A 225,152-nucleotide genomic window follows, 5' to 3' on the forward strand; every position below is an offset into this window, starting at 1 on the left:
GCGTCGTAGCCGATGATGGCGTCGTCCTCGACGGTGACGAGTTCCGGCCAGAACACGTCCGGCGTCGATTCGAGCCCCCACGAGACCCCCCGACCGACCGTCACGCCGATGCGCCGGAGGAGCAGGTTCTTGAGCCGGAGGCTCGGAGCGATCCGCGCCGCGTTGACGAAGAGGTAGTTCCGCGCGACGACGAGCGGGGATTTCGCCTCCGTCCACGACCACAGCGAGTTCCGCGGTCCGTCGGTTCGGTGGCGGGAGAGCCTGTCGTGGCGCCTGTCGCGTTTCGCGTCCGTCACGCCGGACAGTTCCTCGCCCCGCCTCTTAAACAGGGTGGGCCCGCGGTCGGCCCCTCGTGGATCCTCACGCGCCCGTGTCGGGGACCATCACACGCTCGTGTCCTGCTCTGCGAACGTCAGCCGCCAGTTCGCCCGATCGGTCAGGAACCGCTCGGCGACCGCCGCGTTCCACTCGTCGCCGGACGACAGCGAGCGGGCGACGACGGGCGTCGGACTGGTCGCGAACGACAGGGGCGGTTCGTCGTCCCCGAGGAAGCCGAGGCGCGAGAGCACCGATTCGGGTAGCGTCCCCTCGGCGACGGCGAACACGTCGGTCTCCGGATGGTCGTCGATCAGCGCCGCGAGGAGCCGTTCGAACGCCGCCGCCTCCCGCTCCGCGCCGGCCATGGGGAGGGCGTCCATGACCTTGGTGACGAGCGCCCTGTCGCTCTCCTCGGTGCAGGCGACGAGGCTCGCAACCGTCCGGCCGTCCCGCTCGGCCGTGTACGCGGCCGTCTCCCAGTTCGGGTTGGCGAACCGCCAGCGGTAAAACGCCTTCTCGCGCGGCACGTGGAGCGTCTCCGGCGCGGACAGCGAGTAGAGCGACGCGAATCGATCGGCCGGGATCGACGAGTGACGCCCGACCGTGACGCCGGGATTCCGCCGACCGAGCCGTCCCCGGTCGCGCATCGTGAGGTAGCCGCGCGTCGCGGCCGAGACCCCCGTTCCGAGTAGTCGGCGGTCGGCACCGAGGAACGCCGACGGGTTCTCGATCCGGTAGCTCGTCGCGACGGATCCGACCTCCCGCCAGCCGAGCTTCAGGTACGCGGGCTTCGCCTCCGGGTTGGGAAAGTTGAACACGAACGACGGCTCGCCCGCGGTGTACCGTTCGAGAGCCCGCTCTGTCATCCGGGTCAAAAGCCCGTTGCGCCGGTGGTCCGGGTGAACCATCGCGTCGGCCGGTTGGACGGCGGAGACGGTCACCTCGCCGACCCGGACGTCGAACGAGATGAACGGCTCGGCGCCGACGAGTTCGCCGCCGCGCTCGGCGACGAACATGCGCACCTCGTCGGTGTACGGACCGCCGTACCGCCACTCGAACCACTCCGGCGTCCGAGATTTCTCGAACACGTCCTCGTACAACGAGAGGAACTGTTCTCTGTCCGCCGGCTCGTACTGCCGGACGACGTACCCGTCGTCGGACTGTAACCGGGGTTCCGCTGATCGCGTTTGGCTCATCCCGCGGTACCTTCCGCGGAAGCGATCTTTGTTATATCCGGAATACACCGCCTCGGGCGACGTTTCGATCCGGTAGGCCGACCCTTTCGGGCGCTGCTGTCGGCCCCCGGCGGCGGATTCCGGATAAGCTTCGGTTACTGGGTTCTTCTGACCCCGCCGTATCCGCGTGAGATGACACTCGCCGACGCGGGGTCGGTCGCCTCAGCCCCGGAGTTCGTGCACGTGCGCGATCCGCTTTTCGAGCAGTTCCGCGGTCCCGATGTCGTGACGGACGCGGAGCCCCTCGCCCGCGGCCGAGAGCGCGCCTTCGGCGATCTCCTCGGCGGCGGCGATGCTGTCGGCCACCCCGACGACCGCGAACGCGCGCGAGGTCGTCGTGTAGAGGCCGTCCGCGCGCTCGTCGACGCTAGCGTAGTACAGGAGCGCGTCCCCGGCGCTCCCTTCGTCCACGTCTATCTTCGCCCCGGCGTTCGGCTCCTCCGGGTACCCCTCGGGAACGGCGTACTTGCAGACGGTCGCCTCGCCGGCGAATTCGAGTTCCGGCAGCGGCTCCCCCTCGCGGGCGGCGACGAGCACGTCGAGGAACTGCGTTTCGAGGATCGGGAGGGTGTTCATCGCCTCGGGGTCGCCGAAGCGCGCGTTGAACTCGACGACTTTCACCCCGTCGGCGGTGAGCATGAACTGCCCGTAGAGGACGCCCTTGTAGTCGGGGAGCGCCTCGACGGTCGCTTCCAGCACCTCGACCGCCTCCTCGTAGTCGGCCTCGGTCATGAACGGGAGGTGCGCCGCCGCGTCGCTGTAGCTCCCCATCCCGCCGGTGTTCGGCCCCTCGTCGCCCTCGTATGCGCGCTTGTGGTCCTGCACGGCCGGCGTCGCTCGGAGGCCGCCGCCGGCGACGAACGCCTGGACCGTGAACTCCTCGCCGACGAGGCGCTCTTCGAGCACGACGCGGTCGTAGTCCGACTCCCGGAGGTACGCCTTCGCCTCCTCCCTCGTCACCTGATCGCCGATCACCTTCACGCCCTTGCCCCCGGTGAGCCCCGCGGGCTTGACCGCGAGGTCGCCGTCGTACTCGTCGACGTACTCGCAGGCGGCCTCGACGTCGTCGAACGTCTCGAAGTCCGGACAGCCCGGAATCCCCTCGTCGCGCATGAACCGGCGCTGGAACGCCTTGTCCGTCTCGATCCGGGCCTCCGCACTGCGGGGACCGAACGTGTAGACGCCGGCGTCGTCGAGCGCGTCCGCGACGCCGGCGGCCAGGGCCTTCTCCGGCCCGACCACGGCCAGCGTCGCGCCGACCTCCTCCGCGTACGCGGCGACGCCGTCGGCGTCCGTCTCGTCCAGCGTCTCGAAGCCCTCCGCCAGTCCGACGATGCCGGGGTTGCGGTTGCTCGCGCACGCGTACAGGTCGCAGCCGGGGACCAGCGCGCGGGCGATCGCGTGTTCGCGGCCGCCGCCGCCGATCAGGAGCACGGTCTCGGTCATGGTCGGAGTGGGTACGCATACCGGTGTAAAGGTTACCTTTGATGCAGACGAGATAATGCACGATCTTGGGTTCGTCCGTCCGGCGGTCGAGTCGAGAACGCGCGGTTGTCCGCGGTACCGACGACGAGATCACCCGCGGAACCGCGGTGACGAAGACGCGGCTGCCCGCGGCGACGGCGGACGTTTTAGGTCCTGGGGCGCGTAGCGCTCGTATGACCGATCCCGCGGGCCGCAACCGACTGAGCGAGGAGGAGAGCCCGTACCTCCGCCAGCACGCGGACAACCCCGTCCACTGGCAGCCCTGGGACGAGGAGGCGCTCTCGGCTGCGAGAGAGCGCGACGTTCCCATCTTCCTCTCGATTGGCTACTCGGCGTGCCACTGGTGTCACGTGATGGCGGACGAGAGCTTCGCGGACGACGAGGTGGCCGACGCGCTGAACGAGGACTTCGTCCCGGTCAAGGTCGACCGCGAGGAGCGCCCCGACCTCGACAGCGTCTATCAGACGATCTGCCAGCTCGTCACCGGCCGCGGCGGCTGGCCGCTGTCCGTCTGGCTGACGCCCGAGGGAAAGCCGTTCTACGTCGGGACGTACTTCCCCCGCGAGTCGAGACAGGGGATGCCGGGGTTCCTCGACCTGCTCGAGAACGTCGCCCACTCGTGGACCGAAGACCGCGAGGAGATCGAAAACAGGGCGGAGCAGTGGACCCGCGCGCTGACCGATCAGCTGGAGGAGACGCCCGAACAGCCCGGCGAAGCGCCGGGCGGCGAAATTCTCGGGACGGCCGCCCAGGCGGCCCTCCGCAGCGCGGACCGGGAGCACGGCGGGTTCGGACAGGGCGGGCCGAAGTTCCCGCAGCCGCGGCGCATCGAGGTCCTGCTCCGCGCCTACCAGCGCACGGGCCGCGAGGAGGCGCTCGCGGTCGCCGTCGCCGCCCTCGACGCGATGGCGGACGGCGGGCTGTACGACCACGTCGGCGGCGGGTTCCACCGGTACGCGACCGACCGCGCGTGGACGGTGCCGCACTTCGAGAAGATGCTGTACGACAACGCGGAGCTGCCGAGGGCGTACCTCGCCGGGTACCAGGTGACGGGCGACCCCCGGTACGCGCTCGTCGCCCAGGAGACGTTCACGTTCGTGGGGCGGGAACTCACCCACCCGGACGGCGGATTTTACAGCACGCTCGACGCCCAGAGCGAGGTGCCGGAGTCGCGGGCCGAAGCGCACCCCCGCGCCGGCGAGGAGGGGGCGTTCTACGTCTGGACGCCCGAGGAGGTGCGCGAGGTGCTCGACGGGCGCGACGCCGACCTCTTCTGCGACCGGTACGGCGTCGCGGCAGGCGGGAACTTCGAGGGGGGGACGACCGTCCTCACCGTCTCCGAGAGCGTCCCGGAGCTCGCGGCGGCGTACGACCTCGACGAGTCGTACGTCCGAAAGCGGCTCATGGACGCGCGCGCGGCCCTGTTCGAGGCGCGCGAGGAGCGCCCGCGGCCGAACCGCGACGAAAAGGTGCTCGCCGGGTGGAACGGGCTGATGATCTCCTCGCTCGCGGCGGGCGCTCGCGCGCTCGACCCGGACCACGCCGACGCCGCCGCTGACGCCCTGGGTTTCGTGCGCGAGCACCTGTGGGACGGGGCGGAACGCCGGCTCCGCAGGCGGTTCATGAACGGGGAGGTGAAAGGCGACGGCTACCTGGAGGACTACGCGTTCCTCGCCCGCGGCGCGTTCGACCTCTACCAGGCGACGGGCGAAGTCGACCACCTCGCGTTCGCGCTCGACCTCTGTCGCGCCGCAGTCGAGGAGTTCTGGGACGAGGACGCGGGGACGCTGTACTTCACCCCGGAGAGCGGCGAGCGGTTGGTCACCCGTCCGCAGGAGCCGTACGACCAGTCGACGCCGTCGAGTCTCGGCGTCGCGGTCGATCTCCTGTTCGACCTCGCCCACTTCGCGCCCGACGCCGGCTTCGAAGCGATCGGCGATCGAGTGCTCCGGACGCACGGCGACCGCATCCGCGCCAGTCCGCTCGAACACGTCTCGCTCGCGCTCGCGGCCAGCGAGCGGGCCCGCGGTTCGCTCGAACTGACGATCGCGGCCGACGAGATCCCCGCCGAGTGGCGGGAGGCGCTGGCGCGCCGGTACCTTCCGGGCGCCATCGTCGCCAGGCGACCGCCGACGGACGACGCGCTCTCCCCGTGGCTCGACGCGCTCGACCTGGCCGAAGCACCGCCCATCTGGGCCGGCCGGGAGGCGGAAGACGGCGATCCGACGGTGTACGCCTGCGAGGCGTTCACCTGCTCGCCGCCGCAGACCGACATCGGCGCGGCGCTCGACTGGGCGGAAGGGAACTGATCGGCCGTCGAATCTTCGCCTTCCCCGTCTTCTTCTCCCTCTCCGAACCTCGGGGGCGAAAGGATTGAATCGGACGAGGGCGTAGTGACATTCGAACGCATCGACGATTGTCGAGACGGCCGGGACGCGCCCGGTCGACCTGAAACACGGATGGAGTCGAACGGATCTGTCGGTTGGAACCCCGAGGAACCGCCGCACGAAGCGCGTCTTCGGCGCGCAAAGCGGGGGCTCTTCGTCCACCCCCCGATCGCGGCGATCCTGTGGCTCCTCGCCGCCGCCGTCTCCGACGTCGCGTCGGGGCGAGTGGGGTCCGCCCTCGTCACCCTCCTGCTGGTGCTCGCTGTCCTCCAATCGCTCGTCGCGTGCACCGTCGTGGCGAACCTCCTCGACGCCGGCAGGTACGACCCGACCTACCGCACGCTACTCGGGGCGATCGGGCTGATAGTCGGACTGTCGCTGCTGACCGCGGGCCTCTACGCGCTGTTTCTCCCCGACATCACGGACGCGTGGGAGGAGCGCGCCGAGGACCGCGTCGAGCGGTTACGGGAGGACCTGGAGGCGATCGACGCGGCCGCCGACGCCCCGGCGGCGGTCGGCGATCTCCTGCGAGCGAGGCGGCGGGCTCTCGCGTTCCTCGCGCTCGCCGTCGTCGGTCCAGTCCTCGTAGGCGTCGCGGGCGGGGCGCTCGCCGTCGTCGGGTATCTCCTGCTCCGGACGGAGCCGCCGGTCGACGGGTGTCCCTCCGAGTGACCGGCTCCGATCGGCGGTCCTGGGCGCTCGACGGCCCTCAGGCCGACGCTTCCGCCTCTTCGAGGCGGTCCGCCAGGTACTCCGCGATCGACACCGGTTCCTCCTCGACGAACCGGGCGAGCTCCTCGCCGTCGCGTTCAACGACGACCGTCGGGATGTACTCGACGCCGTACGCCTCGACGCCGGGGCCGACCTTCGAGCCGTCCTCCGCCTTCTCCACCGGGTAGTGTTCGATCCGCTCGTCCGGCACGCCGGCGGCGTCGAGCGCGGCGGCGAAATCGGGTAACTGCCCGCGGCAGTCCTTACACCAGTCGCCGCCCCAGACTTTGAACACGAGCCCGTCGCCCCCGAGCGCCTCCACCGCGTCGCCGTAGGACGCGGCGTCCCACGTCGGGTTGGGTTCCATCGTTTCGAGCCTCATTACCGCGGGGATAGCGGGCGAGGGGTGTTAAGACCCGCGTTCCCGGCGACGCACCGCGGCCCGTCGCGCCCTGCCCGTGTCGCCAGCGGTTTACGTCAGGACGCCGTACGGACTCGAAAATGGACGCGAACGTTCTGGACACCATCGGGTCGCCCCTGGTTCGGGTACGGTCGCCCGAGGGGTCGACCATCGCGGCCAAGCTGGAGTCGAAAAACCCCGGCGGCTCCGCGAAGGACCGCCCCGCGCTGTACATGATCGAGGCGGCCGAGCGCGCGGGGGCGCTCGAACCGGGCGATCACATCGTCGAGCCGACGAGCGGCAACACCGGCATCGGCATCGCGATGGTCGGCGCGGCGAAGGGGTACGACGTGACGATCGTCATGCCGTCCTCGAAGTCCCCGGAGCGGCGGCGAATCATGCGGGCGTACGGCGCCGAGATCGAGCTCGTCGACGGCACCATCACGGACGCCAAGGAGCGCGCCGACGAGCTGGAAGCCGAGGCGGGGATGACCCAGCTCCGGCAGTTCGAGAACGAGGCGAACCCCGAGTCGCACTACCGGACGACCGCGGAGGAGATCTTAGCGCAGGTCGACGGCCGGGAGATCGACGCGTTCGTCGCCGGCGTCGGCACGGGCGGCACGCTCACGGGGATCGGCAGGCGGCTCCGGGAGGCGTTTCCGGAGGTGGAGATCGTCGGGGTCGAACCGGCCGACAGCGCCGTTCTCTCCGGCGAGGAACCGACGGGCGACAGCTTCCAGGGGATGGGGCCGGGGTTCGTCAGCCCGAACCTCGACGTCGACCTGCTCGACGGCGTGGAGACCGTGACGATCGGGGAGGCCGAGGCCGAGTGCCGCCGCCTCGCCCGCGAGGAGGGGATCCTCGTCGGCCAGTCCAGCGGCGCGGCGAACCTCGCGGCGAAGCGCGTCGCGGAGCGCATCGCCCGCCCGGAGCTGAACTGCTCCGACGCGGCCGACGGGCTCACCGCGGACGGATCCGGCGACGACTGCCCGCTCGTCGTCACGGTGTTCCCGGACGGCGGCGAGCGGTACATGTCGACCGGGATGTTCGACCGGTGAGATCGGACGGCGGATCGAAATCCCGACCGCCGCTCGACCGCTGAGCCCGTTCTCGGCCGCCGAATTCCTTCTCGGCCGTCGAACTCCTTCTCGGCCGTCGAACTCCTTCTCGGCCGTCGAACTCCTTCTCGGCCGTCGAACCCGCTCGCTCAGCCGCCGAACTCCTCTTCGGTCACGCGGACGACGACGGTGTCGTCGACGTCCCGGAGGTCGTAGTCGGGGATCTCCCCGCCGACCCGCGTGAGGAACATCGGTTCGACCAGCCGGCCGTCGTCGACGCCGTACACCTTCAGCAGGTCGCCCGTCTCGGCCGGGTCGACCTCGCCGTCCCTGATCGCCCTCGCCAGCGGGCGGGAGAGCCACTCCCCGTCGCTGACGCTCGGTTCGAGCACGAGCGCGGCGTCGACGAACCGCACGAGGTACCAGTTCAGGTCGTTCAGGAGCGACACCGCCGCGCCGACGCTGACGGTGTCGACCGCGACGGCGTTCTCGAACGGCTCGCGGAGCTCGTACGTCGAAAGGGCGTCCCTGGAGGTTTCGCGGGAGAACAGTTCGTACCGGAGGTTCACGTCCGGCTTCCCGACGAGACAGACCCGCGTCACACTCGATCGAAGTCGGGGGTCGAGTAAAGCGGTTGCGGTGATCGACGGAGACGAGACGATCCCGACGACCGGCTGAAGCGAGATCGCCGAGCAACTCGGGGGGCCGGAGCCGTCCGCGGTCGCCCCCCCGACGGACGGCGAGTCAGTCGACGACGAGCGTGTTCGAGACGAGTTTCTTCGTCCCCCGGCGTATCCGTTCCGAGGCCGCCTGATCCGAGACGCCCAGCCGCTCTGCGACCCCGGAGAGCGTGCTGCGGCGCGGGACGTCGAAGTACCCGGCCTCGAAAGCCGCCGCCAGCGCCTCCCGCTGGGTGCGGGTGAGCCCGTACCAGGGGAGGGTGTCGGGCGTCGCCGGGTCGTAGACGCGCTTGACGTCGAGCGGGATGTCGTGGTCGGCGCAGTAGCGCTGAAACCCGCTCAGGTCGGCGTGGTTCTCGAACCGAAGCTCCAGGCGCCACCGCGCTGCGCTCCCGCGGGCGGAGACGAGCGTCGCGCCGCTGTCGAGGATCGCCCGGACGAGGCTGTTCACCTTCGGGCTCCACTCGATCGAGTAGAGCGTCCTGTCCTCGAGCGAATCCAGTCGTTTGACCTGGTTCACCAGCGGCTCTGCACGTAGCGTCCGATCCACGTCGTTCCGCCCCTCGCCGTACACCCAAAATAGCGGCAGAATACTTTCGGACAGGGGTACGATCCGTTCGACTTCGACGTACGTCTCCGGATGCCTCTCTAATACCTTCCCGAGTTCGAAGTTCGACGTCGCCACTTCGAATTCCAGGATGACGCTCATACGTGAGATGAGCGTCCGGAAGCGCATGAATATTCATGATCAACTCGCGCCGCGGCGATCACTCTCCCCCCGCGATCGGCGCGGACTGACGCCGAAGCTCGTGCAGATCGACCGTCTCCGCCTCGGCCGCGAGCGCCGCCGCCCGCTCGAACAGGTCGGCCGGTTCGGCGGCCTCGACCGCCGAGAGCGTCGCGTTCGTCTCCGGGTGCGTCGGCGCGACCCGCTCGCAGCCGACGGGCAGCGTCGAGTCGTCGAACGTGCCGATGCGCCGCGCCGCGTCGGTGATGTCGGTCTTGTCGCGCGTCAGAAGCGGCCGGTGGACCGGCAGCGTCACGGCCGCGTCCGTCACGGCGAGGTTCGGCCCGGTCTGGCTCGACTTCTGGCCGAGCGACTCGCCCGTGACGATCGAGTGCGCCCCGACCTCGCGCGCGACCTCCTCGGCCGTCCGGAGCATGACGCGCCGCAGCGACAGCATCCGGGTGTGGCCGATCTCCGCGGCGAGTTCCCCGACCAGGTCGCCGGCCGGCACGACGCGCAGGACCGCGTCGTAGTTCGGCGCGTACCGGGCGAGCCGGCACCCGACGGACACGGCCCGCGCCCGGTGGTCCGGACCGCCGTAGTCGCCGAGATCGACGTACACCGGCGCGATCGTACAGCCGCGCTTCATGGCCTCCCAGGCGGCAACTGGCGAGTCGATGCCGCCGCTGAGGAGCACGACGGCCGTCCCCTGCGAGCCGAGGGGGAGGCCGCCGGGGCCCGGCCGGGTCTCGGTGAACACGAACGCCTCCTCCTTCCGGCAGTCGACGCCGTAGGTCACGTCCGGATCGTCGAGGTCGACCGGCGCGCCGGAGACCTCCCCGACGACTCGGCCGCCCTCGCGTTCGATGTCGCCGCTCGCGAACGGGTGGGCGTCCTTCGGACCGGCGCGGCGCGCGCGCACCGCGAAACTGCCGCCGGGGTGCGACTCGGCCGCCTCGCGGAGCGCCCCGCGGATCGCGTCCAGCGTCGGCGGCCGGGTCGCCGCGGGGCTCGCCGAGACGACGCCGAACGCGTCGGTGGCCGCGTCGAGCGCCGCGTCGGGCTCGTCGGTGTGGACCAGGAGGCGCGACCACCGGCGCTCGACGGTCCCGTCGACGCCCCGATCCGACAGCAGCGCCTCGATGTTGTCGCGGAGCCGCCGCTCCATGTCGGTCCGCACCTTGGTGCTCTTCAGGCCGATCTCGCCGTACCGGCAGAGGACGGTGTCCGCTTCGAGGCTCACTGAGAGACGGTACGCCGCCGGGGGGATTAAGGCGCTTCGACCGCCGCGAGGATACTGGTGAGATCCGATTGATCCGGTCGAATCGTCTGCTGGGACGGGCTCAAAAGTCCCCCACGGCGGCTGATCCGCCCGCAACCGCTCAGTTGAACACTCCCCCCGCGGGAGGCCGATCCTCAGAAGGTGGAGAGGCTGATCCTCAGAAGGTGGAGAGGCCGATCCTCAGAAGGTGGAGATCTCGCCCTCGATCGCCCGCCGGGTGACCGAGGTCACGTTCGCCAGCTCCCGGTCGACGATCGCGCGCACGTCGTCCTCGACGTCGGCGACGGAGACGCCCTCCTGGGTGACGAGCTGGGCGTCGGCGACGTGCGGCCGGTCGATGGGGCGGCCGATCTGGCTCAGGAGGCGGACCTGGAGGTCGCGGATGCCGTCGACCTCGGAGACGACCGACTCCGCGATCTCGGTCGAGAGGAGGTTGTAGATCTTCCCGATGTGGTTGACGGGGTTCTTGCCGCTCGTCGCCTCCATGCTCATCGGGCGATTCGGCGTGATGAGCCCGTTCGCGCGGTTGCCGCGGCCGACGGAGCCGTCGTCGCCCTGCTCCGCGCTCGTGCCGGTCGTCGTGAGGTAGATCGACCCCTCCTCGTAGTTGTCTGCGGTGTTGACCTCGACGCCGATCTCGCGGTCCGTGTACTCGCGGGCGAGATCCGTCACGAACTCCCTGACCCGCGCGACGGCGGCGTCGTACTCGTCGAGGTCGTCGACGTACCTGTCGATCATCGCGGCGGCGACCGTGATGTCGATGCGGTCGCCCTCGCGCTTGCCCATGATCTTCACGTCCGGCCCGAGTTCGGGGTGGTCGGCGGCGAACGTCGTGTTGAGCTCGCGCTCGGCGTTGAGGACGATCCGCTCCGTCTCTGTCAGCGGCGCGTGGCCGACGCCGAAGCTCGTGTCGTTGGCCATCGGAACGGTCACGTCGTTCTCGCCGAAGACGTCCTGGAGGTCGCCGCTTCCCTCGCCGAGCTTCACGTCGACCACCACCTCGGTGCCGAACTCCAGCTCCGGGATGTGCGCGTTCAGGTACTCGCGGGCGGCGGCGAGCGCGACCGAGTCGACCGGGATCCGCTGGCCCTCGTACTCCTTCGTCGCGCGGCCGACGATGAGCACGTAGATCGGCTCGATGACCTCACCGCCGCCGAACGCCGGGGCCGCCGAGCCGGCGACCAGCTGCGTCTCGTCGGTGTTGTAGTGGAGAACCTTTCCGACGCGGTCGAGGTAGGTCTGCGAGAGCGCCCGCGAGACGCTCTCGGCGATGCCGTCGCAGATGGAGTCGGGGTGGCCGATCCCCTTCCGCTCGACGATCTCGACCGCCTGGTCCTCGACCGCGCGCCGGTCGAGTTCCGCGACCTGGATGTTCCGAGTGGTCATTGTCGAGGTTTCGGCACGGCAGATGCTATAACTTGCGGAAACCTCCAGCGCGCGTCGAATTACTCGGGGGCATTCTCAGCCGACAAGAGCCCCAGGTACGAGGTCCGGATCCCCCCGTCGGGATCGAGGCCGAGATCCCGGAGGACGCCGACCGCGCCCTCCCTGACCGCCTCGATCTCCCCCTCCGTCGCCTCGCGCTCCACCTCGACGAACTCGCCGAGGCCCGCGACGCGGTCGAGGGTCACGGCGTAGCCGTCCAGCGCGTACCGCTCGCGCTCCTTCTCGACGACCGCCGCCGGTTCGAAGCCGAGGCCCCCGAGGACGCCCGCCATCGCCTCGTCGTCCGCGACTTCGGTCTCGAACTCCTCGCGCGTCTTCGATTCGGCCTCCACGAGCGGTCCCTTGTACGTCACCTTCGCCGTCGTCTCCCCCGCTCCGTCGAGCTCCTCCTCCCGTCGGATCCGGAGCGCCTCGTCCGTCTCGGCGAAGTTCCGGTGGGGCGCGTCGTAGTACGTGTCCCGCTGGACGACCGCGCCGACTCGCTCCGCGCCCCGCTCGACCAGGCGGCGGCGAACCGCGTCGCGATCGGCGCGAACCTTGAGTTCGACTTCGTACATGGGCGGCGAATCGGGCGACGCGGGCAAAAGCCGTCCGCTTCCCGCGGCTGCCCGTGTGGAAACGCCCGCCGCGAGGCACTTAAACTCCCTACGTGAGATGGAACAACGCTCTTTCTCGACTTCGACCGAGTGTGTACTATGGTAGCGCACAGAACCGAACCGGACCGCCGTTCGGTCCGCCGACCATGACGGATCGCGCGAAACCCCGGGGCGGTCCGCTCGACGGGCTCCGAGTCGTCGACTTCTCCGGCATGATAAGCGGGGGGTTCGCCACCTGCCAGCTGGCCGACTTCGGCGCGGACGTGGTGATGGTCGAACACCCCGAGTACCCGGATCCGCTCCGGGAGTGGCCGCCATTCGAAGAGGGCACGTCGCTGTGGTGGAAGTCGATCGGCCGCAACAAGCGGTGCGTCACGCTCGACCTCAAGTCCGAGGCGGGGTCGGCGCTGGCGCTCGAACTCGTCTCGGACGCCGACGTGGTGTTCGAGAACTTCCGGCCGGGGACGATGGAGCGGTGGGGGCTCGGACCGAACGCCCTGTTCGAGGCGAACCCCGAGGCGATCGTCGTCCGCCTCTCGGGGTACGGGCAGACCGGCCCGCGCTCCTCGAAGCCCGGGTTCGGCACCGTCGCGGAGGGGATCTCCGGCTGGGCGAGCGTCAACGGCTTCCCCGACCGCGAGCCCCTCCTGCCGCCGATCAGCCTCGCGGACCTCACCGCGGCGCAGTTCGCCGTGCAGGCGACGATGTTCGCCGTCTACGAGCGCGACCTCGGCCGCGGCGGCAGCGGCGAGGGACAGGTCGTGGACGTGAGCCTCTACGAGCCGCTGTTCCGGCTGTTCGTCGGCGACGTGGAGGGGTACGACAAGCAGGGCATCGTCCGCGAGCGGACCGGCAACCGCCACCCGAACGCCGTCCCGCGGAACGTCTACGAGACCGCGGACGGTCACCTGACCCTCTCTGCGTCCTCCCAGCGCATCTTCGAGAACGTGATGCGCGCCATCGGCCGGCCCGACCTCGTCGACGACCCGCGGTTTTCGACCAACGAGCGGCGCGTCGAGAACGCGGACGAACTCGACGCGATCATCGAGGCGTGGACGCGCGAACGGCCGACCGACGAGGCCATCGAAGTCATGGAGGAGAGCGACGCGATCGTCGGGCCGGTGTACGACATGGGCGACATCTTCGAGGACGAGCAGTACCGCGCCCGCGGTGACATCGTCGAGGTCGAGGACGACGAGGTCGGTCGCCTCAGGACGGCCGCGCCGATCCCGAAGTTCTCGCGCACGCCCGGCGCGGTGACCCACGCCGGACCGAGGCACGGACAGCACGACGAGGAAGTGTTCCGCGGCGAACTCGGTCTCGACGCCGACGAGTTCGAGCGCCTGCGGGCGGAGGGCGTCGTCCGATGAAGCTGTGCGACGTGACGCTCCGCGAGGGCGACCAGATGCCCGGCCGGTCGTACTCGGTCGAACAGAAGGTCGAGGCGGGCCTCGCGCTCGACCGCCTCGGCGTCGACTTCGTCGAGGCCGGCTTCCCGGCGACGGGCGAGAAGGACCGGCGCGCCGTCGCCGAGCTGGCCGAGGCCGCCGAGGCGGACGTCGCCGCGATCGCCCGGGCGGTGCCGGCCGACGTGGAGGCGGCGCTCGACGCGGGAGTGGACGTGATCTCCGTGTTCGGACCGGTGTCGTCGCTGCAACTGGAGCACGCCCTCGGGAAGTCGCGCGGGGAGATGCTCGACGCGATGCGCGACGCGGTCGACCTCGCGCTCTCGGGCGGCGCGCGGGTCCACCTCAGCCTCGTCGACGCGTTCCGAACCGAGCGCCGGCACGTCGTCGACGCCTGCGAGCGGTTCTCCGACGCCGAGTACGTCGTCCTCGCCGACACCGTGGGCGCGCGGACGCCTCGAACCGCCTCGGGCTTTCTCGACTCGCTCGGCGAGTCGGTCGACCTCGGGCGGATCGGCGTCCACTTCCACCAGGATCTCGGCGTGGCCACGGCGAACGCGCTCGCGGCGTACGAGGCGGGGGTCGGCAAGGCGGACGTCAGCGTCGCCTCGCTCGGGGAGCGGGCCGGCAACGCCGCCCTGGAGGAACTCGTCGTCGCGGGAACGGTCGAGTACGGCGAGTCGTTCGGCGTCGATCCGGAGCGCCTCGTCCCGGTCTGCCGGCGGGTGCTCGAAATCCTGGGGGAGGACGTCGACGCCCGGAAGCCGATCCTGGGCCGGGAGGTCGCAGAACACGAGTCGGGCATCCACACCGCCGCGATGCTGCGGGAGCCGAGCGTCTTCGAGCCGTTCGACCCCGCCGACTTCGGCGGCGAGCGGCGGCTCGTCTTCGGGGCGGGGACGGGCCGCGGCGGCGCGCGCGGGCTGCTCGAACGCGCCGGCGTCGAGCCGACCGACCGGCGCGTCGGGTCGCTGCTGTCGGCGCTCGCGGACGAGGGGCCGATGGGGACGGACGAGGCGGTCGCGCTCGCGCGGCGGCTGTTCGGCTGATCGGCTTTCCGGCCCTCTCCTCACCCCTTCAGCTTCGACGCGAAGTTCTCCCGGAGCTTGTCGAGCTTCGGCGGGACGTGGACCGCGCAGTACGCCTGGTCCGGGTTCCTCTCGTAGTAGTCCTGGTGGTACGCCTCGGCCTCGTAGAACGCCTCCAGGGGCTCGACCTCGGTCACGATGGAGTCGTCGTAGGCCCCCGCCGCCTCCAGCTCCTCGATGAGCGCCTCCGCCGTCTCCCGCTGCTCGTCGTCGTGGTAGAAGACGGCCGAGCGGTACTGGCTCCCGACGTCCGGTCCCTGCCGATTCAGCTGCGTCGGGTCGTGGATCGTGAAGAAGACCTCCAGTAGCTCCCGGTAGCTGATCGCGTCGGGATCGTAGGCGATCTGGACGACCTCGGCGTGGCCGGTTTCGCCCGAGCACACCTCCTCGTAGGTCGGATCTTCCGTCGTCCCGCCGGCGTACCCGGAGGTGACGGACAGCACCCCCTCCAGCCGTTCGAACGGGGCCTCGACGCACCAGAAGCAGCCGCCCGCGAGCGTCGCCAGTTCCGCGTTTCGGTGGTCTGTCATCGCCGCCCCTTGGTCCTCTACGGGCTAAGGACCTCCGGTCCCGGCTCGGCGAGACGCGGGTCCGTCGGGCCCCTCGCCACCCTCCGCGAGCAGCCGCCGGCCGTACTCGATCAGCCCGCCCGCGTCGACGAGTTCGCGCAGGAACGCCGGGTACGACGCCGCCCGAAGCACCTCGCCGGTAGTCTCGTCGGTCACGGAGCCCTCGCCGACGTCGACGCGCAGGGCGTCACCCTCGGAGATCCCCGCGGTCGACTCGACCCGGAGCGCGGGGAGGCCAACGTTGATCGCGTTGCGGAAGAAGATGCGGGCGAACGACTCGGCGACGACCGCGGACGCGCCCGCGCCTTTGAGCGCCAGCGCCGCGTGCTCGCGGGAGGAGCCGCAGCCGAAGTTGGTTCCGGCGACGACCACGTCGCCCGGCTCGAACCGCCCCGCGAACGTCGGATCCGCGCCGCCCATCGCGTGCGCCGCCAGCGCGTCCGGGTCGGCGGAGGTGACGTGCTCGGCCCGGATGATCGCGTCGGTGTCGACGTCGTCGCCGAAGACGAACGCGCGACCCACCTACGCCACCTCCTCGGGGTGGGCGATCTCGCCCGCGACCGCGCTCGCGGCCGCGACGGCCGGGCTCGCCAGGTACACCTCGCTCTCGGGGTGGCCCATCCGCCCGGTGAAGTTGCGGTTCGTCGTCGAGACCGCGATCTCGCCCGCGTCGAGCACCCCCGTCCGCTGGCCGAAGCACGCCCCGCAGCCGGGGTTCTCCATCGTCGCCCCCGCGTCGAGGAACGTCGCTGTCCAGCCCTCCTCGACGCAGAGTCGTTCGAGCCGCCGCGAGCCCGGGGTGACGATGAGCCGCACCCCCTCTGCGACCTCGCTTCCGTCGAGCACCTCCGCGGCGGCGCGGAGGTCCGACTCCCGCCCGTTCGTACAGGAGCCGATCACCGCCTGGTCGATCTCGACTCCCTCGGTCTGCACCTCGGAGACGGAGACTGCGTTCGCCGGCAGATTGGGCACCGCGACCCGCGGCTCCATCCCGTCGCAGTCGATCGTCGCGACGGTCGCGTACTCGGCGTCGTCGTCGGGGACGTAGATGGCGTACTCCCCGCCCGCGTGCGCGTCCGCGAAGGCGCGAGTGATCCCGTCGGGCTCGACGATGCCCGTCGCCGCGCCCGCCTCGATCGCCATGTTCGCCAGGGTGAACCGGTCGTCCATCGGGAGGTCGCGCACGACCGGGCCGCCGAACTCGATCGCGTGCGAGACGGCGCCGTCGACGCCGAGTTCGGCGAGCGCGGCGAGGACCAGATCCTTGCCGCACACCCAGGGGTCCGGCTCGCCGACGAACTCCACCCGCGTGGTCTCGGGGACGCGGAGCCACAGCCAGCCGAACGCCATCGCGAAGGCGAGGTCCGTCGAGCCGACGCCGGTCGCGAACGCCCCGAGCGCGCCCTCGGTGCAGCTGTGGCTGTCCGCGCCGACCATTAGGTCGCCGGGCTTCACGAGCCCGTCCTCGGGGACGACGACGTGCTCCTGCCCCTGCGAGCCCTGCGGGTAGAACACGGTCCCGTGCTCCGCAGCGAAGGCCTCGCAGGCGCCGTACAGTTCGGCGGCGTACTCGTTGTGCGCCGGGACGAGGTGATCGGGAATGACCGCGATCCGCTCGGGATCGAACACCGTTTCGACCCCCAATCGTTCGAACTCCTCGATCGCGGGCGGCAGCGTGATGTCGTGTCCGAAGGCGAAGTCGACGGGCGCGCGGACGATCTCGCCCGGCTCGACCGGTCGCCCCACCTTCGCCGAGAGGATCTGCTCGGCTATCGTTGGCATGAGTACTGTTAGCGCGCAACTCTGCATATGGCGTTCCCCGATGCTCGTCGGGTCTTTATGTCGCCGCCCGCCGGCTCCCGAATCCTCGCTCTCGCCTGCGGGGACTCCGCGCTCCGGTCGTCCCGCCCCTCCGCCCTCTTTATCGGCGGGGAGACGCGTGCGAACGTTTGACGAAGGGTTTTAGGTCCCATATCCGCATTATCGATTATCACGGTTCCGGACCGGTGTCTCCGATGTTCCAGGCAGAACTCAACCTCAAGCAGGAGAAGGCGTGCGTGCTCTCGGAGCTGTCGCGGCGCGTGACGAGCCCGCTACGCATCGAGATCGAGGAGCTCCACGATCACAAGGTGACGTTCATCGTCGACGCCGGCGAGGAGTTCGAAACGGCTCACCGGTGCCTCGCGGAGTCCGACGAGGTGCTGCACCTCGACGCGATCGGCGACGAGCAGCTCCTCGTGACCAAGCCCTCCTGCGGCGCGTACTCCGCCGTGTACAAGAACCACGGGGTACTCCGCCGGCAGAACTACATCTCCGACACGCAGCGCGTGTACAACGTCCTCGTCTTCCGGCGCGAGGACCTGAAGGACATCGTCGCCGACTTCAAGGACATCGGCACGGTGACGCTCGGGAAGCTGACGAAGTACGACGAGCCGCGCTCCGTGCTCACCGCCCGCCAGCGCGAGGTGATCGAGCACGCCTTCTCCCGCGGGTACTTCCGCTGGCCGCGCGAGGCGACGAGCGAGGAGCTCGCCGCCGACCTGGACATCAGCCGGGCGACCTTCCTCGAACACCTCCGGAAAGCCGAGGCGAAACTGCTCTCGCAGCTGCTCGACGACGACCCCCACTCCCGGCCCCGCATCGGCGTCCGGGCGCGCTGATTCGCGGTCGTCTCCGACCACGGTACTAACCGCGCTATTCGCCGAAAAGGGAGGTCTTCGCGATTTCGTCCCCGACGGAGCGGCGGACCCGATGAAGCGGGTGAGGACGGAACCGTCCGACGGGAGGCCGAGGTCCCCTACGAGATGCCCTCTAGGGCCGCGAAAACGCCGTTTCTGAACCGCTCGGCGCGTTCGGCCGTCTCTTCCGCTCCGTACTGGTTCTGTACGTACAGCGACTCGAGGTAGTAGACCCCGTTCAGCGCGACGTAGAGCGGTCTCCGGCGCTCGAAGCCGGCCGGGATCGATCGAACGGACTCGTACCCGTCCCGGAACGCCCGCTGCGAGGCGTCGGTATCCGGATCGAACGTCGGGAGGGCGGTCCGCCAGTAGTCGAACTCGCCCGGTGCCGCGATCGCGTGCTCGAAGTCCACCACGCAGGCGACGCGTCCGTCGACCACAGCGACGTGTTCGGGCGTCGCCCAGCCGTGACAGCAGACGGGACCGTCCGAGCCGGCGAAGACCTCCGGACGGTCGGCCAGGAAGTCGGCGACGGCGTCCGCGGCGTCGGCGTGTCCGTGCCGCGCGAGAACCGGGCGGTGACGGCGGACGTACGCGATAGCGGCCGCGCGCCAGTCGTCCTCTCCGGCGGTCGCAACCCCGTCGTCTTCCGGGTGAAACTGACCGTACCCGTCGAGAAGCGGGGCGGTTTCGTCGTGCAGCGTCGCGAGCGCCCGACCCGCGGCCCTCGCCCACGTTTCGTCCACTTCCCGTCCCTCGTCGGGCGCTGGAGCGTTCGGGTGCCAGGCGGCGACGTAGTAGTCGTCTCCGACCAGCAGGACCTCGGGCACCGGTACGGAGGTCCGATCGCCGACGAACGCGATCACGCGCCCTTCGGTGGCGGCACTCCCCGTCGGGCCGGTGTCGCCCTTGTAGACGGCGCGCCGGCCGTCAACGCGGACTTCGTACACCTCGTGGGGCGGGACGTCGTGGAGCCGACGAACGATTCTGTGAGTAGCGAACTGCGACGCGAGTCTGTTGTGTGCGTCCTGTCTCATAGTGGTTCGCCGCGTGACGCGCGGCGGTCGGCCGTTCGCGGCGCGGTGCCGGGGCTACGGCCGAGAGAAGACGACCGGAAGATCCGGACGCCGGGTAAAAAGACTTCCGCCCCCGCCGCCTCACATCCGCACGTCGGCCGTCTCCCCGCCGCGCGCGCCGAGGCGCTTTTCCGCGGCGAAGAAGGCGACGTTGACGGCGGCGGCGACGGCGACGAGCACGACGATGATCGCCAGCATCCGCGCGATCTGCGCGCCGACGATGTACTCGACGAGCGTGTACCCCAGCCCGGCGCGCGAGGCGAACATCTCCCCGAGGACCACGCCGAGGAACGTGAGGTTGAACCCGAGGCGGAGTCCGATCACGAGCCCCGGAAGGATCGACGGGACGATGATCTCGCGGAAGGTCTGCCACCGCGACAGGAGGAGCGAGCGGCCGATCTTCAGGTGGTCGTCCTCCACGGTCTCCATCGCGGCCATGGTGAGGATCGCCACGGGGAACACCCCGTGGAACCAGCCGAAGGCGATCTTCGACTCGACCCCGAGCGCGAAGACGAACAGGAAGACGGGGTAGAGCGTCACCTTCGGGACGGAGTAGACGCCGAGGATGAGCGGCTCGAACACCTCCCGCCAGAAGTCGCTGAGGCCGAGCGCGACGCCGACCCAGACCCCGACGAGGACGGCCAGCGCGTACGCGACCGCCAGCGTGAAGAGCGTGATCCGCAGATCGGCGAGCAGCCACCCGTCGGCGAAGCCGCCGAGGAGCTCGCCGACGGTCGCGGCGGGCGTCGCCAGCGCGAACTCCCCGGCCACCGTCGCGAGCGCCTGCCACAGCAGGACGAGCGCGACCGGGACAAGGAGCCGTCCGGCGGTCACCGCGTCGACCCCGCGGAGCCGCCCGCCGGTGTCGACGCTCACGCTCTCACCCGCCGGTACAGGCGCTTTTCGATCGCGATGAGCAGGCCGTTCACAGCCAGGGCCAGGAGGACCACGAGCAGCATCGCGGCGTACATCCCGCGGACGTCGAAGTTGTCGTAGTTGAAGGAGATGAGCCAGCCGAGGCCGCTGTCGGCGAGGATGAACTCGCTCGCGATGGTGCCGATGAGCGCGTAGATGAATCCGAGCTTCAGCCCCGTAAAGACGTACGGGACCGCCGCCGGGAAGTAGACGTGCTGGAGCAGCTGCCGCGGGGTGAGATTCATGTCGCGGCCGGCTTTCACGTACACCTCCGGGATCTCGGCGAGTCCCGACGCCGTGTTCGTGACGACGATGACGACGCTGAACCCCCACGCGATGGCGACGATGGGGGCGATCCCGAGGCCCATGATCGAGATGAGGAGCGGGTAGAAGGCGAAGAACGGAACCGCGTAGTAGATGAGCAGGTACGGGTCGAGAATCTCCTTCAGCGTCTCGACCTTCCACAGGAGGACGCCGCCGGGAACGCCGGTCAGCAGCGCGAGGGCGAACGCGCCGAACACCGCGGAGAACGTCTGGACGACGTGCGGTTCGAGCGCCCCCGTCGACAGGAGCGTCCAGAGCTCCCCGAGCATCGCCGACAGGGGGATGAGCGTCGTCGGATCGACGAGCCCCACCGTCGGCCCGAACTCGACGAACGCGAGGAAGCCGAGCACGATAGCCCCGCGGGCGGCTTTCACCCGCTGCGATCGAGTCAGCGGCAGCGACGCCGAGGGTCCGATGTCGGTGATCGTGCTCATGTGTCCGCGGGGCGCGTTTCCGCCTTCGCTTCGGCGCCGTCGCCCGATTCCGCGTCCACGCGCCGGCCGGTCTTCTGCTCGAGGCCGCGTCTGCTCTCGTCCTTGAGTTCGTTCCAGAGCCGCTGGACGAGGTCGTTGAACGCGGCGGTCGTCATCGTGTCGCCGTCGCGCGGGCGCGGGATGTCGTTCTCGACGATCGCCTTGAACCGTCCCGGCCTGGCGCTCATCACGGCGATGCGATCCGACAGCTGGGCCGCCTCGTTGATGTTGTGCGTGACGAAGAGGATCGTCGCCCCCGTCTCCCGCCAGATGCGGAGCAGCTCCTCGCCGAGGATGAGCCGCGTCTGCTCGTCGAGCGCGCCGAACGGCTCGTCCATCAGGACGATGTCGGGCTCCATGACGAGCGTCCGGGCGATGGCGACTCGCTGGTTCATCCCGCCCGACAGCTCCGAGGGTCGGGCGTTCTCGAACCCGGTGAGCCCGACGAGATCCAGCATCTCCGTCGCGCGTCGGCGTCGTTCGGCCTTGTCGACGCCGTTCATCCGCAGGCCGAACGTGACGTTCTGGAGGACGGACAGCCACGGGAAGGTGCTGTGGCTCTGAAACACCATCCCGATCCGCGGATCCGGCCCGGTCACCGGATCGCCTTCGATGCGGATCCGCCCCTCCGTCGGCTCGACGAGGCCGCCGATGAGCTCGAACAGAGTGCTCTTGCCGCACCCCGTCGGTCCGATGATCGAGACGAACTCCCCCCGGTCGATCGTCATGTCGACGCTGTCGAGCGCCTTCACCGTGCTCGTGCGGTCGTCGCCGAGTCCGTACGTCTTCGAGACGTTGTCGATCTCCAGCATAGTCAGGCCGATCCGACGGCGCTCAGGTCGACCCGCTTGCCCTCGGGAAGGAACGACTGGTCGACGATCTCCGACCACTCGACGTCCCGATCGATGAGGCCGATGTTCTTCATCCCCTCCTCGATGGTCGCGAGCCCCTCGGGGTCGAACTCGTTCGTCGAGTAGTACCTGTCCGGCTCGACGTTCTCCAGCGAACTCCGCATGACGTCGGCGTCGTAGCCGTCGTTGTACGACGCGAATATCTCCGCCGCCTCGTCCGGGTTCTCCCGGATGAACTCGACGCCTCGCGCCCGAGCGCGCAAGTAGCCCCTCACCGCGTCGGGGTCGTCCTTCAGCACGTCGGGGCCGGCGATGACGACCGTCTGCTGGAACGTGTCGAGGTAGTCCTTCGCCCAGAAGACGACCTGCCAGGGCTCGCCGTCGGCCTGCTGCTTCGAGAACACGGGATCGAGGTGCGCCGCGGCGTCGATGGAACCGCCGTCGAGCGCCGTCAGCCCCTCGCTCAGGCCCCCCATCGCCTTGAACGTCACCTCGTCGACGCTGATCCCGTCCGCCCGCTTGACGGCGAGCGCGGAGGAGTTCTCCGTGACGGACCCCGCGCTCGTGTAGCCGACGGTTTTCCCCTTCAGGTCCGCGATCGACGTCACGTCGGAGCCCTTCTTCGCGACCCAGTTGATCGTCCCCGGCGAGTTCGTCGACCCGGCGATGATCGTCAGCGGCGCCCCCGCGTAGTAGGCGTTGACGGCCGCCGGCGTGGCGACCTCTCCGAAGGGGAGGCCGCCGGTGACGACGTTTCTGACCGTGGTGCCGCCGCCGCTGCTGCCGACGACGTTCTTCAGGTCGATCCCCTCCTCCTCGAAGTACCCCTTCTCCAGCGCCATCTGGTACGGCGGCGCGTACATGAGGAGCGGCCAGTGCGTGACCGTCACCTCTCCCGAGAACGTTCCGCCGCCTCCGCCGCCGGAGCCGTCGCCCTCTCCCGCCTGATTCCCGCCGGCGCTCTCGTCAGCCTGTCCCGCGCAACCGGCGAGCGCGCCGACGCCGACAGCACCTCCCAGTTTCAGCATCGTCCGCCTGTTCACCCGTGCGTGGTGTGTGGTGCCTTTTGACATCCTGATCGTCAATGAACGATCCGGATGAATAGGGATTACACCTACATTGGTTGGGTCATATTATGATCCGCTTGGCGGATCGGAGCGCCCCGGCGGCCGCGGATCAACCGCCCGGCGGTTCGCGTCCCGTCGATCGAGTCCGGGGGTCCGCGGGCTGCTCGCCGATCCGTAGCCGTCCTGCCGCGCCCGTCGAACTCCCGTCGGTTCCGCGACGGCCGACGAACGGCCGCGCCGCGCATCTTTCGCGCGGTTCGAAACGTGATTCTTAAGGGTCGCACGGGAGACGTACCCTACATGAGCGATGAACAGCAGGCGGAGTCGGCGGAGGAGCCGGTAGACGCCGACGCATCGGAGGAGTCCCCGGAGGAGACCGAAGGCGGGATCCAGGAGGGCGACTTCGTCAGGCTCGATTACACGGTCCGAACGATCGAAGAGGACACCGTCGTCGACACGACGAGAAAGGAGGTCGCCGAGGAGGCGGGCATCGACGACGAGGACTACGACTTCTCGCCGCGCGTCATCGTCGTCGGCGCCGGACACGTCTTCGAGAAGGTCGACGGGGAACTGCGGGGCAAAGCGCCCGGCGACTCCGGGACGGTCGAGATCCCGGCGGCCGAGGCGTTCGGCGAGTTCGACCCCGACGACGTGCGGACGGTCAGCGCCGACAAGATCTCCGAGGACGACCGGTACCCCGGCGCGCGCGTCACCATCGACGGCCAGCAGGGCCACCTGGAGACGATCATCGGCGGTCGGGCCCGCGTCGACTTCAACCACCCTCTCGCCGGCGAGGACCTCGAGTACGAGTACGAGATCGTCGACCTCGTCGACGACCGCGAGGAGCAGGCCGAGGGCCTGCTCGGTATGTACCTCCAGCAGGAACCCGAGGTCTGGATCCAGACCGACGAGGTCGAAGAGGAGACGCTGGTCGAGCCCGACGAGGAGGACGAGGACGCGGAGCCCGAGACGGAGGTCGAGACCGTCGAGAAGGAGACGCTGTACATCGAGGCGACGCCGCAGATGACGATGAACCAGCAGTGGCTCTTCTCGAAGCAGCAGATCGCCCAGGACGTCATGGACCGCCTGGACCTCGACCGCGTGATCGTCCAGGAGACCATCGAGGGCATGGGCGGCATGATGGGCGGCATGGGCGGTATGATGGGCGGCGCCGGCGGCGCCGACATCGAAGCGGCGCTCGAGGACGTCGACGTCGACGCCGACGAGATCGTCGAGGAACTGGAAGAGTCGGACCTCGAAGCGGGCGAATCCGAGGCCGGCAACGAGTCGGAAGCGGCCGAATCCGACGAGTCGGAAGGCGACGCGACCGAGGAGTAGACGCCCGCGCCGCGGTTCGAAACCGGGATTTTCTTTAGCGGTTCGCGCCCAGTCGCCGACATGGACGCCGCAGAGGAGTTGGGGATCACCGACGACCTGCAGGTCGCCGCCGTCGCCGCCGGGTGTACGGTCGCGCTCACCGCCGTCCTCCGCTACGGGCTCGGCCTCGACGTCGGGCTCGTCGCCCGCCTCTCGCCGCTGTACGTGTACTTCCTCTACGTCTTCACCCGCAAGGGTGGCCCGTATTCGCGGTACGACACCGTAGCGACGTGGTCGGCGCTGATCGCGGCGGTGACGGTCGGCACGATCCTGTTTTTCGCGCTGTGATCTCGCCTTTTCCGGCACCTCGTCCAGCCCGGCCAGCTACGCGATGTCGCGGCTGGTGTCGATGGTGACCCGCTCCGCGAGCTTCAGCTTGATCGTCTCGTCGAGCGCCGCGCCGCCGCGGAACTTCGGCACGGCGAGTCGGTTCTCGATCTCCGACCCCTTCACTCCCGTCCGGAGCTCGAACACCACGTCCGCCATGTGCTCCGTGAGGTCGCGGTTGTCCGGCACCGATCGGCCGTCGAGCGCGTGCAGCACCGCGACCCCGCCCGTGTTGACCATGTGCGTCTGCAGTTCGTTCAGGAAGTTCCGGTAGCGGGCCGAGCCGCACCGCTCCAGCACGTCGACCACGTCGACGATGAGGTTCGCGCTCTCGGGGAGCGCCCCGACGAGCCGGTTCGCGTGGTCGAGCGGCGTGTCGGCGCCGACGTCCCGGATCGTCGGGCGGCCGACGCGGGTGTTCGTCCGGTCGAGCGCGTCCTGGACGGCGACCGGACCGTCGTGAGATACAGCGTCCCCCGGGCGGCGGTGAGCTCGTAGAGGAACAGCTCGGACTGGCTCGCGGGGTCTGCCGAGAGCAGCACGACGCTTCCGGCCGGTATCCCACCCCCGAGCTGGCGGTCGAGCACCGTGATTCCCGTCGGGAGCCGGCCGGACATACCGCGTAGTATCTATCTCGGCGCTTATATGTCTTCCTCCGGACCGAGCGCCGCGGCGACTCGCGCGTAGGCCGCCTCGACCGCCGGATCGCGGAGCACCGGCGGATCGACCTCGGGCACCGCCGCCAGGACCGGACAGCCGAGCAGGTCCGCGAGCCGGTCGGGCGCGAGCCGGGTTCGCGTCAGCACCGCGCCGCGAACGGGCGTTCCGAGCGCCCGGGCCATCGCCGCGGTCTTCGCCGCGTCGCGCAGCCCGGGCGCACACAGCGTCGACGCCAGCAGGACGCCGTCGGCCGCGCGAAGCGGCGCGGCCGCGTCCGGTCCCGCGCCGGCGGGGCAGTCGACGAGCACCGTCGCGTCCGCCTCGCTCGTCGACAGGCGGACGAGGAGTTCCGATACGTCGGCGTCGCCTCCGACCGGCGCCGGGAGCACCGACACGCCGTCGTCGGCCGGGTACGGCTGGGCGACGGCGGCGGGGTCGCCCCGCGCGTCGCCCAGGGTCGGCGTCCGCTCGACCTCGGCCAGCGTGTGGAGGTTCGGCATGTCCCCGTCCGCGTCGACGGCGAGCGTCGGACCGTCGAGCGCGGCGGCCAGCCCGAGCGTCGTCGTCGTCTTCCCGCTCCCTCCCTTCCCCCCGGCGATCGCGAGCATACCCGTCCGTGGTTCCGGCTTCGCATTTGAACCTTCGTCGCCCTTGATCTCTCATCACCCCTCACCCCTCGTCACCCGGGCTCCGCCTCGCCCTTCGGGCGGACGATCCGGTCGAAGAACGGGTCCGACGCCAGAAGGAGGAGCCAGGAGTACATCGCCAACCTGGCGCTGTAGAACGACAGCCCGACGGAGAAGGCGAACACCGCGGAGGGGACGAGCGACTTGAGGACGCCGTACCGCACCTGCTCGCGGTCGAGCGGTCGCCGCGTCAACCCCTTGTGACTGGCCGCGTACCACCAGAGGACGGCGAAAACGACCCCGATGGCCGCGAGCGTCCCCGCGTAGAGGGCGACCGCGAACTGACCGGTGTAGTCGCCGAGCAGCGCCGTCGTGAACGGGACGAAGGCGACGAGCAGCAGGTACCCGATGTTCAGCCACAGCAGCTTCCAGTCGTACCGGACGATGCGCTGGAACACGCGGTGGTGGATGACCCAGTAGTTCCCGACGATGAGGAAACTGATCACGTAGCTGACGATGTCCGGCCACTCGGCGAGCACGAACGCCGCGGCGGACGTCCCCGGGGGGAGCCCGTCCGGGACCTCGATGTTCAACACCAGCAGCGTGATGGCGATGGCGAACACCCCGTCGCTGAAGCCGATCAGCCGGTCGACCCCCTTCTCGTGCTCCGCGTCGCTGAGCGACGCGTCGTCGAACTCCTCCGTCGGATTCGCGGGCGCTCCGGGCCGGGCGGGATCGGACGCCGTCATCGCCGCCCGACCACCCTCCGTCGCGTCCGGATGCGGTGCCGCGCGCCCCGTACGGCGTCGGCGTTCAGCAGCGCGAATCCGTGGACGATGACGGCGACGAAGATCCCCGCACTCCGACTTACTGTCGATAGACGCACATTTGCCATGGGGGTAGAGACGACCCGCGCTCAGCTAACCATTGCGTCTGTTCGTCCGAGCGACAGTCTCGTTCGGCCGGCGACCGGGAGCGTCCCGGCAGGGCCGTCACCGCTCGCCTCCGACGCTTCGAGAGCGATCCCCGCTGAGGCGGACGCGCGTCGAAACCGATCCGCGCCGAAGCCGCTCCGCTTCGAACGGCCATCCCGCCTCGGTCCCGCTTTATTTACACGATCGTATTATATACTCAACAATTCACGTATACTTACTGGAAGTTCGTGATAGTGCGACAAAAATTACTATGTATTGGATAAAAAATTGCTCCCGGTAGGTATGAACGACAATCACTCGGCGGCTCATCGGCTCTCGCGACGACGATTTCTGGCGGGCACCGCGGCGGCGGGGACGCTTCTCGCGCACCCGTCGCTCGTCGATCGGACGACAGCGGACGACGCGTCGGCTCCGATCGACGTCGACTCGCCCGCGCTGTCCGTCGCCGACCGGCTCGAAGACCGGCGGTACGTCGTCACCGGCGACCGGGCCTACGTTGTCGGCACGCAGGACGGTCGGTTCCCGGCGATGGGGTGGCACGTCCGCGGCGAGATGGGCGGCGTCTGGAGCCCGCCGATCAAACTGCTCGACGGCATCTGGTTCGGCGTCGACGGCGAGTGGATCGAACCCGCGGAGCGCTTCACGAGCGGGTACGGTCACGCCCGGATGGACTTCCCCGCCCGCGGCTCGCTGGAGATCAGCCGCACCGAGTTCGCGCCCGACGGGGTTCGCGCGGTCCTCATCGGGCTGCACTTCACGGCGACCGACGGCGAGGAGCGCTTCACGCTCGAGGTTGACGCGCACTCGGAGCTGATGAAGTCGTACCCGTGGGGCTGGACGGACCCCTCGCAGCTCGAACACAACACCGAAGACGCGGTCGAGTTCGACGGCGAGCGCCTCGTCTTCCGCGATCGGGGGACGCCACCGGTCGAGAACGCTCTCGAACACGACTGGGCCGCGGTGGTCGGCTCGACCCTCGATCCGGTCGACGGGGAGACGGGCGAGGACTACCGCGGGCCGCAGGATCCGGCGACGATCTGCCCGGCGGAAGGCGACGCGCCCGACCGCTGCGACGACACGGAGTTCGGCAACGGAAAGGGCGGCCGGCTCGCGTACGACGTGGCGGTCGCGGACGGCGAGACGGAGACCGTCTGGTTCGCGGTCGCCGGGGCCGACTTCGACGGACCGGACCCCGACGACGCTGTCGACGCGGCGCTCGCCGAACTCGACGCGGCGCTCGACGACCCCGAGGGCGCGCTCGCGGAGAAGGTCGAATCGCGGGTCGAGTTCGGCGAGAACACGAGGCTCGACCTCCCCGACAACCCGCGCCTGGCGGAGAGCATCGACTGGAGCAAGCAGAACCTCGCGGACTCCGTCCTGACCGTCGAAAACCTCGACATCCGGGAGACCAACGCCGGGGAGAACTACCCCGAGCCCGAGGGGGTGGTCGATCGAGTCCGGTTCCTGGGCGCGGGCTTCCCCGATTACCCGTGGCTGTTCGCCACCGACGGCGAGTACACGGCCTTTGCGAGCGTGGCGGTCGGTCAGTTCGAGCCGATCAAGGACCACCTGCGGTCGCTCAGGGAGATCAGCGAGATCGACAACGACGGCAGCGGCAAGGTCGTCCACGAGGTCACGTTCGACGGCTCCGTCTACTTCGGCTCGAACGCCGACGAGGGGAACACCGACGAGACGTCGAAGTTTCCGAGCGCGGTCGCCCTGATCTGGCGCTGGACGGGCGACGACGAGTTCCGCGACGAGATGTACGACTTCGCCAAGCGGAACATGGAGTACGTCCTCGAGGAGCTCGACGAGGACGGCGACGGCTGGCCGGGGGGGCACGGGAACGTCGAGCGCCCCGGCATGGGCGAGGAGAAGCTCGACGTGGCCGTCTACACGATCCGCGGCCTCCGCGACCTCGCTGACATGGCGCGGAGCAAAGGCGACACCGCGACCCAGAAGTGGGCCGAGGGTCGGGCGAAGTCGCTGGAAGTGCGGTTCGAGGAGACCTGGTGGTTCGGACGCGAGGGCGCGACGCAGTACGCCGACTCCCTTTCGAACCCCGACAACGAGCAGGTGTTCCAGCGCCACTGGATCGGCGTGACGCCCATGGAGATCGAACTCCGCGACTCCGCCGGCGCCCCGCGGCCCGGCCTCGCGGCGGAAGATCACGGCACCGCCGCGCTCGAAGAGCGCGAGCGGGGCTGTTACACCGACGAGTTCGGGCTGTACCACACCGGCACCGGTCCGACGGAGGCGGAGGACGGGAACCCGGGGCCGAGCTGCGACGAGCACGTCTCGGAGGTCCCCTCGGAGCGCCAGATCTTCACGCTCAACACCGCGATCATGGCCGTCGGCGAGGGTAACTACGGTCGCCTCGGCCCCGACCGGCAGGAGCACTACCTGAACGCGAACGCGGAGCTGCAGTTCCTGCCGGACGAACAGCCCGGCGCGATGCCCGAGATCGCCCCGTCGCCCGACTACGGCCGGTCGATCGACCTGCCGCTGACGGAGCGCGCGATGGTCCTCCAGGCGTGGGGCGCGTACGGCACGGTCTGGCCGGTCGTCCACCAGCACCTCGGCGTCCGACCGGATCTGGGTCGCGGGCGGCTCGAAGTCGTCCCGCAGGTGCCGCCGCAGGCGTCGTCCGGCCTCTCGGGCGAGAACATCCGGCTCGGCGACGGTTCCGTCGCGGTGTCCGTCGACGCCGACGGGTCGACGTACGAGACGACCGTCGACGCCGCCGTCGGCCTCGACGAACTCGTCGTCGGCCACACGATCCCGCGCGACGCCGAGGTGTCGTCCGTCGCGCTCGACGGCGAGGAGGTCTGCTACGAGACCCGCGAGACGAACCGCGGCGCGGAGGTGCTCGTTGAGGCCGACCCGGACGGCGAGCGGACGCTGGTCGTCGAAACCGCGTGAGCGACCGGATCGAGTAAAGAGACGCGCTGGCGGAGGTGACGCTGACGGTGGTTCCCCTCGGGCGGCCCCATTCTGCTCCGCGGCGAGTTCGAACGCCGCGGGTCCGACGACGACTCGACGGTTCGCGCCGCCGAGGCGACGCCGTGTCGCCGGGGCGGATCGCGGGCCGAACCCTTCTGTGAGGGCCCTCACGAGGAGATCGGCTTTTCCGACGACGAGTGAGTCCGACTGGCTGATTCGGTCGTGGTTGAGGACCGCGCTCCGGCGCGCCTCGCCGACGAAGACGAGAACGCCTTTCAGGTGACCCGCCTTCCGCTCGCGCCGCTTTCGAGGCGGGATCGAACGGAGGGTGAGGGATAGGTGCGCGCCCGGTCGACCGAACTGTCGGATACCGAATGCCGTCTCTCGAGAGACGAACGGAATTTGATATAGCGAGAAATAATTTATACGGTCGCTTATCGACGCCGCTCCGGCTTCGAACAGCGGTCCGGATCGTCGGACGCGAGGGCTATTCGGCGGAAAAATCGAGCGGGCGATCGTCGGACGGGCGCTACGGTTCGACGGATACCATTCGATCCGACAGGATCCACGCGTGTTCGTTTCGCGGGTCGGAGATCAGCGCGAACAGCGTGCCGTCGATGACGCGTTCGGAGTACGTGTCTCGCAGGGAGGGTTCGTCGGTGGGGTTTGCGGGGTTCATATGCCTCTGTGAGTCTGTTTGCGAACTGTGCGGAGGGCGAGCGGAATCGTCCGTCCCGCGCCGAGGTTCGACGCGCGGCTGCCCCTCCCGCGGGAAAGACGGTTCGTCCGCCGATGATTCCTCGGTGAATCCGTTTGCGCGCGTACCTGGGGACGAGCGAATAAAAGGATTGTTACACGAGACTGGAAAGGTAATTATACCGCTGACCGTCGCGCGGAGCGGACGGTAACAGACGCCCGCGCTCTGGCCCGATTCGGGTCAGTCGTGACAGCAGCCGCCGGCCTCGCCGCCGAAATCGACCGCGAGGGGCTCCGAGATGGCCTCGTTGATCTCCGCCAGTCGTTCCTGCAGGACGTCCTGCGCCTCCAGGTACTCCTCCATGACGGGCAGCGCGTGCAGTTCCTGCTGGGCCCGCTGGACCTTTCGGAGCCCCTCCTGCGTCGCCTGCCCCGTCTGGCGGGCGACCATGAACTCCTGGCGGAGCTGTTCGAACTCCGAAATCCGCTCCTGGGCCTCCTCGTCGTTCTCGACGGCCTCCTTCGCCTCCTCGAACGCCCGGTGTTCGGGCGTCCCGGCGATCGCCTCGCCCAGTTCGCGGCCGAGGTCCTCAAGCGAGGTGGTTTCGACGCTCATACACCGGCTTGGGACCGGATTCGTTTAGGCCTGCCGGATAGGATCGGATCCGCCGTCACCGCGCCGCGGCGGCCGATTCACCCCTTCACCTGCCGCTCGACGAACGACACGAGGTCTCGAAGCTCGTCCGGACCGACGCCGTGGGCGGTCTCGTATGCGCCGAACTCCACGTCTGCGCCGAGCTCGCGCAGCCGCTCCGCCGCCGCCTCCGCGCGGTACGGCGGGATCACCTGATCGGCCGACCCGGCGGCGACGAACACCGGCTTCCCCCCGACGCCGTCCGGCGACAGATCCGCGTGCGACTCGGCGAGGTAGCCGTGGAGCGCGACGACCCAGGCGAATCTGTCGGGGTTCTCCAGGAGGAGCGAGAGGCTCACGATTGCTCCCTGGCTGAACCCCAGCAACCCGATCCGGTTGGCGTCGAGGTCGTACGCCTCGATCGCGGCGTCGACGGCCTCGGAGACGACGTCGAGGCTCCGGCGGAAGTCCTCGGCATCCGGCTGGCTCCTGTGCAACCCCCCGGCGGACATGTCCAGTTCGTACCACGTGTACCCGCCCATCAGCCGGTCGGGGGCACGGAGGCTGACCACGTGGAGGTCGTCGGGGAGCCGCCGAGCGACGGGGAGGAGGTCCTCCTCGTTCGCGCCGCGGCCGTGCAGTACGAAGACCGCGGGAGCCCGGCCGTCGGTCGGCGTCTCGGGTTCGACGTGGACGTGTTCGAGCGGGAGCGCGTCGCTCATGCGTCCGCGGTACGGGCGCCTCGCCTATACCCGTTTTCCGTCGTCTCGCTGGGCAGGGTTCCCAGCGTCGCCGTCAATCGCGCTCGTGCACCGCCTCCGCGGCGTGTCCTTCGACGAACGCCGCGACGGCCCCGTCAGGAGCGTCGTTCCCCGGAGCGGAAACGGCAGACCGGTCATCGATCCGCCGGATCGGGGGCCGACCCGCCCCCCGCCCACTCGCCCACGAACTTCGCCGCGAGGAGGGCCGTCGCCGCGGTCAGCGCCGCGGCGAACGCCACCACGAAGGCGGTCGTCGGATCGTCGACGCCCGAGGCCGCCCGCTCGCGGACGAACGACCCCGCCGTGACGGCGCTGACCGCGATCAGGGCGAGCCCGCCGACGTTCGCGAGCGCCGTCGGCGACCGCGGGACGGTCCCGGAGTCGTTCAGGAGGTAGAGGACGAGCGCGAGCGCGAACGGGGTGCCGACCAGCCCGAACGCGAGCACCAGCACCAAAAGCGGGAAGAAGGCCCCGCCGAGGAACGCGCCGCCCGCGCTGGCGAGGGCGACGGCGGCGAGGAGTCCCCGGTAGCGCGGGTCGGACCGGTCCGTCCCCCAGCCGAGCTTGTCCGCGAGGAGGTACGGCGGGACGACCGTGTTCCCGCCGAGCGTCGAGACCGCGGCGCCCCAGAGGCCGAGGAGAAACAGCCACTTCGCGTGCCCGCCGACGAGCGGGCCGAGCGCCTCCGCCGCGGCGGTCGCGGTCAGCGACCCGGCGTCGATCCCCGGCGCGTGGAGCGCGCCCGCCGCGACGAGGAAGATGGCGAGGCTGTAGGCGCCGAAGGCGACGAGCATCGACGCCCCGACGTCGGCGGTCGCCAGGCCGTAGTTCTCGCGGGTCCACCCCCGCGCCCGCACCGTGTAGGTGTGCATCGTGACGAGCGTGACGTGCACCGCCCCGCCGAGGATGCCCGCGGCGAGGAGCGCGCCGTCGACGCCCGCGGGGATCCGCGGGATCACTCCCGTCGCGGCCGCCCCGAAGTCGATCGGGACGACGGCGACCGAGAGCAGAAAGGCGAGCACGATCGCCGAAACCAGGAGCTTCGCACCCCACTCGACGACACGGTAGCCGCCGCCCGCCAGCCCCACCGCGAGGACGACCGCCCAGACGACGCCCCAGACGCGCGCGTCGACGCCCGTCACCGTCTCGCTCACGTCCGCGACGGTTTTCATGATGACCAGCTGCGCCAGCCCCGCGGCCAAGACGACGTCGATGACCAGCAGCCACGCCCAGCCGTCGCCGAGCCGGCGCTCGACGGTCGTCACGATCCCCTCCTCCGTCAGGAGGCCAAGCCGCATCGCGAGATACTGCGACAGCGCCCCCATGACCGCCGAGAGGACGACGACCCACAGGAGCGCGTACCCGAACGCCGCGCCGGCCGCGAGCAGGCTCGCCATCGTCGCCGGCCCCGCCGCGATGGCGCCGGCCACCCATCCCGGTCCCGTCTCGGAAACGAGCGCTCGGAGGCCGCCCCCGCTCGTCTCTCCCCGTGTCTCGGTCACGCGCGGTGATGCGCGACGGGCCGTGAAAACTGTTTCCACTCGGTGGTACTACCGCAGAATTAGCTACTCAGCCGACGCCGAGCACCTTCCCGCAGTTCTTGCACAGCCAGAGGTTCCGCTGGCCCGCGCCGAGTACGACCCTCGGGCGGTCGCCGGCGGACGACGGCTCCTCGAACGTCAGTTCTCGCACCGTTTCCCCCGGTTCGAGGTCCCCTTTCGACCCGATTTCGGCCCCGCAGTCCGGACAGGCGAGCGGTTCGTCGGACATGTCGGTCCGTACGACGGCCGCGGCGATAAGCCGGCGCCCTCCGTGCGACCCGGACGCACACCCGGCGCGAGAAGTCGCCGACCGGCGGTGCGAGAGGCCGCCGCCCCGAGGAGCCCCTCGGAAGCGCGCCTGTTAAACGTCCTGACCCGCAAAGACGAGCCAATGAGTCAGGACGCCTATTCTGAGGGGGATCTCCGGAAGACGGGGATGGCCCTCAAGCACGACCGGGAGTGGGACTACGAGCTGGAGCGGATCGTCGAGGCGATCGAGGAGCGCGACGCGAAGAAGGTCGGCCTCCAGTTCCCCGAGGGGCTGAAGCGCCGGGGCCCGGCCGTCGCGGACGACCTCCGCGCGCTCGTCGGCGACGACGTGACGTTCATGCTCTCCGGGCAGCCCTGCTACGGCGCGTGCGACCTCGACACGTACCTGATGCGACGGACGGACGTGTTCGTCCACTTCGGTCACTCGCCGATGAAGGAGTCGGACAAGATCATCTACGTCCCGCTGTTCTCGAACGTCGACCCCTTCCCGATCATGGAGGAGGCGCTGGACGAACTGGAGGAGGGTGACGTGGGGCTCGTGACGACGGCTCAGCACATGAACCGCTTCGAGGAGATGTACGACTGGCTGGAAGAGCGCGGGTTCGCCGTCCACACCCGCAGGGGCGACGACCGGCTCACCCACGAGGGACAGGTGCTCGGCTGCAACTACGCCAGCGCCGACGTCGACGCCGACCAGATCCTCTACGTGGGCGGCGGGAAGTTCCACCCGCTCGGCCTCGCGATGGAACACCCCGAGAAGACGGTCGTCATCGCCGACCCGGTCAACAACGTCGTCACGGTGGCGGACACGGAGAAGTTCATGAAGCAGCGCTACGCCGCGGTCCACCGGGCGATGGACGCCGAGAAGTGGGGCGTCATCTTCTGCACCAAGATCGGCCAGGGCCGGTGGGAGGTCGCCCAGGAGATCCTCGACGACAACGAGAACGCCTACCTCATCACGATGGACGAGGTGACCCCCGACCGCCTCCTGAACTTCGACATGGACGCGTTCGTCAACACCGGGTGTCCGCGCATCACGACCGACGACGGCCCGCGCTTCCGCAAGCCGATGCTGACGCCGGGGGAGTACCGGATCGCCGTCGGCGACGAACCGCTCGACTCGCTGTCGTTCGACACGTTCCACGGCACCTGGTAGGAGAGGGCGTACCTGATCGCCCCGTTTTGTTCTCCCGGTCCCGCTACCCGCCCAGAACCTCCGCCTCGATCCGGTATCGCTCGCCCTCGTACTCGACGACGTACGGTTCGCCCACCCCGAACGCCGGACGAACGCCGTTCGGCTCTTCAAGTCGGACGTCGGTCACTCCTTCTTCAAAGAAGGGAAGCGTATTTCGGAGACGACGGTCCCGGATCGCCGCCGGACGATCCGCCTCGCTTCCCGCGTCCGCCGCCGGTCAGCGACGGGCCGACTCCACGTACTCGACCGCCTCCTCGGGCGTCTCGACAGCCTCGACGCCCGCCGCGTCGTGCGTCCCGATCCCCGCGACCGGCCGATCGAACACGCCCGCGAAGCCGATCTCCGAGAGCGTCCCCGCCGCGCCGTCGATCGCGACGACCGCGTCGCCGTTCATGACGACGAGGGCGTTCCGCGCGTGGCCCAGCCCGGTGGCGATCGCCGTGTCGACGTAGCGGTTCGCGGCCGCGGGATCCTCGCCCGGGAGGATGCCGACGGTCTCGCCGCCGGCCTCCTTCGCCCCGCGACAGGCCGCCTCCATCACTCCGCCGAGACCCCCGCAGACGACCGTGTGACCGTGCTCGCCGAGCAACCGGCCGACCGCCGCGGCCGTCTCCGTCACCTCTCCCCGAACGCCGCCGCCGCCGATGACGCTCACGCGCATACCCGCCTCTCGCGGTCCACGGGAGACAACCGTTTCGGCTCCGGGAGATCGCCGCCGACCAGCCCGACGGCTCCGCTCACGCGTCGGGCGATTCCATCGCCCGCGGGACGCCCTGGGCCGTGATGGTTTCGCCCACGACGTACGACGAGGCGGGGCTGGCGAGGAACTGCGCGACATCGGCGATCTCCTCGCTCGTCCCGATCCGACGCTTCACCTCGTCGCGGTCGACCTCGTCGGCGGTGACGCCCATCTGCTGTTCGACCCCGGGCGTGGCGACGAACCCCGGCGCGATGCAGTTGACCCGGACGCCGCTGTCGGCCCACTCGTAGGCGAGGCTCGTCGTGAGGTTGATGATCCCCGCCTTGGCCGCCCCGTAGTGGCTCATGTACGGCGACCCCCGCTGGCCGGCGACGCTCGCGAGGTTGACGACGGTCCCGCCGCCGCTCTCTCGCATGCGTTCGCCGGCGACCTGCGTGCAGTGGTAGGTGCCGGTGAGGTTGCTGTCGACGATCGTCTCCCAGCCATTCGGCGAGATGTCCTCGAAGGAGGCCATGAACGACGCGCCCGCGTTGTTCACGAGCGCGTCGACGCCGCCGAACTCCTCGACGGTCGCCTCGACGAGCGCCTCGACCGCGTCGCGGTCGCGCACGTCGCACTCGACGGCGAGCGCGCGGCCGCCGCTCCCGTCGTCGGTTATCCCGTCGGCGACGGGATCGACGTTCTCCTGCTCACGGGAGCAGATCGCGACGTCCGCGCCGTCGGCGGCGAACCGCTCGGCGATGGCTCTGCCGATCCCGCTGGATGCGCCTGTAACCACGGCGGTCTGTCCCGCCACGCTGAACTGGTCCGTCGGCATGGCCGCACCCACGGACGGACGGGTTATAGTTTTGCGCGCGCGAAACTCACCCGCGACAGCCGCAACGGCTTTTGAAGTGTGCCCGCTAGGCCGACCCATGGGCACGTACTCGGCGCTGATCGACGTTCACGAGTCCGCCTTCCAGAACGTGCAGGACCTCGCGAGCGTCTGGGGCGACATACGGGCCGACGTCGAGGAACTCGGGGGAGAGCTCGTCGACGCGTACGCGATCCTCGGCGAGCGCGACTTCCTGGTGCTGTTCGAGGCCGAGAATCGGGATCAAGCGTTCAAAATCTCCGTCGCGCTCGGGCGGTACGGGTTCGACACCCAGACGATGGAGATCATCCCCGTCGACGACCTCGGCCGGCTGGTCGAAGACTTCTGAGGGACGGCGGACCCCCGCCGTCAGCCCGTCGCGCCGGCCGTCTTCGATTCCTCGCGGAGCACCCTCGTCCGTCAACCGCGGAGCTCCGCAGAAAGCGCGGGCAGGACCTCGGTCGCGTCCGCGCGGAACTCGAAGTCGGCACGGTCGCTGCAGGGCGTCTCCTCCAGATTGACGAGCACGAGCGTTCCGTCCGCGGCGGCGAGCCTAGGCAGCGACGCGGCGGGCTCGACGGTGAGCGACGATCCGACGGCGAGGAACACGTCGCTGTCGGCCGCGAGCCGCCGCGCCTCGGCGAGCACCCCCTCCGGGAGCATCTCGCCGAACAGCACCACGTCGGGCTTGTAGACGCCCCCGCACTCGCAGCGCGGCGGGAGCTCCCCATCGCGGACGCGTTCGCGGATCGGCTCGGCGTCCTCGCGGCTTCCGCAGCCGCGACAGACGACGCGCGCGTTGCTCCCGTGCAGTTCGAGGACGCGCTCGCTCCCCGCGGCGGCGTGCAGTCCGTCGGTGTTCTGCGTGACGACGGCGTCGAGGTGGCCTTCGTCTTCGAGCCGCGCCAGCGCCTCGTGGGCGGCGTTCGGCTCGACCTCGCCCGGGAACATCGCCTCGTGGAGCCGCAGCCGGTCGCGCCAGAAGCCCGACGGATCCGCTTCGAACCGACCGACCCGGAAATCGTCCGGGTCGAACTCCGTCCGCCAGATCCCGTCCTCGCCCCGGAAGCTCGGGACGCCCGAGGCGGTGCTCACCCCCGCGCCGGTGAACGCGACGGCCGTGTCGGCCGCCGCGAGCGCGCCCGCTACCCGTCGGAGTTCGTCGTCCATGTCCCATCGATGGTTCCGGGACGGAAAAAAGCGCGTGGAGTCGGGAGCGGACGTTCCCGTTCGACCGCTCCTCGCCCGACTCGACGCCCCCTCGGTCGACATTCTCCCCCCACCGACGACTCTTCCCCCACCGACGACGCTCTCCCTCCGACGCGTCGGTCCCTACCGGCGCTTCGAAACGCCGAAACCGCCGGTCAGCCGCCCTTTCGGCCTCGGCGTCGCCAGTCGGATGAACCGTAACATCTCCGCGTAGTCCGCGCTCGGACTGTCGCTGCGGCTCCCTCCCATAGTGTCACACGCCACGGCGGCGAGGAGGGTCTATGTTCTGCCTGCTCATTACGGGTGGCGTCTATCCGCCCCCGCAGTCCCGCAGCGCCGGCCGACTCCACAACGTTTAGACCGTCCGCGCGCGCACGGGGTGGTATGACAGTCAGTGACTGGGGCGACTGGCTCCCGCGCGCCGTCGAAGACGCCGACCCGGACACCGTCGCGATCTGGTATCTCGGCTGCAACGGTTTCGTACTCAAGGGCGGGGAGGGCACGACGCTCTTCTTCGACCCCTACGTCGGCACCGGCGACCCGCCGCGGACCGTCCGGATGGTTCCGGTCCCGTTCGATCCCGAGGACGTCGAGGTGGCCGACGCGATCCTGGCGACGCACGAGCACGTGGACCACACTCACGGTCCCAGCCAGGCGCCGATCCTGGCGAACACCGGCGCGACGTTCTACGCGCCGGACGACAGCCTCGCGGTCGCGCGCGAGGAGGAACGCTGGACCGAAAACTGGGACGTGACGGACGACCAGTTCGAGGAGGTCGAGGAGGGCGACGCCGTCGAGATCGGCGAGTTCACCGTCCGCGTCGAGCCGGCGCACGACCCCGATTCGACGCACCCCGTGAGCTACGTCGTAGAGCACGAGTCCGGGACGTTCTTCCACGGCGGGGACACGAAGCCCGCGGCGGAGTTCGAGAGGCTCGGCGACCGCTACGACATCGACCTCGGCGTGCTGGCGTTCGGAGCGATCGGCAACATTCCGGACAAGGAAACCGGCGACCCGGTCCGGACGAAGTGGTACTCGACGGAGAACGAGATCGTGAAGGCGGCGAGCGACCTCGAACTCGACCGCCTGCTCCCCAGCCACTGGGACATGTGGAAGGGAATGACAGCCGACCCGAAGGCCCTCCACAACCACGCACGGAGCTACGAGTACCCCAGGGCGCTCGAAATCGTCGAGATCGGTGACAGGGTGGACCTGTAGGGTAAATTCTACGACAGTTCAAAATTCTGGTTATATCGTCCGTTTGATTTATGTAGTGAGTGCGGGATGTGTTCCCCATGAGTCAGGGCCCTGACCCGGACGAGGTGGTCACCGTCTCCGACGAAGGGGTGACGGTGGAGAAGACGTTCGTCGCGGACGAGTTCCCCGTGCCGGCGGTCGCGTTCACGATCCGCTCGGAGCGATCGGAGCCGGTCGACGTCCGCGTGACCGACGCGATCCCCGAGTCGTTCCCGATGGAGCACGTGGGCTTTCACCCCGACTTCGAGAACGACAACTGGACGGCGTACACGGACCACCGCGTCGAGTACAGCCGCACGCTCGAACCCGGCGAGTCGGTGCGGACGGTTTACGGCGTCCGCCTCGACGACCCGGCCGAGGGCGCGTCGTTTCTCGGCGAGCCGTCCGTCGAACGAATCGTCGACGACGGGGCCAGCGAGGGGGTCGACGGGGCCGAATCGGTCGAGGACGTCCTCGGCGAGGATCGAACGCAGGTCGTCAGGGAGGCGCTCGCCGGCGACCGAGACGGCTCACCCGCCGCGGCGTCCGCGATCCCCGGCCTCAGCGATTCGACCGACTCCGACGCCGCGAACCGCGCGGACGCGGCGGATCCGCTCGGGGCGGCCGACTCGCTCGACGGCGCCCCGGACGCGACTGACGACGACCCCTCGGACGTGACTGACGACGGCGGATCCGCCGACGCGGACCCGATCGAACTGCCGCTCGACGATCCGCTCGCGGGCGTCGACGCCGGTGTAGACGCCGACGTCGGGACGGACGGCGATGCTGCGACGGATGGCGATGCCGGGACGGATGGCGACGTCGGAACCGACGAGGCCGGCGGCGTCAGCGAGACGGACCCGTCCGTCGACGTCGATTCCGACGACGGCTCGGACGTCGAGGAACTCGTGCTCGAAACCCCGGCCGACGAGGCCGAGTCGCCGGTCGACACCTCGGCCGAGGGCGGCGAGGCGTCGGGGGGCGAGACCCCCACGCCACGCGAGCTCTCCACGGACGCGGTACCGGCCGTCACTTCCCGCGGTGCCGACGAGGCCGACGCGTCCGGCGGGATCGCCGCCGCGCTCGCGGCGGAGATCCGCGAGGATCGGGTCGACGCCGCCGACCTCGCGCTCTTGAAGCGCGAACTCGACGCGGGGGACGTCGACGCCGACGGTTCGTCCCCGCCCGAGCGCGTTCCCGCCAGCGTCGACGCCCGCATCCGACACCTCCAGTCGAAGATGGACGACCTGGAGGCGTACAGCGACGCGCTCGCGGAGTTCCTCGACGAGGAGGGGACCGGCGCGGAGGCGATCGCCGACCTGCGCGAGCGCGTCGAGGCCCTGGCGGCGACGGTGGACGGCCTCTCCGCCGAACTCGGCGACGGCGACGTCCGGGAGGAGGTCGAACGGCTCGACGGCGAAGTGGCGACCCTGGAGGCCGCGACCGAGACGAACGCGGAGGCGTTCGAGCGGCTCGACGACGAGATGGGAGACGTGCGCGCGGACATCGCCGACCTCGACGCCGATCTCGTCGGCGCGAACGAGGACCTCCGCGAGGAACTCGCGGCGATCCGGGACGAACAGGCCACGGTCCGCGAGGAACTCGCGGCGACCCGCGAAGAGGGAGAGAGAGTCCGCGAGGAGCTCGACGCGATCGAGGGGGAACTCGAGGAGTTCCGCGAGTTCCGGTCGAGCCTCGGAAACCTGTTCGGGGGTGCCTGATCGGGAGTCTCGGTTCGGGGGACCGGGCCGGAGCGGGTGGCTCGGACGGCCGCACGCCGACCGTCACGCGCGGTCGTCGGACCCGAACGAAGATCGCGAATTGCTACCGAACGACGCGCTCCGGCCCGCGAAACTGCGGAAAGCGCAATCGGTTTAGCGTCGGACGCCCTCGGTCCGGTAATGACCCAGACGGTCTGCGTCGCCGTGCCCCGCAAGGGGCGTCCACTCGAAGCGGTCCTCGAACGCCTCGCCACGGGCGCGGGCGTCCACGACCTCGCAGACGACATCTCCTCGACCCTCCGCTACGAGAAGGCCGTCACCAAGGGACGACAGCGTCCCGATCGGGACGTCTACGAGCGGCTCGCCGACTACAGCGACCTGTCGGATCCGACCGCGCCGGAGTACACGCTGCTCCGCGACGACCGCGACGGCAAACCCCGGCGCATCGTCTTCGACAGCGTCGAAATCTCCGTCGACGGCGTCGACGTCCGCCTCGTCGGGCGCGAGGAGCCGTTCCGCGCGCTCCGCACCCACGAGTTCGCCCTCGGTTTCGACAGCGCCGACCTCGTCCTGGAGGAGGTCGTCTCGCTCCGCCCCGACGGAATCGGCGGCCTGGGCGACGTCAACGCCCGGATCGACCCCCGCGACACCGACGTCCGGGTCGTCACCGGCCTCGGCGACACCGTCTACCACACGCTGATGGCCACCCCCGAGATCCTGCCGCCCGGAAGCGACCTCTGTCGCGACTTCGTCGCCGACTACGAGGGCGAGCTCTGCATCTCGCCGCGGTACGAGCGGCTGGTCGAGGCGGTGCTCGGAACGGAAGCCCTCGACGGGATCGAGTTCACCTACCCGCCGGCCGGCGCGGAGGAGGAAGCCGCCATCGCCCAGACGGGGCTCGGCGTCTACCTCACGGTGACGGGGTCGACCGCGCGGGAACACGGGATGGTGCTCGGCGAGCACCTGTTCCCGAGCGAAACCGTGTTGATGGAGAACGCCGCCGAGACGGGTCAGGCGACGGAGCGGCTGAAGTCGCTTCTCACCCGCCAACCGCTGGAGACGGCGATCGAGGTCTGACTCGCGCTGACCCTCTGGCCCGCCCCGATCCGCGCCGATCCACGCCGATTCACCCCGTTTCGCCCCCGTTCGGTCGAACTCCGGCGGGAGAGTTATGTGGCGCGGGGGAGGTGCATCCACCGTGTCGCTCGACGCTCTTCCCCTGCTCGACGAACTCCGGATCCTGGCGACGAACGGGCTCCGGTACGCCGACAATCCGTACGACGAGGAGCGGTACGAACGAATACTGGAGCTGGTCTGTACGTACTACGGCGAAGCGCTCTCCGTGCCGCCGGACGAGGTCAGACGGCGGTTCGCCGCCGAACTGGGTCACGTCACGCCGAAGGTGGGCGCGGAAGCGGCGATCTTCGACGACGAGGGCCGAATCCTGCTGATGAAGCGCGCGGACGACGGGAAGTGGTGCCTCCCCTGCGGGTGGGTCGAGCCGGGCGAATCCCCCCGGGAGACGACCGTCAGGGAAACCAGGGAGGAGACGGGGCTGACGGTGGAAACGAGAGCGCTCGTCGACGTGTACCACCTGCCGCCCGGCGCGACGTTCGGCCCGCACGGACAGATAGCCGTGTCGTACCTCTGCGAGCGCGTCGGCGGTGAACTGCGGCTCTCCCACGAAGGCGAGGCGCTGAAGTACCACGAAATCGAGGGCGTGTCCGACTGGCACAAGAATCACCGCGAGTTCGCCCTCGACGCGGCGAGCGCGAGGAAGTGAATCCCGAGAATGTACAGACTTGGGTGCTGGCCAGTTACCACCTCTTCGAGCCTGAACGCCTAACCCGCTAATCCGCGAATCCGATAACGTTAGCAAACTATCGGCTCGTAGAACGGTACACAGTCAGGCCAGGACGGCCGAGGGGACCGGTATGGATATAGCGATATGAGATTCATCCGTCGTCACCGGAACGCGATACGCCCCCGATTCCAGCGCCGAGATCCGACGGGGACGGTCGCGGACGCCGACGAACCCCCGCGAGTCGGTCGTAACGAGAGGGGTCTGTCGAACACCGGCGAGTCGAAGACACCCTTCCGACACTCGATTTTGGTTTCGATCGACGATGGAGGGCGGGGACCAGCGTCTCCTCTCTCGCCCCGCTCGGTTCCGCCGCGGACTTCCGGCCGCTCTCGACGCGAGGGGAGCGCGTCGACGATTCGAACGGCGCCGCAGCGGGAGAGTCGTTTCGAACGCCCCGCTCCAGACGTCGGCAACGTTCCCGCCCTCGGCGCGACGCGGTTCGTTCGGCGCAACACGCCGACTGCTCGCACGAACCGTCCGTCCGTCGGCGCAAACCGATGTCGGAGAGTCCCGACGCGACCCTTCGGCGGTCAACGGCCCGCGTCGGCCGTTTTCCGGCGCGCGAGATCGTCTACCACTTCACGCCGACCCCTTCAGCGCTCTCGTCGCCCGCGATTCGTCGCGCCTGAAAACTCCCGGTCGCGCGTGGACTTCGCCCCACACGTACCCGGACCGTCGTGACCGTTCACCTGGCCCCTCCCGCTTCGCCTCCGATCTCTCGGTTCACCGTTCGTTGGCGCAGCCCTTCCGCGGACGGGTAATCGCGGCGGCGGTACGGCGGCGGTACGGCGCCACAACGGCGCGCGGCGAACAAGTTCGCCGCGCCGAACCGTCCGCTACGGTGGACGATTGGGGTCGAACCGATTGGCCGAAAACTGTCATCTATCGCTCGGTCGAGTTTCCCCTCTCTCGTCGCCGACCGTGGCTCGTTCCGAACCGGGAACGAGCGAGCCGGACGCACGAGCGACGGCGAATTTTTATCCGAAATCCTATGCCTATACTGGCGAATTTACAGTGCTAAATTCCGGCATATTCTACTATTCCGCGCCGAGAGATGGTCCCACGAGGAGGTATAAGGTTACTTATCCGGGCTCGTAGGCATAGTTTGATAATCCTCGCCCGAGAGACAGTCACCATGGCCGACGCGGACGAGACGGAACTGACCGCGGTCAAAACGTACGTGCCGACGTATCAGAAGGCGGCGTGGAAGGAGCACGCCGACCGACTCGACATGAGCCAGAGCGAGTTTCTCAGGACGATGGTGCAGGCGGGGAGACGGGGATTCGAGCTCGACCCCGCGGAGGGCCGTTCTGAGCACGCAACCCCTGGGGGTGAGGGACTCGAAGACCGGGTTCTCGCGATCCTCTCCGAACGCGGAGCGCTCTCGTGGGACGAGTTGGTCGACGCGCTCTCGGGAGACCTCGAAGATCGGCTGGACGAGGCGCTCTCCCGGCTCCAGGACGAAAACCGGCTTCGGTACAGCGGCCGCGACGGGGGGTACGTTCGGACCGATGGCAACTAACGCGGCCGCGCCCGACGACCCGGACGATCCAGTCGCGTACTTCATCGAGGACCTCACCTACCACGGGAAGACGGAGCGAACGCGCGCGTTCTACGAGCGGGTGCTCCGTCGGTTCGAGGCGTTCCTCGCGGACGCGGAGCGCAATCCGGCCGGCCGGTCCGTCGCCCCCGGGGAGGCGACCCACCGCGACTGCATGGCGTGGATCCACTCGCTCCGCGGCGCCGTCGCGGAGAGCACGATCGCCACCTACGCCGCGTACCTCCACCGGTTTTACGCCTACATGACGCAGGTCGGCGTGTTCGACTCGAATCCGATGGCGCTCGTGATGGAGGAGATGGACGAGTCGATCAACAAGGATCCGACGCGTCGGGAGATCGACGTGCCGTCGATGCGCGCGTTCGTCGCCGAAATCCCCCATCCGCTGGACCGCGCCGTCGTCGTGACGCTCCTCAAGACGGGGATGCGGGTCGGCGAGCTGTGTAACCTCGACCTGCGGGACGTCCGACTCGCCGACGAGCGCGTCGAACGGGCGTACGGCCCCGACGGCGGCGTCGCCCCGGCGGTCGCGCTCGGCCGCCATCCGCAGCTCGACGGCCGCCCCGACTCCCTGTACGTCTCGCCGGACCCGACGCGCGGCGCGGTCGTCAACGGGGAACGCCGGACGGCCTCGAACAAGCGAAAGCGGGCGACGGTGATCCCCGTCGACGCGGAGCTCAAGCGCGCGCTCGTCCGCTGGCTGGCCGTCCGTCCCGACGCCGCGTCGCCGGCCGAACCGCTGTTCGTCGCCACCCGCGACGGGTGGGGAGAGCGCCTCACCCCCGAGTCGGTCAGGCACGCCGTCGAGGGCTACGCCCGCGAGTTCGGCTGGTACCGCACGGGCGGCGGCGCGGAGGAGAACGTGACGCCGCACTACTTCCGGCACTTCTTCACGACCCACCTCCGGGATCGAACGGGCGATCGGGGGATCGTGAAGTACCTTCGCGGGGACGTCGCCGAGGACATCATCGACACGTACACCCACAACTGGGGTGACAACGTGCGCGAGACGTACGAGGCGAACATCTACTCGCTCTTCGACTGAGTTCCTTGTACCGTTCTCCAATGGTCGTCCGGCACCTCGTCGCGTCGGCGGCGGATGTATTCTATATCGCTATATCGATTGGCGGCCGTCGCATCCTACCCGATTCCGGCAGTCACGCAACTCGTTCCCCTCCGGCACCGACTTCTGAGCCGGCCGCGCTCCGAATCGGCGAGTGAGACGGGTGCGGCCGATGATATCGGTCTGCCCGCTCGCGGCGGCCGGAACGTCGAAAAGACCGCGTCGTTCCGTCGCGTTACTGCGAACCGCCGAGTATCGCGCCGAGCACGCCCCCGAGTTCCCGCATCTGGCCGGTACCGACGAGGTAGTACGTCGCGGCCTCCACGCGGTCTCGCCACGCTGGCCCGTCTTCCCGACTCCGACCGCTTCCGACGCCGACGTCGCCCGCCCGGATCCGGTCGGACGCTTCCTGCGCGAGGACGCCGGCGAGCGGCGAATCGTGCTCCGCCCGAACCGCTCGGAACGTTCGAACGGCGCGCCGCTTCTCGCGGAACGCGCGGCCGGAATCGTAGTCCGCGTCGTCCGGCGACACGCCGAGCTCCGAGAGCGCGAACGCGTGCGCCCGGCGCGCGAGGAGCGCCCGAGCGACCTCGACGACGCGCTGGACGGTGTGCCCCCGTCGATAGCCGCCCTCCTCGAACCCGAACCGGAAGCTGTCGTCGTAACAGAGCGTCAGGAGTTCCCACCGGGCCGCCCCATACGGGGTCTCCTGTGCGAGTTCGAGTTCCTCGTCGATCTTCCTTCGGAGTTCGTCGCGCGTCGGGAACTCGTTCACCGCGTCCGTGAGCGCGACCAGCGCGTCGTCCAGCGCGTTCGCGTGGGGGCGGGCGCCGTCGCCGAGATTCTCGCGGTACAGGTCGCGGTGGTAGCGGGCGTTCCGGAGCCGCTGTTCGGCTTGAACGTGCGATCCCCACGTGGCCGCCACGTCGCGTTCGGAGTATTCGTCCGGGTCGTCGGCGCCGCCGGTGTACGTCCCCGAACGGTGCGAGTCCAACCGTGCGAGCGAGAGTTCGCGCTCCGCAAACCAGAGGTGCGCGAGGTCTCGGGCCGGGTCGGAGATGCGGTAGTTCCCCAGGGAATCGAGAACGCCGTCCGCCGCCGTCCGGAGCCGGTCGCCGCGTTCGACGAGCGCCTCCGGGTCCGTCTCGTCCAGCGCGACCTTCGCGTAGCCGACGGCCTCGCCGGCAAACTGCATCCCGTACGTCGCGGCGAACAGCCGCTCCCACGGATCGGACTCGTCTCTCGCCGACTGCAACCAGCCGCCGGAGGGGTCGCTACGGTCGAGGTGGAACGCGAGGTCCTCAGGGAGGGAGCCCACGTCGACTCGTCTTCGAAGGGCTGTCGCTCGCTGGACCGTCTCTTCGAGGAGGGCGACCGCCTTGTCGGCGTGCGCGTCGGACATCGCCGGACGCCAGGCGTGAGCGGGCGGTTCGGGGTAGATACTCAGGAGGGCGTCCGTCACGGGGTCCGGAAGCCACGTCGGCGCGTACAGGCCGGTGCCGAGGGAACCGACGCCGAGACCGACTCCGGTGCCGACGAGGAGGTTCCGGCGCGTGAACGGGATGTCGGGGACCATGCGCCGTCGTTCGGGTTCCCGGCCTCATAAACGTATCTACGAGGTGAACACTTCGGATCAGGACACTGATCGGAGGTTGTGTCGTTCGCCGTCGTCCTCTTCCACCGCCATCAAACTCTCATATCGGATGAAACCAATAGTAATGAAACTATTTCTCGAACCCAAGAATGACGCTCTCATCTGTATTTCACCGTCTAAAAACGAATCGCGCCCGAATCTAATATCTCTTTCAATTTTCAGTAATTCATTAATTTCCTCTACTTTCTACCCGAAAGGATATAAGCGCACCTGTCGAACGGCCAGTCAGTCTTGTGCGAGCGAAATCACACAATCCGATACGGTGGGCGCTGCTGACCGTCGGCTGCGTCCTGGCGCGTCTGCGTCTCATCAACCGGCGGCGCGTCTGCCACACGACGCGGCTGGCGTGGCCGCGCATCGTCACCGGACTCGCGCGCGTGTCGAAGTCGGCGGTCGACATCGCGATGGTCGGGGTCGCGTTCGGACCGGCGGCGATCGCCGGCGTCGGCTTCGCCTCCCCCCTCTGGGGGATCGCGTTCGCTATCGGGGAGGGGATCGCCGACAGCGCCGTCGGTCTCGTCGCGGCGCGCTACGGCGCAGAACGGTACGACGATCTCGACGCGGCGGTGAAGATGAGCGCGCTCGTCGCGGGCGTCGTCACGTTCCCGTTCGCCGCGCTCGTCTGGGTGTTCCCGCGTCCCCTGCTCTCGATCGTCACCTCCGACCCGCAGACGATCGCCTACGGGGCGACGTACCTCCGGATCCTGAGCTTCGGGATCCCCTTCGCCATCCTGAACCTGATCGCGAGTCGGACGCTCGTGGGCGCGGGCGACGCGCGGTCTCCGATGGTGCTTCGCGCGGGCGGGGCGCTCGTGAACATCGTCATCACCGCCGCGCTCATCTTCGGGCTCGGATTCGGCGTCGGAGGTGCGGCGGCGGGGACGGTGTTGGCGAGCGTCGCGGTGACCGTCGCGTTCGCCTGGGGGTTCATCACGGGGGAGCTTCCCTACGTCGGACAGTTCCCGATCACGCTCACCGTCACCGGCCCGTACCTGGACCGCCGGCTGATGCGGCAGCTCGTCGAAATCGGGGCGCCGGTCGCCCTGACGAACGCCGCGCGGACCGGCGGACAGATCCCGCTTCTCGCGATCGTCGGGCTGTTCGGACCGAACGTCGCCGCCGCGTTCGTCGTCGCCCAGCGCGTCCGGGCGCTGATGGACACGCCCGGCTGGGGGTTCAGCCTGGCTTCGAGCAGCCTCGTCGGGCGTGCGCTCGGCGCCGGCGCCGAGCGCACGGCAGAGGGGTACGCGCGCGACGTGTTCCGCTTCGCGCTCGTCGTCTACCTGCTCACGGCGCTCGTCGTCGTCGCCCTGTCGCCCCTCATCCAGCCGACGCCCGTCGACGATCCGGGCGCGCTCCCGTTCGTGGACGACTTCATCCACACGGCCTGCGTGAGCGTCGTCTTCTACGGCGTGACCGGGAGCGCGTCGGGACCGCTCCTGGCGAGCGGAGACACGCGGTGGCCGCTGTACGGGCAGGCGCTCGGGCTGTACGTCTTCGCCCTCCCGGCCGCCTACCTCGGGGCCGTGACCCCACTCGGCGTCGCCGGGATCTGTCTCGCGCTCGTCGCCGAGACGCTCGTCCCCGCGCTCGTGACGTACCACCGGTTCAACACCGGGCGGTGGAAGGCGATCAGCCGATTGTACCGACCGGTCGACTGACGGCTCGCTGACCGGCGTCCGCCAGCCGTCGCCGGCCGTGGTTTCGGCGCGGACCCCCGCTCCGACGGCGGTCGCCGCATCGACCACTCGCGGTCGTCGCGCCGTCGCCCGAGGAGCGCTCGCCGAAAATACCCTGTACGGATTGACAGCTCGCAAACTATTAGCGAAACGAGGCTGAACGGTAACTTATGACGACTGTCGCTATCGTCGGTGGTGGTCCCGCCGGCCTGAGTGCCGCACTGTTCCTCGCGAAGAACGGCCTCGACGCGGTCGTGTTCGACACGGACGAGACGTGGATGCACAAAGCCCACCTGTTCAACTACCTCGGCGTCCGCAGCATCAGCGGCTCCGAGTTCATGACGCTCGCCCGCGGTCAGGCGGAGGACCGCGGCGCGGACCTCCGCTCCGAGGAGGTGACGGCCGTCGAATCGACCGACGACGGGTTCCGCGTGACGACCGGAGACGGCGAGTACGACGCCCGGTACGTCGTGTTCGCGACCGGCGCGAAGCGCGATCTCGCGGAGGAGCTCGGGTGCGAGCTAACCGAGGCCGGAACGGTCGACGTCGACCTGAGCATGCGGACGAGCGTCGAGAACGCCTACGCCACCGGGGCGATGATCCGCGATCAGGAGTGGCAGGCGATCATCTCCGCGGGCGACGGCGGGGCGGCGGCGCTCGACATCCTGAGCGAGGAGAAGGGCGAGCACTTCCACGACTTCGACACGCCGGCCGACGTTCCCGAACTCTGAGCGCCCTGCCCGAAGACGCGTCCTACCCGCAGACCTCGGAGACGAACGCGTCCAGCCGCCGCCGCACGTCGCCCGCGTTGTCGCCCGAGAACAGCCGCTGGGCGTGCTCGTCGCCGTCGTACGTCACCAGCTCCTTCGGCTCCGGCGCCTTCGCGTGGAGTTCGCGGCCGACGCGGACGTACTTCTCGTGCTCGCGCTCGCTGATGACGAACAGGAGCCGCCCCTGCAGGTCCGACGCACGCTCGACGCCGCCGCTGGCGGAGAGCGTCGCCGTCCCGTCGACCGCGCCCGGCTCCGCCTTCGCGTTCGCGAAGAGCGCCGCCTTCCCGCCCGAGCTCGCGCCGATGACCACCAGGTCGCTCACGCCCCGTTCCCCGCGCATATACCGAATCGAGCCCAGCACGGAGTCCGCGCGGTTGTCGGGGTCCTCGTCGAGCGCGAGCACGAGCCGTCCGTCGCCGGCTAGCCGCTTCGCCTCGGACTCCCAGCTTTCGCGGTCCCTGTCGATCTGCGGGACGAGCACGACGCCGCAGTCCCCGCTCCCGTAGAGCGTCGCGTCGAGCGTCGGCCCGTGCGCCGCCGGCAACGTGACGTTGCGCGGCCCGGTGTCCCCCTCGGGTACCCGCTCCTCGGACGGTTCGCTCAGGCACCCGGACGCCGCTCCCGCCGAAACGGCTCCCGCGAGCGCCAGGAACCGCCGCCGATTCGGTTCGCGGAGCGCCATGCGGGATATCGGACGCCATCGAGCTATTGTTAACCGCCTCTTACGCGGCGCACGCCGGCCCTACCGTGGCTCTCACGGACTGCGCGTTTCTGTCGACTGAGGCTCAGTATTCCGGAGCGACGAGACCGAATTCGAATCGGCGGGGGCGCGTCGTCGATCGAGACGGTGGGGATCGCGCTGCCGTTCCTCCTCGTCGCGGCCGCCGTCGCACAGGGCGTCGTCGGCAACGAGATACTCGTCGCCTCCCCGATCGTGTTCGTCCGCTCCGCGTTCGCCGCGCCGTCGCTGCTGAAGCGGGCGGTCGAACGGGTCGGTCCGGGCGGGGGAGGCGGCTCCGGCGGCGAGCGGGCTTCCGACGGGTCGCGTTCGGCGCCGGGGAGCCGGATCCGGGACCGGTGTAGCTCAGTCCGCGGAGTTCACCGTCGGCGTAGCTCGTTCACCTCGGCGGACCGTCCGATCGCACACCGACCGAATCGCTCAGGAACGGACGACGACCTCGCCGTCGACGACGTCGATCTCGACGAGGCTCTTGACCTCGAACGGGAGCTCCGGGGCGTCGACGCCCGCCACCGCGCGACGGACCACCACGACGACGTCGGCGAGCTCCGCCCCCGCGTCCAGGATCGCCCCGCAGACGGCTTTCAGCGTCCCTCCGGTGGCGAACACGTCGTCGACGACGAGAACGCGGTCGCCCTCGCGGACGTTGTTGAGGTAGAGTTCGCCCTCGGCGTAGCCCGTCGTCTGGTGGATCGGCACCTCGTCGTCGAAGCCGTAGGGGCGCTTTCGGACGACCACGAACGGAACGTCGGATTCGAGAGACAGCGCCGTCGCGTGGTGGATCCCCATCGCCTCGGGCGCGACGATCTTGTCCACGCCGTCGAGATCCGTCGCGGATTCGATCCCGCGGGCGATCTCGCGGAGCAGCGCCGGTTCGACGAGCGGGATGCCGTCCGTCACCGGGTGGACGACGTACTCGTAGCCGTCCCGCCGTATCACCGGCGCGTCCCGGAGCGATCGGAGCAGGTTCTCCATGGTCGGCGGAACCTACGTCGGCGATCCCGTTCGCTCTTCCGGGCGGTCGCAGCGTCCGCGAGGCGCGCTCGTCCACCGGAATCGCGCGATTCAGCGGCCGCCCAGGCGACCGGGAACCGATTCCGTCCCGACGCCGACCGTCCGGAGCGCGTCCCACAGCGTCGCCGCGTTGCTGGTGACGACCGGGACGCCGAGATCGGCCTCCAGCGGCTCGATCGCGGGGAACGTCCGGTAGTTCGTACAGGAGACGAAGACCGCGTCCAACCCCCCGGAGTCGAGCGCCGCCCCCTCGACCGTCCGTCGGACCTGGCGGTGAGCGTCCTCCGGGGCCAGCGCGCCGATGGCCGTGTTGTCCTCGATCCCGCGGCCGTCGACGGCGACGACGGTCCGCCCGCCGGCTTCGAGGTACGCCACCTCGCGCTCGGTGAGGTCGTCGACGTAGGGCGTCGCGAGCGCGATCCGATCGGCCGACAGGGCCGAGAGCGCCCGATCGACGGAGCGGGCGGTCGCGACCGCCGGCCGGCCGGCGGCCGCCGCGAGGTCGTCCTCCAGCCCCGCGGCGAACTCCCGGCCGTGGAGCAGGCTCCCGGAGGTGCAGGCGTAGGCGACCGCGTCCACGTCGGCGTGGGCGAGCCGCTCGGCGCACTCCGCGGCCGCGCCCGCCATCTCGTCGAGCCCCGCCGCCGTCACCGACGAGAGGGGCATCCGCGCCGCGTGGACACTCACGCCGTCCGGGACGGCCCCCGCGAACTCCGGCTCCGCGGTCGAGTTCGACGACGGGACGACGATCCCGAGCCGGGCGCGCCACCCGTGCATCAGGCGGCCCTCCCGCGGGTGGTCATCGGCTCACCTCTCCGTCGGCGTTGGGTGACGTTCGTCGAGCCGCCTTCCCCCCGGCGTTCGGTGACCGTCACCGAACTCATCGGACCACCTTCCCGTCGCGGCGGTCGCGCTCGCGCGCCTCGGGATCGCGCTCGGCCGGGTCGCCGTGCCCGCCCCCGCCGGGCGTGCGGACGGTGACGGTCGTTCCGGGGTCGACCTCGCGGGTCGTCTTCGCCGGGACCGGCCGGCCGTCGACGAGGTTCTCGCCGGTCGCGCCGTCCTCGCCCCCGGCGACGCCCCTCGGCGCGATGCGCCGGCGCTCGGTCAGAAGCGACACTGTCGCCGCCGCCTCCACGGTGACGGCGCGCTCGACGCCGAGGCCGCCGCGGAACCTGCCGTCGCCGCCGCTGTCCGGCCGGAGCGCGTACCGCTCGACGCGGAGCGGGTACTCGGCCTCCATCGCCTCGATCGGCGTGTTGAGCGTGTTGGTCATCCCGACCTGCACGCCGTCCATGCCGTCCTTGTCGGGGCGCGCGCCGAAGCCCCCCGCGATCGTCTCGTAGTAGGTGAACCCCTCGCTCGTCCGGCTGCCGACCGTGAGGTTGTTCATCGTCCCCTGCCCCTGGGCGGGAACGCGGTCGGGCGCGGCCTTCGCCAGCGCCGAGAAAACCACGTCGGTCACGCGCTGGCTCGTCTCGACGTTGCCGCCGACGACCGCCGCGGGCGGCCGGGGGTTCAGCACCGATCCCTCGGGGATGTCGACCTCGATCGGGTCGTAACAGCCCTGGTTCGGCGGGATCTCCGGGTCGGTCACGCAGCGGACGACGAAGTAGACCGCGCTGGTCGCGACGGCGAAGGGGGCGTTGACGTTGCCCGCGACCTGCTCCGCGGTGCCCGAGAAGTCGACGGAGACGCGGTCGCCGTCGATCTCGACCGCGACCTCGATCGGAACGTCCTCGTCCGTCACCCCGTCGCCTTCGAGCGCGTCGGCGGCGGCGTAGGTCCCGTCCGGGAGCGCTTCGAGTTCGGCGGCCATCCGGTCGCGGGAGTAGTCGATCACGGCGTCGAACGCGGCGAGGATTCTATCTCGGCCGCGTTCGGCGATGAGGGCGTTGATCCGGTCCTCGGCGCGCTCGTTGGCCGCGATCTGCGCGCGGAGGTCCGCCCGGCGCTCGGTCCCGTTGCGGACGTTCGCGAGCAGCAGCGTCATCACGTCGTCGTTGATCTCGCCGCCCCGGACGAGCGGCACCGGCGGGAGCCGGAGCCCCTCCTGGTACACCTCGCGCGCGCCCGCGGGCATGCTCCCGGGGGTCATCCCGCCGACGTCGGCGTGGTGCGCCCGGGAGGCGGCGTAGCCGACGACGGTCCCCTCGTGGGCGATCGGGGAGACCATCGTCACGTCCGGCAGGTGGGTGCCGCCGGCGAAGGGATCGTTGAGCACGTACACGTCGCCCGGTTCAGGCTCCCGGTCGAGCACCGCCCGGACGGCCTCGGGCATCGCGCCGAGGTGGACCGGGATGTGCTCCGCCTGCGCGACCAGCCGCCCGTCGGCGTCGAAGACGGCCGTCGAGCAGTCCCGCCGCTCCTTGATGTTCGGCGAGTAGGCGCTCGTGACGAGCACCTGCCCCATCTCCTCGGCGATTCCTTCGAGCCGGTTCCGCATGATCTCCAGCGTGATCGCGTCTAACTCCGTCATCTCTCACCTCCGTCGGTCACTCTTCCTCACCCCGTTCGAGGACGACCGAGCCGTCCTCCCGGACCGCCCCCGCCCAGCCGGGGGGGACGACCGTCGTGCTCTCGTTCTGTTCGAGAATGGCCGGTCCCGACAGGTCGATCGCCGGGCCAGGAGCTGACGCGGCGGACGAGCCGTCGACGCTCCCGCGGCCCGCGCCGACGGGAAGCGCGTCGCGGTCGTAGACGGGCGTCTCGCGGAACCCGCCGTCGAAGAACGCCTCGCGGGTCCCCTTCAGCGGGTCGCCGTCGCCGCGGTACGTGAGCTCCACGGGCGGGCGCTCGCCGACGGCGGTCGTCCGGAGGTTGACGAGTTCGACCGGGTCGTCCATCCGGTAGCCGTAGGCCGCCTCGTGCGCCTCGTGGAACCGCGCCGCGACGGCCTCCGCGCCGAAGCCGTCGCCGACCAGGACGGTCAGCTCGAAGCTCTGGCCGACGTAGCGGAGGTCGGCCGCCCGCCGGACGCGGAGGTCGGCCGCCCCGCCCGCCCTCGCGCGCACGTCCGCCGCGAGGTCCTCGTAGGCGTCTCCGACGGCCGCCGGGTCCACTTCCGAGAGGGGCGTCCGGAACGTCCGGACGGCGTCGTGCTTCTCGTCGGCCGCGAGGAGGCCGAACGCCGAGAGCACGCCCGACGGCTGCGGGACGATCACCCGGCCGATGTCGAGTTCGGCGGCGAGTTCGGCCGCGTGCATCGGCCCCGCGCCGCCGAAGGCGACGAGCGAGAACCCGCGCGGGTCGTGCCCGCGCTCGACCGTCGCGGCCCGGATCGCCCGGGTCATGTTCGCGTTGGCGACGCGGTAGACGCCGCGGGCGGCCGCGAGCGGGCCGTCCAGGTCCGCCTCCGCGTCGAGTTCCGCCAGTGCGTCGCGAGCGGCGTCCGCGTCGAGTTCGAGTTCGCCGCCGAGCGCCGAGCTCCCGCCGATGTAGCCGAGGACGACGTTCGCGTCGGTGACGGTCGGCTCTGCGCCGCCGCGGCCGTAACAGGCCGGTCCCGGCTCCGCGCCGGCCGAGCGGGGGCCCACCCGGAGCGCGCCGCCGGGATCGACCCACGCGATCGAGCCGCCGCCCGCCCCGACGGTCGTCACGTCGACCATCGGCACCTTGATCGGGCGCTCGCCGATCCGCACGTCGGTCGTGCGCTCGACCTCGCCGCCGCGGACGAGGCTCACGTCGCTCGACGTCCCGCCCATGTCGAAGGTGACGAGGTCGCCCTCGGCGGCGTCGACGGCGCTCGCCCCGACGACCCCGGCGGCCGGGCCTGACAGCGCCGTCGTGACCGCCCGCTCGCGGACCGTCGCGGCGTCGGCGATACCGCCGTTGGACTGCATGATCCGCGGGGCGGGCACGCCCGCCTCGGCGGCCCGCTCCTCCAGGCGGCCGACGTAGCGGTCGATCTTCGGCGTGACGTAGGCGTCGACGACCGTCGTCGACGCCCGCTCGTACTCGCGGAACTCCGCGAGTACCTCGTGGGAGGCCGACACGTGCGCGTCCAGCTCCTCGCGGAGGACGTCGGCGACGGCGCGCTCGTTCTCGGGGTGGGCGTACGCGTGAAGGAGGCAGACCGCCACGCTCTCGACGCCGTCGTCGCCGAGCCGTCGGGCGAGCTCCCGGACCTCGCGCTCGTCGACCGGCGTCTCGATCCCCTCGACGGTCGCCCGCTCGTCCACCTCGTACCGGCGCCGCCGGGGGACCAGCGGCGCGGGCTTCTCCGCGTCGAGGTCGTACAGCGAGGGTCGGTCCTGTCGGCCGATTTCGAGCACGTCGCGGAAGCCCGCCGTCGTCACGAGCGCGGTCTTCGCGCCCGTCTCTTCGAGGAGCGCGTTGGTGGAGACGGTCATCGCGTGCGAGAACGCGTCGATCGCGTCGGGGGCGACGCCCGCGGCGTCGCACGCCTTCCTGATCCCCCGCATGACGCCGACGCTCTGGTCTTCGGTGCTCGGCACCTTCACCGTCGTGAGTTCGGCGTCGGGCGACAGGAGCGCCACGTCGGTGAACGTGCCGCCGACGTCGACGCCGACGCGGTAGCCGCCCACTCAGAACACCCCCGCGACTTCGAGCAGCGTCCGGACGCCGAGCCAGACGACGACGAGCGTCACGATCCCGCCGAGGACGTTCTGCGCCGGGCTGTTCGTGTAGTTCCCGAGGATGTCGCGGTCGTTCATGACGTAGATCAGGAACAGGGCGACGATCGGCAGGAGGACGCCGTTCGCCACCTGCGCGAAGAGGATCACCTCGACGGGGCTGTACCCGAGCACCGAGGAGAGGACGCCGACGAGCAGGATCGTCCCCCAGACGGCCCGGAAGCGGGTCGACGTGAGGTCGCGCTCCCAGCCGAGCGCGCCCGCGGTCGCGTACGCGCCGGCCAGCGGGGCCGTCGTGGCGCTCGTGAAGCCGGCCGCGAACAGCCCGACGCTGAACAGCACCTTCGCGTGCGTCCCGGCGAGCGGTTCGAGCTGCTGGGCCATCCTGCCGACGTCGTCGATGCTCGTGCCGACGGGGAAGACGGCGGCCGCGGTCACCAGGATGGCCAGCGTGATGACGCCGCCGCCCACGATCGAGGCGATCGTGTCGGTTCGGCACTCGGGGAGCTCGCTCGGCTCCGCCCACCGCTCTTGAACGCTGCTCGCGTGGAGGAACAGGTTGTACCCGACGATCGTGGTGCCGATGAGCCCGGTGATCAGAAACAGCGATCCCTCGGGGACGCTCGGGACGAACCCGCCCGCGACGGCGCCGAGGTCGGGCCCGACCAGCAGCGCCGCGGCGAGGAAGGAGAAGGCCATCAGGACCACCAGCCCGACGAGCGCCTTCTCGATGAGCTTGTACCGCCCCGTGAAGAGGAGGACGCCCGCGAAGAGCCCCATGAGCGGCGCCCACAGCGTCTCGCTCACGCCGGTGAGCGTCGCGAGGCCAGCGGCCCCGCCGAGGATGTTCCCCGCCTCGTAGGCGGCGGTCCCGATCCCGATGGCGCTGATGACGAGCGCGATGCTCGCGGCGCTCGCGATGGGGTTGTCGAACTGGGTGCGGAGCGCCTCGCCGAGCCCCTCCCGCGAGACGAGGCCCAGCCGGGCGCTCATCTCCTGGAGGATCACGGTCGCGACGATCGAGAAGGCGATCGTCCAGATGAGCGCGTAACCGAACCGCGCGCCCGTGACGCTCGCGGTCGTCACCGTGCCCGGGCCGATGAACGCCGCGGCGACCATCGCCCCCGGGCCGATCGCCTTCAGGCGTTCCGCCACTCCGACTGTCCGTTCTTCGCGCTGTGTGAGTCCCATTTTCGGTTCACCTTGTCGTGTGGTCACAACCCACTCATGGTGGGGCATAACTGCTGTTATGATCGGTGTGCACTCGGGGCACACGTCGTATGATGCGATGTGAAAGCTATCGTCAGGCGTCCACCTACGGTTCCGGAGGAGACGCGACTTCACCGCCCTCCGGTTCTCGGATCGTCACGATCGCGAGGAGTGAATCGCCTCCAGGGCGCGCTGCCCGACGAACGCTACCGGGAGAGTTCCTCCAGCGCACTTATTCCCCCTCCCAGTAGTCCACGTCGTCGTCGATCCGGTAGTATCCTTCAAGGGACCGTTCGTCCCGTCCCCTCGGCGGTGATCCGACGTACACCCCGAATTTGTCCGAATCCGGGTACACGGTCACGTCCGGTTGGTTCATCGTCGAGACGGTGAGGTATCGAAGCGGCGCGTCGGAGTCGTTGATCACTCGATGGCCGCCCGATTCGTCCGACGGAAACGCCACGTAGTCTCCCTCGTTGAGCGCGTACACGTCGCCGTCGAGGCGGAGCGTTCCGGTTCCGGCGAGCACGTACATCGCCTCTTCGTTCGCGGTGTGGTAGTGGTACGGCCACGACTTGCTTCCCGGCGGGAGCTCGTAGAGGCTACAACCGAGTCCTTCAGCTCCCGCTGCTTCGCTCAGCTGCTTCCGTCTGAACTGTGCATCTCCGCGGACGAGTTCTGTCCAGTCGAGTTCGCCCTCGTTCGTGCGACCCATGGGGCGACCTCACAGAGCGAACGGATATGTCTTAGCTACGCTTCGCGCTACCGTTCCGACTCTCGATCCACCGCGTTCGCCGATGAAACGCCTCCGCGCACCTCACTCTTCGACGACCAGCACCTTCGAGACGCCCTCCTCGACCGCGAGGTCGAACGGCAGCCCCTCGGCGCTGCGCTCGATGAACCGGAGCATGAACCACTTCATCGACTCCGAGGGGAACACGACGTGGTAGGTGCGCTCGCCGGCCTCCCGGACCGTGAGAAAGCCGCAGAAGGACAGCCAGTCGAGCAGTTCGCCGGCCGAGTCGAAGCGGTTCCGGTACTCGGTCGCGTGGTACTCGGAGACGCGGTCGGCGCAGTCAAGGAACGCCGGGTCGGGTTCACCCCCCTCGCCCTCGACGTGTTGCAGGAAGCAGTGGAGGAAGTCCACGTCGAGGAGGACGTGCTCGCCCGACGAGAGCATCTGGTGGTACTCTTCGAGGTTGGCGCTGGCGTCGGCGGTGGCCGCCTCGAAGTTGGCGGCGTAGAAGGTGAGCGCCTGCCGGACGAGTTCGCTCTGCCCGCGCCCGGTCCGCGAGACGAGGCTGTCCAGCGCGGATTGGGCGTCCGCGTCCATGGACACCGTGACTCTGTTCGTGGCCATACGTTCCGGTGGGGCCGGGGAACCTAATGGTTTCGCGGCGTCGCCGGTCCGCGCTACTCTACCCCTCGATCGGCTCGATCAGGTCGGGCGCGTCGTTCGCCGGGCTGTTCACGCGCGTCGACACCGGGTAGGCGATCATCTCGTCGTCCGGGTGGGGATCGAGCAGCGCGGCGGCGTCGTCGGGGTCCGCCGTCAGCCACTCGCGCTCCTCGTCGGGCGCGAGGACGACGGCCATCCGGTCGTGGAGGTCCGAGATCAGCCCGTTCGGCTCCGTCGTCACGACGGCGAACGTCTCGACGGCGTCGGGTTCCGCCCCCTCCGCCGCCTGCGTCCCCGCCGGTCCGCCCGCGCCGTCTCCGCCGTTCGCGCCGCTCCCGCCGCTCCCGCCGCTCCCGCCGCCTCCGCCGCCGAAGTCCGAGAGGCCCGTCTGCGTCGTGGGCGGCGTCCACCGCTCCCACAGGCCGGCCATGGCGAACGGCCGGTCGTCCTCGAAGGCGACCCGGTACGGCTGTTTCCCGCCGCCGTCCCGTTCGACCCACTCGTAGAAGCCGTCGGCGAGGACGAGACACCGCCGCCGCTCGAACGGCTCGCGGAAGCTCCGCTTCTCGCGGACTGTCTCCGCGCGGGCGTTGATGAACCCGCCGTCCGACTCGTCGTCGGCCCAGGACGGGACGAGCCCCCACTTCCGAAACCTGATCGCGTCGGGCGCGTCGTTCGCGATCACGGGGAGGCGCTGGCCGGGCGCGCAGTTGTACCGCGGCTCCGTCGGCCGCTCGAACGCGGCGTCGAAGCGGTCCTCGAGGACGCCCTGCGGCGTGAATAGCGTGTAACGGCCGCACATATTCCAAACGACGGTCCCGAGGGGGATAACCGCTTCCCGTCGGGCGGCGCGTCCGCGCCCGTCCCCACCTGCCACCTCTGCCCACCACCGCTCACCACCGCTCACCTCCGCTCATCTCCCTGCGACCCTCGAACCGTCCCTCCGGGCGGAGTTCAGGAGGATTTAGGTTCCTCGCCGGAGACGGCTCCGGACGTGCGAATCGAGAACAGCTTCATTCCCGTCCGCGGGGTCGGCGAGGCGACGGAGCGGAAGCTCTGGGAGCACGGCGTCACCCACTGGGACGAGTTCGACGGCTCCGTCGTCGGCGAGACGACCGCCGGCCGCATCGAGGAGTTCATCGGCGTCGCGACCGAGCGCCTCGACGCCGGCGACTCGCGCTTCTTCCGCGACGCGTTCCCGAGCGGGGAGCGCTGGCGGCTGTACGAGAACTTCCGCGACGACGCCTGCTTTTTCGACATCGAGACGACCGGCCTCAGCCACCGCCGCGACGAGGTGACGACGGTGAGCTACCGCCGCGGCGGCGAGACGACCACGCTCGTCCGTGGCGACGACCTGACCGCCGAGACGGTGCGGGAGGCGTTCGCGGACGCGCCGCTCGTCGTCTCGTTCAACGGCAAGCGGTTCGACGCTCCCTTCCTCGAAGAATCGCTCGGCGTCGAGATCGACGCCCCGCACGTCGACCTCGTGTACCCCTGCAAGCGACTCGGGCTGACGGGCGGGCTCAAGCGGGTCGAGCGCGACGTGGGCATCGAGCGCGACCGACCCGACCTCTCCGGCCGGGACGCGGTCCGCCTCTGGCGCGAGTACGAACGCGGCGACGAGGGCGCGCTCGACACGCTCATCTCGTACAACCGCGACGACGCCGACAACCTGGAGACGCTCATGGACCGCGTCGCGGCCTCGCTCCACGAGGAGACCTTCGGCGTCGTCGAGTCGGCCTGACGCGCCCCGCGGCGGCTGTCGCCCGATCTCTTCGCGGTTCCCGTGTCCCTACTTCCCGTCCGGGTATATTTCTAGACACCCATCTAGAAATATGTCCGAATAGACAACCGGCTACTTCGTCTACCGTCGGACCGCACTCGAAACCGGATATCCGCGAATTCCGCTGCGAGAGCGGATTTGCGGTCGGTCTTTCGCCCGTCGACCATGTAGATTTATAATTCGTCACCGCTGACACCAGTTGTGATCGCCCTCCGCACGAACCCTCCGTGCTCGCACGACAGCCCCGTTCGAGCAGTTGGCTCCCGGCCTCGGGTCCGGAGTCCCGACCCAGTACTGACACCCACTCGTCGACGAACGGCGCGCCTCCGGCGGTGGAATTGATGCCGTCGTTCACGACGCGACTCGCGGACGGATGGGAACTGGCACGGTCGCACCTCCCGCTGGCTCTCGTGCCGCTCGCGACCGCACTGCTCAACACGGACAAGATCGGCAAGGTTCTCAGCGCCGACGGGGCGCACTTCGGACTCCAGTCCGGGTTTCCGGCGACCGTGGTCGACCTCTGGCGGTTCGTCAGCGTCCCGGAGGAGGGCGCGACCGTCGACCTCGGCGTCGGCGGATCGGACACCGCCTTCGCGCTCCTGCTGCTACCGGTCGCGCTCGCCGTCCAGGCCGCGTTGTCCGCGGGGTACTTCGGAAGCATCCGCGACGCGCTTCGCACCGACAGCTACGACTTCCTCTCGAACGCGCGCCGCCACTTCGTCCCGTTTCTGCTGTACGCGGCCGTTCCGGTTCTGCTCTTTCTGCCGCTTTTTCTCCTCGGACCGACCGGCGGAAGCCGACTGCTCGGCCTCCTGGTCGTCGTACTGGTCCCCGCGATTCTCGTCGCCACGTACCTGTTCTACGCGACGCCGTACCTCGTCGTCCTGCGGGAGACGGACCTCCTGTCGGCGGCGCGGGGTTCGTTCGGGCTCGCGCTCGCCGGCGGCCCCTACCTGAGGTTCGCGCTCGGCTTCGCGGGGTTCGTCCTCGCGACGTCGCTGTTCGCGACCGCCTTCGTGGTGAACCTCGGGGCGGCGGGGGTCGCGCTGGGCGCACTCGCCGCCGCCCCCGTCGGGCTCGCGGCCAACGCGGCGACGATGCGCTTCGTCGCCGACGTCGATCCCCGGTCGCCGTCTCTCGGGCCGTGGGACGGCGACGGCGGCGAAGGCAGCGAGGGTGGCGAAGGGGGCAAAGGCGGCGGAGCCGATCCCGACGCGGGGTCGTACGCCGCGGAGTGAGTCGAACGAGCGGCAGCCTTCGACGCGCCTCGTTACCCTCGGTGAGGGAAGCCCACGATTTAGTCGTGAGGGAGTGTCACTTCAGAATGTCCGCGATCCGCCTCGGTTCGCCGCTGAGCGCGGGCTCTTTCTCGACGATCTTCAGCACCTCGTGGTCGGTCACGTCGGGGTAGCGTTTCTGCGTCGCCTCCTCGATGAGATCCCTCTCCAGCCGGAACTCGGTTCCTTCGTAGATCACGTCGACGCCGTCGTCGTCGAAGGAGAGAACGGTCATACCGACTCTACCGCCGCGGAGGATAAAAGCGCACGGCTCCGCGTCAGACGACCGTCTTGCGGGCGGTTTATTAGGGGCGGCGTGCTGGTGCGGACTGTGTCACTCGGGCAGGACCCTCTCGACGCGCTCGCCATCCCCGACGGCACGACCGCCGAGGAACACGACCTCGTCACGGACGGCGACGTGGTCGTCGGCGGCCAGAGCACCGTCGAGTTCGGCGTCCGCGGCCGGAACGTGATCGCCGGCGAGCGGGTCACCTTCGGCGGCGACATCGAGGCCGAGGCGGACTGCCGACTCGACGTGTGGTGCGACGTGGCGGGGAACGTCCTCGTCGGCAAGGACGCCTACCTGGGCGAGCGCGTCCACATCGGCGGACAGCTGATGGTCTCGGGCGACCTCGACATCGGCGACGACGTGGACATCGAGAAGGGGTTCGAGGCGAACGGCTGGATCGTCATCCGCAACCCGGTCCCGACGCTCGTCTTCTACTTCATCGTCCTCTCGCAGCTCCTCCGCCTCGGCGAGAACGACGCGGCGAACGAACTCGCCGCCGCGCTCGGCGAGGAGGGCGAAGCGGAGGTCGATCCGCTCGTCATCCCGCGCGGGTCGAGCGTCTCGGACGACGCCTGGCGCGTCTCCGCCCCCGCGACGGTCGGCGACGGCTGCCGCCTGCACGGCAACATCCGCGCCGAGTCCATCGAGATGGGCGAGGACAACAACGTCTTCGGGAGCCTCCGCGCCCGCGAGGACATCTCCGTCGGCGAGGGGACGCGCGTCCACGGCGACGTGACGACCCGCGGCGGCGAGGTCCGCATCGAGGAGGGCGCGCGGGTGCTCGGCGACGTGCTCTGTTCCGACCTCACGGTCCACGAGGGCGCGACCGTCGACGGGACCGTGCGCGCCCGCGGGAAGGTGCGGCTCGTCCGCGCCGATCAGGCTCGCGAAGCCGAGTAGTTCCCGCCGATCGACGCCCGCCCGTCGAGGGGCGCGCAGACCGAAAGGCCATTTTCCCGGACGACGGTACTCCCCCCTATGATCACCATCGCGCTCGCGGGCAAGCCGAACGCGGGCAAGTCGACCTTCTACAAGGCCGCGACCATGTCGGACGTGGACGTGGCGAACTACCCCTTCACGACCATCGACGCGAACCGCGGCGTCAGCTACGTTCGCACCGAGTGCCCCTGTCTGGAGCGCGACGAGCGCTGCGGGGACGAGGCGTGCCGCGACGGCAAGCGGTACGTCCCGATCGAACTCATCGACGTGGCCGGCCTCGTCCCCGGCGCGCACGAGGGCAAGGGGCTCGGCAACCAGTTCCTCGACGCGCTGACGAACGCCGACGTGATCGTGAACGTCGTCGACGCCTCCGGCGGCACGAACGAGGAGGGCGAGCCGGTCGAGGTGGGCAGCCACGACCCGATCGAGGACGTGAACTTCGTCGAGGAGGAGATGGACCTGTGGCTGGCCGGCATCGTCGACCGCAACTGGGAGTCGATCGAGCGGAAGTCCCGGTCGCCCGACTTCGACCTCGACGACGCGCTCGCCGACATGCTGACGGGCTTCGGCGCGACGGAGGCCGAGGTCGCCGCGAGCCTCCGGAGCCTCGACTACCCCGAGGACCCCATCCAGTGGACCGACGAACACCGCGAGGCGCTCGCGCGCGACGTCCGCGCCCGGACGAAGCCGATCGTCCTCGTGGCCAACAAGGCGGACGTCGCCCCCGAGGAGAACGTAGCGCGCATGCGCGAGACCGGAAAGATGGTGATCCCGGCGACGGCGGACGGCGAACTCGCGCTGCGGAAGGGCGCGGAGGCGGGCCTGATCGACTACGACCCCGGCGACGAGGACTTCGAGATCGCGGGCGACGTGAGCGACGCCCAGCGGAAGGGCCTAGAGCGGATCCGCGAGGTGATGGCGGAGTACGGCGGCACCGGCGTGCAGGAGGCGCTCGACCGGGCCGTCTACGATCTGCTCGACCACGTCACCGCGTTTCCGGTGCAGAACGAGACGCGCTGGACGGACGCCAAGGGGAACGTCCTCCCCGACGCCTTCCTGCTCCCCCGTGGATCGACGCCGAGGGACCTCGCGTACGCCGTCCACTCGGACATCGGGGACGGGTACCTCCACGCCGTCGACGCCAGGTCGAAGCGGCGGATCTCGGACGCGTACGAACTGGAGGAGGGCGACGTGATAAAGATCGTCAGCACGGCGAAGTGATCGGGCGATCCCGGCGTTCGCGAACCGGAGAGGTCCACCGTTCCCCGGCAGCGTTCGGAGAAGCGTCACTTAGTCGAGTGAGCTGCTGAGACGGTCTCGAAAGCCCCCGGACGCTCCGGTCTCGCGCCTCGCTGTGGTCCTCGGCCTGCGGCCTGCGGTCCTTGCTTCGGCGTGCTTCCCGGAGCGCCCGGCCCCTTTCAGTCCCCCCACGGCGGCTGATCCGCCCGCAACCGCGTCTCTGAACACTGCCCCCTCGCGCGGGCAACGTTTCAAGTACGTCCCGGCGCAACAGTGCGGTATGTACCGCGCGATCCTCCCCGACGGCGACATGGAGTGCGACGAATACGAGAAGGAGGAGTACGGCGTCAACCTCTACACCGAAAGCGGCGACCACATCGCGTTCGTCCCCTACGCGAACCTGATCGCCGTCATCAACGAGGACGTCGACACGGGCGACGAACCGTCGATTATCTGAGACTCGGCGGTCGAGTCCTCCTCTCGCCCCTCAGCGGACGGCCCGCGCCGCCTCGCCCATGATCGAGAGGGCCTCCTCCAGTTCCTCGACGCTCGTCGCGTAGGAGATGCGGGCGTAGCCGTCGCCGTGCTCGCCGAACGCCTCGCCGGGCACGACGATGACGCCGCGGCCGATGCACTCTCTCACCCACCCGTCCGGGACCTTCGGCATGGCGTAGAACGCGCCCTTCGGCGTCGGACACTCGATGCCGATGTCTGCGAGTCCGTCGAGCAGCAGGTCGCGCCGCTCCTCGAACGAGGCGGTCATCTCCCCGACGACGTCCTGCGGCCCGGTCAGGGCGGCCTCGGCGGCGAACTGCGCCGGGGCGCTCGCGCAGGCCTGGGCGTACTGGTGGACGCGGATCATCCGGGCGACGCGCTCGCTGGAGGCCGCGACCCAGCCGAGCCGCCAGCCGGTCATGGCGTACAGCTTCGACGCCGAGTTGACGACGACCACGTTGTCGCTTTCGGCGAACTCGGCGGGCGAGCGGTGCTCGCCGTCGAACACCGTGTACTCGTACACCTCGTCGGAGACGCAGAGCACGTCGTGCTCGTCGGCGATGCGGGCGAACTCCCGGACGTCGGCCTCGGGCGACACCGCCCCCGTCGGGTTGCCGGGGCTGTTGACGACGAACGCCGCGGTGTTCTCGGTGATCGCCTCCTCGACCGCCGCGGGGTCGATGGTGAGATCCTCGCGCAGCGGAACCGGAACGGGCGTCCCGCCGGCGAGCTTCGTCAGGGCGTCGTAGGAGACGAACCCGGGGTCGGGGATGAGCACCTCGTCGCCGGGGTCGACGTGCGCCTCCAGCGCGATGTGCAGCGCCTCGCTCCCGCCGGCCGTGGCGATGACGTCGTCGGGATCGACCTCGATTCCCTGGTCGCGGCGGTGCTTGTCGGCGATCGCCTCCCGGAGGCTCCGAAGCCCCTTGTTCTCGGTGTAGGCGTCGGCCCTGCCGTCTGCGATGGCCTCGATGGCGGCCTCGCGGGCGTGTTCGGGCGCGGGGAAGTCGGGTTGGCCGAGCCCGAGGTTGATCGCGTCCTCGCCCGCCGCCTCGAACACCTCGCGGATGCCGCTTATCGACACCTGCTCCACGCGCGTGGAGAACTTCGTCATGGACTATCCGGAGCGGGGAGGCGTGATAGTTCTTTGCTCACGGGCAGAGGCGGCTCTCCCGGGATCGGCCCCCCGTCACGGAAATAATTGCCTTAACCTGCGACGGTCTCATCTCCCGTGATTTCGTCGAAACGGGCGCTTTCGGGGCCCGGAACGCGGAAATTCGACCGTTCGACGCGAAACGGCAGAACGCGGTGTTTACCGGTGGCGTGTGCCGAATAAGTCGCGACTCCGTACCGCTCGCAATGACTGACACACCGATCGACGGAGGGTACCGCGCTTCTCGCAGGCGGTTTTTGCGGGCGACCGGCGCGGCGGTCGCCGCGGGCGGCGTCGCCGGCTGCCTCGGCGGCGCGGGCGGGAAACTCGACGAACTGACCGTCGCGTACATGCCCATCTACCCCGACATGCAGTACTTCGTCATGCAGGAGGAGGGCTACCTCGACGAACTGAGCCTGGACGTAAAGCCGCGGGAGTTCTCCGACGGGCCGAGCATCGTCAAGGCGTACGCCGGCGGCGAGATCGACGTGGCGATGTTCGGCGTCCTGCCGGCGATGATCGTCATCGACCGCGGCATCTCCGCGAAGGTCACCGCGGCGAACATCAAAGAGCCGATGATGATCATGGCGCACGAGGACCTGCTCGCGCTCTGGGAGGAGCACGGTCCCGACGCCTTCGCGGCGTTCGAAGCCGAGACCGGGCGGAAGTTCCGATTCGGAACCTTCCCGAAGGGGAGCGTCCCGGACATCCTCCTCCGGTACTGGCTCTCGGACGTCCACGGGCTCGACCCCGAGTCGGCCGTCGACATCATCGAACTGGGCGGCGCGCAGGCCGTCTGGCAGGCCATGGTCAACGGGGAGATCGACGGCACGAGCATCATGGAGCCGGTCCCGACCATCGCGCGAGAGGAGGGCTCGCCGATCAAGCGGCTCGCCGTCGCGAGCGAGTTCATGGAGGGCCAGCCCGCGGCGGTCGTGCTGATGAGCGACGCCGTCCGGGATCACGACGTCGGAACCGAGTTCCTCGAACAGCACGTGAAGGCGACGGAGCTCATAAACGACCGACCCGATCGGGCGGCGGCGGACGCGAGCGCCGTCATCGGCGAGCGGACTCTTCCCGTGGAGCGGGCGCGCAAGGCGCTCGACTCGCCGCTGTCGAACTTCGTCACCGACCCGCGCGAGATCGAAAACGGGACGAAGATCTTCGCCGAGTACGCCGCCGAACTCGGCAAGACCGACGCGAAGCTCTCGACGAGTGACGTCTTCGACTACTCCCTCTACGAGTCGCTCGACGCATGAGCGTCGACACCGAAGAGGCGGCGGTCGACGCGCGGACGCTGTTCGCGTCGGCGGACCGCGACTGGCGGCACCTCGCGAGAGGCGCGGCGGGGCTCGCGGGTTTCGTCGGCGTCTGGTGGGTCGTCTCCCTGTTCCAGAACGACCTGGTCCTCCCGTCGCCGGTCTCCGTCGCCGAGACGTTCGTCGCCGAACTGCTCTCGGGCGCGATGGTCACCGCGCTCTTTCAGAGCATGCTCCACTGGATTCCGGGGACGATCGCCGGGACGCTCCTCGGCGTCGGCCTCGGCGTCCTCCTCGGCTGGAGCCGGCGGGCGGACGACACGGCCGCGCCGGTGGTTCGGCTCCTCCGCCCGGTGCCGCCGCTCGCGCTCATCGGCTTCGCCATCGCGTGGTTCGGAATCAACCACGCCGGGGCGGCGTTCATCGTCGCCGTCGGGGCGTTCTGGATCAACTTCTACAACGCCTACGGCGGCGTCGAGGCGGTCTCCGAGGACCTCCTCGACGTGGCGCGGAGCCTCGGCGTCTCCGGCGACCTGGCGATGGTGCGGACGGTCGTCCTCCCCAGCGCGCTGCCGGAGATCCTGACCGGCGTGCGGACCGGAATCGGCCGCTGCTGGATGCTGGTCGTCGCCGCCGAGATCTTCGGCGTCCCCGGCATCGGCAGGCAGATTCTCACCGCGAGCAACAACCTCGCCGTCGACGTGGTAATCGCCTACATCCTCGTGTTGAGCCTGGTGTTCCTCGTCGTCGACTCGGCGTTCCGCGCCGTCCAACGGAGGGTGCTGGTGTGGCGCGACTGAGCGACTCGTCGGGCGCGTCGGACGGCGACGAGCCGAGCGGCGATGAACCGAACGACAACGAACCGGGCGACGGCGCGGCGCGCGTCAGCGTCGACGGCGTCGAAAAGGAGTTCCCGGGCGAGCGCGGCCCGGTTCGGGCGCTCGACGGCGTCGACCTCGACGTCGCGGACGGGGAGTTCGTCTGCCTCGTCGGCCCGTCGGGGTGCGGCAAGACGACGCTCCTGCGGATCATCGCCGGGCTGGAGCCGCCGACCGGCGGCGAAGTCCGGCTGAACGGCGAGCCCGTCACCGGTCCCGGCCCCGACCTCGGCGTCGTCTTCCAGGAGTACCACCTGTTCCCGTGGCGGACCGTGGCGGGCAACGTCGCCTTCGGGCTCGAACGGCAGGGCGTCCCCGAGGAGGTGCGCGAGCGGATCACGAGCGACCTGATCGAACTCGTCGGGCTCGACGGCTTCGGGGGCGCATACCCGTCGGAGCTCTCCGGCGGGATGAAACAGCGCGTCGCCATCGCCCGGGCGCTGGCGGTCGATCCCGAGATCCTCCTCATGGACGAGCCGTTCGGCAGCGTCGACGCGCAGACCCGCGAGATGCTCCAGGGGGAGCTTCTGGACGTGTGGGAGGAGACCGGAAAAACCGTCGTCTTCGTCACGCACGACGTCGAGGAGGCGGTCACGCTCGCCGACCGCGTGGTCGTCCTGGCCGCGAACCCCGGCCGGGTTCGCGAGGTCGTCGCGGTCGACCTCCCCCGCCCGCGCCGGCGGACGGACGAGGGGTTCGTCGAGGGCGTCGAGCGCATCCGCGGGCTCATCGGCGACTGAGCGGCGAGCCTTTCAGCCCTCGTACTCGTCCCGCAGGTCCTCGATGTGCGATTCCAGCACCGAGAGCGCGGCGTCGGCGTCCACGTACCCGTTCTCGTACTCGTCGAACACCGCGTCCGCGTCCCGGAGGAACGTTCCGACGGCGTCTTCGAGGCGTTCGCCCATGGCCGGGTCGACGGGCGCGGTCGGTTTAGGCGTTCGGCCGGGTCGGCGGCGTCGAGAGAGGCACGGCCGACAGGATACACGTCAGTGAGATCACGTCAGTGCGATCGAATCGATACCGGAGAAGCTCATCAACCGGGTACCGCGAGAACTCTCATCGAACGCGGGCGGTCAGAACTTCTTTCGCCTCGGCTGCTTCGGGCTCGCGCTTTCGGGTTTCCGCCGCTTCAGCGGCCTCATCGGCGTCTTCTGGTCCCCTGCTCGGCGGAGAAATCGAGACCGACGCCTCCCCCGCCGACGAGCTGGCCGAGGAAGCTGTTCGCGAGCACGAGGCTCACGCTGGCGAGCATGGCGACCATCGCCCAGACCGGATGGACGAGCCCGGTCATCGCCGCCGGGACGCCGATGCCGTTGAAGCCGAACGCGATGAGCAGGTTCTGCTTGGTCTTCGAGTAACTGTTCTTCCCGATCTCGTAGGCGTCCATCACACCGCCGAGCCGGTCGCCCACGAGGACGACGTCGGCGCTCTCGACGGCGACGTCGGTTCCCGCGCCGATCGCGATGCCGATATCGGCTTGCGTCAGTGCGGGCGCGTCGTTGATGCCGTCGCCGACCATCGCCACCCGAACACCGTCGGACCAACGGTCCGACGAGCCTCGGCTCGCTTTGCTCGCCGAGACGCCCTCCGCCTGGATACGTCGGACTTCCCGGGTTTTGTCGTCCGGTAAGACCTCAGCCGTCACGCGCTCGAGGCCGACTTCGTCGGCGACCGCCTCGGCGGTCCGCTGGTTGTCCCCGGTGATCATGATCGGCTCGATCCCGGCGGCTTTCGCGCGCTCGATCGTCTCCGCGGCGTCCGCCTTGATCCTGTCACCGATCGCAACCAGCCCGACGAGTTGGTCGCCGGCGGCGACGCCGACGACGGTCCTGCCGCGGTTCTGGAGCCGCTCGACGTCCGCCTGTCCGGCGCTCAGATCGACGCCCTCGTCGGCGAGCCACCCGGGCTTCCCGACCAGCACCTCTCGGTCACGAACGGTCGCGCGCACGCCCTTGCCGGTCAGGCTGTCGAACGCTGTGGGATCCGGGACGCTCACGTCCCGATCGTCGGCGTCGTCGAGGATCGCCTGCGCGAGGGGGTGTTCGCTGAATGCCTCTGCAGCGGCGGCCAGCCGAAGGACGCTGGCGTCGTCGCGGTCGCCGAGGCTCACGACCTCGTCGACGGCGGGTTCGCCTTCGGTGACGGTGCCGGTCTTGTCGAGGGCGATCACTTCGACGTCCTGGAAGAGCTGGAAGGCGTCGCCCGAGCGCACGAGGATACCCCGATTTGCGGCCATCCCGCCGCCCCGGATGAGCGCGAGCGGCGTCGCCATGCCGAGCGCGCACGGATAGCCGAGGACGAGGGCCGCGAGCGCGGCGAACGCCCCGCGCCGGACATTCGGTTCGCCGCCGACGACGAGCGGGCCGACCGTCCAGAAGACGAATGCGCCGGCGGCGGCGACGAGCACGCCGGGGACGAAGTACTTCAGGACGCGGTCGGCGAGCCGAAGGACGCCCGGCTTCATCGCCCTCGCTTCCTCTATCTGTCGGGCGACCTGGTCGAGGAACGCGTCGTCACCCGTAGCGGTCACCTCGACGAGCAGCGCCCCCGTTTCGTTGACGCTGCCCCCGATGACCTCGTCGCCGACCCGCTTGTCTTCGGGGACGGATTCGCCCGTCGCGACGCTCTCGTCGACCGCGCTCTCGCCCTCGATGATCTCGCCGTCGACCGGGATCTTCTCGCCCGGCTTCACCCGGACGCGGTCACCGACATCGACCTCGCTCACCTCCACCTCTTCGACCTCGCCGTCCTCACGGACGCGGCGCGCCGTATCGGGTCGAAGGCTCAGCAAGTCCCGGACGGATCGGGAGGCTCGCGTTCGGACGACGAGGCTCGTGTACCCCGAGAGGATGTGGTAGGTCGTGATGAACACGGACACGGCGAAGAAGTGGACGGTCGGGAACGAAGGGTAGACGAAGAGCCCCAGAAAGCCGCCGACGAGGCCGCCGAACGCGCCGGCTTCGAGCAGGACGTGCTGGTTGAAGATGCCGCGGCGCAGGCTGTAGTAGGCCTTCTCCTTGATGTCCCAGCCGGGCCAGAACATCGTGACGAGCGCGAGCCCCATCGCGGCGAGGTCCGTCCGGAGCGACCGGGACTCGAACGTACCCATCACGAAGATCATGAATCCCATCAGCGCCGCGGTGGTGACGGCGGCGGTCCCGCTGACGAGGAGTTTGCGCTTTCCCCCTTCGAGCTCCTCTCGCTCCTGTTCGAACTGTTTGACCTTGTCCGGATCGCGGATCGTGTAGCCGAGTTCGCGGAGCGCGTCCTTCAGTTGGACCTCGTCGACCTCCTCTTCGTCGTATTCGACGAGGACCTCCTCGTGGGCGAGGCTCACGTCGACCCTGCTAACGCCGGACGTCCGGTCGTACGCCTTCCGGATGCTCTCGGCGCAGAACGAACACGACATCCCGCCGACGTTGAACTGGGTCGTGATCATACTCTTCCGGTGAGTAGGTGGGGAATTCACTTAAGCACTATCACTAGTATTGTACCGCTCTAAAGAGAGTAGATCTGATAGTGGCCGCTTCAACCGAACGGTTTTCCGTTGCACCGATACGAATCGCTTCCCAGTAGTGTTATGGCCGTAGCTCCCCTATCGACGCGGTATGAGCCTCTTCGCCACCGACGTGAGTATCAAAGACGTGATCACGACCGATCCCCAGAAGGCCAAGGCGCTGGAAAACGACGTCCGCGCGAAAATCCTCGATATGCTGGCCGACGAGGAGATGACTATCGAACGGATACGCGAAGAGCTCGAGCGGCGCGGTGACGAGAAAGCCGAGACGACCGTCCGTCACCACGTGAACGTGCTCAAAGACGCGGGGATGGTCGAACTCTCTCGGCTCGAGGAAGCGGGCGGCGGGACGCTGAAATACTACCGCTCGAACACGCGCGTCTTCTCGTACGACTTCCCCGAAAGCGCCGAATCGGCGCTCGAATCCGCCTCGGAAACGACTCGTGACGAACTTCGCGGTCTGATCGGGACGCTGTTCGCGGAGCACGGCGACGAGATCGAAGCCGTCGCCGAGGAGATGAAACCGTGCGAGTACTGTTCGACGCAGCACTACGAGGAGTACATCGTTCGCGAACTGCTGAATCGGTCGCTGACGACCCTGAGCGAGGGCGGCGATCTCGACGAGCTCCGCGATCAGTAGATCGTCGAAACGGTCCGGCCGTTCCGAGGAGAGACGCCGCGTAGCGCGTGACTTCGACCGGCCGCGGTGAGAGGTGAAGCGATCGGACGGGTCGACGGGGTCGGTAGCCGATCCCACGAGGAGCCGTCGCAGCTCCGCGACCACTCCAAGCTATTTAGCGCCATTACGAACTTCGGGATAATAGTTAAACGCGTCGCTCGTCTACGTGCGCGCATAGATCGATACGAACTTCGGGTAGAAGGCATGTCCTGCACCGGCTGCGAGGAACGCGTGACGAACGCGGCCGAGCGCGTCGAGGGCCTCCGGCGGGTCGACGCCGATCACGAGACGGGGACGGTCGAGATCACGGCCGACGAGGGCACGGAGGACGCCGTTCGCGCGTCGATTCACGAGGCGGGCTACGACGTTCCGGCGTAGTCCGCCCGCACGAAACCCGTTATCGACCGCGGCGCGCAGCCGCGTCCGGAGCCCATTTAGCCCCCCGCCGCGAACGCTCCGCCGGTGACCATCACGCTGTCGTTCGAGGACGGGACGATCCGGATCGCCGGCGACCCTCCGGCGCTCCCCTTCGTCGAGGACGACCCCCGAAGCGGGACCGCCCGCGCCCCGGCGCACCGGTACGCCGACCTCCGGGACGCCCTCGACGAGCGCGGCGTCGCGTACGACGACCGGGTGCTCTCCTCCGCGGCGGCCGCCGCGGATCTGGACCTCGAAACGACGTACGAACTCCGCCCGTACCAGCGCGAGGCGCTCGACGCCTGGCGCGACAACGGCGACCGCGGGGTGATCGAACTCCCGACGGGCAGCGGCAAGACCGTCGTCGCCATCGGCGCGACGGCCGCGCTGTCGACCCCGACGCTCGTCGTCGTCCCGACGATCGACCTGCTCGACCAGTGGGGGCGCGAGCTGGAGGCGGAGTTCGGCGCGCCGATCGGCCGGTTCGGCGGCGGCGAGCAGCGTCAGGAGCGGATTACGGTGTCGACCTACGACTCGGCGTACCTCCGCGCCGACGAGGTCGGCGGCGACTTCGGGCTCGTCGTCTTCGACGAGGTCCACCACCTCGGCGGCGAGGGGTACCGCGACATCGCCCGGCTGCTCGCCGCGCCCGCCCGGATGGGGCTCACGGCGACGTTCGAGCGGCCCGACGGCGCCCACGAGGTCGTCTCGGAGCTCGTCGGCCCGCGGGTGTACCGGGCGAGCGCGGACGACCTCGCCGGGACGCACCTCGCCGACTACGACATCAAGCACATCGAGGTCGAGCTCACGGACGAGGAGCGGGCGCGCTACGAGGAGGCTCAGGGGACGTTCGTGGACTACCTCCGCACCTCGAACATCACCTTCCGGAGCGGCAGCGACTACCAGGAGCTCGTCAAGCGCTCCGGCACTGACCCGCGGGCGCGGGAGGCGCTCCTCGCCAAGCAGCGCGCGCGGGAGGTCATGATGAACTCCGACAACAAGGTCAGCGAGCTGGAGCGCATCCTCGACCGCCACCGCGACGACCGCGTCATCGTCTTCACGGCGCACACGGACCTCGTCTACCGCCTCTCCGAGCGGTTTCTGATCCCCGCCGTGACGAACGAGACGAGCGCCCCGGAGCGCCGGGAGATCCTCTCGCGGTTCCGCGACGGGACGTACAGCCGGGTCGTCTCCGCGAACGTCCTCGACGAGGGCGTCGACGTGCCGGACGCGAACGTCGCGGTCGTGCTCTCGGGCAGCGGGAGCGAGCGCGAGTTCACCCAGCGGCTCGGGCGCGTCCTCCGGCCGAAGGACGACGGCGGGAGGGCGCTGCTGTACGAGCTCGTGAGCAGGGAAACCGCGGAGGAGCGGGTGGCGGCGCGGCGGCGCTAGCCCGGCGTCTCGGACGAGCCGCAGGGACGAGCGACTCAGGCGACCGACGCGGACGGGCGGAACGAGCCGTCCCGCTCGAACGCCTCGTACGCCACCGGGAAGTCGAACGCGACCTCGGTCTTCCCGCCGCCGGGGACGTTCACCTCCGCGCGCTTCTCGTGTTCCTCGTCGCCGACCGCGACCCGCGCGACCACCGCCGCCGTCAGGTCGTCGTCCGTCCGGTTGGCCACGGCGACGACCGCCCGGAGGTCGCCGTCACCCGTTTCCTCGAACGAGAAGTCGGAGACGTACAGCGGCTCCCGCTCCGGGAGGTCGCGCGGGTCGCCCGCCGGCGCGTCCGGCGGGTTCCGCGGCCCCGTCGCCCCCGGGTACCCCTCCAGGCAGCCGGCGGAGAGGCCGAGACAGAGTGCGCCGAGGAACGCCCGTCGATTCGTGCGCATACCCGTGGCTCCGACCGGTCCGGCATGAGCCTTGTCCTCCGCGGCCGCGCCGGTCGGGGAGGGCGACGATCTTCGGAGCGACCGAGCCGAGGCGCGGCCCTTTTCTCGTCGCGCCGAATACTCACCCGCGTGCTCACGAAGGACCTCCTCCGCGTCTCGCGGGCCGGCGGCGGGTACCGCCCCCGGTTCGTCGGCCGCGAGGCCCGGCCGCTGGCCGCCCGCGTCCTCGGGGTCTTCCAGGGCCACGTCGGCGAGCGCCGCCGCCGGCTGGAGGAGGCGCTGACGGAGTTGGAGGCGGAGGCGGGCGCGGGCGACGGGGCGTTCCGAGCCAACGACGGCTTCAAGGTCGTCCGCGGCTTCGCCGCCCTCCTCGACCGCGAGGCGACCTTCGAGACCGACGCGCCCCTCCCCCCGGAGCGCGTCCGGCGGACGGTGTTCGAGTGCGCCGAGGCGGCGACCGTCGCGACCGAGGCGGAGCGCGCGGTCGCGATCGACGCGGCCGCCGATCGGCTGGGAACCGACACGGCGTCGATCGAACGGTCGCTGTACGCCGACCGCGAGGCGAACCAGGTGCTCGTCGCGTTCGACCCCCGGTGGGACCCCGACGAACTCGTCGCGCAGTACAACCTCTCGCTCGCGCAGACGGCGCTGTTCGACGCGACGGAGGTCCGCGTCCGCAGTTCGGACCCCAGGGCGCTCGTCTCGGCGGTCAAGCGCCTCCGGCTGATGTACGAGATCGGGACGGTCGACGGGGCGAGAGAGGTCGTCGTCACCGGCCCCGACGCGCTGTTCCGCCGCACCCGGCGGTACGGGACGGCCTTCGCCCGCCTCCTGCGCACGGTCGCCGGGACGGCGGAGTGGTCGCTCGTCGCGACCGTCGACGACCGCGGCGCAGAGCGCGAGATGCGCCTCTCGACGGGCGACGTCTCCGTCCCCGGCGTCGAGCCGGTCGCCGAGCCGACGTACGACAGCGGCGTCGAGGCCGACTTCGCCGCCCGCTTTTCGGGGCTCGATCTCGACTGGAGCCTCGTCCGCGAGCCGGAGCCGCTCGAAGCCGGCCACCGCGTGATGATCCCGGACTTCGCGTTCGACTACCGCCACGCCGACTTCCGGGTCTACTTCGAGATCATGGGCTTCTGGATGCCCGAGTACGTCGAGAAGAAGCTCGACCAGCTCGCCACCGTCGAGGACGTTGAGCTGCTCGTCGCGGTCGACGAGTCGCTGGCGGTGAGCGAGGAGATCGAGGCGGCCGACCACCGGGCGATCCCCTACCGCGGGACCGTCCGCGTCAAGGACGTGGTCGACGCGCTGCGGCGGTACGAACGCGATCTCGTCGCCGACGCGGCCGCGGAACTCCCGGACGAACTCGAACCCGACGCGGACGTCGTCTCGCTCGACGCGCTCGCCGCCGCCCGTGGCGTGAGCGTCGAGGCAATCGAGGAGAAGCGGTTTCCGGCGCACGAGCGCCTCGGCAGGACGCTCGTCCGCCCGACGGTCCTCGACGCCCTCCGCGACGAGATCGAACCGGGCATGTCGCTCGGCGAGGCGGAGTCGGCGCTCGAAGCGCGGGGCGTCGACGACGCGAGCGCGGCGCTGTCCGCGCTCGGCTACCGGGTCGAGTGGCGGGGGCTCGGCGGCGGGACGGTGAGACGGAAGGAATGACCGCCCGTCCGGTCTGCTGGGCGTCGGGGGCGTCGGATTCGACCGAGCGAACAGGCACTCGCCGGCACTCCATTTTTGTCGTTCGCGCCCCAACGTGATCCCATGGTACTGAAGAAGCTCCTCGGTTCGAAGTGGTCCCGCCGCCTCAGCGCCCTGTCGTTCGTCGCGCAGGCGGTTTCGGCCCTGAAGCGCGGAAAGACCAAGCTCGCCGTCGCGCTCGTCACCGCCGCGGCGATCGCCTACCGGTCGAGCGTGGCCGGCATCGTCATCGAACTGCTGCTCCGCGGCTACCGGCGCAAAGCCGCGTAGCTGGTTTGACATCCTCCCGCGCCTGAAGACGCGGGAATCCCGAGCGTTGGGATATTACGGTTTGCAGTCTACCACCTCTGTCCGAGGTTGGAATCCTCGGGAGAGGTCATGAAGGTAGACTCCTGGCTGTGCCAACCAGCCGGTACTCCTATCCTCGGGCAACTGCCCGGAAGACTCGGAGTTACTTTGAGTCAAGTCAAGACGGATGTTCTCCGCCCCATTCACATCAGCGTTGAACGCCGCATCACACGGCTCACACACGTACAAGCCGCGTTCGACACGCTGATTCTCGTCTTCCGGCTCTGACTTGTTGCAGGTTTTCAACCGTGACTTCGGGGCGAGCCTCGTATTCAACGAGGATATAGTCCCAGTCTCTCGGGTGGTCTTTGTGGTTCGCACCCTTCGAGAGTCCGACACGGTTGTGTTTGGTGTCGTGACGGATGCCTTTCTGCTTCCACGTCACCGTAGAACGCGGGTGTTCTTCGTGGACACGGTGGCCTTGTGAGTCGTAGTAGTTTTTCTTGCGGTAGCCGGGCGGATTCGCACGAGAATCGTTCTTGCGCTTTTGTTTCCACGTTGGGATTAGAACGTGGAATATCCCGCCGGGCTATCGAACGGCGGGTGGTGTAGTGTATTGTCGGATTCATCCTGACCCTAAAAGGTCAAGTATTCTCCTTGATTCCGTATAGCTACCGCATTCTCACAGCTCGGCCAGCGACTCCCGCCGCCCCTTGGGAATCGTCGAGCGGAGCTCGCCGTGGAGGTACAGCCCGACGCCGATCGGTTCGAGGTCGCCGGCGAGTTCGTGGGCGACGACGAGGTAGCCCCAGTCGCCGTCCCACTCCACCTCCTGGTCCTCGCCGGCGGCGAAGCGCGCGGCCCGCTCGCCGTCGAGTTCGAGCACGTTCCTCGTCGCCGCGCGGCCGAACCGCTGGACGGCGTTCGTCGTCGGCTTCCAGTGCTCTTGGCGGGTACGCAGGAACGCCATGCCGAGCCCCTCGACAGCGATGGGGTCGGCAACGTCGCCGCTCAGGATCCAGATCTTCCCCGCGCCCTTCTCCCAGAAGGTGTACCCGTCGAAGCGGTTCGGATCGACCCCGAAGCGCTCGGCCCACCACTCGACGACCTCCTCGCGGCTGGCGCGGCCGGGGACCTCGCGATCGTCGGGCGTCTCCGGCAGGCGATCGAACACCTGCCCGTCGTTCTCGCTCACGCCGTCACCTCCAGCTTCGCGCAGAAAAAGCCGCCCGTGTCGTTCTGGTGGGGGTAGACGCGGTGCGCCCGCTCGACGCTCGGGTCGTACTCCTCGCCGTCCCACTCGGTCACGCCCGGCGACGTTTCGAGCGGCGCGTCGAACTCGACGAGCCGGCAGGCTTCCTCGCGTAGGACGTGGTTGAGGACGGCCTCGTTCTCCTCCGGCGCGAAGGTGCAGGTTGAGTAGACGACCGTCCCGCCGGGCTTCGTCGCCTGGACGGCCCGCCGGAGGATCCCCTTCTGGATGCCGGCGACGCTTCGCACGTGGTCCATCGTCCACTCATCCAGCGCGTCGGGGTTCTTCCGGCAGGTGCCCTCGCAGGAGCAGGGCGCGTCGACGAGGGCGCGGTCGAACGCGGAGAAGGACGGGTCTGCGGGCTTCTCGCCGTCGGCACCCTCCCCTCCATCTCCGTTCCCGTTTCCGCCGCCGCCCGCGTCACCGTCTCCGCTTCCGTCCCCGCCCCCGTCCCCGCGTCCATTTTCGCCTCTCCCCCGGTGCCCGTCTCTCGCGCCCTCGAACGGCTTCAGGGAGAAGTTCCGCGCGTCCTGGTTCGTCACGGCGAGGTTCGTCACGCCGAGGCGCTCGGCGTTCGACCGCAGCGCGGACAGGCGGCCGAGGTTGTTGTCGTTGCCGACGACCAGGCCGCGGTCGTCCATCAGCGCCGACAGCTGGGTCGTCTTGCTCCCCGGCGCGGCGCAGGCGTCCCAGACGCGCTCGCCGGGCCGCGGATCGAGCACGAGCGCCGGGAACGCGGAGACCTCCTCCTGGCCGTGGAGCCAGCCGTGGAAGTACGGCCACGTCGCGCCGGCGCTCCCGCGATCCAGCCGGAGAAGTCCGGGGTGCCAGTCCGCCGGTTCGTAGCCGACGCCCTCCCCGTCGAGGGCGGCGCGGGCCCGTTCGACGCTCGCCTTGATCGTGTTGACGCGGACGACGTACGGCAGCGGCCGCTCGCAGGCCGCGAGGAACGCCTCCTCGTCGTCGACGAGCGGCAGGTACCGCTTCAGCGGGTTCATCGACGACACTTCCTGTCGCGGTCGCTTGTCGGTTTCGGAGTCCCGCCGTCGGTTTCGGGGTCTCTTCGCCGGATTTGACGTCCCGCCGCCGGATCCGCCAACGGCACCGTTGCTCGGGCCCCCAACGACTCCGCTCACACCCGCCAACGGCTTTACTACGCCGCCGTCCGTCGTCACGGACATGGCTCACGTCAACATCCTGGACGAGGACCTCGCGCTCGACTCGCCGATGCTGGTCGAGGGGCTGCCGGGCGTCGGACTGGTGGGCAAGATCGCGACGGACCACCTGGTGAGCGAGTTCGAGATGACCCACTACGCGAACGTCCACTGCGAGGGGATCCCGCACGTCGCGGTCTACGCCGACGGCGACCCGGGACTCCACACGCCCGTCCGGCTGTACGCGGACGAGGAGCGAGACCTCCTCGCGCTCCGGAGCGACGTCCCGATCTCGCCGGCCGCCGCGACCGAGTTCGCCGACTGCGTCGCCGACTGGTTCGACGAGAACGACGTGACGCCGATCTTCGTGAGCGGCATCCCGCGGGAGAACTCCTCCGACGTCCCGTCGCTGTACGGCGTCTCGACCGGCTCGGGCGACGAACTGCTCGCCGACGCGGGCATCGACAGCCCGAGTGAGGCCGGTCTCGTCTCGGGTCCCACCGGGGCGCTGATGAGCTTCGCGGTGGAGCACGGCCGCACGTCCGTCGGCCTCATCGTCGAGTCCGACCCGCAGTTCCCCGACCCCCAGGCGGCGCGGACGCTCATCAAGGGCGGCGTCGAACCGCTCGCCGGGATCGACGTGCCGACCGACGAACTCGTCGACCGGGCCGAGGAGATCCGCGAGGCGAGAGAGCGACTCGTCCAGCGCCTCCAGGAGGCGGGAGACGAGAGCACGCAGGCGCAGCCGCTCCGGATGTATCAGTAAGAATAGAACGGAGGACGGAACCGCCCTACCGGTTCCGCGAGCCGAACCGCAGCAGCCCCGGGAAGTCCGAGATGACGCCGTCGACGCCGACGGCGCGGAGCCGTTCGGCCTCGTACCAGCTCCGAGTCGTCCAGACGTTGACCGTTCGATCCTCCTCGTGGGCGACGCTGATGAGGTCGACGTCCTCGACGCCGCCGGCCCACGCGTCCCCGAAGAAGGGCGTCCCCTTGATCAGGTACAGCGGCGGGTGGAGCGCCTCGCAGTCGTACTCGCGGGTGATGTCGAGGCCGTCCTCGATGGAGTCCCAGAAGAGGAACGCGACCGGCACGCTCGGGTCGGTCTCGCGGACCGTGGCGATCGCGGCCTCGTAGAACGACGAGACGAGGATCTCGTTCTCGTACTCGGCGGCGATCTCCAGCGCCTTCTCGGTGAACGGCCGCCAGAGGTCCTTCTGCGCCTCCAGCGCGTCGCCCTCCAGGTTCTCCGCGAACCGGACGTCCTTCGAGCCCGGATTCTTGAACTCGAGGTTGACGCCGACCGACGGCGGGATGGCGTCCATGACCTCCGTCAGGAGCGGCACCGTCTCGCCGCTTTCGAGCACTTCCGCCGACAGCACCTCCTCGGTGGGCGTCTCCCAGACGATGCCCTCCTTGTCGGTCAGCCCGCGCTCGCCGCCGTCGCGCTCGGCCAGTCCGTCGTCGTGGAAGACGACGATGTCGCCGTCGCCGGTCGGGACGATGTCGATCTCGATCATGTCCGCGCCGCGGACGCGGGCGTCGTTCGACCGGCCGCCCCGCGCGGACGCGCGAACCGCGCCGACCGTGTTCTCCGGGTAGACGCCGGCGAACCCGCGGTGTGCGATGACCGCGGGTTCGTCGCCGTCGGGGCGACGCCCCTTCATCTCGGCTTCGGCCGCGTCTCCGTCGCCCGCGGCGGCCGGTCCGGCTCCCAGAGCCGTCCCGGCGACCGCGACGCCCGTCCCTTGCAGAAACCGCCGTCGATCGATCTCGCGTGAGTCGTCACCCATGACGACTCTCTCTGCGCGAACAAAAGATTAATATTTTTATAATAATATCAGATATCACACAACGTATATCGGGTGCGAATCGATCGCGTCCGAAGCGGTACGAGGCGGTACGTACCGCTCCGGAGCGTGCGGACTGGCGGGGATGCGGATCGGTTCGATCGGGCGCGACCGTCGAGCGGTCCCCGAACGGACGACGCCAGCGACCCGAACCGCTTCTACAAGCCTTATACTCCGCGGGCGATTTCCTCCGGGTATGACAGACGACGCTGGCGAGGCCCGCGGAACCGAGTCCGAGCAGCTCGACGACGCGCCGGAGGAGGACGCCGTCGGCGCGAGCGACGGCGAGGCCGCCTCCACCGACGAGGACGCGGCCGGTGGATCCGGCGGCGCAGCGGCCGAGCACTCCGGCGACGAGGAGGCCGGCGGATCCGAGGCGGTCGAACGGGAGCCCGCCGAGGAGGCGCTCGCCTCCCGCGTCGCCGAGCACGACGACGAGCTCGCGTCGGCGGTCCGCGAGCTTCAGACCTGCGCCGACGAACTCGAATCGGAGCTGGCGGAGCGCGACGAGCGGATCTCCGACCTCCGGAACCGCCTGAAGCGATCGCAGGCGGACTTCCAGAACTACAAGAAGCGGGCGAAAAAGCGACAGGAGCAGCTCCGCGAGCGCGCGACGGAGGACCTCGTAGAGCGGCTCGTGACCGTCAGGGACAACCTGGTGCGCGCGCTGGAGCAGGACGAGAACGCCGACATCCGCGACGGCGTGCGGGCGACGCTCGACGAGTTCGACCGCGTCCTCGCCGACGAGAACGTCACGCCGATCGAGCCCGAACCCGGCGAGGACGTCGACCCTCAGCGACACGAGGTGATGATGCGCGTCGAGAGCGACCAGCCCGAGGACACGATCGCCGACGTGTACCAGCCGGGGTACGAGATCGCGGACAGGGTACTCCGCGCGGCGCAGGTCACGGTGAGCAAGAGCGACGACGAGTGAGCTGACTGAACCCCTCCGATCCTCCGGCGGACCGGTCGGGTCCGGCGACCCTTCCACCTCACCGGTCTGCCGGCCCGTCCGCCTCTCCGTTCCGACGGCCCCTCCGCCTCGCCGCCCCGCCGGCCGAACGGATTGATTGCGGTTGGTTTAAACGCACCGACCTGCGGGCGATCGGTTCGGCGAAAAACGCGAGACAGAGTCGAGGTCGTCCGCGGTCCGAACTCGGGGCGACTAGTAACCTTTAACCGACACAAGGCGGTAAATCCGTCAAAGATGGCGAGCAACAAGATTCTGGGTATCGACCTCGGTACCACGAACAGCGCGTTCGCGGTGATGGAAGGTGGCGACCCGGAGATCATCGTGAACGCCGAGGGCGATCGGACGACGCCCTCCGTCGTCGCGTTCACCGATGACGGGGAGCGACTCGTCGGCAAACCGGCGAAGAACCAGGCGATTCAGAACCCCGACCGGACCTTCCGCTCCATCAAGCGCCACATGGGCGAGGAGGGGTACACGGTCGAGGTGGAGGGCGAGGAGTACACGCCCGAGCAGATCTCCGCGATGATCCTCCAGAAGATCAAGCGGGACGCCGAGGACTACCTCGGCGACGAGGTCGAGAAAGCCGTCATCACGGTCCCGGCGTACTTCAACGACCGCCAGCGCCAGGCGACGAAGGACGCCGGGGAGATCGCCGGCTTCGAGGTCGAGCGGATCATCAACGAGCCGACGGCCGCGTCGATGGCCTACGGGCTCGACGACGACTCCGATCAGACCGTGCTCGTCTACGACCTCGGCGGCGGCACGTTCGACGTCTCCATCCTCGACCTGGGCGGCGGCGTCTACGAGGTCGTCGCCACCAACGGCGACAACCAGCTCGGGGGCGACGACTGGGACGAGGCGATCATCGACTACCTCGCCGAGGAGTTCCGGAACGACCACGGGATCGACCTCCGGGAGGACCGCCAGGCCCTCCAGCGCCTGAAGGACGCCGCCGAGGAGGCGAAGATCGAACTGTCCAGCCGGAAGGAGACGGACATCAACCTCCCGTTCATCACGGCGACGGACTCCGGGCCGGTCCACCTGGAGAGTTCGCTCACCCGCGCGAAGTTCGAGAGCCTCACGAAGGACCTCATCGACCGGACCGTCGAACCGACGGAGCAGGCGCTCTCGGACGCCGGCTACTCGAAGGACGACATCGACGAGGTGATCCTCGTCGGCGGGTCGACCCGGATGCCGCAGGTGCAGGAGAAGGTCGAGGAACTCGTCGGACAGGACCCGAAGAAGAACGTCAACCCCGACGAGGCGGTCGCGCTCGGCGCGGCCATCCAGGGCGGCGTCCTCGGCGGCGAGGTCGACGACATCGTCCTGCTCGACGTGACGCCGCTCTCGCTCGGAATAGAGGTCAAGGGCGGCCTGTTCGAGCGCCTCATCGAGAAGAACACGACGATCCCGACCGAGGAGTCGAAGATCTTCACCACGGCGGCGGACAACCAGACCTCCGTGCAGGTGCGCGTCTTCCAGGGCGAGCGCGAGATCGCGAACAAGAACGAGCTGCTCGGCGAGTTCCAGCTCTCGGGCATCCCGCCGGCCCCGGCCGGCACCCCGCAGATCGAGGTGACGTTCAACATCGACGAGAACGGCATCGTCAACGTCTCCGCCGAGGACAAGGGCTCCGGCAACGCCGAGTCGATCACCATCGAGGGCGGCGCGGGCCTCTCCGACGAGGAGATCGACCGCATGCAGGAGGAGGCCGAACAGCACGCGGAGGAGGACAAAAAGCGCCGCGAGCGCATCGAGGCCCGCAACGAGGCCGAAAGCGCGGTCCAGCGCGCCGAGACGCTGCTGGAGGAGAACGAGGAGAACGTCGACGACGAGCTCCGCGAGGACATCGAGGCCGCCATCGCGGACGTGGAGGAGACGCTCGAAGACGACGACGCCACGACCGAGGAGCTGGAGGCCGCGACGGAGTCGCTCGCCAAGCAGCTACAGGAGATCGGCAAGCGCATGTACCAGCAGCAGGCCCAGGCGCAGGCCGGCCCCGGCGGCGCCGGCGCTGCCGGCGGTCCCGGTGGCATGGGCGGTCAGGATCCCAACGCCGACAGCGACGGCGACGAGTACGTCGACGCCGACTTCGAGGACGTTCAAGACGACGACGAGTAGTCGTCGTCTTGAGCCAATCAGAACGCGAAGCGTTCTGATGACGTGGACGAGAGCGACGAGTAGCCGCTCTCGTTCGGCGGATCCGGACGCCCGAGCGGGGCCGCGCACCCGCCTTCGGCGGACCCGGTCTCGGTTTGCGAGACACGGACACGCGGATTTCTCGGCCAGAGGACGTATATACGGATTTCACGTACACCGGAGCGTGAATATCCGGGACGTCTACCTGTCGGCGCGGAAGCTGTACGAGCTCGTCGAGGAGGAGGCGACCTCGCTTTCGACGTACGACCGCCCGCTTCGGCGTCGGCTCTGGCTGTGGCGGCGGGGCTTTCTCAGCAAGTCGGACTTCCTGTACGACCTCGACGAGTCGAGCTACCGCCGGTACCTGACGGACTTCGAGCGGTTCGTCCGGACGAAGCAGATCAACGGCCAGTGGGCCATCGCGCTGGACAACAAGCTGTTCTTCCACCACATGCTCCAACCGTTCGACGAACACCGACCGGCCGTCTTCGGGATGATCCGCGACGGTCGCTTCCTCCCCGTCGACCGGCTCGAACCCGCGGCGACGGACGGCGGCGTTCCGACCGGGGCGACCACCGACGCGCCGGAAGGGATCGACGAGCCGGTCGGATCCGACGCGCCCGAACGGAACGACGGTCGCGTCTCGGAGGCCGGCCCTCGCGTCTCGGCGCTCCTCGAAGCCGAGGGGGAGCTCGTCCTCAAGTGGATCAAAGGCGGCGGGGGGAACAACGTCCTCCTGTGTTCGTGGGACGACGGCGCGTGCGTCGTCAACGGCGATCGGATGGGCCGCGGGGCGTTCGAATCGCTCGTGGGAGAGCGGAACGAGTACCTCGTCTGCGAGTTCGTCGAACAGGGCGCGTTCGGCGCGCGGCTGTTCCCGAAGACGCCCAACACGATCCGGATCGTCACGATGTACGACGACGAGCGCGAGGAGGCGTTCGCCCCCATCGCGATCCACCGCATCGGCTCCGAGCGCTCCCTGCCGATGGACAACTTCACGCAGGGCGGGCTCAACGCCGAGATCGACGTGGAGACCGGCGAACTGGGCAAGGCCGTCCAGCTCCCGCGGGAGACGGAGCTCGTCCGGCACGCGACGCACCCCGACACGGGGGCGGAGATCGAGGGGACGACCGTTCCGTCGTGGGACGCCGTCCGGGACCGGGTGCTGGAGATTGCGGCGTCGTACCCGCACGTCCCCTACGTCGGGTGGGACGTCGTGCCGACCGACGGCGACGGCGGGTTCCGGATCATCGAGGCGAACAGCTACCCCGGGACGAACTCCCTCCAGGTGCACCGCCCGCTCCTCGCCGACGAGCGCGCGAAGCGCTTTTACGACCGTCACGGCGCGCTCCGGCGGGACTGAGGGATCGGAAAGCCGCGCTTTTCAAGTAGCTCGCCCGAGTACACGTTCGACAACCGATGAGCGAGGACTTCTACGACGTGCTCGGGGTGTCGAAGGACGCGACCGAGGACGAGATCAAAAAGGCCTACCGGAAGAAGGCGGCCCAATATCACCCGGACGTCAGCGACGACCCTGACGCCGAGGAGAAGTTCAAGAAGGTCAAGAAGGCGAAGGAGGTCCTCAGCGACGAAGAAAAGCGCGCGGCCTACGACCGGCTCGGCCACGAGCGCTTCGAGCAGGCCGAAAAGCGCGGCGGCGCGGGCTCGGCCGGACAGGATCCGTTCGGCGGCGCCGGGGGCGGCGTAGGCGGCTTCGAGGACCTGTTCAACCAGTTCTTCGGCGGCGCGCGCGGCGACGGACGCGATCGGCCGCGCCAGGGCCCCGATCTGCGCACGAGCGTCGCGCTCGACCTCGAAGAGGCCTACGAGGGCGTCGAAAAGCGGATCACGATCGCCCGCCCTGAGCGGTGCCCCGACTGCGACGGCAGCGGCCACCCGCCGGACGCGGAGGTTCGGACGTGTCCCGAGTGCAACGGCCGGGGGCAGACGACCCGCGTCCAGCAGACCCCGTTCGGTCGGATGCAACAGACGCAGACGTGCCGCCGCTGCGGCGGCGAGGGGCAGCTGTACGACGCGACCTGTTCGACCTGCGGCGGCGACGGCCGGGTCCGCAACGAGGCGACCCTGTCAGTCGAGATCCCCGCGGGCATCCGCGACGGGCAGACGCTCCGGATGGAGCGCGAGGGCGCGCCGGGCGAGAACGGCGGCCCCAACGGCGACCTGCTGATCGAGGTCGCGGTGCGCGATCACGAGCAGTTCGAGCGCGACGGCGACGACCTCCACTTCCGGCAGCCCATCTCCTTCCCGCAGGCCGTCTTCGGCGCCACGGTCGAGATCCCGACGCTCGGCGGGAGCGTCGAGATGGAGATCCCGGACGGGACCCAGAGCGGCGAGACGTTCCGCCTCCGGGGCAAGGGGATGCCCCGCCTGCGCGGCCGGGGGAGCGGCGACCTCTACGTCCGAGTGCAGGTCGTCACGCCGGAGAACCTGAACCGGGAGCAGCGCGAGGCGCTCGAGGCGTTCGCCGAGGCGGGCGGCGAGGAGGTCGAGGTGAAGGAGGGCTTCTTCGAGAAGATAAAGCGGAGCTTCTGAGGGCCCGGCGGCTCACGGCTCCGCGTCGCCCTCGCGGAGCACCGACGCGCCGCCCCCCGACGGCTTCGTCACGCCCGGAAGCGCGGTGAGCCACCCGTTCCGCGCGAGTTCGCGCCCGAGCCCGAACGCGCCGACGCCGACGACGAACAGCGCCACGTTGACGTGCGGATCCCGCGAGTAGACGAGCGCGAGCGTGACGGTCGCGTCGGACAGCGGGTACAGGGGCCGAAGCCCCATCGGCGTGACCACGTCCCCGGCGAGGTGCGATCCGATCCCGAGAACGCCGACCACGGCGCCGAACCGCGCAGACTCCCCCGCGGATCGCGGGCCGCGGCGGCCGAGCGCCAATCCGACGACGGCGCCGAGGGCGCCGAGGGCGATCGCCATCCAGAGCGTGTGCGTCACCCCTCGGTGCATCAGCTGGGCGACGTACAGGTCGGCGTCGGGGGCGGCGGCGCAGAAGAGCACCCCCGCGGTCCCCGCGCGGCGCGCCCGAACGCGGCCTCTGTGGGTGAGGTACGCCGCGGCTGGGGCGTAACAGAGGAGCGCGAGTCCGATGTGGCCCGGCGCGTACACACCCTATGGATTCCGTTCTCCTATAAAAATTCCCGGCAACGGGTCAGTGATCCGACCCGATAACTTCGTCGTTACCGACGGTTCGGGTGGCGGTAGGATCCGCTTACGGCCGGTGCTCGCTGTTCTCCCGCGATTCGTCACCGTTCGCGCACAACCCGTTTTGTCACTGCCAGCCCGCCGTTCGCCGGCGATGTCGGCGCACTTTTCGCCCGCGGATCGAAACGGTGAGGCATGGAGACGCTCTGCGATCTCGTCGCGCGCGACCGGCGGAGCGAGCGCCCGGCGCTCCGGATCGCCGGTTCGACCCCGTACAGCTACCGCGACTTCTGTACGACCGCGTGGAAGGCGAGCCACGCCCTGCGGTACCTCGGCGTCGGCCGCGGTCGGCGGGTCGAACTCGACGACGACCCGTCCCCGGCACCGATTCTGACGTTCCTCGGCGCGGTCCTGCTCGGCGCGGAGGCGGGTTTCGTCCCCGGCGAGGGGGACGCCCGGGCCGTCGTCGTCCCGCGCTCCCGCGAGGGCGAGTTCGACCTCCCGCCGGGGCGAAAACTCGTCGTCTACGGCGGGCGGCCGTCGTCGCCGAACGCGACGCACTGGGAGCGCGACGTCTGGAGCGAGAACCCGACGTTTCCCCCCGTCGGCGTCGAGCCGGGAGATCCCGCGCTCGTCACGGGCGGCAGCGCGTACACCCACGCGGACCTCCTGTCGGCCGCTCGGAGCGTCGCGGATCGCTTCGACCTCGACGCCGACGGCGAGGTCGCGGTTCGCTCGCCCCTGCGCCGTCCGGGAACCGTCGCGGCCGGGCTCGTCGCGCCGCTCCTGGCGGGGGGGACGATCGTCTCTCCCGGCGCTGACTCGGAGGAAGCGACGGTCTGCGATCTTGGCGTCGGCTCCGACTGTCCGGACGACGCCGAGATCGCGCCGGACGAGGTCGGCCTCGCCTGACCGGCTCGATCACTTCGTCGTCTGGATCTACTACTTCGCCGCCTGGATCTTTTCGAGCGCGTCCGGGTTCTCGATGCTGCTCATGTCGCCGAGCTCCTCCCCGGCGTAGATCGAGGCGATGGCCCGGCGGATGATCTTCCCGCTCTGCGTTTTGGGAAACTCGTCGACGAACAGCACCTCGCGCGGGCGGAACGGCTTGCCGAGCTCCTCGCCGACGAGCTCACGCAGCTCCTCGCGGAGCGCGTCGCTCACGGCGTGGCCCTCCTCCAGCACGACGTAGGCGACGACCGCCGTCCCGGTGGTGTCGTCGGGGACGCCGACCGCGGCGGCCTGGTTGACCGCGTCGTGTTCGATGAGCGCGCCCTCGACCTCGGCGGGACCGACCTTCCGTCCGGCGACGTTCAGGGCGTCGTCGGCCCGGCCGTGGAGGAACCAGAAGCCGTCCTCGTCCTTCTGCGCCCAGTCGCCGTGGTCCCACAGCGGCGGCTCCTCGAAGGTCGACCAGTACTCCTCCAGGTAGCGCTCGTCGCCGTCCCAGAGGCTCTTGGTCATCGAGGGGCAGGAGTCGCGCGCGACGAGGAACCCGCGTTCGTGGACGTCCGCGATCGACTCGCCGGCCGAGTTCACGATGTCGACCGCCATCCCGAGGCCGGGGCCGCCGAGGGTACAGGGCTTGAGCGGCTGGGTCGGCATCGGCATGAGGAAGCAGCCGCAGATCTCGGTGCCGCCGGAGATGTTGATGATCGGCGCCTCGCCCCCGCCGACGTTCTCGTAGAACCACATCCACGACTCGGGGTCCCACGGCTCGCCGGTCGACCCGAGCAGCCGGAGGCTGGAGAGGTTGTGCCCGTCGAGCCACTCGTCGCCGTGCTTGCGGAGCGCCCGGATCGCGGTCGGGGAGATGCCGAACACGGTGAGCCCGTGGCGGTCGATCATCTCCCAGAAACGGTCCGGGTCGGGGTAGTCCGGCGCGCCCTCGTACATGAAGATCGTCCCGCCGAAGGTGTGGTTGCCGATGAGCGTCCACGGCCCCATCATCCAGCCGATGTCCGACACCCAGAAGAAGCGGTCCCACGGCTTGTGGTCGAATCCGAAGTAGATCTCCTTGGCGCACTGCATCTGGACGCCCGCGTGAGTGTGGACGATCCCCTTCGGCTTGCCCGTCGTCCCCGACGAGTACAGGAGCATCGACTCCTGCTCCGAGGGGAGCGCCTTCGTCTCGTACCCGTCGTCCGCGCGCTCGACGGTCTCGTGCCACCACTCGTCCCGTCCGTCCTCCCAGGGGACGTCGACGCCGCTCTCGGGATCGCTCGCCCCGAGGCGGTCGAAGACGATCGCGTGCTCGACGTGGCCGGCCGCCTCGATGGCCTCGTCGGCGGTGTCCTTCAGGACGATCTCGCCGCCCCGGCGGTAGAACCCGTCCCCCGTGAACAGCACGGAGCACTCCGCGTCCTCGATTCGGGTGGCGACGGCGTCCACGCCGAACCCCGAGAAGATCGGCACGGCGATCGCGCCGACCTTGAAACAGCCGTAGAGGATCGAGATGACCTCGGGGACCATGGGCATGTAGAGGCCGACGGTGTCGCCGGTGCCGACGCCGCGCTCTTCGAGCGCGTTCGCCACCTTGTTCGCCTGGCGGTGGAGCTCGTGGAAGGTGATCTCCCGCACCTCGCCGGGTTCGCCCTCCCAGATGCACGCCACCTTGTTGCGCGTCTCGCTTTCGGGGGCGGCGTGCCGGTCGACGACGTTGTGCGCGACGTTGATCCGGCCGCCGGGGTACCAGCGGGTGAACTGCGGGCCGTCCGCGTCGTCGCGCACCTCGTCGTAGCCCTCGTAGAACTCGACGCCGAGGTAGTCGGGCAGTTCGTCCCAGAACCAGTCTACCTCGCCGCAGGTCCGCTCTATCAGCCCGTCGTAGTCGTCGATCCCGTACTCCTGCATGAACGCGTACACGTTGGTGGACTCGACGAACTCCCGGCTCGGTTCGTGGACCACCTCGTCCGTGTCGGGTACTGTTTCCATGGGACGGTCTCGGTGGCACTACAGCGCAGGGCGACGTAATTTTTACCCAATCGATCACCAACGTCGGGGGCGAAACCGGCGGCCGGCGGTCGGTCCGCTCACAGTTCCTCGTCGCCGTCGACGATCCGAACCGCCCGGTCCGCCAGCGCCGGGACGCCCGCGCCCATCTTCGGGTACAGCGGGTCGCTGCTGTTGCCCTCCAGGTGCCGCCTGAGGAACATCTCGCCGAGCGCCGCCAGCTTGTAGACGGCGAGCGCCCGGTAGAAGCGGTCGTTCTCGAACGCGATTCCCGTCCGCTCCTCGTACCGCTCTGCGAGTTCGCGCCGCGTCGGGTACCCCTCGCGCGCCATGAACGTCGGCATGAGCTCGGGAACCGCCGGTTCCGGGTCGCCCTCGTCGCGCCAGAACGCGAGCAGCCAGCCGAGATCCGAGAGCGGGTCGCCGAGCGTCGACAGCTCCCAGTCGAAGACGGCGACGATTTCGGGCTCGGCGGCCCCGCGCGCGCCGCCCGCGCCCCCGTTCCCCGACGCGTATCGACCCGCGGGCGCGAACATCACGTTGTCGAGCTTGTAGTCGCCGTGGACGAGCGTCTCGGGGTGCGACTCGGGGACGTTGTCCGCGAGCCACTCGCCGACCGCCTCCAGCGCGGGCACTTCGCGCTCCTCCCGCGTCCGCTCGAAGGCCCACGCGAGCTGTTTCCGCCAGCGTTCGACCTGTCGCTCGGTGTAGCCCGCCGGCCGGCCGAAGTCGCCCAGGCCGACGGCCTCGTAGTCCACGCCGTGGATCGTCGCCAGCGCGTCGACGAGCTCCTCGCCGATCCGCCGTCGAGCGCCGGGAGCGGCGAACCGCTCCGGCTCCGACTCGCGGAGCACGTCGCCCTCGACCCGCTCCATGACGTAGAAGTCGCAGCCGAGCACGCCGTGATCCTCGCAGGCGAGCACCGTCGGGGGAACCGGGACCTCGGTTCCCTGTAGCGCGTCCACGACGCGGTACTCGCGGAGCACGTCGTGCGCCGTCTCCGCGACCTCGCCCGGCGGCGGGCGGCGGATCACGAGGTCGCGGTCGCCCCACGTCGCGAACAGCGTCTCGTTCGAGTGCCCCGCGTCGTGTCGCTCGACCGCGAACGGCTCCGCCTCGCCGAGCTCGCCCGCGAGGTACGATCGCAGGGCGTCCTCGTCCACGAGGCGTTCGAAGTACCCGTCGGGCCGATCCGCGTCGCTCACGATTCGGTCGACCCCCGTCGCGTCGCTCGGACCATGGCTGTGCGGTACGGCATCGCCCTACAATTATGTACCGTCGACCGCGCCGCCGGCCGGTACTTCTGGACGCCGCCGCGCGGTCGTCCTCCCCCGCGCCTCTTCGGTTCCGGCGGCGGCGCTTCGGCGCGAGATTTCCCCCGCACGAGACTTTTTGACGCGACGCCCGCATCTGTGACCTATGAGGTACGATGACTCGGATCGCGCGCGCGAGGTCGCCGCCCGGACGCGCGAGTTCGTCGACGAGGTGGTGATCCCCGTCGAGCGCGATCACCTCGGCCGCGAACCGGCGTCGGACGGGACGATCGCCGACCTCCGGGAGCGAGCGCGGGAGTACGGCGTGTACGGTCCGCAGATTCCCGAGGCGTACGGCGGCATGGGGATGAGCTACCGGGACGTACTCCCGGTTTTCGAGGAGGCGGGCCGGAGTCTCCTCGCCCCGGCGGCCCTTCGCGTCGACGCCCCCGACGAGGGGAACATGCACACGCTCGCACTCGTCGGGACGGACGAGCAGAAGGAAGCGTGGCTCCGCCCCCTCGCGGCGGGCGAGATCAGCTCCGGCTTCTGCATGACCGAACCGATCCAGGGCGGCGGATCGGACCCGAAGATGCTCCGCACGCGCGCCGAACGGGACGGCGACGAATGGGTCGTCACCGGGCACAAGTGGTGGACGACGAACGGCGCGGAGGCGGACGTGTTCCTCGTGATGGTGCGGACGGACCCGGACGCACACCCGTACGAGGGCTGCTCGATCGTTCTCGTCCCGGCGGACGCTCCGGGCGTCGAGGTGAAGCGAGCGATCCCGCACACCGGCGGCGACGTGACCGGCCAGAGCCACGCAGAGATCCTGTTCGACGGCGCCAGGGTGCCCACCGAGAATCTCCTGGGCGAGGAGAACGCCGGGTTCGAGATCGCCCAGCGGCGACTCGGACCGGCCCGGCTGACCCACTGCATGCGCTACTCCGGCATGGCGGAACGGGCGCTCGACATCGCGAAGGCGTACGCGTCCGAACGCGAGGCGTTCGGTTCGTCGCTCGCGGAGAAGCAGGCGCTCCGGTTCGGGCTGGCGGAGGCGGAGACGCGGCTCCACGCCGTCCGCTGTATGGTCCGACACGCCGCCCGGCGGATCGAGGCCGGCGACGAAGCGCGCGTCGAGGTGTCGATGAGCAAGCTGTACGCCTCGAACGTGGTGCAGGAGACCGTCGACGCGGCGATGCAGGTGTGCGGGGCGAACGCCGTCGGGAAGGACCTCCCGCTGGCGGACTTCTACGAGAACGTCCGGCAGTTCCGCTTCGTCGACGGCGCCGACGAGGTACACAAGCGCGTCATCGCCCGCGACGCCTTCTCGGACGTCGATCCCGGGGAGTTGGCGAACATCACGCGGTACGACGAGCCCTGAGCGGACTCGACCCCGGATGCGCTCGGTCGGTCGGGTTCGGGAGCGGCGATATCCGGACCTTCGCCCGGCAGCCACGATCGATCGCTGCGACCGATCCCGATCGTCGTCGCCCGATCGCCGCACGACCCGTCACCGCGTGAAATCCGAACCCCGTCGGCCGAACCGTTATATCTCCGACGTGAGATCCGAGGGTATGCGACCGCGCCTCGGGTACCCCGGTTATTACGGCTGGGTCGTCGTCGTCGCGTGTTTCCTGGGCTCGCTCGTCGTCTTCGGCATCTCGTACTCCTTCGGGGTGTTCTTCGACCGGATGCTCGCCGAGTTCGGTCGATCGCGCGGCGAGACCTCGCTCGTCTTCGCTATCCAGACGTTCGTCGTGTACGTCGGCGCGGCCGCCGTCGGCTGGTTAGTCGACAGGTACGGGACCCGACGCCTCCTGTTGGCCGGGGCGGTGCTGATCGCCCTGGGCCTCGGGGGCGCCGCCGTGAGCGACACGCTCTGGGGCGTGATCGTCTCGTACGGCGTCGTCGCGGCGCTCGGGTTGAGCGTTGTCTACGTCGTCTCCTACGCGACGGTACCGAAGTGGTTCGAGCGGCGTCGGGGGTTCGCTGGCGGCGTCGCGTCCTCCGGGCTCGGAATCGGCATGCTCGTCGTCGCTCCGACCGCCTCGATGCTCATCTCCGCCTACGGGTGGCGCTTGACGTACCTGCTCGTGCTCGTCCTGTCGACCGCGCTCCTGACGATCGCGGCGGTCCTCGTCGCCGACAGTCCGCGCCGACTCGGCGTGGACGCGTCCGAGGAGTTTCCCGAGGGGTACGACGACGGGTCGGAGCGGCGCCGACTGACGCCGCGCGAGCAGCTTCGAGAGACGCTCGCGGTTGCCCGTTCGGGGTCGTTCCTGCTCGTGTTCTTCGGGTGGGTCTGCATCTACGCCACGCTGTACGTCGTGTTCGCCCACCTGGTCCTCTTCACCGCCGACGCCGGGATCGGACGGTGGGTCGGCGTCTGGGCGCTCGGCGTCGTCGGGGGCGTCACGAGCCTCGCGCGCCTCGCCATCGGCCACCTCTCCGACCGCCTCGGCCGGGCGCGCGTTTTCGTCGCGTGCTCCACGGCGATGGGGCTCGCGACCGTCGCCCTCGCGTTCGCGACGACGCCGCTCGCCGTCTTCGCCTTCGCCGTCGTTTTCGGCGCGGCGTACGGCGGGAACGGCGCGCTCCTCTCGCCGCTCACGGCGGACCTGTTCGGCACCGCCAACATCAACGTCCTGTTCGGTCTCGTCTCGACCGCGTTCGCCGTCTCCGGCCTCCTCGCTCCGTTCGCAGCCGGCGTCGCCTACGATGCGCTGGCCACGTACGTCCCGGCGTTCGTCGCCGCCGGATCGCTCGCCGTCTTCGGCGCGGGGCTGGTCGCGTGGGCCGGCCGGCGCGAGCGCGCGCTCGGCGGCGCGTAGTCGCACCGCTCGCGGATCCGTTCCCTCCGGACGTTCCGAGGAGGACGTGCGCCGTGCCAACATACATGTGTTGTCTTTCCGTAGCCTCTCCTCGTGCGAATCCAGGATTCACCAATCGCTCGCGGCGTGCGTCCGCTCGGGGCGGGCTTTCCGACAGGCTCTGCCCGACGGACTCGACGGCGGGGGGCGGTCTGAGTGTCCGTCCTCGACTCGTTCGACCTCTCCGGTCGGGTTGCGGTCGTCACCGGCGGGACGCGCGGCATCGGTCGGGCCATCGCGGTGGGGTTGGCGGAGGCGGGCGCGGACGTGGTCCCGACGTCGCGCACCCGCGGGGACGTGGCGGCCGCCGCGGAGGCCGTGCGCGAGCGCGGCGGGGAATCGATCGTCGTCCCGACGGACGTGACCGACGACCGCGACGTGACGGACCTGTTCGAGCGGACGGCGGCCGAACTCGGCGGCGTCGACGTGGTCGTCAACAACGCCGGCGTCAATCCGGCCGCGGCGCTGGGCCGACCCGAACGGGTGGAGATGGCGGGGTTCGACCGGACGCTCGACGTGAATCTCCGCGCCGCGTTCCGCTGTTCGCGGGCCGCCGCCGAGTTCCTGCGCGAGAGCGACGGCGGGTCGGTGATCAACGTCGCCAGCGTCGGCGGCGTCGTCGGCCTCCCGCGCCAGCACCCCTACGTGGCGTCGAAGCACGGGCTCGTCGGGCTGACGAAGAGCATGGCGCTGGACTGGGCACCCGAGATCCGGGTCAACGCCATCGCGCCGGGCTACGTCGCGACTGAGCTGACCGAGGAGGTTCGGGGGAACGAGGATCTCCGGCGGTCCATCGTCGATCGAACGCCGCTGGAGCGCTTCGCGGATCCGGAGGAACTCGCCGCTCCGGCGGTGTTCCTCGCGGGCGACGCTGGATCCTTCGTCACCGGCGCCTGTCTGACCGTCGACGGCGGATGGACGGCGCGGTGACGGCGAGCCCGACGTTCTCGGAGAGCCGGCGCGGCGCGCGGGAACGCGTATTGAGGGTAGCTAACAGACGACACGGTCGGCGCGCGAAGTGGCGTGTCGCACTCCCGCGGAGCACTTCGCGGTAACGCGTCAGGTCACGGGCGATCTGGTCCCGCCTTCGTACATGAATCTCCGCTTCGGGGCGATCTCGGGTTCCCGGCGTCGAGCCGCGTTCGGGAGAGCGTAACTAACACACTTTTGGGGTGCCGGGGAAAATCGGCATCGTGTGACACTCGACACCTCCCGCGTCGAGACGGTGACGTTCGACTCCTACAGCACGATCGTGGACGTGGATGCGGTCGAGAGCGTCCTCGCCGATCACGTCTCGGACCCCGAACCCGTCTCGGCGCTGTGGCGGACCCGGTCGCTGGAGTACGCGATGGTGAGCAACTTCGTCGACGCGTACCAGCCGTTCTACGAGATGAACCGCGACGCGATGGAGTACGCGCTGGCGGTACACGGCGTCGACCTGAGCGCCGACGAGAAGGACGAGATACTCTCGGCGTACCACGACCTCGATGTGTTCGACGACGTCCGGGACGGGATGGCGCGCCTCGTCGAGGCGGGGTTCGAACTCTACGTCGTCTCGAACGGGAACCCCGAGATGCTCGACTCGATGGTCCGCGGCGCGGAGGTGGGCGATCTCCTGACGGACACGATCAGCGCCGACGAGGTGGAGACGTACAAGCCCGCCGCCGAACTCTACCGGCACGCGGCGGCCCGAACCGGCACCCCGATCGATCGCATCGCGCACGTGAGCGCCGGGTGGTTCGACGTCCACGGCGCGATGCACGCCGGGATGCAGGGCGTCTGGGTCGATCGAAAAGGGACCCCGTGGGAGCCCTTCGGAGATGCGCCGGACCTGACCGTCGAGACGTTCCACGACCTGGCCGACGAACTCGGCGCGTAGGTCCGCCGCCGGCGCGACCCGCGGCGTCCGGGGTGGCGCGGTCGGCCGATCCGAGGACGAACGGCCGTACTAGACGCGAACTAAAGTTTATGCGCCCTCGCGGTATCTGCCGAACCGGATTATGGCAACCGATTCCAGCGGAACGATCATACAGCGGTTCGGCCGGCGGGTGTCCGGCGTCGTCGAGGAAGTGATGCCGAGCCCGTTCCTGTTCGCGATCCTCCTGACGTACGTCGTCTTCGTCGCCGGCGTCGCGGTGGAGGGGACCGGGCCCGGCGCGATGGTCGGGTACTGGGCCGACGGGTTCTGGGCGCTCCTGGAGTTCGCGATGCAGATGGTGCTCATCCTCGTGACGGGGTACGCGCTCGCGTACCACCCGTGGGTCAGACGGGCGATCGCGCGGCTGACGGCCGCGCCGCGGAACGGGGCGCAGGCGGTCGTGCTCGTCGGCGTCATCGCGATGGTCGTCTCGTGGATCCAGTGGGGGCTCGGCCTGATCGTCGGGGCCGTCCTGGCGCGGGAGATGGGACGGCAGGCGCACGAGCGTGGGATGGCCGTCCACTACCCGCTCCTCTGCGTCGCGGGCTACATGGGGCTCGGCCTGACGTGGCACTGGGGGCTCGCCGGCTCCGCGCCGCTGCTCATGAACACGCCGAACAACGTCTTCATCGAGCAGGGCGTCGTCGACGGGCTGATCTCGACCTCGCGGACGATCTTCTCCACGTACTCGCTCGCGCTGACGGCGCTCGGAATCGCCTACAGCGCCGTCGCCCTGTACCTGCTCTCGCCGCCCGCCGAACACAGCGAGGGGATCGAGGAGTTCGTCCCGGCGTCGCAACTCGGCGGCGCGGGAGACGGCGGAACGTCGGCGAACGGCGGAACGCGGGCGGACGGCGGCGTCGAGACGACGTCCGTCGGGGACAGCCGCGACTTCGACACCTTCGGCGAGCGCATCGACAACAGTCGGCTCGTCGGCTTCGTCATCGCGGCCACGGGCGTCGGGATCGCCCTCTACGCCTTCGCGGAACAGGGGCTCGGCGCGCTGAACCTCGACAGCGTCAACTTCCTGTTCCTCTTTCTCGGCCTGCTCCTGTTTCTCCGGCCGACCGCGTACCGCGAGCAGTTCTACGACGCCGTCTCCTCGACCGGCGGAATCATCCTCCAGTTCCCCTTTTACGCCGGCATCATGGGGATGATGAACTCGTCCGGACTGTCGCAGACGCTCGCGGAGACCATCGTCTCCGTGTCGACGCCGCAGACGTTCCCCGCGGTCGCCTGGATCACCGCGGGCATCGTCAACTTCTTCGTCCCCTCCGGCGGCGGCGAGTGGACCGTCATCGGCGGCACGATCCTGAGCGCGGCGGCGGACCTGGGCGTGCCGCCCGGCAAGGCGGTCGTCGCCTACGCGGTCGGCGACGCCCACACCAACCTCTTCCAGCCGTTCTGGGCGCTCCCGCTGCTCGGCATCACCGGGGTCCGCGCCCGGGACATGTTCGGCTACGCGGCGACGATGCTCCTGCTCCTGATTCCGTTCCTCGCGCTGGCGCTGACGTTCATCCCGTACTGATCGGGGCGGACTCGCCGCCGTCGCGGGAAACGCTTTATGCCCCACTGGGGACAACTCTCCGTCATGTACGTCCGCGATGCGAAAAACCGCGACGAGGTCTGGTTACTGGACCACATCGAGGCCATGGGGCTCGACGACGCCGCCTTCCGCTCCCGGGACTACGTCATCGCGGTCGACGAGGAGACGAACGAGCGGGCCGGGTTCGGGCGGATCCGAATCCACAAGACGGACGACGGGGAGCTCTGTGAGCTGACGGGCATCGGCGTTCTGAGCGCCTGGCGGGGGCAGGGCGTCGGCGCGCACGTCGTGGAACGGCTCGTTCACGAGGCGGGCGACGCCGGCTTCCAGACGGTGTACGCGCTCACCGACGAGCCCGGCTACCTGGCCCAGTTCGGGTTCGAGCCCGTCGAGACCGACGACCTCCCGGAAACGCTCCGGGAGCGACTGGCCGAAAAGCGCGACGCCGTCGACGAGGACGCCGTCGGCACGGTCCTCCGGGTCGACGAGTTCGTCATGCCGCCGCGGCTCCGCGAGGCGTTCAAGGTCGCCGCCCCGGCCAACGACGCGGAAGCCGAGCCCGAGGAGACGCCCGAGGACTTCGGAATCGACCCGGACGAGGCCACATACAAGTACGACACCGGGCGCTGATCGCGGCGACGCGTCCGGTCCACCTGACGCTTCCGGCGTTGCCCGCGGCGTCGGCCCGAACCGGTTTCTCCACTCGGCTCTCGGCGACAGTCAGGTCTCGCCGGAAAGGGAACCGAGCCGTTCGGTCCCTTCAGGGGAGAGTGATGCCGCGGCGCGACTCGACCGGGACCGGCGGGACGAACCGGGGAACGGACGGCGGGAGCCGGGGCCCGCGCGGAGCAGGTCGCTCCGACGGCGATTCCTTGAACTTCCTTCTGCGGCGGGCCCGGGCGACCAGTGGCCGTGCGAGGAACGCGGCGACATCCCGGCCGGCTCGAAGAAGTACCTCTACCGAGGAAGATTCGCCGTCTCAGCTCCGGCCTTCGAGGAAGTCGGTGCTGAAGACGATCCACGCCAGCACCGTACAGAACAGGATGGGCGGGAGAATCGCGAAGGCCCAGAGGGGTTCGATTCCCCAGAACAGGAGCAGGACCAGGTCGAAGAGGCCGATTGCGAGGAAGGGAAGCACCGCGAGGAACGCCCGCTTGCGGTTGCGGCCGCCGCCCTCGCCCGGCGGACCGTGGCTGCGTTCGTCCGGCGATCTCGGGCCGCGATCGCTCGACGACCCGCGGTCGCCCCCGCCGGCGGGGTCCCGGTCGCCCTCCGTCGTGCTCGTGGCCATACCCGTACTCCGATCCGGAGCCTGAAAAGCGACCCGCTTAGGCGCGGTTTTCGAGGTTCGACGCGTACTCCACCGCCGCGAACAGGCCGCCGAGGACGACGAGCGCGAGGAGGCTCCCGTACAGCGCCAGCGCCCCCGGCGTCGTCGGGAGCGTCAGGAGGCCGAAGACTTCGATCTCGGGCACTCGCTCGGCCCCGTTGGCGCCGACGAACAGACCGACGAGCCCGGAGAGGAGGACGACGATCGCGCCGAGGGCCAGCATGATCGGTCGGCCGCGTGGTCCGTCGCTCACGGGCGTGAGTGAGTCGCGGCCGGTATAGACTCTTTCCTTCGCCGGCGTCCGTCCGCGGCCGCGGCGCGCTGCGGGGCCGATCCGGGCGCGCCGTTCGACGCGGTGCGAGACTCGCCCCGACGCGTCGGAGACGGGAGGTATAAGCGACTCCTCGCGCTATCGATCGGCATGCCCGACGATCTCGTCCAGCAGGCCCGCGACGCGCTCGACAGCGCCTACGTCCCGTACTCGGAGTACCGCGTCGGCGCGGCGCTGCGGACGGCCGACGGAACGGTCTTCGTCGGCTGCAACATCGAGAACGCGAACTACAGCAACAGCCTCCACGCGGAGGAGGTGGCGATCGCCGAGGCGATCAAGAACGGCCACACCGAGTTCGACCGACTCGCCGTCTCCTCGGGGGTCAGAGACGGGGTGACGCCGTGCGGGATGTGCCGGCAGACGCTCGCGGAGTTCTGCGACGAGGCGTTCCCGATCGTCTGCGACGAGGGCGGCGAGGAGACGACCGAGTACGCCCTCGGCGAACTTCTGCCGAACACGATCTCCCTGGACACGCTGGACGCGGCGAGGGGGCGGCGGGAGTGATCTGCCGGCGGGTGAGAGCGTCCCGAACGTCCGGGCCGTCCATCGCGTCGGCGTCTGCTGCCGCCGAGCGCGGGAGCTATATGAGTCCTCGGGGGAAAGTCCGCCTGTGACCGACGACAGCGAAGACCCGAACGACGAGGTGCAGTACCACATCGGGGCGCGCGAGGGGGAGGTCGCCGACTCGGTCCTCCTCCCGGGGAACCCCGAGCGCGTCGACAAGATCACCGCCCTCTGGGACGACTACGCCGAGGTCGCGCGCCACCGGGAGTACCGGACCGCGACGGGGACGTACGACGGCACGCCGATCTCCGTCACCTCGACCGGGATCGGCAGCCCGTCGGCGGCCATCGCGGTCGAAGAGCTCGCGCGGATCGGCGCGGACACGTTCGTCCGCGTCGGCTCCTGCGGGGCGATCCAGCCCGGAATGGACGTGGGCGACCTCGTGATCACCTCCGGCGCGGTCCGCCAGGAGGGGACGAGCCACGAGTACGTCAGGGGCGACTACCCGGCGGTCGCCTCCCACGAGGTCGTCTCCGCGCTCGTCGCCGCCGCGGAGCGGCTGGGCCACGACTACCACGTCGGCCTGACGATGAGCGCCGACAGCTTCTACGCGGGACAGGGTCGCCCCGGATTCCGGGACTTCCGGGCGGCGGGGAGCGAGTCGCTGATCGAGGACCTGCGCGAGGCGAACGTGAAGAACGTCGAGATGGAGGCCAGCGCCCTCCTCACGATCGCGAACGTGTACGGCCTCCGGGCCGGCGCCGTGTGCACCGTCTACGCCAACCGCGTCACCGGCGAGTTCCGGACGGAGGGGGAGTCGAGAGCCGCCGAGACGGCCAGCCTCGCCGTCGCGCTGCTCGCCCGCATGGACGAGGTGAAGCGCGAGGCGGGCGCGGATCACTGGCACGCCGGCCTCTCGCTCTAGCCGGCTCCGAACCCGGCTGGCTCGATTCGAACCGATCGAGGGGAGGGGAGCGCGGCGCGGCGAAGGGGGGGTACAAAGACGCGACGGAACAACGCGAGAACGGAGGTGGCGAGACGAAGGGGGAACACGACACGGAGGCGACGGGCGGCGGAGACGGGGGACGGGATGACGAGACGACCCGGGGAGAGCCGACGGCACCGTTATGCCGATCGGGAACCACGTTAGCACACCGAACGCCGCGCATGTTCGAACGCATACTCGTCCCGACCGACGGGAGCCGAGCCGTGGAGCGCGCCGTCGAGGTGGGGCTGCGGATGGCGAGCACCGACGGCGCGACGGTCCACGCCCTGTTCGTGGTCGAGACGCGGGAGGAGTGGGACTTCGCCGTCGAGCGGCGGGAACGCGAGGGCGAGCGGGCGGTCGAGGCGGTCGAGGGCCGCGGCGACGAACTGGGCGTCCCAGTGATCAAGGCGTTCAGGTACGGCCTCCCGCACGAGGAGATCGTCGACTACGCCGACGCGCACGGGATCGACCTCGTCGTGGTGGGGTCCCACGGTCGGACGGGGTTCGGCCGGTTCGTCCACGCCGGGAGCGTCGCGGAGCACGTCGTCCGCCGATCGCGTGTACCCGTGCTCGTCGTTCGGGGCGAACCGCGTTCGTCGGAGTGACACGATCTTTCCGGTAAGACAGTCGTGTCCGTTTCAAAGGCCTCTTATCGGATGCCTTCGGAGTACGCCGTATGCCTAAGCAGGTCGTCGTCCTCGGTGCGGGCTACGCCGGGGCGGGTGCGGTCAAATCGTTCGAGAAGGAGATCGACGACGGCGAGGCGGAACTCACGTGGATCTCCGAGCACGATTACCACCTCGTCCTCCACGAGGTCCACCGCGCCATCCGGAACCCGAGCGTCGAGTCGAAGATCGCGCTGCCGATCGACGACATCAAGTCTCCGGAGACCGACTTCGTCAAGGGCCACGTCTCGAACGTCGACACCGACGAGCGCGTCGTCGAACTCGACGACGACCGGACGGTCGAGTACGACTACCTCCTCGTCGCGCTCGGCAGCGCGACGGCCTTCTACGGGATCGACGGCCTCCGCGAGTACTCGTTCACGCTCAAGAGCCTCGACGACGCGCGAGAGATCCACGAGGCGATCAAGTCGGCGGCCGCCGCCGGGTCGCGGAGCGATCCGGCGCAGGTCGTCGTCGGCGGGGCCGGGCTCTCCGGCATCCAGGCCGCCGGCGAGATCGCCGAGTACCGCGACGAACACCGCGCGCCGATCGAGATCAAACTCGTCGAGGGGCTCGACGAGGTCTTCCCGGGACAGGACCCCGAGGTGCAGGGTGCGCTCCGCAAGCGCCTCCTGGAGAAGGACATCGAGATCCTCACGGGTGACTTCATCTCGAAGGTCGACGAGGAGACGATCTACCTCGGCGGCGGCGAGGACGAAGCGCCCGACGAACTCGCCTACGACGTCCTGATCTGGACCGGCGGCATCACCGGGCACGAGGAGGTCTCCGAGGCGAACGTCGACAAGGACGAGCGGAGCAACCGCATCTTCGCGGACGCGGACTTCCGGACGAGCGACGAGCGCGTCTTCGCCATCGGGGATTCGGCGCTCGTCGACCAGGGCAACGAGGCCGTCGCGCCGCCGACCGCGCAGGCCGCCTGGCAGGCCGCGAAGGTCGCCGGCGAGAACCTCGCGCGCGCCGTCCGCGGCGCGCCGCTCGAGTCCTGGACCCACGAGGACCGCGGGACCGTCATCTCCGTCGGCGAGAAGGCCGTCGCCCACGACGTGAAGGGCGTCCCGATCAACACCTTCGGGGGTCCCGGCGCGAAGGTTCTGAAGAAGGGGATCGCCACGCGGTGGATCGCCGACATCACCTCGGTCCGCCGGGCGATCGACGCCTGGGAGTACATGTGAGCCGATCGGTGACTCTCGCGACCGGTGAGCGACCGGTCTCGAACGCGTGACGCGAGCCGATCGCTCGGGTGCGGAACATGTCAACGACTAATGTTTATTTTCCGCACCCTGACGGGCGTATGAGAAACGATTAAATCCGATCGCCATTCAGTTCCACCCGTGAGGGCAGAACGCGCGAGGCGGCGACGAGCGTTCAAATCAGGTACTGTGGGGTGAAATTGAAGCAATGATCACGGCCGAATTTTCGATCGAGGTACCGTTCCTCCGGGAGTCGCTCGCCGCGGTTCCGGACATGACGCTGACCATCGAACCGGGTCAGTTCCCGTTCGTCGGGGAGAAGAACGCCAAGCTCCTCGTCTGGGCGAGCGGGGACGATTTCGAGCGCTTCGAGGCGGCCGCCGAGGACGATCCGACCGTCGCCGAACTGTCCTCGCTCGCGACCCAGGACTCGAAGCGGCTCTACCGCGTGGAGTTCGCGAGGAACGAGCTGGAGTCGCTCTTCGCCACCCTGTTTTACGATCACGACACGCTCCTCGTCGAGGGGACCGTCACGGCTTCGGGGTGGCTACTCCGGATGCGGGCGCTGGAAAAGAGCGCGATCTCGACCATCTACGACCGGTTGCGGGAGCGGGAGATCCCCGTTCACTTCAACTCCATCTTCTCGGAGTCGGACAGCCACGCTTTCAGCACGGATCTCTCAGAAGAGCAGTACGAAGCGCTCTCGGTCGCGTTCGAGCGCGGGTACTTCGAAGTTCCGCGACGGACGAACCTGACCGAGCTGGCGGAGGAGTTCCCGGTTTCGAGCCAGGCGCTCTCTGAACGCCTCCGCCGCGCGACGGCGACCGTGCTTGAGGAGGCGCTGGACGGTCCCGAAGCGGACTCGGCCGAGTGAGCGCGCGGAGGGGTCACTCGAAGCGTTCCGGAACGAAAAGCGCCGTCCGCGGTCAGTGCGTTCCGTACCCGAGGCTCGCGTCGTCCGCGCCGACCGCCCGGTCGGCGCGGAAAAACCGAAGGAGCGAGAGAGAGAGAGAGCGAGAGCCGAGTCAGTGAGCCGGCTCCTCGGCCGGCGCGACCATGTCCTCGATGCGGAGGATGAGGATGTTGCTCGTGTCGTCCTTGCCGTCGACGATGCCTTCGATCACGAGCTTCGAAAGCGGCGTCGGGCCGACGGTGACGGTGTCGCCCTCGTGGAAGTCGCGGACGGACCCCTGGAGGTGGATCTCGGCCCGACAGAGCTCGGGGTGGTGGACGCTCGAGAGGTCGATCTCCTCGACGTTCGCCCCCTCGACGGCCTCGTCGTTGTGGAAGAGCGGCACCGACGCGGGCTCGTCCATCTGATCGACGTCGAGCGCCTCGTACGCGTTCGCGGTCGGCTTGTAGCCGCCCTTCGGGCCCGGTACCCCCTCGACCAGCTGCAGCGCCTTCAGGCTCTGCATCTGGTTCCGGATGGTGCCGGGGTTCCGGTTTACCTCCTCCGCGATGTCTTCGCCCTTCACCGCGTCCTCCGTTTTTCGATAGAGGTTTATGAGCGCGGTGAGGATCGTTTTCTGACTCGGCGTCAGCTCGATTGATGACATGCCGAATCCTTCGTAATAGATGTCCTTAAATGCGATGGATACTCGGCAGCCGTTGACCGGCTCTCGAACGCCTTCGTCCGATTTTCCCGCGGTCGGCGCGACGTCCCCTGTTTCTGTCTGGCTGATAGGAACGACAGCTGATACTGTTCGAACGGATAAGATAACTCTTTGTTTCGGGGCTTTGGCTTCTCAGATATGCAGGGAAAACGAGTCCTCGTGACCGGCGGCGCAGGGTTCATCGGCTCGAACCTCGCTAACCACCTCGCGGCCGAAAACGAGGTCATCGCCCTCGACGACCTGTACCTGGGCACGCCCGAGAACCTCGACGACGCCGTCGAGTTCGTCCGGGGAAGCGTGCTCGACGACGACCTGCCGTCCGAGGTCGACGTGCTGTTTCACCTCGCGGCGCTTTCGTCCTACAAGATGCACGAGGAGAACCCGCGGCTCGGCGCGCGCGTGAACGTCGAGGGGTTCGTCAACGCCGTCGATCAGGTCCGCCAGGACGGCTGCGACACCGTCGTCTACGCCTCCACCTCGTCCATCTACGGCAGTCGAACGGAGCCCTCCCCTGAGGACATGGAGGTCGAGGCCAGAACCGGGTACGAGGCGTCGAAGCTCGCCCGCGAGCGCTACGCCGAGTACTTCCACCACCACTACGGGATGAGACTGGCCGGGATGCGGTTCTTCTCGGTCTACCAGGGCTACGCCGGTAACGAGGAGCACAAGGGCGAGTACGCGAACACCGTCGCGCAGTTCACCGACGAGATCGCGAACGGTGAGCGGCCGGAGCTCTTCGGCGACGGCACCCAGACGCGCGATTTTACCCACGTCGACGACGTCGTCCGGGGGCTGGAACTGGCCGCCGACCACCGCCTCGACGGCGTCTACAACCTCGGCACCGGCGAGAGCTACGACTTCAACACGATGGTCGACATGATAAACGAGGAGCTGGGGACGGATGTCGAACCGGTGTACGTCGAGAATCCCTTCGACGTGTACGTCCACGACACCATGGCCGACCCGACGAAGATGAAGGAGGCGACCGGATGGGAACCCGAGATCAGCTTCGAGGAGGGCGTCCGGCGGGTGTGCGAGCCGTACCTGTGACGCGGTACGGAGGGTCGATCCCCGGTCCCTTTCGGACTCCTCTCACAGCAGGCCCAGCACCGAAACCGAGAACAGGACGACGTTGAGTATCGTCAGCGCGATCAACGGGATCTCCCACCTCCGCGACGACACGGCGAGGTAAGGCGCGAGTTTCCACGCGTTCGCTCCGGGGACGAGAGCGCCCGCGCCCTCGTCGAACCGGACGACCCCGTACACCTCCAGTTTCGGCAGGTGCGTCTGGTGCAGCGAGACGTACACGCTCTTGTACGCGCGTTCGTTTTCCGCCCCCTCCGCCTCGGCGACGTGCTCGGCTAGCTCTCTCCTCGTCGCGTCGCCGTTCTGCAGCAGGTAATCGACCACCAGCCGCCGCCGTTCGTTTCCCAGCAGCTGAAAAATCGCGGTTTCGGTGAGCGGCTCGTCGTCCCGTGAGGTGCCGTTCTCCGCGTAGTGCTGGTTCGCGCCGATCCGCCGTTCCACGGACCTCTCCCACTTCGCCCTCATGGACGTGTTAGTTCTGTGCGGCGCGACACATACGAGGTGGGTCTACGTAGTTAGAGTCGGCACAGCGACCTGATCGTGGGGGGGAGATCCCGGCGTTGCGGGAGGTAGCGGTTCGAGACCATACGTTCGCGGCGGAGGATCGGGCACTAAACGGAACTGATCACGCGCGCGTACAATCGGAGTCCGAGGGACGATACCGACACCGAGCGCGGCTGTCCCGACGGCGGGAATCGGACGTTCGCCGCCCGGAACCGCCCGGCGGCGGTCACCGGCTCCGCGGTCCGGCTGTCGGATCGCCCTCCGTCCGCTCTCGCGGAGCGCGCTGCGTTTAAAAAGACGACTCTAAGTGATTAGCTATCGCACCGACTACGCCGGACCTCCGTCGACGAACGCCGTGACGAGTTTCCGCTCGGCCGCCCGCAGGTGGTAGTGGAACGTCGGCGGCGTGATCCCCATCGAGGCCGAGACGTCCTCGGCGGTGCTGTCGCGCGGCCATTTGAAGTACCCGGCGTGGAACGCGGTTCGGAGCGCCTCCCGTTGCCGAGCCGTCAATCCGACGTCGTCAGCCGCTGTCGCCGCGATCGACGGGGGCGCGGGCGAGCGTTTCACGTCCCGCTTCGAAACGAACTCGACGGACGCGAAGGCGCGCCCGAGCCGGTCGATCGTCGCTCGGACGTCCGTTCCCTGTGGAACGCGGACCGCGAGGGTGCCGGCTCCGCGGCGCCCGACGGCGGCGTCGATCTCTATTCCGTACTCGGCGACGGTCGTTATCGGAGACGAACTTCCGAGGATCAGCTCCACCTTCCCCCCCGCCTCCGCGTCCGCGAGCGTCCGCGTCCGCTCCACCTCGGACGAGTTGGACGCCAGATCCACGATTCGCTCCGGGGAGGTCCCCTCGACCTCGAGGTACGCCAGGTACGTTCCGTCTTCGAGCGGGAGAACGTGTTCGAGGGTGAGAGAGCAGTCGGCCGCGTCGGACGCGTACAGGATGAAGGCGTCCGGGTCGGCGATCCGAAGCTCCAGTTCCGTGACGACGTTCGCGTACAGGAGCTGCCTGTTTCGGACGACGGCGAGCGCGAATCCGATCGTCCGGCCCAGCTCCTCCAGGAGGACGACCTCGTCGCGATCGAACGCGAACGGGCGCGCGGCGTACAGGCTGAGAACCCCGTAGACGGCGTTGTTGTACGAGAGCGGAACGAACGCGACGGCGCGAAAGCCCGGGCCGTCGTCGTTCGACTCGGCGACGTTCTGCAGAACCTGGACGGTTCGGGTCTCCGCCGCCGTCGAACCGAGGCTCGCGTGGACCTCCTCCCCGAATGGGCCGTTCAGGAGGGCGTCGAGCTCCTCCCTCTCGACGCCGGCCCACGTCCGCGGTGAGAACTGGTCCGCGCCCGGGGAGAAGTCGCCGACGACGGCGAACAGACGCGAATCGAACGCGGCGAAGGTCTCGCAGACGGCTCGCTCGATCCCCTCGACGGTCGACTTGTCGGCGACGGTGCGGACGAGTCGGCGGACGACGGTGCTGTACCGGTCGAGCGGTTTGAGCGACCTGAGCTTGCGCTGTAACTCCCGTTCGCGCCGTTTTCGCTCGGTGACGTCCTCCGCCGCGAGGACGACGTGGGTCGTCTCCCCCTCGTCGTCCGCGATCGGCGCGGCGTTGATCGAGACCCAGAGACTGCCACCGTCGCCCCGCTCGAACTTTCCCTCCCAGTCGCGGATCGGCTCGCCCGTCTCCAGCGTCCGGTTGACGGGGTGATCCTGCGCCGGAACGGGGTGATCGTCCCCGTCGTAGAGGCGCCACTCGGCGGAATCGTAGCGCCGTCCCACCAACTCGCCCTCGTCGGTGCCGAAGACCGCCTCGATGCTGGCGTTCGCGCGGACGAACTCGCCCTCGCCGTCGAGGACGGCGATCCCGACCGGGTTCGTCTCCAGCATTCGGTCGCTCAGGTTCCGTTCCTCGCGCAACTCCCGTTCGCGCTCCTTGCGGTCGGTGATGTCGCGCCCCTCGGGGATGAGTAGAACGACGTCCCCCTGCCCGTTCGTGATCGGCTTTATCGAGAAGTCTATCGTCGCGGTTCCCGTCTCCCCGCGGACATCGACCTCGTAGCGGACGAACTCTCCGGCCGCGGCCCGCCCGATCGCGCGCCGTAGTCGCTCCCGCGTCTCGGTCGAGAGCGTCCACCAGCGGGCCTCCCAGAACGGCTTTCCGATCACGTCCTCGCGCTCGATCCCGCCGAACCGGAGCGCGGTCTCGTTGGCCTCGACGAGCGTCCCGTCGGGTTCCATGAGCCCGGTGAACTGGTAGGTGTGATTGAATATCGCTTCGAAGCGCCGTCGGCGCTCCTTGCGATCGGTGACGTCCTGAACCGTGCCGCGAAGCGAGACGACCTCCCCGTCCTGACGGTGCGGCTCGCCGACGATTCGCACCCACCGCTCGTTCCCCTCGGCGGTGACGAGACGAAGCTCGTGATCGAACGCCTCCCCTCGCTCGATCGCCCGGTCGATCGCCGCGCGGATCGTCTCCCTGTCGTCCGGATGGTAGAACTCGAGCGCCGCGGCGAAGCTGGGCTCGTAATCGGCTGGGACCTCGTGGATGCGACGCGTCTCGTCGGTCCACCGGAGCTCGCCCGTCGGAACGTCGAACTCCACCCCCCCGACGTGGGCGATCTGTTGGGTCTTTTCGAGGAGGTCGCGGCTGCGTTCGAGTTCGCGGTGGGCCCGGGTCCGGCTCAGTTCGTGCCCGATCCACTGGGCCATCAACCGGGCGAGGGTGAGTTCGGCGTCCGTCACGGGCGACTCCCGCGGCGACGGGCTCCAGAAGTCGAGCGTGCCGTAGCGCTCGCCGTCGACCGTGACCGGCACGCCGAGGTACGACTCGGCGCGCCGCGCTCGGCTCGCGCGGTGCGCTCGCTTCCCGGCGTCGGCCGCGTTCGCGAAGCTCCGCGCCTCGCCTCTTTCGACGACGTCCTCGCAGAGCGTCTCGGCCAGGTCGAACCGATCGCCGCGTTCGACGGCTCCGTCGGGGGCGTGGACGGCGCGCACCTCGTACGTCGACTCCTCGACGCGGGAGAGGACGCCGACGTCGAACGACAGCCGCTCGCAGCCCGCCGCCAAGAGCCGTCGCACCTTCCCGTCGAACGCGGCGGCGTCGGTCGTCACCTCGTAGAACGACCTGAGGTACGCGGCGTCGCTGCGGAGCCGGCGCTCGCGCTCCTTCCGGGTCGAGATGTCGCGGCCGACCCCGGCGAGTCCGACGACGGACCCGTCCTCGTCGGCGACCCTGGATCCGGTGAACTCGTAGGGGATCCGCTCGCCGTCTTTCGTCACGAGCGCCGACTCCACGACGCGCTTCGTCCCGTCGAACACGTCGGCGATCGCCTCGGCGATGAGCCCCGCGTGCTCGTCCGGGACGAAGTCCAGCGGGTGCATGTCGGCGATCTCCTCGTCCGCGTACCCGGTGACGTCGGCCAACTGGTCGTTCCACCGGAGGAACGTCCCCGACTCGTCGAACAGGTAGAAGACGTCGGACTGCGCGTCGAGCGTCGACTCCGTGATCGCCCGCTGTTCGCGCAGTTCGCGCTCGCGCTCCTTGCGCTCCGTGATCTCCCGCGAGTAGATGGAGAGCCCGTTCTCGTCTGGGTAGACGCTCACCTCGATCCAGTACTCGAACGGTTCGAGGTACGTCTCGAACGAGACCGCCCGCCGCGTGCGCATCGCTTCCCTGTACCGGTCTTCCAGTTCCGTCCCGCGTATCGCGGGGAAGGCTTCCCACAGGATCTCGCCGGTCACCTCCTCGGCCGACCGCCCCGTCCGGTCGGCCATCCTCGAGTTCCAGTAGACGATCCGCCACTCGCCGTCGACGGCGTACACGGCGTCTGTGACCCGTTCGAGCGTTTCCCGGAACCGGCGGTCGCCCTCGGACGCCTCCCCCTCCGTCCGGTACTCCCCGACGAACGCCTCGATTCGGTTGCCCACGACCCGCGGTTCGCGCGTTTCGATCCCGGAACCGGTACAGTCCGTCAGACCCGCGTCGGCCAACTCGCCCACCGGGGGTTGCTCCCCGTTGCCCGCCCGCAGGAGCACCGGGAGGTCGGCGTCGAGGCCGCGGATCGCCGCGAGGAGTTCGGTCGCCGTCCCGTCGGCGAGCGGGGGATCGGCGACGACGCACGCGACGCCGTCGGTCGCGAGGCGGCGTCGGGCCTCCGCGACGCTCCGCGCGGCGTCGATCCCGAACGCCGTTTCCCGATCTTCGAGCGCGGCTTCGAGCCACCCGCTCGCGTCGGCGTCCTGGCCGACGTACAGCACGCGAACGGGGTCGTCGGTGCGAGCGTACGCTTCGCCCGAGAGTCGCATGGTCGAGGATGGTAGCACCGTTACTTCAGCGTTACAGCGTCCGCCCCGCGCGAACGTCGCGGCGGTCGATCAGTCCGGCGATCCGGACTGCGGCTGAGCGGACCCCCGATCGGACTGTGATCGGTCCCTCCTCCGGCCGAGACGCCGGCCGGTCAATCCCCTCGGCCTGGCTGGGTCAATCCCCCCGGCCCGACTGGGTCAATCCCCTCGCCCCGATTGGTTCCGATCGACGAACTCCACCGTGACCGTCACCCGCTTTCCCGTCCGCACCGCGACCTCCCCGCCGATCTCGTCGGCCAGCGACGGGTACGCGCTCCCGTCCGGGCGCGCGACGGTGACCGTCACCTCGCGCCTCGTTTCGACGGGGCCGACGCCCCCGAACTCGACGTGGACGGAGCGCAGTTCGAGTTCGTCGTACTCCTGGGCGAGGAGGTCCTGCACGGTGGTCTTGGCGTCGTTCTCGAACGAGATCTGACCGGCCATGACGGTCCCGGGGCCGACGAGGAGGACGAGGAGGCCGACGACGAGCGCGACGGCGGTCGGCGACCGGGCGAGCATGGCGGCCCGTCCCGCGCGGTCGCGCTCGTCCCAGCCGTCCGGCCGGTAGCCGAGGTACCAGAAGACGGCGAAGGCGGCGAGGTTTATCGAGACGACGTTCGCGATCACCACGACGAGCGCGCCGAGGGCGACCGCCGGGAGCGCCCACGCGACGCCGATGCCGACCGCCGCGGCGGCGGGGATGAGGGCCGCGGCGACCGCGACGCCGACCAGCGAGACGGGGAACTCCGTGGCGAGGCCGAACGCCCCGGCCGCGCCGGCGCAGACGCCGACCACGAGCGTCAGGAGGCCGGGCGAGGTCCGGCCGCTTATCTGGCTGACCGTCTCGACGGAGAGCGCGGGCGGCACGAACTGCGCCGTCTTGAGGAACCAGCCGAAGGCTGCGGCGGCGAGGATGGCCGCCAGCAGGCTGAACGCCTGCGACCGCACGCCGCCGACGAGCATCCGGCGGTCGCCGAGCGTCGTCCCGACGCTGGCCGTGAGCGCCGAGCCGACCTGCGGGGCGATCACCATCGAGCCGACCACGACCGCCGGCGAGTCGAGCAACAGCCCCGCCGTCGCGACGAACGCGCTCAGGAGCGTCATCGCGTAGTACGTCAGCCGGTCGGGCGTCATCCGCTTTGCCTTCGCCCTGATCTCGTCGTTCGAGATGCTCTCGTCCTCCTCGCGGCCGTCGACGAACCGCTCTTCGAGCTTCTCGTAGTCCGGGGTGATCGCCGTCTCCGCGTTCGCGATCACCGTGTACCCGTCTTCGTCGAGCCCGGTCGCCCGGAGGTCCTCGAGGACGGCGTCGACCGCCTGCGTCGGCAGGGGGAAGTAGAGGACGACCGACTCCCCGTCGCCGTCCGCCTCCCGCGTGGCGACGTAGTCGATGTCCTCCTCCCCGAGGAGTTCCCGGACCGCCTCCAACCGGTCCGTCGGCACCAACAGCTGAATGAGCCGCATACGTCCGGTCTCGCCGCCGAACATATAGCCCTGTATGACGGTGGTCGGAGCCGCCGAGTCGACGGGTCAGAATCGGACGGGGAAGCGCCGCACGAGGAGTCGACCCGCCGAATCCGACGAGATTCGCCGCGATCGAATCGGATCCGATAAGTAGCGGGCGGCAACATTTGCGCCCATGACACGGTCGGTCCGCATCATCGGAGCCCCGGCGGACTACGGGGCGAACCGCCGCGGCGTGGACATGGGTCCCTCGGCGATCCGCTACGCGGGGCTCGCCGACGAACTCGAACGGTCGGGCGTCCCTGCGAGAGACGCGGGCGACCTCGCCGTCCCGCGCGCCGAGGAGCGCGACCCCGACGCGACCGCGCCGCCCGCGGGCAAGGCCAAGTTCCTCCGCGAGACGGAGGAGGTCTGCACCCGCCTCGCCGACGAGGTCGCCGACGCGCTCGCCGACGGGGAGACGCCGCTCGTCCTCGGGGGCGACCACTCCATCGCCATCGGAACGGTCGCCGGGTCCGCCCGCGACGCCGACGTCGGCGCCGTCTGGTTCGACGCCCACGGCGACCTGAACACGCCGACAACCTCCCCCAGCGGGAACGTCCACGGGATGCCCCTCGCGGCCGCGCTGGGCGTGGGAGAGTTCGCCGACCTCGGCTGGGCGAACGTCCCCGGCCTGCGCGAGCGGAACGTCGCGCTCGTCGGCCTCCGCTCCCTCGACGCGGCGGAAAAGGAGGTCATCCGCGGGGGAGACCTCACCGCCTTCACCATGTCCGACATCGACGAACGCGGGATCACGGACGTCGTCGAGGAGGCGCTCGCGGTGGCGACAGACGGGACCGACGGCGTACACGTCAGCCTGGACCTCGACTGGCTCGACCCGAAGGAAGCGCCGGGTGTCGGAACCCCCGTCCGCGGGGGCGTCACCTACCGCGAGGCGCACTCGGCGATGGAAACGGTCGCGGAGTCCGGCGCGATGCGATCGCTCGAACTCGTCGAGGTGAACCCGATCCTGGACGAGCACAACGAGACCGCCGCGCTGGCGACGGAACTCGCGGCCAGCGCGCTCGGAAAGACGATCCTCTGATCCGCGGACCGGTATATTCAGGGACCGCTCTTTCCCGCCCCCGCATCGTACGGTCGCTGTGAGACTCGTCCAGGTTTTCGTTTCGGACGACGAGCTGGAGTCGGTCCGCAGCACGCTCGAAGAGCGCGACGTCGATTACGTGACGACGAGCGGCAGCGACGACCAGGTCGAGCACACGCTCGTCCAGTTTCCGCTCCCGACCGACGCCGTGGGGGACGTGCTCGGCGCCCTGTCCGAGGCGGGCGTCGACGAGCGGGCGTACACGGTCGTCGGCAGCGCCGAGAGCGCGATGACCCCGAACATGGAGACGCTCATCTCCCGCTACGCCTCGGACTACACGCCGCTCGCGTCCTTCGAGCTGAGTTCGAAGGCGCGCTCTCTCAGCCGCGACACCTACTCGTTCGTCTGGATGATCCTCCTGAGCGCGATCATCGCCACGGCCGGCCTGCTCATCGACTCGCCGGCCATCGTCGTCGGCTCGATGGTCATCGCGCCCATCGTCGGTCCCGTTCTCACCGCGAGCGTCGGCGCGGCGGTGGGCGACTGGAAGATGATGACCGCGGGCGTCAAACAGCAGGTGATCGGCCTCGCGGTCGCCATCGCCGGGGCGGCCGTCACGGCCCTGTTCCTGAAGGAGCTCTACTTCGTCACGCCCGTCATCGAGCCGAGTTCGATCGAGCTCATGACGGTTCGACTCGCGCCCAGCGCCACCGCCGTCCTCGTCGGGGTGGCCGCCGCCGGGGCCGCGGCGTTCGGCGTCACGACGAAGGGCCCGCTGTCGCTCATCGGCGTGATGATCGCGGCGGCGCTCATCCCCGCCGCCGCGGCGGTCGGTATCGGCATCGCGTGGGGATCGCCGGTCGTCGCCCTCGGGACGCTCCTCCTCCTCCTCGTCACCATCGTCGTCATCGACCTCGTCCTGTTCTCCTCGCTGTGGCTCCTCGGCTATCGGTCCGCTCCCGGCCTTCGCTCCGTCCTCCGAGGTGGAACCGGACGGACCGTCGGCGTCGTCCTCGCCGCGGTCCTGCTCGCCGCGGTCGTCGGCGTCGTCTTCGTCGGGACCGCAGAGCAGATAGCGTACCAGCGGGAGGTTCACCGGGAGGTGTCGGAGGTCGTCTCTCAGCCGCAGTACGACGAACTGAGCGTCACCGGGGTCTCCGTCGAGTACGCCTACCCGCCCGTCTTCTCGCAGCCCGAGACGGTGACTGTCACCGTCAACAAACCCGCGGATCAGTCCACCGGGTCGCTCTCGGACGAACTCGCCGCGGCGATCGCGGACCGGACGGGCGAGCGCCCGGTCGTGCGCGTCCGTTACCAGAACTACGAGCAGGCGCGGCCGGCCGCTGAAGCGCGCTCGAACCCGGGGCTACTCGTCCCCTTCGCCGACGCGCTCGGCCGGAATCACGTCGACCGAAGCGACGCGGTCGCCGGCGTCGAGATCCATCACGATGACGCCCATGGTGTTTCGGCCGACCGTCGAGATGCCGTCCACCGGGGTTCGCATGATCTGGCCGCCCTCGCTCATCACGAGTAGGTGGTCGCCGGGGCCGACGGCCTCGATCGCGCAGGTCGGGCCGTTGCGCTCGTTCGCCTTGATGTCGATGAGCCCCTTCCCGTTGCGCGACTGCTTCCGGTAGTCGCCGATGTCGGTTCGCTTGCCGTAGCCGTTCTTCGTGACCGTGAGCAGCCAGCTGTGCCGCTCCCCGTTCACGGCGGCCACGCCGGCGACACTGTCGTCGCCCTGAAGTTCGATGCCGCGGACGCCGCGCGCGGACCGCCCCATCGCCCGGACCTCCGACTCGTCGAACCGGATGCTCATCCCGCCCTCGGTGGCGACGACGAGGTCGCGCTCGCCGTCCGTCACCTCGACGTCGACCAGCGCGTCGCCGTCCTCGAGCCTGATCGCCCGAATTCCGGTCGAGAGGATGTTCCCGAAGTCGTCGACGGCGGTGCGCTTTACGTACCCGTCGCGGGTCACCATCGTGAGGAACTCGTCCTCGTCCATGTCGTCGGTGTTGACGACGGCGGTGATCTCCTCGCCGTCGTCGAGGTCGATGACGTTCACCGCCGACTTCCCGCGGGCGGTTCGGCTCATCTCCGGGATCTGGTACGCCTTCAGCTGGTAGACCTGCCCGCGGTTGGTGAAACAGAGCAGGTAGTCGTGGCTGTTGGCGAAGAACACGGAGGAGACCCTGTCGCCGTCCTTGAGGTCTGTGCCGATGATGCCCTTGCCGCCGCGGTTCTGCGCGCGGAACGTCGACGCGGGCATCCGCTTTATGTAGTCCGACTCAGACATGACCACGACGACGTCCTCCTCGGGGATGAGGTCCTCGCGGGTGACGGTGCCGGCGTCCTCCACGATCTCCGTCCGGCGCTCGTCGGCGTACTCCTCCTTGATCTCCAGGAGCTCCGACTCGATGACGCCGAGGAGCTCCGACTCGTCGCTCAGGATCTCGTTGAGCCGCTCGATGGTCGCCTGGACCTCCCCGTACTCGTCCTCGATGGCGGCCGCCTCCATGGAGGTGAGGCTGCCGAGCTGCATCGAGACGATGTGTTCGACCTGCGCCTGGCTGAAGTCGTACGCCTCCGCGAGCGCCGCCTTGGCGGCGTCGCGGTCCTCCGCGTCGCGGATGACGTCGACCACGTCGTCGACGTTTTCGAGCGCCGTGAGCCGCCCTTCGAGGATGTGCGCGCGGTCTTCGGCCTCGGCGAGGTCGTACTCGCTGCGCCGCCGGACGACCTCGCGGCGGTGGTTCAGGTACTCCCGGAGGGTCTCCTTGAGGTCGAGCACCTTCGGCTGCCCGTCGACCAGCGCGAGGTTGATGACGCCGAAGGTGGATTCGAGGTGGTGTTCGAGCAGCTGGTTCTTCACCACCTCCGCCATCGCCCCGCGCTTGAGCTCGATCACGACGCGGATGCCGTCGCGGTCGGACTCGTCGCGCAGGTCGCGGATGCCCTCGATCTTCCCCTCGTTCACGTCGTCGGCGATCCGCTCTATGAGCCGCGCCTTGTTCTCCTGGAAGGGGAGTTCGGTGACGACGATGCGCTCGTCGTCCTCGCCCTCGTTTTCGATCTCGAACTCGGCCCGGACGCGGAGCCGGCCCCGCCCGGTCTTGTACGCCTGGTAGATCTCGTTCCGGCCGACGATCTTCGCCCCGGTCGGGAAGTCGGGGCCCTTGACGTGCTCCATCAGGTCCTCGACCTCGCAGTCCGGGTTGTTGATGAGGTGGACCGTCGCGTCGATCACCTCGCCGAGGTTGTGCGGCGGGACGTTCGTGCTCATCCCGACGGCGATGCCCGACGAGCCGTTCACGAGCAGGTTCGGGAACGCCGCGGGGAGCACCTCGGGCTCTTCGAGGCGATCGTCGTAGTTCGGCGCGAAGTCGACCGTGTCCTTCTCGATGTCCGCGAGCAGCTCCTCCGCGATGGGCGACATGCGGGCCTCCGTGTACCGCATCGCCGCCGGCGGGTCGCCGTCGACGGAGCCGAAGTTGCCCTGCCCGTCGACGAGCGGGTAGCGCATCGAGAAGTCCTGCGCCATCCGCGCGAGCGTGTCGTAGATGGCGGAGTCGCCGTGGGGGTGGAAGTCGCCCATCGTCTCGCCGACGATCGAGGAGGACTTCCGGTGGGAGGCTCGGCTCGTGACGCCGGCCTGGTGCATCGCGTAGAGAATGCGCCGGTGGACCGGCTTCAGCCCGTCGCGCGCGTCCGGGAGCGCCCGGCCGGCGATGACGGACATCGCGTAATCGATGTACGACTGCTCCATCTCGTCTTCGATGCGAGCGGTCGTGACCTGTGCCGCTTCGACTGCGTCTTCCGGGTTCGGGATGTCTGAACTCATCGTGTCTCTTTCGTTCGTTCGATGGTGGCGCGCCGTCGGCTCGGCGCGCGAGGCCGCGCGGGTTCCGCGCGGGCGTCTCTGCTACGTGCGGCGGCGGGTCGACCTCTCATGTCGCCTCTAGATGTCGACCCACTCGGCGTCCGTCGCGTGATCCTTGATGAACTGCTTGCGCGGTTCGACCGCGTCGCCCATCAGGACGGAGAACATCCGGTCGGCCGCCGCGGCGTCCTCGATGGCGATCTGCTTCAGGATTCTGTTGTCGGGGTCCATCGTCGTCTCCCAGAGCTGGTCGGGGTTCATCTCGCCGAGCCCCTTGAACCGCTGGACCTGCGTGGGGTTGCCGTCGCACTTCTCCGCTACGATCCGGTCGCGCTCCGCTTCGGTCATGGCGTCGTACGTCTTCCCGCGGTACCGGATGCGGTACAGCGGCGGTTGCGCCGCGTAGACGTACCCCGCCTCGATGAGCGGCCGCATGTGGCGGTACAGGAGCGTGAGAAGGAGCGTTCGGATGTGGGCTCCGTCCACGTCCGCGTCGGTCATGAGAATGATCTTGTGGTACCGCGCGTCGTCAATGTCGAACTCCTCGCCGATGCCCGCGCCGACGGCCGTGATGAGAGAGCGGATCTCGTTGTTCTCCAGGATGCGGTCGAGTCGGTGCTTCTCGACGTTCAGGATCTTCCCGCGGAGGGGGAGGATCGCCTGGAACCGCCGGTCGCGGCCCTGCTTGGCGCTCCCGCCGGCGGAGTCGCCCTCGACGATGAAGAGCTCCGCCTCCTTCGGGTCCCGCGTCTGACAGTCGGCGAGCTTCCCGGGGAGGGAGCTCGATTCGAGCGCGCTCTTGCGGCGGGTGAGCTCTTCGGCCTTCTTCGCGGCCTTCCGCGCCTTCGCCGCCTCGACGGCCTTGCGGACGATCGCCTTCGCCGTCGCGGGGTTCTCCTCGAAGTACGTTCCCAGCCCCGAGTGGGTCGCGCTCTCGACGATGCCGCGGACCTCGCTGTTGCCGAGCTTCGTCTTCGTCTGCCCCTCGAACTGGGGGTCGGGGTGCTTCACCGAGATGACGGCCGTCAGGCCCTCGCGCACGTCCTCGCCCTTGAGATTCTCGTCGAGGTCGTCCGCGAGGCCGTTGTCGTTCGCGTAGTCGTTCACGACGCGCGTGAGGGCGGTCTTGAAGCCCGTGAGGTGCGAGCCGCCCTCGCGAGTGTTGATGTTGTTCGCGAACGAGTGGACGGAACCCTGCAGTTCGTCGGTCGCCTGCATCGCCACCTCGACTTTGATCCCCTCGGCCTCGTCGTCGAAGTAGATCACGTCGTCGTGCAGTGGGGTCTTCGTCTCGTTGAGGTACTCGACGAACTCCCGGATGCCGCCCTCGTAGTAGAACACCTCCGACTCGTCGGTCCGCTCGTCCGCCAGCGTGATCTCGACCCCGGAGTTGAGGAACGCGAGCTCCCGGAGGCGGCTGGCCAGCGTCGAGTAGGTGAACTCGGTCGTCTCGAAGATGTCCGTGTCGGGCCAAAAGCGGATCGTGGTGCCGGTGTCCTCGTCTGGTTCCAGCTCGCGCACGCGCTCGAAGGCGCCCTGTACCGGTTCGCCGCGGTCGAAGCGGTGCCGCCAGACCGCGCCGTCGCGCTTGATCTCCACCTCCAGCCGGTGCGACAGGGCGTTGACGACCGAGACGCCGACCCCGTGCAGCCCGCCGGAGACCTGGTAGGACTTGTTGTCGAACTTCCCGCCCGCGTGGAGGACCGTCATGATGACCTCCACCGCCGGGCGGTCGTACTCGGCGTGGGTGTCCACGGGAATGCCGCGCCCGTCGTCGGAGACGCTGACCGACCCGTCCTCGCGGATCGTCACGTCGATGTTGTCGCAGTAGCCCGCGAGGGCCTCGTCGATCGAGTTGTCGACGACCTCGTAAACCAGATGATGGAGCCCGCGGGCGTCCGTAGAGCCGATGTACATCGCCGGCCGTTTCCGCACGGCCTCGAGCCCTTCGAGGACCTGGATCTGACCGGCGCCGTACTCGCTTTCTTGTACCATAGAACTTGATTCTCCGTAAGAAACCACCGTCCTTAAACCCCTCGCACGCGGGCGCGCGTAGATATCTCTGTATACGCCCAGCCGCAAATGGGCCCCGACGCGCGCGCTTCTCCGCGCCGTCCGCACCGGGTTTCACTTTCACTCCGGTGCCGAACAGGTTTTAACCGTCCGTCCGATACCACTCCCTACAGAATGACGTCGTTCCAGTCGACACTCGGCGACGAGCCGGGGATCGCAGAGGAGCTGGCCGAGAGCCAGCGGGAGATCTCCATCGCCGAGTTCTTCGAGAAAAACAAGCACATGCTCGGGTTCGACAGCGGAGCCCGAGGGCTTGTAACCGCCGTGAAGGAGGCGGTCGACAACGCGCTCGACGCCACCGAGGAGGCGGGCATCGCCCCCGACATCTACGTCGAGATCGCCGAGGTCGGCGACTACTACCGGCTCGTCGTCGAGGACAACGGCCCGGGTATCACCAAAGAGCAGGTCCCCAAGGTCTTCGGGAAGCTCCTCTACGGGTCTCGTTTTCACGTCAGAGAGCAGAACCGCGGTCAACAGGGAATCGGGATCTCGGCCGCGGTGTTGTACTCACAGCTGACGAGCGGGAAGCCGGCGAAGATCACGAGCCGAACCCAGGGGAGCGCCGAGGCCGAGTACTTCGAACTCATCATCGACACCGACAGGAACGAACCGGAGATCAAAGACTCCCGGACGACCTCCTGGGACCGGCCGCACGGGACGCGCATCGAACTGGAGATGGAGGCGAACATGCGCGCCCGCCAGCAGCTCCACAGCTACGTCAAGCACACGGCGGTCGTCAACCCCCACGCGCGGATCGAACTCCGCGAGCCGGGGCTCGACGCGCCGCTGAAGTTCGAGCGGGCGACGGATCAGCTCCCCCAGGAGACGGAAGAGATCCGCCCGCACCCCCACGGGGTCGAACTCGGGACGCTCATCAAGATGCTCGGCGCGACGAACTCGCACTCCGTCTCCGGGTTCCTCCAGGAGGAGTTCACCCGCGTCGGCAAGAAGACGGCCGACAAGATCGTCGACAACTTCCGCGACCGACACTTCGGCCGCGAGATGGCCTGGAGCGGCCCGCCGTCGCACGACGGGGCCGACCTGGAGTCCGCCATCGTCGGCGCCGTCTCGAACAAGGGGCGCGACCCCACCGAGGCGTTCGCGGCGGAGGTCGTCGAGGTGGTCTCGAACCGGGAGCGGACCTCCCATCAGGAGCTCCGGTTCATCGTCGGGAACGCCGCCGAGACGGCGTCGGATCAGTTCGAGGTGACGTTCGGCGAGACGGTCCGCGAGAACGCGCTGGAGGCGGCCTGGGGCGGGCTCACCGCGCACGACGCCGAGGAGGAGGTCGACCTCCTGACCCCCTCGCTGTACGCGCTCGTCGACGAGGCGACGAGCACCCGGAAGGACGACGCCACCGTCGAGGCGCTCGCGGAGCGGCTGGCCCGCAAGTTCGCCGGCGTCGAGGACCCCCGCCACCGGGTGACGAAGCGCGAGCTCCGGGAGTTCGTCGACGGCGCGGCCGACGCGACGCAGGAGTACGACGACGTCACCGTCGGCGACACGGCGCGCGAGAACATCACCGAGGCCGTCTGGTCGGTCATGCGGACCGTCTCGGACGCCCCCCCGAAGGTCGCCGAGGTCGCCGAGAGCCGCGACACGGCCTCGCAGCTCCTGGAGGCGATGCGCGAGACGGACATCCTCGCGCCGCCGACGGACTGCCTGTCGCCGATCACGGACGAACTCGTCGAGGCGGGCCTGCGCAAGGAGTACGACGCCGACTTCTACGCCGCCGCGACCCGCGACGCGGAGGTCCACGGCGGCGACCCGTTCATCGTCGAGGCCGGCATCGCCTACGGCGGCGACCTCCCGGCCGAGGGGAGCGTGGACCTTCTGCGCTTCGCCAACCGCGTCCCGCTCGTCTACCAGCGCGGGGCGTGCGCCACGACCGACGTGGTGAAGCGGATCGGGTGGCGGAACTACGGGCTCGACCAGCCCGGCGGCAGCGGAATGCCGAACGGGCCGGCGGTCATCATGGTCCACGTCGCCTCGACCAACGTCCCGTTCACCAGCGAGTCGAAGGACGCGCTCGCGAACATCCCGGTCATCGAAGACGAGATCGAACTCGCCATCCGGGAGGCCGCGCGCGAACTCAAATCCTACCTGAACAAGCGCCGGTCGATGCAGAAGCGTCGGAAGAAACAGGACGTGCTCGGGCGGATCCTCCCGCAGATGGCGGACAAGGTGGCCGAGGTGACCGGCCGCGAGCGGCCGAACATCGACGGCGCGCTGGCGCGGATCATGAACAACGTCAGCGTCGAGCGCGAGTTCGACGGCGGGACGGTCACCCTCATGGTCGAGAACCACTCCGACCGGTCCGAGGCGCTGGACGTCACGGACATCGTCTCGGAGGAACCGACCGACGTGGAGGCGGACGGCGAGACGACCGTCGTCGACCTCGACGGCGAGTGGTTCGTGAAGTGGGCCCCGTCGGTGTCGGCGGGCGAGACGGCGACCCTCACCTACGCGGTGAGCGAGGACGCGTCGTTCGACGTCAACGTCGACGGCGTCGAGGCGGAGAAACTCACGGTGCACGCGTAAATGAGTTCGAACACGAAGATCCAGGACGAGCGGGCGCGCGAGCGCCTCATCGACCTCGCGGCGGAGTTCTACGACCAGTTCGCCGGGGGGCAGATCCCCGAGATGCGGCTGCCCACCCGGACGAAGAGCAACATCGAGTACGACGAGGACGCGGAGGTGTGGGTGTACGGCGACCGGACCAGCACCCGCAGCGCCAACAGCGTCCGCGGGGCGCGAAAGCTCCTCAAGGCGGTGTACACCATCGACTTCCTCGCGAAGCAGCTGGAGGAGGACCGCTCGTCAACCCTCCGTGAGCTGTACTACCTCTCGGAGTCGTGGGACACGAAGGAGGCGCACTTCTCCGACCAGGACGAGTCGAACCAGCTCGTCGAGGACCTGGAGATCGTCTCCGAGGTCACCCGCGAGGACTTCCACATGCGCCCCGAGGAGTCCGGCGCGACGCTCATGGGCCCGCTCCTCCTCCGCGAACAGACCCGGAGGGGAGAGCGCGAGATCCACTGCCAGGAGGACGTCGGCGAGGGCGGCTACCAGATCCCGAACAACCCCGACACCATCGAGTTCCTTGATCACGACATCGACTTCGTCCTCTGCGTCGAGACCGGCGGGATGCGGGACCGGCTCATCGAGAACGGCTTCGACGAGGACTTCAACGCCCTCATCGTCCACCTCAAGGGGCAGCCGGCCCGGGCGACCCGCCGCATCACAAAGCGGATGCACGACGAGCTCGATCTCCCCGTGGTGGTCTTCACGGACGGCGACCCGTGGTCGTACCGGATCTACGGCTCCGTCGCGTACGGGTCGATCAAGAGCGCGCACCTCTCCGAGTACCTGGCGACCCCCGAGGCGAAGTTCGTCGGCATCCAGCCGCAGGACATCGTCGATTACGACCTGCCGACCGATCCCCTCTCGGACTCGGACGTCAACGCCCTCCAGAGCGAGCTGGAGGACCCGCGGTTCAAGACCGACTACTGGAAGGAGCAGATCGAACTCCAGCTCGACATCGAGAAGAAGGCCGAACAGCAGGCGCTCGCCTCCCGCGGGCTCGACTTCGTGACCGACACGTACCTCCCCGAGCGCCTCGGCGAGATGGGCGTCCTCTGACCGGTCGAACGGCCGGCGTCCGGCGCTCCGAGCCTTCGCCCCGCGCCCTCGACTCCGCCGCGCGGCACATGTACCCCCTGAGTATCCCAGGTCCACGACTACGAAATTCCCGGCTCGTCGTACGACATGCCGAACGGAAGACGAGCGTTCCTCGGCGCGCTCGCCGGCGTCGGGACGGTCGCGAGCCTGGTCGACGGTCGCGTCTCCGGGGTACGGCGCGCGCAGACGCGGCGATCGGACGGTTCGACGGGGTACTTTCCGCCCGGGCCGACCGTCCGGGCCGACGCCGTCGCGGAGGGGGTGACCGCACCGACCGACGCGGCGGTCGCGTCGCCGGGCGACGATCGCCTGTTCGTCGCGGAACAGCCCGGACGGGTCGTCGCGGTCGATCCGACCGACGGCCGAGTCGAACCCTTCGTGGACGTTCGAAACCGGCTCGTGGCGCTCAACCCCTCGTTCGACGAGCGGGGGTTGACGGGGATCGAGTTCCACCCGGCGTTCGAGGAGAACGGCCGCTTCTTCCTCCACTACAGCGCGCCGCCGCGGGCGGACGCCCCGCCGAACTTCGACCACACGGAGGTGATCTCGGAGTTCGAGGCGACGACGGACCGCTCCGCCGGACTCCCCGGATCCGAGCGCGCGCTCATGGAGATTCCGCACCCGCAGTCGACGCACAACGCGGGGCCGATGGCGTTCGGCCCCGACGGTTACCTCTACGTTCCGATGGGCGACGGGGGCGGGGCGAACGACGACGACCCCGGCCACCTGTCGGACTGGTACGCGCGGAACGCCGGCGGAAACGCCCAGAACGTCTCCACGCTCCTCGGAAAGGTGCTCCGGGTCGACGTCGACGGCCGGGAGGAGGGAAAGCCCTACGCGATCCCCGACGACAACCCGCTCGTCGGACGGCCCGGCCGCGACGAGCTCTACGCGTGGGGCTTTCGCAACCCCTGGGGGATCTCCTTCGACGACCGCGGCCGGCTCTTCGTCGCCGACGTCGGACAGCAACTGTACGAGGAGGTGAACCTCGTCGAGAAGGGCGGCAACTACGGGTGGAACGTCCGCGAGGGGACCCACTGCTTCGACGCGGAGAACGCGGAGGAACCACCGGCCGACTGCCCGACCTCGACGCCCCCGGACGTCCGCGGCGGCGAACCGCTCCGCGATCCGATCTTCGAGTACCCCCACCGCTACCGCGGGGAGACCGTCGGCAACGCCGTCGTCGGCGGGTACTTCTACCGGACCGACGGCGGCCCCGACTTCTACGCGTTCGGCGACTACGCGGGCGACGTCGAACGATCGTCGGGCCGGCTGTTCGTCGCGTTTCCGCCCGAGGAGGCGGCCCCGCCGCCCGGTTCGCCGCAGCGGGAGGTGCCGAACGCGCCGATCTGGCGCGCGGAGGAACTGCGGGTGCGGAGAGCCGGAACCGCCGGACTCGGCGCCTTCCTCCGGGCGATCGGGCGGGGGCCCGACGGCGACCTCTACCTCCTCTGCAGCCGCGACGCGGGGCTGGCCGCCGGGAACGGGACGGTTCTCCGACTCGCCCGCCCGTTCCCGAGCGACGGCTGACGTCCGCCCGATCTCCGTCGTCGACGCGCGCCGGGCGGTATCGGCCGCGCTCGCGGAAACCGCGGTTCGCCGGCAGAATTTTAACAATAAATAACGTCTTTTCCGTCGGTGGAGACACCGCATGTCGACCACCAACGTGGCCAGCTGTCCGAACTGCGATTGGACCGGAACGCCCGACGAACTGGACGACAGACACGGTCGGCCGGCGTGTCCGAACTGCGGCCGGCGGGTGACGCTGGCGTAGGCGGGCGCGAACCCCGGCCGACCGGCATCGTTCTTTGCGTCGGACCGGAGTTCCGACCGAACGGACGATCCAGGTCCGCCTGCGGTCGGCCACAAGCGCTACGGGCGAACCGCCCGTCGGTACCGACGGTGACGAATCATGGCCGAGTGTCCCGTCTGCGGCGCGTACGTGGACGAGCACAACCCGCCCGTCCAGGGTAACTACCGGGGCGAAACCGAGTACTTCTGCGGCGTGGCGCACAAGGAGGAGTTCGAAGAGGACTACGTCCAGCGGACGTAGCGGGCGTCGCTCTCAGTCGAGGTCCGCGTCCAGGAAGCGGCGGACGGTCGCGTCGAACCGTCGTTTTCGCTCCTCGAAGGCGCCGTGTCCCGCGCCCCCGAGCAGCGCGATCCGCGCGTCGGGGATCGCGGCCGCCGTCTCGCGGAGGATCGCCTCCGGGAAGAAGTGATCGAGCGCCCCGACGACGACGAGCGTCGGGGCCCCGACGCCGCCGAGGCGTCCGCGCGCGTCGTGATCGAGGCAGGCCCGACAGGAGACGACGACGTCGGAGCGGTTCGCGGGCTCCGGGAGGACCGCGCCGCCGAAGGCGCGGAACAGCGGCGGGTACAGCCAGCGACGGTAGCCGAGGTACGTGTGCGGGACGCTGTCGAGGTAGATCTCCCGCCACTCCCCGCGTTCGGCCCACGCCTCCCAGCGGGCGATCGTCTCGCGCCCGCCGTCGCCGAGCCGGTACCCGGCCGCTCCGAGGACGAGCCGCTCGACGCGCGCCGGGTAGTCGACGGCGAGGTGCTGGGCGACGAGCCCGCCCATCGAGAGCCCGAGAACCGACGCGGGCCCGATCCCCCCGAGCGCGTCGGCGTACTCCGCCGCCATGTCGCGGGTGGAAAACCCCTCCGGCATCCCGCGGGGCCGCCCCACCACCCAGACCGCGTGGCCGTCGACGTAGGGGCGGTAGTAGTACCGCGCGAGGAGTTCGGCGACGAGCCTCGTCGGTTCGGCTCCCTGAAGGGCGTCGCTCAGCCCGGGGAGGACGACGAGCGGGCGCGGGCCGTCGCCGATCCGGTAGTAGGGAAAGCGGTCGTCCAGCAGGCCGTAGTCGACGCGGGGCACGGTCGAACCGCCGCTACTGGTTCGCGCCCCGCTCGTCGAGGACGACGGGGACGCCGCGCTTCGCCACGTCGGCCGCGAACGCCGCCGAGTCGGCGGCCAGCAGGTCGAACGTGTCGTAGTGGATCGGGAGCACGAGATCCGGGTCCAGCGCCTCGGCGAGGTCCGCGGCCTCGTGCCGGTCCATCACGACCGACCCGCCGATGTTGGCGAGGAACAGCGACGCGTCGAGTTCGCGGAAGCCGTCGAGCGCGTCCGAGTCGCCCGGCCAGAAGACCGTCGCGTCACCCAGCGAGAGCAGGAAGGCGACGCCGAACCCCTTCGGGTGGTACGGTTCGCCGTCCTCGTCGACGTGCGGGCCGTCCGGCTCGTTGTACGCCGGCATCGACCACGCGTCGACCCCGCCCGCGGCGTAGTGGTCCTCCTCGCCGATCCGGACGACCTCGTAGGGCAGATCGTCGACCGGTGTGACGTCGCGGTCCGTATCGTTCGCGTCCACTCCCTCGTAGACGACGACCGTCGCGTCCTCCTTCGCCACGCGCCCGATCCCGTCGGAGTCGTAGTGGTGGACGTGCGTGACGCAGACGAGGTCGCCGTCGCGCGCGTCGTAGCCGTCGAGGACGCCGTACCGCCCCGGATCGAGGTAGGCGACGAAGCCGTCCTCGGTCTCCAGCCGCGCCGTCGCGTAGCCGAGCCACTCGACGAGCAGCCCGTCGTGTCGGACAGTCATGAGGACGGGTACGAGAGGACCCCCTAACGTCCTTTCGGTGCCGGAAGCGATCGCGGCGCGGGTCGCGGGGATCCGTCTCGTCGGCCAACTCGCTTCGACGGCCGACACGCTTCGACGGCCGACGGGCTACGACAGGTACGACTCCGTGACGTCGCCGCGGAACGCCCGGATCCGTTCGAGGTACTCCTCGGGGCTCGGCTTCGCCTCGCGGGCGCGGCGGAGCGCCCGGCGGCTCTCCGCGTCGGTCATGAGGTCGACGAGCGCGCAGGCGGTGATCTTCGCCGGGAGCACGTACGCCATCTCCTCGTCGACGACGCGGAACTCGCGGGAGTGGACGCTCCCCTCGAAGCCGCCGACCCAGGGGTGGATCCCGGGGACGATCTGCGTCACGTCGCCCATGTCGGTCGACCCGGCGAGGTGGGGGTTCCCCTCCGTCAGGACCCCCTCGCCGAGGATCGACCGGACGTTCCGGTCGTACGCCTCCACGATGGTCGGGTCGGTCCGAAGCGGCATGTAGCCCGGGTAGTCTTCGATCTCGATCTCGCCCCCCACGGCCATCGCGCCCGAGGCGAGCGCGCGGTTCACCTTCGCGTTGGCGTCGACCATCGCGTCGACGGTCCGCGCGCGGACGTACGACTCCATCGTCACCTCGCTCGGAACGACGTTGACGCCCTCGCCCCCCTTCGTGACGATCGGGTGGACGCGGACGGCGTCCTCGTCGGGGAACGTCTCCCGCTGGGCGTGGATGGCGTTCGCTCCGAGCACGGCGGCGTTGAGCGCGTTGACGCCCTCCTCCGGCGCGGCGCCCGCGTGCGCCTCCTTCCCGCGGTAAGTGACGAACTTGCCGACGAAGCCGTTCGTCGAGAAGTCGCTCGTGATCCGCCGCTCCGGCACGTCGCTGCCCGCGTGGATCATCACCGCGGCGTCGACGCCGTCGAGTTCCCCCCGGCGGATGAGTTCCTGCTTGCCGCCGAAGAACTCGATCTCGCCGGCCTCGACGAGCGACCGGCGGTAGTCCAGGTCGAGGTACTCCTCGGCCGGCACGGCGACGAAGTCGACCGACCCGCCGAGGTCGTCGATCGCGCCGCCGCCGACCAGCCCGAAGGCGGTTCCGACGAGGTGCGCGATCTGGGCGTGGTGACCGCAGGCGTGGCACGCGCCCGTCTCAGGGTCCGCGAGCGGGTGCTCCGGGTTGACGAGCGCGTCGAGTTCGCCGAACACCGCCGCGCGGAACGAGTCGTTCGACCCGAGCCGCGCCCGCGCGCCCGTCACGGCGATGTTCTCCCGGACCGGGAGCCCCACGCTCTCGAAGGCCGAGACGACCTTCTCGGTCGTCCTCTCCTCCTTGAATCCGAGCTCCGGTTCAGCCTGGATCGACTTCGCGAGCGCGACGATCTCGTCGGCCCGCTCGTCGATCGCGTCGCACACCCTCCGTTTCAGCGTCTCTGTGTCGGTCACGCGATATCACGCCTCACGATACTCCCCCGGAGGCGAACCCGCACGATAAGTGCTCCCAATCGCCCGAGCGTCCGAACACGCGCCGGCGCTGCGACTCACGGCCCCGTCCGCCGTCCCGCGGCGTCGACCGTCGACGCGTACGCCGGAAGCGTCCGGACGACTCCCCGAGCGGGCCCCCGGTTGAACCGCCGGAACAGCCACTGTACGCCGTCGATCGTCTCCCCGTCGAACCCGACGCCTCGCAGGTCCTCGGGCGCGAGGCGCGGTCGGTAGGGCGTCGAACGGACGAACCGGTCCAGCCGGTCGTCGACGCGCTCCCCGGCGGCGTCGAACTCGTCGGACCGGAAGACCGGTTCGAGGTCCCCCCAGGCCCTCGTCAGGTACCCGGGCCACTGAGCGAGACACCGGTACACGCTCGGAAGCTGGTCGCCCAGGCCGTGGAACGCCTCGATCGCGTCCACCGTCTCCTCGAGTTCGTCCGGGACGCCGTCGGGGGCGACCATCGTCGGCGGGAGGCCGCGGTCGCGGTCGAACCACTCGGGGAACGGCTCCGTCGCCACCCGCGCCTCGTCCGGCCCTGCACCGACGGCTTCGTCCGGCCCCGCGCCGACGGGCTCGCCCCGGAGCGACCGATCCATCACCTCGAACAGCGCGGCGAGCCGCGGGCCGACGGCGTCGAACGTCGCCAGCTGGCCGCGGAGTTCCCGGTACTCCGCCGGACGGAGCTCGAGTTCCTCACAGCGGTACGTCGGTAGCTCGCGGGCGTCCCCGACCGAGAGCAGTTCGTCGTGGTAGGCGGCCGAGAAGCGCGCGAACCCCCGCGTCTCGAAGATGGGCTTCACCTGCCCCCAGGCGTACCGCAGGAACGCCGGCTCGTTCGCCATCGTCGTCCGGAAGATCCAGTTGACGAACGGCGCGCGGAACGTCCGCTTCACGTCCTCGTACAGCCCCCGCTTCCACCCCGTCGCCTCGGTCTCGTACAGCTGTTCGCTCGTGTCCATGGCGGACGATGCGCCGGCAGCGAGTTCAGCCTTTGCCCGGCCGTTCAGGTAGCGTTCGACGAGCCGGCCAACCGTTCGACCCGCTCCAGGGTATCCGCGTCGTCGGGGTCCTTGTCCTCTCTGACCGCGACGAAGCGCGGGAAGCGCAGGGCGTAGCCAGACGAGTACGTCGGCGACCGCTGGATCTCCTCGTAGCCGACCTCGAACACCACCGACGGGCGGATCGTCACGTCCTTGCCGTCCTGCGCCTCGATCTCGGGTTCGAGCAGCCCCGTGAGCTCCGCGAGCTTCTCGTCCGTGATCCCGGTCGCCACCTTGCCGATGGTCTCGTACCCCGACTCCGTCCGCGCCGACAGGAGGAACGTCCCGAGGAACTTCGCCCGGCGGCCCTCGCCCCACTCCGCGCCGGTGACGACCAGGTCGAGCGTCTCCACGTCCGGCTTCCGCTTCAGCCAGTTCTTCCCGCGCCGGCCCGGCGTGTACTCCGACTCGGGGTTCTTGAGCATGATCCCCTCGTGGCCGTCCTCCAGCGCCGCGGCCTCGACGGCCGCGATCTCCTCGGAGTCGTCCGTGAGGGTGAGCTTCGAGACGCCGCCGTCGAGAACCTCCGTCAGCCGCTCGTACCGCTCCGTGAGGGGCGCTTCGAGGAGGTCCTCGCCGTCGGCGTGGAGGCAGTCGAACGCGTGGAGCCACAGGGTCACCTCGCCGCGCATCCGCCCCACGTCGTGCTTGCGTCGGAACCGCCGGAGCACCTCCTGGAACGGCAGGGGCCGGACGCCGTCGCCCTCCTCCCGCGGCTCGACGGCGACGACCTCGCCGTCGAGGATGGCCGGGGGGCCGACGTTCTCCTCGACGAACTCGACGATCTCCGGGAGCGCGTCGGTCACGTCCTCCATGTTGCGCGAGAAGACGGAGACCGCCTCGCCGTCGTAGTGCACCTGGACGCGCGCGCCGTCGTACTTCGTCTCCACGGCGACCGTCCCCCACGCCTCCAGCGCGTCGCCGACGGTGCCGGCCTGCGCGAGCATCGCCTGCACCGGCCGGCCGATTTCCAGCTGCACGCCTTCGAGCCCGGCCTCGCCCTCCTCGCGGGCCAGTTCGGCGACCCGTCCGTAGTCGTTCGACACCTGCAGCGCCCGCTCCACGGCCGCGACGGGCGCGTCGAACGCCTCGGCGATCGCGTCGCGGACGGTCCCCTCGCCGACGCCGATCCGCATCTCCGAGAGGACGAGGCGCGCGAGGTACCGCGCCTCCGCGGGGGACGAGCGGTTGAACAGCCCGAAGAGGACGTCGAGCTTGCGGTCCCGGCTGCCCGATCCCTCCGCCGCCGCGAGGTCGCGCAGCGAGCGATCGACCTCGGAGACGGTCAGGCCGTCCCGCCCGCCGCCGGCGAACGACGCGAGCCCCCGCTGTCCGCCGAACTCGTAGCTCGCCGCCACCTCCCCGATCTCGCCCGTCTCCGCCAGCCGATCTTCCACGTCCGCGGCCGTCACGTTCGGCCCGGCCGCGCGGGCGATGGCCTCGTAACAGAGGTTCGGACCGATGTCGAGGGTCGTCGAGTCCCAGGCCGGGAACACGCGACCCTGGACGAACCGGGCGACGATCGGGAGGTCGTCGTTCGACTCCTCGAACAGGTCGCGGACGAGCGCCGTGATCTCGAGGTCGGCGCTCTCGGCCTCGATCTCCTCGGCGCGGGCGGCGAAGTCGGCGAAGTCCATCACGCCGTCGTAGTGGGCTGGCCGTGTTAAGCGCCGCGGATCGACCGCCGATCGACCGCCGACGGCCGACCGAGTCGCGCCCCGCGAGCGCGACGGGCGGCCGAGCGACCGAACCGCGCTCCGCGGGTGCGACGGCCGACCCGCCCGTCCCGACCGCTACTGTTCTCGGGGCACGCTGATGTTCTTCATCCGTCCGCCGCACTCCGGACACTCCACGGGCTGGGACTCGGCCTCCGTCCGGTACCCGCACTCGGTGCACTCGTAGGTGTACGGCGGCTCGACGTCGTGGGGGTCCTCGGGGGTCATGCGTGTTGATGTGTGTCGCACACGGCTATAGTTTATTGCCGCGGGGGCGAGCGTCCCGACCCGTCGCATTGAAGGCCGTCGGTAGCGCACACGACCGCATGGCAGAAGACCTCGCGGCGCAGGTCGAAGCGGTGCTCTCCGTCGACGCCGAGGCGTTTCAGGCGGAGGCGGAGGCGGACGCCGAGGTCGTGAAGTCGGCGCTCCGCGAGGGCGCGTTCGACAACCACCAGTCGATCGTCGGACTGGAGTACGAGTTCTACGCGGTCGCCGACGCGAGCGGGCGGTGGGCCGAGTCCGACGAGGGCGACGCCGACAACGTCTACGCGCTGACGCGCGTGCCGCGCCGCCTGCTCGAACTCATCGGCTTCGAGAAGGAGCTGGGCCTGCACAACGCCGAGATGAGCACGAGCCCGCAGCCGTTCAACCCCCACGGCCTCCGCGCTCAGGAGTCCGAGGTGCTCGCGCGGCTCAGCGCGGCGCTCGACTGCACGCGCGCCGAGGAGATGCGCCTCGTCAGCGACGCCGTGTGGACGATTCCCCCCGCAGGCGAGACGGCCGGGAGGTACCTCTCCGACAGCATCGTCGACGAGGGCGTCCGGATCGCGACCAACATGAGCGACGCCGTCCGCTACCACGCGATGGCGAACGGGGAGAACGCGGGCGAGACGCTCTCCGTCGAGGCCCCCCACGTGTCGCTCGACGCGGACACGGTGATGCCGGAGAGCCTCATCACCTCCATCCAGCCGCACTACCAGGTTTCGCACGCCGCCGACCTGCCGGCGTACTTCAACTACGCGCTCCGGGTGGCCGGCCCCCTCCTCGCGCTCGGGGTCAACTCGCCCTTCTTCCCGCCGGACCTCTACGAGGACGTCCCCGCCGAGGAGATCCTCGCCGACGCGTGGGACGAGGGGCGGATCTCCGTGTTCGAGTCGGTGCTCAACAGCGGCGGGGGGCCGGACAAGGTCACGTTCCCGCGCGACCTCGAAACCGTGGAGGAGGCCGTCGACCGCGTCGTCGCCGACGAGATCATGGTCCCGATGCCGGTCGAGCGCGGCGACCGCTTCGACGACGAGTTCGCCACCCTGCGGACCAAACACGGGACGTACTGGCGGTGGGTTCGGCCGGTGTTCGACGGCGCGACGCGCTCTTCTGCGAACGCCCGCATCGAGTTCCGCCCGATCCCGGCGCAGCCGACCGTCCGCGATTCGATCGCCTTCCAGGCGGCGTTCGCCGGCCTGATGGAGAGCCTCCCGCGGCGCGAGCACCCCGTCGTCGACCAGGAGTGGGAAACCGCCCGCGAGAACTTCTACGCCGCCGCCCGCGACGGGCTGGCGAGCGGCCAGCGGTGGATCACGAACGACGGACAGGAGACGACCGACCCGGTCGAGGTGTACGACGACCTCCTCGCGCACGCGGCGGACGGGCTCACCTCCGCGGGCTGCTCGGCGTCCGAGGCGGACCGGTACGTCTCCCCGCTCAGGTCGCGCGTCGAGGCGGCGCGAACCCCGGCCGACTGGAAACGCGATCGGGTGCGGGCGCGGCTCGACGACGGCGCGAATCTGGCCGACGCGATCGTCGGGATGCAGCGGACGTACATCGAGCGCCAGACGGAGACGCTGCTCGACGGGAGATTCGTCGACTGGGTGTGAGAAGGCGGCACCGCGCTTCGGTTCGCCGGGCGGATCTACGGGTTCACCGATTCGCCGCTACAGCAGTTCCTCGATGTCCTTGCGGCGGTCGATCTCGACGCCGTCGGCGGTGACGACGGCCACGTTGATACCGTTGCCCGAGGCGAGGTCGCGCTCGACCGCGGACTTGATCGCGCGGGCGGCGACCGTCCGCGCCTCGTCGACGGCGAGGTCGTCGCCGTAGTCCTGTTCGAGCACGCCGAGCGCGTACTGGCTGCCGGAGCCGCTGACCGTGTAGTCCTCCTCCATCGTGCCGCCGGCTGGATCGATGCTGTAGACGTGTGGGCCCTCCTCGTCGACGCCGCCGAGGACCGGCTGGACGATGAAGAACGCGCCCGAGCGGAGGAAGTTCCCCACGAGCGTCGAGAGCGCCTGCATGCTCATGTTCTCGCCGCGGCGGGCCTCGTAGAGGCTCGTTTCGGCCCGCAGCGAGCGGATGAGCGACTGCGCGGCCGAGACGGAGCCGGCGATGGTGAGCGCCGCGGTCGGGTGGATCTGCTCGACCTTCTGGACGTCCTTGCTGGCGACCATGTAGCCCGCGCTCGCGCGCATGTCGGTCGCGAGCACGACGCCGTCGTCGGCCCTGATGCCGACGGTCGTCGTGCCGGTCTTCATCTCCTTGTCGCCGGCCGACTCGCTCGCGCGCCGCTCGGCGTGGGGGAACTCGCCCAGCTCGGGGCCGAACACGTTCGAGTGATCGCCGTTCAGGGGATCGAGATCGTCCGAGAAGTCGGTGGGGGTACGCATTGTCTGCTTTTGACCTGCGGCGCGTATAAATGCAACCCTTCCCACTCGCATTGCCTCTGCCGACGCCGACCGCCTCGCGCGTCCGGACCGCGCGTCGGACCCGCTCGCGGCTGATCGGCCGCACAGCTCCTCGGACGGGAACGAACGTCGAGGATCAGGTGGACGGCTCGCGCCGGATTCAGCGCGAACTGGCGTTCTCGTAGGCGGTACCCAGGGTCTCCACGAGCCGGCCGACGGGGAACGGCAGACCCGCCCGCCGCGCGACCAACGCGAGCGGCAACAGCAGGATGCCGACGACGACCGCGAACTGGTACAGTGCGAACAGGCTGAACCGGTACAGCGATTCGAACATTTACTCACCCGGTTCTCCCACCACGCTCGTATATAAGCGTTTCCGCCCAGCGGTCAGAGGGAAGTCGACGCTGTCTATCGGTTCAACCGGAGTTGATCCCCGGACAACCCAACTTGTCGATCTCCTACCTACGGGGCACGTTCCGCGTGGTTGATTCGGGTACTATCCGTAAGTTATGGGGATAATCGCCGGCGGATGCGCGCGGACGACCCGGCGGAATGAGAGATCGGAGACGCCGGGCGAGGGCTCGGAAGCGCGAACCACAAAGCACGAAACCCTCGCGTTCCTCTACCCCGTATGAGCAACTATCTCGTCGCGATGGAGGCGGCCTGGTTGGTCCGCGACGTCGACGACATCGACGACGCGATCGGCGTCGCCGTGAGCGAGGCGGGCAAGCGGCTGAACCAGAAGAACAAGGAGTTCGTCGAGGTGGACGTCGGCGTCACCGGTTGTCCGGCCTGCGGCGAACCGTTCGACTCGGCGTTCATCGCGGCGAACACCGCGCTCGTCGGCCTGCTGCTCGAAATCGAGGTGTTCAACGCCGACAGCGAACAGCACGCCTCGCGCATTGCGAAGAGCGAGGTCGGCGGCGCGCTCCGCGACGTTCCGCTGTCCGTGATCGAGATCGTCGAGACGGACGCCGAGGAAGCCGACGCCTGAGGCCCGACGCCCGGCCGCGCGTCGTCGAAAGCTTTTCTAATAACCTGTGGTTATCAGGGGTATGGAACTCCCGACGCCGCAGGACCTGCGCGAACGGCGCACGTCGCTGGAACTGACGCAGAGCGAACTCGCCGAGCGGGCCGGGGTCTCCCAGCCGCTCATCGCCCGGATCGAGGGCGGCGACGTCGACCCCCGGCTCTCGACGCTCCGCCGCATCGTCAACGCGCTCGACGAGGCAGAAGGGAGCGTCGTCCGCGCGGGCGACATCATGCACGAGGACGTCGTGAGCGTCGCCCCGGACGACTCGGTGCGCGAGGCCGTCCGGAAGATGGAAGAGGAGGCGTACTCGCAGCTGCCGGTGCTCCAGGGCGGCATCCCGGTCGGCAGCATCAGCCAGAGCGACGTCATCCACGCCGGGGACGGCGTCGGCGACCTCCCCGTGAGCGAGGTGATGAGCGAGTCGTTCCCCACGGTCGCGCGCGGCGCGACGGCCGACGAGGTCGGCAACCTGCTCGACCACTACAAGGCCGTGATGGTGACGCAGGGCGGCGAGACGCTCGGCATCATCACCGAAGCGGACATCGCGAAGCGGCTCTCGTAGCACCGACTCGCCCGTCGCCCGCGTGCGTTCGTGTCCGAATTTTCCCCGCATCCCCGCCGCTTCGAGCGACGACCCGCGCGCCCCGAAGGTCCGGAGATTTATCACGGAAAACGGGACCACCGACGGTATGCGCTGACCGACGACCGCGAAACGGCCAGCGGGAGCACGGCGCACCGTTTCGCGCGAGCGTTCGCGCCGTCTGTTCGCAACGCGGTAGGCGTCCCGATCACCGTCGCCGGAAGCGACGCCGACGGACGGAAACTCGCGGACCTACAGCTCCAGTCCGCGGATCGCCACGCCCTCGCCCTCCTCGACGCGCCCGACGACGCGCCCGTCCGTCTCCTCGGCCAGCGCCTCCGCCCGCTCGGGCGGGAGCGCGGCGACGAACCCGGTGCCCATGTTGAACGTCCGGTGCATCTCCTCGTCGGAGACGTTTCCCTCCGATCGGATGAACTCGAACACGGGCTGCGGCTCGAACGGCTCCTCGACGACGTAGCGGAAGTCGCCGAGGCGCGCGAGGTTCGTCCACCCGCCGCCGGTGACGTGCGCCGTGGCGCGGACGCCGCGCTCGCGCATCGGGTCGAGCAGGTCGGTGTAGATGCGCGTCGGCTCCAGGAGCGCCTCGCCGATCGTCTCGTACCCGTCGAACGGGCAGGGATCCGCGTACTCGTGGTTCAGCGTCGCGGCCTTCCGGGCGAGCGTCAGTCCGTTGGAGTGGACGCCCGACGAGCGGAAGCCGACGAGCGCGTCGCTCGCCTCCGCCTCGCCCGGAAACAGCGCGTCCTTCGCGGCCAGGCCGGCGCACGTGCCCGCCAGGTCCAGCCCCCTGATCACTTCGGGCATCACCGCCGTCTCGCCGCCGACGAGTTCGAGTTTCGCCCGCTCCGCTCCGGCGGCGAGTCCCCGTCCGATCTGCTCGGCGAACGTCTCGTTCGGCTCGTCCACCGCCAGGTAGTCGACGAACGCGACCGGTCGCACGCCCGCGGCGACGAGGTCGTTCGCGTTCATCGCGATGCAGTCGATGCCGATCGTCGAGTAGTCACCGAGCGCCTCCGCGACGAGGAGCTTCGTGCCGACGCCGTCGGTCGCCAGCGCCAGGTACCTGTCGCCGATGTCCAGGAGGCCCGCGTAGTCGCCCTCGCTCTCCCCCACGGCTCCGATGAGCGCCGCGGTCGCCGCCTCGCTCGCCTCGATGTCGACGCCCGAGTCGGCGTAGGTGAGTCCGTCGTCCGTGTCGTCCTCGCTCATGTAGAAACCCGGGCGGGCGGTCCGCAAAAAGGCCACCGTTCGGACGCGCGGTCGTTATCCACTCGCTAACCGGGGGGACGTCTCCCCGTAATCAGGCGCTACCACCCCCGTAATCCGACGATGAGTCGTCGGTCTGATACCCTTCCGAGCCCGTTGACGCTCCCTACCATCGTCGGAGAAACCGCCGACGCGAAACGCCGCTATATCGGCCGATAAAACTTCTCGGCGGCGCAGAGCCGCCGATAAATGGACGAAAGAGCGGGACGCGACGAGTAAATCGTCCGAATCGACCGTAACGTTCGGGCCGTTATATACTGACTCGTGACGCATTCGCGTCCGGGTGTGCTATCTCATGTCAGGTGCTTCCTCCACCGCCGCCGACCGACCGAACGCGGGCTCGGCCGAGGTGCCGGGTGCCGCCGCCTCCGTCCGTCGAATGGCCGCCGGCCCGGTCAGGTTCGTGAGCTTCTGGGCTGCCGTCGCCCTCCCCTTCCTGTACGTTCCGTTGCTACACGACGGGCTGTCGGGGAGTTCGGCGGTCGTCTTTCTGGTCCTGCTCGCGGCGAACGCCCTCGCGCTCGTCGCCGGACACGGCCACCGACGAGAAAGGAACTGAGCGGGCGCGCGGACGCGCCCGAACCGCACTTCAGGCGAGCGCAACCTCGACGAGCCGCGGCCCGTCGCTCTCGATCGATTCCGACAGCGCCTCGGCAAGCTCGTCCCACGATTCGGGCCGCCGAGCGGCCACGCCGAAGCTCTCCGCGAACGCGACGAAGTCCGGGTTCGTGAGCTTCGTCCCGAACGACTCGCCCGTGTGGCGCTCCTGGTTCTCGGAGATCAGCCCGTAGTCGTCGTCGTTGAACAGGACGACCGTGAAGTCGAGACCGAGCCGCGTCGCCGTCTCCAGTTCCGCGGCGTTCATCAGGAACCCGCCGTCCCCCGTCGCGACGACGACGTTCGAGTCGACCGCGAGGTCCGCGGCCACGCCGCCGGGGACCGCGATGCCCATGCTCGCCAGCCCGTTCGAGATGAGACAGGTGTTGGGCTCGTAAACGGGGAAGTACTTCGCGATGTCCATCTTGTGGCTCCCCACGTCGGAGATCAGCACGTCGTCGTCGGCCATCATCTCCCGGAGGATCGGCAGCGTCCGTCGGACGGAGAACGGCTCGTCGGGGTCGGGCTTCCGGCGCGCGTCGGTGAGGATGACCTCGTGGATGTCGGTGCACCACGTCTCCCGTCCCCCCTCGACCGCCTCCGTCAGCCGGCGGAGCCCCATCGAGATGTCCGCGACGATCTCGATATCGGGGTTGTAGTGCTCGTACACCTCGGCCGGCTCGTGGTCGAGGTGGATCACCGTCTTCGTCCGGTCCGGATTCCAGCGCTTCGGGTCGTGCTCGGCGATGTCGTAGCCGACCGCGACGACGCAGTCGGCCTCGGCGACCGCGCCGGCGGCCTCGTCGTTCGGACCCGAGTCGAGCGTCATGAGCGACTGGGCGGCCCGGTCGGACACCGCACCCTTCCCCATGTACGTCGCGATCACCGGGGTTCGAGTGCGCTCGACGAACTCCCGGAGGCGTTCGGAGGCGTGGGTTCGCACGGCCCCGTTGCCCGCGAGCACGATCGGCCGCTCGGCGTCCGCCAGCAGCCCGGCGGCCCGTTCGACGGATTCCGCGTCGGGATCCGGCCGCCTGACCCTGTCGCGGCGGGGAAGCGGCTCCGCGTCCACCGGTTCGGCGGCGACGTCCTCGGGAATCTCCAGGTGCGTCGCGCCCGGCTTCTCGTACTCAGCGAGTTTGAACGCCTTGCGCACCGACTCGTTTATGATCTCGGTGTCGTTGAGCTGGGTGTTCCACTTCACGACGGGCTCGAACATGTGGACGACGTCGAGCGCCTGGTGGCTCTCCTTGTGGAGGCGCTCGCGGCCGCCCTGACCCGTGATGGCGACGAGCGGGGACTTGTCGAGGTGAGCGTCCGCGACGCCGGTGATGAGGTTCGTCGCGCCCGGGCCGAGCGTCGCGAGGCAGACGCCCGCCTCGCCGGTCAGTCGGCCGTGGACGTCGGCCATGAACGCCGCTCCCTGCTCGTGCCGCACCGGCACGAACTCGATCGACGAGTCCCGGAGGGCGAACAGCACGTCCTCCAGCTCCTCGCCGGGGACGCCGAACACGTACTCGACGCCCTCGGCTTCCAGGCACGCGACCAGCAGGTCGGCTCCGTTCATCACTCGCCCAGGGAGATGGATCCGACGCCGTGCTGGACCCAGATCGTCTTCCGGTTGACGAACTCCCGGACGCCGGGGCGGCCGAGTTCGCGGCCGTACCCGGACGCCTTGACGCCGCCGAACGGGACCCGCGGATCCGACTTCACCATCTGGTTGACGAACGCCCCGCCGGACTCGAACTTCCGGGCGAACCGCTCGCCCCGTTCGAGGTCCTCGGTCCACACGCTCGCCCCGAGGCCGAACTTCATGTCGTTGGCCAGCTCGATCGCCTCCTCCTCGTCTGCGACCTCGAAGACCGCGGCGACGGGGCCGAACGTCTCCTCCCTCGCCGCGGGGGAGTCGCGCGGAATGTCCGTCAGCACGGTCGGCGGGTAGAACGCCCCCTCGCGGTCGAGCGGCTCGCCGCCCGTGTGGCACTGCGCGCCCGCCTCGACGGTCGCCTCGACCTGCTCGTGGAGGTCCTCCATCAGGTCCGGACGGGCCTGCGGGCCGATGTCCGTGTCCTCGTCGAGCGGGTCGCCGATCTCGTAGGACTCCAGCTCGTTTATGAAGCCGTCGAGGAACTCCTCGTAGGCGTCCTCGACGACGATGAACCGCTTCGCCGCGATGCAGGACTGCCCGGAGTTCTGCACCCGCGCCCAGGCGGCGCTCTCGACCGTCTGCTCCATCGGCGCGTCGTCGAGGACGACGAACGGGTCGCTCCCGCCCAGTTCGAGCACCGTCTTCTTGAGGTTCCTCCCGGCGTTCTGCGCGATCGATCGCCCCGCGCCCTCGCTGCCGGTGAGCGTCGCCGCCTTCACCCGGCCGTCGGCGAGGAGGTTCTCGACCTCGCTCGACCCCACGAGCAGCGACTGGAACGCCCCCTCGGGGAAGTCGGCGTCGCGGAACACCTCCTCGATGGCGAGCGCGCAGCCGGGGACGTTCGACGCGTGCTTGAGCAGGCCGACGTTCCCGGCGGCGAGGTTCGGCGCGGCGAAGCGGAACACCTGCCAGAACGGGAAGTTCCACGGCATCACCGCGAGCACCGGACCCAGCGGCTCGTAGCTCACGAGCGTGTGCGCGTTCGGTTCCGATCCGACGACCTCGTCCTGCAGGTGCTCTTCGGCGCGCTCGGCGTAGTACTCGCAGACCCACGCGCACTTTTCCACCTCGGAGCGCCCCTGCGTGATCGGCTTGCCCATCTCCTCCGCCATCAACTCGGCGTACTGGTCCGTCCGGCCGCGGAGCACGTCCGCCGCCTCGTTCATCAGCGTCCGCCGATCGGCGAACGACGTTTCCGCCCAGGAGTCGGCCGTCTGGGACGCCCGCCGGAGCGCTTCCTCGATGTCGTCGTCGCTCGGCTCCTCGTACGTATCGACGACCTCGCCGGTCGCCGGGTTGATACTCTCCATGGTGTGTTTTGACACTCGCCAGCCGTATAGGCGTTCGTGCCGCCGGGCTGATATCCGGCGCGACGCGGACGGAAACGCGGTGGCGCGGGCGAACATTCGACGCCGCGCTGGTGGACGCTCGGCGACGCTGCGCGGGTAGACGCCCGGCGACGGCGGAGAAGAGGAGGAGGAGGAGGAGAAGAGGAGGAGAAGAGGGAGGGAAAGGAGATCGGTGGCCGGTCGAACCGGCCCCGCTCAGAGGACGTTAGATCCGAACAGCACGACGAAGGCGACCGCCGCGACCGGGAAGAACACGAGCGTCCAGACGACTTTGCTCCACCCGATCACGGTCCGCCCGTCGAGCGGCCCGAACGGGATCATGTTGAACGCCGCGAGGAGGAGGTTGATGAGGATCCCGTAGAGGCCGATCTGCACGAGGAAATCCGATCCGAGCGCCGACCCCGCGACGGCTATCGGCAGGCTCACGACCGCCAGGATCACGTTCGTCACGGGTCCGGCGAGGGCGATGAGCCCGTGCTGGCGCTCCGTCAGCATCCCGCGGTGGTGGACGGCCCCGGGCGCGGCGAACAGGAACCCGATCAGGGCGCTCATCACCGCGAGAAAGAGCATCCCGTAGTCCGCGCGGAACTCCGCGACCTGCCCGAAGTGAATGGCGACGACCTTGTGGGCGAGTTCGTGCAGCAGGAACGCGACGCCGGCCGTGAGGAGGCTGACGACGACGAGCGTGACGCCCTCTCCCCGCTGTACCGCGCCGAGGAAGCGGTCGCCGCCGCCGGCGAAGAAGATGGCGAACGCCACTCCGAGGACGAGCCAGGCGACGGCGAGGTCGCGCGTCTCCGTCGCGCTGAAGCGGAGTCGACCGACGCTCACGTCACGGCCCTCCAGATCGTGTCGGCGCTCCGACTCGCCCCTTCGATCATCAATCTGGTGACTCCCTCGACGCCGCCCAGTTCGGCCCCGAACAGCGGCAGGACGTACGCCGCGAACAGCACGCTGGCGATGATGCTCCCGACGTTCGTCATCGCGACGACCATGATCAGTCGGAACAGCGGCACGTCGAACATCTCCGAGACGAGCTGTTTTATGGGTTTCTCCTCGTCCGACAGGAGGCGATTCAGCGTCGCGACGTCGCCGACGTTCACCCGCGTGTGGCGCAGCTCCATGTAGCCGGTGAACCACCCCGGGGCCAAAAGCGGGTTCACCGAGGTCATCCACGCCACGCCGCCGCCGACCGCCGCCGAGGTCCACCGCGCCCCGGCGAGCTTCGCCAGGCCGGCGGCGAACACGCCGTTGACGAGGAACCACGCGCCGAACAGCTGCAGGAGGAACGCGTCCCGGACCCCCGCCATCGCCAGGAGGACGAAGAAGGCGACGAAGCCGACGGAGATGAGGACGCCGAGGATCTCGAACCAGGGGATCCCGCGCTTCTTCGCGGTCCCGACGAGCGACTCCATCGGCGGGAGGCTCCCGGGGTTCGCGAGGTAGCGCTCGATCCCCTCGCGGTGGCCAGCGCCGACGACCGCGACCACGTCGGCCCCCTGCGCCCGGAGCGCGACGAGCTGGTGGGCGATGTACGCGTCGCGCTCGTCGATGAGCGCCTCCGCCCCGCCGGGGCTGAACTGCCGGAACTCCTCCATCATCACGGTCACCACGTCCGTGTCCGTGAGCTCCGAGAGGTCGAGTTCCTCGACGTCCTCGACCTCGCCGACGCCGGTCACGCCGAAGGCGGCGGCCGCGACGACGCCGACGACGAGTCCGGCGGCGATCCCGAGGGCCATGCTCCCGACCGCGGCGCTCGCGAAGCCGCCGAGGTACGCCGACACGATCCCGTTCGCCAGCCCCAGCCCGAGGCCGCCGACGAGGCCGACCGCGACGCCGCCGCCGACGGCGACGAGCAGCCGCTCCTCGCCGTCGAGGAACGGGCCGGAGACGACGTGCAGGATGGTCCCCGCGACGACCCCGAGGAGGACGCCGCCGGTGGCGCGCGTCAGGAGCGCGTCGGTGACCCCGAAGGCACCGCCGAACAGGCCGATCAGCGGACCGAGGAACAGCCCGACGAACAGCCCGAGCGCGATCCCGACGACGCGGCTGTCGGTGACCCCGAAGGCGAGCCCGCCGACCATCCGGAGCTTCTCCGCGAGACCCATCCGCGCCCAGAACCGCTGGATGGTGGTCTGGATGTCGCGGTCGACGAGCGCCACGTCGATGCCGAGCTCCTCGGCGGTTTCGACCGCGGCGAGCATGTCCGCGCCGGGGCGGACGTCGAACTTCTCGCCCAGCTGCGCCTGCACGTACGAGAGCATCCAGTAGGCGATGAACTGGAAGACGGTGTTCCCCCGGAGCAGGTCGCTCGCGTCGAGATCGTCCGGCGTCTCGCCCTGTAGCTGGCGGTACCGCCCCTCGTCGAGTTCGACGGCGACGACGTCGGGACGCTCGGCCTCGATGGCCTCCTCGACCTCGCGGACGCTGTCCGCGGAGACGTGCGCCGTCCCGACGACCCGCACGCTCCCCTCCGCAGGGGCCGACTCCGCTGTGTCACTCATTATCCCCGCTACAGGCCCACCGGTTTTACCAGTGTCGGAGTATGCGACTCTCGGCGTCCGGAACGCGCGGACACGTTCGCCGCGTCCGCGTCCGGCACCTCCCGCGGCGCGAGAGACCTCCCCGGCGTCGGCGCGAGCGACGCCCACCCTTTTGGTCCCCGGGCGTGATCCCCCGTCATGATCCGAAACGCGGACGAACTCGGCGGAGGCGACGCCCGCGAGACGGCGCTCGCCTGCGTCGAGGCGGGCATCGAAGCCGCGACCCCGGAGCGCGTGATCGCCGAGCGCCTCTCGCTCGACGGCGACGCGCTCTCCGTGGCCGGTGCGTCCTACGACCTGGCCGGCTTCGACCGGATCGTCGTGGTCGGCGGCGGGAAGGCGGCCGGCGGCGTCGCGCGGGGGCTCGAATCGCTCCTCGGCGACCGCGTCGACGGCGGCGCGGTCGTCGCGTCCGACCCGGCGGAGACGGACCGAATCGCCGTAATCGTCGGCGACCACCCCGTCCCGAGCGAGCGGAGCGTCGAGGGCGCGCGTCGGGTGCTCGACATCGCGGCCGGGGCGGACGAGCGGACGCTCGTGCTCGCGGTCGTCACCGGCGGCGCGAGCGCGCTGCTCGCCGCGCCCGCCGAGGGAGTCTCCCTTGCGGACCTCCGGACGACGACCGACGCGCTGCTCGACAGCGGCGCCGACATTCACGCGATAAACGCGGTCAGAAAGCACCTCTCCGCGATCAAGGGCGGGCAGCTCGCGCGGGTCGCAGCCCCGGCGACGGTCGTCGGTCTCGTCCTGAGCGACGTGGTCGGAAACGACCTGAGCGCGATCGCGAGCGGCCCGACCGCCCCCGACGACTCGACGTACGCGGACGCCCTCGACGTGCTCGACCGCCGCGGGATCGACGCGCCCGACGCCGTCCGCGAGCGCCTGTCGCGCGGCGCGGCGGGCGAGCTCGACGAGACGCCGAGAGCCGGCGACCCGGCGTTCGACCGGGTGCGAAACCACGTCCTCGCGGACGGGTTCACCGCGCTCGCCGCGGCGCGCCGGGTGGCGCGCGAACGCGGGTACGGGACCTGCGTCCTCTCCTCGCGGGTCCGCGGCGAGGCCCGCGAGGCGGCGAAGACGCACGCCGCGGTCGGCGAGGAGGCGCTCGCCACCGGAAACCCGGTGTCCGCTCCGGCGGTCGTCCTCGCGGGCGGAGAGACGACTGTCACGGTCCGCGGGGACGGCGAGGGCGGCCCGAACCAGGAGTTCGCCCTGTCGGCGGCGCTCGAACTCGCGGCGTCGCTCCGCGGGGCGGACGGGGACGCGGCGCTCGCCAGCGTCGACACCGACGGGCGGGACGGCAGCACCGACGCCGCCGGCGCGCTCGTCGACGTCGACACCGTCGCTGACGCCGGGGAGGCCCGCGGCGCGCTGGCCGACAACGACGCGTACGCGTACCTCGCCGACCGCGGCGCGCTGATCCGGACCGGACCCACGGGGACGAACGTCAACGACCTCCGCGTCCTGGTCGTCGACGCGTGAGCCGTCCGAACCGACGGAAGTGTGATCCGCACGAACCAATAGCTTTGTCTCAGTCCGCCGTCTACGGCGCGTCATGGCGAGACTCCTGCCCTCCGCCTCCGACGCCCCCGCGGTCGAGGACGCCGAGCCGCGGGTCATCGGCGTCGACAGCGCGGACGCCGACGACCTCCTGTCGGCGCTCTCCTCGGGTACCGCCCGGCGGTTGCTCTCCGAACTCCACGAGGAGCCCGACACCCCCTCGGGGCTCGCCGGCCGGCTCGACACCACGCTCCAGAACGTCCAGTACCACCTCGGAAAACTGTCGGACGCCGACCTCGTCGAGGTCGTCGACACCGTCTACTCCGAGAAGGGCCGCGAGATGAAGGTGTACGCCCCCGCCGATCGCCCCCTCGTCGTCTTCGCCGGCCGCGAGGAGGACGGAGCGGGGCTGAAAGCGGCGCTGAAACGGCTGCTCGGCGGCTTCGGGCTCCTGGGCTTCCTGAGTCTCGTCGTGCAGTACCTGCTGACGGACGGGCCGTGGCTGGGCACGGCGCAGATGGCCGGAAGCGACGGCGGCGCCGGGGCGGGCGGGGTTCGGGCGACCGCCGAATCCGCCGACGCGGCCGCGACCGCCGCCGGTCTCCCGCCGGGGCTCCTGTTCTTCCTCGGCGGCGCGGCGGTTCTCGTCGTCTGGTTCGCGGTCAGGTACGCGAACCGGGAAGTCAGATCCGGATAAGTGTCGTTTCGCCCCGGCATTGTTTCCTCCACGCCGTCGCCGTTCGTATTCCGGGGGTAGCTATTCATACCTCCGACGCCAACTTCTGCCCATGGATCACACTGCCGAAGTAGAGGGGATCGCCGTGGGCGTCGGCCCGGACGGCGCGAACGTTCCGGCAGTGGTGCTTTCGGCGCGCGGCGAGTACCTCCCGATCTTCGTCACGACCGACCAGGCGCAGGCGATACAACTCGGGCTCACCGGCGAGCCGTTCGAGCGACCACTGACACACGACCTGCTCGTCGACATCGTCACCGAGTTCGGCGGGGCCGTCGACGGCGTCCGCATCGACGACCTCTCGGACGGGACGTTCTACGCGAAGCTCGACGCCGAGCGCTACGAGGACGGTCGGCCGCAGAAGTACGTCTTCGACGCCCGCCCCAGCGACGCCATCGCCGTCGCGGTCCGCGCGGACTGCCGCATCACCGTCTCCGACGAGGTGCTCGACGCCGCCGGCCGGCCGCCGTCGGCGGTCGACCTCGTCTCCGAGGACCGGCGGGAGCGGAACCCCTTCGGCGAGATCGACGAGGACGAACCGTAGCGCGGTTTCCCGCCCGCCGCCGAACCACCGGTGGCCGGGGCCGAGTCGAATCGACTGGCTTCTTGACGGGCCGGGTCCAACCCGCGCCCATGTCGGACACCCGGACCGCGACGCTCGCGGAATCGTACACCGAGATGACGGAGCTCCTGCTCCCGAACGACACTAACAACCTCGGACGGGCGCTCGGGGGGGCCGTGCTACACTGGATGGACATCTGCGGCGCGATCGCCGCGATGCGCTTTTCCAACCGCCAGTGCGTGACCGCCTCGATGGACCACGTCGACTTCATCAGCCCGATCGACCTGGGCGAGGTGGCGGTCATCGAGGGGTACGTGTTCAACACCGGCCGGACGAGCGTCGACGCGAAGGTCGACGTGCGCGCGGAGAACCCCAAGACCGACGAGGAGCGCGAGACGACGACCTCCTACTTCACGTTCGTCGCGCTCGACGACGACGGGCGGCCGACGCCGGTTCCGGACCTGGAGTGCCCGACGGAGGAGGAACGGGCGCTCCGACGGGCGGCGGTGGAGGGCCGCAAGGCGCAACTGGAGGCGGTCGTCGAGCGGATGGGCGAGTAGCTCCCCGAGGTAGATTTATCTCCGGATCGGCGCATTGTACCGGTATGACGTCGGTTTCTCGCGGCACCCCGGACGGCCCGATCGCCCTCGTTCTCCTCGTCGGACTCGTCGCCCTCGGCGTCACGGGCCTCGCGACGAACGCGGGACTCTTCTTCCTTCTCGCGTACGTGTTCCTGTGGTCCGCCTCGCTCCTGTTCCTCGCGGATCCCGAGCGGTTCGTCGAGCGGGTCGAGTCGTGGCTCGAACTGGAGTTCTCGGACGGCGGATCGGACCGGGCCGACGGCCCGGCGAACCGGACCGACCCGGAGCCTGATCCCCTTCTCACCCTCCGCGAGCGGTACGCGGCGGGCGAGGTGGACGACGACGAGTTCGAGCGGTTGCTCGGCGCGCTGCTCTCGACGGAGACGCTCGCCGACGCCCGTCGGTACGCGACCCGCGGCCGCGCGCGGCCGGCGACCGAACCGGCGATCGACAAGTAAGCGGCGAGTGGACGGCCGGGTGCCCGAGTACCCGAGTGACCACGTGGCCGAGTGACTGCGGTCCCCCGACCGTCGTCACCGCGGGCCGGCGGGCGCGCGGTAGATCCTAGTCGCCCAGCTTGTTCCCCCGCGCGGTCGAGAACCGGCGACGCCGCGACCTCCCCGTCGGCGGACGAGTCGGACGGCAGTTGGAACAAAGGGGATCCTCCCCGATCGAGACGCGGTCCGGACGCCGACGCTTTTTGTCGTCTCGCGCCCTCCGATGCGGTATGTCACTCGACGTCGAGCCGCCGGAGCCGCCGGAACTGAACGAGATCGATCCCAACGAGTACGAGGACGCGACGATCGTCGGCGAGACGGACTACCGCCGGGAGGAGCTGCAGGCGTTCCTTCGGGAGGGCGCCTGGGAGGAGGCGTTCGCCGAGTGGGCGGCGGACGCGACCGTCGGCGAGGACGAGTGGGCGATCGTCCGGGATCTGGATCTGGTCGCCGGGTTCGACTTCTTCTGGGACGACTTCGCGGACCGCGTCGGCTACCACGCGCCCGGCGTCCCGGAAGACTGGAAGGAGCGGGACCTCCACCCCGACCTCGACAGCTGGGCGAAAGTGTCCGCCATCAACGCCGGGCTGACGGAACTCGGCCAGGTCGTCTGCGACGTGCTCAAGGAGGAGTACGTCGACTGGGAGGCGGAGTACGAGGCCCCGGACGACCTGCCCGATTTCGACTGATCGGACCGACAGCCGCGCCGCGAGCCGCTCGGTTCTCGTCCGCCGATCCGGCGGCTTCATTGCCGGGCGGTCCGAACCGCCGGGACGGGTGAGTGTCCATCTACTCGAAACACCACTTTGCGATCTCGGTCCTGGTCGGAGCGGCGTTCGCCCTCGCCGTCGAATCGCCGTTTCCGGCGTGGTTCGTCGTCGCCTACGCCGCCGCCGTCGGCGTCGGCATCGACTTCGATCACTTCCTCGTCGCTCGCCTGAACACCGGCTCCTGGCGGGCGGCCAGCGGGTGTCTCCGCGATCCGAGGCGGGTGTTCGCCGGCCAGGACGACATCTTCGAGGCGGGCGAGGTGGGGACGCTCCGCCGCCTCCTGAGCCACGTGATCATCGCTGGGATCGCCGTCCCGCTCGTCTACGCTCTCAGCCCGGTCCTCGCGCTCCTGACGGCGCTTTCGCTGTACGCGCACCTGCTCTCCGACCTCGTGTGGGACGTGTACGCCGAGGCGAAGCGCGGATCGCCAGAGGTCCCGACGGCGGTCCGGGAATGAGGGGTCCCGACGGCGATTCGAAGTGAACGCGCCCGACGGCGCGCACCTCGGCCGGGCGGAAGCGGGGCCACCGGGTTCGACACCCGCGGTGCAGGACCACCGTTTTGATATACGCAGGGCGTCAGAGAACCGATATGGAAGATATCAGCGACCAGTACGCCCCCGAGGAGGTAGAGGCCTCGGCGGAGGCGCACTGGGACGAACACGACGCCTACGGGGCGACGAAAGCGGCGCACGCTGATGATCCGCCCTTCTTCTTCGTCGACGGGCCGCCGTACACGAGCGGCCAGATGCACCTCGGGACGGCGTGGAACAAGACGCTGAAGGACGCCGTCATCCGGTACAAGCGGATGCGGGGCCACCGGGTGACGGACCGGCCCGGTTACGACATGCACGGGCTGCCGATCGAAGTGAAGGTGGAGCGGGAACTCGGCTTCGACTCGAAGCGCGACATCGAGGAGCTCGGCGTCGAGGCGTTCATCGAGGAGTGCAAGGCGTTCGCCGAGCGCAACCGCGAGACCATGGACGACGACTTCCGGTCCATGGGCGTCTGGATGGACTGGGAGAACCCGTACAAGACACTCAGTCCCGAGTACATGGAGGCGACCTGGTGGGCGTTCAAGCGCGTCCACGAGAACGGCCTCGTCAAGCGGGGAAAGCGCGCCATCAACCAGTGTCCCCGCTGTGAGACCGCCATCGCGGACAACGAGGTCGAGTACCACGAGATCGAGTCTCCCAGCATCTACGTGAAGTTCCCGCTGGTCGACCGCGAGGGGTCACTCGTCATCTGGACGACCACGCCGTGGACCATCCCGGCGAATGCGTTCGTCGCCGTCGACGGCGAGATGACCTACCGGGCGGTCCGCGCCGAAACGGACGGGCGGAGCGAGCTCCTCTACCTCGCCGAGCCCGTCGTCGAGGAGGTCTTGAAGAAGGGCCGCTACGAGGACTACGAGGTCGTGGACGAGGTCTCGGGCGACGAGATGGTCGGCTGGGAGTACGAGCACCCGCTCGCCGACGAGGTTCCGGACCACGTCGACTTCGAGGGCGCACTCCAGGTGTACACCGCAGACTACGTCGAGGCCGACAGGACCGGTCTCGTCCACTCCGCGCCCGGCCACGGGCAGGAGGACTTCGAGCGCGGCCGGGAGCTCGGGCTGGAGATCTTCTCGCCGGTCGCCGGCAACGGCGAGTTCACCGACGAGGCCGGCAAGTACGCGGGGACGTTCGTCCGCGACGCCAACGACGAGATCATCGCCGACCTCGACGCGAAGGGCCTGCTCCTCTCCAGCGGCCGACACACCCACCGGTACGGCCAGTGCTGGCGCTGCGACACGGACATCGTCTTTCTCGCCACCGATCAGTGGTTCATCACGGTCACGGACATCAAGGACGAACTGCTGGAGAACATCGAGCACAGCGAGTGGTACCCCCAGTGGGCCCGCGACAACCGCTTCCGGAACTTCGTGGAGGACGCGCCGGACTGGAACGTCTCCCGACAGCGGTACTGGGGCATCCCGCTTCCCATCTGGGTCCCCGAGGACGCCGGCGAGGATCTCTCGGCCGACGACATCGTCGTCGTCGGCACCCGCGAGGAGCTCGCCGAACGGGTCGACCAGGACGTGGATCCCGAGGCGCTGGACCTCCACCGCCCGTCGGTCGACGACCTGACGATCACCGAAGGGGGAACCACCTACCGGCGGGTCCCCGACGTGTTCGACGTGTGGATCGACTCCTCGGTCGCCTCGTGGGGAACGCTGGACTACCCGAGCGAGACCGCCGACTACGAGGAGCTGTGGCCGGCCGACCTCATCATCGAGGCGCACGACCAGACCCGCGGCTGGTTCTGGTCGCAGCTCGGCATGGGGACGGCCGCCGTCGGCGACGTTCCGTACAGGCAGGTGCTCATGCACGGGTTCGCGAACGACAAGGACGGCCGGAAGATGTCCAAGTCGGTCGGCAACATCGTCACGCCGCACGAGGCGATCGAGCGCGCCGGCCGCGATCCGCTCCGCGCGTACCTGCTCAGCCACGACCAGCAGGGGGCCGATCTCGCGTTCGAGTGGGACGGCCTCGCGGACACGCAGGCCACCCTCAACATCCTCTGGAACGTCTTCCGCTTCCCGCTGCCGTACATGCGCCTCGACGGCTACGACCCGGCCGAGGCCGACCTCGACGACGGCGAGCTGTCGGTCGTCGACGAGTGGGTGCTCTCGCGCCTCCAATCGGTGAAAGCGGAGATGACGCGGCACTGGGACGAGTACGAGGTCCACGCGGCGCTGAACGCGCTTTTCGACTTCGTCACCGGCGACGTCTCGCGGTTCTACGTGAAGGCCATCCGCGAGCGCATGTGGGAGGAGGAAGACTCCGCGTCGAAGCGCGGGGCGTACGCCGCGCTCTCCACGGTCCTCCTCGAAACCGTGCGGCTCCTCGCGCCGTTCACCCCGTTCCTCGCGGAGGAGATGTACCAGCACCTCGACGGCGGCGAGACGACGGTCCACATGCTCTCGTGGCCCGAAGTCGACCCCGATCTCCACGATCCGGACCTGGAGGCGAACATGGCCGTCCTCCGGAACGTCGAGGAGGCCGCCGCGAACGCCCGGCAGCAGGGCGGTCGGAAGCTTCGCTGGCCCGTCCAGCGGATCGTCGTCGAAACCGACGACGACGCGGTCGCCGAGGCGGTTCGGTCCCTGGAGGGCCTGCTCCTCGACCGGGTGAACGCGCGGTCGCTGGAGGTCGTCGAGGCGTTCGACGAGCTCGTCGAGTACGCCGAACCGCAGATGGGCGTCATCGGCCCGAAGTTCGGCGGCGACGCGCAGAAGGTCATGCGCGCGGTGCGGGGGAAAACGCGCGAGGAGCTGGAAGGCGATCTCGCCGATGCCGAGTCGGCTCGTCCCGCAGTCGAGGTCGACGGCGACGTGTACGAACTCGAAGCGGACATGGTCGAGTACCGCGCGGAACCGCCGGAGAACGTCGCCGGCGCCGACTTCGAAGGAGGGACGGTGTACGTCGACACCGCGCTCACGGAGGAGATCGAGGCGGAGGGGTACGCCCGCGACATCGTCCGCCGCGTGCAGGAGATGCGCAAACAGCTCGATCTCGACGTCGAAGAGCACATCCGGACCCGACTGGACGTCGCGGACGAGCGCGTCCGCGGCTTCGTCGACCGCCACCGCGAGTTCATCGCCGAGGAGACGCGGACCGCGGAGTTCGCCGAGGGGGACGAGTTCGATCTCGACGGCGACGGCGTCGATTCGCCGTTCGATCTCGTGGAGCGGTGGGACGTGGAGGGCGTCGACGTGACGATCGGCATCGAACGGCTCGGGGCCGAAGAGCAGACGGCCTGATCGGAACCGTCTCGGCCGATCCTCCCGCGGGACGGCCGGAGTTCGCCGTCGTCCGCCCCGCGCTCTTCGGCGGCGGTTTCACGTCGCCTCGTTCTTGATTGAATCGGAGAACCGTTCCGGATAGTATTATCAAATAGTTTATGAATGTCGAAATACAAGTATCTCACCGTAGGTATCGGGCATCGGGGTCTCAGAGCGTCCGGTACCTACTTTCCGCACTTCGCGCCGAGTGCGATCTCGAACGCGCTCAGTCCGGCTTTTTCCACGCGCCCGGCTCCTGCCCGTGGAACTCGCCCTTCGCCTGCCGTTTCCCCGGCCAGAACGTCAACGCGAACAGGACCGCGTAGAAGAGCGCCAGCGCGCCGGCGACTACTTCGCCCGGAACGTCGGACACCGAGGCCGTCTCCAGCCACGTCTCGCCCGGAACGAAGACGGTGATCCGAAAGATCCACGCCACGCCGAGCAGGAGGAACATCGGGAAGTACACCCGTCCGAGCCGGCGCGACAACGCCTCCCGGTAGGTGACCTTTAACACCGGGCTGCGGAGATCCCGCCCCAGTTCCTTGCGCCAGTCGCGGAGGGGCGCGCCCTCGGGGTCGAAGGCGTTCGCGAACACGTTCTCCTCGACGAGGCGAACCCGCGCCCTGATCGCGTCGTACGTCCGGTACCGCCGCACGTCGAACAGGAGAAACATCACGAGCGCGATCATCCCGATCAGAAGGAGGTTCGAGGACCGCTCCGTGCTCTCGAACGCGAGCGCGAGCACGGCGGTGACGACAGCTATCGCCCAGTCCACGGTCAGGTCTAGGCGGTCGAGGTACGTCGCCGACTGCGACATCTCCCCCCGGTAGTACTGCTGCGCCATCGAGAGGAACTCGGACTCGTCCTCGGCGGCCGCTCCGCCGATCTCGCGCGCTTCCCGCTCGTCCGAGTCGAAATCCCCTCCGAGTCCTCCCGTCATCCCGTCCGTCTAGTCCTCCGGGTCGCTTAACCGCACCTCATACGCCGATCGCGTACCTCCCTTGCGGTAAGCACCTTGCGGTCCGGGATTTGTACTGTCGGGAATAGACAGCGACCGCGATCCGCCGGGGACACCGGCGCGATTCGGAGCCGCCGGCGATTCGGAGCCGACGAACCGACTCGATCGGGGTGTCTCCGATCGCGGGGCGCTCCGCCGACGAGCGGGCGTTACTTCTCTTCGTCCTTTCGCGACCCCCGCCGGAGCGTCGAGAAGCGGCGAACGGCGTTCATGTCCGGCCGATCCCGCGACGGGAGGGTCGAAAACCGCGACCGACCCGACGCGCCGCTGGCGCGCGCGCCGTCTTCGTCCTCGGCGTCGTCGCGGCCTTCCTCGCTCCCTTCGTCCTCCTCGACGGTTTCGTCCGGCCGATCGGCGGACGCCTCGTCCGCTCCGTCGGCGTCGAACGACTCCCGAGCCTCCCGAAGCCCGTCGGAGAGCTCCGCCACGGAATCGAGCAGCCGTTCGCGGAGCGCCTCCCCGGCGGACGGGTCGCCGTCTCCGTCCTCCTCTTTTCCGCCTCCGTCCGCTTCTCCGCCTTCTTCTCCCTCCTCGCCGACGCGCTCTCGTTCCTCTCCGGGAGGCTCGCTCCCCTCTTCGGCGCTTTCGTCCTCCGCTTCGGCGCTTTCGCGCTTCCCTCCCTCGTCGCCTTCGCGGTCACTCCCCTCCGCGCCATCGACTCCGTCCGCGTCGTCGACCCCGTCGACCTCGTCCGCGTCCTCGGTTCCGTCCGCGCCCTCGTCGTCCGAAAGGAACTCGGTTAGCAACCCGCTCAGCGTCGACTCCTCCGCCCTTTCCGCGCCGTTTCCGTCGCCTTCGTCGCCGTCGTCGCCGAACTCTCGGAGCCACGACGCCAACTCCTCGTCGTCGCGTTCCACCGCGCTTCCGAGGTCGTCCATCCGGAGCAGCTTCCGCAGTCGGACGAGCGGATCCGCGTCCGCGTTCGCCACGAGCGCCGGGAGGTCGGTCGGGTCGATCTCCGAGGGGAGGTCGGTGAACCCCGCCGCCCGGAGCAACTCGTCGATGGACGCGTCTTCGAGCGACTCGCCGCCCTCGCGCGCGAGTCGCCGCAGCTCCTCCCGATCTTCGTCTGAGAGGTCGGCCCCTCCCTCGTCGGCGTCCCCGGTGATCGATTCGGCGCGCTCTTCGATCTCCGCGAGGAGTTCGTCGAGTCGTTCGATCTCTTCGGTCTCGTGTTCGGACATCGTCCCTGGCGTGTCGGTTCGGTCGGGAGCCGCGCGGTCAGCGATCGAGCCAGTCTCCGACGAGACGGACGAGGCGGTTCAGTCCGTCCCGCCCTCTTCCGGCCCGCTCTCTGCCGTCCCGTCGTCTTCCGCCCCGCTCCCTTCGGCCCCGTCTCCTTCCGGTTCCCCGTCGTCGCTCCCGTTCCCTTCGGATTCCGATTCGCCTTCGGCGTCCACGTCCTCCGAGAAGCGGTCGACGATCCGGTTGATCATCTCCTCTCTGCTCAGGTTGGCCTTGACGCCGACCTGCTTGGCGACGGACTGGAGGTCCCGGTACGACATGACTTCGAGGAGTTCGCGGTAGGTCTCCTTCTTCAGATCCCCGAGGTCTCCCTCGGAGAGGTCGCCGATGTCGACCGGCGCTCCTTCGACAGCCCCTTCGGTTCCGTCGGTCTCCTCCGCCTCGGCGACCTCCTCCGCCGCGTCAGCCTCCCCGGTTTCTTCGTCCGTCTCCGTCCCCGTCTCCTCGGTCGTTTCCTCGTCGGCCGCTTCCTCGGCCGCTTCTTCCCCCTCGGCCTCCTTCTCCTCGCCGCCTTCCGGCGGTGGGCGGGCGGCGCTTCCGGCTCCTTCGGCGAGCGCCGTCAACCGCTCTTCGAGCGCGTCGCGGAAGCCGCTCGTCTCGGCCGCGTTCCGCAGCGCCGTGCGGAACGCTCCGAGCGCGCGTTCGAGCGGCGACGGCGATTCGTCCGATCCGTCGGACGAGCCCGGCCGGACGCGTCGACCGGCGCGCCGACCCAGTTCCCGTCCGACCGTCGCGCCGACCGCCGCGCCGACCGCCTTTCCGAGCTTCCCGGCGTCGATCTTCTCGGCGACGTCGCCCTCGCCGAGGAGGTCCGCCACGTCGAGCTGCTCGTCGAGCTCGTCCCGGATCGCCCGCTTGAGCGTCGGTCCGTCACCGCCCCCGTTCCCGCTCACGGCTCACCACCGCCGGCGCGCGGGCCCGTCGGGGGGATCGACCGCACGATCCGGGAGGTCACACGGCGTTCACCCGCCCTCTTCGTCTGTTTCGCTCGCTTCATCTCCGTTCTCGCTGTCCTCGTCCGTCCCCTCGGCTTCGTCGGCCTCGTCACTTTCGGCCGATTCCCCGTCGTCCGCATCGTCCGACTCGTCCGATTCGTCCGACTCATTCGACTCGTCCGGCTTTTCTCTCCCGAGGACGTTGACGGCCATCCACGCGCCGAGAAGGCCGCCCAGCCACTCGCCGAGGTGCCGTCCGACGATCTCTCCCAGCCGGCCGCCGATCGCCTCGGCGACCGAACCGCCCTCGTCGAGGACGCCTTCGAGTTCCGTGCCCTCGAAGATCTCGTCGAAGTCCACGTCCTCTCCGACCTGATCGAGCCCCGCGTCTTCGATCAGCGATTCGTCGCTCATGCTTCGGCCTGCTCGCCGCTCTCGTCGCCTTTCGACTTACCGTCGAAGAGCTGCCGGACGAGCTCCTTGAGCAGCTGCGTGAGCAGCTCTTCGAGCGGCAGATCCCTCACGATCTCGCCGAGCGCGCCCCGGATCCGATCCGCGAGCGACGCGACGAACCCCTTCGAATCGTCGTCGCTCTCCCCGTCGCCGCCGAAGAGGCCGCCGAGCAATCCGCCGGGAAGGAGGTCGTCGAGGCCGCCGCGGTTCAGGAGGTTGGCGACCGCCGAGAGGAGGTTGCCGACCAGCCGGCCGTCACCGGGAACGGCCGACACGTCGAGGACGACCTCGTCGAGGTCGACTTCCAGCCCGAGGAGGTTGAGAAACAGGCCTTCGAGATCGAGGAACAGGACGGTCGTGCCTTCCTCCTCCTCGTCCTGGTCTCCTTCTTCCTCCTCTTCCTCCTGGTTCCGCTCTTCTTCGGCTTCCACCTCCCCTTCTTCGCCCTCTTCACCCTCTTCGCTCTCTTCGCCCTCTTCGCCCCCGGTCTCTTCGCCCTCGCCTTCTTCTTCGCCTCCGTCCGGGAGGAGTCGAACCTCCGTCGACGCGCCCCGAGAGGCGGCGGCTACGTCGCTCCCCGATTCTTCGCCGAATTGGGGGTTGAGAATGCGAATCTTTTGTACGCGTTCGCTATCGTGCGAAAGTGTATCCTCGGCGGTCATGTAACGCTCACAGCAAAAATACGGCGTATTTTTTTAAATCCCTACTGGCCGTTTTTCAAGCGGATCCGCTCGGAACGCGGTGGACGCGGTGCGGAGAGACGCGCCGCGCCCGAACCGACGATGGCGGCCGGGTGCGATCCGTCGACGAACGGATCCCCCCGGATCAGCGCGGCTCCGGACCGCCCACGCCCGCTCCCGCCGCGCGGTCGATCACGCGTCGGACCCCGTCGGCGGCGGCGCGCCGCGAGGGGAACCCCCTGCCGCTCATCGCGATGATGTCGTCGCTCCCGTCGACCAGCCGCCAGCGCCACTCGCCCGCCCTGTCCTCGTAGATCTCGAAGCTTCCCGCCTCCTCGTCGTCGAGGCGGTCCAGCGCGACGCTCCCGGAGAGCTCTCGGTCGTCCGGTGATTTCCCCTGTCGCGCCTCGTCGCCCCCGTCGCTCTCGTCGCTCTCGTCGGAGACGCTCCACTCCAGCTCCACTTCGAGGGAGAGCTCGGAACCGTCCTCGCTTTCGCCCTCGTCCGGCTCCTCGCGCTCTATCTCGAACTCGACGAGGAGCTGATCCGGGGGAGTCACGGTCGCCGCGGCCTCCCCCGCGGTGAACGTGATCGCGCCGCCGCGGGCGAGGCCGTCGGCCAGCTCCCGGAACAGCGCGGCGGTCGCCGCCCGCCGGATCGGTCGTTCGAACTCGAAGATGGTCTCGTCGCCCATACTCGATGACTAATCGTCAACGACTCCTAAGCGTTGCGCGGAAGCGCCGCGGGGAGATCCCCCGGCTTCGGCGCACAGGTGTTTTCCCCGTCGGTCCCCAACTCCCTAGCGTGATGCAGGGTCCACTCGACCCTCGTCGGAGAGGGGTGTGTCAGCCGTGAAACGGACGACGGTGCTCGTCATCGGAGGTGGCGTAACGGGCGTCGGCGTCGCCCGCGACCTCGCCGTGCGAGGCGTGGACGTGACGCTGATCGAACGCGGCGGACTGGCGAGCGGGACGTCCGGCCGGTCCCACGGGCTGCTCCACAGCGGCGCGCGGTACGCCGAGGCCGATCGACTCGGCGCGGAGGAGTGCATCGAGGAGAACCGCGTCCTCCGCAACGTCGCCGGCGCGTGCGTGAACGACACCGGGGGGTTTTTCGTCCTGCTCGACGGGGACGACGAGGAGTACTACGAGCGGAAACTCGCCGCGTGCCGGGACGTCGGCATCCCCGCCGACGACGTCGCGGTCGACGCCGCCCACGGCGTCGTTCCGGACCTCCCGGCGGACGCGGTGCGGGTGATGCGCGTCCCGGACGCGGTCGTCTACCCCTCGCGTCTCGTCGCCGCGACGGCCGAGAGCGCCCGCGAGCACGGCGCGGAGATCCACACCCACGCGCCGCTCGTCGACCTCCACGTTCGGGACGGTGGGATCACGTCCGCGACGGTCGGCGGGAGCGTCGACGACCGCATCGAGGCCGACTACGTCGTGAACGCCGCGGGCGCGTGGGCCGGCCAGTGCGCCGCCCTGGCGGGCGTCGACGTGCGGATGCGACCGACGAAGGGGGTGATGGTCGGCGTGGACTACCGGGGGCTCGGACCGGTGCTCAACCGCTGTCGGAGGCCCGACGACGGCGACATCGTCGTTCCGCACGAGGACCAGGTCGTCCTCGGGACGACGAGCGTCGAGGTCGAGGATCCGGACGAGTTCGACGAGGAGGGGTGGGAGATCGAGACCACCGTCGAGCAGTGCGCGAGGCTGTTGCCGCCGGTCGCCGAGGCCGAGATCACGCGGACGTGGTGGGGCGTCCGGCCGCTGTACGCCCCGGACGAGGAGTCGCGGGCGGACGCCGGGGAGGACGCCCGCGGCATCTCCCGCGACTTCTTCCTGCTCGATCACGCGGACGGCGGCGTTGACAACTTCGCCAGCATCGTCGGCGGGAAGCTCACTACCTACCGCCTGATGGCGGAGGCGACGGCGGACCTGGTCTGCGAGAAGCTGGGCGTCGAGGCGGCGTGCGAGACGATGGACGAGCGGCTGCCCGGCGCGGACGACCCGGCGAAGCTGGACGAGCTGGTGGCGAAGTACGACGCCCGATCGCCGTCCGACGAGGACGTGGTCGCCCCGTCGCCGAGCGAGCGATAGCGACGGGGCAATCTTTCACCCGCGTTTTCGCGGCCGCCTCGTATAACCGTCTCGCGGTCCTCCTCCCCCTATGGCCAATGGGAACGAGGCGGTCGGGGTCCTCCAGAACCTCGGCCTGAGCGAGTACGAGGCGAAGTGCTACGTCGCGCTCGCTCACCTGCCGCAGGGAACCGCGCGGGACGTGAGTCGAATCGCGGACGTGCCGCGGTCGCGCGTGTACGGGGCGCTCGACAGGCTCAGCCGGAAGGGGCTGGTCGACGTACAGCGCTCTGAGCCGAAGGTCTTCCAGGCCGTCGGGGCCGACACGGCCCTCCGAATCCTCCGCAGGCAGTACGAGTCGTACTTCGACACCGTCGAGGAGTCGCTCCGCGACGTCGAACCCGCCTACAAGGGGATCGAGCGGGCGGTGTGGGCGATCGAAAACCACGAGAACGTGACGGAGCGGACGTTTTCGCTGATCGAGGAGGCCGAGAGCGAAGTCGTCCTGCTACTCCTCACGGAGGAGATCTTCGACGGCGAGCTGGTCGCAAGGCTCGCGGAAGCGTCCGAGAGGGGCGTTTCCGTCCTGGTCGGGACGGACAGCGAGGCGATCGCCGATGGGATCGAACGGGACGCGCCGGGCGTTCGACTGTTCGACTCGGAGTTGATCCGGTGGTTGAGCGAACGAGAGCCGCCGCAGGAGCGGAAACAGACGCTCGGACGACTGGTGATGACGGACCGGAACGCGGTGCTGGTAAGCGCCGTCTTCGGGGAACCGATTCCGGGGTTCCCCGAGGAGACGGCCGTCTGGAGCAGCGGCGTCGATCACGGGTTCTCGGCGCTGCTCCAGCAGCTTCTCACCCGAGAGATCGAAGGGATCGAAGGAATCGGGAGGTGACTCCACACCCGCTCGTCTTGGAAGGGTCGACCCTCCCCGACTACGTCAGCGCCTCCTCCAACACCTGCAGCGGGTGGCGGATCTCGTAGCCCGTCCCGTGTTCCATCTGCATCGAGCAGGTCGGACACTCCGTCATGCCGACCTCGCCCGCCGCGTGCTCCATGTGTTCGAACATCTCCTCGCCGATCGCCATCGAGGTGTCGTACTTCTCGGCCTTCCAGCCGTACGTCCCCGAGATGCCGGAGCAGGAGGGGCCGACGTCCTCGATCGTCACGCCGTCGAGGTCGCGGAACAGTTCGACCGCCTGTCGGTCGAGTCCCTGATTGCGGGCGTGACACGGCGCGTGGTAGGCGTAGGACCGATCGGACACCGACGCCTCTTCGAGCGCTCCCTCCAGGTCCTCGTGGATCCGGAGGTACTCCATCGCCTCGTAGGTGTGGTTCGAGAGGTCCTCGACGCCGTCCATCGAGAACAGCTCGGGGTACTCCTGCCGGAGCGACATCGAACAGGAGGTGCACGACGCGACGACGTCGTACCCCTCCTCGATCAGCCCGGAGAACCTCTCGGCGTTGACGCCGGCGGCGCGCTCTGCGTCCTTCAGCATCCCGTTCGCGAACATCGGCGTCCCCGAACACCGCTGCCTCGGGACGACGACCTCGTAACCGAACGACTCGAAGACCCGGACCAGCGCCTTGCCGACCTCGGGCGTGTTGTAGTTCGAGTAACAGCCGTGGAAGTACGCGACGCGCTTTTCGTCCGAGGTAGTATCGTCGCCTCGCTCCGCTCTCGCCTCCCGCGCTCGCTTTTTCGAGGCTGCCGCGCCGCCTCGCTCCTCCCACCACTCGCGGAACGTCTGCTCCGCGAACTCGGGGAAGTCGCGCTTCGAGGTGATTCCGAGCACCTTCTCGTTGAACAGTTTCGTGACGCCGAGCCCCATCACGAAGTTCGTGAGGCGGGGCACCTTGCTCCCCAGCTCGGCCATCGTCCGGTAGTTCGCGAGGACGCGGTTCCGGACGTACTCCCGCGAGAGCGTGTCCATCTGCGCTTCGACGTACTCGCCCCGCGCCGCGTTGTGCATCTGCGAGAGCGGCACCGACGACGGGCAGGCGTTGTCGCAGCGCATGCAGTTCGAGCAGGACATGACCGATGGATCGATGTCCTCGTCGCCCTTGCGCTTCAGCCGCCACTGCTCCGGCCCCTGGAACTTCGGTCCCGGGAACTCGTCGTCCACCTCGGCGACCGGACAGACCGAATCGCACGTCGTGCACTTGTAGCAGTTGTCCGCCCCCGGGCGGAGGTCCATCTCCTCCGCCTCCGGGAACACCTGTACCGGCTCGAAGTCGTCTTCCGAACGTGGTTGTTCTGCGTCGCTCATGTCGCTTCTTCACCCGCGTTGCGGCCCGCGACCAACCCGGTCGCGAGCGAGACGCCGCCGCCCGATTTCTCCGCCGCGAAGTCCGCCCCGCCGACGACGCCGCCGGCGGCCCGGAGGTTCGAAAAGTGCGGCCCGCCGCCCTCGTCGGTCGGCCGAAGCTCCGCGTCGGGCACGACGCCGAACCGCGCGAAGGCGTGGTCGCCGAAGGCGTCGTCCTCGAACCAGTCGTATCGGTCCTCCGAGTGGGGGACGCGGCAGCCGAAGATCGGCTCCTCGACGCCCCCGCGGCCCGAATCGATCCCCTTCCCGACCAGGCCGCCGGTGGCGAGCACGAACTGCTCGGCGTGGTACGGCACGCGCTGGCCCTTGCGATCGACGTAAACGGCCCGGACCCGCTCTCCGTCCGCCTCGTAGTCGACGACGGGGTTGCCCGTGCTGATCCGAACGCCCGCCTCGTCGAGCGCCGAGTAGAGCGCGTCCTCCAGTTTGAGGCCGAGGAGGCTCGGCGGCCCAGTCGGAATCTCGAACACCTCCGCGCCGAGGGCCGCCTCCAGGTCCGCGCGCACCTCGTCGGCGCGTTCGTCGCCGAGCAGGGCGGGGAACCCGACCCGCTCGGCCGCTCCGAGGTGCGGCGCGACGGTCTCCGCCAGCGCCCGTCGCGTGCCCGCGCCGTCCGCGCGCTCGTCGCGGTCGAGCGCCTTCGCGAAGCGCGTCACCTTCGCGTCCGCCCGGAAGCGCCGCGGGAACGACACCGTGACCCCCTCGACGGAGAAGGGGACGCCCGCCGCCGAGAGGTGCCGCGCCGCCAGCGGCGCGTCGAAGTCGGTCAGCGATTCGAAGCCGACGAGCAGCGCGTCGCGCGGGTCGCTCGCGAGCCCCGGCGCGGCGCTCTCGGGGTACCGCGCGGTCGGTTTGACGGTCCCGCCGTGGGTGAGCAGGAGGGCGTTCGCGTCGGTGTGCCCGCCGCGGTAGGCGTCGCCGACCACGCCGTCGAACAGCTCGAACCCCTCGCGGACGGCGTCCTCGCCGACGACGCTGTAGGGGTGATCGGCGGGCAGCTCCGCGATGGCCTCGAACGGGTCCGCGATCGGTCCCTCGCCGTCGGGCGCGTACCCCAGGGCGTCGACGAACCCGCTGGCGAAGCGAAGGGTGCTCTTCTTGTAGGAGACGAGCCTGACCGAGGCCCCCGTCTCCGCGGCCGAGAGCGCGGCCGTCGCGCCCGCCAGCCCCCCGCCGACGACGAGCACGTCCTCCCTAATCGGCACGGTCGCCTCCGTCGGTCGCGGCCCGATCGCCGCTCGCGTCCGCGCTCCCGGCCTCGGCCGCGGGCCCGGCGTCGAACGCGCCGAAATCGACGGCCTCGTCCCGCGCGGCCGGATCGCCGTCGCGGTTCATCGTCGTCGCGTGCAGCGCGTACTTCAGCATCGCCTGGGAGAGCTGTTCGCCCCACAGGGCGTGTCGCTCGCCCTTCCACCGCTCCTGGTACAGCTCGTCGAGCGCCGAGCGGACGGTGCGCTCGTCGTGGTCCGGGTGCAGCTCCTGGGCCATCCGGTGACAGCAGAACGCCCCCTGGCAGTTGCCCATGGAGGCGCGCGTCCGGATGCGGACCGCGTTGAGGTCGGTCCCCGATCCCTCGATGGCGTCGTGGATCTCCGCGCGCGTGACGGCCTCGCAGTCGCAGACCACCGGGTTCGCGCCGGACCATCCGCCGAGCACCTCGCGCGAACGCGAGCCGAGCCGCTGTGCGCTCCGCCGCGCGACGGGCGAGCGGAGGCCGAACGACTCCATGTAGTCGTCGAGGACGCCGGCGTCCTCGCTGCCCGGCAGAGGTACCTCCGCGGTTCGACACGCCGCCTCGACCCCCAGCTTCTCGCAGACGTGGTCCGAGATCTTCTCGGCCATCATCCGGTAGGTGGTGAACTTCCCCCCGACGATGCTGGTCATGCCGGGAAGGTCGTCGCGCTCCTCGTGGTCGAGGAGGAAGAAGTCGCGGGTGATGTCCGTCGGATCCGTCGTGCCGGTTCCCGGCGGCTCGTAGAGGGGACGGACGCCCCAGAACGAGCGGATGGTCCGAGCTCCCTTGAGGATCGGCACCAGCTCGGAGAGGGTGTCGATCATGAGATCGACCTCCCACTGCTCTTCGGGGTAGTCGTCGGGGTCTTCGACCTCCTCGTCGGTCGTGCCGAGGATGGCGGTGGTCTCGTGGGGGACGATGATGTCCGCGTCGCCCTTCGGCCGGCAGCGGTTTATCACCGTGTCGACCTGCCGGGTGTTCATGATGACCATGACCCCCTTCGAGGGGCGGACTTCGACGCTCACGCCGGCCATGTCGCCGATCTGCCCGGCCCACGCGCCCGACGCGTTCACCACGTAGTCCGCGCGGATCTCTTCGGTCGTTCCTGACGCCTGGTGCGTGCGTTGGCCCGAGGCGGCGTTCGCCGGCGAGGTACGCTTTCCCGGTCCGGACGCGTGTTCGACCTCGACGCCGACGACTTCGCCGCCGTCCCTCAGCACGTCGACCACCTCGGCGTGCGTCTCGATTCGCGCGCCGTGCCGTTCGGCGCTGGCCGCGTTCGCGACGCAGAGCCGGAAGGGGTCGATCGCGCCGTCGGGAACCCGGATCGCGCGCTTCACGTCCTTCGCGAGGAAGGGTTCGACCGCACGGGCTTCCTCGGCCGTCAGTTCCTCGGCGGGGATGCCGCACTCGCGGCACCCCCGCAGCTTCTCCTCGAAGTAGTCGTCGGGGTCCTCGGGTCGCTGGACGAACAGGCCGCCGGTCATCTCGACGCAGTGACTCGCGATGTCGCGGAGCACGCGGTTCTCCTCGATGCACTCTTTCGCGCTCGCCTGGTCGGAGACGGCGTACCGCCCGCCGCTGTGGAGCAGGCCGTGCATGCGCCCGGTCGTCCCGTGCGTCAGGTTCCCCCGCTCCACGAGCGTCACGTCCGCGCCCCGCATGGCGAGGTCGCGGGCGATGCCTGTCCCTGTCGAGCCGCCCCCGATGACAACCACCGTCGGTGTATCCGTCATCGGTCTACCCGAAGGTTGGACCCAGTCTACTTTACTTTACCCCTAGAAGCGCCTCGCGAGTAAACTATTGACCGACTCGTCGGGTGCCGTCCACGTTCGGCTGAGCGTCCCTTGATTAGACCGATCTCGGTTTAATATACGTGATCAATAGTAGTGGAATATTCACAGATCAATCGGCTAGAGTAAGATTTATAATGATACTCCATTCTGTTTACGTGTGGCACGGCACCGTCGATAAAGAACGGACGTGCCGACCGCGGGAGTGGTGACAACAGATGCCAGAGCAATACGTCGGTGCGATCGATCAGGGTACGACCGGTACGCGGTTCATGGTGTTCGACCACAGCGGACAGGTGGTCGCCAACGCGTACGAGAAGCACGAACAGATCTATCCCGAGCCGGGGTGGGTCGAGCACGACCCCCTCGAAATCTGGGAGAACACGCAGTCGGTGATCAACGACGCGCTCGCGAAAGCGAACCTCGGGCCGGACCAACTCGCGGCCATCGGCGTGACCAACCAGCGCGAGACGACGCTGCTCTGGGACGCCGAGTCCGGCCGCCCGGTCCACAACGCCATCGTCTGGCAGGACCGCCGGACGACGGACCGGGTCGAGGAGCTGGAGGAGGCGGACAAGGTCGGCACGATCCGCGAGAAGACCGGCCTCGAAGCCGACGCGTACTTCTCGGCGACGAAGGCCGAGTGGCTGCTCGACAACGCCGATCCGATCAAGCTGCAGCGCGCCCGGCCGGAGGACATCCGCGACCGCGCCGAGCAGGGAGAGGTCCTGTTCGGCACCATCGACACGTGGATCATCTACAACCTGACGGGCAACCACATCACGGACGTCACGAACGCCTCGCGGACCATGCTGTTCAACATCCACGACATGGACTGGGACGACGAGCTCCTCGCCGAGTTCGGCGTCCCCCGCGAGATGCTCCCCGAGGTGCGCCCGTCCAGCGACGACGACTACTACGGTCGAACCGACGCCGACGGCTTCCTCGGGGCCGAAGTGCCCGTCGCGGGCGCGCTCGGCGACCAGCAGGCCGCCCTGTTCGGGCAGACCTGCTTCGACCCCGGCGACGCGAAGAACACCTACGGGACCGGGTCGTTCTTCCTCATGAACACGGGCAACGAGGCCGTGGAGAGCGAACACGGCCTGCTGACGACCGTCGGCTTCCAGCGCTCCGGCGAGCCGGTCCAGTACGCGCTCGAAGGGGCCATCTTCATCACCGGGGCGGCGATCGAGTTCCTCGAAGACCTCGAACTCATCGAGGACGCGGCCGAGACCGAACAGCTCGCCCGGAGCGTCGACTCCACGGACGGCGTCTACTTCGTGCCGGCGCTCACGGGGCTGGGCGCGCCCCACTGGGACGGCCGGGCGCGCGGCACCATCGTCGGCATGACCCGCGGCACGCGCCGCGAGCACGTCGTCCGCGCGACGCTCGAATCCATCGCGTTCCAGACGCGGGACGTCGCCGAGGCGATGGAGGCCGACTCCGGGATCGAACTCGGCGACCTGCGCGTCGACGGCGGGGCGGTCAAGAACAACTTCCTCTGCCAGTTGCAGGCGAACATCGTCGATTCCACCATCGTCCGCCCGGAGGTCGACGAGACGACCGCGCTCGGCTCCGCGTACGCCGCGGGCCTCGCGGTCGGCTACTGGGAGACGGTCGACGAGCTGCGCGACAACTGGCAGATCGACCGCGAGTTCGAACCGGACGCCGACGCGAACGACGTGGACCGACGCTACGCCCGCTGGGGCGAGGCCGTCGAGCGCTCGCTCGACTGGGCCCGCGACGGGGGTGACTGAATGGTCCCGCTGCAGGCGGACTTCTCGGTCTTCTTCGACCCGGTGATGATCCTCGCGGCCCTCGCCGGCGGCGCGTTCGGGGCGGCGCTCGGGGCGCTCCCCGCCTTCATCTTCACGGGCTTCATGGTCATCGCCGGGCAGGTCGCCGAGTACGTCAACCCCGAGTCGGCCGGCATCACGACGGCCGTCGCGTTCGGGCCGCCGTTCTCGCCGGCGATCAGCTTCGCCGGCGGTGCGGCCGCCGCGGCGTACGCCGCAAAGCGGGGGTACATGGACACCGGCTTCGACTACCACGAGGCGAAGAACATCGCGTTCGCACAGGGGACCAAGCCGGACATCCTCGCCGTCGGCGCGGTCTTCGGGGTCGTCGGCTACTGGCTGACGCAGCTTTCCGCCGTGTTCCTCCTGCCGTGGGACGCCATCGCCATGGGCGTCACACTTTCGGCGCTCATCCACCGCGTCGTGTTCGGCTACTCCATCATCGGGGACGTCCGCGGCGGCGGCCTGTTCGACATGTCGCCCTTCGAGCGCGAGGAGACGCGCGTGATCGGCGAGCCGGCGACGGCGGACGGCGGCGACGACGCCGCGACGGACGGCGGGACCGCGACCGGAAAGACGCGGTTCGCGGTCGAGCCGTGGCTCCCCCACCAGTACAAGTGGCCGGGGGTCGCCACCATCGGCGTCTTCGGGGGGCTCCTCGGCGGGTTCATCGCGCTCGAAACCGGCCTGGTGTTCCTCGGATTCGGGATCAGCGCCGCGACGCTCGTGTTCCTCAACTGCGGCGTCGAGAAGATCCCGGTGACCCACCACATCACGCTCATCGGCTCGGCCGGAGCCGTCGCCGCCGTCGGCGGCGATCCGACCGGGGCAACGACCCTCGGCCTCGTGGCCGGCGGGATCTTCGGCCTGCTGTCGGCGCTGTTCGGCGAGGCGTTTCAGCGGGTGTTCTACGCCCACGGCGACACCCACTGGGACCCGCCCGCGGCGGCCATCGTGATGGGGTCGCTCCTCATCGCGCTCCTCGCCATCGTCGGCGTGCTGCCGGACTCGTCGTACGTCCCGACGTTCGGCCTCTGAACCGAACGCGGCCGCTTTCGAGGAACGCAGCCGTATGGGAAGCACCGTCCGTTCCGCCGGCCGAGGGAGCCTCCCGGCCGGCGACCGACCGTCGGTCGCCCTCGCGGGGTGTCGGCCGGTCGGACGGCGGACGATCCCGCCGCGCGGCGGGGACTCGGATCTGACTGAATCCGAATGAACCTCAGAGAACGAATCGCACGGCGACAACGGACCGACAGCGCACCCAGGCTGGTTCACGACTACGACGCCGTGAACCCGGTCGTCCACCCCGAGGAGCCGACCGGCCGGGGGCCGGTGCTCGAACAGCTGCTCGACCACCTCGAACCGGCGCTCGAAGACGTTCTCCCCCCGAATCTCTACGTGTGGGGGCCGAAGGGCGGCGGCAAGTCCGCGGTCGTCTCGGCGCTCTTCAACCACCTCTCGGAGATGACGCGTGGCTCCCGCTCCGCGATCCTGACCACGACGCGGGCGACGCCGCCCCACCCGACGGAGTTCGTCTACGTCGACGCCCGCGCGGCGAAGAGCGACTTCGGCCTCTACCACGCGGTGCTCGACGCGCTCGTCGAGGAGACGGTGCCGGAACAGGGCGTCGGAACGGCGCAGCTCCGGGCGCGTCTCGGCGACGAACTGCGCGAGCGCGATCGGCGCGCGGTCGTCGCCGTCGACCACGTCGGCGAGCCGGAGACGCACTCGCTCCGGGCGGTCGACGACCTCCTCTCCGAGGCCTCGGACCACGTCTCGTGGCTGGTGATCGGCCGCGACCCGCCGGGCGACGTCGGGTGCGACGCCCCCGCGGTTCGCGTCCCCCCGTACCGGCATCACGCCCTCGTCGACGTCCTCACGGGCCGCGTTTCGACCGGCCTCGCGCGCCACGCGCTCACGCACGAGCAGGTCCGCGAGATCGCGGAGTGGGCCGACGGCGACGCCCACGACGCGCTCGCGGCGGTGTTCGGGGCGACGGACGAGGCGATGCGCGCCGGTCACGAGAGCGTCCTGCCCGCCGACGTCGACGTCGGGACGGCGGCCGTCCCCCGGCCGTGCGTCTCGCTCGGCCGCGTTCTCGCGCTGCCCCCGAACCGCCAGCGCGTGCTCCGACGGCTCCTCGATCTGGACGACGACGGGCTCGGATCGGTGCAGGGCGCGGCGGAGGCGATCGCGGCATCGCCCGACGTCGACCTCTCGGCGTCGACGGTCAAGCGGCTCCTGTACGAGATGGCGGAGAACGGCGTCATGCGGCGGGTGACGATGGACGACGCGACGGGGATCGGTCGGCCGCCGAGCCGCCTCGAACCGCGCTTCCCGACGCTCGTGTTCCGCCGGCTCGCGGCCCTCGACGAGTCGAGGACCTGACCCGACCCCCGCCGAACCGGAACCCGACAAGTAAAGGGTCGCCCCCGCCAAGCGCGCGCCATGGATCGAATCGTCACCGTCGTTCCGGAGGAGGGGCTCCACGCCCGCCCGGCCGCGAAGTTCGTCGAAACAGCGGGCGAGTACGACGCCGCCGTCACCATCGCGCCGGTCGACGGGGACGGGGACCCGGTCGACGCGAGCAGCATGCTCGCGGTCACCGGTCTCGGCGTGAAAAGCGGCGAGGACGTGCGGCTCGTCGCCGAGGGCGACGACGCCGGGGCCGCGCTCGACGCGCTGGAGGAGATCCTCTCGACGCCGGAGGGCGAATCGTAGCGACGAACGGCCGACGGCGGGGCGACGAACTCCGCGCTCGAAACCGCTCGGCTCGGATCTCTGACGACGGTTCGGATTCGGGCTCAGGAGAGTTTCCGGTAGTCCCTGGCCTCTTCTGCGGCCTCGACGACCGATTCCAGCGTCGACTTCGACCCGGCGGCGTTGACCGCCGCGTTGAGCGCGCCCTCCAGCACGGGCGCGTCGGCGATTCGCACCTCGGACTCGGCGCCGAGGGTCTCCTCCGCCATCTCGACCGCGAGCTCCGCGTTCATCACGGCGCTGCCGAGGTCGACGAGCACGACGACGTCCTCGCCGTCGCCGCCGGCGGCCGCCTCGATCGCCTCGCGGATGTGCGGGGCGCTCGTCCCGATGCCGCCGTCGCCGTCGCCGCCGGCGGGTTCGATCCTCGCGTCCGCGCCGCCCATCTGCGCGGCGATCTCGCAGATCCCCTCGGCGGCCTTGGCGCTGTGGGAGACCACGACGAGCCCGACCATCAGTCGTCCTCCGGGGTGGGCTCCTCCTCGGGCACGTCCGGCGACGCGGCGTCCACGTCGACGTCGCCCTCCAGGTACTCCTCGGCCGTCGCCAGGAGCTCCTCCACGATGAAGAGGGTGCTCGTCGCGCCGGGGTCCTGGTGGCCGACGGAGCGCCAGTCGAGGTAGGAGGCGCGCCCCTTCCGGGCCTTGATCGGCACCGTGAAGCGGACACCGCGCTCCGCGGCGTCGACCGCCTTCGCCAGCGCGGTCAAAGGGGGCAGGTCGTCCTGCTCGATCGACTTCTTGTAGGTGTGGACCGCCGGCGTGAGCGCGTCGACCATCGTCTTCGCGCCGATCTCCGCCTTGCCCCGCTCCTGGACCTTGTCCAGGTACGCCTCGGCGAACGCGACGCTCGTCTCGGCGGTGATCCCCTCGGAGAGCTCCGCGCTGGCGCTCATGATCGACCCGCCGTACAGCGGGCCGGACGCGCCGCCGACCTCCGAGATCAGCGTCACCCCGACGGTCTTGACGAGGTCTGCGACCTCGCCGTCGTCCGCGTCGGCGGTCTTCTCGGCGACCGCCCGGAAGCCGCGGCTCATGTTCGCCCCGTGGTCGGCGTCGCCGATGGCGGAGTCGAGATCCGTGAGGTACTCCTTCTCGGCTTCGATCCGGTCTGCGACGTTCTCGATCGCGTCGAGCACCGCCTCGCGCTGCGTCTCGGTGTCGGCCATACCGTTACGGGGGTCGGAGGCGGCAAAGCGTTTGTGTCGCGGATCGGTCGTCCTCGTCAGCAGGGTGAATCGCCACGGCGGATCTCGGCGGCGGGCGGGAGCGACGAATCGCGGCGGCGCGTCGGAGCGACCGCCGATCAGCGGATCCCCGCGGCCGGACTGGTCGGCTCTTTCGCCCGGTCTATTCCCACGGTGTCTCCGCGCGGGCCGGCGTGCAACACCCCGTCGAATCGACGTCGTCCGTCGAGTAGTCGCTCTCCGAGTCGGCCAGGACGAAGTCCTCGCCGGTCACGTTCAGGGTGCTGTCTTCGAGTTCGACGGTCGAGTCGAGGAGGAAGAACCCGTCGCGGTTCTCGCCGGTCTGGCTGATGCAGCAGTCCTCGAACGTCGCCTCGCGGTGCTGGAGGCGGACCACCTCCCGCTCGCCCCCCTCGCCCGTGACGCTCACGTTCTCGTACTCCAGCGGCTCGCCCTCGCCCTTGGTCCTGACCGCGTTGACGCCGTCGGCGTTGATCTCGATCCGGCTGTCGTACACGTCGCACCTGCTCGGCGCGCCGTATCCCGACTTGTAGTGGATTCCGCTTCCCGCCGGGTGGTCGATGACGACGTCGCAGTCCTCGACGAACCCGTCCATGTTGTAGTAACACCAGATCGCGCGGGCGTTTCCGGGGCTGTCCTCGTAGAGCCGGGTCGGCCCCTCCTCGTCGACGACGACGGTGCAGTTCTTCGCGTAGCTGTCGGGGGTCCCGAGGCGGATGCTGGAGACGTTGTTGTTCCTGAAGTACGAGTTTTCGACCTCGACGGCGCCCATCTCGCCGCGGTCTATCTGGCCCGCGCCGGATGCGTACAGCGCGTTCGCGCTCATTCCCTCCATCGAACACCGGTCGAACCGGAGCGTCCCCGCGTGGGCGTTGTAGACGAAACAGCCGTTGCCGGGGACGAACTCCGCCGCCCCGTCGGGGCAGTGGACGTTCTCCACCAGCCCCTCGCCGTCCTCGTCGGTCACGGCGACCAGGAAGCAGCTCGTCGCGCCGTCCGCGTCGCGGACGCCCTCGAACAGGACGTCCCGCATGAGGAAGTCGTCGTCGCTCTGGAAGGCGACGGCGGCGGTCGTGTTCGGGGCGGCGTAGTCGACCGTGAAGTTCTCGAACCTGACGCCGGTGCCCCTGATCGAGATCACGTAATCCGCGTACCCGTCCGGCACGGTGATCGTCGCGTCCCCCTCGCCGACGACCGCCGTGTTATCGGCCTCGAAAAAGCGCGTGAGCCGATCGAACAGGTACGTCCCGTCCGGAAACACGACCGTCGTGTTCGGGCCGAGCGCCTCCTCGAACGCGTCGTTCACCGGCTCGCTCCCCGTCGGGTCCGCCCCGTAGTCCTCGACGACGTTTACGACCCTCGCGCTTTCGTCGTTCACGTCCGGACCGTCGTCGCCGCGCACCGTATTCGATCCGGCCGCGGCGACCGCGCCGAGCGACGTCGCGGAGAGCGCGCCGAGGAACGCCCGGCGACCGACCGGCGGAGTCGTCCGCGGCTCTTGCCCCCCTCGTTTCGTCCGCTCCTCGGCTGTTTCGATCGAGTCGCCCCGTTCCCCACCGCGTTCCCGAGCGCCGTTTCGTTCTGGTTCGCCTGGCATATCGTCCGGACGTACTATCCGGTTAGACGACTAAAATTTAGCTTAAGATAGTATATATTTGATACTGGAGAAATATTTGAAAATAGGTGAATGGGGCGTCGCACTCCCGCCGCCTCTTTCGAGACGCGCGCCGATCCGAGAACGGTATCACGACCGGCTTCTCTCGATGACGAACCCGCCGCTTTCCCCGCCCCGCGGATCGAGGTCTACGGAGCCGCCAATGCCGCAGCGTCTCTCGAACGCGTGAGCGTACGAGGGTACCAGTACTATGTACGAACCTGACCGCAACCGCGTCCTATTTTCCAGTATTTACTAAGAATATAAAGATTCAATATAAAATAATAAAAGTTAGAACCTGAGGTGGTAGAATCCGGCGTCCGCTACCGCGTCAGTCGCGCGCCGGACGTACGCCTCGGAAATCGCGACGGAGACAGGGCGCATCGGGCGGCGAAAGGCACAGGCACCTATCGCCGGCCCGGGAACGCCTGTCGACCGTCGGAGTTCGCAGACAACCAACGGAGGACGACGACAATGGACTACAGACGGCTCACAAACCGCATCGGACGGACGGCCGACAGCGCGACAAACGACGTATCGGAGCGCTCGCCTTCGGAATCGGTGAGTCGGCGGAGCGTCTTGAGATCGGCGGCGGTCGGCGTCACCGGGTTGGCGGCGACGAGCGGGACGGCGACGGCCGGCGATTACGGCTGCGATTACCACTTCCCCGACTGTCCGTCCTGGTTCGGGGAGGTCGAACCGGAGAGCTGGGACTTCCACAATTGGCCGTGGGGAGCGGACAACCTGACCATCTTCGTTCACGGGTTCACGAACCAGAACGGGGGTCGAGACTACGCCTACGAGGTCTACCGGAACCTGTCGGACCAGGGATACGGCGGGTACGTCGTGGCCTGCGATTGGAACGCGGGGGACTCCTGGGACGACTGGTACTGGGCCAAGGACCAGGCCATCGAGGTCGGCCAGGAGTTAGCCCGGATCTTCGATTATTACGGCTGGACGGAAGACCACGGCGTCACGGTGAACCTCGTCGCGCACTCGCTCGGCGGGAAACTGGCGCTGGAGTGCGTCCGGGAACTCCAGGGCACCTACGGCCACTCGATCAACTCGGTCAACCTGTTCGGTGCCGCAGTGTGGGACGAGCAACCCGGCGAACGGTTCTACGACGGCATTCTGTACGGGACGAACGAGACGCACAACTACTACAGCGAGAACGACGACGTCCTCGGTGACCTGTACCAGTCGGCCGAGTTCGGGAGACACGCCTGCGGATACACCGGCGGAGCGGGCGGGGAACCCTGGAACTGGTACGATCACGACGTGTCGTGGCGAATCGAACAGCACTGCGAATACATGGACTACGACGACGGCTGCGTCTGGTACGTCGACGACGACCTCTACTGACCCCCGAACTCCGTTTTCGCGCCGACGAGCGGGTTCGTCGCTTCCGCCGGCACGTGGAGAACCTCGGGTTCTCCCAGCGTGACTGTCCCGCTCGACGTGCATTCTCGGCTTTCGTACCGGATTCGATTACCGTCCCCGACGAGATAACGCCTCTCGAGGGCGGCGGGATGGACGGCAAGAAAGCGCGATGGACAGCAACGCTCCCGCGGAGGTCGATGGCCTCCTCAGAGGCCGGACGCCGCTGTCTCGTCAGGCGTTTTCGAACACCAGCTCGCAGAGCCGGCGCTCGGCCTCCCGGAGGTGGTGGGAGAACGTCGATTGCGTGATACCCAGCGCCTCGGAGAGTTCTTTGCCCGTCCGCACCCGCGGTGACTCGAAGAAGCCGCTCCGGTAGGCCGTTTCGAGGACTTCGCGCTGCCGGTCCGTGAGCTCCTCCGTGAGGACGTCCCGCAGGTTCTGCGGCGTCTTGATGGATCGGTCGCGGGTGCGGCGAGCCACGAGTTCGGTTTTCGGATAGGCGGTTCGCACGGTCTCGACGAACTTGCGAACGTCCGCGGCGGAGGGGAGGTCGACGACGACGCTGGTTCCGTCGTCCGCGGCGGTGAGCGAGCGGATGACGGCTCTTTCGTCGATTACGCGCGACGCGAGCGTCGGCCCCGTCACCGTTCCTTCGAAGACGCACTCCCCTCGGTCGTCTTCGACGAGTTGCAGCCCTACGACGTCAGTCACCCGTTCGGCGCCGGCGAGCACGTCCTCCGGGGAGGCTCCGCGAGCGGTGAAGAAGAGACGGGCCCGACCCTCCGTCCGCGGAACGAGTCCGTCGAAGTCGATCTCGCACCCGGTTTCCCGAGCGAGTCGCGCGAGGACGTCGTCCGACTCCGATATCCTCAGCGTCACCTCGGCGACGCTGTCCGTCCGGAGTGTCCGCCTGGTTTCGGCGGCGTCGATCGCGTGGGCGATCGTCCCGCCTAGCTCTCCCAGCACCGCCCGCTCCAGTTCATCGAACGCGTTTGGCGACCCCGCGTACAGGGTCAACGCCCCGTAGACCGATTCCTCGTAGACGAGCGGGACGCTGATGCAGGCTCGAAATCCTCGCGACAGCGTCGCTTCGCGCCACGGCTTGAACCCCGGATCCGTCAGTACGTCCTGGATCACCTGTACCTCCCCCGTTTGAAGCGCCGCGGTCACCGGCCCCGGTCCGGTCGGGGTGTCGTCGTCGGTGATCGTGACGGCGTCGAGATAGCCGCTCCGGTCCCCCGCCCGTGCGCGCGGTACGATCGCGTCCGTAGCCGGGTCGAAATCGCCGATCCAGACGAACTGATAGGGGTCGAACGCGGCGAGCCGCTCGCAGACGATCTGCTCGATCTCCGCGCGCGTGTCGGCGCCCACCAGCGCTTCGTCGATGCCCCGGACGACGCGATTAATTCGGTTGAGCCGTTCCAGCTGGTCGTTCTGTTCCCGGAGCGTGCGTTCGCGGTCGGCGCGATCCAGCGCCGCCTCGATGTTCGCCCCGATCGCGGTCGCCAGGTCGACCCTCGGATCGTCGAACGCGTGCGGGTGCGTCGATCCGGTACAGAACACGCCGTGCCTCCCGAGCGGGACGATCACGCCGCTTCGGAGCGGGGTCTCGGATCCGTCGAACCCGGCTGAGGATGCGAGGTCGTTCAGGACCTCCGTCTCCTCCGTGACGAACGTGTCCCACGCGAGATCAGCGTGCAGCTCGGTGAAGCTAGTGACGTTCGCCTCCGGATCGGCGGCGCTCCTGCCGTGACATTCGAGTTCGCCGGTGTCCCCGTTGTAGGACCAGAACGACGCGAACGTGACGTCGAGTACGTTCCGAACGATATCAGCAGCGCGCTCGGCGATGTCGTCGCCGTCGAGATACATCAGCTCCTGCGTCGCCCGGTTAAGCGCGCGCAGACCCCGCTCGCGCCGTTGGAGCGTCTCGTAGGCCCGGACGCGTTCGAGTAACGACTGGGCGGCTCGGCCCCCGTCGACGTCTGCGACGGAGTGTTCTCCGGTCTCGACGCCCTCGTCCGGGAGATAATAGAAGTTCCGCGCGGTCGCCCCGCCGTAGACGAGGTTCGGGTGGGAGCGGATGATCTGGTTGAGTATCTCCGGTTCGAAGCGCGTGACGTTGTACTGGCAGACTCCGACGACGGGCCGGTTCTCGTACACGGCATTCAGCGTCCGCTCGTACTCGATCATCCGGTCGAGACTGTGCTCACCGTCGAGCGCCCACGTCATCTCGCCCACCATCCGAATCGTGTCGTATTCGTCGCTCTCGGTCACTTCCCGGACCAGTTCCTCGGTTGCGGCGACGGTGTCGTCCGGGTCGAACGCTCCGCCCCGCAGGAAGAGTTCGTCCTTGGTGTGAAACGAGAGAGCGCCGGCCTCGACCGCGGCGTCGACGTCGATTCCCGCCTCGCGCATCGCCGCCACGACCTCCGCTTTCGTGTTGTCGTCGTGGAGGTAGTAACAGCGCTCACCGCGATCGAGACCGTCGCGAACCAGCGGGGCGACGGCCGCGAACTGCTCGTCGCGGTCCGCGTACAGGAGCGCGACGTGATCGTGAAGTGAACCGTCGAGGTCGCGATCGTGCCCCTCGCAACCCGGCCCAGCGGCGATCCGATCGAGGCTGATCGAGCGATCCGAAGTAGAGGGTGTGGTATCCGGTCTCCGGTGACGTTCGTCCTGATCCACAGTATCGCAGAGACGGCTTGCGGGCTGAATAATGTGGCGTTGGATACCCGGACGGACCCCACGGCGGCAGACGTTCGCAGGCGCTGATCGGACGACTACTCGACGATTTCGTCCTCGTATTCGTCGAGTTCCCGGACGAGCGACTCGACCCGAGCGAAGTTGGACCCTCTGGTGATCATCCCGGTCTCCCGGTCGTAACGAATGTAGTCGTTTTTCTCCAAGAGCGGGAGGTCAGTGTGATGGAGCCGTATCCGCACGCGGGTAGCGTCTTCGTCGGGGAGGTCAGCCCGGCGGACCAGCTCTGCGAGATGCCGCGGAGATGCCTCGCTCACCTGGCGCAGGACCGCTCGCCGCGTCGGCTTTGCGAGCGCCCGTAAGTGCTCACTGAGCGTCATTCGGTTCCGTCCTCGTCCCGGAGAGTGATGGGGGCTGAGCGACCTCGCGCTCGGAAATTTCGACGTTGGCCATCCGCGCACGCTCACCGGTCGTGAAGGATCTCCGTCTCGCACGCTGAGCAGACGGTTCGACGAACGGGCCGTTTCGCGAACTTGGCGTTCCCCGGAGCGACTTCGTTTCCATCGGCTGTCGACGTTAGCCGGATCGATAAGTGGTGTACCGTATCCTTCCCACAGCGCTCGCAGTAGGCCACTGTTTTGTTCGGATCGAAGAGATACTGGGGTGCGTCGGAAGTGACCATCTCTGCGGTTCTTCTCGGGATCGAACCGGGATGAGCGTTTACTCTAGACTGTGCGGTCGTCGCTGTCGTCGACCCCCAATAACTAGACACCCCCCGGGGCGAGGTGGCGTCTCAAGCGAGGGGAGCTAGATGAACACCGTTTCGCGGTACTCGTTGAACCGCTCGGGTGACGGTGGACGGGAGTAGATCGAGAGACGCCCGAGCAGATAGTGACGCAGCGCTCGGAGCGTACCGAGTCCCGTGCGGTCTCGGCGAGTGAGCGTTCGTTTTTCCGTCTCTGTCGTCCCAGCTCCCACCGAGAGGCGGGAAACGTCCTTCGTATTAGAGGAAAAATATAAATTACATACGATAACGAATTTACGTCGCTGTCCGAAAACCGTGCCCGTGACACACAAGCGGAATCCTGATGAGGATCGTAGTAAAGAATCGGATTCGGCCGCGCGACTCGACCGACGGAACTTCCTGAGCGGACTCTCGGGATTGTTCGCCGCCGCCGCGTACACCGCGGAGGTTCCCGAAGCCGTCTCCGCGACCATATCGAACGAGGACGACGCGGACGAACAGACCATCACCTCTCCCGACGGCAGCGTCCGGGTAACTCTCGACGTTTCGAGCGGGGTCCCCGCCTACGCGGTCTCGTTCGACGGAACGACGTACCTCGAATCCTCGACGCTCGGCTTCGATTTCCGAAACCAGCCGCCGTTCGGCGCCGCAGCGGACGGGACCGCCGGCGCGAGCGTCACGGTGACGGGGAGCGAAACCGGAACGGCCACCGAGACGTGGGACCCGCTGTGGGGCCAGTACGCCACCGTCTCGGCGGAGTACACGTACCTCCGCGTCGGGCTGGCCGAGACGAGCGGGCCGAACCGGGCGGCGAATCTGGAGTTCCGCGCGTTCGACGACGGCGTCGGGTTCCGGTTCGCCCTCGGCGAGGATTTCGTCGGAAACAGCGGAAACGCGGTCGTCACGTCGGAGAACACCCGGTTCGACTTCGCCGGGGATTACACGGCCTGGTGGATCAAAAACGAGTTCGTCAATCCCCGGTTCGAACAGGAGTACCGGGAGACGAGGCTCAGCGAGGTCGAGTCCGGCACCCGAACCACCCGTCCGAACGGCAACGCCGTTCGAAACGGCGCGCACACGCCGTTCACCGTCAAAGCCGGCGAGGACGCGTACCTGAGCATCCACGAGGCGGACCTGACGGACTACGCCACGATGTCGCTCGCCCCCCGGTCCGAGGGCGGCGGAACGGACTTCGCGGCGGAGCTCGCGCCGCTCCCCGACGGGACGAAGGTGTCGGCCGAACCGCCGATGGCGACCCCGTGGCGCACGATCCAGCTCGCGCGCAGACCCGGCGACCTCGTCGAATCGTCGCTGATTCCGCTTCTCAACGACGAGCTGGACGAATCGGTGCTGCCGACCGTCGACGGCGACCCCGACGCGAGCTGGATCGTCCCCCGGAAGTACGTCGGCATCTGGTGGACGATGATCGCGGGCAACGCCAACTGGGAGTACAAATCCGACGCCGAAGTCGAGGCCGACGGCGACGATCCCGCGGCGTACATCCACGGGGCCCGAACCGAGCGGATGAAGCGGTACATGCGATTCGCCAGCGAGAACGGCATCGAGAGCGTGCTCGTCGAGGGGTGGAACCGGGGCTGGGACAGCTTCCCCGGCTCCGGGGTGACGATGGACTTCGACCGTTCGTACCCCGACTTCGACCTGACCGGGGTCACGGACTACGGGCAGTCGCTCTCCCCGAGCGTCGAGATGACCGCCCACAACGAGACTGCCGGGAACGTCGTCACCTACGAGGAGCAGATCCTGAACGACGACATCTTCCGGTACTACGAGGACAACCGCATCCGCAGCATCAAGAACGGCTACGTCAACGACGACGGGCTGGGTCACAGGGGAGACGGCGGAACGGCGACCACCAGCCAACACAGCCAGATCGCGGTCAACCACCACGAACTGGTCGCCCGGGAGGCGGCGAAGAACCGACAGCTACTGGAGCGCCACGAGGCCGACAAGCCCACCGGGAAGCGCCGCACGTATCCGAACCTGGCGGCCACGGAGACGGTCAAAGCGCAGGAGTACGACGGCTTCGGCGCGCTCGGCTCCGACGTCGGCCCGGACCACCACGTCACCCTGCCGTTCACCCGGATGCTGGCCGGCCCGGCGAGCTACCAGCCGGGCATCTTCGACATCACCTTCAACGACGACACCGGCGGACAGATCCAGACGACCCGGGCCAAACAGCTCGCGATGTACCCGAACTACAACGCCGGGCTGCAGATGGTCGCCGACCGCATCGAGGCCTACGTCAGCCCGGAGCTGGAGGTCGGTGAACTCCTGCAAGCCGCAGCCGGAGACCTCGGCGGGTTCGTCACCGCGGACGAGTGGCGCGACGCGTTCGGGACGAACTACGTCGCGGTCGACCCGAACCGGGTGCCCTCCGGGTCGTCGGTCTCGTGGACGGTCACGGGCGTCCCGTCGGACGGGACGTACGACCTGCACCTGCGCTACGCCAGCGCGCCCGAGGAGAACGCGTCCCGGGTGGTCGAAGCGGGCGAGCCGCGGGCGACGCTCCGGGTGAACGACTCGACCGAGACGATCACGCCGCCGTTCACGGAGTACTGGGACGACTGGCAGGTGTTCACGACGCGGGTCGAACTCGACGAAGGCGAAAACAGCGTCGCCGTCGAACTGCACTACGACGACTCCGGGGAGACGTTCACCGGCGACGTCGGCGGGTTCAACCTCAACACGGTCGCCGTCACCGAGACCGGAGCGGAGTCGCCGGTTCCGGCCGAGTACGAGGGCTACACCCCGGAGAACGAGAACTTCGAGACGGAGACCGAGTTCGCGTTCCTGGAGAAGGTTCCCGCGGGCGGCTGGGACGACACGGCCGTCCTCAACGCCGAAATCGGCGAGTACGTCGTCACCGCTCGACGGAAGGGCGACGAGTGGTACGTCGGCGCGATGACGAACGGGGACGGCCGCGCCGTCGACGTGCCGCTGGACGTTCTCAACCCCGGGAAGAACAGCGAGGGCGCGCGGGGTCCGAAGCACGTCGCCGAGATCTACGCGGACGGGAGCGACGCCAGCTACGACGAGAACCCCACGGACGTGTGGACGACCGACCTGATCGTCGACCCGGACACGACCGTCCTCGCCTCGATGGCCGCCGGCGGCGGTCAAGCGATTCGACTGCGGCCCGTAAACGGCACGGACGTGAAGGAACTCCCCGCATACGAGCCGCCGGCGCAGGAGTACGTCTCCTTCGAGGCCCCGGAGACCGCGGTCTCCGGGCAGTCGATCACCGTCACGATCACGGGGACGAACGCCGGGTCGGTCATCGGCGGAGAGACCCTGAGCGTCTTCGTCGACGGCGAGGAAGTCGGGACCGCGTTCGTCCGGCTGGCCCCCGGCGAGAGCGAGAGCGCCGTCCGGGTCGAGCTGCCCTCTCTCTCGTCCGGCGATCACGAGATACGGATCGGACGGTCGCCGGACGAGGCCCTCCCCGCGCAGACGATTCGAGTGCTCCCGGCGATGCCGCTCTCTTCGACCTGGCTGTTCCAGCGGGGCGACGACGCGGCCCGGGCGGATCCCGACTACGACGACAGCGACTGGGAGCGCGTCGAACTTCCCGCGAACTGGGAAGACCACTCGGGATACGCGGAGGATCAGGTCTTCGGCTGGTACCGGAAGACGATCACCGTCCCGGAATCCTGGGAGGACTACGGAGCGGACCTGCTACTCCCGGTGGGGAAGATCGACGACGTCGACCGGACGTTCGTCAACGGCGAGGCGGTCGGCCAGACCGGGAGCTTCCCGGAGGAGGGCTTCAGCACCGCCTGGGAGGAACCGAGAGAGTACACGGTGCCGACGGAGATCGTCGATTACGGGGGCGAAAACGTCATCGCGATCAGGGTCTACGACGAGTTCGGAGGCGGCGGCCTCTACGCGGGACCGCTCGGTCCCGTCCGGCCGGATTACGATCGTTCCTGAGCCGGATCGCTCGGTGCGGTTTCGGCCCAGTCGATGGAGCGCCTGAAGCGCCTCGCCGAAAGCGACCCGGCGGTCTCCGCCGGCGGATCACCCGTACCGTCGAACCGCCCGGAAATACGCGTCGGCGACGGCCGGGAACGCTCCGATCGCGACGCTACTACCGACCACAGCGAAGACGATCGAACCGAGCGGCGACTGCTCCAACGCCAGGGCCGCGCCCCCGTACGCGACTCCCCCCAACAGGAGATTGTAGTAGGCGAAACGGAGTAAAATCAGCGACGGAGTGAGTGATACCCACCCGGGGACGTCGGATCCGAGCGGCGTTACCCAGCCGCCGCGAATCAACGCACCGACCGCCACCATCGTCATCCACGCGACCAGAGCGCTCGTCTTCGCGCCGAAGTAACTCTGCGGCTCGGTGACCATGACGGCGTACAGGACGGGGAGGCTCAGAACGGATATCTCCGCGAAAACGAACACGACGTCGTCGATGAACAGCCCGAATCCGTCTTTTTCGGCCTGGGCCCCTTCTCCGAGCCCCGACCAGGTCCACCGACGGCGACTCTGCGCGGCCTTCGTCTGCCGACTCGGCGGATCGGACATGATGGTACGTATGCGTCACCCCGACGATAATCCCTCCGGAGAATTCGGGGCTTGGCGGTTGTTCCTTCCGACGCGGTCCGCTTGCTTTTAGCTGAATTGAGGCGCTAAGCCCCCCTTCCTCAGCGAGCGCCGACCGAACGGGAGGCGCGAGCAGGGAGGGGATACAGCGTCCCCAGAACGCTTCGCGTTCTGGTGTGCAGACGAGACGCCCCGCGTCTCGTCAACGCCGCACGGTTCTCATACACGATTCGGTGGCAGGCCCACAGGCCCACCGTCGTCTTTCGGTGTGTTTATGGGGGGTTGGAATGCATACTGTATATACGGTGAAGCGGACCACAATCACGCTCCGAGAGGACCAACACGAGTGGGTTCAGGAACACCACCTGAACCTCTCGTCGTTCATCCGTGAGTGTCTTGACGAGTACATCGAGGAGCACGAGTAGATGTACTTCGCCCACAAATACCGTCTCAAGCCATCCGACGCCCACCGCGAGGAGTTGGACCGCCACCGAGACATTTGTCGGCAACTGTACAATCACGCGCTCTACCGCTTCAACCAAATCCCCGAGGACGCAGGCACCCTCAATCAGCGCGTTCGGTCCATCCGCGATGAACTTCCCGCCCTGAAAGAGTGGTGGGATGGCCTCTCGGACGTGTATTCGACGGTGCTTCAAACGACCGTCATGCGAATTGAGCAGAACGTGAAGTCCCTCGGGGAACTCACGGAGAACGGCTACGGCGTCGGGCAACTCAAGTGGAAGCCCCCACGGGAGTTCCGCAGTTTCACGTACAACCAGTCTGGCTTCAAGCTCGACAAGAAGAGCGGTCAGACTGTGCTGTCTCTCTCGAAACTCGCGGACATACCGATACGGCTTCACCGCGCCATCCCCGACGACGCCACACTCAAGCAGGTCACGGTCAAGAAGGAGCCGACAGGCGAGTGGTTCGCCACCTTCGGCGTCCAAATGGAGCGTGAACCGCCAGAACCGCCCGAGGCTCCTGAGCGGTGCGTCGGCATCGACGTTGGCATACTCAAGTACGCCCACGACACAGACGGGTTCGCAGTCGGGTCGCTCGACCTCTCCGACGAACGGGAACGGCTGGAGCGCGAACAGCGGTCCCTCTCGCGGAAGCAACACGGGTCGAACAACTATGAGAAGCAACGCCGACGAGTCGCGGAGTGTCACGCCGTCCTCCGACGGAAGCGCCGCGACTTCTTGCACAAACTCTCGGCGTACTACGCTCGGGAGTACGACCTCGTAGCTGTCGAAGATTTGAACGTGAAGGGGATGCTCGAATCGCCGTCGAACAGCCGCAACACCGCGTCTGCCGCGTGGCGAACGTTCCTCTCGGTGCTCGAATACAAGTGCGAGCGAGCGGGGACGCACTTCGTGGCGGTCGACCCGAGAGGGACGACCAAGGAGTGCGCGGCGTGCGGCGTTTCGACGGAGAAGCCGTTGTGGGTCCGTGAACACTCCTGTCCCGCCTGCGGGTTTGAGGCGGACAGGGACGCGAACGCGGTCGCCAGAACCGCCGGTTCTGGCGGGCAGCCAAAACGCGGAGCGTTTTGGCAACGGCGTGGAACATCCTTTCTCGCGGTCTTTCCGATGTAGGAGTGGTTCACTCCGAAGAAACGCCTGTGGAGACTGCGCTCCCTACGGGAACCGATTCGGTTCCTGCAAAGCGCGTCGTGGAAGCAGGAAGCCCCGCCTCAAGGAGCGCCCGAAGGGCGCGAGTAGGGCGGGGTAGTTCACAAGTTACGGCCTTCTCGTGGAGGCATCGGTCAACAGGCCACCTCTATCCGCACAATGGTCCTCCGAATTTACTTGCGTCTCTTCCGAATGTAGTTCGATATGGCTCTCACCGTCGATCGCTCGCTCACCGCCGAAGCGGCCGAAGAGCTCCGAGCGTTGTACGACTCGCATCCGGGGTGGGCCGGACGAACCATCGAAGAGGTCCGCACACTGATCAGGAACTCCGACGAAGTCGTCGGCCTCTGGGAGACGAACGCGGAATCGGAATCAGAATCGAAGACGCTCGTGGCTTCCGCGCGCGTGTTGACGGACTACGTGATGTACGGGATGATCTACGAGGTGATCGTCGCAGAATCGCGCAGACGAACGGGGCTCGGAAAGCGAGTGATGGAGGCGGTCGTCACCCATCCCGAACTCGAAGGCGTGGCGCTCTCGCTGCAGTGTCGCGAAGGGCTCGTTCCGTTTTACGAAGCGTGCGGGTTCGAACTTCACGATCGGAATATCGAGTTCCCCGAGTTCCCGGACGGCGATCCCGTCACCTACCGCACGATGATGTACGAACGCGAGTGAGAATCCGAGACCCTCCGGGCGCTTCCCGGTGGCGAATGCGCGGAGCGGTGGCCCTCGAACCGGAACCGCGCGTGCGGCACTCATCCGCCGCGGCGCGGGCTACGAGTCTTCGGCCAGCGGATCGTTCGGCAGCCCGTCGTTCGCTTCGAGCTCCTCGAGCGCGACTTCGCCCTCCGGGATGCGGTACCTCCTGAGCACCGCCCGGGGGGGCGTCGGCGTCGTCGACGCTGTCGTCGACCGCGTAGGCGGTCCAGACGCACTCCTCGGGTGTGAACTCCGCGACCGCGTACCCGCTGTACTCGGCAGTAGCGGTGTCGGTCGGGGGGCAGTTCGCCGTCGAGGTCGGCCTTGATGACGTAGTTGTTCTCCGCTCTGATCCGATCCGCGTCGATCCGCCCCTCGTAGATCGGGTCGGCGAACGCCTCGGTCTCGGCGACCTGCACGTACGCGGGGGCCGCTTCGTCGTAGGCTTCGTCGGCGATTTTGGCCCAGAGGATCGCTCCCGACGGGGTCGGCCCGCCGCTGAGCACCGAGAGGGGAAACGTCCCCTCGGGCGACCTCTCGGACGACCACTCCACCTCGCTGCGTTCGAGTCGCCGGGGAGCGAGACCCCGCACGAGGTCGGCGTCGAACAGCTCAAGCGACAGCCCCCCGACACCCACCGCGCCGATCGATTTCAGCACGCTCCGTCTACCAAGCGTCGTGTCCGCTTCGTCCGTGTCCGGCATGATGCGGTCGGATCGATAAAACCGGGCGCATTAGGGTTTATAATAGTTGTAAGGGCGTGAAATTACCGGCGCATCGTGGATCCGATCGCTGGCGTCGTCTCGGGAGCACAACGTAGCGGTACGTCTCAGTAGCCAGCCCCGGCCGACGGAAATCACCGGCCGACGTGCTTCCGGCGGTTCGACGACCACGCAATCACGTCGCGCTCGACGAGTTATGACCACGCAACTGAGTTCACCACAAAACATTTACCTCCCATCGAGCATCTCTCAGTCGGTCCGTGACGAAGGGTGCCTCTGACAGATCGTTTCCCTCCACGGACACACCGCCGGCCGAACGGTCCTTGCTGCGCGGTCCTGCCGTCGCATTGGACACCGACACCGCAGGATCGCGGCTTTTCGATCTCGCCGTGAAAGGGTAGATCGCAGGCGGACGGCTGCGACGCCGTGGTTCGTCCGTGTCCGCCAAAAACGGCGGAACGTCGTCCTCACGGGCCGTTTATCACGCCGCAGGCGTTTTCGGCGCGAGCCGTCCCCTCGAGAAGTTCGACGACGAGATCGTCCCACGTCTGGTTAGAGCGTTTCATCTCCCGAAGCGTCTCGTACGTTTCGGGAGAGACGGCCACGCGTTCGTACCTCCGGTGCGTGAGGGTGTCTGTCATCGTCCTGTGGGCGGTTGCATCCCCCTCTACTGAGCAGTTCTGGAACCGGTGTGAACTGAAAAAAAGTTCATTTCGGCCGCGTTTCGCCCGCGGTCGGAACGTCGGCGCGTGACGGTGCCTCGGCGCGTCACGATCGACCGGTTCACCGGCCGTGACGGTCGCGTCCGGTGACGAACGATGTCTCTCCGGCCGCCCGTTCAGCGCCTCGATCGCGGCGCAGACGTACTATCGCAGTCCCCTCGGCTCGGCGAACGCGGATACGAGTCGAAAAACGAGCGGGACGAACCGAACCGGCGCCGACGGGCTACTCCGTTACCTTCAGCGCCGGGGTGTTCGCGGACGCGGCGAGCAGCTCCTTCAGCTCGTCGTCGACGGCGCAGACCGTGATCGAACAGCCCTGCATGTCGAGCGAGGTCATGTAGTCGCCGACCCAGGCGTCCCACGTTTCGAGGCCGTTTTCGTCCATCAGCTCCTGGAGCCGGCGGTTCACGACGAAGAGCTCCATAAGCGGCGTGCCGCCCATCCCGTTGACGATGGTGAGGACCTCCCGCCCCTCGTCGAGGTTGAGGTCCTCCAGCACCCGTTCGGTCAGGTGGTCGGTGATTTCGTCCGCGCTCATGATCTCAGTGCGCTGGGTTCCCGGCTCGCCGTGGATGCCGATGCCGAGTTCGATCTCGTCCCCGCCGAGGTCGAACGTCGGCTCGCCCTTCTCGGGCGTCACACAGGAGGTGAGCGCCATTCCCATCGTCCCGACGCTGTCGACGACCTTCTCGGCGACCGCCTTCACCTCCTGGAGGTCGCCCCCGGCGGCGGCCTTCGCCCCGGCGGCCTTGTGGACCAGGATCGTCCCGGCGACGCCGCGCCGACCGCTCGTGTACAGCGAGTCCTCGACCGCCACGTCGTCGTTGACGACGACCTGCTCGACCTCGGCACCCTCCATGTCGGCCATCTCGGCCGCGGTGTCGAAGTTCATCACGTCCCCCTCGTAGTTCTTCACGACGCAGAGGACCCCTTCGCCGGCGTCGCACGCCTGGATCATCGCGCTGAGCTGGTCCGCGGTCGGGGAGGTGAACACCTCGCCCGCGGCCGCCCCGTCGAGCATCCCGTCGCCGATGTACCCGGCGTGGGTCGGCTCGTGGCCGCTCCCGCCGCCGGAGACGATGCCGACCTTGCCCTCGACGGGGGCGTCCGAGCGGACGAGTACCTCCGTCCCCTCCAGCCGGCGGAGGCGGTCCGGGTACGCGGCGACCATCCCGTCGAGCATCTCGTCGACCACATCTGACGTCTCGTTGATGAGTTTCTTCATGGCTCGTGTTATCGGTTGGCGCGACGCGTCAAAAGCGTTTGTAGGGAGTCTGACGGGAGCGCCGCTCGCGGCGTCGACGAAATGGGGTCCCGCGCTTCCCGAAAACGGGACAGTACCGCCTCCTGTCCGACGAGTACAAGCCGTCGAGACGCCTACTTCCGGTAGGTGTTCGCGTTGTTCGACGCGTGGCGCACGGACATCGAAGCCGCCGAAAACGGGCCCGCCGCGTTCGAAAGCGCGCGAGCGGCCGACGGGCGCTCGTCCGGCGCGGAAACGCCCTCGTCCGGTTCGTACCTCAAGTTGCTCCCCGGCGAGGGCGTCGCTCAGCTCGGACCGGCGCTCGCCGCGGTCGCTGCGGCCGTCGTCGCCTTTCTTCCGCTTCGAGGCGGCTCCGGCCCGCTCGCGACGATGCAGGGAGGCGCGCTCTCGGAGCGGGAGCCCCGAGGGTTTCCTGCCGACGATGCGATCTCCGCGAGGTGAACGCGAACGAGAGCAAACGCGACAGGTGACAGAGATGCCCCCGCCGAGGCGGGTGAGCTGCCCCCGATATTACTGAACGGAGGCGCTGGGCGGTTCGAGGCGGACGGCGACCGTTCCGGTCGCCAGATGGATGGGGAACGAGCGCTAAGAGGGGGTCGATGAAAGCGTACGAACGGGAGTATCTGAACGAGACCCTCGAAACGTGTGCCGTGAGCATCGCACATCTCCTTCGGGAGGGGTTCGTGAGCGAGGAGGTCCTGGAGAGTCAGAGTCAACTCACCGACTTTGGATTGATGTGGGTCAAGGGGTTCATCGCCGGGAGACTCATGCTCATCCGAAGCTGCTGTGTCGGAAATCCGAACCTGTCCCCCGCTGATATCGACGAGCTGACGGAACTCGCCGGGCAGCACGAGGCGAAGATCGCCGGGCAGTTGTATTCGTAATGCGGAAACTGACCGCTGCGGTCGAAGCGAGAAGACGCCGCGTCGAGCACGCGCGTGCCCACTCCACAGCACCCCGAGAGTAGTCGAACATGCTACCCACGGTGCGCGTGATGTCGTACAACATCCGGTACGACAATCCGGACGACGGATCCAACACGTGGCGAAGGCGCCGAGACGCTATCGTGAGCGCGATCCGCTTTCACAGCCCAGATCTCGTCGGATTGCAGGAGGCGTGGCCTACACAGCGTCGGTATCTCCGCAATCAGCTCCCCGAGTACGACTGGCGAAGCGCGAGCGAAACGTCGAACCCCGGAGAGTTCGTCGCGCTGGGGTACAAAACGCGTCGATTCACCTTCGAGAGCGACGGCGTCTTTTGGCTCTCTCCGACTCCGGACGAACCTGGCGGTCCCGGTTGGGACGCAGCCCTCCCGCGGCTCGTCTACTACGCGACCCTGCGGGAGCGAACGACGGGGGTGAGGCTCGTCCACTTCAACACCCACTTCGATCACGTCGGGGACGCCGCCCTCGTGGAAAGTGCGAAACTGGTGCGGGCTCGTCTCTCCGAGGTAGCGTCAACCAGGCCGGTAATCCTCACCGGCGACTTCAATTTCCGACCGTCGTCACCGGCCTATCGGCGGCTGACTCGGCGTTCGACGGACACCGGTGCCACTCTCGTCGACGCGTATCGCGCCTCGAAGCGCGGCCACCACGGACCGTCGACGACCATGACGGACTTCCGGTCGCTCGTCCCCGACAAGAAACTCGATCACGTCCTCGTGTCCGACGATATCGACGTTCGCATTCACGGGATACTGAGCGACACGTACGAAAACGGTCGGTATCCGTCCGACCACCTCCCCGTTTGTGTCGACGTGTCGCTTCCCGCGCCGAACGAGAGCGAGTGACGTCCTCCGTAGCCTTACCGAGAGTGGCATCCCGGGGGAGAACTCCGTGCGCTGAGAACAACGAGTGTTGTCCTACAACGGCTATTATTAAGAAAATTGATAATTCTTATCCCCTCCGATCCCCCACCAACTCTTGTAATGACCTGGAAACACCGTCGAAACCTCTCGAAGTCCGAACAGAAAACGGGTGAAGCGAAAGCCGGTACTAACTGGTGGTTCATCGCCGCCGCAGCTGTCGCGGCGTAGCGTCACCGGCGACGTCAGTATCCCTTTCCCAGTCGAGGCTTTGTCGTCACACTTCGTAGGAGGAGTATGGAAACCCCCGAACTCACCGCCGTGCTCCGAGATGCCGGTCTTTCGCCGTACCAGGCTGACGCCTACGTGACGCTGCTCGAACTCGGATCGGCGTCGGCTAGCGACCTCGCTATCGCGAGTGGCGTTCCGGGGCCGCGCATCTACGATATCCTTCGCGGACTGGAGGACGAGGGGTACGTCATCACGTACGAGCAAGATCGGCTCTACGCTCGGGCGGCGGATCCTGCGGAGGCACTTGCGAACATCAGGACCCAGGTCGGACGGTTCGAAGCGGCCATCGAGGAGATCGAAAGCCGATGGCATCAACCGGAAACCCACGAGCACGAGATCACCGTCGTGAGACGGTTCCAGACGGTTTTCGAGCAGACCAAACGCGATATCCAGAGCGCGGATCAGTACGTCCTGTTAGCGGTCACGCCCCCTCAGTTCCTGGAACTCGAACCGGCGCTGTCGACCGCGTACGAGAACCGCGTGCACGTTCAGCTCGTAGTCCATCCGCGGCCGGACGAGGATATCGTGCTCGAAGAGGCGGACTTCGAGACGGTGTGTGCGGAAGCGCGCAGAACAGTCCCGTGTACGGGGAAACCGTTCGTCGCCCTCATCGACCACCGGAAAGCCCGACTCGCACTGAACGTCGGCTCGTCCGACGAATACGGATTCCTCGTCGACGATCCGCTCCACGAGTACCTCCTTTGGTTCTATCTCGCCGGGCTGTCGGAAGTCGCGAAGCCGATTTACTCGGAGCAAAATCTCCAGCTTCCTATCACCTTCACCGAAATCCGCAGCTGTATCCGAGTGATCGAACCGCATCTTCGAGAGAAAACGAACGTGAGCGTGCGAGTGCGCGGTCGGTGGGTCAGAACGAAGCGGCCGTGTGAGATCTCGGGAAACGTCACGGCGATACGGTACGCGGGCGAACCGGCAACCGGCGAACCGCTCTCGGTCTTTCACCTGGCCGAACAGGCCGGGTTCGTAGTCGACACCGAAGACCGGACAGTCACAGTAGGCGGGTTCGGAGCCGTTCTGGAGGAACTCGAAGCGGAGGAGATCGTCGTCGAGGAAATCGGAGAGTGAGGCTCGCGGTCCGTTCACGGAATTTCGGCGGACCGGACGGCGTGACGAGTGACTCCGGCAACCGGACCCGAAGACGGCGCGGCCAGCGGGGAATCGAGAACGAGGTTTATGCGCGCGGCCCCCCACGCACCCCTATGAGCCCGCCGCTCGCGCTCGACATCGACGGGACGCTCACGACCCCCGAAGGGACCATCGACCCGCGGTTCTTCGACGCGCTCTCCTCCTGGGACGCGCCGGTCGTCCTCGCCACCGGAAAGGCGTTCCCGTACCCCGTCGCGCTGTGTCACTTCATCGGCATCCCCCAGACCGTCGTCGCCGAGAACGGCGGCGTCGCGCTCGCGGCCGAGCGGGTCTCGTTCGTCGGCGACCGCGAGCGGGCGCGGGCCGTCGCCGAGGAGTTCGAGGCGCGCGGCGGGGATCTCGGCTGGGGCGCCGCGGACACCGTCAACCGCTGGCGGGAGACGGAGATCGCCGCCAACGTCACCGCCGACGAGGCCCTGCTCCGGGAGGTCGCCGGGGAGTACGGGATGCAGGTGTACGACACGGGGTACGCCTACCACATCACGGTTCCCGGCGTCGAGAAGGGCACGGGGCTCCGGGAGGTCGCGGACATCCTCGACATGGACGTCGGGGAGTTCGTGGCCGTCGGCGACAGCGAGAACGACGTCTCCCTCTTCGAGGTCGTCGGCGAGTCGTACGCGCTCTCCAACGCCGACGGCCCCGCGCGGGCCGCGGCGGACGCCCTCGTCGACGGCGGGTACAGCGAGGGGACGCTCTCGGTGCTGGCGTCGCTGCGGTGACCCGCCTCCGATTTCGACCGGATACCGGTCGTCCCCCTCGTCTCGTCGCTCATCCCTCGACCGCCCCGTCGCGCCAGCCGGCGAACGCCTCCAGCACGTCGGTCTCTTCGAAGCGCTCGACGCAGGGCACGTCGTAGGGGTGGAGTTCGACGACCCGCGATTTCAATTCCTCGTAGCGTTCGTCGGTCGTCTTCGCGAGGAGGATCACCTCCTCGTCGTCGCTCACCTCGCCCTCCCAGCGGTAGACGGACGAGCAGTCGACGCTGTTGACGCAGGCGGCGAGGCGCTCTTCGACGAGCGTCCGTGCGAGGTCGTCGGCCGCCTCGGGCGGCGCGGTGACGTACGCGGTGACCATGTGCGACCCGTCGGCCGCCGACGTGTTCGCCCTTTCGGTCCGCCTACCCCGGGCCCTCGATTCCGCCCCCTCGGAGGCAGGTTCAGCCCGCCGATTCCCCGAACCGCGACTGTGTGTACCGGTTTATTTTCTCTGCAACTAAGGAAAACACAAATATACTGCGGCTTCTAATTACTATGCGAATCGTGTCAGACGAGCTCCAAGATCGGTTACGAACCCTCCGCGAAACGCGTCCCTCGAAGTACGGGCTCCTGTGCGCCTACCACCGGGACGTCGGCCGGGCGCTCGACGAGTGTCCGCGGAACTACCCGTGCGTGAAACAGCTCCACGGATCGCTCGAAAACCCGGACGTCACGCCGCAGATGCTCGGCAACGTTCTCTCCCTCTTCGTTCAGCTCGGCGTGCTCGGCGCGTACAGCGAGCGGAGCAACAGCAACCGGTACGACCTTACCGAGTACGATCGGGCGGCAATGCGGGAACTCGCCGGCCTCCTGGAATCCGAATCCGAGACGTCCGCGAGGGGGTGATCGTCGGCGATCACCGGCGCGGGCTTCCGCGGGCGAGCCGCGTCACTGTATATCTGGCAATATATCCGTACATCTATCTAGATATCCAGCTCGAACCCGGGGAACACGCCGGTAGTCGTCTCGGCGGGCGCTGTCGCGTCCGCCCGACGGCGCGGCTACTCCTCTTCGATCGGCAGGAACGTCCCGTTGATGTCCCACTCGTGGATGCAGTAGACGCTCCCCGCCCGACGCTCGCCGTCGTCGACGGCGACGCGCCAGCTTCCGTCCTCCCAGACCTCGCGCCGTCCGCACCGCTCGCAGATGCGCTCGGTCGGCCTCCGGAGTCGTGCGTCGGTCATACCCGAATAGGGGTCGGCGAACGGTTTAACGTTAGCTCCGACGGCAGACGTTCCGGCCGCCGGAGCCGACACCGGTAGAGCGAAGTCCGTCATGATCGTCCGTCCGGTATGGTCACGCTGATCGAACTGCTCGTCCGCAAGGACGGGCTCACGCACGAGGAGTTCGTCGACTACTGGTTCGAGACGCACAGCCCGATCGCGAAGGAGCTGCCGGGGCTCGAACGCTACGTCACCTCGGTTCCGAAGGACCCGGAACGGGCCGGATACGACGGCGTGCTGGAGCTCACGTTCGAGGACGCGGACGCGCTGAAGGCGGCGTTCGACTCCGAGGCCGGCGAGCGAACGATGGCGGACGCGGAGAACTTCGTCGAGGTCGGCGCGGGACCGCGACTCGTCGTCGAGGAGACGGTCCAGTTCGAGAGGTAGCGCCGATCCGTCCGATCGCCTCGCCCGCCCTCCCTTCAGGCCGATCGGGTCGAGGTCGACTCCCGCTCCCCCTCGAACAGCGTCCGGAGCGGCGCGGTCACGACCACCTCCTCCGCGCTCGCCTCGCCGAACCGGGCGGTCCGCCGTTCGACCTCCTCGAAGCCGCGGGCGTCGTAGAACGCGCGGCCGACCTCGTTGCCGGCGAGCACGGCGGCGCGGAGGTCGCCGTGGCCCGCCTCCGCGAGGTCCGCGGCGACGGCCGCGAGCAGCCGGGAACCCAGACCGGTGCCCCAGAACACCTTCCGGGCGTAGATGCGGTGGAGGGTCGCGCGACCCTCGTCGTCCGCGCCGCCGTGCGCGAAGCCGACGACCTCGTTCGCGTCGGCCGCGACGTAGAAGGGATCCGAGCCTCTCGTCTGCTCGCGGACGTCGTCCGCGTCGTACCACTGGTCGAGCGTCCGATCGATCTCGTCTGCCGGGAGGAGGTCGGCGTGCGCCGCGTGCCACGCCTCGCGCGCGACGTTCACGATCATCGGCGCGTCCTCCGGTCGAGCGGGACGAATGTCCATGCGAGGTGACTCTACGTCGCGCCACGTAATGTCTCCGGTCCAACATCGCGGTTCCGCTCCGCCCGGCGCGGCGTTTATGCGCTCGCCGACGCATCTTCCGGCATGGGATTCCACACGTTCGACGTCGACCGGGCCGACGCCCTCGAAGACGAGGGGCGGTACCGGTTCTGCTCGCGCGAGGAGTTACTCGCGCTCGTCCGCCCCCACGAGCGGATGGTCGCCGCCGACCTCGGTTCCGGGACCGGCTTCTACACCGACGACGTCGCCCCTTTCGTCGCGGAGCTCTACGCGGTCGACGTGCAGCCGGAGATGCACGAGCTGTACCGCGCGAAGGGGCTTCCGGAGTCGGTCGAGACGGTGACCGCGGACGCGGCGGACCTCCCGTTCGGCGACGGCGCGCTCGACGCCGCGTTTTCGACCATGACCTACCACGAGTTCGCCGGCGAGGAGAGCCTCGCCGAACTCCGTCGCGCCCTCCGTCCGGGCGGTCGACTGGTCACGGTCGACTGGTCGGCGGCGGGGACGGGCGAGCGCGGACCGCCCGTCTCCGAGCGGTACGACGTCGGGGACGCCGCCTCGGCGCTCCGCGACGCGGGGTTCGCCATCGAGTCGGCCGCCTCCCGGTTCGAGACGTTCGTCTGCGTCGCCCGCCGGTAGTCGAGCGAGGCGGTTCGCGGGGTCGCGCCCTCCGTCGTCGTCCGTCCGCCGGTTCCGGCGGGCGGGAGGGCCTTCGGGAGCCTTCGGGCGCGGCCGCGGCGCTCGACGCGTCACGGTCGATCCCGACGAAAACGGGTCGCGCCGCGCTCAGTACTCGATGTCGTCGGCGTAGTAGTCGATGACGACGACGAGCAGCGCGCCGACCAGCCCCGCCCCGAGGAACGCGGCGACGGCTTCGGTCGTCCACGCCCCGCCCGATTCGGCCAGCTTCTTCCCGGCCTCCACGACGGGCGCGCGGAGCGCGCCGACGATGAGGCTCACGAGGAACGCGAGCGTCGCCTCGCGGTAGCGTTCGAGCGCCCACCGGACGACGTGCGACACCGTGAAGAGGCCGACGACGGCGCCGGTCACGAACGTGACGACCACGATCCCCGGTTCGATCACCCTGCTCACGTCGCCGCCGGTGAGGACGGCGAGCGCGCTGTCGATGAACGACGACAGGGTCGCCACCATCCGCTCGTACTGCCCGAGGAGGATGAGCAACAGCGACCCCGAGATCCCCGGGAGGATCATCGCGCTCACCGCGATCGCCCCGGCGACGAGGACGACGAGCAGGCCCCCTCCGAGGTTGCCGGCCGTCTCCCCGGAGACGAGAAACGCGAGGACGAACCCCGCGATCGCGGCGGCGATCCGACCGGGCGTGTCCAGCCTGACCTCGCCGTAGAGGACGAGCGCCGAGGCGGCGATGAGGCCGAAGAAGAACCCGAACGTGAGCACCGGGATCTCCTCGATGGCGACGTGGAGGACCCGCGTGATCGTCGCCACGGCGGTGAAGATGCCCGTCCCCAGCACGAGGAGGAACAGCCCGTCCATCTCGAAGAACGCGTCGCGCGCGTCCGAGCGACCGCCCGGCGTCGCGCCCTTGAGCACCCGAACGACGCGGTCGGGGCCGATGGCGGTCACCGCCCCGATCAGCCGCTCGTAGATGCCCGTGATCAGGGCGATGGTGCCGCCGGAGACGCCGGGGACGGCGTCGGCGGCGCCCATACAGAAGCCCTTGAGGTACAGGACGACCCACGAGCGGATCCCGTCGACCGAGAGCGACGTGCGGAAGTCGCTCGCCATCAGCGGATCCCGGCTCCGACCGCGGCGATCGGTGCGCCGACGAGCGCCGCGGTTTCGGGTGCCGCGGTTCCGGGCGCTGCCAGCGCGTTGGCTGCGGTACCGTTCCCGCCGGAGCCGCCCGTGGTTCCGGCGCTCCCGTTCGCGCCGTCGCCGTCCGCCGTCGCGTTCCCGCCCGCGTCGCCGTCGGCCGAGCCGTTCCCGGCGGTCTCGTTTCCGGCCGCGGTTCCGTCGCCGGTCGCGCCGCCGTCACCGCCCGACCCCTCGCCGGGGACCGGCCGTTCGCCGTCCGCGGTCTCGTTCACCCGCTCGATCGGCGTCCGTTCGAGTCGGACCCGCGCGGGGCTGTCGTCCTCGCCGACGACTTTCGCCTCGGACACGTCGACGGTGCCGTTGTAGACGACCCGGTCGCCGCCGTCGTCCGTCGGCTCGGAGACGATCTGGTACGGCCCGGTCGCGCGGACGCTGACGTTCGAGTAGCCGTTCTCGGGGCCGAACCGCTCGTACCCGGTCGTCGAGTACGGCAGCGTCAGCGTGAACTCGCCGTTCCCGTTCGTCTCCGCGTACTGCGTGTACTCGAAGGTGGAGCCGTCGGGCGACCGCATCTGCACCGTCGCCCGCACCTCGCTGTTCGGCGGCGCGCCGCTCCCCCGGACGGTCGCGCCGGGCACGCGTTCGAACGTCTTCACCCACGAGGGATCTGTCTTGGAGAGGAACTGTGGCGGAATACCGGTCACCTGTGAAGTAATTCCGACGCTCTGCTGGTACGAGTACGTACCGGCCGCGGACGACTGGCTCGCGTTAACGAGGCGGTAGTGCTTCAGCGCCGGCACGCGCTCCTCGGGGTAGGGTCCGACGCCGCCGATCTGGGCGCTGCCGTCCCGTTCGACGTACTCGCGCGCGGCGGACACGTTGTCGAACGTCCGGACGAACTCGCCGTCGCCGCGCGGGGCCTCCCTGAACGTCGTTCCGTCGATCGTCCGCGGCTCCCAGTCGATCACGAAGGGCGCGGGCTCCATCGCGCTGCCGTGGTAGTGGTACAGGCGGACCATCATGCTCTGGTAGTACCGCTGGTCGTGCGTGAGGAGAACCGGCGAGTACCCCCGCTCGGACCGCTGATAGACGACGTCGTAGAAGTCGCGGTCGTCGAGGTTCTCCTCGTCGTAGAAGACGATCGGCGCGCCGAACTTCTCGCCCGGCGTGACCATCTGGTAGTCGACCATCACGTACCGCGTCTGGTTACCCTCGGTGCTCTGGTTGGCGAGGACCTGCGCGGCCCGCCCCTCGCTCGGCGCGAGGAGGTAGTTCGCGGCCGCGGTCGCGCCCTGCTGGAACGGGTTGGCGTTCGGGATGCGCTCGCCCATCACGGTGATCCAGTGGCCGTAGTCCCACCAGGACATGACCCCGTAGGCCCCCTCGGGGTACTCGAAGTCGCCCGTCCGCTCGTAGCGGTCGTAGTACCCCATCTCGTTGTCCGCGCCGCCGTACGTTCCCTCGGCCGGGGTTTCGGTCGCCAGCCACCGGAGGCTCTCGTCCCACCGGGTGATGTCGCCCGGCCCGTGGCTCCGCGCGACGTCCATCGCGGTCGCGCTCCTGTCGTACGCCGGCGTTCCCGTGTTTCGGATGTCCACCGGAAGGACGAGCGCGGGCGTGACGATCAGCATCACGGCGGCGACGACGGCGAGCACCTGGTAGCCCTTGATGTCCCCCACGGCGTCGGACGCCGGCCGACGGAGGTCGAGGAGCCGGAGCACCTCGCCGAGCAGGAACGCGTTCATGACGACCACGACCGGCGCCAGGTAGTAGTTGAAGCGGACCTGCGTGAACGCCGCGGCGGTGATGAACGCGGCCCAGACGACGACGAAGAGGCGTTCGGCGCGGTAGCGCGTCAGGAGCGTCGCACCGAGGAGCAGCGCGGCGACGACGAGCATGCCGACCAGCTGACCCGTGACAGGAAAGCCGCCGAGGGCCGCGTCTAGCGGCCCCGCGAGCGCCCGGAGGACGCCCGGCGCGAGGAAGACGAGCCCGACGACCGCGATGCCGGCCCCGACGTAGCCGAGGCGCTTCGAGTCGCCGTCGCGGACGAGCGGTTTGGCCACGAGCCACGTCGCGGCGGCGACGCCCGTGAAGATCGTCAGCCCGTACTCGCTGATCAGCATCCCGGTCGCGTCGAGCCCCCGCTGTTCGAGCAGCCCCGGGTCGAGGAAGGGGCGGGCCTCGGCGATCGTCCGCGTCTGCGCGCCCGCGTTGAACCCGAGCGTCCCGAGGAAGTTCCGCTGGAGCAGGCTGAACACCTGCGGCAGCGCGACCGCGACGACGGCCAGCGACAGGGCGATGAGGCCGAACACCGCGACCGGGTAGTGCGACGTCGAGAGGTCGCGGCTCTCCCACTCGCGGGCCAGCCAGGCCATGAAGACGGCGCCCGCGGCGACGGCGAAGGCGAACCCGGGCTGGAGGAGCGAAAAGCGGGTCGTGGTGAACCCGAACGACTCCACCGGGGGCAGCATCAGCAGTCCGGCGACGCCCATCGAGACCGCGCCGGCGAACGCGACCGGCTCGGGGCTGTCGCCGTTCACCGTGTCGCTCGTCAGCTTGAAGACGAGGAACACGCCCACGATCCCCACCAGGAGGACGCCGGGCGGCCAGACCCACATGTACGCCGCGGTCGCCGCCCCGGCGACCGCCCCCCAGCGCAGCGGATTCCGGAGCCCGTCGAGGTCGCGGTCCGCGACGAGCTCCCAGACGGGCTTTTCGCGCTCCGCGACCGCGAAGGCGACGAGGAGCGCCGCGACCGCGAGCGACTGGAAGAGCGGCTCGATCCCGTTGTGGTCCGCGACGCCGACGAGTGAGCGCGCGAGGAACGTGCCCGGGAGGAGCATCAGGATCGCCGCGCCGAAGACGCCGGCGAGTCGCCCGCCGAGGCGCTTGCCGATGATGTACACCGGGATCGCGGTCAGCGCGCCGCCGACGGCCGGCGCGACGAGCAGCACTTTGGCCACGAGCGCGTCGCTCGGGTTTCCGAGCCCGACGACGAGCGCGACGGTGGCGACGATCTGGTCGTACAGGGTGCCGAACTGCCCGGTGCTCGTCCCGTAGGGGAAGTACGTCCACGGGTCGAACGGCATGGTGAACGGCCAGTGGCGGACCGCGTAGTTCACCTCGCGGAGGTGATACCACGCGTCGTTGCCGGAGAACAGCACCCGCCCGTCCCTGACGAACCGCCCGTACGGCAGGAGGCGGATCCACAGCATGACCGCCACGATCGCCGCGAGGGCGGGGACGTGATACCAATCTTCCAAGAGCTCGAGGACCGAGGACCCGTAGTCCTCTTCGCTCTCGCTGCGCAGGCTCATTGCTTGCACCGAGTCCCAAACTCTCCATAAGCCTTGTGATAAAAGGGACGACACGAGGACAGCGGTAAGAGAAGAAACATGATCGGCGCGGGACGGCGACGGCGGGGCGAGCGTCGGCCCCGGCCGGTATCGATGTCACGAAGCTTTTATACGCCGATCTACTGTCGTTCACCAATGGTCTCGCACAGTATCGCCGTCTGTAACTACAACATGGCCGATACTATCGAGCGGTCGCTCCGGAGCATGCTCGATCAGGTCGACGACCGATTCGAGGTCGTCGTGGTCGACGGGGGGTCCGACGACGGCAGCGTCGAGATCGTCCGGCGGTTGGCGGACGAGTACGACGCGCTCCGGCTCGTCGCGCTGCGACCGGATCCCGAACGTTACCTCGGCGCGGATCGGAACCGATCGTTCGAGGAGTCGCGGGGGGAGTACGTCCTCGAATCGCTCGACACCGACGACTACTACTTCGACGGCGTCATCGAGGACTTCGTCGAGATCTACCACCAGCTCGAATCCCAGCTCGACTTCGAGTTCTTCCTCAGCGGGACGGGGATCAACGCCGCGCCCCGGTCCCTGCTCCTCGACGTCCCCTACTACAACCTCGGCGGCGCGGAGGACCGCGACCTCTGGCGGCGGCTCCTCGCGCGGGGGCAGCTCGTCTGGCTCGACCACGGCCCCGTCTTCGAGCGGATCGGCTACCACAAGTCGCTCCGGGACGAGATCCGCCGCGACGTGCACGGGAAGGTCTGCGACTTCCAGTCGGGGATCTCGCTCCCGAGCTGCCTCTCCTGGGCGGTCTCCCACGAGCGCTACTACATTCTCGAAGAGCCCTGCCACCCGCTCCTGCGGCCGGCGAAGGCGGCCTACCACCTCGTCACGTTCCCCTACGCGTACCTCCTCGCGCGCGGGAGGGAGCGCCACGACGCGCCGCCGGGGTTCGAACGCCGAGGCACGCTGGAGCGCGTCATTCACGAGGAGAGGCGAACTCTCTCCGAGATCGAGGCGCGCTACGGCGTCGAGATCGACCGGAGCGCCCTGAGCGAGACCGGACGCGAGGTGTACGACCTGTGACGGGGGACAGAAACGTCGTCCTCGTCTGCCTCGACGCCGTCCGGAAGGACTACTTCGACGAGTACGCGCCGCGGCTGCGCGCGATGGCGGACGTCTCCTACGAGCAGTGCCGCGCCGCCAGCGGCTGGTCCGTGCCGAGCCACGCGAGCGTGATGACCGGCGAACTGCCCTCCGAACACGGAATTCACGTCTACAACCGGGACTTCTCCGGGCTGACCCGCGCGGACACGTTCCTCGGCGATCTCCCGGACCACCGCGCGACGGGCGTCAGCGCCAACGCCTACGCCTCCTCGGCGTTCGGCTTCGATCGGATGTTCGACGACTACTCCGACGTGTCTCCGCAGTGTCGGTTCCCGGAGGGGATCAACGTAATCCGGTTCGGCCAGGAGTCCGAAAAGCGCGGCGTCGCGCGGTACGTCGACTTCCTCCGGGCGGCCGCGACCCACGAGCACCCCCTCGCCAGCCTCGCCAACGGCGCGCTCGTGCAGGTCGACCGCGCGCTCGCCCGGCTCCCGGTGCCGAAACCCCTCGACGACGGGGCGAACATCGTCTCGCGCCACGCCGTCCGCGCCGCGCGGGAGGGTCCGGAGCCGTTCTTCGTCTTCACGAACTTCATGGACGTCCACGCGCCCCTCACGAACGTCCTCGGCTACGACGACGACCTCCACGACGCGTCGAACACGTGGTCGTCGGCCGCGTTCGACACCGACGAGGTGAACTACGGCGGAAAGCTGGAGGAGCACCTGGCCGAGATCGAGACTCACCGCGGGCTCTACGCCGCGGCGGTCGACTACCTTGACCGGAAGGTGGCGGCCGCGATCGAGCGGATCGAGGAGGCGACGGACCGGGAGACGACGTTCGTGATCACCGCCGACCACGGCGAACACCTGGGGTTCCCGGCCGACGACGGGCTCTTCGGCCACCGCGGGCCGCTGACGGAGGGGCTGTTGCACGTCCCCCTGGAGGTGATCAACGCCCCGGACGGGGAGTCGTTCGTCGAGACCGGTTACGTCTCGCACCTCGACCTCGGCGACCTCGTCGTCGGCCTCGCGAACGGGGCGGTGCCCGACGTCGCCCGGCGGCGTATCGCGGCGGAGCGCGTGGGGTCCAACGTCCCCGGCGGTGCCGATCTCACGGCGGAACAGCGGGAGTACTGGGACCGGATGGTCCGGTGCGTCTACGACGGCGATCGGAAGGTCTCGTGGAACTCCGCCGGCGACCGGACCGAGTACGAACTCGACCCCGAGCGGCCGTGCTGGCAACGGGCGGTCCGCGACGGCGTCGCCGTCGCGGCGTACGAGCGCGAGTTCTTCGACGCGCCGATCGACGAGGCGAAGCGGGCGGCGCGTGAGGCCCGGCGCGAGGTCGAGGTCGACGCGGCGACGGCCGACAGGCTGCGCGAACTGGGGTACCGATGACGTTCGCCGACTGGCTCGCCGAGACGCGGCTCCGGTTCGACCAGGAGGGGCTCGCCGCGGCGCGGCCGGCGCTCTCGGAGCTGTACATGGGCGCGTGGAGCCGCGTCGGCCGCGCGTACAACTACGGGACGCCCGTCTGGGAGCGCGAGTGGGACCTGCTCGTGATCCTCGACGCCTGCCGGGTGGATCTGCTGCGCGCGGTCGAGGGGGAGTACGCCTTCGTCGACGGCGCGCTCGGGACGCTCGACTCCGTCGGGAGCATGTCCGCGGAGTGGCTGGAGAAGACGTTCGCGCCCGAGTACGCGGACGAGATGCGCCGGACCGCCTACGTGACGGGGAACCCCTTCACGGAGCGCGTCGGGCTGGATCCGAACGACTTCGCCGCGCTCGACGAGGTGTGGGCGTACGCGTGGGACGAGGAGGCCCGGACGATCCGGCCGCGGCCGCTCACAGACCGGACGATCGCCCGCTGCCGGGGCGAGCGGCCGGACCGGGTGATCGTCCACTACATGCAGCCGCACGCGCCCTTCCTGAGCGACCCGTCGCTCGGGACCGACCTCGGCACCCCCGACGACGGCTTCGGCGAGGTGACGGAGACGAAGACCGTCTGGCAGCGGCTCCGCGACGGCGAGGTCGACCGGGGACGGGTCTGGAACGCCTACCTCGACAACCTGCGGATCGTCCTCGACGACGTGGCGCTGCTCCTCTCGAACGTCGACGCCGGCCGCGCGGCGATCACGGCGGACCACGCCAACGCGATGGGCGAACTCGGGATCTGGGGCCACCCCGACCACGTCCCGCTGCGGGCGGTGAAGCGCGTGCCGTGGGTGGTCACGAGCGCGACCGACCGGGGGACGCACGAGCCGGCGGACTGGCGGCCCGACGAGGGAGGCGAGCGGACGATCGAACAGCGGCTCTCGGACCTCGGGTACGTCGACGGCAAGACTGACGGCGGCGCGCGGGGAGGTGCGAACCGATGAACGACACCATCGCCGTCGTCGCCCTCGACGCGACCGACGTCAGGCTCGCGCGGAGGTGGGACTGCGAGAACCTCCTGCTCGACGAGCACCGGCGGCTGGAGACGTACTCGCACTCGCTTTCCTTCCCGCGGACGGTCGAGGTGTGGCCGACGGTCGCCACGGGCCTCGGGCCCGAGGAGCACGGCATCGCGGGCGACGGCAACGAGTGGGAGAACCCCCTCCTCCGGGCGGCGAGCGCCGTCACCCGACACCTCCCCCGGGAGGTGCGGGCGACGCTCGGCCGGCCGTTCCAGCGCGCGGGGGAGCGGCGGTCCATCGCGCGCACGGACGCCGACCACGTCTTCGAGGCGGGCGCGGTGCGGTACTGGCCGGGGATCGCGGACGCGACGCACCTGGTGGAGTCGTGGCGGCTCATGTCCTTCGCGACGGGCGGCGACATCACCGAGCGGGAGCTCCAGCGCGAACTCCGGGGGCTGACCGGCGAGGAGTTCGGCTGGCTCGCGGTCGCCGCCGAGTGGGACGTTCCCGTCGTCGGGGTCCACTCGCACGTGCTCGACACCGCGGGGCACGTCTACGCGAACCGCGAGGACGACCTCCGCGAGGCGTACGAGTGGGTCGACGGGCAGGTCGGCCGCCTCCGCGAGCGGATCGACCGCCTCGTGATCCTCTCGGACCACGGGATGGGGGTGTCGTTCCTCGGCGACGACGACCCCGGCACCCACAGCTTCGACGCGATCGTCGCCGCCCAGGGCGTCGACGGTCCGCTGCCGGAGTCGGTGTACGACGTGCGCGACTGGCTCGAACGGCGCACGACTCGACCGGCCGCCGCCGAGTCGGACGCCGCCGCCCGGTCGGACACGCCCGTCGAACACCTCCGGGATCTGGGGTACGTGGAGTGAGACCCGACGGGAGCGGCATCCCCTCCGGGTGAAGCGCACCACTCCGTCGAAGCGAACCGCCCCGGCGAAGCGCCCCTCCCGCGCGGTCGGAGCGGCTGTCACGACCGATCCCTTCGGTGCCGACGACGTCTCAAGCGATTTATACGGGCGCCTGCCAACCCCTCACGCATGCGTAACGTCGTCCTCGTCTGCCTCGACACCGTCCGGAAGGACTTCTTCGACGACTACGCCCCGCGGATACGGTCGCGAGCGGCGGTCTCGTTCGAGCAGTGCCGCGCGGCGAGTTCGTGGTCCGTGCCGAGCCACGCGAGCATGATGACCGGCGAACTCCCGTCCCGACACGGCGTGCACGACCACAACCGCGACTTCTCCGGGCTGACGCGCGCGGACACGTTCCTCGCGGACCTCCCCGGTCACCACGCGACGGGCGTCAGCGCCAACGTCTACGCCTCCTCGGCGTTCGGCTTCGACCGACTGTTCGACGACTTCTGCGAGGTGTCGCCCGACCGGCGGTTCCCCCGAGGCATGCACGTCGGCCGGTTCGGCTACGAACACCCCGAGGGGGGAATCCGGAAGTACCTCGCGTACGCGCGGGAGTCCCTCCGGCACGAGCACCCGATAGCGAGCCTCGCCAACGGCGCGTCGGTGGCGTTCGAGCGCCTCTCCGAGCGCCTGCCGCTGCCGAAGCTCCTCGACGACGGGGCGAACACCATCGCCCGACAGGGCGTGAAAACCGTCCGGGACGCCCCCGAGCCGGTGTTCCTCTTCGCCAACTTCATGGACGCCCACGCGCCGCTGCGGCACACGCTCGGCTACGACCGGTCGCTCCACTCGGCCCCGAACTCGTGGGACTCGGAGGGGTTCGACAACTGGGAACTGAACCTCCGGGGCGAGGGGGGCCTCGCGGCCAACATGCGCGACGTGCGGCTCCACCGGGAGGTGTACGGCGCGGCGATCGACTACCTCGACCGGCGCGTCGTCCGCTTCGTCGACGAGGTGCGGCGGGCGACGGACCGGGAGACGACGTTCGTGATCACCGCCGACCACGGCGAGAACCTCGCCTACGAGGCCGAGGGGTACATGTTCGGCCACGACAGCAGCCTCTCGGAGGCGCTCCTGCACGTCCCGTGTTACGTGATCGATCCGCCCGAGGGGTACGACGGGGTCGAGGACGGCTACTTCTCGCACCTGCGGCTCGGCGACCTCATCGTCGGCCTCGCGAACGGGGAAACGCCGGACGTGTTCGACGAGCGCATCCCGGCCGAACTGGTGGGCAGCAACAACGCGAACCCGCCCGAGGACGAGGAGTACTGGGGGCGGATGCTCCGGTGCGCCTACGGCGGCGAGACGAAGGTCGAGTGGGACTCCCTCGGCGACAGCGCCCGCTACGAACTCGACCGCGACCGCCCCTGCTGGCAGCGGAAGGCCGAGACGGGCGTCGCCTGCGACGAGCTAGAACGGGAGTTCTTCGACGAGCCGATCGCCGAGTACAAGCGCCGGGCCGCGGGCGGGGAGGGCGACGATCCGAGCGTCGACGCGGCCACCCGCGACCGCCTGCGGGAACTCGGGTACCTCTGACGGTTCGGGGCTCCTCTGACGGTGGTCGAGTAACGGAACCGTCGAACCGCCCCCTCAGAGGACCACGCCGAGCAGCCTGACGCGGTAGTGCCAGTACGCGAACGCCGCGAAGACGAGCGCGAACGCGATCGGAAACGCGCTCGCGGTGAGGAGGAAGCCGAGCGGCGTCCCGACGATCCACCCCGCGCCCGCCGCCTCGACGGCGGCGTCGAAGAGCCCCGCCAGCCCGGCCGCGAGATACCACCACGCGCCGGCGACGACCGCGGCGCGGACGACGACGAACGCCGTCCGCCCGACCGATCGCTCGGTTTGGGTCGACATGCCCGTTCTATCGGAGTCGCGTACGGTAAAGTTTTCTATTATTTCTGATATGTGGGCCGAATACTGCTTCGTCCGATCCGCAGTCCGGCGTTCGCGCCACCGTCCGGAACCCACAAGTGACATATCGGTTCGGGGGGTAGCCCGGGTCGATGGAACTCCTCGTCGTCGGGCTCGACGGGCTCTCGTACAACATGCTGGAGCGGTTCGACGTCGACCTCCCGTTCCTCCGGCGGACGCGCGAGGAGGGCGTCTCGGGGCACCTGACGAGCGTCGACACGCCGACGACTATCCCCGCCTGGACCTCGTTCGCGACGGGCAAAGACCCCGGCAGCCACGGCGTCTCGAACATGCTCCGCCAGGACGCCGACTACGAGATCGGGCCGAGCCGGCCGAACGCGACCGACGCCGCGATCTACGACTTCCTCGACGACGCCGTGTTCGTCAACCTCCCGGCGTCGGTCGGCCGCGTCCCCGCGGGCGAGAACACCCACCTCGTCTCGGCGATGCTGGCGAGGGACGAGGCCGACGCGGTCCCGGACGAGCTCAAGGAGCTGGACGCCTACGACGACTACGTCCTCGATCACGACGCGAGCCTGAAGGTCCGCCCCTCGAAGTACCTCGACCACGTGCTCTCGATCTCGACCGCGCGCCACCGCTTCGCCCGCGAGGCGTTCGAGACCTACCAGCCGCGAGTGGGCTTCGTCCTCTTTTCGACCCCGGACTGGGCCGGCCACATCCTCTCGAACCTCTCGACCGACCGGGAGCGGCGGACGTTCTACGCGACGCTCGTCTCGCTCGTCGACGAGCGCGCGGCCGATCTCGCCGACCTCGCCGAGAACGTCGTTCTGATGAGCGACCACGGCTTCGAGTACAAACACACCAACGTTCACCTCGCCGAGTGGCTGGCCGAGCGGGGCTACTTCGTCGAGGAGGAGACCGACGCGGGGGCGACGGACCTGGCCGTCCGCGCGGCGAAGGCGGTCGCCAGCCGGTCAGACCGGCTGTACGCGCTCATCCGGCGCGTCCACAACCACATCATGGCGACCGAGGTCGGCTCCTCGCTCGCGTCGGCCGCCAGCCCGCGGATCGACTTTCCGAACTCCCGGGCGTGGCAGCTCCGCTACGGCTGCGTCTACGTCAACGACGCGCGGTTCGACCACCCGACGGTCGACGATCCGGACGCCCTCCGGCGGGAGATCCGCGACGGACTCCGGGAGCTCACCGACGAGGACGGGCGGCGGATCTTCCGCGACGTGCTCCTCCCCGAAGAGGCGTACGCTGACCCGGGACCGGACGCCCCGGACGTCATCGCCCGGCCCGCGCCCGGGTTCTTCCCGACGACGCTGTGGTCGCCGACGGGCGGCGTCACCAGCCCGACGAAAAACTACGAGCACCGGTACCGCGGGATCTTCGCCGCGAACGGGCCGCTCTTCGCCGGGGGCGGCGAGACGATCGAGGGGATGTCGATCGTCGACGTGCTCCCGACGACGCTGGCGGCGCTCTCGGAGCCGCTCTCGCCCGAGTTCGACGGCGAAGCCCGCCTCGACGCGCTCGCCGATCCGGCCGAACCGACGGTCACGGATCCGGTCGACCTGCCGCGCCCACGGACGCGCGAGGACGCGCTCGACGGCGGAGCGCGCGACGGCGCGGTCGAGGACCGGCTGGCCGACCTCGGGTACATCGAATGAAGGACACCCCCTCGCTGTCGATCGGCAGGGAGGCGCTGCTGTCGGTCGGCTCCAAGGCGCTCATGGCGGCGATCGGTTTCGGCGGGATCGTCATCTTCGCCAACGTCCTCGGCGACGTGGGGCTCGGTCAGTATCGGACCGTCATCGCGGCCGCGTTCGTCCTGACGCAGCTTCCGGCAGGAGTCGCGACGGCGGTGAAAAAGCGGGTGAGCGAGGTGTCCGTCGCGCCGGCCGAGTTCTTCGGCCTCGGGCTCCTGGTTCACGCGGCCTTCTCGGCGCTCGTCCTCCTCGGGTTCGTCGTCTTCGAACCGGCCGCGGCGGACTACTTCGGCACCGCCGAACTCGCCTACGGCGTCGTCGCCGTCACGGCGGCGCTCGGCTTCTTCAACGTCGCGAACCGGCTCTACTCCGGGATCGGCCACCCCGCGGCCTCCTCGTGGCTCGACGCCGTCCGGAGCGTGCTCACCTTCCTGCTCCAGCTCCTCTTTCTGTGGCTCGGCATGGCCGCGTTCGGCCTCGTCGCCGGGCTCGCGGCCGCGACGGCCGTCACGGGCGTCTTCTCGTGGCTCGCCGCGCGGGTCAGCCCGGCGGCGCCGACCGTCGAGACGGCGAAGCGCGTCTACGAGTTCGCGCGCTGGAGCGTGCCGAACGGCCTCCTCACGAACACGTACCAGAGCGCCGACCCGCTCATCATCAAGTGGCTCGCCGGGGCCGGCGCGGTCGGGGTCTACACCGTCGCGCTGAACCTCGTCGTCCCGGCGTCGATGTTCGCCGGAAGCATCCGCGACGCCCTCTCGGTCAAGTCGAGCGGCGTCGACTCCGTCGGCGGGTCCGTGCGCTTCGACCTCGCGAACGCGGTCTCATACGCCGGGCTGTTGGCGATCCCCATCTTCTTCGGCGCGCTCGCCATCCCGAACGCCCTCCTGACGACCGTCTTCGGCCCGTCGTTCGCCGACGCGCCGGGGCTCGCGCTCGTCGGCCTCGCCCTGTACCAGGTGCTGAACGTCTACCGCCTGCCGTTCGAGGCCGTCATCGAGGGAACGGACCGCCCCGGCATCATCTTCCGCGTGAACGCGGCCGTCCTCGTCCTTTACCTCCCGCTCGCGTTCGCGCTCGGGACGCCCTTCGACCTGCTCGGCGTGATCGCGGCGACCGTTATCTCGGAGGCGGCCCGCGTCGCCGCCTACCAGTACGTCGCCCACGTCGAGTACGGGGGAATCGTCGTCACCCGCCCGATCGGCGAGCAGGCGCTCGCCGGGGCGGTCATGTTCGCCGTCGTGTGGACGCTCGCCGAGTTCGCGGTTCCCGTGCGGAGCTGGGTGCAGCTCCTCCTCGTCGTCGGCGTCGGCGCGGCGGTGTACTTCCTCGCGCTGCTCGCGGTCAGCAGCCACTTCCGCGAGACGATCCGCCACACGGTGCCGCAGCTGCTGCCGGCCGACGCCTGAGATCGCGGCCGAACCGCGCCGGCGGCTCGGGCGATCAGGCGATCCGCCGGTAGACGGCTTCGATCTCGTCCATGACCTCGTCCCACGTCGGCAGCGGCTCGCTCGGCGCTCGTCGGCCCACAGCCTCCCTGACGCCGGCCGCGACCGCGCCGGGCGCGGTTCGGCCGTCCCCGTCCAGCTCGACGCCCACGCAGTCGTCGCGCGCCGCCCAGTCTCCGAGCGCGCCCGCGGAGCGGACGACGCAGGGCGTCCCCGCGGCGAGCGCCTCGGCGACGGTCATCCCGTACGCCTCGAACGCCGACAGGGTGACGAACGCCTCCGCGCCCGCGTAGAGCCCCGGGAGGTCCGCGTCCGGGACGAACCCGAGAAAGTCCACGCGGTCGGAGACGCCGACCGATCGGGCGACCCGCCGCAGTTCGCCCTCGTGGGGGCCGGTCCCGGCGACGACGAGGTCGAGGTCGCCCCCCAGCTTCGGCAGCGCGCGGACGGCGTGCTGGACGCCCTTGTACGCCTCCAGCCGACCGACGCAGAGCAGGTACGGCCGGTCGCGCTCCGCCGGCGCCGCGTCGGCGAACCGGTCGACGTCGAGGCCGTTCGGGATCACCTCGGCGTCGACGCCGAAGTCGCGCGCCAGCGCGCGGCGCTCCCACCCGCTGACCGCGACGACGGCGTCGGCCTCCCGGAGCGCCCACCCGCCGAGCGGCCGGTACGCGCGGAGGAACCGATCGCGGACCGCCGACGCGCTCGCCCCGTGGTAGTGGGGCGTCGCGACGAACGGGGGACGCGAGCCGCGTCGAAGGGGGGACCGCGAGCCGAGTGCCGCGAAGAGGAGCGGGAGGGAGTGGTAGTTGTGCGCGTGGATCACGTCGGGGGTCGCCGCGCGGACCACGGCGACGACGCCCGGCGCGGCGTGGAACGCCCCGCCGGGTTCGATCCCGGGGTGGCGGACGACGCGGACCCCGCGCCGGCGCTCCCGCCGGGGTGCGTCGGCGGAGCGGGCGTCGGCGGCGTGGACGGCCACCTCGTGGCCGCGCGCGGCGAGCCGCTCGGCGAGCTCCGAGACGTGCGTCTCGACCCCGCCGGCGTGCGGCGGGTACCTGGAGGTGACCTGGAGCACCCTCACTCGAACGCCTCCCGGGACTCCCGATCGATCTCCCAGATCCCGTCGCCCCCGCCCGCGAGGAGGCGGACGGCGGCGACGAGGAGCGACGCCTGCGAGTCGAGCACCGCGTAGAGCGGCTGGAGGGGACCGAGCCCGTCGCGCTGCCCCAACCAGGCGAAGGCGACGACCCCGGCCGGGACCGCCAGCCCGGCCGCCCCGACGGCGGAAACGGCGGCGAGCGTCGCCGAGAGCGCCGCGAGGACGGCGAGCCACGGCGAGACGACCATGAACCACCAGTTGAAGGGGAGGACGACCCGCCCGTACCGGCCGTACCGGCCGAGCATGTCGCGGTTCCGGACGAGCAGCCTGAGCAGTCCCATCGCCCGCCGGTCCTTCCGCTTTCGGCGCGTCCGGAAGCCGGACGCGCCGGACTCGGCGAAGCGCATCGCGGGGTCCATCACGACGCGCTTGCCGGACCGGCGGATGCGGAGGGCCACCTCGGTGTCGTCGGCGAGCGAGTCGGGGTCGATCGGGACGAAGTCCTCGCGCCGGAAGGCGAAGCAGGGGCCGTGGAAGATGAACGTCGAGTCGAGGTGCGATTCGAGCGCCTGGAGCCTCGAGAGCATGTCCCGGTAGTCGGCCTCGACGGCGCTGTCGCCGAGTACCTCCGACTGCCGGCCGGTGACCGCGCCGATCCGCTCGTCGGCGAGGTTCGCGACCGCCTGGCGGAGCGCGTCGGGCGCGAGCGTCGAGTCGGCGTCCGTCCTGAAGATCACCTCGCCCGACGCCGCCCGGAACGCCTCGTTGAGGGCGGGCGCGACGCCGCGGCGCTCGTCGTCGCGGAGGGTCGTGAGACGGGGCGATTCGCGGTCTTCGAGGTACGATCGGACGATCTCGGGGGTGCCGTCGTCGCTCGCGTCCGCCAGGACGAGTTCGAGCTTTTCGGTCGGGTACTCGAGCGCCAGGACGTCGTCCAGCTTCCGCTCGACGATCGTGGCCTCGTTGTACGTCGGCACCACGACGCTGACCGCGGGCTCCCAGGGCCGCTTTTCGGCCGGCGACCCGGACGGGCGGGCGGTCGCGTACAGCAGCGCGTAGCCGAGGTACGGGAGGCCCGCCGCGGCGAAAAGCGCCGCGGTCGCGCCGACGAGGAGGTCCATGGGGTCGGCTACGCGCGTGATCGCATAAAAACACGAGGGAACGAGTGTCGGCGCGCGCGACATTTCCGAGCCGCGGGAGGAAGCGTTTTTAACGGACCCGCGTCGAGATGCTGTCAATGGATCGCGCCGACGTCTGCGTACTCCTTCCGACCTACAACGAGGCCGAAACCATCGGCGAGGTGATAGACGGCTACCGGCGGGAAGGGTTCACCGACATCCTGGTCGTCGACGGGGAGTCGACGGACGGGACGCAGACGATCGCGGCGGAGCACGGCGCGCGCGTCGTTATCCAGTCGGGGACCGGGAAGGGACAGGCGGTCCGCGAGGCGATAGAGCACATCGACGCCGAGTACGTCCTCATGGCCGACGGCGACGGCACGTACCGGCCGGGCGACGCGGACGCGATGCTCGCGCCCCTCGAAGCCGGGTACGAACACGTCATCGGCGACCGCTTTGCGAACATGAAGCCCGGATCGATGACCCGTCTCAACCGGCTCGGAAACCGCGTCGTCAACCGCGCGTTCGCCTACATCCACGGCCGCGACCTGCGGGACATCCTCAGCGGGTACCGCGCGTTCACGCGGCGCTCGTTCGCGCGGCTCGCGCTCAGCGCGGACGGGTTCGGCATCGAGACGGAGATGGCGGTCGAGTGCGTGAAACGGGACGTGAAGACGAAGGTCGTGCCGATCACGTACCGGCCGCGCCCGGACGGGTCGGACACGAACCTCCACCCGCTCCGCGACGGCGGCATCATCTTCCTCGAACTGTACCGGCGGGCGAAAACCAACAACCCCCTCTTTTACTTCGGGAGCGTCGGCCTCCTCTCGACGATGTCCGGGGCGCTCCTGGCCGTGTACGTCGCCGTCGAGTGGATCACCCAGCGGATCTCCCACGAGGTGATCGCCGTCGTCGCGGCCGCGGCGATCATCTTCGGGGTCCAGCTCCTAATGTTCGGGGTCCTGTCGGACATGATATTCACCCTCCACCGCGAACAGCTCCAGAAGATCGAGGAGATCGAGGAGCGACCGCCGCGACTAGAACGGAAGCAGCGTCCGTAGGCGGCCGACGATCCCCGTCGACGAGGACCGCCGCTGCTCTTCGAAGATCGGGTGGAGCCGGTCGAGGAGGTCGGCTTTCGTCTCGAATCGATCCCGCGACAGGCGCGAGAGCGCCTCCTCGAGGTCCAGCGTGTTACCCGCGCCGTCGGTCGGAATCGCCGTGTCGTCGAGCGCGCGGACGATCTCCTCGCTCGACGCCGGGAACTCCACGCCGGCGTCGTCGAGGCGCGCGCCGACCGCCGGGATCCCGAACTCGATCACGTCGGGCGACGACGACGAGCCCTGTGGTGGCCTGACTCCCATCTCGGCGAGAGTATGTGCTCCTGCTTGAAAAACGTCCGCACCGCTCTCCCGCGGCAGAGCCGGCGTCGTCCCCGCGGACCGGCCAGCCAAACTTATCCCGGGCGCGACCCTCCGACCGACTATGACGGAGTACACGACCGTCTCCATCCCCAAGGAACTGGCCGAGCGGGTCGACGAAACCATCGAGGGAACGAGCTTTTCGAGCACGAGCGACCTCGTGCGCTTTCTCCTCCGGAGCATCGTCATCCAGCACCAGCGACAGGGACAGCTCACCGAGGCCGAGTTCGAGGAGATCGCCGCACAGCTCGCCGACCTCGGGTATCTGAAGTGAGGACGTCCGGCTGCCCGAAGTGAGGACCTCCGTTACCGAAGTGAGCGCGACGCCGCTCGTCCGGTAGTTCGGCGGTCGGCGGGGCGGCGACGGAGGGGGGTGCGAGGAAGCCCGCTCTTTTCGTCCGTTTTCAGGCCAGCGACTCCCGCGGCGGTTCGGCGTCGAGCAGCGACAGTTCGAGCCGCGCGCCCGATCGGTCGAACGCCGCGAGCGACCGATCGTCCCACGGCGGGACGGCGACGAGCACGACCGCCGCGAGGTCGTCGCGCTCGGTGAGTTCGAGCTTCCCCTGCGGGTGCGTGACGAACCGCGCGCGGCCGCGGCCGGCCGGCGTCCCGAGATCGACGCCGAACACCGCCGTCACCGAACTGCCGGCGTCCGGGAGGTAAAAGTGCGTCAGCACTGGCGTCTCGGGCTCCAACCCGAGGTCGCGGTCGAACTCCCCGGCGGGCGTCGCGGCGAGGACGACGTTGATGGCCTCGGGCTCGGCGTCCGCCGCGAGGTCGAGCAGCACGTCGGCGAGACCGCGCGTCGCGTAAACCACGGCCGCACTACGCCGGCCTCGCCCATAACGCCGTCGGGCGCGCCCGCTTACTGCCTGACTAAGCGTCCGTCGAACCCGCATAACACCTGATTAGTGAAGTGGTTTGCTCGCGAGATATATTTCGACGCCGACCGGAGATCAATCATTTAGTTCTATCATATTAATGTCAGAAATTTTTAAATACTGCGGCGTAGACTGGATAGTTGTGATGAAGGACAGCAACCCCAACTCGTACCTGGCTGAGAACCCCCGAATGATCGGCGTCCTGTTCGCGATGGTGCTGCTGCTCTCGCAGGCGGGGAGCGCGGTGGCCGGCTACGCGACCGTATGTGCTGGCCCGTGAAGGATCTCAGCTCGGAGAAGTAGCGTCGAAACGCGTCAGAACTCGCTCAGGTCGAGCTCGTCGGTCCACGCGAGTTCGCCGTCGAGCAGCACCGGCGTTCGTTCGACCGCGAGCGTCTCGCGGAGTTCTTCCGCCGTCACCGTGTACGTGTCCAGCTCGCCGGACGCCAGATAGTGCACTCCCGGTTCGGCGTTGAACGTCCCGGTGATGCTCCCCATGCCGTGCGACGACGTCGGATAGAGACACGGCGTGATTTCGTACCCGTTTTCGACCGTGTCGACGGTCAGGAGCACCGGTGCCTGGCTGTCCGACTGGACCACGTCGAGGTTCCCGTCGCCGACGACGATGTAGTGGCATCCGACGATCGACTGGTCCTTGGCGATGTTCAGGGCCACGCGAAGCGGGAAGCCCTGGTTCAACAGCCGGACCATCGTCTTCCCGACGCTCACGGCCCCGCTGTTTATCACCTCGGCGAGGGTCACGACGCCGCCGATCGCGCCGCGCTCGATGAGCGCCATCCCCTGCTCGTAGGAGCCACACGCGTTCAGGAAGAACGCGTCGACGCCGACGTACTCCAGTTCGCGCACGTCCAGCTTCCCGTCGACGCACTCGAACCCCTCGTCGTCGATGTGGCCGATGTAGTGCAGGAAGTCGCCGTCCGTCTCCACGACCGCGCGCAGGGCGTCGACGGAGAGATCCCGGTAGATGCGAACGTCGAAGGGCAGGTCGTCGCGGGTGCCGTACACCTGCTCTGCGAGGTCCTGCTCTTCGTCCATCGTCGGATCGTTGCAGACGACGGTGATGTCGATGTCGCCGTCGGACGCCTCGCGGCCGAGGCGGTTGCGGAACGCCCGCACCGACGCCTTGCTCGCGCCGATCGGCGCGTCGTCGCCGGCCCACGCCTGCTCGATCGAGTCGGCCTTCGACGGCTGAATGAGCGGCGGACTGCTGACCGTCGCTCCCGCCGCGCTCCGGGTGAAATCGTCGATCGCGGCCGTCTGCGCCTCCGACAGCGAGACCGACCGCCCCTCCGGCAGCCGAACGACCGCGAGGTCGTTCACGAGGAACGGGAGCAGTTCGGCGTTCCCCGGCGTCGGGTCGACGTGCGTCGTCAGCTTCCACTCCGGGACGAGGTCCTCGACGAGTCCGTACGGCACGTCGAGGTACGCCCGCAGCTGCTCGGAGAGCGGCCGGTCGTAGAGCGACGCGAAGTCCAGGCCGGTCACCCGCTCGGCCCGGCGGCGCTCGTGGAGGTCGACCTTGTAGTACCCCTCGGTCCGAGTGGCGCAGTCGAGGAAGAACGTCTGCTTCAACACGCGCTCGACCTCGCTTTCGAACCCCCTCGGAGGGTCCAGCGCGTGCTCGAACCCGTCGTCGGTGACGATCCGCGCCGTCGCCCCCGGCTCGACCCGCGCGCCGAGGTAGTACGAGAGCGGCGCGACGGGGTAGAGGTAGCGCAGGCTCGGCGGGATCTCGATCCTGACGCCCGTGTCCGGGGGCGTCAGCTCGCCCGGGACGCGGAGTTCGTCGCCGAGTTCGACGAGGGGCGGGTGGCCCCGGAGCGTCGGGTACGACCGCTCGCAGGTCGTCGTCTTGAGCGCCGATCCGAGCGCGGACACGGCGCGCATGAGATCGAACGGCTCCTCCGTCGTCGTGATCGTCGCTTCGGGGCGCTTGTGGTGCGAGCGCGCGCCGACGAGGACCTCGCCGCGCCGGCCGAGGTCGACCGTCGTCCGCTCCGCGGAGGCGCGAACCGTCAGCGGCCCGTCCGCGAGCACGTACAGCTTGATCGGCGCGCAGAGTTCGACGCTGTACCGTCCCGCGGGGAACTCGCGACCGCTGAAGTGTTCCACCTCCGCGAGCATCTCGCCGTCGGCGTCGCGGACGTAGGTCGCCACGACGCTCGGCAGCGCGATCGACCGCGTCCGAACCGAGACCGCCTCGTCGACGGGGAACCGGAAGCGCTCGCCGGCCGCCGGTTGCGGCGTCACCGGGTCGCTCGTCAGGAGGGTGCACTGCCGTCGCTCGATCGCGTCGGTGACCGTCACCCCCTCGCACTCCGTCGAACGACCGAAGGAGACGCTCACGGCGTCTCGCCTCCCCCCGCGTTACGCGCCCGGACCGCCGAAGTCATACGCCCTCTTGTTTCAGCCGAATTTACAAAAACCTACCGACGAGTTGAAACTACGTCGAGAGAAGCGCCCGGATCGTTTTCCCGTACAGCGCCGGGGTCCGGCGGCGGGATCCTGAGAGCGCCTCCCGGAGTGCCGCCGTGGCGTCCTCGAACACCCCCGCGCCGTGCCCGACGAGAATCCGGTTCGGTCGCAGCCCCGCGAGCGGCCGCTTCGGCGGGAGCAACCGGAGCATCGGATGGACGCCGAGGCGCTCTCCGTCCGCCAGGAAGAACTCGCTCGTCCCGACGGACTCGGGCACGAGAAGCGTCCCGTCCTCCTCGCAGTACAGTCCGACCTCCTGCCACGGCGGGACGGCCGAGTTCTTGATCGTGAGGGCGCGGTACCCCGTGTCGGGGAGTCGGCGCGAGAAGCGTTCGACGGGCGCGTCGAGCTCCGAGGCGACGCCCGTCATCCAGTCGGGAAGGTACACCGGCACGTCGTGCCGCTCCGCGAGGAGATCGGCGTCCCGCTTGTGGCGGTCGAGCCCCACCACCACGCCCGCGACCTCGCCGAACTCGGCGAGCAGCCCGTCCAGACTGGGCGCGTCGACGGGGTCGACGACCCACACGTCGCCGTCGATCGCGAGCGCGTGACCGGCCCGCTGCATCGCCTCGTCCGGGTACGCGATCCAGCCGACGCCGCCCTCCCAGCGGTCGATCTCGCGCAGGTTCGCGGGTCCGTCGCCCTTCAGCTGCATGCGCCCGACTTGGGACGGAAGCCGCATAAAGCCCCCCGGCGAGCACCCTCTTCTCCCGACGGTCACCCTCCTCCCCCGGCGCTTTAACCCCCCGCGCGCGTACGACAGTCATGCTCACCTCGCTCCGCCACCTCGCGCTCGAAGTGAAGTACCTCGATCGGGCGCGCTCGTTCTACGTCGACCGGCTCGGTCTCTCGCCCGCGCGCGAAACGGACGCCGAACTCGAGTTCGACCTCGGGGGGACGGCGCTGACGCTCCGGCGTCCGACGGCGGTCCCCCGCGGCGGGCTCCACACCCACTACGCCTTTTCGACGCCGAAGGCGGCGTACGACGACTGGCGCGATCGGCTGTCCGATCTCGACCCGGAGGAGCACAGCTTCGGGTCGTACCGGTCGCTCTACGTCGACGACCCCGACGATCACTGCGTCGAGATCGGGGGGATCGACGGCGGAAGCGCGGACGGGGAGCTCACCGGCATCTTCGAGGTCGTCCTGGAGGTCGCAGACCTCGGTCGGGCCGAGGAGCTGTACGCCGCCCTCGGGTTCAACCCGGTCGATCGAGGGAGGGAGCGCCGCCGAGTGCGGCTCCGGGGACCGTTCGGCCTCGCCGCCGACGGCGATGGGCCGCCGCGCCCACTGGATCTGGAGCTCTGGGAGCCGCAACTGGGTCTCGCGGACGCGCGCGGCGGGGTGCACGTCGACCTCGGCTTCGGGACCGACGATCCGGCGGAGGCGGTCGACGCCGTCGCCGACCGCGTCTGCGAGCGCGAGCGGATCGACGGCGGCGTCCGCGTTCGGGACCCCGACGGCCACTACCTGACGTTCGTCGCGCCGTGAGCCCCCGGCGCGTTCGTCGCGCCCCGAACGCCGCTCGGGGCACTCGATTCTCGGAGCGGCGCGGAAAACGACTTACAACAGGTCGGTGTCGATCTCGACGCCCGGGGGGCTGACGACGAGAAAGCGCCGGAAGTGCATCAGCTCGCCGCCCATGTCCCTGACCTCGCGCGCGAAGCCGGCCGCGAGCGTGTTCAGATCGCCCTCGATCGCCAGCACGAGGACGTTCCCCTCGTCGACGTGTCGTATCCACGTGTTCGGGTCGGTCTCCCCGTTCAGCACTCCGAGCACGACGTCGCCCGTGATTTCGTCCTCCTCCAGCTGTTCCTCCGCGCCGCGGAGATCGAGGTCGAAGTCGCTCATACCGGTGCCTTGATTCGGGGTGAGAAAAGCGTTCGGTACCTTCGGGAGCCACGACGCGGCCAGAGCGGGGGCGAGTCGACGTCCACTGTGAGGCGACTGCGCCCTCCCGCGCCGACCGCTCGGGCGGCCCTTTTCGACCCGCTTTCGGTCACCTTCGCTCCGTTTCCGGTCCGGGTCCATGTCCGTCCAGTCGGAGGCGCGCGTGACGCGCCCCGACCATAATTTCTACAAAAATAGGAAGAAATATTGTGCTCCGTAATCTTCCCCCCGATCGAGACGCCGACGAGATATAATTCGATATAAGGCGACAGGAGTGTATAAGGTCGACTACGTCCCGCGGTTTCGCGGAACCGATCGGACAGCCGATCGTACCAGATCCCGAAGAGGGACTGTCTCAGGGACAGGCTTATATACGAGATGGGCGCTGGTACCAGTCACGATGTCCCACAACGACACAGAGGGCGCGTCGGTATCCAGCCCGGCGGGTCGAGTTCTTCGAGGGCACACTGAACTCCACATCTGAAATCGACACTGTACGGATTTTCGATACGACGCTCCGCGACGGCGAGCAGTCGCCGCGCACCTCGTTCAGCTACGACGACAAGCGCGAGATCGCGGCGACGCTCGACGAGATGGGCACCCACGTCATCGAGGCGGGGTTCCCGGTCAACTCCGACGCGGAGTTCGAGGCCGTCCGCGACATCGCGGCCGCGACGGACGCAACGACCTGCGGGCTGGCCCGCGTCGTGGACAAGGACGTCGAGGCAGCGCTCGACTCCGGCGTCGACATGGTGCACGTGTTCGTGAGCACGAGCGACGTGCAGCTGCGCGACTCGATGCACGCCTCCCGCGAGGAGGCGAAAGAGCGCGCGGTCTCCTCGGTCGAACGCGTCCGCGAGGCGGGCGTCGACGTGATGTTCTCGCCCATGGACGCGACCCGGACCGACGAGGCGTTCCTCGTCGACGTGATCGAGGCCGTCACCGAGGCGGGCGTCGACTGGATCAACGTCCCCGACACCTGCGGCGTGGCGACGCCCACGCGCTTCGGCGACCTGATCCGGCTCGTCCGCGAGCACACGGACGCCCGCGTCGACGTGCACACGCACGACGACTTCGGCCTCGCGTCGGCGAACGCGATCGCCGGGTTCGAAGCGGGCGCACACCAGGCGCAGGTGTCCGTCAACGGCATCGGCGAGCGCGCCGGCAACGCCGCCTACGAGGAGGTCGTCATGGCGGCCGAGAGCCTCTACGACGTCGACACCGGGATCGACACCGCCCGGATCACGGAGCTGTCCCGGACGATCGAGGAGAAGTCCGACATCCCCGTCCCCGCGAACAAGCCGGTCGTCGGCCGGAACGCGTTCTCCCACGAGAGCGGCATCCACGCCGCCGGCGTCATCGAGAACTCGGACACGTTCGAGCCGGGCGTGATGACGCCGGAGATGGTCGGCGCGAAGCGCGAGTTCGTGCTCGGCAAGCACACCGGCACCCACTCCGTCCGAAAGCGGCTGGAGGACGCCGGCTACCGACCGACCGACGCCGAGGTGAGGCGGATCACCCGTCGGGTGAAGGACTTCGGCGCCGAGAAGCGGCGCGTCACGGTGACCGAACTGGAGCGGTTCGCCCGCGAGATGGGGGTCGACCGGAAGGAGGAGGTCCGGGCGTAGGATGGCCCGACCGCCGTCCGCACCGACCGAGGAGCGCCGCGAGAGTCGGCGCGCCCCGCGGGCGGACGCCGGCCGGACCCCGTGCAACGTTTGCACGCCGCGAAAAGGTTATGCCGCTCGGGGCGGTTCCACCGGATACGATGAACCGGCACGCCGACGCCGACCGCGCGCGGACCGCCAGCGAGCGGTCCGTCCGCGGCGGCGAGGGCGTCGGTCGGTCGCTCATTATTGTAGGGGCTGCCTAGCCCCTCACCACCCCCATCCCCGATTCGGCCTCGCACTGCTTTCCGACAGCCACGCAGCCACGTCCACGATGGACAACACAACCGACCGACAGCACACGACACGAGACCAACGGAGGGACAGCACCGAATGAGCGAACGCGCGACGCAACCGGCACCGGACAGCGAACGGAACGAACCGGACGAGCCGACCGAGCGACCGCCGGTCACCTCCGGCGCCGAGGCGGCCGTCCGGGCGCTCGAAAACGCCGGCGTCGAGGCGATGTTCGGCGTCCAGGGCGGGGCGATCATGCCCGTCTACGACGCCCTGTACCACTCGGACATCCGCCACGTCATGATGGCCCACGAGCAGGGGGCGGCCCACGCCGCCAACGCCTACGGCGCCGTCAGGGGCGAGCCGGGCGTCTGCCTCGCCACATCCGGCCCGGGCGCGACGAACCTCGTCACCGGCATCGCCGACGCCGACATGGACTCGGACGCGATGCTCGCGCTGACGGGACAGGTCCCGGCGGACATGGTCGGCTCCGACGCCTTCCAGGAGACGGACACGACCGGCGTCACCGCGCCGATCACGAAGCACAACTACTTCGCGGGCGACGCCGACACCGTCGGCGACACGGTCGGCGAGGCGTTCGAACTCGCCAGGGCGGGCCGACCGGGGCCGACGCTCGTCGACCTGCCGAAGAACGCCACGCTCGGCGAGACGGCGCGCGAGCCCGGCCCGGCCCGGCTCCCGGAGACGTACGCCCCGCAGCTCGAAGCCGACGACGACGCGGTGGCGCTCGCCGCGCGCGCGATCGAGCGCGCGGACAAGCCGCTGCTCCTGTTCGGCGGGGGCGTGATCAAGGCCGACGCGACGGAGACGGCGCGCGAGTTCGCGATCGACAACGGCATCCCCGTGGTGGAGACGATGCCGGCCATCGGCGCGATGCCGGACGACCACGAGCTGTGCATGGAGTGGGCGGGGATGCACGGCACCGGCTACGCGAACATGGCGATCACTCACACGGACCTCCTGATCGCGGTGGGCTGCCGGTTCGACGACCGCCTCACCGGCGGCGTCGACACCTTCGCCCCCGAAGCGGAGGTCGTCCACGTCGACATCGACCCCGCGGAGATCAGCAAGAACGTCCACGCCGACTACCCGCTCGTCGGCGACGCCGGCCGCGTGCTGGACCAGCTCGACGAGGAGCTCGAGCGTCCCCCGGACGCCCGCGAGTGGCGCGAGCAGTGCCGGACGTGGAAGGAGGAGTACCCGATGGACTACGTCACGCCCGACGACGAGCCGCTGAAGCCGCAGTTCGTCGTCGAGGCGCTCGACGAGGCCACCTCCGACCGCGCGATCGTCACGACGGGCGTCGGCCAGCACCAGATGTGGGCCGCCCAGTACTGGACGTTCCGCCACCCGCGGACGTGGATCTCCAGCCACGGCCTCGGCACGATGGGCTTCGGCCTGCCCGCCGCCATCGGCGCGCGCTTCGCCGCCGAGGACGACCAGGAGGTCGTCTGCATCGACGGCGACGGCTCCTTCCTCATGACGATGCAGGAGCTGTCCGTCGCGGTCCGCGAGAACCTCGACATCACCGTCGCCGTCCTGAACAACGAGTACATCGGGATGGTCCGCCAGTGGCAGGACGCCTTCTTCGAGGGCCGGCGGATGGCCGCCGACTACGGCTGGTGTCCCGAGTTCGACAAGCTGGCGGAGGCGTTCGGCGCCCGCGGCTGGTCCGTGGACGAGTACGACCAGGTCGCGCCGGCCATCGAGGGGGCGCTCGCGCACGACGGCCCCTCCGTCATCGACTTCCACATCGATCCGGCGGAGAACGTCTACCCGATGGTCCCGAGCGGCGGCGCGAACGGGAAGTTCGCCCTGTCGGAGGAGCAGCTATGACGGCCGGCGGAGCGAGCGCCCGCCGCGCCCCGCGGGACCCGAGGTGGTCCGCGTGACGGGCGGACTGCGAGGCCCCTCCCCGGAGGAGCGACCCCACCCGGAGGGGCGGCGGAACAGCCAGGGGATCCGCATCGACCCCGAGGCGGAGGCCGAACCCAGGACGCGAACCGCGGTCGTCTCCGCGCTCGTCGAGCACGAGCCGGGGGTCCTCTCGCGCGTCTCCGGGCTGTTCTCCCGCCGGCAGTTCAACATCGAGAGCCTGACGGTCGGACCGACCACCGTCGACGGCCACGCCCGGATCACGCTGGTCGTCGAGGAGACGGACCCGGGCATCGACCAGGTGAAAAAGCAGCTCGCGAAGCTCAAGCCCGCCATCTCGGTGGGCGAGCTGGACGACGACGCCGTCCGCGCGGAGCTCGTCCTCCTGAAGGTGCGGGGCGACGAGCCGGACAAGGTCCACGCGATCACCCAGATGTACGAGGGACAGACGCTGGACGCGGGCCCGCGAACCATCACGGTCCAGATCACGGGCGATCACGGGAAGATCGACGACGCCGTCGACGCCTTCCGGCAGTTCGGGATCATCGAGATCGCGCGGACCGGCCAGACCGCCCTCGCGCGCGGCGACACCCCGACCACGCCCGGCGAGGAGCCGGGCCACACCGCCGAGCCGGCTGGCGACGGCGCGGACCGAGGCGTACCGGATACGAACAGCGACTGAGGAACCTGCGCGGAGAACGACCGGAAAACCGACCCGCGATAGACAATCACAACCCACCCAGACACACCATGACCGACGAATTCACCACCGAGGTATACTACGACGACGACGCGAACCGCACGTACATCGACGACAAGACCGTGGCCGTCCTCGGCTACGGCAGCCAGGGCCACGCCCACGCGCAGAACCTCGCCGACAGCGGGGTCGACGTGGTCGTCGGCCTCCGGGAGGACTCCTCCTCGCGGAAGGCCGCGGCGGAAGACGGGCTCGACGTGGCGACGCCGGCCGAGGCCGCGGCCCGGGCCGACATCGTCTCGATGCTCGTCCCCGACACGGTCCAGCCGGCGGTGTTCGAGGAGATCGAAGGCGAGCTGGAGCCGGGCAACACCCTGCAGTTCGCCCACGGGTTCAACATCCACTACAACCAGATCGAGCCGCCGGAGAACGTGGACGTGACGATGATCGCGCCCAAGTCGCCGGGCCACCTCGTCCGGCGCAACTACGAGAACGGCGAGGGAACGCCCGGCCTCCTCGCGGTGTACCAGAACGTCTCGGACGAGGCGAAGGAGGAGGCGCTGGCGTACGCCCACGCGATCGGCTGCACGCGCGCGGGCGTGATCGAGACCTCGTTCCGCGAGGAGACCGAGACGGACTTGTTCGGCGAGCAGGCGGTCCTCTGCGGCGGGGTCACGAGCCTCATCAAGCAGGGGTACGAGACGCTCGTCGACGCGGGCTACAGCCCGGAGATGGCGTACTTCGAGTGCCTGAACGAGATGAAGCTCATCGTCGACCTGATGTACGAGGGCGGGCTCGGCGAGATGTGGGATTCGGTCTCCGACACCGCCGAGTACGGCGGCCTCACGAAGGGCGACGTGATCGTGGACGACCACGCCCGCGAGAACATGGAGCGCGTGCTCGAAGGCGTGCAGAACGGCACGTTCGCCCGCGAGTGGATCGCGGAGAACCAGGCCGGCCGGCCCTCCTACACGCAGCTCCGGCAGGCCGAGAAGAACCACGACATCGAGCGGGTCGGCGGTCGGCTGCGCGAGCTGTTCGCGTGGGCGCAGGAGGAGAGCGAAACAGAGGAGAAAACCGAGGTGACCGCGGATGACTGAGCGAAACGGACGAACACGGAACGGACGAAACCCGACCCGCGAGCGCGCCGAACGCGATCCGGCGGGGTCGACGGCGAGCGACGCGGAGGGGAGAGACGAGCGAACGATGAGGGACGTGACCCACACGCACCCCTACACGGGCGAGACGTTCGGCGCGGTGTTCCAGCGCGGGCCGGCGGTGGCGGACGGCGGGGAGTCCCCCGCACGGTCGCGGGGCGAGACGATGGAGGACGTGGATCACACCCCGCCGCACGGCGAGAGCGCGAACCGCGTCTGGGCCCGCGGCGGTAACGAGGCCGAGGTGGCGGACGTACGGAGTCGGAGGACCGTAGATGAGTGAGGGGACGCTGTACGACAAGGTGTGGGAGAACCACGCGGTCGCGGAGCTCCCCACGGGCCAGACCCAGCTGTTCGTCGGCCTCCACCTCATCCACGAGGTGACGAGCCCCCAAGCGTTCGGGATGCTGCGCGAGCGCGACCTGGACGTCGCCTACCCCGAGCTCACGCACGCGACCGTCGACCACATCGTCCCGACGGCGGACCAGTCGCGGCCGTACGGCGACGACGCCGCCGAGGAGATGATGGCCGAGCTGGAGGAGAACGTCCGCGAGGCGGGCATCCAGTTCTCCGATCCGAACAGCGGCGACCAGGGGATCGTCCACGTCATCGGGCCGGAGCAGGGACTCACCCAGCCCGGCAAGACCATCGTCTGCGGCGACAGCCACACCTCGACGCACGGCGCGTTCGGCGCGCTCGCGTTCGGGATCGGCACCTCGCAGATCCGCGACGTGCTCGCGACGGGCACCGTCGCGATGGAGAAGCAGAAGGTCCGGAGGATCGAGGTCACGGGCGAACTCGGCGACGGCGTCGAGGCGAAGGACGTGATCCTCGAGGTGATCCGGCGGCTCGGCACCGAGGGCGGCGTCGGCTACGTCTACGAGTACGCCGGCGAGGCGATCGAGAACCTCGACATGGAGGGCCGGATGTCCATCTGCAACATGTCGATCGAGGGCGGCGCCCGCGCGGGCTACGTCAACCCCGACGAGACCACCTACGAGTGGCTGCGGGAGACGGACGCCTTCCGCGACGACCCCGAGCGGTTCGAGGAGCTGAAGCCGTACTGGGAGTCCGTCCGCTCCGACGCGGACGCCGAGTACGACGACGTCGTCGTGATCGACGGCGACGAGCTCGAACCGGTCGTCACCTGGGGAACCACGCCCGGACAGGGCGTCGGCATCACCCAGCCGATTCCGTCCCCCGAGGACCTCCCCGCGGACAAGCGGGAGACGGCCCGGCGCGCGCAGGAGCACATGCGCGTCGAGCCCGGCGAGACGATGGAGGGCTACGAGATCGACGTGGCGTTCCTCGGCTCCTGTACGAACGCGCGGCTGCCCGACCTTCGCCGCGCGGCGCGGATCGTCGAGGGCCGGCGGGTCCACCCCGACGTGCGCGCGATGGTCGTCCCCGGCAGCCAGCGCGTCCAGCGGGCTGCCGAGGAGGAGGGGCTCGCCGACGTGTTCAGGGAGGCCGGCTTCGAGTGGCGCAACGCCGGCTGTTCGATGTGCCTCGGCATGAACGAGGACCAGCTGGAGGGCGACGAGGCCTGCGCGTCCTCCTCGAACCGGAACTTCATCGGCCGACAGGGGAGCAAGGACGGCCGGACGATCCTCATGAACCCCCGGATGGTCGCCGCGGCGGCGATCGAGGGCGAGGTGACCGACGTGCGCGACCTGAAGGAGGTGACGGTGGCGTGACGACCGAGGAGATCCCGGAGGTCGAGTCGGTGACCGGAACGGGCGTCCCCGTCAGGGGCAACGACATCGACACGGACCAGATCATCCCGGCGCGCTTCATGAAGGTCGTCACGTTCGACGGCCTCGGCGAGTTCGCCTTCTTCGACCAGCGGTTCGACAGCGCGACGCCCGCGGCGTCGCGTGACGGAGACGGCGGAGCCGTCGAAGCCCAGGACGATCCCAAGGACCATCCGTTCAACGACGAGCGGTTCCGCGACGCCTCCGTCATGGTCGTCAACGCGAACTTCGGCTGCGGCTCCTCGCGCGAGCACGCCCCCCAGGCCCTGATGCGCTGGGGGATCGACGCGATCGTCGGCGAGTCGTTCGCCGAGATCTTCGCGGGCAACTGCCTCGCGCTCGGCATCCCGACCGTGACGGCCGACACCGAGACGATCGAATCCCTCCAGGCGTGGGTCGACGAGAACCCCGACGGGGAGATCGAGGTCGACGTGGCGGCCGAGACGGTGACGTACGGCGGAACGACCGTCGAGGTCGCGGTCGACGACGCCCAGCGGAAGGCGCTCGTCGACGGCGTCTGGGACACCACGGCGCTGATGAAGTCGAACGCCGACGCGGTGCGCGCGACCGCGGAATCCCTGCCCTACGTGAGCCTCGATGACTGAGGAGATCGTCGTCGTCCCGGGCGACGGCATCGGCCCCGAGGTCGTCCCGGCCGCGATCCGCGTGCTCGACGCGGTCGGCGACTTCGAGTTCGTCGAGGCCGACGCGGGCGACCGCGTGAAGGAGGAGACGGGCGAGGCGCTCCCGGCGGAGACGTACGACCTCGCCGCGAGCGCGGACGCGACGCTGTTCGGCGCGGCCGGCGAGACCGCGGCTGACGTGATCCTCCCCCTCCGGCGGGCCGTCGACTCGTTCGTCAACGTCCGCCCCGCGAAGGCGTACCCCGGCGTCGACGCGCTCCGCCCCGAGACCGACCTCGTGTTCCTCCGCGAGAACACCGAGGGCGTCTACGCGGGTCACGAGGACCGCCTCACGGACGACGTGTCGACGCTCACCCGCGTCGTCACGGAGTCGGCCTCCCGGCGGCTCGCCGAGTACGCCTGCGAGTTCGTGCAGAGCCGCGACGAGGCGGCGTCAGCCGCCGCCGAGGAGACGACCGACGGCCGCGACGCGTTCACCGTCGCCCACAAGGCGAACGTGATGCGCGAGACGGACGGGCGGTTCCGCGACGCCGTCCTGTCGGTCGCGGCTGAGCGGGGCGTCGAGGCGAACGAGGTCCTGATGGACGCGTTCGCGACGCGCGTCTGTCTCGACCCGACGCAGTTCGGCGTCGTCGTCTGCCCGAACCTCGCGGGCGACGTGCTGTCCGACCTCGCCGCGGGGCTGGTCGGCGGACTCGGCCTGCTGCCGAGCGCGAACGTGGGGCCGGAGCGGGCGCTGTTCGAACCCGTCCACGGCACCGCCCCGGACATCGCGGGCGAGGGCGTCGCCAACCCCTCGGCGACGATCCTCTCGGCGGCGATGCTGCTCGACTACCTCGGCCGGAACGACGCGGCGGCGAGCGTCCGCGACGCGGTCGAGAGCGTCCTCGCCGACGGCCCGCGGACCCCCGACCTCGGCGGCGACGCGACGACGACCGACGTGACCGAGGCGGTCGTCGACCGGCTCGACGGCTGATCGGTTCGATCGTTTTCGTTTCCGCACGCTCCCGACGCTTCCCGCAGATAGCGACAGCGCCCTTCGGCCGGCGGTCCTTCGCGCCGCTCGTTTCGCCCGACATAATATTCTATACGACATCGTCAGAAACAATCGAGAACGCAACACGAACAGTTAACACGGTCGGGAAAACAATCAAAGGCGAGATCGGATCGAGAACCATGCTACCCGCAGAGCGAAAACGGAAGATCGTCGAACTCGTGTCGGAGGCCGACGGGCGATCGGTCGAGGGACTCGCGGACGAACTGGGTTTCTCGAAGGCGACGATCCGGCGCGACCTCCGCAGTCTGGCCGACGACGGCCTGATCGAGCGGTCCCACGGCGGCGCGGTGCCGACGACGACGGTCGGGCGCGAGCAGACGTACGGACAGCGGGAGGTGCAGAACCTGGAGGGGAAGCGCGCCATCGGCGCGCGGGCGGTCGAGGAGATCCGCGAGGGCGAGGTGGTGTTCTTCGACGCCGGGACGACGACGATGCAGGTGGCCAAGCAGGCCCCGCGGGACGGCTCGCTGCTCGCGGTCACGAACGCCCCGCGGCTGGCGGTCGAACTCGGCGAGGAGGACACCGAGGTGATGCTCACCGGCGGGACGCTGCGCCGCCGAACCCGCGCGCTCGTCGGCCCCACCGCCGAGAGCTTCATGGAGCGGATGAACTTCGATCTGCTCTTTCTCGGCACGAACGCGATCGACCTGGAGGAGGGGCTGACGACGCCGAACGAGGACGAGGCCCGGATGAAGCAGCTGATGGTCGAAAAGTCGGAGCGGGTCGTCCTCGTCGCCGACGCGAGCAAGATCGACGAGCGGAGCTTCGTCAAGTTCGCCGACCTGACGGACGTCGACGTGTTCGTCACCGACCGCGAGCTCCCGCCCGCCGTCCGCGAGGGGTTCGAGGCGGCGGGAACGGAGGTCGTGGGGGTGTCCGCGTGATCCTCACGGTCACGCCGAACCCGGCGCTCGACCACACGCTCCGGCTCGACGAGCCGCTTCGATCGGGCGTCGTCCACCGGACCGACGCGGCGCAGTTCGACGCCGGCGGCAAGGGGATCAACGTCTCGCAGTACCTGCGCGCGCTCGGCGAGTCGACCCTCGCGACGGGCTTTCTGGGGAACCCGTTCGGAAGCGTCCTCCGCCGGCAACTCGCGGCCGACGGCGTCGCCGCCGACTTCGTCGACATCGACGACGGGACGCGCCTCAACACCACCGTGCTGACGCCGGACGGCGAGTACAAGATCAACCACGACGGGCCGACCGTCGGCGAGGGGGCGACCGAGTCGCTGCTCGAAACGATCCGACGGCACGACCCCGACACGGTCGTCGTCGCTGGGAGCCTCCCGCCGGGGGTCGACGCGGACGCCGTCGACCGGATCGCGGCGGCCGACTCCTGGGAGGTCGCCGTCGACGTCGGCGGCGACGTGCTCCGATCGCTCTCGGGGGAGTACGCCCTGTGTAAGCCGAACCGGGAGGAGCTCGCGGCGGCGACCGGCGAGCGGCTCGACGCCGTCGAGGACTGCGCGGCGGCGGCCGAGGCGCTGCGGGCGCGGGGGTTCGATCGGGTGGTCGCCTCGCTGGGCGCCGACGGCGCGGTGATGGCGACGGCGGACGGCACCCTCTACGCGCCGGCGCTTGAGACGGACGTCGTGGACACCGTCGGCGCGGGCGACGCGCTCCTCTCGGGGGTGCTCGCCGCGCTCGCGCGGGGGGAATCGGACGCCGTCGCGCTCGGGTACGGCGTCGCGGTCGCCGCCCGCGTCACCGCCGTCGCCGGAACGACCCTCCCCGGGTTCGGCGACGTGTCCGCCGCCGCCGAATCCGTGACCGTTTCTGAGTACTGAACCGTCACCTTCGGCGCTTCCGCACGGGTTTGATCATCCGATTCCCGGTATCCGAATAATGTGGAAAGTATCGATCAGAAACGATCGCATTCGGAAAATCTTTTGCACACGTGCAGAAACTATCGTGAAGATACTGGCATGACGTCGAGAGACAGGGCGGAAGGCGCGCTGCGGGCGCACGTCACCTCCGTCAAAGAGGACCTGATGACAGGCGTATCGTTCATGATCCCGTTCGTGACGATCGGCGGGATCCTCCTCGCGCTCGGGTTCGGCCTCGCCAACCTCGGGTTCTTCCCGGGGGACACGGAGACGGTGTTCGACCAGACCGGGTCGATCCCGTGGTACCTCGCCGAGATCGGCGTGCTCGGGTTGACGATCATGGTCCCCATCCTCGGGGGGTACGTCGCGTACGCGATCGCGGACAGACCCGGGCTCGCGCCGGGGTTCATCCTGTCGTACACGATCCAGCAGGGGAACCTCATCGACGCGGCCGGCGCCGCTGTCGGATTCAGCGCCGGCGGCGCGACCGCCGGGTTCCTCGGCGCGATCGTCGCCGGCCTCCTGGCCGGGTACGTCGCCCGCTGGCTGAAGAACCTGGACGTGCCGGGAGTCATAGAGCCGATGATGCCGGTGTTGATCATTCCCGTCGTCACGACGCTCCTCCTCGCGCCCGTCATGCTGTTCGTGCTCGGCGTCCCGATCGCCGTCGCGAACCAGGCGCTGACCGACTTCCTCCGCTCGATGCAGGGGCAGAGCGCGCTCCTCGTCGGCGTGATCCTCGGGGCGATGATGGCCTTCGACATGGGCGGTCCGGTGAACAAGGTCGCCTACGTGTTCGCGGTCGGACTGCTCAGCGCCGACCCGCAGCCGATCACGCAGCCGATGGCCGCCGTGATGATCGCGGGGATGGTCCCGCCGATCGGACTGGCGCTCTCGAACTTCGTCGCCCCGCAGAAGTACGCCGCGGAGCTGTACGAGAACGCGAAGAGCGCGGTACCGCTCGGCCTGTCGTTCATCACCGAGGGCGCGATCCCCTACGCCGCGGCCGATCCCGTCCGGATCATCCCGAGCGCCATGGCCGGGAGCGCGGTCGGAGCCGCCGCCTCGATGGTGCTCGGGGTCACCATGCCCGCGCCGCACGGCGGCATCTTCGTGTTCTTCCTGTCGAACCGGCCGCTCCTGTTCCTCGGCTGTATCCTCCTCGGTTCGATCGTCACCGCCGCGGTCGCCACGGCGATCAAGCCCGACTACGAGGAGACGATCGACAGCGCGAGCGCACAGTCCACCGATTAGCCGCACCATTCACGGTGCAGG

At 69.2% G+C, this 225,152-nt stretch carries 207 protein-coding genes and 5 pseudogenes (1 of these 212 cut by a window edge); 109 read left to right on the forward strand and 103 right to left on the reverse strand.

Annotated elements, in window-relative coordinates; genetic code table 11:
• The 3 genes from CNO20_RS16745 to purD all read right to left on the reverse strand — a co-directional run.
• A protein-coding gene (locus tag CNO20_RS16745; RefSeq protein WP_233204235.1) for an acyltransferase crosses the window boundary here: on the reverse strand, window positions 1-296 show its 5' portion. Its footprint begins 262 nt before the window's first position; only the first 296 of its 558 coding nucleotides appear in the window; the start codon lies at window positions 294-296; its stop codon lies beyond the left edge, outside the window.
• 87 nt (window positions 297-383) lie between these two features.
• The gene (locus CNO20_RS16750) at window positions 384-1,514 is read right to left on the reverse strand and encodes a GNAT family N-acetyltransferase (protein ID WP_101297272.1); all 1,131 of its coding nucleotides are present in this window, start codon (window positions 1,512-1,514) and stop codon (window positions 384-386) included.
• A 201-nt stretch (window positions 1,515-1,715) separates the two neighbouring features.
• Entirely contained in the window at window positions 1,716-2,999 is a 1,284-nt protein-coding gene (gene purD / locus CNO20_RS16755) for a phosphoribosylamine--glycine ligase (protein ID WP_101297273.1), read from the reverse strand.
• A gap of 212 nt (window positions 3,000-3,211) precedes the next feature.
• Here purD and CNO20_RS16760 point away from each other — a divergent pair, with 212 nt between their 5' ends.
• Together CNO20_RS16760 and CNO20_RS16765 are read left to right on the forward strand one after the other, a co-directional pair.
• Window positions 3,212-5,347, forward strand: a complete 2,136-nt coding sequence (locus tag CNO20_RS16760) for a thioredoxin domain-containing protein (protein WP_101297274.1) — start codon at window positions 3,212-3,214, stop codon at window positions 5,345-5,347.
• A gap of 150 nt (window positions 5,348-5,497) precedes the next feature.
• The gene (locus CNO20_RS16765; RefSeq protein ID WP_101297275.1) at window positions 5,498-6,097 is read left to right on the forward strand and encodes a hypothetical protein; all 600 of its coding nucleotides are present in this window, start codon (window positions 5,498-5,500) and stop codon (window positions 6,095-6,097) included.
• Window positions 6,098-6,134: 37 nt separating this feature from the next.
• Here CNO20_RS16765 and CNO20_RS16770 read toward each other — a convergent pair whose 3' ends face one another.
• A complete protein-coding gene (locus tag CNO20_RS16770) occupies window positions 6,135-6,518 on the reverse strand; it encodes a TlpA family protein disulfide reductase (RefSeq protein WP_101297276.1) in 384 nt (127 codons plus the stop codon).
• 119 nt (window positions 6,519-6,637) lie between these two features.
• Here CNO20_RS16770 and CNO20_RS16775 point away from each other — a divergent pair, with 119 nt between their 5' ends.
• A complete protein-coding gene (locus tag CNO20_RS16775) occupies window positions 6,638-7,594 on the forward strand; it encodes a PLP-dependent cysteine synthase family protein (protein ID WP_101297277.1) in 957 nt (318 codons plus the stop codon).
• 149 nt (window positions 7,595-7,743) lie between these two features.
• Here CNO20_RS16775 and CNO20_RS16780 read toward each other — a convergent pair whose 3' ends face one another.
• The 5 genes from CNO20_RS16780 to cyaB all read right to left on the reverse strand — a co-directional run bounded on the left by CNO20_RS16780 (window position 7,744) and on the right by cyaB (window position 12,286).
• Window positions 7,744-8,196, reverse strand: coding sequence for a DUF5804 family protein (locus CNO20_RS16780; protein WP_101297278.1), 453 nt, complete (start codon window positions 8,194-8,196; stop codon window positions 7,744-7,746).
• A gap of 142 nt (window positions 8,197-8,338) precedes the next feature.
• On the reverse strand, window positions 8,339-8,983 hold the full coding sequence (locus CNO20_RS16785; protein ID WP_158237440.1) for a helix-turn-helix domain-containing protein: 645 nt from the start codon (window positions 8,981-8,983) through the stop codon (window positions 8,339-8,341).
• Window positions 8,984-9,041: 58 nt separating this feature from the next.
• The gene (gene thiI, locus CNO20_RS16790) at window positions 9,042-10,244 is read right to left on the reverse strand and encodes a tRNA uracil 4-sulfurtransferase ThiI (RefSeq protein WP_143423281.1); all 1,203 of its coding nucleotides are present in this window, start codon (window positions 10,242-10,244) and stop codon (window positions 9,042-9,044) included.
• Window positions 10,245-10,463: 219 nt separating this feature from the next.
• Complete coding sequence (locus tag CNO20_RS16795) at window positions 10,464-11,669, reverse strand: methionine adenosyltransferase (protein ID WP_101297280.1); 1,206 nt, start codon at window positions 11,667-11,669, stop codon at window positions 10,464-10,466.
• A 59-nt stretch (window positions 11,670-11,728) separates the two neighbouring features.
• Window positions 11,729-12,286 (reverse strand): class IV adenylate cyclase, encoded by a 558-nt coding sequence (gene cyaB, locus CNO20_RS16800; RefSeq protein ID WP_101297281.1) that lies wholly within the window; start codon window positions 12,284-12,286, stop codon window positions 11,729-11,731.
• 185 nt (window positions 12,287-12,471) lie between these two features.
• On the opposite strand from cyaB, the gene CNO20_RS16805 reads away from it, so the two are divergent.
• Window positions 12,472-13,695, forward strand: a complete 1,224-nt coding sequence (locus CNO20_RS16805; protein WP_101297282.1) for a CaiB/BaiF CoA transferase family protein — start codon at window positions 12,472-12,474, stop codon at window positions 13,693-13,695.
• Complete coding sequence (locus CNO20_RS16810; RefSeq protein ID WP_101297283.1) at window positions 13,692-14,780, forward strand: LeuA family protein; 1,089 nt, start codon at window positions 13,692-13,694, stop codon at window positions 14,778-14,780. Before CNO20_RS16805 ends, CNO20_RS16810 begins: the two co-directional genes overlap by 4 nt.
• A 20-nt stretch (window positions 14,781-14,800) precedes the next feature.
• Here CNO20_RS16810 and msrA read toward each other — a convergent pair whose 3' ends face one another.
• From msrA to CNO20_RS16820, 3 genes are read right to left on the reverse strand one after another with little or no spacing between them, the layout of a single operon-like run.
• Window positions 14,801-15,349 carry a peptide-methionine (S)-S-oxide reductase MsrA gene (gene msrA, locus CNO20_RS16815; RefSeq protein ID WP_101297284.1) on the reverse strand — a complete coding sequence of 183 codons (549 nt, stop codon included), beginning with the start codon at window positions 15,347-15,349 and terminating at the stop codon, window positions 14,801-14,803.
• Between the two features lie 24 nt (window positions 15,350-15,373).
• Window positions 15,374-15,910: a LeuD/DmdB family oxidoreductase small subunit gene (locus CNO20_RS23465; protein ID WP_199174897.1), complete on the reverse strand. Its 537-nt coding sequence runs from the start codon at window positions 15,908-15,910 to the stop codon at window positions 15,374-15,376.
• Window positions 15,911-17,170, reverse strand: coding sequence for a 3-isopropylmalate dehydratase large subunit (locus tag CNO20_RS16820; RefSeq protein ID WP_199174898.1), 1,260 nt, complete (start codon window positions 17,168-17,170; stop codon window positions 15,911-15,913).
• 233 nt (window positions 17,171-17,403) lie between these two features.
• Between CNO20_RS16820 and CNO20_RS16825 the strand changes: the two genes are divergently transcribed.
• On the forward strand, window positions 17,404-18,048 hold the full coding sequence (locus tag CNO20_RS16825; protein ID WP_101297285.1) for a helix-turn-helix domain-containing protein: 645 nt from the start codon (window positions 17,404-17,406) through the stop codon (window positions 18,046-18,048).
• Window positions 18,049-18,185: 137 nt separating this feature from the next.
• Here the strand turns inward: CNO20_RS16825 and CNO20_RS16830 are convergent, their stop codons facing one another.
• The 5 genes from CNO20_RS16830 to CNO20_RS16850 all read right to left on the reverse strand — a co-directional run bounded on the left by CNO20_RS16830 (window position 18,186) and on the right by CNO20_RS16850 (window position 22,778).
• A complete protein-coding gene (locus CNO20_RS16830) occupies window positions 18,186-19,103 on the reverse strand; it encodes a phosphotransferase family protein (RefSeq protein WP_101297286.1) in 918 nt (305 codons plus the stop codon).
• A 120-nt stretch (window positions 19,104-19,223) separates the two neighbouring features.
• Entirely contained in the window at window positions 19,224-20,018 is a 795-nt protein-coding gene (locus tag CNO20_RS16835) for an ABC transporter permease (protein ID WP_101297287.1), read from the reverse strand.
• Window positions 20,015-20,815 carry an ABC transporter permease gene (locus tag CNO20_RS16840; protein WP_101297288.1) on the reverse strand — a complete coding sequence of 267 codons (801 nt, stop codon included), beginning with the start codon at window positions 20,813-20,815 and terminating at the stop codon, window positions 20,015-20,017. Before CNO20_RS16840 ends, CNO20_RS16835 begins: the two co-directional genes overlap by 4 nt.
• Complete coding sequence (locus CNO20_RS16845; protein ID WP_101297289.1) at window positions 20,812-21,666, reverse strand: ABC transporter ATP-binding protein; 855 nt, start codon at window positions 21,664-21,666, stop codon at window positions 20,812-20,814. The genes CNO20_RS16840 and CNO20_RS16845 overlap by 4 nt, the downstream gene beginning before the upstream one ends.
• 2 nt (window positions 21,667-21,668) lie before the next feature.
• A complete protein-coding gene (locus tag CNO20_RS16850; protein WP_101297290.1) occupies window positions 21,669-22,778 on the reverse strand; it encodes an ABC transporter substrate-binding protein in 1,110 nt (369 codons plus the stop codon).
• 294 nt (window positions 22,779-23,072) lie between these two features.
• Between CNO20_RS16850 and CNO20_RS16855 the strand changes: the two genes are divergently transcribed.
• Together CNO20_RS16855 and CNO20_RS16860 are read left to right on the forward strand one after the other, a co-directional pair.
• Entirely contained in the window at window positions 23,073-24,110 is a 1,038-nt protein-coding gene (locus CNO20_RS16855; protein ID WP_101297291.1) for an FKBP-type peptidyl-prolyl cis-trans isomerase, read from the forward strand.
• A 60-nt stretch (window positions 24,111-24,170) separates the two neighbouring features.
• The gene (locus tag CNO20_RS16860) at window positions 24,171-24,437 is read left to right on the forward strand and encodes a DUF8049 family protein (RefSeq protein WP_101297292.1); all 267 of its coding nucleotides are present in this window, start codon (window positions 24,171-24,173) and stop codon (window positions 24,435-24,437) included.
• A 36-nt stretch (window positions 24,438-24,473) separates the two neighbouring features.
• Here the strand turns inward: CNO20_RS16860 and CNO20_RS16865 are convergent.
• From CNO20_RS16865 to CNO20_RS16875, 3 genes and pseudogenes are all read right to left on the reverse strand, one after another.
• Window positions 24,474-25,093 (reverse strand): annotated as a pseudogene (locus CNO20_RS16865) (RAD55 family ATPase).
• A 24-nt stretch (window positions 25,094-25,117) separates the two neighbouring features.
• Entirely contained in the window at window positions 25,118-25,744 is a 627-nt protein-coding gene (locus CNO20_RS16870) for a nucleotide-binding protein (RefSeq protein WP_101297293.1), read from the reverse strand.
• Window positions 25,745-25,815: 71 nt separating this feature from the next.
• A complete protein-coding gene (locus CNO20_RS16875; protein WP_101297294.1) occupies window positions 25,816-26,511 on the reverse strand; it encodes a TMEM175 family protein in 696 nt (231 codons plus the stop codon).
• A gap of 468 nt (window positions 26,512-26,979) precedes the next feature.
• Between CNO20_RS16875 and CNO20_RS16880 the strand changes: the two genes are divergently transcribed.
• On the forward strand, window positions 26,980-29,619 hold the full coding sequence (locus CNO20_RS16880) for a glucosidase family protein (RefSeq protein WP_199174899.1): 2,640 nt from the start codon (window positions 26,980-26,982) through the stop codon (window positions 29,617-29,619).
• A gap of 958 nt (window positions 29,620-30,577) precedes the next feature.
• Here CNO20_RS16880 and CNO20_RS16885 read toward each other — a convergent pair.
• The 4 genes from CNO20_RS16885 to CNO20_RS16900 all read right to left on the reverse strand — a co-directional run bounded on the left by CNO20_RS16885 (window position 30,578) and on the right by CNO20_RS16900 (window position 33,501).
• Window positions 30,578-30,952 carry a YlbF/YmcA family competence regulator gene (locus CNO20_RS16885; RefSeq protein WP_101297295.1) on the reverse strand — a complete coding sequence of 125 codons (375 nt, stop codon included), beginning with the start codon at window positions 30,950-30,952 and terminating at the stop codon, window positions 30,578-30,580.
• Window positions 30,953-31,029: 77 nt separating this feature from the next.
• Window positions 31,030-31,692 (reverse strand): alpha/beta hydrolase, encoded by a 663-nt coding sequence (locus CNO20_RS16890; protein ID WP_101297296.1) that lies wholly within the window; start codon window positions 31,690-31,692, stop codon window positions 31,030-31,032.
• Window positions 31,693-31,865: 173 nt separating this feature from the next.
• Window positions 31,866-33,128: a divalent metal cation transporter gene (locus CNO20_RS16895; protein WP_101297549.1), complete on the reverse strand. Its 1,263-nt coding sequence runs from the start codon at window positions 33,126-33,128 to the stop codon at window positions 31,866-31,868.
• A gap of 172 nt (window positions 33,129-33,300) precedes the next feature.
• Window positions 33,301-33,501 (reverse strand): hypothetical protein, encoded by a 201-nt coding sequence (locus CNO20_RS16900; RefSeq protein ID WP_101297297.1) that lies wholly within the window; start codon window positions 33,499-33,501, stop codon window positions 33,301-33,303.
• 162 nt (window positions 33,502-33,663) lie between these two features.
• On the opposite strand from CNO20_RS16900, the gene dph2 reads away from it, so the two are divergent.
• Window positions 33,664-34,698, forward strand: coding sequence for a diphthamide biosynthesis enzyme Dph2 (gene dph2 / locus CNO20_RS16905; protein WP_101297298.1), 1,035 nt, complete (start codon window positions 33,664-33,666; stop codon window positions 34,696-34,698).
• A 43-nt stretch (window positions 34,699-34,741) separates the two neighbouring features.
• Here the strand turns inward: dph2 and CNO20_RS24140 are convergent, their stop codons facing one another.
• The 3 genes from CNO20_RS24140 to CNO20_RS16915 form a co-directional block, all read right to left on the reverse strand.
• Window positions 34,742-34,864 carry a hypothetical protein gene (locus tag CNO20_RS24140; protein WP_269844154.1) on the reverse strand — a complete coding sequence of 41 codons (123 nt, stop codon included), beginning with the start codon at window positions 34,862-34,864 and terminating at the stop codon, window positions 34,742-34,744.
• 90 nt (window positions 34,865-34,954) lie between these two features.
• Complete coding sequence (locus CNO20_RS16910) at window positions 34,955-35,398, reverse strand: TIGR00725 family protein (protein ID WP_101297299.1); 444 nt, start codon at window positions 35,396-35,398, stop codon at window positions 34,955-34,957.
• A gap of 76 nt (window positions 35,399-35,474) precedes the next feature.
• The gene (locus CNO20_RS16915) at window positions 35,475-36,254 is read right to left on the reverse strand and encodes an SDR family NAD(P)-dependent oxidoreductase (protein WP_101297300.1); all 780 of its coding nucleotides are present in this window, start codon (window positions 36,252-36,254) and stop codon (window positions 35,475-35,477) included.
• A gap of 97 nt (window positions 36,255-36,351) precedes the next feature.
• Between CNO20_RS16915 and CNO20_RS16920 the strand changes: the two genes are divergently transcribed.
• Window positions 36,352-36,639 (forward strand): GYD domain-containing protein, encoded by a 288-nt coding sequence (locus tag CNO20_RS16920; protein ID WP_101297301.1) that lies wholly within the window; start codon window positions 36,352-36,354, stop codon window positions 36,637-36,639.
• A gap of 71 nt (window positions 36,640-36,710) precedes the next feature.
• On the opposite strand, the gene CNO20_RS16925 is transcribed toward CNO20_RS16920, so the two are convergent.
• Window positions 36,711-37,460 (reverse strand): SIR2 family NAD-dependent protein deacylase, encoded by a 750-nt coding sequence (locus CNO20_RS16925; protein ID WP_101297302.1) that lies wholly within the window; start codon window positions 37,458-37,460, stop codon window positions 36,711-36,713.
• Between the two features lie 423 nt (window positions 37,461-37,883).
• Between CNO20_RS16925 and CNO20_RS16930 the strand changes: the two genes are divergently transcribed.
• From CNO20_RS16930 to CNO20_RS16955, 6 genes are all read left to right on the forward strand, one after another.
• A complete protein-coding gene (locus tag CNO20_RS16930) occupies window positions 37,884-38,717 on the forward strand; it encodes an MBL fold metallo-hydrolase (RefSeq protein WP_101297303.1) in 834 nt (277 codons plus the stop codon).
• Window positions 38,718-38,794: 77 nt separating this feature from the next.
• Window positions 38,795-40,456: an AAA family ATPase gene (locus tag CNO20_RS16935; RefSeq protein WP_101297304.1), complete on the forward strand. Its 1,662-nt coding sequence runs from the start codon at window positions 38,795-38,797 to the stop codon at window positions 40,454-40,456.
• 180 nt (window positions 40,457-40,636) lie between these two features.
• A complete protein-coding gene (locus CNO20_RS16940) occupies window positions 40,637-41,533 on the forward strand; it encodes a phosphoribosyltransferase HisG-related protein (RefSeq protein WP_101297305.1) in 897 nt (298 codons plus the stop codon).
• A 121-nt stretch (window positions 41,534-41,654) separates the two neighbouring features.
• Window positions 41,655-42,239, forward strand: a complete 585-nt coding sequence (locus CNO20_RS16945) for an NUDIX hydrolase N-terminal domain-containing protein (protein ID WP_199174900.1) — start codon at window positions 41,655-41,657, stop codon at window positions 42,237-42,239.
• A 1,216-nt stretch (window positions 42,240-43,455) separates the two neighbouring features.
• Window positions 43,456-43,842, forward strand: coding sequence for a DUF5805 domain-containing protein (locus CNO20_RS16950; protein ID WP_101297307.1), 387 nt, complete (start codon window positions 43,456-43,458; stop codon window positions 43,840-43,842).
• A complete protein-coding gene (locus CNO20_RS16955; RefSeq protein ID WP_101297308.1) occupies window positions 43,832-44,923 on the forward strand; it encodes a tyrosine-type recombinase/integrase in 1,092 nt (363 codons plus the stop codon). Before CNO20_RS16950 ends, CNO20_RS16955 begins: the two co-directional genes overlap by 11 nt.
• A 253-nt stretch (window positions 44,924-45,176) precedes the next feature.
• Here the strand turns inward: CNO20_RS16955 and CNO20_RS16960 are convergent, their stop codons facing one another.
• Window positions 45,177-46,517, reverse strand: coding sequence for a transcriptional initiation protein Tat (locus CNO20_RS16960; protein WP_101297309.1), 1,341 nt, complete (start codon window positions 46,515-46,517; stop codon window positions 45,177-45,179).
• 311 nt (window positions 46,518-46,828) lie between these two features.
• On the opposite strand from CNO20_RS16960, the gene CNO20_RS16965 reads away from it, so the two are divergent.
• A complete protein-coding gene (locus CNO20_RS16965; protein ID WP_101297310.1) occupies window positions 46,829-48,256 on the forward strand; it encodes an MATE family efflux transporter in 1,428 nt (475 codons plus the stop codon).
• 188 nt (window positions 48,257-48,444) lie between these two features.
• Window positions 48,445-49,005, forward strand: coding sequence for an NAD(P)/FAD-dependent oxidoreductase (locus CNO20_RS16970; RefSeq protein ID WP_101297311.1), 561 nt, complete (start codon window positions 48,445-48,447; stop codon window positions 49,003-49,005).
• A gap of 22 nt (window positions 49,006-49,027) precedes the next feature.
• Here the strand turns inward: CNO20_RS16970 and CNO20_RS16975 are convergent, their stop codons facing one another.
• The 9 genes from CNO20_RS16975 to CNO20_RS17015 all read right to left on the reverse strand — a co-directional run bounded on the left by CNO20_RS16975 (window position 49,028) and on the right by CNO20_RS17015 (window position 58,802).
• Window positions 49,028-49,729, reverse strand: coding sequence for a dienelactone hydrolase family protein (locus CNO20_RS16975; RefSeq protein ID WP_101297312.1), 702 nt, complete (start codon window positions 49,727-49,729; stop codon window positions 49,028-49,030).
• Between the two features lie 477 nt (window positions 49,730-50,206).
• Window positions 50,207-50,761, reverse strand: coding sequence for a hypoxanthine/guanine phosphoribosyltransferase (gene hpt, locus CNO20_RS16980; RefSeq protein ID WP_101297313.1), 555 nt, complete (start codon window positions 50,759-50,761; stop codon window positions 50,207-50,209).
• 90 nt (window positions 50,762-50,851) lie between these two features.
• Window positions 50,852-51,577 (reverse strand): maleate cis-trans isomerase family protein, encoded by a 726-nt coding sequence (locus tag CNO20_RS16985; RefSeq protein WP_101297314.1) that lies wholly within the window; start codon window positions 51,575-51,577, stop codon window positions 50,852-50,854.
• A gap of 103 nt (window positions 51,578-51,680) precedes the next feature.
• The gene (locus CNO20_RS16990; RefSeq protein WP_101297315.1) at window positions 51,681-53,279 is read right to left on the reverse strand and encodes a hydantoinase B/oxoprolinase family protein; all 1,599 of its coding nucleotides are present in this window, start codon (window positions 53,277-53,279) and stop codon (window positions 51,681-51,683) included.
• Between the two features lie 16 nt (window positions 53,280-53,295).
• Window positions 53,296-55,347 carry a hydantoinase/oxoprolinase family protein gene (locus tag CNO20_RS16995; protein ID WP_101297316.1) on the reverse strand — a complete coding sequence of 684 codons (2,052 nt, stop codon included), beginning with the start codon at window positions 55,345-55,347 and terminating at the stop codon, window positions 53,296-53,298.
• A complete protein-coding gene (locus CNO20_RS17000) occupies window positions 55,348-56,514 on the reverse strand; it encodes an Nramp family divalent metal transporter (RefSeq protein ID WP_101297551.1) in 1,167 nt (388 codons plus the stop codon).
• A 322-nt stretch (window positions 56,515-56,836) separates the two neighbouring features.
• Window positions 56,837-57,316 carry a cupin domain-containing protein gene (locus tag CNO20_RS17005; protein ID WP_101297317.1) on the reverse strand — a complete coding sequence of 160 codons (480 nt, stop codon included), beginning with the start codon at window positions 57,314-57,316 and terminating at the stop codon, window positions 56,837-56,839.
• Between the two features lie 102 nt (window positions 57,317-57,418).
• Complete coding sequence (locus tag CNO20_RS17010; protein WP_101297318.1) at window positions 57,419-57,961, reverse strand: ribbon-helix-helix protein, CopG family; 543 nt, start codon at window positions 57,959-57,961, stop codon at window positions 57,419-57,421.
• Window positions 57,962-58,019: 58 nt separating this feature from the next.
• Complete coding sequence (locus CNO20_RS17015) at window positions 58,020-58,802, reverse strand: SOS response-associated peptidase (protein WP_101297319.1); 783 nt, start codon at window positions 58,800-58,802, stop codon at window positions 58,020-58,022.
• A 192-nt stretch (window positions 58,803-58,994) separates the two neighbouring features.
• On the opposite strand from CNO20_RS17015, the gene CNO20_RS17020 reads away from it, so the two are divergent.
• Window positions 58,995-59,744 carry a ribonuclease H-like domain-containing protein gene (locus CNO20_RS17020; RefSeq protein WP_101297320.1) on the forward strand — a complete coding sequence of 250 codons (750 nt, stop codon included), beginning with the start codon at window positions 58,995-58,997 and terminating at the stop codon, window positions 59,742-59,744.
• Between the two features lie 380 nt (window positions 59,745-60,124).
• On the forward strand, window positions 60,125-61,021 hold the full coding sequence (locus CNO20_RS17025; RefSeq protein ID WP_199174901.1) for a hypothetical protein: 897 nt from the start codon (window positions 60,125-60,127) through the stop codon (window positions 61,019-61,021).
• 76 nt (window positions 61,022-61,097) lie between these two features.
• Here CNO20_RS17025 and CNO20_RS17030 read toward each other — a convergent pair whose 3' ends face one another.
• On the reverse strand, window positions 61,098-61,295 hold the full coding sequence (locus CNO20_RS17030; RefSeq protein WP_101297321.1) for a DUF5800 family protein: 198 nt from the start codon (window positions 61,293-61,295) through the stop codon (window positions 61,098-61,100).
• 96 nt (window positions 61,296-61,391) lie between these two features.
• Here CNO20_RS17030 and CNO20_RS17035 point away from each other — a divergent pair, with 96 nt between their 5' ends.
• The 3 genes from CNO20_RS17035 to CNO20_RS23470 all read left to right on the forward strand — a co-directional run bounded on the left by CNO20_RS17035 (window position 61,392) and on the right by CNO20_RS23470 (window position 63,984).
• Complete coding sequence (locus CNO20_RS17035; protein WP_101297322.1) at window positions 61,392-62,249, forward strand: polymer-forming cytoskeletal protein; 858 nt, start codon at window positions 61,392-61,394, stop codon at window positions 62,247-62,249.
• Between the two features lie 78 nt (window positions 62,250-62,327).
• Window positions 62,328-63,509 (forward strand): redox-regulated ATPase YchF, encoded by a 1,182-nt coding sequence (locus CNO20_RS17040; protein WP_101297323.1) that lies wholly within the window; start codon window positions 62,328-62,330, stop codon window positions 63,507-63,509.
• Between the two features lie 298 nt (window positions 63,510-63,807).
• The gene (locus tag CNO20_RS23470) at window positions 63,808-63,984 is read left to right on the forward strand and encodes a hypothetical protein (RefSeq protein WP_199174902.1); all 177 of its coding nucleotides are present in this window, start codon (window positions 63,808-63,810) and stop codon (window positions 63,982-63,984) included.
• Between the two features lie 30 nt (window positions 63,985-64,014).
• Here CNO20_RS23470 and CNO20_RS17045 read toward each other — a convergent pair whose 3' ends face one another.
• Entirely contained in the window at window positions 64,015-65,136 is a 1,122-nt protein-coding gene (locus CNO20_RS17045) for a pyridoxal phosphate-dependent aminotransferase (protein ID WP_101297324.1), read from the reverse strand.
• Between the two features lie 245 nt (window positions 65,137-65,381).
• Between CNO20_RS17045 and CNO20_RS17050 the strand changes: the two genes are divergently transcribed.
• The 3 genes from CNO20_RS17050 to CNO20_RS17060 are packed head-to-tail and all read left to right on the forward strand — an operon-like array spanning window position 65,382 to window position 68,052.
• Window positions 65,382-66,434: an ABC transporter substrate-binding protein gene (locus CNO20_RS17050; RefSeq protein WP_101297325.1), complete on the forward strand. Its 1,053-nt coding sequence runs from the start codon at window positions 65,382-65,384 to the stop codon at window positions 66,432-66,434.
• Window positions 66,431-67,234 carry an ABC transporter permease gene (locus tag CNO20_RS17055; protein ID WP_101297326.1) on the forward strand — a complete coding sequence of 268 codons (804 nt, stop codon included), beginning with the start codon at window positions 66,431-66,433 and terminating at the stop codon, window positions 67,232-67,234. Before CNO20_RS17050 ends, CNO20_RS17055 begins: the two co-directional genes overlap by 4 nt.
• Window positions 67,222-68,052: an ABC transporter ATP-binding protein gene (locus CNO20_RS17060; RefSeq protein ID WP_101297327.1), complete on the forward strand. Its 831-nt coding sequence runs from the start codon at window positions 67,222-67,224 to the stop codon at window positions 68,050-68,052. The genes CNO20_RS17055 and CNO20_RS17060 overlap by 13 nt, the downstream gene beginning before the upstream one ends.
• Window positions 68,053-68,064: 12 nt before the next feature.
• Here the strand turns inward: CNO20_RS17060 and CNO20_RS23475 are convergent, their stop codons facing one another.
• Entirely contained in the window at window positions 68,065-68,217 is a 153-nt protein-coding gene (locus tag CNO20_RS23475; RefSeq protein WP_199174903.1) for a hypothetical protein, read from the reverse strand.
• A gap of 233 nt (window positions 68,218-68,450) precedes the next feature.
• The gene (locus CNO20_RS17065) at window positions 68,451-70,751 is read right to left on the reverse strand and encodes a heavy metal translocating P-type ATPase (protein WP_101297328.1); all 2,301 of its coding nucleotides are present in this window, start codon (window positions 70,749-70,751) and stop codon (window positions 68,451-68,453) included.
• Window positions 70,752-70,920: 169 nt separating this feature from the next.
• Here CNO20_RS17065 and CNO20_RS17070 point away from each other — a divergent pair, with 169 nt between their 5' ends.
• From CNO20_RS17070 to CNO20_RS17080, 3 genes are all read left to right on the forward strand, one after another.
• Window positions 70,921-71,469 (forward strand): winged helix-turn-helix domain-containing protein, encoded by a 549-nt coding sequence (locus CNO20_RS17070; protein WP_101297329.1) that lies wholly within the window; start codon window positions 70,921-70,923, stop codon window positions 71,467-71,469.
• A 213-nt stretch (window positions 71,470-71,682) separates the two neighbouring features.
• On the forward strand, window positions 71,683-71,886 hold the full coding sequence (locus CNO20_RS17075; protein ID WP_101297553.1) for a heavy-metal-associated domain-containing protein: 204 nt from the start codon (window positions 71,683-71,685) through the stop codon (window positions 71,884-71,886).
• Window positions 71,887-71,970: 84 nt separating this feature from the next.
• Complete coding sequence (locus tag CNO20_RS17080) at window positions 71,971-73,317, forward strand: DEAD/DEAH box helicase (protein WP_101297330.1); 1,347 nt, start codon at window positions 71,971-71,973, stop codon at window positions 73,315-73,317.
• 35 nt (window positions 73,318-73,352) lie between these two features.
• Here CNO20_RS17080 and CNO20_RS17085 read toward each other — a convergent pair whose 3' ends face one another.
• Window positions 73,353-73,757: a transcriptional initiation protein Tat gene (locus tag CNO20_RS17085; RefSeq protein ID WP_101297331.1), complete on the reverse strand. Its 405-nt coding sequence runs from the start codon at window positions 73,755-73,757 to the stop codon at window positions 73,353-73,355.
• A 129-nt stretch (window positions 73,758-73,886) separates the two neighbouring features.
• Between CNO20_RS17085 and CNO20_RS17090 the strand changes: the two genes are divergently transcribed.
• Complete coding sequence (locus tag CNO20_RS17090) at window positions 73,887-75,419, forward strand: DUF790 family protein (RefSeq protein WP_101297332.1); 1,533 nt, start codon at window positions 73,887-73,889, stop codon at window positions 75,417-75,419.
• Between the two features lie 102 nt (window positions 75,420-75,521).
• The gene (locus CNO20_RS17095; RefSeq protein WP_101297333.1) at window positions 75,522-75,728 is read left to right on the forward strand and encodes a hypothetical protein; all 207 of its coding nucleotides are present in this window, start codon (window positions 75,522-75,524) and stop codon (window positions 75,726-75,728) included.
• A 54-nt stretch (window positions 75,729-75,782) separates the two neighbouring features.
• On the opposite strand, the pseudogene CNO20_RS23915 reads toward CNO20_RS17095, so the two are convergent.
• From CNO20_RS23915 to CNO20_RS23920, 3 genes and pseudogenes are all read right to left on the reverse strand, one after another.
• Window positions 75,783-76,284 (reverse strand): annotated as a pseudogene (locus tag CNO20_RS23915) (hypothetical protein); the annotation flags it as partial.
• 144 nt (window positions 76,285-76,428) lie between these two features.
• Window positions 76,429-76,941, reverse strand: coding sequence for a DUF7122 family protein (locus CNO20_RS17105; RefSeq protein ID WP_199174904.1), 513 nt, complete (start codon window positions 76,939-76,941; stop codon window positions 76,429-76,431).
• Complete coding sequence (locus CNO20_RS23920; protein WP_233204237.1) at window positions 76,938-77,996, reverse strand: RsmB/NOP family class I SAM-dependent RNA methyltransferase; 1,059 nt, start codon at window positions 77,994-77,996, stop codon at window positions 76,938-76,940. Before CNO20_RS23920 ends, CNO20_RS17105 begins: the two co-directional genes overlap by 4 nt.
• Window positions 77,997-78,177: 181 nt before the next feature.
• Between CNO20_RS23920 and CNO20_RS17120 the strand changes: the two genes are divergently transcribed.
• On the forward strand, window positions 78,178-78,918 hold the full coding sequence (locus tag CNO20_RS17120) for a proteasome assembly chaperone family protein (protein ID WP_101297334.1): 741 nt from the start codon (window positions 78,178-78,180) through the stop codon (window positions 78,916-78,918).
• A 25-nt stretch (window positions 78,919-78,943) separates the two neighbouring features.
• Here CNO20_RS17120 and CNO20_RS17125 read toward each other — a convergent pair whose 3' ends face one another.
• Window positions 78,944-79,945 carry a glycerophosphodiester phosphodiesterase gene (locus CNO20_RS17125; RefSeq protein ID WP_101297335.1) on the reverse strand — a complete coding sequence of 334 codons (1,002 nt, stop codon included), beginning with the start codon at window positions 79,943-79,945 and terminating at the stop codon, window positions 78,944-78,946.
• A 253-nt stretch (window positions 79,946-80,198) separates the two neighbouring features.
• Here CNO20_RS17125 and grpE point away from each other — a divergent pair, with 253 nt between their 5' ends.
• From grpE to dnaJ, 4 genes are all read left to right on the forward strand, one after another.
• Window positions 80,199-80,936 (forward strand): nucleotide exchange factor GrpE, encoded by a 738-nt coding sequence (gene grpE, locus CNO20_RS17130; RefSeq protein ID WP_101297336.1) that lies wholly within the window; start codon window positions 80,199-80,201, stop codon window positions 80,934-80,936.
• A gap of 273 nt (window positions 80,937-81,209) precedes the next feature.
• Complete coding sequence (dnaK, locus tag CNO20_RS17135) at window positions 81,210-83,096, forward strand: molecular chaperone DnaK (RefSeq protein ID WP_101297337.1); 1,887 nt, start codon at window positions 81,210-81,212, stop codon at window positions 83,094-83,096.
• Between the two features lie 202 nt (window positions 83,097-83,298).
• Window positions 83,299-84,477: a sugar-transfer associated ATP-grasp domain-containing protein gene (locus tag CNO20_RS17140; protein WP_101297338.1), complete on the forward strand. Its 1,179-nt coding sequence runs from the start codon at window positions 83,299-83,301 to the stop codon at window positions 84,475-84,477.
• 56 nt (window positions 84,478-84,533) lie between these two features.
• Complete coding sequence (dnaJ, locus tag CNO20_RS17145) at window positions 84,534-85,667, forward strand: molecular chaperone DnaJ (protein WP_101297339.1); 1,134 nt, start codon at window positions 84,534-84,536, stop codon at window positions 85,665-85,667.
• Between the two features lie 12 nt (window positions 85,668-85,679).
• Here dnaJ and CNO20_RS17150 read toward each other — a convergent pair whose 3' ends face one another.
• Window positions 85,680-86,243 (reverse strand): metal-dependent hydrolase, encoded by a 564-nt coding sequence (locus CNO20_RS17150; protein ID WP_101297340.1) that lies wholly within the window; start codon window positions 86,241-86,243, stop codon window positions 85,680-85,682.
• 231 nt (window positions 86,244-86,474) lie between these two features.
• Here CNO20_RS17150 and CNO20_RS17155 point away from each other — a divergent pair, with 231 nt between their 5' ends.
• On the forward strand, window positions 86,475-87,191 hold the full coding sequence (locus tag CNO20_RS17155; RefSeq protein WP_101297341.1) for an acyl-CoA synthetase family protein: 717 nt from the start codon (window positions 86,475-86,477) through the stop codon (window positions 87,189-87,191).
• Between the two features lie 30 nt (window positions 87,192-87,221).
• Here CNO20_RS17155 and CNO20_RS17160 read toward each other — a convergent pair whose 3' ends face one another.
• Both CNO20_RS17160 and CNO20_RS17165 read right to left on the reverse strand, forming a co-directional pair.
• A complete protein-coding gene (locus CNO20_RS17160) occupies window positions 87,222-89,213 on the reverse strand; it encodes an AMP-binding protein (protein WP_101297342.1) in 1,992 nt (663 codons plus the stop codon).
• A gap of 98 nt (window positions 89,214-89,311) precedes the next feature.
• A complete protein-coding gene (locus CNO20_RS17165; RefSeq protein ID WP_101297343.1) occupies window positions 89,312-90,436 on the reverse strand; it encodes a phosphotransferase family protein in 1,125 nt (374 codons plus the stop codon).
• Between the two features lie 214 nt (window positions 90,437-90,650).
• Here CNO20_RS17165 and CNO20_RS17170 point away from each other — a divergent pair, with 214 nt between their 5' ends.
• From CNO20_RS17170 to CNO20_RS17195, 6 genes are all read left to right on the forward strand, one after another.
• Entirely contained in the window at window positions 90,651-91,868 is a 1,218-nt protein-coding gene (locus tag CNO20_RS17170) for an acyl-CoA dehydrogenase family protein (protein WP_101297344.1), read from the forward strand.
• Window positions 91,869-92,061: 193 nt separating this feature from the next.
• Window positions 92,062-93,318 carry an MFS transporter gene (locus CNO20_RS17175; RefSeq protein WP_101297345.1) on the forward strand — a complete coding sequence of 419 codons (1,257 nt, stop codon included), beginning with the start codon at window positions 92,062-92,064 and terminating at the stop codon, window positions 93,316-93,318.
• Between the two features lie 195 nt (window positions 93,319-93,513).
• On the forward strand, window positions 93,514-94,287 hold the full coding sequence (locus CNO20_RS17180) for an SDR family NAD(P)-dependent oxidoreductase (protein WP_101297346.1): 774 nt from the start codon (window positions 93,514-93,516) through the stop codon (window positions 94,285-94,287).
• Window positions 94,288-94,552: 265 nt separating this feature from the next.
• On the forward strand, window positions 94,553-95,236 hold the full coding sequence (locus tag CNO20_RS17185) for a haloacid dehalogenase type II (RefSeq protein WP_101297347.1): 684 nt from the start codon (window positions 94,553-94,555) through the stop codon (window positions 95,234-95,236).
• Between the two features lie 121 nt (window positions 95,237-95,357).
• Entirely contained in the window at window positions 95,358-96,803 is a 1,446-nt protein-coding gene (locus CNO20_RS17190; protein WP_101297348.1) for a short-chain fatty acid transporter, read from the forward strand.
• A 63-nt stretch (window positions 96,804-96,866) separates the two neighbouring features.
• The gene (locus CNO20_RS17195; protein ID WP_101297349.1) at window positions 96,867-97,451 is read left to right on the forward strand and encodes a GNAT family N-acetyltransferase; all 585 of its coding nucleotides are present in this window, start codon (window positions 96,867-96,869) and stop codon (window positions 97,449-97,451) included.
• A 349-nt stretch (window positions 97,452-97,800) separates the two neighbouring features.
• Here CNO20_RS17195 and CNO20_RS17200 read toward each other — a convergent pair whose 3' ends face one another.
• Complete coding sequence (locus CNO20_RS17200; protein WP_233204238.1) at window positions 97,801-98,112, reverse strand: DUF8142 family protein; 312 nt, start codon at window positions 98,110-98,112, stop codon at window positions 97,801-97,803.
• Between the two features lie 37 nt (window positions 98,113-98,149).
• Window positions 98,150-98,404 (reverse strand): DUF7520 family protein, encoded by a 255-nt coding sequence (locus tag CNO20_RS17205; RefSeq protein ID WP_101297350.1) that lies wholly within the window; start codon window positions 98,402-98,404, stop codon window positions 98,150-98,152.
• A gap of 168 nt (window positions 98,405-98,572) precedes the next feature.
• Here CNO20_RS17205 and cdd point away from each other — a divergent pair, with 168 nt between their 5' ends.
• The 5 genes from cdd (at window position 98,573) to CNO20_RS17230 (ending at window position 102,724) form a co-directional block, all read left to right on the forward strand.
• Entirely contained in the window at window positions 98,573-98,986 is a 414-nt protein-coding gene (cdd, locus tag CNO20_RS17210) for a cytidine deaminase (RefSeq protein WP_101297351.1), read from the forward strand.
• 106 nt (window positions 98,987-99,092) lie between these two features.
• Entirely contained in the window at window positions 99,093-99,911 is an 819-nt protein-coding gene (locus CNO20_RS17215) for a nucleoside phosphorylase (protein WP_101297352.1), read from the forward strand.
• A gap of 242 nt (window positions 99,912-100,153) precedes the next feature.
• The gene (locus tag CNO20_RS17220; protein WP_101297353.1) at window positions 100,154-100,579 is read left to right on the forward strand and encodes a universal stress protein; all 426 of its coding nucleotides are present in this window, start codon (window positions 100,154-100,156) and stop codon (window positions 100,577-100,579) included.
• Between the two features lie 71 nt (window positions 100,580-100,650).
• Window positions 100,651-101,832 (forward strand): NAD(P)/FAD-dependent oxidoreductase, encoded by a 1,182-nt coding sequence (locus CNO20_RS17225; protein WP_101297354.1) that lies wholly within the window; start codon window positions 100,651-100,653, stop codon window positions 101,830-101,832.
• A 226-nt stretch (window positions 101,833-102,058) separates the two neighbouring features.
• Window positions 102,059-102,724, forward strand: coding sequence for a helix-turn-helix domain-containing protein (locus tag CNO20_RS17230; protein ID WP_101297355.1), 666 nt, complete (start codon window positions 102,059-102,061; stop codon window positions 102,722-102,724).
• Window positions 102,725-102,875: 151 nt separating this feature from the next.
• On the opposite strand, the gene CNO20_RS17235 is transcribed toward CNO20_RS17230, so the two are convergent.
• The gene (locus tag CNO20_RS17235; RefSeq protein WP_101297356.1) at window positions 102,876-103,409 is read right to left on the reverse strand and encodes an Rrf2 family transcriptional regulator; all 534 of its coding nucleotides are present in this window, start codon (window positions 103,407-103,409) and stop codon (window positions 102,876-102,878) included.
• A gap of 195 nt (window positions 103,410-103,604) precedes the next feature.
• Here CNO20_RS17235 and CNO20_RS17240 point away from each other — a divergent pair, with 195 nt between their 5' ends.
• Window positions 103,605-104,516, forward strand: coding sequence for an NAD-dependent epimerase/dehydratase family protein (locus CNO20_RS17240; RefSeq protein ID WP_101297357.1), 912 nt, complete (start codon window positions 103,605-103,607; stop codon window positions 104,514-104,516).
• Between the two features lie 42 nt (window positions 104,517-104,558).
• Here CNO20_RS17240 and CNO20_RS17245 read toward each other — a convergent pair whose 3' ends face one another.
• The 3 genes from CNO20_RS17245 to CNO20_RS17255 form a co-directional block, all read right to left on the reverse strand.
• Window positions 104,559-104,993 carry a DUF7344 domain-containing protein gene (locus CNO20_RS17245; RefSeq protein WP_158237441.1) on the reverse strand — a complete coding sequence of 145 codons (435 nt, stop codon included), beginning with the start codon at window positions 104,991-104,993 and terminating at the stop codon, window positions 104,559-104,561.
• Between the two features lie 390 nt (window positions 104,994-105,383).
• A complete protein-coding gene (locus CNO20_RS17250) occupies window positions 105,384-109,370 on the reverse strand; it encodes a PAS domain S-box protein (RefSeq protein ID WP_101297359.1) in 3,987 nt (1,328 codons plus the stop codon).
• Window positions 109,371-109,568: 198 nt separating this feature from the next.
• Complete coding sequence (locus tag CNO20_RS17255) at window positions 109,569-110,873, reverse strand: TIGR00341 family protein (RefSeq protein ID WP_101297360.1); 1,305 nt, start codon at window positions 110,871-110,873, stop codon at window positions 109,569-109,571.
• A gap of 175 nt (window positions 110,874-111,048) precedes the next feature.
• On the opposite strand from CNO20_RS17255, the gene rocF reads away from it, so the two are divergent.
• Both rocF and CNO20_RS23925 read left to right on the forward strand, forming a co-directional pair.
• Window positions 111,049-111,957 carry an arginase gene (rocF, locus tag CNO20_RS17260; RefSeq protein WP_101297361.1) on the forward strand — a complete coding sequence of 303 codons (909 nt, stop codon included), beginning with the start codon at window positions 111,049-111,051 and terminating at the stop codon, window positions 111,955-111,957.
• 481 nt (window positions 111,958-112,438) lie between these two features.
• A pseudogene (locus tag CNO20_RS23925) lies at window positions 112,439-112,855 on the forward strand (DUF389 domain-containing protein); the annotation flags it as partial.
• A gap of 468 nt (window positions 112,856-113,323) precedes the next feature.
• Here CNO20_RS23925 and gyrA read toward each other — a convergent pair.
• Window positions 113,324-115,798 (reverse strand): DNA gyrase subunit A, encoded by a 2,475-nt coding sequence (gene gyrA / locus CNO20_RS17270; RefSeq protein WP_101297362.1) that lies wholly within the window; start codon window positions 115,796-115,798, stop codon window positions 113,324-113,326.
• 117 nt (window positions 115,799-115,915) lie between these two features.
• Window positions 115,916-117,832 carry a DNA topoisomerase (ATP-hydrolyzing) subunit B gene (gene gyrB / locus CNO20_RS17275; RefSeq protein WP_101297363.1) on the reverse strand — a complete coding sequence of 639 codons (1,917 nt, stop codon included), beginning with the start codon at window positions 117,830-117,832 and terminating at the stop codon, window positions 115,916-115,918.
• 192 nt (window positions 117,833-118,024) lie between these two features.
• Between gyrB and CNO20_RS17280 the strand changes: the two genes are divergently transcribed.
• The 5 genes from CNO20_RS17280 (at window position 118,025) to CNO20_RS17295 (ending at window position 123,644) form a co-directional block, all read left to right on the forward strand.
• Window positions 118,025-120,451, forward strand: coding sequence for a DNA topoisomerase VI subunit B (locus CNO20_RS17280; RefSeq protein ID WP_101297364.1), 2,427 nt, complete (start codon window positions 118,025-118,027; stop codon window positions 120,449-120,451).
• The gene (locus CNO20_RS17285) at window positions 120,452-121,552 is read left to right on the forward strand and encodes a DNA topoisomerase IV subunit A (RefSeq protein WP_101297365.1); all 1,101 of its coding nucleotides are present in this window, start codon (window positions 120,452-120,454) and stop codon (window positions 121,550-121,552) included. It begins immediately after the preceding gene.
• A gap of 126 nt (window positions 121,553-121,678) precedes the next feature.
• The gene (locus CNO20_RS17290) at window positions 121,679-123,121 is read left to right on the forward strand and encodes a PQQ-dependent sugar dehydrogenase (RefSeq protein WP_101297366.1); all 1,443 of its coding nucleotides are present in this window, start codon (window positions 121,679-121,681) and stop codon (window positions 123,119-123,121) included.
• Between the two features lie 121 nt (window positions 123,122-123,242).
• On the forward strand, window positions 123,243-123,365 hold the full coding sequence (locus CNO20_RS23930; protein WP_233204239.1) for an endonuclease Q family protein: 123 nt from the start codon (window positions 123,243-123,245) through the stop codon (window positions 123,363-123,365).
• 138 nt (window positions 123,366-123,503) lie between these two features.
• Entirely contained in the window at window positions 123,504-123,644 is a 141-nt protein-coding gene (locus tag CNO20_RS17295; protein ID WP_101297367.1) for a YHS domain-containing protein, read from the forward strand.
• Between the two features lie 12 nt (window positions 123,645-123,656).
• Here CNO20_RS17295 and CNO20_RS17300 read toward each other — a convergent pair whose 3' ends face one another.
• The 6 genes from CNO20_RS17300 to CNO20_RS22735 form a co-directional block, all read right to left on the reverse strand.
• Window positions 123,657-124,475, reverse strand: coding sequence for an alpha/beta fold hydrolase (locus CNO20_RS17300; RefSeq protein ID WP_101297368.1), 819 nt, complete (start codon window positions 124,473-124,475; stop codon window positions 123,657-123,659).
• A 13-nt stretch (window positions 124,476-124,488) separates the two neighbouring features.
• Entirely contained in the window at window positions 124,489-125,202 is a 714-nt protein-coding gene (locus CNO20_RS17305) for an MBL fold metallo-hydrolase (RefSeq protein WP_101297369.1), read from the reverse strand.
• Window positions 125,203-125,328: 126 nt separating this feature from the next.
• Entirely contained in the window at window positions 125,329-126,660 is a 1,332-nt protein-coding gene (locus CNO20_RS17310) for an amidohydrolase (protein ID WP_101297370.1), read from the reverse strand.
• Window positions 126,661-126,755: 95 nt separating this feature from the next.
• Entirely contained in the window at window positions 126,756-127,661 is a 906-nt protein-coding gene (locus tag CNO20_RS17315) for a halocarboxylic acid dehydrogenase DehI family protein (protein ID WP_101297371.1), read from the reverse strand.
• Between the two features lie 44 nt (window positions 127,662-127,705).
• Entirely contained in the window at window positions 127,706-129,379 is a 1,674-nt protein-coding gene (gene ligA, locus CNO20_RS17320) for an ATP-dependent DNA ligase LigA (RefSeq protein WP_101297372.1), read from the reverse strand.
• Window positions 129,380-129,535: 156 nt separating this feature from the next.
• Complete coding sequence (locus CNO20_RS22735; protein WP_143423282.1) at window positions 129,536-129,685, reverse strand: rubrerythrin-like domain-containing protein; 150 nt, start codon at window positions 129,683-129,685, stop codon at window positions 129,536-129,538.
• Between the two features lie 98 nt (window positions 129,686-129,783).
• Here CNO20_RS22735 and CNO20_RS17325 point away from each other — a divergent pair, with 98 nt between their 5' ends.
• Window positions 129,784-131,334: a glutamate-cysteine ligase family protein gene (locus CNO20_RS17325; RefSeq protein ID WP_101297373.1), complete on the forward strand. Its 1,551-nt coding sequence runs from the start codon at window positions 129,784-129,786 to the stop codon at window positions 131,332-131,334.
• Window positions 131,335-131,391: 57 nt separating this feature from the next.
• Here CNO20_RS17325 and psmB read toward each other — a convergent pair whose 3' ends face one another.
• Both psmB and CNO20_RS23480 read right to left on the reverse strand, forming a co-directional pair.
• The gene (psmB, locus tag CNO20_RS17330) at window positions 131,392-132,120 is read right to left on the reverse strand and encodes an archaeal proteasome endopeptidase complex subunit beta (RefSeq protein ID WP_101297374.1); all 729 of its coding nucleotides are present in this window, start codon (window positions 132,118-132,120) and stop codon (window positions 131,392-131,394) included.
• Between the two features lie 178 nt (window positions 132,121-132,298).
• Window positions 132,299-132,472, reverse strand: a complete 174-nt coding sequence (locus tag CNO20_RS23480) for a hypothetical protein (protein ID WP_199174905.1) — start codon at window positions 132,470-132,472, stop codon at window positions 132,299-132,301.
• A 297-nt stretch (window positions 132,473-132,769) separates the two neighbouring features.
• Here CNO20_RS23480 and CNO20_RS17335 point away from each other — a divergent pair, with 297 nt between their 5' ends.
• Together CNO20_RS17335 and CNO20_RS17340 are read left to right on the forward strand one after the other, a co-directional pair.
• Window positions 132,770-133,132, forward strand: coding sequence for a DUF555 domain-containing protein (locus CNO20_RS17335; RefSeq protein ID WP_101297375.1), 363 nt, complete (start codon window positions 132,770-132,772; stop codon window positions 133,130-133,132).
• A gap of 61 nt (window positions 133,133-133,193) precedes the next feature.
• Window positions 133,194-133,733, forward strand: coding sequence for a CBS domain-containing protein (locus CNO20_RS17340; RefSeq protein WP_101297376.1), 540 nt, complete (start codon window positions 133,194-133,196; stop codon window positions 133,731-133,733).
• A 270-nt stretch (window positions 133,734-134,003) separates the two neighbouring features.
• Here the strand turns inward: CNO20_RS17340 and purM are convergent, their stop codons facing one another.
• The gene (purM, locus tag CNO20_RS17345) at window positions 134,004-134,981 is read right to left on the reverse strand and encodes a phosphoribosylformylglycinamidine cyclo-ligase (RefSeq protein WP_101297377.1); all 978 of its coding nucleotides are present in this window, start codon (window positions 134,979-134,981) and stop codon (window positions 134,004-134,006) included.
• A gap of 352 nt (window positions 134,982-135,333) precedes the next feature.
• Between purM and CNO20_RS17350 the strand changes: the two genes are divergently transcribed.
• Window positions 135,334-135,597 (forward strand): DUF8028 family protein, encoded by a 264-nt coding sequence (locus CNO20_RS17350; RefSeq protein WP_233204240.1) that lies wholly within the window; start codon window positions 135,334-135,336, stop codon window positions 135,595-135,597.
• Between the two features lie 30 nt (window positions 135,598-135,627).
• Here CNO20_RS17350 and CNO20_RS17355 read toward each other — a convergent pair whose 3' ends face one another.
• From CNO20_RS17355 to CNO20_RS17370, 4 genes are all read right to left on the reverse strand, one after another.
• Window positions 135,628-137,202, reverse strand: coding sequence for an acetolactate synthase large subunit (locus CNO20_RS17355; protein WP_101297379.1), 1,575 nt, complete (start codon window positions 137,200-137,202; stop codon window positions 135,628-135,630).
• Complete coding sequence (locus CNO20_RS17360) at window positions 137,202-138,593, reverse strand: NAD-dependent succinate-semialdehyde dehydrogenase (protein WP_101297380.1); 1,392 nt, start codon at window positions 138,591-138,593, stop codon at window positions 137,202-137,204. The genes CNO20_RS17355 and CNO20_RS17360 overlap by 1 nt, the downstream gene beginning before the upstream one ends.
• 234 nt (window positions 138,594-138,827) lie before the next feature.
• The gene (locus CNO20_RS17365; protein ID WP_394337272.1) at window positions 138,828-139,478 is read right to left on the reverse strand and encodes a zinc metalloprotease; all 651 of its coding nucleotides are present in this window, start codon (window positions 139,476-139,478) and stop codon (window positions 138,828-138,830) included.
• Window positions 139,460-141,136 carry a TraB/GumN family protein gene (locus CNO20_RS17370; protein ID WP_101297382.1) on the reverse strand — a complete coding sequence of 559 codons (1,677 nt, stop codon included), beginning with the start codon at window positions 141,134-141,136 and terminating at the stop codon, window positions 139,460-139,462. The genes CNO20_RS17365 and CNO20_RS17370 overlap by 19 nt, the downstream gene beginning before the upstream one ends.
• 177 nt (window positions 141,137-141,313) lie before the next feature.
• Here CNO20_RS17370 and CNO20_RS17375 point away from each other — a divergent pair, with 177 nt between their 5' ends.
• The 8 genes from CNO20_RS17375 (at window position 141,314) to ileS (ending at window position 149,623) form a co-directional block, all read left to right on the forward strand.
• Entirely contained in the window at window positions 141,314-142,657 is a 1,344-nt protein-coding gene (locus CNO20_RS17375; protein WP_101297383.1) for a glycerate kinase type-2 family protein, read from the forward strand.
• Window positions 142,658-142,730: 73 nt separating this feature from the next.
• Window positions 142,731-143,372, forward strand: a complete 642-nt coding sequence (locus CNO20_RS17380) for an ArsR/SmtB family transcription factor (protein WP_101297384.1) — start codon at window positions 142,731-142,733, stop codon at window positions 143,370-143,372.
• Window positions 143,373-143,463: 91 nt separating this feature from the next.
• Window positions 143,464-143,952 (forward strand): bifunctional nuclease family protein, encoded by a 489-nt coding sequence (locus CNO20_RS17385; protein ID WP_101297385.1) that lies wholly within the window; start codon window positions 143,464-143,466, stop codon window positions 143,950-143,952.
• 89 nt (window positions 143,953-144,041) lie between these two features.
• Window positions 144,042-144,530 carry an acyl-CoA thioesterase gene (locus CNO20_RS17390; protein WP_101297386.1) on the forward strand — a complete coding sequence of 163 codons (489 nt, stop codon included), beginning with the start codon at window positions 144,042-144,044 and terminating at the stop codon, window positions 144,528-144,530.
• A 44-nt stretch (window positions 144,531-144,574) separates the two neighbouring features.
• A complete protein-coding gene (locus CNO20_RS17395) occupies window positions 144,575-145,009 on the forward strand; it encodes an SHOCT domain-containing protein (RefSeq protein WP_101297387.1) in 435 nt (144 codons plus the stop codon).
• 269 nt (window positions 145,010-145,278) lie between these two features.
• A complete protein-coding gene (locus tag CNO20_RS17400; RefSeq protein ID WP_101297388.1) occupies window positions 145,279-145,737 on the forward strand; it encodes a DUF7992 family protein in 459 nt (152 codons plus the stop codon).
• 92 nt (window positions 145,738-145,829) lie between these two features.
• Window positions 145,830-146,276 (forward strand): hypothetical protein, encoded by a 447-nt coding sequence (locus CNO20_RS17405; RefSeq protein WP_199174906.1) that lies wholly within the window; start codon window positions 145,830-145,832, stop codon window positions 146,274-146,276.
• A 134-nt stretch (window positions 146,277-146,410) separates the two neighbouring features.
• Window positions 146,411-149,623: an isoleucine--tRNA ligase gene (ileS, locus tag CNO20_RS17410; protein ID WP_101297389.1), complete on the forward strand. Its 3,213-nt coding sequence runs from the start codon at window positions 146,411-146,413 to the stop codon at window positions 149,621-149,623.
• A gap of 247 nt (window positions 149,624-149,870) precedes the next feature.
• Here the strand turns inward: ileS and CNO20_RS17415 are convergent, their stop codons facing one another.
• From CNO20_RS17415 to CNO20_RS17440, 6 genes are all read right to left on the reverse strand, one after another.
• Entirely contained in the window at window positions 149,871-150,584 is a 714-nt protein-coding gene (locus CNO20_RS17415) for a DUF2270 domain-containing protein (protein WP_101297390.1), read from the reverse strand.
• Window positions 150,585-150,811: 227 nt separating this feature from the next.
• Window positions 150,812-151,846 carry a hypothetical protein gene (locus CNO20_RS23095; RefSeq protein WP_158237442.1) on the reverse strand — a complete coding sequence of 345 codons (1,035 nt, stop codon included), beginning with the start codon at window positions 151,844-151,846 and terminating at the stop codon, window positions 150,812-150,814.
• A gap of 78 nt (window positions 151,847-151,924) precedes the next feature.
• Complete coding sequence (locus tag CNO20_RS17425; RefSeq protein WP_101297391.1) at window positions 151,925-152,800, reverse strand: hypothetical protein; 876 nt, start codon at window positions 152,798-152,800, stop codon at window positions 151,925-151,927.
• Between the two features lie 69 nt (window positions 152,801-152,869).
• Window positions 152,870-153,256 (reverse strand): hypothetical protein, encoded by a 387-nt coding sequence (locus CNO20_RS17430; protein WP_101297392.1) that lies wholly within the window; start codon window positions 153,254-153,256, stop codon window positions 152,870-152,872.
• A complete protein-coding gene (locus CNO20_RS17435) occupies window positions 153,253-153,957 on the reverse strand; it encodes a hypothetical protein (RefSeq protein ID WP_101297393.1) in 705 nt (234 codons plus the stop codon). The genes CNO20_RS17430 and CNO20_RS17435 overlap by 4 nt, the downstream gene beginning before the upstream one ends.
• 163 nt (window positions 153,958-154,120) lie before the next feature.
• Window positions 154,121-154,669: an amphi-Trp domain-containing protein gene (locus CNO20_RS17440; protein ID WP_101297394.1), complete on the reverse strand. Its 549-nt coding sequence runs from the start codon at window positions 154,667-154,669 to the stop codon at window positions 154,121-154,123.
• Between the two features lie 157 nt (window positions 154,670-154,826).
• Between CNO20_RS17440 and CNO20_RS17445 the strand changes: the two genes are divergently transcribed.
• A complete protein-coding gene (locus tag CNO20_RS17445) occupies window positions 154,827-156,074 on the forward strand; it encodes an FAD-dependent oxidoreductase (protein ID WP_101297395.1) in 1,248 nt (415 codons plus the stop codon).
• Window positions 156,075-156,144: 70 nt separating this feature from the next.
• Entirely contained in the window at window positions 156,145-156,951 is an 807-nt protein-coding gene (locus CNO20_RS17450; RefSeq protein ID WP_101297396.1) for a TrmB family transcriptional regulator, read from the forward strand.
• Window positions 156,952-156,991: 40 nt separating this feature from the next.
• Here CNO20_RS17450 and CNO20_RS17455 read toward each other — a convergent pair whose 3' ends face one another.
• The 3 genes from CNO20_RS17455 to glpA are packed head-to-tail and all read right to left on the reverse strand — an operon-like array spanning window position 156,992 to window position 161,356.
• Window positions 156,992-158,326 (reverse strand): anaerobic glycerol-3-phosphate dehydrogenase subunit C, encoded by a 1,335-nt coding sequence (locus CNO20_RS17455; RefSeq protein ID WP_101297397.1) that lies wholly within the window; start codon window positions 158,324-158,326, stop codon window positions 156,992-156,994.
• Window positions 158,323-159,591 (reverse strand): glycerol-3-phosphate dehydrogenase subunit GlpB, encoded by a 1,269-nt coding sequence (glpB, locus tag CNO20_RS17460; RefSeq protein ID WP_101297398.1) that lies wholly within the window; start codon window positions 159,589-159,591, stop codon window positions 158,323-158,325. Before glpB ends, CNO20_RS17455 begins: the two co-directional genes overlap by 4 nt.
• Entirely contained in the window at window positions 159,581-161,356 is a 1,776-nt protein-coding gene (gene glpA, locus CNO20_RS17465; protein WP_101297399.1) for an anaerobic glycerol-3-phosphate dehydrogenase subunit GlpA, read from the reverse strand. Before glpA ends, glpB begins: the two co-directional genes overlap by 11 nt.
• A gap of 275 nt (window positions 161,357-161,631) precedes the next feature.
• Here glpA and glpK point away from each other — a divergent pair, with 275 nt between their 5' ends.
• The 4 genes from glpK (at window position 161,632) to ptsH1 (ending at window position 165,930) form a co-directional block, all read left to right on the forward strand.
• A complete protein-coding gene (glpK, locus tag CNO20_RS17470) occupies window positions 161,632-163,170 on the forward strand; it encodes a glycerol kinase GlpK (protein ID WP_101297400.1) in 1,539 nt (512 codons plus the stop codon).
• The gene (locus tag CNO20_RS17475) at window positions 163,171-164,247 is read left to right on the forward strand and encodes a DUF7973 family transport facilitator (protein WP_233204241.1); all 1,077 of its coding nucleotides are present in this window, start codon (window positions 163,171-163,173) and stop codon (window positions 164,245-164,247) included. It begins immediately after the preceding gene.
• Between the two features lie 174 nt (window positions 164,248-164,421).
• Complete coding sequence (locus CNO20_RS17480) at window positions 164,422-165,597, forward strand: Cdc6/Cdc18 family protein (RefSeq protein ID WP_101297401.1); 1,176 nt, start codon at window positions 164,422-164,424, stop codon at window positions 165,595-165,597.
• Window positions 165,598-165,657: 60 nt separating this feature from the next.
• Complete coding sequence (gene ptsH1, locus CNO20_RS17485; RefSeq protein WP_101297402.1) at window positions 165,658-165,930, forward strand: phosphocarrier protein HPr; 273 nt, start codon at window positions 165,658-165,660, stop codon at window positions 165,928-165,930.
• Between the two features lie 83 nt (window positions 165,931-166,013).
• On the opposite strand, the gene dhaM is transcribed toward ptsH1, so the two are convergent.
• From dhaM to CNO20_RS17500, 3 genes are all read right to left on the reverse strand, one after another.
• The gene (dhaM, locus tag CNO20_RS17490) at window positions 166,014-166,424 is read right to left on the reverse strand and encodes a dihydroxyacetone kinase phosphoryl donor subunit DhaM (protein ID WP_101297404.1); all 411 of its coding nucleotides are present in this window, start codon (window positions 166,422-166,424) and stop codon (window positions 166,014-166,016) included.
• Window positions 166,424-167,137, reverse strand: coding sequence for a dihydroxyacetone kinase subunit DhaL (gene dhaL, locus CNO20_RS17495; protein WP_101297405.1), 714 nt, complete (start codon window positions 167,135-167,137; stop codon window positions 166,424-166,426). The genes dhaM and dhaL overlap by 1 nt, the downstream gene beginning before the upstream one ends.
• Before the next feature lie 181 nt (window positions 167,138-167,318).
• Window positions 167,319-168,773, reverse strand: a complete 1,455-nt coding sequence (locus CNO20_RS17500; protein WP_101297407.1) for a pectate lyase family protein — start codon at window positions 168,771-168,773, stop codon at window positions 167,319-167,321.
• Window positions 168,774-169,304: 531 nt separating this feature from the next.
• On the opposite strand from CNO20_RS17500, the gene CNO20_RS17505 reads away from it, so the two are divergent.
• The gene (locus CNO20_RS17505) at window positions 169,305-170,192 is read left to right on the forward strand and encodes an alpha/beta hydrolase (protein WP_101297409.1); all 888 of its coding nucleotides are present in this window, start codon (window positions 169,305-169,307) and stop codon (window positions 170,190-170,192) included.
• Window positions 170,193-170,441: 249 nt separating this feature from the next.
• Here the strand turns inward: CNO20_RS17505 and CNO20_RS17510 are convergent, their stop codons facing one another.
• The 3 genes from CNO20_RS17510 to CNO20_RS24540 all read right to left on the reverse strand — a co-directional run bounded on the left by CNO20_RS17510 (window position 170,442) and on the right by CNO20_RS24540 (window position 173,592).
• Window positions 170,442-172,895 carry an MEDS domain-containing protein gene (locus tag CNO20_RS17510; RefSeq protein ID WP_101297411.1) on the reverse strand — a complete coding sequence of 818 codons (2,454 nt, stop codon included), beginning with the start codon at window positions 172,893-172,895 and terminating at the stop codon, window positions 170,442-170,444.
• 95 nt (window positions 172,896-172,990) lie between these two features.
• Window positions 172,991-173,290: a DUF7344 domain-containing protein gene (locus CNO20_RS22740; protein ID WP_143423283.1), complete on the reverse strand. Its 300-nt coding sequence runs from the start codon at window positions 173,288-173,290 to the stop codon at window positions 172,991-172,993.
• Window positions 173,291-173,373: 83 nt separating this feature from the next.
• Window positions 173,374-173,592 carry a DUF7835 family putative zinc beta-ribbon protein gene (locus CNO20_RS24540; protein WP_449405048.1) on the reverse strand — a complete coding sequence of 73 codons (219 nt, stop codon included), beginning with the start codon at window positions 173,590-173,592 and terminating at the stop codon, window positions 173,374-173,376.
• A gap of 462 nt (window positions 173,593-174,054) precedes the next feature.
• Here CNO20_RS24540 and CNO20_RS17515 point away from each other — a divergent pair, with 462 nt between their 5' ends.
• Window positions 174,055-177,606 carry a glycoside hydrolase family 97 N-terminal domain-containing protein gene (locus CNO20_RS17515; RefSeq protein ID WP_143423286.1) on the forward strand — a complete coding sequence of 1,184 codons (3,552 nt, stop codon included), beginning with the start codon at window positions 174,055-174,057 and terminating at the stop codon, window positions 177,604-177,606.
• An 87-nt stretch (window positions 177,607-177,693) separates the two neighbouring features.
• Here CNO20_RS17515 and CNO20_RS17520 read toward each other — a convergent pair whose 3' ends face one another.
• A complete protein-coding gene (locus tag CNO20_RS17520; RefSeq protein ID WP_101297413.1) occupies window positions 177,694-178,209 on the reverse strand; it encodes a DUF8215 family protein in 516 nt (171 codons plus the stop codon).
• Window positions 178,210-178,652: 443 nt separating this feature from the next.
• Between CNO20_RS17520 and CNO20_RS17525 the strand changes: the two are divergent.
• Window positions 178,653-179,947, forward strand: a pseudogene (locus CNO20_RS17525) (RNA-guided endonuclease InsQ/TnpB family protein); the annotation flags it as partial.
• 115 nt (window positions 179,948-180,062) lie between these two features.
• Window positions 180,063-180,533: a GNAT family N-acetyltransferase gene (locus CNO20_RS17530; RefSeq protein WP_101297415.1), complete on the forward strand. Its 471-nt coding sequence runs from the start codon at window positions 180,063-180,065 to the stop codon at window positions 180,531-180,533.
• An 80-nt stretch (window positions 180,534-180,613) separates the two neighbouring features.
• Here the strand turns inward: CNO20_RS17530 and CNO20_RS17535 are convergent, their stop codons facing one another.
• The 3 genes from CNO20_RS17535 to dhaK form a co-directional block, all read right to left on the reverse strand.
• Window positions 180,614-181,261: a PhoD-like phosphatase N-terminal domain-containing protein gene (locus CNO20_RS17535; RefSeq protein WP_101297417.1), complete on the reverse strand. Its 648-nt coding sequence runs from the start codon at window positions 181,259-181,261 to the stop codon at window positions 180,614-180,616.
• Window positions 181,262-181,746: 485 nt separating this feature from the next.
• Complete coding sequence (locus CNO20_RS23100; protein ID WP_158237443.1) at window positions 181,747-181,920, reverse strand: hypothetical protein; 174 nt, start codon at window positions 181,918-181,920, stop codon at window positions 181,747-181,749.
• A 304-nt stretch (window positions 181,921-182,224) separates the two neighbouring features.
• Window positions 182,225-183,226 carry a dihydroxyacetone kinase subunit DhaK gene (gene dhaK, locus CNO20_RS17540; RefSeq protein WP_101297418.1) on the reverse strand — a complete coding sequence of 334 codons (1,002 nt, stop codon included), beginning with the start codon at window positions 183,224-183,226 and terminating at the stop codon, window positions 182,225-182,227.
• 165 nt (window positions 183,227-183,391) lie between these two features.
• Between dhaK and CNO20_RS17545 the strand changes: the two genes are divergently transcribed.
• The 5 genes from CNO20_RS17545 to CNO20_RS17565 all read left to right on the forward strand — a co-directional run bounded on the left by CNO20_RS17545 (window position 183,392) and on the right by CNO20_RS17565 (window position 187,243).
• Window positions 183,392-183,706: a hypothetical protein gene (locus CNO20_RS17545; RefSeq protein WP_101297420.1), complete on the forward strand. Its 315-nt coding sequence runs from the start codon at window positions 183,392-183,394 to the stop codon at window positions 183,704-183,706.
• Window positions 183,707-183,864: 158 nt separating this feature from the next.
• On the forward strand, window positions 183,865-184,149 hold the full coding sequence (locus tag CNO20_RS17550) for a hypothetical protein (RefSeq protein ID WP_101297421.1): 285 nt from the start codon (window positions 183,865-183,867) through the stop codon (window positions 184,147-184,149).
• Window positions 184,150-184,238: 89 nt separating this feature from the next.
• On the forward strand, window positions 184,239-185,054 hold the full coding sequence (locus tag CNO20_RS17555) for an endonuclease/exonuclease/phosphatase family protein (protein ID WP_101297423.1): 816 nt from the start codon (window positions 184,239-184,241) through the stop codon (window positions 185,052-185,054).
• Between the two features lie 312 nt (window positions 185,055-185,366).
• The gene (locus tag CNO20_RS17560; protein WP_101297425.1) at window positions 185,367-186,443 is read left to right on the forward strand and encodes a TrmB family transcriptional regulator; all 1,077 of its coding nucleotides are present in this window, start codon (window positions 185,367-185,369) and stop codon (window positions 186,441-186,443) included.
• 134 nt (window positions 186,444-186,577) lie between these two features.
• Window positions 186,578-187,243, forward strand: coding sequence for an HAD-IIB family hydrolase (locus tag CNO20_RS17565; protein ID WP_101297426.1), 666 nt, complete (start codon window positions 186,578-186,580; stop codon window positions 187,241-187,243).
• A 49-nt stretch (window positions 187,244-187,292) separates the two neighbouring features.
• Here the strand turns inward: CNO20_RS17565 and cutA are convergent, their stop codons facing one another.
• A complete protein-coding gene (cutA, locus tag CNO20_RS17570; protein WP_101297428.1) occupies window positions 187,293-187,598 on the reverse strand; it encodes a divalent-cation tolerance protein CutA in 306 nt (101 codons plus the stop codon).
• Between the two features lie 185 nt (window positions 187,599-187,783).
• Between cutA and CNO20_RS17575 the strand changes: the two genes are divergently transcribed.
• Window positions 187,784-188,125, forward strand: a complete 342-nt coding sequence (locus tag CNO20_RS17575) for a hypothetical protein (protein WP_143423285.1) — start codon at window positions 187,784-187,786, stop codon at window positions 188,123-188,125.
• Between the two features lie 155 nt (window positions 188,126-188,280).
• On the opposite strand, the gene CNO20_RS17580 is transcribed toward CNO20_RS17575, so the two are convergent.
• Window positions 188,281-188,463, reverse strand: a complete 183-nt coding sequence (locus CNO20_RS17580; protein WP_101297432.1) for an HEWD family protein — start codon at window positions 188,461-188,463, stop codon at window positions 188,281-188,283.
• 108 nt (window positions 188,464-188,571) lie between these two features.
• Here CNO20_RS17580 and CNO20_RS17585 point away from each other — a divergent pair, with 108 nt between their 5' ends.
• Window positions 188,572-188,889, forward strand: coding sequence for an EthD domain-containing protein (locus CNO20_RS17585; RefSeq protein WP_101297434.1), 318 nt, complete (start codon window positions 188,572-188,574; stop codon window positions 188,887-188,889).
• A 35-nt stretch (window positions 188,890-188,924) separates the two neighbouring features.
• On the opposite strand, the gene CNO20_RS17590 is transcribed toward CNO20_RS17585, so the two are convergent.
• Window positions 188,925-189,458 (reverse strand): GNAT family N-acetyltransferase, encoded by a 534-nt coding sequence (locus CNO20_RS17590; RefSeq protein WP_101297436.1) that lies wholly within the window; start codon window positions 189,456-189,458, stop codon window positions 188,925-188,927.
• A 102-nt stretch (window positions 189,459-189,560) separates the two neighbouring features.
• Between CNO20_RS17590 and CNO20_RS17595 the strand changes: the two genes are divergently transcribed.
• Window positions 189,561-190,115, forward strand: coding sequence for a class I SAM-dependent methyltransferase (locus CNO20_RS17595; RefSeq protein WP_101297438.1), 555 nt, complete (start codon window positions 189,561-189,563; stop codon window positions 190,113-190,115).
• A 147-nt stretch (window positions 190,116-190,262) separates the two neighbouring features.
• Here CNO20_RS17595 and CNO20_RS17600 read toward each other — a convergent pair whose 3' ends face one another.
• Both CNO20_RS17600 and CNO20_RS17605 read right to left on the reverse strand, forming a co-directional pair.
• Window positions 190,263-191,240 carry a DUF368 domain-containing protein gene (locus tag CNO20_RS17600; RefSeq protein WP_101297440.1) on the reverse strand — a complete coding sequence of 326 codons (978 nt, stop codon included), beginning with the start codon at window positions 191,238-191,240 and terminating at the stop codon, window positions 190,263-190,265.
• Window positions 191,240-194,590 (reverse strand): oligosaccharyl transferase, archaeosortase A system-associated, encoded by a 3,351-nt coding sequence (locus CNO20_RS17605; protein WP_101297442.1) that lies wholly within the window; start codon window positions 194,588-194,590, stop codon window positions 191,240-191,242. The genes CNO20_RS17600 and CNO20_RS17605 overlap by 1 nt, the downstream gene beginning before the upstream one ends.
• Window positions 194,591-194,764: 174 nt before the next feature.
• On the opposite strand from CNO20_RS17605, the gene CNO20_RS17610 reads away from it, so the two are divergent.
• The 5 genes from CNO20_RS17610 (at window position 194,765) to CNO20_RS17630 (ending at window position 200,539) form a co-directional block, all read left to right on the forward strand.
• The gene (locus CNO20_RS17610) at window positions 194,765-195,664 is read left to right on the forward strand and encodes a glycosyltransferase family 2 protein (RefSeq protein WP_101297443.1); all 900 of its coding nucleotides are present in this window, start codon (window positions 194,765-194,767) and stop codon (window positions 195,662-195,664) included.
• Window positions 195,661-197,082 (forward strand): sulfatase-like hydrolase/transferase, encoded by a 1,422-nt coding sequence (locus CNO20_RS17615; RefSeq protein WP_101297445.1) that lies wholly within the window; start codon window positions 195,661-195,663, stop codon window positions 197,080-197,082. The genes CNO20_RS17610 and CNO20_RS17615 overlap by 4 nt, the downstream gene beginning before the upstream one ends.
• Complete coding sequence (locus tag CNO20_RS17620; RefSeq protein ID WP_101297446.1) at window positions 197,079-198,062, forward strand: alkaline phosphatase family protein; 984 nt, start codon at window positions 197,079-197,081, stop codon at window positions 198,060-198,062. The genes CNO20_RS17615 and CNO20_RS17620 overlap by 4 nt, the downstream gene beginning before the upstream one ends.
• On the forward strand, window positions 198,059-198,961 hold the full coding sequence (locus CNO20_RS17625; protein ID WP_101297448.1) for an alkaline phosphatase family protein: 903 nt from the start codon (window positions 198,059-198,061) through the stop codon (window positions 198,959-198,961). The genes CNO20_RS17620 and CNO20_RS17625 overlap by 4 nt, the downstream gene beginning before the upstream one ends.
• A gap of 168 nt (window positions 198,962-199,129) precedes the next feature.
• Window positions 199,130-200,539: a sulfatase-like hydrolase/transferase gene (locus CNO20_RS17630; protein WP_101297449.1), complete on the forward strand. Its 1,410-nt coding sequence runs from the start codon at window positions 199,130-199,132 to the stop codon at window positions 200,537-200,539.
• Between the two features lie 54 nt (window positions 200,540-200,593).
• Here the strand turns inward: CNO20_RS17630 and CNO20_RS17635 are convergent, their stop codons facing one another.
• Entirely contained in the window at window positions 200,594-200,860 is a 267-nt protein-coding gene (locus CNO20_RS17635) for a hypothetical protein (protein ID WP_101297451.1), read from the reverse strand.
• Window positions 200,861-201,009: 149 nt separating this feature from the next.
• Here CNO20_RS17635 and CNO20_RS17640 point away from each other — a divergent pair, with 149 nt between their 5' ends.
• Entirely contained in the window at window positions 201,010-202,548 is a 1,539-nt protein-coding gene (locus CNO20_RS17640; RefSeq protein WP_101297453.1) for an alkaline phosphatase family protein, read from the forward strand.
• Window positions 202,545-203,993, forward strand: coding sequence for a lipopolysaccharide biosynthesis protein (locus tag CNO20_RS17645; protein ID WP_101297454.1), 1,449 nt, complete (start codon window positions 202,545-202,547; stop codon window positions 203,991-203,993). The genes CNO20_RS17640 and CNO20_RS17645 overlap by 4 nt, the downstream gene beginning before the upstream one ends.
• Before the next feature lie 34 nt (window positions 203,994-204,027).
• Here the strand turns inward: CNO20_RS17645 and CNO20_RS17650 are convergent, their stop codons facing one another.
• Together CNO20_RS17650 and CNO20_RS17655 are read right to left on the reverse strand one after the other, a co-directional pair.
• Complete coding sequence (locus tag CNO20_RS17650) at window positions 204,028-205,116, reverse strand: glycosyltransferase family 4 protein (RefSeq protein ID WP_101297456.1); 1,089 nt, start codon at window positions 205,114-205,116, stop codon at window positions 204,028-204,030.
• Window positions 205,113-206,255, reverse strand: coding sequence for a glycosyltransferase (locus CNO20_RS17655; protein WP_101297457.1), 1,143 nt, complete (start codon window positions 206,253-206,255; stop codon window positions 205,113-205,115). Before CNO20_RS17655 ends, CNO20_RS17650 begins: the two co-directional genes overlap by 4 nt.
• 116 nt (window positions 206,256-206,371) lie before the next feature.
• Between CNO20_RS17655 and aglJ the strand changes: the two genes are divergently transcribed.
• Window positions 206,372-207,313, forward strand: coding sequence for an S-layer glycoprotein N-glycosyltransferase AglJ (gene aglJ / locus CNO20_RS17660; protein ID WP_101297459.1), 942 nt, complete (start codon window positions 206,372-206,374; stop codon window positions 207,311-207,313).
• Here the strand turns inward: aglJ and CNO20_RS17665 are convergent.
• Window positions 207,290-207,616: a DUF5789 family protein gene (locus CNO20_RS17665; RefSeq protein WP_101297461.1), complete on the reverse strand. Its 327-nt coding sequence runs from the start codon at window positions 207,614-207,616 to the stop codon at window positions 207,290-207,292. The genes aglJ and CNO20_RS17665 overlap by 24 nt on opposite strands.
• A gap of 121 nt (window positions 207,617-207,737) precedes the next feature.
• Between CNO20_RS17665 and CNO20_RS17670 the strand changes: the two genes are divergently transcribed.
• Window positions 207,738-207,947 carry a ribbon-helix-helix domain-containing protein gene (locus CNO20_RS17670; protein ID WP_101297462.1) on the forward strand — a complete coding sequence of 70 codons (210 nt, stop codon included), beginning with the start codon at window positions 207,738-207,740 and terminating at the stop codon, window positions 207,945-207,947.
• 130 nt (window positions 207,948-208,077) lie between these two features.
• On the opposite strand, the pseudogene CNO20_RS17675 reads toward CNO20_RS17670, so the two are convergent.
• A pseudogene (locus CNO20_RS17675) lies at window positions 208,078-208,488 on the reverse strand (hypothetical protein); the annotation flags it as partial.
• A 211-nt stretch (window positions 208,489-208,699) separates the two neighbouring features.
• Here CNO20_RS17675 and CNO20_RS24145 point away from each other — a divergent pair.
• Window positions 208,700-208,834 carry a DUF7503 family protein gene (locus CNO20_RS24145; protein ID WP_269844155.1) on the forward strand — a complete coding sequence of 45 codons (135 nt, stop codon included), beginning with the start codon at window positions 208,700-208,702 and terminating at the stop codon, window positions 208,832-208,834.
• A gap of 35 nt (window positions 208,835-208,869) precedes the next feature.
• Here the strand turns inward: CNO20_RS24145 and CNO20_RS17680 are convergent, their stop codons facing one another.
• Entirely contained in the window at window positions 208,870-210,921 is a 2,052-nt protein-coding gene (locus CNO20_RS17680) for a hypothetical protein (protein ID WP_101297464.1), read from the reverse strand.
• A 97-nt stretch (window positions 210,922-211,018) separates the two neighbouring features.
• On the reverse strand, window positions 211,019-211,705 hold the full coding sequence (locus tag CNO20_RS17685) for a hypothetical protein (protein ID WP_394337271.1): 687 nt from the start codon (window positions 211,703-211,705) through the stop codon (window positions 211,019-211,021).
• Between the two features lie 110 nt (window positions 211,706-211,815).
• On the opposite strand from CNO20_RS17685, the gene CNO20_RS17690 reads away from it, so the two are divergent.
• Window positions 211,816-212,541 carry a VOC family protein gene (locus tag CNO20_RS17690; RefSeq protein WP_101297466.1) on the forward strand — a complete coding sequence of 242 codons (726 nt, stop codon included), beginning with the start codon at window positions 211,816-211,818 and terminating at the stop codon, window positions 212,539-212,541.
• Between the two features lie 72 nt (window positions 212,542-212,613).
• Here the strand turns inward: CNO20_RS17690 and CNO20_RS17695 are convergent, their stop codons facing one another.
• The gene (locus CNO20_RS17695) at window positions 212,614-212,901 is read right to left on the reverse strand and encodes a DUF5779 family protein (RefSeq protein ID WP_101297468.1); all 288 of its coding nucleotides are present in this window, start codon (window positions 212,899-212,901) and stop codon (window positions 212,614-212,616) included.
• 410 nt (window positions 212,902-213,311) lie between these two features.
• On the opposite strand from CNO20_RS17695, the gene CNO20_RS17700 reads away from it, so the two are divergent.
• From CNO20_RS17700 to CNO20_RS17750, 11 genes are all read left to right on the forward strand, one after another.
• A complete protein-coding gene (locus CNO20_RS17700) occupies window positions 213,312-214,568 on the forward strand; it encodes a LeuA family protein (RefSeq protein WP_101297470.1) in 1,257 nt (418 codons plus the stop codon).
• Between the two features lie 372 nt (window positions 214,569-214,940).
• Window positions 214,941-216,701: a biosynthetic-type acetolactate synthase large subunit gene (gene ilvB / locus CNO20_RS17705; protein ID WP_101297472.1), complete on the forward strand. Its 1,761-nt coding sequence runs from the start codon at window positions 214,941-214,943 to the stop codon at window positions 216,699-216,701.
• Between the two features lie 43 nt (window positions 216,702-216,744).
• Entirely contained in the window at window positions 216,745-217,422 is a 678-nt protein-coding gene (ilvN, locus tag CNO20_RS17710; protein WP_101297474.1) for an acetolactate synthase small subunit, read from the forward strand.
• A 68-nt stretch (window positions 217,423-217,490) separates the two neighbouring features.
• Window positions 217,491-218,537: a ketol-acid reductoisomerase gene (gene ilvC, locus CNO20_RS17715; RefSeq protein WP_101297475.1), complete on the forward strand. Its 1,047-nt coding sequence runs from the start codon at window positions 217,491-217,493 to the stop codon at window positions 218,535-218,537.
• A 106-nt stretch (window positions 218,538-218,643) separates the two neighbouring features.
• Window positions 218,644-218,877 (forward strand): DUF7989 family protein, encoded by a 234-nt coding sequence (locus CNO20_RS17720; protein ID WP_101297563.1) that lies wholly within the window; start codon window positions 218,644-218,646, stop codon window positions 218,875-218,877.
• Entirely contained in the window at window positions 218,870-220,291 is a 1,422-nt protein-coding gene (gene leuC, locus CNO20_RS17725) for a 3-isopropylmalate dehydratase large subunit (RefSeq protein WP_101297477.1), read from the forward strand. Before CNO20_RS17720 ends, leuC begins: the two co-directional genes overlap by 8 nt.
• Window positions 220,288-220,953, forward strand: a complete 666-nt coding sequence (leuD, locus tag CNO20_RS17730) for a 3-isopropylmalate dehydratase small subunit (RefSeq protein WP_101297479.1) — start codon at window positions 220,288-220,290, stop codon at window positions 220,951-220,953. The genes leuC and leuD overlap by 4 nt, the downstream gene beginning before the upstream one ends.
• Window positions 220,946-221,968 carry an isocitrate/isopropylmalate dehydrogenase family protein gene (locus CNO20_RS17735; protein WP_101297481.1) on the forward strand — a complete coding sequence of 341 codons (1,023 nt, stop codon included), beginning with the start codon at window positions 220,946-220,948 and terminating at the stop codon, window positions 221,966-221,968. The genes leuD and CNO20_RS17735 overlap by 8 nt, the downstream gene beginning before the upstream one ends.
• 200 nt (window positions 221,969-222,168) lie before the next feature.
• Window positions 222,169-222,933: an HTH-type transcriptional regulator GlpR gene (gene glpR / locus CNO20_RS17740; RefSeq protein ID WP_101297482.1), complete on the forward strand. Its 765-nt coding sequence runs from the start codon at window positions 222,169-222,171 to the stop codon at window positions 222,931-222,933.
• Window positions 222,930-223,838: a 1-phosphofructokinase gene (gene pfkB / locus CNO20_RS17745; protein ID WP_101297484.1), complete on the forward strand. Its 909-nt coding sequence runs from the start codon at window positions 222,930-222,932 to the stop codon at window positions 223,836-223,838. The genes glpR and pfkB overlap by 4 nt, the downstream gene beginning before the upstream one ends.
• A 138-nt stretch (window positions 223,839-223,976) precedes the next feature.
• Window positions 223,977-225,131, forward strand: coding sequence for a PTS fructose transporter subunit IIC (locus tag CNO20_RS17750; protein ID WP_101297486.1), 1,155 nt, complete (start codon window positions 223,977-223,979; stop codon window positions 225,129-225,131).
• Window positions 225,132-225,152 lie beyond the last annotated feature (21 nt).

The sequence above is a fragment of the Halegenticoccus soli genome, assembly GCF_002844195.1.
Taxonomy (GTDB): domain Archaea; phylum Halobacteriota; class Halobacteria; order Halobacteriales; family Haloferacaceae; genus Halegenticoccus; species Halegenticoccus soli.

Bases quoted from the DNA above. Each gene is read 5' to 3' on its own strand.
- CNO20_RS17025 (WP_199174901.1), top strand. From the start codon at position 60,125: ATGCCGTCGTTCACGACGCGACTCGCGGACGGATGGGAACTGGCACGG.
- CNO20_RS17550 (WP_101297421.1), top strand. From the start codon at position 183,865: ATGAAAGCGTACGAACGGGAGTATCTGAACGAGACCCTCGAAACGTGT.
- CNO20_RS17235 (WP_101297356.1), bottom strand. From the start codon at position 103,409: ATGTCATCAATCGAGCTGACGCCGAGTCAGAAAACGATCCTCACCGCG.
- CNO20_RS16870 (WP_101297293.1), bottom strand. From the start codon at position 25,744: ATGCTCGCGATCGCCGGGGGGAAGGGAGGGAGCGGGAAGACGACGACG.
- CNO20_RS17380 (WP_101297384.1), top strand. From the start codon at position 142,731: ATGGCGAGACTCCTGCCCTCCGCCTCCGACGCCCCCGCGGTCGAGGAC.
- CNO20_RS17360 (WP_101297380.1), bottom strand. From the start codon at position 138,593: ATGGAGAGTATCAACCCGGCGACCGGCGAGGTCGTCGATACGTACGAG.
- CNO20_RS16850 (WP_101297290.1), bottom strand. From the start codon at position 22,778: ATGTCAAAAGGCACCACACACCACGCACGGGTGAACAGGCGGACGATG.
- CNO20_RS17305 (WP_101297369.1), bottom strand. From the start codon at position 125,202: ATGACTGTCCGACACGACGGGCTGCTCGTCGAGTGGCTCGGCTACGCG.
- CNO20_RS17390 (WP_101297386.1), top strand. From the start codon at position 144,042: ATGTCGGACACCCGGACCGCGACGCTCGCGGAATCGTACACCGAGATG.
- CNO20_RS22735 (WP_143423282.1), bottom strand. From the start codon at position 129,685: ATGACCCCCGAGGACCCCCACGACGTCGAGCCGCCGTACACCTACGAG.
- CNO20_RS16775 (WP_101297277.1), top strand. From the start codon at position 6,638: ATGGACGCGAACGTTCTGGACACCATCGGGTCGCCCCTGGTTCGGGTA.
- CNO20_RS17635 (WP_101297451.1), bottom strand. From the start codon at position 200,860: ATGTCGACCCAAACCGAGCGATCGGTCGGGCGGACGGCGTTCGTCGTC.
- CNO20_RS16765 (WP_101297275.1), top strand. From the start codon at position 5,498: ATGGAGTCGAACGGATCTGTCGGTTGGAACCCCGAGGAACCGCCGCAC.
- CNO20_RS17120 (WP_101297334.1), top strand. From the start codon at position 78,178: ATGGCTCACGTCAACATCCTGGACGAGGACCTCGCGCTCGACTCGCCG.
- CNO20_RS17325 (WP_101297373.1), top strand. From the start codon at position 129,784: ATGGCAGAAGACCTCGCGGCGCAGGTCGAAGCGGTGCTCTCCGTCGAC.
- CNO20_RS17630 (WP_101297449.1), top strand. From the start codon at position 199,130: ATGCGTAACGTCGTCCTCGTCTGCCTCGACACCGTCCGGAAGGACTTC.
- CNO20_RS16985 (WP_101297314.1), bottom strand. From the start codon at position 51,577: ATGCACGGGTGGCGCGCCCGGCTCGGGATCGTCGTCCCGTCGTCGAAC.
- purM (WP_101297377.1), bottom strand. From the start codon at position 134,981: ATGAGCGAGGACGACACGGACGACGGACTCACCTACGCCGACTCGGGC.
- CNO20_RS17010 (WP_101297318.1), bottom strand. From the start codon at position 57,961: ATGGCCACGAACAGAGTCACGGTGTCCATGGACGCGGACGCCCAATCC.
- CNO20_RS17670 (WP_101297462.1), top strand. From the start codon at position 207,738: ATGACGGAGTACACGACCGTCTCCATCCCCAAGGAACTGGCCGAGCGG.
- CNO20_RS17555 (WP_101297423.1), top strand. From the start codon at position 184,239: ATGCTACCCACGGTGCGCGTGATGTCGTACAACATCCGGTACGACAAT.
- dnaJ (WP_101297339.1), top strand. From the start codon at position 84,534: ATGAGCGAGGACTTCTACGACGTGCTCGGGGTGTCGAAGGACGCGACC.
- CNO20_RS23475 (WP_199174903.1), bottom strand. From the start codon at position 68,217: ATGGGCGAACGCCTCGAAGACGCCGTCGGAACGTTCCTCCGGGACGCG.
- CNO20_RS23470 (WP_199174902.1), top strand. From the start codon at position 63,808: ATGTACCGCGCGATCCTCCCCGACGGCGACATGGAGTGCGACGAATAC.
- CNO20_RS16935 (WP_101297304.1), top strand. From the start codon at position 38,795: ATGAGTCAGGGCCCTGACCCGGACGAGGTGGTCACCGTCTCCGACGAA.
- rocF (WP_101297361.1), top strand. From the start codon at position 111,049: ATGACACGGTCGGTCCGCATCATCGGAGCCCCGGCGGACTACGGGGCG.
- CNO20_RS17645 (WP_101297454.1), top strand. From the start codon at position 202,545: ATGAAGGACACCCCCTCGCTGTCGATCGGCAGGGAGGCGCTGCTGTCG.
- CNO20_RS17580 (WP_101297432.1), bottom strand. From the start codon at position 188,463: ATGACCGACGCACGACTCCGGAGGCCGACCGAGCGCATCTGCGAGCGG.
- cutA (WP_101297428.1), bottom strand. From the start codon at position 187,598: ATGGTCACCGCGTACGTCACCGCGCCGCCCGAGGCGGCCGACGACCTC.
- cyaB (WP_101297281.1), bottom strand. From the start codon at position 12,286: ATGTACGAAGTCGAACTCAAGGTTCGCGCCGATCGCGACGCGGTTCGC.
- purD (WP_101297273.1), bottom strand. From the start codon at position 2,999: ATGACCGAGACCGTGCTCCTGATCGGCGGCGGCGGCCGCGAACACGCG.
- CNO20_RS17230 (WP_101297355.1), top strand. From the start codon at position 102,059: ATGATCACGGCCGAATTTTCGATCGAGGTACCGTTCCTCCGGGAGTCG.
- CNO20_RS16900 (WP_101297297.1), bottom strand. From the start codon at position 33,501: ATGTCCGACGAACCGCTCGCCTGTCCGGACTGCGGGGCCGAAATCGGG.
- CNO20_RS16860 (WP_101297292.1), top strand. From the start codon at position 24,171: ATGGACGCCGCAGAGGAGTTGGGGATCACCGACGACCTGCAGGTCGCC.
- CNO20_RS17605 (WP_101297442.1), bottom strand. From the start codon at position 194,590: ATGAGCCTGCGCAGCGAGAGCGAAGAGGACTACGGGTCCTCGGTCCTC.
- CNO20_RS17565 (WP_101297426.1), top strand. From the start codon at position 186,578: ATGAGCCCGCCGCTCGCGCTCGACATCGACGGGACGCTCACGACCCCC.
- CNO20_RS16820 (WP_199174898.1), bottom strand. From the start codon at position 17,170: ATGCCAACGATAGCCGAGCAGATCCTCTCGGCGAAGGTGGGGCGACCG.
- CNO20_RS16770 (WP_101297276.1), bottom strand. From the start codon at position 6,518: ATGAGGCTCGAAACGATGGAACCCAACCCGACGTGGGACGCCGCGTCC.
- CNO20_RS17280 (WP_101297364.1), top strand. From the start codon at position 118,025: ATGACGTCGTTCCAGTCGACACTCGGCGACGAGCCGGGGATCGCAGAG.
- CNO20_RS16910 (WP_101297299.1), bottom strand. From the start codon at position 35,398: ATGCGCGTGAGCGTCATCGGCGGCGGCGGCGTTCGGGGAGAGGTGACG.
- psmB (WP_101297374.1), bottom strand. From the start codon at position 132,120: ATGCGTACCCCCACCGACTTCTCGGACGATCTCGATCCCCTGAACGGC.
- CNO20_RS17045 (WP_101297324.1), bottom strand. From the start codon at position 65,136: ATGACGAAGTTCTCCACGCGCGTGGAGCAGGTGTCGATAAGCGGCATC.
- dhaK (WP_101297418.1), bottom strand. From the start codon at position 183,226: ATGAAGAAACTCATCAACGAGACGTCAGATGTGGTCGACGAGATGCTC.
- CNO20_RS17240 (WP_101297357.1), top strand. From the start codon at position 103,605: ATGCAGGGAAAACGAGTCCTCGTGACCGGCGGCGCAGGGTTCATCGGC.
- CNO20_RS16920 (WP_101297301.1), top strand. From the start codon at position 36,352: ATGGGCACGTACTCGGCGCTGATCGACGTTCACGAGTCCGCCTTCCAG.
- CNO20_RS16750 (WP_101297272.1), bottom strand. From the start codon at position 1,514: ATGAGCCAAACGCGATCAGCGGAACCCCGGTTACAGTCCGACGACGGG.
- CNO20_RS17505 (WP_101297409.1), top strand. From the start codon at position 169,305: ATGGACTACAGACGGCTCACAAACCGCATCGGACGGACGGCCGACAGC.
- CNO20_RS17475 (WP_233204241.1), top strand. From the start codon at position 163,171: ATGGTCCCGCTGCAGGCGGACTTCTCGGTCTTCTTCGACCCGGTGATG.
- CNO20_RS17175 (WP_101297345.1), top strand. From the start codon at position 92,062: ATGCGACCGCGCCTCGGGTACCCCGGTTATTACGGCTGGGTCGTCGTC.
- CNO20_RS17200 (WP_233204238.1), bottom strand. From the start codon at position 98,112: ATGGCCACGAGCACGACGGAGGGCGACCGGGACCCCGCCGGCGGGGGC.
- dhaM (WP_101297404.1), bottom strand. From the start codon at position 166,424: ATGGTCGGGCTCGTCGTGGTCTCCCACAGCGCCAAGGCCGCCGAGGGG.
- CNO20_RS16810 (WP_101297283.1), top strand. From the start codon at position 13,692: ATGAAGCTGTGCGACGTGACGCTCCGCGAGGGCGACCAGATGCCCGGC.
- CNO20_RS23920 (WP_233204237.1), bottom strand. From the start codon at position 77,996: ATGAACCCGCTGAAGCGGTACCTGCCGCTCGTCGACGACGAGGAGGCG.
- CNO20_RS17070 (WP_101297329.1), top strand. From the start codon at position 70,921: ATGAGCCTCTTCGCCACCGACGTGAGTATCAAAGACGTGATCACGACC.
- dnaK (WP_101297337.1), top strand. From the start codon at position 81,210: ATGGCGAGCAACAAGATTCTGGGTATCGACCTCGGTACCACGAACAGC.
- CNO20_RS17625 (WP_101297448.1), top strand. From the start codon at position 198,059: ATGAACGACACCATCGCCGTCGTCGCCCTCGACGCGACCGACGTCAGG.
- CNO20_RS17750 (WP_101297486.1), top strand. From the start codon at position 223,977: ATGACGTCGAGAGACAGGGCGGAAGGCGCGCTGCGGGCGCACGTCACC.
- CNO20_RS17620 (WP_101297446.1), top strand. From the start codon at position 197,079: ATGACGTTCGCCGACTGGCTCGCCGAGACGCGGCTCCGGTTCGACCAG.
- aglJ (WP_101297459.1), top strand. From the start codon at position 206,372: ATGGATCGCGCCGACGTCTGCGTACTCCTTCCGACCTACAACGAGGCC.
- CNO20_RS17050 (WP_101297325.1), top strand. From the start codon at position 65,382: ATGACTGACACACCGATCGACGGAGGGTACCGCGCTTCTCGCAGGCGG.
- CNO20_RS17055 (WP_101297326.1), top strand. From the start codon at position 66,431: ATGAGCGTCGACACCGAAGAGGCGGCGGTCGACGCGCGGACGCTGTTC.
- CNO20_RS16990 (WP_101297315.1), bottom strand. From the start codon at position 53,279: ATGACGGAGTTAGACGCGATCACGCTGGAGATCATGCGGAACCGGCTC.
- CNO20_RS16840 (WP_101297288.1), bottom strand. From the start codon at position 20,815: ATGAGCACGATCACCGACATCGGACCCTCGGCGTCGCTGCCGCTGACT.
- CNO20_RS17160 (WP_101297342.1), bottom strand. From the start codon at position 89,213: ATGGAAACAGTACCCGACACGGACGAGGTGGTCCACGAACCGAGCCGG.
- CNO20_RS16855 (WP_101297291.1), top strand. From the start codon at position 23,073: ATGAGCGATGAACAGCAGGCGGAGTCGGCGGAGGAGCCGGTAGACGCC.
- CNO20_RS17095 (WP_101297333.1), top strand. From the start codon at position 75,522: ATGGTACTGAAGAAGCTCCTCGGTTCGAAGTGGTCCCGCCGCCTCAGC.
- CNO20_RS17375 (WP_101297383.1), top strand. From the start codon at position 141,314: ATGATCCGAAACGCGGACGAACTCGGCGGAGGCGACGCCCGCGAGACG.
- CNO20_RS16760 (WP_101297274.1), top strand. From the start codon at position 3,212: ATGACCGATCCCGCGGGCCGCAACCGACTGAGCGAGGAGGAGAGCCCG.
- CNO20_RS17255 (WP_101297360.1), bottom strand. From the start codon at position 110,873: ATGCGGCTCATTCAGCTGTTGGTGCCGACGGACCGGTTGGAGGCGGTC.
- CNO20_RS16975 (WP_101297312.1), bottom strand. From the start codon at position 49,729: ATGGCGCTCCGCGAACCGAATCGGCGGCGGTTCCTGGCGCTCGCGGGA.
- CNO20_RS17520 (WP_101297413.1), bottom strand. From the start codon at position 178,209: ATGTCCGATCCGCCGAGTCGGCAGACGAAGGCCGCGCAGAGTCGCCGT.
- CNO20_RS16785 (WP_158237440.1), bottom strand. From the start codon at position 8,983: ATGAGCGTCATCCTGGAATTCGAAGTGGCGACGTCGAACTTCGAACTC.
- CNO20_RS17355 (WP_101297379.1), bottom strand. From the start codon at position 137,202: ATGAACGGAGCCGACCTGCTGGTCGCGTGCCTGGAAGCCGAGGGCGTC.
- CNO20_RS17435 (WP_101297393.1), bottom strand. From the start codon at position 153,957: ATGACCGCCGAGGATACACTTTCGCACGATAGCGAACGCGTACAAAAG.
- CNO20_RS17690 (WP_101297466.1), top strand. From the start codon at position 211,816: ATGCTCACCTCGCTCCGCCACCTCGCGCTCGAAGTGAAGTACCTCGAT.
- CNO20_RS17400 (WP_101297388.1), top strand. From the start codon at position 145,279: ATGTCACTCGACGTCGAGCCGCCGGAGCCGCCGGAACTGAACGAGATC.
- CNO20_RS16925 (WP_101297302.1), bottom strand. From the start codon at position 37,460: ATGGACGACGAACTCCGACGGGTAGCGGGCGCGCTCGCGGCGGCCGAC.
- CNO20_RS17005 (WP_101297317.1), bottom strand. From the start codon at position 57,316: ATGGGTCGCACGAACGAGGGCGAACTCGACTGGACAGAACTCGTCCGC.
- CNO20_RS17350 (WP_233204240.1), top strand. From the start codon at position 135,334: ATGTCAGGTGCTTCCTCCACCGCCGCCGACCGACCGAACGCGGGCTCG.
- ligA (WP_101297372.1), bottom strand. From the start codon at position 129,379: ATGGACTTCGCCGACTTCGCCGCCCGCGCCGAGGAGATCGAGGCCGAG.
- CNO20_RS17640 (WP_101297453.1), top strand. From the start codon at position 201,010: ATGGAACTCCTCGTCGTCGGGCTCGACGGGCTCTCGTACAACATGCTG.
- CNO20_RS17195 (WP_101297349.1), top strand. From the start codon at position 96,867: ATGTACGTCCGCGATGCGAAAAACCGCGACGAGGTCTGGTTACTGGAC.
- CNO20_RS16885 (WP_101297295.1), bottom strand. From the start codon at position 30,952: ATGAGCGTCGAAACCACCTCGCTTGAGGACCTCGGCCGCGAACTGGGC.
- CNO20_RS17430 (WP_101297392.1), bottom strand. From the start codon at position 153,256: ATGAGCGACGAATCGCTGATCGAAGACGCGGGGCTCGATCAGGTCGGA.
- CNO20_RS17030 (WP_101297321.1), bottom strand. From the start codon at position 61,295: ATGACCGTTCTCTCCTTCGACGACGACGGCGTCGACGTGATCTACGAA.
- CNO20_RS16880 (WP_199174899.1), top strand. From the start codon at position 26,980: ATGAACGACAATCACTCGGCGGCTCATCGGCTCTCGCGACGACGATTT.
- CNO20_RS16875 (WP_101297294.1), bottom strand. From the start codon at position 26,511: ATGACGGCGTCCGATCCCGCCCGGCCCGGAGCGCCCGCGAATCCGACG.
- CNO20_RS17530 (WP_101297415.1), top strand. From the start codon at position 180,063: ATGGCTCTCACCGTCGATCGCTCGCTCACCGCCGAAGCGGCCGAAGAG.
- CNO20_RS17500 (WP_101297407.1), bottom strand. From the start codon at position 168,773: ATGCCAGGCGAACCAGAACGAAACGGCGCTCGGGAACGCGGTGGGGAA.
- CNO20_RS16950 (WP_101297307.1), top strand. From the start codon at position 43,456: ATGGCCGACGCGGACGAGACGGAACTGACCGCGGTCAAAACGTACGTG.
- CNO20_RS17040 (WP_101297323.1), top strand. From the start codon at position 62,328: ATGATCACCATCGCGCTCGCGGGCAAGCCGAACGCGGGCAAGTCGACC.
- CNO20_RS17125 (WP_101297335.1), bottom strand. From the start codon at position 79,945: ATGGGTGACGACTCACGCGAGATCGATCGACGGCGGTTTCTGCAAGGG.
- CNO20_RS16940 (WP_101297305.1), top strand. From the start codon at position 40,637: ATGACCCAGACGGTCTGCGTCGCCGTGCCCCGCAAGGGGCGTCCACTC.
- CNO20_RS17480 (WP_101297401.1), top strand. From the start codon at position 164,422: ATGAACCTCAGAGAACGAATCGCACGGCGACAACGGACCGACAGCGCA.
- CNO20_RS16825 (WP_101297285.1), top strand. From the start codon at position 17,404: ATGTTCCAGGCAGAACTCAACCTCAAGCAGGAGAAGGCGTGCGTGCTC.
- CNO20_RS17340 (WP_101297376.1), top strand. From the start codon at position 133,194: ATGGAACTCCCGACGCCGCAGGACCTGCGCGAACGGCGCACGTCGCTG.
- CNO20_RS23100 (WP_158237443.1), bottom strand. From the start codon at position 181,920: ATGACAGACACCCTCACGCACCGGAGGTACGAACGCGTGGCCGTCTCT.
- CNO20_RS23480 (WP_199174905.1), bottom strand. From the start codon at position 132,472: ATGTTCGAATCGCTGTACCGGTTCAGCCTGTTCGCACTGTACCAGTTC.
- CNO20_RS17695 (WP_101297468.1), bottom strand. From the start codon at position 212,901: ATGAGCGACTTCGACCTCGATCTCCGCGGCGCGGAGGAACAGCTGGAG.
- CNO20_RS24540 (WP_449405048.1), bottom strand. From the start codon at position 173,592: ATGGTCACTTCCGACGCACCCCAGTATCTCTTCGATCCGAACAAAACA.
- CNO20_RS17655 (WP_101297457.1), bottom strand. From the start codon at position 206,255: ATGGACCTCCTCGTCGGCGCGACCGCGGCGCTTTTCGCCGCGGCGGGC.
- CNO20_RS17590 (WP_101297436.1), bottom strand. From the start codon at position 189,458: ATGGACATTCGTCCCGCTCGACCGGAGGACGCGCCGATGATCGTGAAC.
- CNO20_RS16830 (WP_101297286.1), bottom strand. From the start codon at position 19,103: ATGAGACAGGACGCACACAACAGACTCGCGTCGCAGTTCGCTACTCAC.
- CNO20_RS17155 (WP_101297341.1), top strand. From the start codon at position 86,475: ATGGAGACGCTCTGCGATCTCGTCGCGCGCGACCGGCGGAGCGAGCGC.
- grpE (WP_101297336.1), top strand. From the start codon at position 80,199: ATGACAGACGACGCTGGCGAGGCCCGCGGAACCGAGTCCGAGCAGCTC.
- msrA (WP_101297284.1), bottom strand. From the start codon at position 15,349: ATGACAGACCACCGAAACGCGGAACTGGCGACGCTCGCGGGCGGCTGC.
- CNO20_RS17015 (WP_101297319.1), bottom strand. From the start codon at position 58,802: ATGTGCGGCCGTTACACGCTATTCACGCCGCAGGGCGTCCTCGAGGAC.
- CNO20_RS23930 (WP_233204239.1), top strand. From the start codon at position 123,243: ATGTCGACCACCAACGTGGCCAGCTGTCCGAACTGCGATTGGACCGGA.
- CNO20_RS16895 (WP_101297549.1), bottom strand. From the start codon at position 33,128: ATGGCGAGCCTGCTCGCGGCCGGCGCGGCGTTCGGGTACGCGCTCCTG.
- CNO20_RS23095 (WP_158237442.1), bottom strand. From the start codon at position 151,846: ATGTCCGAACACGAGACCGAAGAGATCGAACGACTCGACGAACTCCTC.
- CNO20_RS17085 (WP_101297331.1), bottom strand. From the start codon at position 73,757: ATGCGCACGAATCGACGGGCGTTCCTCGGCGCACTCTGTCTCGGCCTC.
- CNO20_RS17315 (WP_101297371.1), bottom strand. From the start codon at position 127,661: ATGGACACGAGCGAACAGCTGTACGAGACCGAGGCGACGGGGTGGAAG.
- CNO20_RS22740 (WP_143423283.1), bottom strand. From the start codon at position 173,290: ATGACGCTCAGTGAGCACTTACGGGCGCTCGCAAAGCCGACGCGGCGA.
- CNO20_RS16890 (WP_101297296.1), bottom strand. From the start codon at position 31,692: ATGAGCGACGCGCTCCCGCTCGAACACGTCCACGTCGAACCCGAGACG.
- CNO20_RS17220 (WP_101297353.1), top strand. From the start codon at position 100,154: ATGTTCGAACGCATACTCGTCCCGACCGACGGGAGCCGAGCCGTGGAG.
- CNO20_RS17455 (WP_101297397.1), bottom strand. From the start codon at position 158,326: ATGAGCGACGCAGAACAACCACGTTCGGAAGACGACTTCGAGCCGGTA.
- CNO20_RS17535 (WP_101297417.1), bottom strand. From the start codon at position 181,261: ATGCCGGACACGGACGAAGCGGACACGACGCTTGGTAGACGGAGCGTG.
- gyrA (WP_101297362.1), bottom strand. From the start codon at position 115,798: ATGAGTTCAGACATCCCGAACCCGGAAGACGCAGTCGAAGCGGCACAG.
- CNO20_RS17600 (WP_101297440.1), bottom strand. From the start codon at position 191,240: ATGGCGAGCGACTTCCGCACGTCGCTCTCGGTCGACGGGATCCGCTCG.
- CNO20_RS17395 (WP_101297387.1), top strand. From the start codon at position 144,575: ATGACGTCGGTTTCTCGCGGCACCCCGGACGGCCCGATCGCCCTCGTT.
- CNO20_RS17170 (WP_101297344.1), top strand. From the start codon at position 90,651: ATGAGGTACGATGACTCGGATCGCGCGCGCGAGGTCGCCGCCCGGACG.
- CNO20_RS16795 (WP_101297280.1), bottom strand. From the start codon at position 11,669: ATGACCACTCGGAACATCCAGGTCGCGGAACTCGACCGGCGCGCGGTC.
- dhaL (WP_101297405.1), bottom strand. From the start codon at position 167,137: ATGGCCGACACCGAGACGCAGCGCGAGGCGGTGCTCGACGCGATCGAG.
- dph2 (WP_101297298.1), top strand. From the start codon at position 33,664: ATGAGTCAGGACGCCTATTCTGAGGGGGATCTCCGGAAGACGGGGATG.
- CNO20_RS16805 (WP_101297282.1), top strand. From the start codon at position 12,472: ATGACGGATCGCGCGAAACCCCGGGGCGGTCCGCTCGACGGGCTCCGA.
- CNO20_RS17290 (WP_101297366.1), top strand. From the start codon at position 121,679: ATGCCGAACGGAAGACGAGCGTTCCTCGGCGCGCTCGCCGGCGTCGGG.
- CNO20_RS17665 (WP_101297461.1), bottom strand. From the start codon at position 207,616: ATGGGAGTCAGGCCACCACAGGGCTCGTCGTCGTCGCCCGACGTGATC.
- CNO20_RS16930 (WP_101297303.1), top strand. From the start codon at position 37,884: ATGACAGTCAGTGACTGGGGCGACTGGCTCCCGCGCGCCGTCGAAGAC.
- gyrB (WP_101297363.1), bottom strand. From the start codon at position 117,832: ATGGTACAAGAAAGCGAGTACGGCGCCGGTCAGATCCAGGTCCTCGAA.
- CNO20_RS16845 (WP_101297289.1), bottom strand. From the start codon at position 21,666: ATGCTGGAGATCGACAACGTCTCGAAGACGTACGGACTCGGCGACGAC.
- CNO20_RS17295 (WP_101297367.1), top strand. From the start codon at position 123,504: ATGGCCGAGTGTCCCGTCTGCGGCGCGTACGTGGACGAGCACAACCCG.
- CNO20_RS17065 (WP_101297328.1), bottom strand. From the start codon at position 70,751: ATGATCACGACCCAGTTCAACGTCGGCGGGATGTCGTGTTCGTTCTGC.
- CNO20_RS17370 (WP_101297382.1), bottom strand. From the start codon at position 141,136: ATGAGTGACACAGCGGAGTCGGCCCCTGCGGAGGGGAGCGTGCGGGTC.
- CNO20_RS16955 (WP_101297308.1), top strand. From the start codon at position 43,832: ATGGCAACTAACGCGGCCGCGCCCGACGACCCGGACGATCCAGTCGCG.
- CNO20_RS17610 (WP_101297443.1), top strand. From the start codon at position 194,765: ATGGTCTCGCACAGTATCGCCGTCTGTAACTACAACATGGCCGATACT.
- leuC (WP_101297477.1), top strand. From the start codon at position 218,870: ATGAGTGAGGGGACGCTGTACGACAAGGTGTGGGAGAACCACGCGGTC.
- CNO20_RS17285 (WP_101297365.1), top strand. From the start codon at position 120,452: ATGAGTTCGAACACGAAGATCCAGGACGAGCGGGCGCGCGAGCGCCTC.
- CNO20_RS17685 (WP_394337271.1), bottom strand. From the start codon at position 211,705: ATGCAGCTGAAGGGCGACGGACCCGCGAACCTGCGCGAGATCGACCGC.
- CNO20_RS17225 (WP_101297354.1), top strand. From the start codon at position 100,651: ATGCCTAAGCAGGTCGTCGTCCTCGGTGCGGGCTACGCCGGGGCGGGT.
- CNO20_RS16960 (WP_101297309.1), bottom strand. From the start codon at position 46,517: ATGGTCCCCGACATCCCGTTCACGCGCCGGAACCTCCTCGTCGGCACC.
- CNO20_RS17560 (WP_101297425.1), top strand. From the start codon at position 185,367: ATGGAAACCCCCGAACTCACCGCCGTGCTCCGAGATGCCGGTCTTTCG.
- CNO20_RS17335 (WP_101297375.1), top strand. From the start codon at position 132,770: ATGAGCAACTATCTCGTCGCGATGGAGGCGGCCTGGTTGGTCCGCGAC.
- glpA (WP_101297399.1), bottom strand. From the start codon at position 161,356: ATGACGGATACACCGACGGTGGTTGTCATCGGGGGCGGCTCGACAGGG.
- CNO20_RS17585 (WP_101297434.1), top strand. From the start codon at position 188,572: ATGGTCACGCTGATCGAACTGCTCGTCCGCAAGGACGGGCTCACGCAC.
- CNO20_RS16970 (WP_101297311.1), top strand. From the start codon at position 48,445: ATGACGACTGTCGCTATCGTCGGTGGTGGTCCCGCCGGCCTGAGTGCC.
- ptsH1 (WP_101297402.1), top strand. From the start codon at position 165,658: ATGGATCGAATCGTCACCGTCGTTCCGGAGGAGGGGCTCCACGCCCGC.
- CNO20_RS17250 (WP_101297359.1), bottom strand. From the start codon at position 109,370: ATGCGACTCTCGGGCGAAGCGTACGCTCGCACCGACGACCCCGTTCGC.
- CNO20_RS17000 (WP_101297551.1), bottom strand. From the start codon at position 56,514: ATGGTCGCCGCGGCGTTCATCGGCCCGGGCACGGTGACGACCGCGAGC.
- ilvB (WP_101297472.1), top strand. From the start codon at position 214,941: ATGAGCGAACGCGCGACGCAACCGGCACCGGACAGCGAACGGAACGAA.
- CNO20_RS17735 (WP_101297481.1), top strand. From the start codon at position 220,946: ATGACTGAGGAGATCGTCGTCGTCCCGGGCGACGGCATCGGCCCCGAG.
- glpR (WP_101297482.1), top strand. From the start codon at position 222,169: ATGCTACCCGCAGAGCGAAAACGGAAGATCGTCGAACTCGTGTCGGAG.
- cdd (WP_101297351.1), top strand. From the start codon at position 98,573: ATGCCCGACGATCTCGTCCAGCAGGCCCGCGACGCGCTCGACAGCGCC.
- CNO20_RS16915 (WP_101297300.1), bottom strand. From the start codon at position 36,254: ATGCCGACGGACCAGTTCAGCGTGGCGGGACAGACCGCCGTGGTTACA.
- CNO20_RS17720 (WP_101297563.1), top strand. From the start codon at position 218,644: ATGAGGGACGTGACCCACACGCACCCCTACACGGGCGAGACGTTCGGC.
- CNO20_RS17450 (WP_101297396.1), top strand. From the start codon at position 156,145: ATGGCCAATGGGAACGAGGCGGTCGGGGTCCTCCAGAACCTCGGCCTG.
- ilvC (WP_101297475.1), top strand. From the start codon at position 217,491: ATGACCGACGAATTCACCACCGAGGTATACTACGACGACGACGCGAAC.
- CNO20_RS17440 (WP_101297394.1), bottom strand. From the start codon at position 154,669: ATGGGCGACGAGACCATCTTCGAGTTCGAACGACCGATCCGGCGGGCG.
- CNO20_RS17190 (WP_101297348.1), top strand. From the start codon at position 95,358: ATGGCAACCGATTCCAGCGGAACGATCATACAGCGGTTCGGCCGGCGG.
- ileS (WP_101297389.1), top strand. From the start codon at position 146,411: ATGGAAGATATCAGCGACCAGTACGCCCCCGAGGAGGTAGAGGCCTCG.
- CNO20_RS17385 (WP_101297385.1), top strand. From the start codon at position 143,464: ATGGATCACACTGCCGAAGTAGAGGGGATCGCCGTGGGCGTCGGCCCG.
- CNO20_RS17595 (WP_101297438.1), top strand. From the start codon at position 189,561: ATGGGATTCCACACGTTCGACGTCGACCGGGCCGACGCCCTCGAAGAC.
- hpt (WP_101297313.1), bottom strand. From the start codon at position 50,761: ATGGAGAACCTGCTCCGATCGCTCCGGGACGCGCCGGTGATACGGCGG.
- glpK (WP_101297400.1), top strand. From the start codon at position 161,632: ATGCCAGAGCAATACGTCGGTGCGATCGATCAGGGTACGACCGGTACG.
- CNO20_RS17415 (WP_101297390.1), bottom strand. From the start codon at position 150,584: ATGACGGGAGGACTCGGAGGGGATTTCGACTCGGACGAGCGGGAAGCG.
- CNO20_RS24145 (WP_269844155.1), top strand. From the start codon at position 208,700: ATGAAGGACAGCAACCCCAACTCGTACCTGGCTGAGAACCCCCGAATG.